Raw genomic sequence first — 230,686 nt, forward strand, 5'->3', positions numbered from 1 at the left:
TAGTTTTGTAAAATTCAAAGTAGGGAACAATGATAAAATTGATTGACTTCACATAAATTCACAAATATTATTAAAGTATACTCCCGCAGTCGGACACTATTCATATAAAAATATAGTACAATTAAATAAACACCACTTAAAATCAGGGTTTAAAATATAAGGAGTGCAATAGATGACGATATTTGATATGCCAAATTTTTTATGGATCTCAATTGTTGCGGTTATAGTCGTAACTGTGTTTTGTAATCTCGTATTACATAAATGGTTTGCTACAGCCGTTCTAACATTTATAGTGTTGGCAATAGCCGCGTTTTTAATTCCTAATTTCCAAGACATTACATATGAGCCATTACTAGGGTTTGCAGCGTTTATGGCTGTTCTAAGCTTAATTATCAGCTTTTTAGTATGGTATTCTACGAGAAATTGGAGACGTAAACGTCGAGAGAAAAAAGCCAAAAAAGAGATTCGAAAACGTGGAGGAATACCACAAGACGAAATCGAAAATTACAGAGAAAAAAGATAAATATTTATAAAAGGAATTGTAGCAATTTACGTTACAATTCCTTTTATTATTATCGTTAAATAGGTTAGTGGGGGTTATTTATAAGCTTTTTGTATTTGCTCTAACTGTTCAATAGTTAATCCAATACCACCTTCACCAAAAAACCAACTATTCGCTTCAAATACTGTAACATCATTATTTTTAATTGCTTTTGAATTTTTAATAACATCATTTTGTAATGCTTGAGGTATAGCTTTATCCTGTCTATTAGTTTTTTTAGTTCTATCAATAACAAATAATTTATCAGGATTAATTTCATTTAAGTATTCATTAGAAATAAGTATGCCACTTGAATTAGCTTTCATTTGTTTATCAGGGTGTTTAATACCTAAATCTTTATTTAAGAAACCTCCGAATCTCCCTGTAGAACCATATGTTTTTAAACCTTTATCATCAACATTTAAGAACAAGACTGATTCATCGTCAATTCGTTTTTTAGTTTCAGCAATTTCATCATCCAGTTGTGTAACTAATTTTTTTGCTTCTTTTCTCTTTTCAAAAATCTTACCAATATTTTCAGTGTTTTGCTTAATTGAATTTATGTAATCATCATTCTGGGGGCTTATAAAAATAATTTTAGCATTTGGAGCAGCTTTCTTCATTTCTTCCAAAGTTTTCGTATGTGCTTGTCTGAAAGACGCAAAAATAACGTCTGGTTTTGACTTTGCTAACTCATCATAATTAGGTTGACCTGGATTACCAATATTTTTATATTTTTCATTCTTAAATGTTTTTAGTCTATTTGGTAAAAATGAAGCTCCTTGTCCCTTAGCAATAGCAACTATACGATTTTCTAATTTTAATTGTTGCATTACATCTAAAGCTCCGTAATCCATAACTACAACTCGTTTAGGATTAACAGGAACCTCAATAGTCTCATGTTTCATTTCACCTCTATTATGGTCTTTATTCTTATCTTTGAACTCATAAGAAGTTTTGATTTTAACTGTTTGTTTCGATTCTTTATCACTTTGAGCATTATTACAAGCACCTAAAAATAAAATACATAAAGCTGTTATTATAAATAATGTGAATCTATTCATATGTAATTCCTCCTTTGATCTAGAAGTTAATTATATATTAAATGAAAATCATTATCAATTAGACTTTTAGTAATACTTAAGTATTGTATGATATTTTTAGCAACTTTAAATGTTCATTGATATTTTTCAAAATTGCAAACAACTACATCTATAAGAAACAAGTTAAACATTTAACTAATACTAGTAAAAAGCTAACTCTAAATCGGGTATATACAGATGGTTTTAACATATAAGTAATAATTAAGTCTTAGCATTTAACAAATAGACGTACTAGAACAAAATACTTAGCAGTAATCAAAGCACAAATAGATTTATATATGATGAAATAGGGTCATGAGTATAAGTTATATTGAAATACTAATAGCTTCCTATAATATATATTATGTAAACTAAAATGAATTTCAAATTTTTACTCATCTATATATAATCAATCTAGCATAAAGACCATTATTTTACATACGTATTAGATCAAACATATTTGCACACATATTCATTATATTAAAATATCGACTAGTTACATATGAACCTGAACATGTTATATATACTACAATTCATAACATACGTTTACTTATGATCATCGCGTTTTACAGATTTTCTGAAAAGATCTTATAGATAAACGAATTTATTACATTACAGCAACTGTTAAAATACTAAGTATAACACCAAATAACACATAGGCATTTATTAGCATTTAAACGGTTAATGATACACGGACATATAATTCGATGCTCAGAAATCCAAATCTCAGCGTCAATATCCATACAAATAATATAGAAATCAATCTTAAGCAAGCGCATTCATTGAGTTGCGCTACTCTTCCTAGATGAACTAGCAATCCCTATAATATGTTTTTGATTTTGCTATTACTTATGTAGGGTTACATAACATAATTATAGTCCACTTAAAAAATGGTGTTTTTTTCTCGTTTTTGGGTATATATTAGTTAGTAAAAAGTTTAGGAGTGACATTTATGCATCAATCTTCAACCATTAAATGGTCTAGTTTAATCATCGGCGTAAGTTTTCTTATTATAGGTGTATTTATCATAAGTTTTCCAGAAGAAAACTTATTTGCTATAACTTGGTTAATTGGTCTTTTATTTATAATTAATGGTTTTTTAGAAATATTTGTAAGACAAGTAATTAAAAGAACAGCAAATCAAAGTGCTACAATGCTTGTTATATTAGGTATTATTAATATAATCCTCGGTTTATTAATCTTGTTCAATGTAGTGACAAGTACGACATTTATTGTTTATTTGTTTGCAATTTGGTTTATTATTAATGCGTTTTTCAATATGTTTAATGTGACGCCTTTAGAAAAATCAAATAAGATTTTTCATATTATCTCAATTATTTTAAATATTTCAGCTATTTTATTCGGGATTATATTGTTATTTAATCCACTCATAGCTGCATTTATTATTGCTATATTTATTAGCGCTGTATTCTTTATTATAGGTGTCAGTTATATCATAGATGCATTAAATTAGTCTTTTTTATTTATTGAACTAACTTTTATATGGATCGAGAACACCTTTGTAACCAAAAACACCCTAAAATGTTAAGTTTTAGGGTGTTTTATGTATTTTTTATAATATAAAAACTTTTTTTACTATAAAATTATTTTTATTCTTAAATATTGAAATTGTTTTACCCTATGCTATACTAAAATATGTGGAGTGCAACTAGAACATAACTTTTCAGACTATTCCACACTTTAGTTCACTGTTATATTGGAATGCCATCCTAATATAACCAACTTCAGAACGAAAGAAAGCATACTGACCAGGGCTTAACATCATCAGTATGCTTTCTTTTTTTATTTTCTAACTTTTTTTCTTAAATTATTCAGTGTATTAAACAACCAGTATTTCGTTTTCTTGATTGGTTTGTAGAAGTCACCGATTAATTCTTCGATTTGTACATTAAAACCACGTTTAAAACGATAAACTCCGTAATCCTCACTATTTTCAGTGAAATCACCTGATAGTCCATAGAAATTATAACGTCCATATCCATGATCAAAACAATAATTTAACATGAACCAATGCATCATATAAGGCCCCATATATTGGTTATATTTCTCTGAAGAACCACCTGAGAAATAATTTACTTCATACGCATTTGCAAAGTATACACCTGCTGCTAGATTCAATATCGCCCCATCAGTTTGTCTTAATTCACTTGCATGTAGCAATTCTTTTTTATCATGCTCGATTTGTTTATCTAACTCAGCAATTTTTTTCAATTGTTTGTCCGATTTGTTTTCATTTTGCATCATTTGATCTCTACGCGCTTCTTTTTCATTAATACCCTCTTGCGTATTATTAATATATTCATCTAAATCAATATATGCCAATGGTACTAACGCTTTATCGCCATAATTATCAATGAAATTGTAGAAATATTCATCTGTCTTTGAAACAAAACCAGCACGTTCTTCCGTTTCACGATAAAGTTCTAAGAATATACCAAATTCTTCTCTTGGTAATAATCTAACTTTAACACCGTAATTAATCGCTTTATTTATGTTTCGTTTACGCTGACTATCAAACTGTTTTTTTAATGATGCTGGCGTTTCACCATCAAGTTTTAATACACCCATCCATCTCACTTGGCTTGATGTATCATATTCCGTTGTAAAACCATGATGCGTATAATTGTGTGACTTAAATAAATTTACTAATGCATCATTCTTATCTTGATTTGATAAAGGATTAATATCTTTATCGTAAATTTGATATATCCAATAAGGATCCATCTTTACATACAAACAATTATGTTGCTGTAAATACGTATCTAATTCACGTAAATAGAAATCTACTAAACCTAAATCATTGTAATCCATCACTGGTCCACGATTTGAATAATAAACATAGCTTCCCATTGTTGGGATTTTAGAGAAAAGACTAGCAGCAATAACTTGATTGTCGTCATCTTTTAAGCCTAATAAAACAACTTGAAATCCATCTTCTTCTCTTGTCGCAATATTTTCTTTCACTTGAAAGTAATGACTCTCTAGTGCTGGATTCTGTACAAAATTATCATATTCTTTGACAGTTAACTCTGTAAATTTCATTCTAGCTTAGTTCCCTTCTATTAAATGTTTATTTCTTTTTATCTTTAATTTTCTTTAATGTCGTATAAATTTTGTACATTGGTTTATTGATTGGTTTAATAAAATCACCAACATATTCCACTACATCCGCATTAAATCCTTTTTTAAATTTAACTACACCGGCATCTTCTGCATCCTCTGTAAAATGACCACTAATTCCATAAAAATTATATCTATCAATATTATGATCAATAGCATAGTTAATCATCTTCCATTGAATGGCATAACTACCCGCAAAATGTCTAAACTCATTTGACGTTCCACCAGCATAATACACTACTTCATAAGGATTAATGATGAAATATGCTGCTGAGATTGGTAGTTCATTACCATGCTTCTCTTGTAGAGTTTTAGCTTCATCAATTTTTTGTTGATTCGCTATAAGTTGTTTCTCTAGATTATCTTTTTTATTATATGCTTTTTTATTTTCAGGTCTTTTCTCGATATCTTTCACTGCTTTATTGATATCTTTGCTTAACACCTCACGTTCAGATTGCAATTCTTCAATATATTCATTGAAATCCATATAAGCTAGAGGTACTAATACACGATCTTTATAATACCTTAATCTATTATAGTAAAAGTCATCGTCTCTATCGTCAAAGTCTTTAGTTTCAGATGTATCTTCCATGAATGAACGGAAAATTGGCAACTCATCTTCCCCTAAGAACCTTACTTTCACGCCATTTTTTTGTACTTTTTTAGTATTTCGTTTACGTAAACTATCCATACCATTTAGTACATCTTTAGCAGTTTTGCCTACTAAATCCAGTACAGAGTGGAACCTAATTTGAATAATTGAATCGAAACCAGTTAAAAATCCTTGGTGTTTATATCCAAGCTGCTTCATTTTATCGAAAATCCAATCATGTCCTGCATTTTCCAATACCTCACCATCATGATTACGATATTGATATGCTAAATAAGGATCAACTCTTAAGTAAAGCGCATTATGTTTTTTCACATATTTAGATAGTTCATTGAAAAAGTAATGCACTAATTCTTTATTTTCAAAATCTATAACCGGACCTCTATTAGTGTAAAAATACTTAAAGAATTTCATTACTGGTACTGCAGTTAATAAACAAGCTGCAATGACTTCATTATCATTGTTTTTTATACCTACTAAATGTGTTTCAGTACTTTCTGCAATTTTTAATTCATAATTCCCTACCATTTGCGTGAAATGGCTATTTGGCATTTTATCTGAAAATGCACCAAACTCTTTTGCAGTTAAATTTGTAAATTTCATTTTTATATACTCCTAATTGTCTATAATTCTTTTTCGAGTTAAACTTCAATCTTAATTATTATACAATATTCATTCATAAAACAAAATCAATACCCTGTCCAAAACGCTTTATATTCATTATGTGTCTTACAATTATACCATTACTTCTATTCTAACAAAGTATTTATATTTAATCTTTCATCAGCATTATTTTAATTATTAAAAAGTGTTTTAATATACATTTATTTACTAAAAACATCTTAATGACAATAGGTTAGACAAACAATATTTTCACTTTATATTACATTATTAAAGCTATCAGCCTTGCGTATATGTGTTTAATTCGACTTTCTTCATCTACATTTAAATTTAAATATTAATATATATTAGTCTACTTCTTAACATATAATAAAAACTGGGAAACTTCATAAGTCTCCCAGTTTTTATTTAGCGCAAATAACTAATAAATTATCATTGTGTTTATTTTAATGCATCGCGTAATGCTTTACCGATAGCAACACTTGATTGTGGATTTTGTCCAGTTATAAATTGACTATCTGTTTCTATATGTTCGGTAAAGTTTTCTTTAGTTACGAACTTAGCACCTTGATTTTCTAATTCTGTTTGAGTTAAGAATGGCACTTTATTTTCTAAGCCCATTGCACGTTCTTCTTCATCTGTAAATGAAGTAAGTGTAACGCCATTAACTAAGAAATTACCTTGTTTATCTTTGGCGCCAACAAATGCACTTGGTCCGTGACATACAGATGAAATAATTTTATCTTCATCTTTAAAATCTGCTAATATCGATGATAATTGTTGATTGTGTGCATAATCAAATACTGTTCCGTGACCACCAGGTAGATACACAGCGTCATACTGAGCTACATCTACTTCTGCAATACTAGGTACATCTTTAATTTTTGCTACAAATTCTGCATATTTATCAAGTTCGTTATTTTGTGTTGAATTTGGATCTAAAGGAACTGCACCGCCTTCAATAGAAGTTATATCTACAGCAATGTCTGCTTCAGTTAATATATTATAAGGCTCGCTCGCCTCTTCTAACCATAATCCTGTTGGTGTTCCATCATCATATTGATTTCTACTTGTTAGTATGAATAAAACTTTTTTACTCATTTTATATCACCTCTTTATAAAATAAGGATTATCAATAATCCTCTGATAATCTGATACCCTTATTTTAACAAATTCATACATAAAATTATTGTGGAATTTTATTGATTAAGTGCATTTCTTATAGATTTCAAGTAATTCAACATATTTTTTTCGCTATCATTTTCAAATCGTTTAACAATTTCACTACCTATAACTACTCCATCTGATGCCTCAGTAATATCTTTAACATGTTCTGGTGTTCGTATACCAAAGCCAGCAACTACGGGAACTTCAGATTTATCTTTTATTTTTTTTATTCTATCTTTTAAATCTGGATGGAATTTACCATTTTCACCAGTTGTAGCGTTCATTGTTACAGTATATATAAAACCCTCTGCGTCTTTAGCGATTTGATCACTTCTAGATTCAGATGTTGTCATAGCGATTAATGAGATGATTTTTGTCTTTCTATGTGGATGACGTGCTTTAAATTGTTGCACTAATTCATGGGGTAAGTCAGGTATAATTAATCCATATACTCCGGCACGTTCGCATGCTTGTAAAAAGTCTTCTTCACCATAATAATTGATGATATTATAATACGTCATTAATACATAATCACTTTGGATTTCATCACGATGTTTTGTGAGTTGATCCAAAATGAATTGTATATTCACACCTTCTTGAATTGCTTTATTCCCGGCATCCATAATCACAGGACCATCAGCGACTGGATCTGAAAAAGGCACCCCCACCTCAATTATATCAGCACCTACATGACTTAATGTTTTCACATTTTCAATAAAATGCTTATTTCCCATTACATATGGTATAAATAGTTTATTCATGTGTGTCACCGTCCTGTTTCATATAATTTCTGATTGTTTCCATATCCTTATCACCACGACCTGACACTGTAACAACTAGGATTTCATCTGAGTTCATAGTCGGTGCCAATGTTTCTACATAACTTAACGCATGCGCGCTTTCAATAGCAGGGATAATGCCTTCAGCTTTAGTGAATCTAACAAGTGCATCCATAGCTTGTTTATCACTTGCGGTTGCATACTTCACTCTGCCGATATCATGATAATACGAATGTTCAGGACCAACGCCAGGATAATCTAATCCAGCTGAAATAGAGTGTGCTAATTCTATTTGACCATGCTCGTCTTGTATTAGGTACATTTTAGTACCGTGTAACACGCCTTCTTTACCTTTATTTATTGCTAACGCATGTTTGTCAGAATCAAAACCTTCACCAGCTGCTTCGACGCCATATAATTTTACATCATCTTCGACAAATGGGTAAAACGTTCCAATTGCATTTGATCCTCCACCCACGCAAGCTACAATGGCATCAGGTAAGCGACCTTCAATTTGTTGAACTTGAGATTTAATCTCAGTACCTATAATTTTTTGAAAGTCTCTTACAATAGTAGGAAACGGATCTGGACCTAACGCAGACCCTAATAAATAATGGGTATCTTCTACATGACTCACCCAATATTGTAGCGCCTTGTTCACTGCATCGGACAGCGTTCCTTGCCCTTCAGTTACTGGTTCTACTTTTGCGCCTAATAATTCCATTCGAAAAACATTTAGTGATTGTCTCTTAATATCTTCTTCACCCATAAATACAACAAGTTCCATATCAAACAACGCAGCTACTGTTGCGCTAGCCACGCCATGTTGACCTGCACCTGTTTCAGCAACCAGTTTGTTTTTGCCCATACGTTTAGCCAACAGTGCTTGTCCAAGCGCATTATTTATCTTGTGAGCGCCAGTATGGTTTAAGTCTTCACGTTTCAAATAGATTTTGGCGCCGCCTAATGATTCAGAGTACGACTTTGCATAAGTCAATGGTGTTTCACGGCCGACATAATCTTTTAAATAGCCATCGAGTTCTTCTTGGAATTTAGGATCTTCTTTTGCCTCTTGATATGCCTGTTTAAGTTCTTGTACTGCTGGCATTAAGGTTTCTGGTACATACTGCCCACCATAATTACCAAAGAAACCAAATTCATCTACTTCTGTTTGGATGTTTTTTACCATAATTAATTAGCTCCTTTTACAAGTTCTATTATTGATTGCATTTTACATTTATCTTTATCATTATTTGTTTCTATACCACTAGCAATATCATAACCACTATGTTGTAGTGATAATTTTTCTATCTTTTGAATATTTTCATAATTGATACCGCCTGCAATCAAATAATCAATATCATTAACAACTTTAAGTATTTCCCAATCATACACTTTACCTGTACCACCATAGTTTTGTGATGGTGTGTCTATAATAAATTGATCTACTACATGTTTATAATATTCAATTGCTGTCAGTAATGATTCACTATCTTTGGCTGGCAAGGCTTTAATAATCTTAATATCCTTACTTTTTTGTCTTATATATGAGATTGTGGATAATGGTTCCTCACCGTGTAATTGCATTGATGTGATCCCAGTTTCTTCTATTAAATTGTCTATCACATCATAATCAGGATTCACCAAGATAACTACCTTTTCCTTATCATCAGGGATAACATCTGTAAATTGCCTAATCGTTTGGATATCAACAAATCGCTTACTTTTGGGAAAATGGATAAACCCCATCGCATCGATGTCCAAATCTTTTGCTTTCTTCACATCTGATAGCTGACGAAAACCACAAAATTTCAACTTCATTTCTTCACCTTATCTAATTTTAAACCTGGTAAAAACTGGCTTAAATCATCACATTTCATTAACGATTCACCAATCAATAAACCATCTATACCAGAATCAACAACATTCGCTACATCTTGTTCATCACGAATGCCACTTTCCGAAATATAATAATAACCATCTTTTTTATTTTCTAAAATTTCATTAGTATGCAAGACGTCTGTAACAAATCTTTTTAGATCTCGGTTATTCACACCAATAATTTGTGGATTTAGCTGATAAGCACGTGATAACTCTTCTTTATCATGCACCTCAACAAGTACTTCTAAATTTAATGAAGTTGCATATTGATATAACTCTTTCAATTGCTGATCGGTTAAGACATTGACTATTAATAGAATAATTGAAGCGCCTGCTTTTTTAGCAACATCTATTTGTATTTTATCTACGACAAAGTCTTTGCATAATACTGGTAAGTCAGTTTGAGTAGTTAAGGATTGTAAACGTTCATAGCTCCCCCCAAAGTATTGCTCATCAGTTAATATTGAGACTGCATTAGAGCCGTGAGCTTCATAATCTTTAACTTGTTGCGCTAAATCTCTACCTGGCAATTCATTTAATGTTGGACTTTTAGATTTAATTTCTGCAATAACTGCTAATCGATCTGATTCATCTATTTGTGCCTTAAAAGTAGTTTTATGTGAAATATCTACATCATCAAGGGTTTTTAATTTTTCTTCATAATAGCCCTGTTCGAGCAAATCCTTTTTATATAATACTATTTCATCCAATATAGTCATACGTTTTGCCTCCCATTTTGTTATATTGCGCTAATGCTTCGCCTTCATCAATCAATTTCTGTGCTTTACTTACACCTTCTTGAATTGTACTCACTTGCTCTGACACATATAGTGCAATACCAGCATTCAATACAACGACATCTCTTTTAGCACTGCGATCTGTACCATTCAGAATGTTTTTAGTTATTTCCAAATTTTCAACTGGTGTACCACCGATTAATTCTTCATTTGGCGCATAATCTAGTCCAACATCGTTAGCATTTAAAGTGTAAGTTTTAACACTTTCATTTGCGTTCACTTCATATATAATATTGTCTCCAGACAAAGTTGCTTCATCCATACCATTAGCCCCATACACTACAATTGCTTTTTTTCGCCCTAAATCTGCTAACGTTTGAGCAATTTTATCTAGTTTTGAAGTTTCATAGACACCCATAACTTGATAATCCAATTTAAAAGGATTTATTATCGGGCCTGTTATATTAAAAATCGTTGGGTTACTCATATGTTTTCTTATAGGTTGTATTTGCTTCATAATTGGATACGTTTCTGTTGCACTTAAAAATGCTAACCCTGTATTGTCTAATTGGCTCGGTGTCTGTTCTACAGAAGTAGTTTGAATTTGCATAGCATTTAGTAAATCTGTACTTCCTGATGATGACGTAACACTCTTATTACCATGTTTAATAACTGGAACGTTGGCACTCGCGATTACAAAAGAGACAGTGGTTGAAATATTGAAACTATTAGATTTATCTCCACCGGTACCGCAAACACACATACTATTTGGATAGTAAGGCTGTTGATCATACATAGAATGTATCAAACTTTTAACAATGTATGTTAATTCTTCCTGTGTAATTTCTTTTTCGGAAAACGAAGTTAAGTATTCTATTTTCACTTCATCTTTTACATCTTCAGAAATAAGTAACTCGATAAACGCATTCATTTCTCTCTGATTTAATGGTTTATATTGATTGAGTAATGCTTGTAATTCCATGGTTTGCAACCTCCTCTACTATCTTTAAAAAGTTTTTAATAATTTGTTCCCCAAATTCAGTAGCAAATGATTCGGGATGATATTGAATGCCAAAGTGTAATAACTGCAAATGTTCGAATGATTGAATACAATCTTTCGTTGTCGCTGTAATTGATAAAGATTCAGGCATCGTTTGTGGATCGCTAATAAGTGAATGGTATCTCATTATTTCAGAATATTCTGGAATATCACTGTATAACTTTGTCTCTTTTATGATTTGCATTTGATCTTTTTTACCATGCATAATATGTTCACTTTGGATCACATCTCCTTGATGATAACAAGTTAATGCTTGTGCACCCAAGCAAACACCTAATATAGGTTTATTTTCATAGTGCTTAATAATATTTATTAGATTATCAGTATCTAATGGATGACCAGGACCTGGTGATATCACTATACCTTCAACATCTAAATTATATATATTTGGGTCATCTGGATACTTAATAATCACTTCTTTATGCTGTGCTATCATATTTACTAAATTATAAGTAAAAGAATCGTAGTTATCGACAATTAATATCATGGTGATACCTCCAATAAACTTTTGGCTTTCAGTTTCGTTTCTTCAAGCTCTTTTTCAGGTATAGAGTCAAATACTACACCGCAGCCTGCTTGAACATTCACATGTGTTTCATTAATCATCATCGTTCTTATTGCTAATGCAAAATCTAAATCATGATTACAATTAATATAACCAATACCACCACTATAAACACCACGTTTATGTGGTTGTGATTCGTAGATACGTTGAATCGCTCTCAGTTTTGGCGCACCTGAAACCGTTCCTGTGGGTAATAAACTCGCAATTACAGACATTGGAGAATAGTTACTTTTTAATTTACCGGTTACTTCACTTACGATATGCATTACATGTTCATAGCGTTCGATTGTCATTAGTTTTTGAATTTTTGATGTTCCAGTCTGACTCACTCTATGAATGTCATTGCGTCCTAAATCAACTAGCATACTATGTTCACTTAATTCTTTATCATCATTTTTCAACTGCGCTTCATTTATTTTATCCTCATCTTCGGTAGCACCTCTTTTAATTGTTCCAGCAATTGGATTAGTGATTACCGTTTCACCTTGTACCTTTACAAAACTCTCAGGTGAACTTCCAACAATAATAGGTTCATCCATATTCATATAGTACATATATGGACTTGGATTTTGCCGTTTTAGATTTTGATAAAGTTGGTATGACAATTGTTGTAGCTGTTGACCAAAAAAGTGTTCGTAGCTATAAATAATCGATGGTACAACTTGAAACATATCGCCTTGTTGAATAAGTGTTTTCATATGTTCAACTGTTTCAATAAATCGTGTTGGTGCCATATTGGATTTTATATCCTTCTCTGTTGAAATATGATCAATTTGTGTTGGATAAATTTTAATTTGTTGCAACTCTGCCACACGACGTTGCACACGTTCCTGTAATTGTGAGTCATTGTCATTAGAGAATAAGTTCGTCGCTATAACATATAAATGTTCTTTATAATGATCAAAAATATAAACATCCTCTACCATATGAAATTTCGTATCGTGTTGTGGATGATCTGCTAATTCGATTTTCTTTAATACCGGGAACTCATGTCTCACTAAATCAAAACTACATGATCCAACAAACCCTGATATAAATGGTAATTGAGCCAATATTTCGTCATCTATAGCTGTTTTGTATTGATCAATAAGTTCTTTCATCTTGTCATATGGTTGGTTACGTTCTATGTTAATTCCGTTCGGTGTTTCTACAGTCATTACGTCATTATCTAAAGTAATAGCTCCATACGTGTCGAAAATGACAATAGAATAACGCCCTTTCAATTGCGATTGATCCGAACTTTCTAAAATTATTTTATTATTTCTTAATCTTGCAAGAGCTTCTGGGCTAACTTCAGCTTTTAATTTTTGATATTGTACTTTCATATTACTTTCCTCCTTATAAAAAAGTCAGCATCCTTAAACAATGTTTAAGGACGCTGACGCGCGGTACCACCTAAAATTAGTAAATATCTAGTTTTCTAAAAACCATCTACTCTCTCTTTATTTTATTCATTTTTTATCCAACAAAACCCAATTTCAGTATATGTAGGTGTTAGTTCTCATCAACCACTAACTTTCTGCAAATACCTAATCATCACTTACTTCATTTTGCCTTCTAATTCAGTTCAATTTAAATATAAAAAAACACCACACTAACGCATACTGTAAGGACGCGTTACCGTGGTGCCACCTTAGTTAACAAATTCATTGTTCACTTTAATTGCTATTTAATTTTCATTTAAAAGCCCAATTCACAATATATGCAGTGCTAATTTCCATCAACCATTAGCTTTCTTATTGCTACATCACATATTTGCTACGTTATCTTTCAAATGGCAACTTTTGTTGCGATAAGTAATTAAGTAAAATCCTACTAGTATAAATCGACTTTGTCAACACTTAAATTTAATTTCATAAATTTAAATGTCGTTTTCAAAGATGTGTCAATTATTAAAAACCTTGTATTCACAACTTTTATCGTAATCTATCTTCGTTATTTTGATATTTTTCATAATTATCTTTCGGTGCTACTTTCTTGATAATATTCGCACCTATTGCAAATAAAAATAAGAATATAATTGGATGATATGGTATCTTATCATCTGCAAATGTTACATAAGCAGCATATAATAATACTAAAAGCCAAAATATAGTAAATAGTACCGCTCTCAAACTTAGTTTTTTCATAGTTTATAATCTCCCAAACAGCATTTTCATTCTTAGATCAAAATTTAATTATAATTTCGTTCTAACTACTTACTCTCTATTTTAAAGCTATCACAATAAGATGCAATAACTAAAGTGAAAACTGTGGTCATATACCGTGAAATATAATCTTAAAAGTAATGATTTCATTTCTGATTTCACTTATTTTTAACCTTTTCTTTGGCTTAAACAATAATTCGCATTATTCCTTCAGTGTATACTTAGATAAATTTCTTCATAGATACAATATGTAATGACTTCTTATTTGGCTTATCAATAGTATAATAATCAAATATAGAATAACCTATATCTTTATAAAGACAAACATTTCTTTTTATATTCATGCGAACTTTACATATAATTTCTGCTACACCTTCATTTTTTGCATATAGTTCTAATGACTTTAACAAATACTTACCTACACCTTTTCCTTGGTATAGAGGATTTACAGATAGACGATAAAAATTCATTTTATATTGTTCTATTTTAAATCTAACCATTGCCACTGGCTCATCTGACTCATATGCAATTAAAGCTTTTTCTCCTTCTTGCGATAACGCTTTAGCAATATTGCTCTCTGTTTCTTCTAAAGCGCTAGACGGCATTTTATCATTTTTGTATTCTGAAAATGCTTTAATCATCAACTTATGAATTATAGTTACATCAGAAATCGTTGCTTCTTTAAAGTACATATTTATTCATCCCCTTTTCGACTAGAAATCGTTATAAACAATTTGTTTCACATTATTAATAGCTGTTGAAAAGGCAGTGTCAAATACTCCAATCCAAAATACTACATTTTATTTACTATAATTAAACAACTATAACGCTTACAAGTTAAATAATTTGATGTATTTTATGATAGCTCCACTACAACACTTAATTTCATTAGACTATGAATTATACATATGCGAAAAATTGTATACTTTTTGTATAACTCCTTATATTATTCACAATATAAATAAATAATAAACTCTATAACAGTTAAATATTCAATCCTTTTTTAATAACCTCACTTTAGTAAAACAATATTGAACTAAATTCATCTATTCAATTCGTATTGGACAATCTGTTTTAAAATATTACTTTTCAAGCACAATAAACAAAATTAATTTATAAATTGCGCAATTTTTATATTAAATACTTATATTGTTTGCTAATATGAATACATACTATATTTCATTCTTACTGGGAAGTTGAATTTTATTTAATTCATTAGAATAAAAATATTATATGCATGTGTTGTTTATTTATTTCAAAATATAAAGGAGGTTCTTATAAAAGAAAAATTTCTATAAAGTAAATGTAATGATGATTAATCAGAAATTCTATAAGGCGAATTTTAGAAAGTATTGCTTACTATTATTAAAGGGAAATTAAAGCCTCAAATCGAAGTATTATGTTAATTTTTATATTGCTCAGGATATAAAATCATTTTCATTAAACGGGCTTATTATTATTTAAGGAGTTTAAAATAATGATATATACAGTTACAAGTATACTTCCTCCAGTACACGGAGGAAGAACAAAATCTTTATTGGGAAGAACAAAATTTTTAGATGAAGTATTAGGTATCCCTTCTACAATATTAACTACTAATTACAATCCTAATTATAATGATGTATATGAAACGTTTTTAAAAGAAGAGAAAGTCACTGAAAACATAAAATATGAAAATATATATGACTGGTTAGCAAATTATAAGTTACTAACATCACCTCGAAGCAAAATACTAAAGAAAATCAAATATATAGAAACACCAATTGAAATGAATGATTTGAAATATAAGTTTGGGAAAACTGATAATATTGTACGTTACTACGATAGTAACGATTCCTATGTTTTATATAGAAAATATTTTAAAGACAGTAAAATATTAGAGTTTGAAGACTTTATGTCTCCTATTAGTAAGAAGAGAATTCAGCGTTGGCAATATAATAATTATGGATTATTACATAGAAAAATTTACTACTCTCCTAATAGTTATAAAAAAATTGCCGAAGAATTTTTTGATGCAAATGAAATAATTTATTGTAAGAAATTCTTTGAAGATAATGATGCTAACAATGTAATTCAAATACAAACTTATACAGACAATCGACCACACAAAACATTTAAAACTGAAAAACAATTATTCCAACATTATTTTGATAACAAATTCAGTGAAAATGATACAGTGTTTTGTGATGCTAGATTACTTGATAAACCATTACTCAACAAAAAAATCAACACTAAGAATATACTTGTTTTCCACAGTAGTCACATGAATGCTGATAAGGTTGAACCATCCTATAAATTTGCACTAGAAAACTATCATAAAGTATCTAAATATTTACTTTTAACTAACAAACAAAAAAATGATATACAAAACGTTAGCAATATTAGCTCAGATAAAATTTCTGTAATACCCCACTTTATAAACTCTAATCCATATTCTAATAATGTAGTGAAAGAAGATAGGTTTGTGTTTATAGGAAGAATTGCTGAAGAGAAACAAATTGACCATATACTAAAAGCATATTCTAAGTTTTTAGAAAGTGGTTATAATACTTCATTGGATATTTATGGACGAGGCGAATTTAGTGAAGTTTCAGTAATTGAGAATTTGATATTCGATCTCGGCATCCAAAACAAGGTACATATTCATGGTTTTACAAATGATCCCTCATATGAATTTCAGAAATCTAAGGCTTCGCTTTTAACTAGCTCATTTGAAGGATTCGGCTTGTCTGTAATGGAAAGTATAAATGTCGGGTGCCCTGTGATTTCATACGATGTAAAGTACGGGCCGTCTGAAATAATTGATCACGGTAAAAATGGTTATCTTGTAGAAAAAAATAATATAGAACAATTAACTAAATATATGCTAGATATTATTGAAAAGCCGTTAAGCAATGTTAAAACAAAACCTGAATTAACATTTGATAGCGCTAAAAATAATTACAAACAATTGTTTAATTCAATAGGCTATAACTTATAATTTTATATTAAGCGTTTACTTATTATAGTGATCCTTAGAAAAAGTGTAAAATTAGATTAATAGAAGGTGAAAAATGAAAAAACTAATTATGATAAGTTTATTTAGCTGCTTTATGTTGATAGGATGTAAAAGTAATATATTGGAAAAAGACTATATAACTATTGCACACAGAGGAGCTAGTGGTTCTGCTCCAGAACACACTTATGCGGCCTATGACAAAGCAATTGAACAAAAAGCTGATTACTTAGAACTTGACCTACAAATGACTAAGGATAAAAAGCTAATAGCTATGCATGATAGTGATGTAAGTAGAACTACAAATGGTAAAGGTTTAGTAAAAAATAAGACAAGTTCTGATATATATAAATTAGACGCAGGTTCTTGGTTTGACAATATATATTCAAAAGAAAAAGTACCTGAACTATCTAATGTGCTAAAAAAATATTATAATAAAACTAATTTTTACATTGAAACTAAAACACCCGAAATGTACCCAGAAATGGATAAGAAGTTAGTAGAAGAATTAAATAAGAAAACATTATTAACACCTCATAATTTAAACAATTGAAAAGTAATCATTCAGTCTTTTTCTTTAAATAGTTTAACCAACATCCATAAATTAAATGAAAATATACCCTTAATCAAACTAGTATACGATAAAGATATAAACAAATTAAATAATAAAAAATTGAAAAAACTTTCTAAATTAGTTTATGGTATAGGCATCAATCATAAAATGGTAAATAAATCTTTAATAAAACGTGCTCATGACAATGGATTAAAAGTACATGTTTTTACTTTGAATAATAAAAAAGAAGTTAACGAAATGAGGAAGTTAGAAGTAGATGGAGGATTTACTAATAATTTATAAACTTTAAATCAAAACCACCCGTATAACGGGTGGTTTGTTTTGCTACTATAAGCCTTCGTTACTGACCATCTCTAATAATGACTCTGAAAAGTTCATCCATGCATAATACTTTCAGTATCCCTAAAATTGAATATATTATCTCTACATTTATAAAAGTATTTCTTTATGAATTTAAGTCTTATCCTTCTACCTTATCTGATTCTTTTTTCGTCTTTTTCTTGTTATCTTTTTGTGCGCTATCCCATTGACCAAGTAGAAATAATAGTCCTATAATGCCAAATATTATAGCTCCCCATATATTTAGCCCTAGCTTTTCTGATAAATATAAATAGATAAGAACGCTTACAAATATAACAGGTACAATTGCTCCCACTATTTTATTTCCTGTTCTAGATAAAAAATATTGAATTGCTAATAACACCGCATAAAATATGGCTGGTGATAGTATTGCTAAAATATTCAAGATAAATCAAGCTCCTTACTATTAAAAAAATCAAAAGTAAATTTTAATATAATCTTGGATAATAATTTACTAATAGGCTTCTATAAGTTTCGTAACAAGGCTTTTTATAACATCATTATTGGATAGGAGCTAAACAATATGCATGAAGCAGTGCTTGAGTTGCTCTTAAAGACTCTATGTGTGTACGCTCTAGCGCATGTGAAGATTCAATACCTGCACCAAACAAACCATGTCTGATATCAGCGCCTGCCTTTAGTGCTGCAGAGGCATCTGAACTATAATATGGATAAATATCTACTTTATAAGGGATGTTATTAAAGTGGCATAAATTAACTAATTGTTCACGTAACCCCTTATGATAAGGTCCTGATGCATCTTTCGCGCAAATTGATACTGTATATTCATCCGATGCTTGACCATCACCTAAAGCACCCATATCAAAAGCTATAAAATCAACAATTTTGGGTGAAATTGAAGCATTCGCCCCATAACCAATTTCTTCGTTGTTTGAAATATAGAATTGTGTAGTATGAGGTAATGTTAAGTTTTCGTTGTTCATTGTTTTTAAAAACTCTATAATCATTGCAACACTTGCCTTATCATCTAAATGACGGGATTTTATAAATCCTGATGGTGTGATTTGAGTTCTTGGATCAAAACTTATAAAGTCTCCTACATCTATACCTAGACTTTCAGTATCTTCTTTTGACAATACTTTTTCATCTAATCTGACTTCCATATGATCAATATTTCTTGATATATCGTCATTATTTCGATACACATGTACACTCGTCTCGTGTAAACAGATAGTTCCAGTATAAGTTTGTCCTGATGAAGTTTCTATTTCACAATATTCTCCTTCAATAGCGTTATAACTAAAGCCACCAATCAAGTCCAAGGCTAATCTTCCATCTTCTTTAATTTCTTTGACCATAGCACCAAGCGTATCAACATGTGCAGTGATACATTTTTGTGCTTCATCGTCCTCACCTTTCACAGTGATCAATAATGCCCCTTTGTTCGTCAGTGTTGTTGTATAACCTAAATGTTCAACTTCATCTTTAACGTAATTAATTGCCTTTTCTGCGTGTCCTGATGGGCTATTAATTTCTGTTAATTCTTGAATTGTGGTGAAAATTGATTCAGTCATGCAATCCCCTCCTAGTATATATAAGTCTATTTTAACTTTTATCCTAAAAAATTGGTATAATTGTACGAAATCCTTAACACTTATAACTGAAATAAACTTGCTTAATTCTTAACTAAATTTAGTATCCTTTACTGAAATCTACTTGATTAGATACTGATTCATTATTCTCTAACTTTTTCAATGTGTTACAAAAACATGATATGGCATCATCAATATCTGTTAACGCTGAAATATGGGGAGTAATCGTAACATCTTTCCTTTCCCATAACTCAGAGTCCTCTGTTAATGGTTCTGACTCAAAGACATCTAATACAACATGCCTTAACTTACCTTCATCTAAAGCATCTATTAAGTGGTCCGTATCAACTACTTTCCCTCTACCTACATTTATAAAATATACATTGTCTAAATAATCAAAGAGATGTTGATTTAATAGCTTTTCTGTATCTTGTGTTAATGGTAAGGTACTAATTATATAATTTGAGCTTTCAAGTATTATATCAGCATTTTCTATTTTACTTATTTGATTAAAATATGCTTTATCTTGACCACTATTTGAAATACCGTTTACAGTAGCACCAAATGCTGAGAATACTTCTGCAATCTTTTGGCCAATCTCACCTGTACCTAGTATTGTTATGATTTGATCTTTCAATGAACTTGGTGATTTAACAGACCAAACTTTAGCTTTTTGTTGTGCTTTGAATTGGGAGTGATATTGTAAATCAGATAATATATAACTCAAGCAATACTCGCTCATTTTTTCTCCGAAATCACTGATTGTTCTAGTTAACAGAGTATTATCCCACCCAGAAATGGCTAAATAATTATTCACTCCTGCATTAAAAGTGTGCACCCATTTGACTTTTGAAGGTTCAAAATTTTCATTAGGAGCAAATCCTACATATGTATCTGCCCAATTCATATCCTCTTGTGAAATAATATCGGCCGCTTTAAAACGCAAATTATAATTCTCTAACTGTTTTAAATATGGATAAAAATCAGATTCATGTTGACCTGCAATTAAAATGTTCTCTATTTTCAAATTCTACACTCCCCTTTTTTGAATATCGTTATAAATAGTCTTATTTTTTAAATAATTATCACTATACTTATCATATGTTAGATTGTTCATTGATTACTCTCCCTTACTTTAGCATAATTCTATTTGGTTTATGTTCTTATGTTTCACTGATTCATTTCTTACCTATTTGTTTTAGGTAATATTTCGTATTGTCAGCTCTAACAATTCATTCTCAATAAAATTATCACTACGATTTTAAAATTCTTAAAATATCATTAGTAGTTAAGCAAAAATTTCCTCACGTATTGCGTATTAGTAATACCTACTATACAATATTACTATTCTGAAAATTTTGATAGAGGTGATTCGCTTAATGAAACAGATACTTTTCGTTGGTCTAGGCCTTATCGGTGGCAGTCTAGCGAGTAATTTACGATACTATCATAATGATATAGAAATTACAGCATTTGATGCTGATACATCTCAATTAGATAAAGCTTTATCTATTGGTATCATTGATTTTCAATCGACAGACTATAAATCAAGCGTCGAAAATGCAGATATCATTGTATATGCAACACCCGTACAACAAACAATAAAATACTTACAAGAATTACCAAGCTATCAATTAAAGAAAAACGTTATTATTACAGATACTGGTAGTACAAAATCAACGATTCAACAGTATGAACAATTTCTTTTAAAATATGATATTCACCTTATCGGTGGCCATCCAATGGCTGGTAGTCACAAATCTGGTGTATTAAATGCTAAAAAACATTTGTTTGAAAATGCTTTTTATATACTCGTGCATAATGAACCAGCTAATGATCAAGCTTTTGAAGAAATCCAAGACCTATTAAAGACAACCGATGCTAAATTTATTTCAACAACTGCAGAAGAACATGATTTTGTTACTGGGATTGTCAGTCATGTCCCTCACATTATCGCTTCAAGTTTGGTCCATTTAAATGCCCAACATGTGGATGATTCTGCTTTAGTGAAAACATTGGCTGCTGGTGGTTTTAGAGATATCACTAGAATTGCAAGCAGTAACCCGGTTATGTGGCGTGATATTACAGTCGAGAATAAAGACACTATATTAAGTATCTTAAAAGAATGGAAAGATCAAATGGGAGAAGTTATATCGTTAATTGAGCGTAATAACGCCGAAGACCTTCATGCTTTCTTTAATGATGCTAAAACTTATCGTGATGAGCTTCCCCTTAAACAACAAGGAGCTCTTTCCGTGGAGTATGATCTATATGTTGATATTCCGGATAAACCAGGTATGATTAGCAAAGTGACAAACATTCTGAGTTTACATAATATTTCTATAAGCAACCTTAGAATTTTAGAGGTCCGTGAAGATATATACGGTGCATTACGCATTAGTTTTAAAAATCCTGAAGACCGTAAAGCTGGGGCTGAGGCCCTCAGTGATTTTGATACTTACATTGGTTAATATATGAAATTTTACAAGTGGGGCTACGAAATCAATTTTGGTAGCCCCATTAGTTTAATAGTTTAAGCAGTGGTTTTTAGGTATACTTGAGCTATTGCTCATGCGTAACTCCCACTATCTCAACTGAATTGAGAAGAAGTGAGACTTTACATTTTATGGCCTGCCATAAGACCAAGACGACCATGTTTTGTACCTGCATCTGTATAAGATACGGCTCTTGATACAATTCCTCGCCCAAATTTCCTATGTAAGGCGTCTATAGTTTTAGCTAGCTTTTCATTTCTTTTTCTTTCGTACTCATCAATAAATAAATTCAATTGTCTATCTTTCTCATCGATGAACTGAGTTAAAGAAATACTTACTGTACGAAATAATGCATAATGGTCACATAATTCATCTGCAAAACCTTCAACCACTTTGTACATATTATCTTCTAGATTTGTTGGATCTTCTAACGTATACTGTTTGCTTACACCACCTTCATCACTATAACCAAATGAAAAGTGAATCGTCTTAGCTAATTGATTTCTTCCTCTAACACGACTAGCAACATCCTCAATCAATTCACGCATAACTACTTTGGCTTCGCTGTAACGACAATCTCTCATGAGTATTTGACTTTTACAAATAGATGGATTTATCACTTTATATTTATCTCGCACTCTACTTTCATCAATTCCATTTGCATGTAAATGTAAATCGATACCAATGATGCCTAAGTCTCTTTTTAAATACGTATACGGGTAATGTGCTAAATCACCAACAGTAAAAATTCCTCTTTTATTCAATTTAGCTTCTGTTTTTCTGCTAATCCCCCAAAATTTACTCAATGGTTGAATTGGCCAAAGTTTTTTAGGTACGTCTTGATAACGCCATTCTGCAATTAAACTATCGTTATGTTTGGCTTCTATATCCATTGCAATTTTACTCAATAACATATTTGAGCCTATCCCTATTGAACAATTAATACCTGTTGCTTCTTTGATTTCAAGTTGTAATTTTTGGCAAAATGAATGAACCGTACTACTAAATCTATGATAACTATTCGTCACATCCATAAAGAATTCGTCTATACTGTATTGATGCAAGTCTTCTGGCGCAATATATTGCAATGCAATTTTTGATATTTCTATAGAAACTTCTAAATATTTTCTCATACTTGGATTAATAATATAAATATCATTTCTATGTGGTATTTCAAATAATCTAGATCCAGTTTTGATACCTAGTGCTTTTAGTGGTCCTGTGGCAGCTAATACTACTGAACCTTGTCTTTTAGTATCAGCAACCACTGCTAATTTTTCAGTCATAGGGTCTAACCCTTTTTGAATACAAGATACACTCGCAAAGAAACTCTTTTGATCTATACACAATACGTCTCTTTCTTCCACTAGATTATAATCATACATATCAAACAACCTCCCTAAAGTAACTCTATTATATACGAACATTTGTTCTAAATCAATACAAACAAGAACAAATGTTCTCATTTGATATTTTTATAATTTTTTGAATTTTCGTGATATAATATCTTTAAATTATTTTTAGGAGGAATTACATATGCCAATCATAAATGTGAAATTATTAGAAGGTCGTTCAGATGAACAACTTAAAAACTTAGTAAGTGAAGTAACAAATGCAGTTGAGAAAACAACTGGTGCTAATAAAGAAGCAATACAAGTAGTTATAGAAGAAATGAAGCCATCACATTATGGAGTTGGTGGAGTTAGAAAATCTGACCAGTAGTAATAATCATTCTATTACAGAATATGAACACATCTTGTCTAAAAGCAAGCATTTCACAGCAAAAAGAGTAGGACAGAAATCTAATTTATTTTAAAATATTTCACCGCCCTATCTCTAAGGATAAAGGATTGACCTGAGCTTTCGCTCATGCATAAGTCACCTAACTCTCAGGCGTCAATTTGGCGTAGAGATAAGGTGTATTATTTGTTAACCTTTTCCGTTTATATCATTGTGCCAGTCATCAGTGGTTGCGCCATGGCATAGTTTACTTACTAGCTAAGTAAACGCGATAGATAATTAATAACCAACACTATAAAAAATCCCCCTCACTATAATAGTAGCGAGGGGGATTGGTGTATTAATGCTAATCTTTTTCGTTAAATTTATTTTAACATCGTACTGCGTAAAAATACGAAAACTTCACCAGTTCTATACTTCTTGCTAAATATATTTACTCGAACAGACTAACTAACGAAATATGATAAAAATCAAGTGCTGTATTACTTCTTTGTCTCACACTTATATAGCAACAATACTATTCATCCAAGAATTTCTTAACTGCTTCTTTATTCTTCTCTTTATCAATTTCTAAAGCACTGCCGTCCGTTGGTGACTGAATGTCTTGATAAGTTCCCTTAATCGGTAATGTTATAGAATCTACATTCTTGTCACCACGAATACCAAAGTTTAATCCTGATTGCACCAATGCAGAATCCGGCATGTTGGTATTTAAGTAACCTCTTAAAATACCTGCAACTCTAGGTAACTTGAGGATTGAATCTACACTCACAAGCTCCTCTTTTAGAGATTGCATCACTTGTTGCTGTCTACGGACACGTCCAAAATCTCCTTCAGGATCATGTCTAAATCTCGCATAACCTAAGAGTTCTTTACCATTTAAACGATGATGACCTTTTTTCAACGATACGCCAATATTTTTTGACATGTCTTTTTCAACGTCGATTGGTACACCGTTCGGTTCCAGTTCATCTATCATTTTTTCAAAACCAGTAAAATCTAAAACAGCGTAGTATTCAGGATCAATACCTAAATTTTTCTTCAACGTTTGTCTCAATAATTCTGGTCCGCCGATAGAATATGCAGAGTTAATCTTATGTTGTCCACTTCCAGGAATGTCAGCATAGATATCACGCATGACAGATACCATCTTCATTTTTTTGTGAACATAATCGTATTGAGCAATCATAATAGAATCTGTTCTAGAAATACCACCGTCTTCGGCGTCTGCTCCTAATACCATTACCGTAATCTTACCGTCATTTTTAGCGGCACCATTAAATTTTTCTTGCTTTAATGTTTTACCGTGGTCTTTGGCATAATCAATACCGGAATTATAACCATGTACTGCATAACCTACGATAATTGCTAAAATCACAATAAAAATTAAAATGATTATTGGTAATTTCTTAATCCGCTTCTTCTTGACCCTACGCATAGGCGCTTTTTTGGTGCTGTTGCTTGTGTTTGTATTGCTTCTTTGTTTGTCTTCATTCATTAGTATCAACCTTATATCTTCAAAATTGCACTGCTATGTACTATAATTAACATATATTAAAGTTATATAAAAAGAGTATAAAAATCAAGTGATATCTTTATATATGGTACTAAGGTCTAATACGGAAAGGATGTTAAGCATGAATATTAACAAAGCATACTTCGCTGGAGGTTGCTTTTGGTGTATGGTTAAACCCTTTGATACATTTGAGGGCATAGAAAAAGTAACCTCTGGTTATATGGGAGGACATGTAGATAATCCTTCATATGAGCAAGTCAAAAGTGGTAATACCGGTCATTTGGAAACTGTCGAAATCGAATATGATGTCGCACTGTTTTCCTACAACAAATTATTAGAAATTTTCTTTTCTGTAATAGATCCTTCTGATGAAGGTGGGCAATTTCAAGATAGAGGTTCACAATACAAAACTGCTATCTTCTACACAAATGAAGATCAAAAAGAACTGGCAGAAATTTATATTGAGAAATTAAAGGATACTATGGATAAAGATAAAGCGATTGCGACACAAATTCTACCCGCTTCTACATTTTATGAAGCAGAAACTGAGCATCAAGATTTTTATAAAAAGAATCCTGAGCGTTATGCAAAAGAACAACAAGATCGTCAAAATTATGAAAAAGGTTTAGACATCTAATTTACATCAAATCACTTCGTACCAAAGCAATAAATGAGATAAAGCTATTTATATAACTATATTTCATATAAATAATCATCAATTATATAAATTTCAAAGCCGGAGTAGTATTTGCTACATCCGGCTTTTTTCTAGATCAATACCATTTAATTTTGTTTTTTCATTTCTAATGGAATTTTGTTTTTCTTGTCTACTTTCTTACCATCAAATAAATCCATTACTGTTTTAATACTTTCCTCTCCCATTAAATGAGGTTGTTGTGCTACAGTAGCATATAATTTATTGTTTTCTACGGATTTAATTGCATCCTCATTACCATCAAAGCCAATAACTTTGATATCCTTATTACCAACCGCTTCTACAGCACCTAATGCCATTTCATCATTTTGCGCAAAAATAGCTTTGATATCTGGATGTGCTTGTATAATATTTTGCGTCACATTCAATCCTTCTGTTCTATTGAACTTGGCACTTTGTTTCGATACCACATCTAGTGATTTATCTGCTACATTATGGAACCCTTTACCACGTTCTCTCGTTGCACTTGCACCAGGTATACCTTCTAATTCAGCAACTTTCGTATTTTTACCGAATTGCTCTACAATCAGTTGGCCACCCATTTCTCCACCTTTAACATTATCTGAAGCAATAAATGATGCAACTTCCCCTTTAGCAACTTCTCTATCTAAAGTAATTACTGGGATATTTTGATCATTCGCAATTTGTATACTACCTGAAATCGCATCTGAATCTGTTGGATTAACAATAAGGTAGTCTACATTTTGTTGAATTAAATCGTCTATGTCGTTTGATTGTTTTGCTGCATCATCTTGTGCATCGGCAAATTTTACTTTAACGCCTTGCTTTTTGGCTTCATCTTCAATACCATCTTTTATTTTTACGAAAAACGGATTATTTAACGTAGATATACTAACGCCAATGACAACTTCAGATTTTTTCTTGTTTAATTTATCCTTGTCATTCTTTTCTAATGGAGAATCTAGTGAACACCCTGCTAAAAGTATCAACATCGCAATAGCACTAATAAATAACTTTTTCATTAAATGACCTCCTCTATGATTTATTCTTTCTATCTATTAACACTGCAATAATAATTACTACACCTTTAACGACTTGTTGATAAAATGAAGATACACCCAATAGATTTAAACCATTGTTTAGCACGCCTATAATAAGCACCCCGATTAATGTACCGAGAATACGCCCTTTACCACCTGTAAGTGAAGTACCACCAAGTACTACAGCTGCAATAGCATCTAATTCATATGACATACCCGCTGTTGGCTGTGCAGAATTTAAACGAGATGTTAATATAGCTCCTGCCATCGCAGACATTAAGCCAGCTAAACTATATATCATAACCTTCAACTTATTGACTTTGATTCCTGAGATAAATGCCGCTTTTTCATTACCGCCCATGGCATAAGTCTGTCTACCAAACACCGTTTTATGTAAAATAATATATAAAATAATGAATGTGATAAACATCGTAACTGCTGGTACAGGTATACCTAAAAAGTAGCCGCGTCCAAATAATTGGAATGCATAACTACCATTTAAATTTGTAATTGGATTACCATCAGTGATAACAAGCGTGAGGCCCCTAAATACCGTCATAGTTGCTAAAGTTGCGATAAATGGTGCCATCTTACCTAAAGTAATTAAAAGTCCGTTAATCGCCCCTAAAATAGCACCAAAGATACAGCCAATTAACAACGCAACAATCGAATCAACACCTGATACCATTAATATCGCAATCATCGCACTAGATAACGCAAGTGTCGACCCAACTGATAGGTCTATCCCCCCTGTTAAAATGACGAATGTCATACCAAATGCTATTAAACCATTAATGGATACTTGTCTTAACAAATTAAACAAATTCGATGGCTCTAAAAAGGCACTGTTTAATGCACTTATGATAATGACTAATAATATTAATCCAATAAATGGTATGATTTTTTCTAAATATGAAAAAGATAACTTAGATTGATTCATTTATATTCCCTCCAGTAGCTAAAGTCATAATACGTTCTTCAGATAATGATTCCTTATCTAATATCCCAGCAATGTTACCTTCATGGACGACAGCCACATTGTCACTCATGCCAATAACCTCAGGTAACTCTGATGAAATCATAATAATAGACATCCCTCGTTCTGTAAGTTCATTCATTAATTGATATATTTCTCTTTTAGCACCTACATCAATGCCTCTAGTAGGTTCATCTAAAATCAATACGCGTGGTGCAGTAGCTATCCATTTCGCTAAAACTACTTTTTGTTGGTTCCCACCAGACAAATCTACGCACGCATCACCTTGTTTCCCTTTAATATTTAATCGCTTAATCATTTGCTGTGTATATTGCTCCATTGAACGTTGCGCCAAAAAGCCTGACTTTGAAAAACTTTTTAACGCAGGTAATGATATATTCTCTAAAATAGAATCTTGCAGAACTAATCCTTCTTCTTTTCTATTTTCAGTAATAAAAGCTAAACCATGTTTTATAGATTGGTTAGGGTTATTTATATCAATCTCTTTACCATTTAATTCTACTTGCATAGACCCTTTATCAAGACCAAACAACACACGCATAATCTCTGATCTACCTGCACCCATTAATCCACTAAAGCCTAAGATTTCTCCTTTATGCAACTCAAAGTGAACCGATTCTAGATTATGCTCATTCGAACTAAGCTCCTTTACAGATAGCACTAATTCATCTTGCTCATAATCCCTTTCAGGATATTGGTTATCTAAATCTCTACCTATCATCGCCTTGACGATTTGTGGATGTGTTGTAGATTCGGTAGCAGACGTCAAAATAGAACGACCATCTCTCATAACGGTGATACGATCAGAAATACTAAATATTTCTTCCATTCTATGTGAAATATAGACAAAAGATACGCCTTCACTTTTCAACTTTTTGATTTGTTCAAATAACACTTCTATTTCGTTATTTGTTAATGCGGCAGTCGGCTCATCCATTATAATAACTTTGGCCTCTTGCATAAGCGCTTTACTAATTTCTAACATTTGTTGCATACCAATAGATAAATCTCCCGCTAATTGATTTAAATCAATGGTTATATTCAATTTCTTAAATATCTTTTGTGCTTGTATTCTCATAGCTTTATTATCTACAATACCGAAAGATTTAGTTATTTCTTTTCCTAAAAACAAATTCTCTAATACTGTCAAATTAGGCCAAATATTCAATTCTTGTTGTATAAATGCGATGCCATGATTTTCAGCATCTTTAGTATTCTTAAAATGAATCGTTTGTCCATTTTCTACTACTGTGCCACCATCCGCTTCGTAGACACCTGTTAGAATTTTCATTAATGTACTTTTACCGGCACCATTTTCACCCATTAATGCATGCACTTCTGCATCAGCAATTTCAAAATCCACACCCAACAACACATCATTTTGTCCAAATGATTTATATATTTGATCCATATTAATCATTATTAATCACCCCTTTAAAATAGAACGCCACTCTTTAATATCACATTTGCAAAAGGTTTAGCTTCGCCTGTTCTGATAATAGCTTTTACTTTCCCACTATCTGCTTTTAACTGTTCATGAGCTACAGTACTAATATCAATGTTTTCTGATATCAATTGTATATAGAGTTCATCATTTTGCTTAATCATTTCATTAGCAATCGTCATTTGCTCAATTACCATATGATTTTTTATTAAGTGAAATACTTCTAAGAATGATGGTTTCCCAAATTCTAAAGCAAGATCTATTTTCTTAACTCCTTGTGGTACTGGCAAACCACAATCAGCAATAATAATTTGATCTGTATGACCTAAATCACTTAGCAATTTTGAAATTTCACTATTTAAAATACCTGTTTTATACATCAAACCACTCCTTCATTTATGTAACCCGTTACATATTGCGCATCAATGACGTGTACTCGATCGCTTTATTACGGATATTGCTACTTTTTCTAGCTCGACATAATCTTGATGATCATACAATTTAAGTAACTTTGACATTGCTAGTTCCCCTAAACGATAAGCCGACTGATCGATTGTACTAATTTGAGGAAATGTCATTGTTGAAAATGGTATATTATCATACCCTACAATTTGAACATCCTCTGGAATTTGCAAGTTATGTTGTTGTAGTATACCCATCACTTTAATTGCTAATAAATCATTACTGCAGATAATACTATCTATATTGCATGTCCTAATTAAATTAATAAATGAACCTTCATTGTTTAAATTCTGAGCTAAATATGTTTTGTAGCTAATACCATGTTCTTTAAAAATTGACACCACACCTTTAACGCGATGTTTAAAAGCATCAATAGTTAAATCTTCATGTACAACTAGACCGTAATTACAGCCGCCTTCCATAACTAGTTCTGCTTGACGTTGTCCACCTTCATAATGATCAGTTGAAACACCTGAATTTTCATTATTAGTACGATCGACAAATACAAAAGGCATATGAAGAGGTTCTAACATATTTTCAATTATATTTTCGTTAAGTGCAGTAGTAATCATACCTGCGCAATTATGAGATACAAATGTTGTTAAATAGGCCTTTACCTTTTCTTTATCATTATCACTGTTACCAATTAAAACTTGATACCCATGTTCAACAGCAACATCTTCTACTCCTCTAGCAATCAATGTAAAGAATGGATTACTTATGTCTGGTAGGAGCAATCCAATCATTTTTGATTTTCTTTTATATAACGTTCTTGCCGCTTCATTTGGTTGGTAATTCAGTTCTGCAATTGCACGATCAATTTGCGATCGCGTTTGTGCTTTAACATACCCAGTATTGTTAATCGCTCTAGAAACAGTTGCAACTGAGCAACCGGCTAATCGTGCTACATCTTTTATCGTTGTCAGTTAAGCCGCCTCCTTTAGTGTAACCGTTTTCATATTACCACAACTTTACCTTATTTAATAGAGTATTTATCTGCTAAGATTACATTTATAAGCACTGACTTAAGTATTAACTAAACTTTTTTATAATAAGCAACTAAATTATTAACCGATAAAATGTTCGTTCAACAAATTATCTTTTTCTTCAACTAATTTAACTTCATATATAGCTAAGTTCTTTTTACATAATGCTCTAATTAAGTCCGGTATAAATTGCGGATTTGCTTTAATTAATAATACTGTTACATTATCCACATCTACAAATGTGTAACTATAATATTTAGGTGAATATGGTTTAATTAGTTTTTCAACGGTTTTTATAACTATTTTACGTACTTTATACCAATCTAACGCTCCGATATTTATCATAAAAACTTTTTCTTCATCTGCATATTCTCTATAATCTATCAATTTTGTATACCTCGTATTATTATTTTTAAGTATTATAGATGATTGGCTAATAAAAAAACAATTGAAGTAAATTCACGTTTTATAAGTAACTAAGCATAGAATACAATTTTCAAATCCGTCACTTCAAAAAAGTAATAATACATATAAATGTTATTAAGAAAACACATGTATAATATGTTCATAATAAAGTGAATTAGATTTCAACACACCATTGAAAGCGTTTTCTAATGATGATATATTTATATTGTACCTTTTACAAAGGGGTAACGAGAAATTCAAATATAGTTAGAATCAAAATGATATTTAAAAGGGTAACAATTGTTAGTTTATTAAAGTAGTTAATAACTTCTCCAAAGATTAACTACACAAACCATTAAGCACTATTAAACTCCTTAAAAAGCACCCCACATGCAAATGACATGTGGGGTGCTTCATATTGTACTTTAATTATTTTTTCTAATGACGCGCATAACTTTTAACATGCTCACCCATAATGAGTGGCGTTTACGATAAACGAGAAATCTTGGCTCCCATTTCGGATTAAATTTCTCTTTATATCTTCTGAGACCTTGGAATCTATATAGACCGTTGAAATGTTCAAATACACGGCCAGCAATTCTTTCACCATAAAATGAATAAGGAATTTGTCCAACATTAGATAATGTCGCCATACCCATATTAAAATGTTCATAGTTATTGTCTTTTGACCAAAGTAGCATATTCAAATATAAACTATCCATTAATGGTAACTCAATGTCTTGTTTCCAACGTATTAAATCAACTGAAATCACGCCATTATAATAAGTTGGCATCAATGTGCAGAAAGCAATTACGGATTGTTCATTATCCTTTAACACGCCTATCGGAGCTTGTGATATATAATGTTCATCAAAACTACCAACAGAAAAATGCATTTCATTTTTATCAGCTAACCATTCATCACTTATGGCTTTTAAATCAGTAATCATTTGCTGTGAAAAAGGTGGCTCCAACACTTCAAACGAATAGCCCAAATCATCAAGTTTATTTAGCGTCGCTCGCAGCCCCCGCTTTTTCTTCCCTGACGTTGTAAATGACGTTAAATTTATAACAGCTTCCTCACCTAATTTAAAGAATTGATTACCAAAACTATGATAGAGTGACATATGTTTATCCGTTACTTGATAAAAAATAATATCATAACCTAAATATTCCGCTTCTTGATAAAATGCTTCTAATAAGCTGTAAAATGATTCTGAATTTCCAATTGGATCACCTAAAATAATATACGTATTATTATGATAGCGATACATTACAAAAGCATCTTTATTATCATTTATGAAAAACTTCTTATCTCCACTATACATTAAGTGACTTAAATAATTCCCATTATATTTATCAATAATCGATTCACAAGTTGCAATGTTATCTCTACTATTTGATGATCTATATCGATATTCAAACCACCATACGATAACACCGACTATAATTGCTACTAATAAAACAGTAATCCAGAAATAATATCTCAAAATAGAAGTTAGCATTTCAATATGATAAATTTCTAAAGAATAGAACGTACTCTTAATCACAAGATGATTAATATAGAGTATTATCGCACCTGTAATAACACTTAATAATAATTTAGAATATCTAAATGGTCGTTTGATAACCCGAGCTCTTCTATAAAATACGAGCAATAATATAAAAATTACAGTAAGCCAACTCAATAGTATGAATGATGCATACGTATACGCTGTTGCAATAAATATAAACAATACAGAAATAATTGAGAATAAAATCGCACGTTTAGACAATTTATATACACCAATGACATTTAATAATAATAGTAAACAAGCACAAGTATGAATTGAAACAATAATATAATAGATATAATGATTTGGATCATATAATCCATCATAAATAATTGTTAAATTATTCAAAAAGAATACTAAACTCGTAAACAGCAATAAGAGTGCAATAGCAAAAGACGGTATACGTGCAATTATGTCCTTTTGATATGAGCCTAATAAAGACGTCATATCCTTTACTGGCACTAATATACGTGAATCTTCCCAGTAACGTTTTGCAGTACTACGGAATTCAAATGTAGATAAAATCAGTGCAATAAGTACAGGGAATAAATAGTAAGCAAAACGATAAAGTGATAAACCTAACACGATTGCTTCCTCACTCACATTTAATGCCTTCAAACCTAACAGGACAACTAAATCAAATGTACCAAATCCACCAGGAATAAAACTGATCAAGCCTGACAACGCCGCTAGAATAAAAATCCCCATAAATGTAGCAAAAGGTATTTGAACGTCTACGATAGCCATTGACATGTATAATACTAATGCTGCAACAAACCATTCAACACCTGAAACAATAGTGCAATATACCCCAAGCAATCTATGTGTTTTTTGTACTGGCTTAATTATAGTAAATACAACAAATATCGGTAAAAACAATGCTACTACGTACATTAACCATTTAACCCATGGATACGGAGTAAAAATGTGTGAAATATCAAATACATGAAAAACTACTAAGATAGAAAGCAAACTCAAACCAGTTAACATTGAAATTAAAACAATGGAAATGGTATGAAACAGCGCTTTTTTATCATCAGTTGTATTTTTATAAAAAAGGAAACGCACACTGGCCCCTATAAATCCACCAAAGCCAACAACAGCATTCAGTGCATTGACAATATAACCAATTCTAATCGTTTTAGCTAAACCAATTTTTAGCTTTAATGTTTTAGCTAAAATCACATCATATATTGAAAGCACTATAATTGACGCGCCACCACTAAGGAACAGTGCAACAAGCCAAAATCTATTTATTTTACTAAATGATTTTATTGCGTCTTTAAGATTAATATGTGAGAGCTCTTTGTATAAAGTAATAGCAACAATTGTAAATAACGTTAATGCAAATGCAATTTTTAATATAGTAAATAATTTGCTTCTCAATTCTTTTGTCATCTTTTCACTTCACTTTTAATAATCTAATTGTTCCATAAAAATATAGCACAAGAATAATACATAATAAATAAAATTTTCAATCATAACTACTAACAAAATTGTTAGATGCATAATTTAATTTTAAGTGTCACGAGTTAAACACGCTTTAATGAGGTGACATTTATAACAATATAGCTATATAGTACATCACCTACACAGATGACGATAATTTAACTCAATATGTTAATAACACATCACTAAAACAATAAAGGACGAGACAAAAATCACATTTTAAAAAGTTGATTTCATCATCTCGCCCTCGATAGTTTTTTAACTATAATATATTATAAAACGCCTATAGCTTTCAGTATATAACCACATTATATCTATAGACACTTATCAATTTTGTGTGCTAGTCACACCACTTCAGTACGAACGCTGTTGATACAAACTCAAAATGAAAATGGCGTTTATTATCAAAGACATTGAAAAACTTATAGCAGTTTAACGAATGTCTTCATGTGTAGTAATTTCATAATCTCCAGCATCTTCACCATAATACTTATTATATCTACGTTTAAACATACTGTATAAATGTGAAACCAATACTTTTAATATCGCGTAAGCTGGTATACCTAAAATCACACCTACAACACCTAATAAGTTACCCGCACTTAATAAGATGAAAATAATTGTTAATGGGTGTATTTTAAGTGTTTTACCCATTACATTAGGTGAAATTAGATGACCTTCGATAAACTGAACAGCCGTCCAAACGACAATCAGTTTCAATAGCATAATTGGAGAAGTTATTAACGCAATAATAATTGCTGGTGATATCGCAATTGTAGGCCCTATGTATGGTACTACGCTTGTAACAGCAGCAATTGAAGCTAAAATCAAACTATAATCTAATCCGATAATGCTATAACCTATAAATAATAAAATACCAATACAGAATGAAACAATAATTTGACCTTGGATATAAGAACCAACTTGAACGCTCATTTTTTCTAATAAATCATGAAAATCTTTTCTGAATTTAGGTGGCATTAATTTTGTAGAAAATTCTTTAAAACGATGTCCATCTTTTAACATAAAGAATAATACAAATGGTGTCGTTGCAATTACCACACCAACGTTTACAATCGCCTCAGCAAAATTCTTAACCTTTGAGCCAAATCCGTTAAAGTAATCTGAAACCATAGATGGCAATTTGTTAGCCAAAGCATCCAATTGCTCTTGAATTTGACTATAGAAATTGGATATCAATGAATACTTAGTAACACTATCTATAAATTGATTAACCTTATCTACATATAACGGAAAATTATTACCAAAACTTCTGAATTGAGACCCTATTACAGGTATTAAAAGGTTAATAACAAGTGTTATGACACCTACAATTAATAGGAATAATATGATTACGCCCCATAATCTTGAAATATTATAACGTTCCATTAAATTGACTAATGGATTCAATAGATAATATAGAATCACTGAAACTATAATAGGTGCAGCGATAGTATTAAAAATAATAATAAACGGTTTGAAAATATAAGATACTTGATCAAATATAAATATAGCTATACCTACTAATATTAAAATTAACAAACCAAAAAGTAAGTCTTTGCCACCCGCAAACTTCATGAAGCGGGTTTCGGGAAAACTAAGTTTCAACTTATCTTTACCCTTCTTATTTTCTTGTCTTACGTTGTCTTCATTCGACATATAACTCACCATACCTTAAATTAATTCTAAAAATAGTAATTACTTGTTATGATTATAAAAAGAAGGTACAAAACTCTATTTTAAAAAACTTTAATAGTTTATTGTACTATGCTTAATAATAACACATCCTCTATATGACAATCATCTATTATACTAAATTATAATTGTCATCTCGCTTCTGCATAGATTATTCACTATTCAATTACAATTAAACACATTTTCCAAATATTTCTCAATTATATATAAATTAAAAGTAATATTAAACATAGAAAGGTATGTTGCTAATAATGAGCAAAATAAATAACAAAATATAAAAAATGAGAAGCCTTTATGGCCTCTCTTAGAAAATACTCTGTTTTTGTTTTTATGTCGTTACCTCATTACTAGTATCACTATTATCTTGAATATTAAGGCGTTTATTAACTTTCTTTTTTGGAATAGGTACAATATAATTACCAAATGGCAACTTACCAATTAAGTATACGATAAATACTGATAAAGCAACTGCTGCTATAAATACGCCCATAAATTTACTTTGAGCATCAATTTCTTCAACAAGTGGTAAACGCTTCACAAATTGGATTGCTACATAATGTACTAAATAGACACCCATAGAGTAATTTCCTATTAATGTTAGTGTACGCAAAACGATTTTATTTTTCTTTACATGTTCAAACATGTAGTTAAGAAATACAATGAAAAAAGGGATATAAATTATATTTGAGACATGGATTGAACTGTGTAAATTATCTAAATCAATACTGATTAATAAATCAATAAATAATATTGCTATAATAATAGAAAATAACGTCTTATATTTAAATATCAAAACTTTTATTTCATTGTAAAATTTTGCATAAACAATACCTAAAATAAAAAAGGATATCCAATTCATAATAAAGAGTTTATCATTTACAAACCGTTCTACTCCACCACCACCAAATGAAACAGGACCCAGCATTATCCAGACAATATTAGCTATGGTTGCAACTCCGAATAAAGTGAGAATCGGCCAACCTTTTTTAAATTTGTGTACGAATGGAAATAAAAAGTAAAATTGTATTACTGTTAATATGAAATATAGATGAAAATTTGCTTTGCCGAATATAAAATAATTTATTAGTTTACCATCATCTTCTAAGTTATGTAAAAAATAAGCCCTATATAATAAATAAAAAATTGTCCATATAATATAAGGAATTAAGATTTTGCTAAATCTTGATTTTATAAAATAATTCAAGCTAAAACCTCTATTAACCACAGAAATAGTTAATAAAAAAGCACTAATTACTGCAAAAACAGGTGTACCTAACCTTGCAATTTGATTTATATACCCCAATCCATCTGAAGTAAATGTACCTCCTGAAAGCGCGATACTATTAACTGTATGAATAGCAACTACAAGCATAGCAGCCACTGACCTAATTATAGGAATTTCATCATAGTACTTGATACAAAAACATCCCCTTTAAACAAAGCAACTTTAAAACTAATTCTATGTTTTTTAATTGGTACAGTAAAGTGAATTTGCAAACATAAATAAAAAAATAATACTTTCATTACACACAATTAAAGTTCTTAACTTTCACTTTATAATATGCAACTAATTACACATTTAATTTTATATAAACTTTCAATTTATCTTGAGTGTCAACAACCTACAATAAATATTTTTTACAAAAATTAAAAATACGACGCCACACAGAATTGTGACATCGTATTTATTATATATATACTAATTAACATCTTTATATAGGCTTATGCTTTAATCATGTTGTACAGACTAATTTTATTATCTTGTATTTATGGAATGTAAACTATCTAAAACCTTTAAGCATTAGGTGTATTCGTATGGTCGGCATCAACCATAAAGTGGTAGACATGCAAAGTTAAATAAATTACCTCTGCATCATATATTTTAATGCCCAATTCCTGTTGCAACATTTTCATTATTTTTAAAGCGATATTGAAACATAAAGGATACTGAGTTTTCAATAACTCTTCAAAAGCATTTGTTTTTTGCAAATTTTCCCCGGTTCTCAACCTTCTAATTAAAAATTGAATATGTCTAATAAAACGTTGATACTGGACTGTATCTTTTTCTATTTCACGTTTTAAGTCATGTTCTAAAATAAATATACTTTTATTGATTAAACGATTAGTCAATTCCATTTCACGTATAGATAAAGTTTCTGTATTCGAAGCTATGTGTAACGCTATAAAACCTATTTCTCCTTCTGGAAAATTCACATCTAATACATGGTTTAAGCGATCAATTACTTTCTCAGCGATGCCATATGCTTCTGTATATAATTGCTTTGTTTCTACAACAAAAGGATTATTTATTAATTGATTTTGTTTCAATCGGTTATATGCAAATATAATATGATCTGTTAAAGATATGACCAATTTTTGGTTATCAATCTTCATTACTGAATTCGTGATAATATTAACAGCTTCAATGACTGCTTGAATTAATGTATCATCAGCTTGTTCAACTAGGGATTTGTAATGGTCTTGTTGAGATTTTTGGTCTAATATATATATTTTCTCAACTGTTTGATTTTCTTGCAAAGTCATGCCACTTTTTTTATTAAAGCCAATGCCTTTAGCAATGAGCACATATTCTTCTTGTGCTTTTTTACAGATAATAACATTATTATTTAAAACCTTGGTTATAAGGTAATCACTCACATGAATCATCCTTCTTTTTCTGTCAATCAATATTATATAGTTAATTTTCAAAAATTGAAAGACATAAAAGAACCTTTCAAATTCTCACTAATAAGTGATCTATTTGAAAGGCTCTATGCATTAATACAAATAATTTTTAATTATTTTTTCATGCCCCAACTTTCAATACCAAATAAATTAATTTCTAATTCTTCTGGTCTGAAAATAGGTTTTTTACCGGCTCTACGTTGACGTTGATAGTCATTCATAACAGCAAACGCGATATTTGATAATCCAATGATCGCTACTAAGTTGACAATTGCCATTAATCCCATGAATAAATCGGCAGTACTCCAAACAACATCTGTTTTAGCAACTGCACCAATAAACACTAACACAACTACTAAACATCTAAATATAAATAAAATCGTTCTGTTTTTAGATAAAAATTCAATGTTAGATTGTCCATAATAATAATTACCTACAACTGAAGAGAATGCAAATAGCGTGATTGCAATTGTTAAAAAGATACCGCCTACACTGCCTAAATGTTCATTTAAAGCAGATTGTGTAACAGCAACACCTTGTGCAGCATTGTCACCAAATTCTAAACCTGTGTAAAGTAAAATCATGATTGCTGTAGATGTACATACAAGCATAGTATCAAAGAATACACCTAAAGATTGAATTAAACCTTGCTTAACTGGGTGTGGCGCAGCAGCTGTTGCTGCAGCATTAGGTGCTGAACCCATACCCGCTTCATTCGAGAACAAACCACGTTTAACACCTTGTAAAATCGTAGCACCAATTGCGCCACCTGTAGCTTGCTCAAAACCAAATGCACTTTTTATAATTGTAGAAATCATAGGAATGATTTGATCGAAATTTATGAATAAGATGATAACAACCATTAATATATATAATATTGCCATTACAGGCACAATTACTGATGACATCGTCGCAATACTACGTACACCACCAAAGATAATTATTGCTGTAAATACTGCCAATACAATACCTGTTATCGCAGGGCTAACATTATACTGAGTTTTCAATGATTCAGCGATTGTATTTGATTGAACCGTATTAAACACAAATGCAAATGTAATTGTTATTAATACTGCAAAAACAATACCTAGCCATTTTTGGTTTAAACCTCTCGTTATGTAATACGCTGGACCACCACGGAAGCCGCCTTCTTTATCAGGCACTTTGTAGACTTGTGCTAAAGTTGCTTCTATAAATGCACTTGCTGCCCCGATAAAAGCGATAACCCACATCCAAAATACAGCACCAGGACCACCGAGTACAATTGCAGTTGCAACACCAGCAATATTACCTGTCCCTACACGTGACGCTGCACTAATTGCAAACGCTTGGAATGGAGCGATACCTTTCTTACCATTATCTAATGTTTCAGGTTTTTCACCAATAGCACGAAACATTTCTGGAATCCATCTTAACTGAACGAATTTTGAGCCAATTGTAAAGAATATACCAGCTGTAATTAACAGTCCAATTAAATATTGTGACCAGATTAAATCATTCCCGACTTGAACAAATGTTTTGAACCAATCTGGAATTAAACTATCAAAATCTCTCAATTTAATCCCTCTCATCTTTATGTATATTTAATTTCAAAATTAGAGTAAGAGATTTATAGCTACACTCATGGTAATATGCCTTATATTATAACCATAAGTATAAGTATAAAGATTGTGTCTGCCGATAGCTAAACACATCTTTTTACTGCGCTATAAACCTCTTTTTTAATTATTTATTGCACCTAACTGGTATTTTATCACTATATAGTTGTATTTACTAACAATTTTTTATAAGATGTTTTATTTTACTTCTAAATCTTTTATTTCACCAAAATCACTAGTATCTACGATAAAGCTACCATTTGTATATTGTTCTGATAAGTGGATATCATTGATTAAGCCAGATTCTTGCTGTTTATCAGAGTAAATTGTATAAGTTGTTTGTTCTGGTGTAATGACAGCAGCGTCTACAATGCGGTGCGGTGTTTTCTTCAATTCTTTTAATAACGTAATACCACGTTGTGCACGTTTAGCCGTTTGTAATACTTTAAAGCTGATACGTTTTAATGATCCACGTTGTGTGGCCATTAATATTTTATCATTTGAAGTTACAACATCTGTTAATACCGCATAGTCTTCATCTTTTAAGTTGATTGATTTAACACCTGCCGCTCTCAAGCCAGTATCAGAAAGTTCATCACTATCATAAGTAAGGGACATCCCTTTGTTTGTAACCACAGTAATCAATTGTGCTTCTGATATTCGCATAACACTTATAATTTCATCATTGTCTTTCAATTTCATGGAGACAAGTGGTTTATTATATCGTGTTGTTTTAAACATAGATACATTACTCTTTTTGATCATACCATTACGTGTCGCTAAGATATAAAATGCTTCTGGATTAAAGTCATTTTCACAATAAGCGTTAATAACGTATTCGCCTTCATCAAGTGGCACAATTTGAGAGACATGCTGCCCTAAATCTTTCCATTTTATATCAGCTAATTTATGAACTGGTATAAATAGATAGCGACCTTTGTTGGTAAACACTAATGCTGTATCTAAAGTATTTACCTCTTGATATTTCATGATTGAATCTCCATCTTTGGTACCTACTTCATTTACACCACTTGCATTAAAACTACGTAATGAAGTTCGCTTAATATAACCATGTTTAGTAATACTCATAATCACAGTTTCACTAGGGACCATCACTTCTTTATCAATCTTAATCTCTGAAATTTCAGCCTCTATAGAGGATAGACGATTTTGTTTAAATCTATTACGAATCTCTGTTAACTCTTCTTTAATTACATTTAATAATTCATCGTGATTATCTAAAATATTTCTTAAGCGCCCAATTAACGCTTTTAATTCGTCATGTTCTTCTTGTAGCTGAACAATATCTGTATTAGTCAAACGATACAATTGTAACGTCACAATAGCTTCCGCTTGAGCTTCAGTAAAATCATATTCAGTTACCAAATTATCTTTAGCATCTTTTTTATTCTTTGAAGCTCTAATAAGTTTAATTACTTCGTCTAATATAGATAAGGCTTTCATTAAACCTTCAACGATGTGCATTCTACTTTCGGCATGATTTAGTTCATAACGTGTACGTTTCGTTACAACATCAATTTGATGATTTAAATAACTATCAATAAATTGGCGAATGCCCATTAATACTGGACGCCCTTCACTAATAGCAACCATGTTAAAGTTATAAGAAACTTGTAAATCTGTATTCTTATAAAGGAAATTAGCTACCGCTTCACTGTTGATATCTTTTTTCAATTCTATTGCAATACGTAAACCTGTACGGTCTGTTTCGTCTCTTACTTCGACGATACCATCAACCTTTTTATCAGCACGTAATTCATCCATTTTTTTAACCAATGCACTCTTATTAACTTCATAAGGTACTTCTGTAACAATTAGTTGTTTTCTACCATTTCTTAATTCTTCAACCTCAACTTTTGAACGAACTACGATTTTCCCCTTACCTGATTCGTAAGCTTTCTTAATACCATCCACACCTTGGATAATACCACCCGTTGGGAAATCAGGACCTTTGATATATTTCATCAATTGATTCACTGTTATATCCGGGTTGTCAATATACTTAAGAGTTGCTTGAATCACTTCACCTAAGTTATGTGGTGGAATATCTGTAGCGTAACCAGCAGAAATCCCTGTACTACCATTTACCAGTAAATTAGGGAATCTTGCAGGCAAGACCATCGGTTCCATTGTCGTATCATCATAGTTTGGCATAAATGGTACAGTTTCTTTGTTAATATCTCTTAAAAGTTCTTCTGAGAGACGGCTTAATTTCGCTTCAGTATAACGCATTGCAGCAGCGGGATCGTTATCGATACTACCGTTATTACCTTGCATTTCTATAAGTACATGGCGCAATTTCCAGCCTTGACTTAAACGTACCATCGCATCATATACAGACGTATCACCGTGCGGATGATACTGACCTATAACATCACCGACAGTTTTAGCACTTTTACGAAAGTTTTTGTCGTAAGTGTTACCGCTTGAATACATTGCATATAAAATACGTCTTTGAACAGGCTTGAGACCGTCACGAACGTCTGGCAATGCACGCTCTTGAATGATGTATTTACTATATCTACCAAAACGATCGCCAATAACATCTTCTAGCGATAAATCTTGAATTACTTCACTCAATTTCCTTCCTCCTCATTAGGCGCTTCCTGTTCCAATATTTGAATTTCATTATTATCTAAAATACTTTGTTGTTCTTGTAAACCAAACTCAACATGATTTTCAATCCATTCACGTCTTGGTGCAACTTTGTCACCCATTAGTGTTGTAACGCGTTTAGATGAACGCAACTCATCTTCAACTTGTACTCTGATTAAGGTTCTCGTCTCAGGGTTCATTGTCGTTTCCCACAATTGATCCGCATTCATTTCACCAAGACCTTTGTAACGTTGTAATGAGAAACCTTTCCCTATTTTTCGTTGTAATTTCTCTAATTCTTCATCTGTCCAAGCGTATTCTACTTTTTTAGATGCACCTTTTCCTTTTTCAAGTTTATAAAGTGGTGGTAATGCAATAAATACTCTACCCGCCTCAACTAATGGCTTCATATATTTAAAGAAGAATGTTAATAATAACACTTGAATATGCGCACCATCTGTATCGGCATCTGTCATTATAATGATTCTATTGTAGTTACTATCTTCAATTTTGAACTCATTTCCGACACCAGCGCCAATAGTATGAATAATTGTATTAATTTCTTCATTTTTAAAAATATCGTCAAGACGTGCTTTCTCAGTATTAATTACTTTACCTCTAAGCGGTAAAATCGCTTGGTATTTACGGTCCCTACCTAGCTTTGCAGAGCCGCCCGCTGAGTCACCTTCGACAAGGTATAATTCTTTTTTCTCAGTGTTTTTACTTTGTGCAGGTGTAAGTTTACCAGAGAGTAAAGTATCTTTACGTTTGTTTTTCTTACCTGAACGTGCATCTTCTCTCGCTTTACGCGCCGCTTCTCTAGCTTGTTGTGCCTTCAAAGCTTTTTTAACTAACGATTTAGATAGTTGCCCTTTTTCTTCTAAATAATATGGCAGTTTGTCGGCTACAACTGAATCTACTGCGCTTCTAGCTTCAGGTGTACCTAGCTTAGATTTAGTTTGTCCTTCAAATTGTAACAATTCTTCAGGAATTCGAATTGAAATAATAGCAGTTAAGCCTTCGCGTATATCATTACCATCTAAATTTTTATCTTTTTCTTTTAATTCATTAATGCGACGTGCATAATCATTAAACACACGAGTCATAGCTGTTTTAAACCCAACTTCATGTGTTCCACCGTCTTTTGTACGCACATTATTAACAAAACTTAATATGCCTTCTGAATATTGATCGTTATACTGGAACGCAACTTCCACTTCAATATTATTGGCTTCCCCAGAGAAATCTGCTACATCATGTAATACTTCTTTTCCTTCATTGACATAAGCAACGAATTCTTTAATGCCATCTTCATAATGGAAGACATCTTCACGCTCTTTGCCTGCTCTTAAGTCTTTCAGGGTGATTCTCAAGCGTTTAAGTAAAAATGCTGACTCTTGTAGTCTTTCACTTAAAACATCATAATTAAACGATGTAGATGCTTTGAATATTTCTGGATCTGGTTTAAATGTCACTTTAGTACCAGTCTTTTTAGTTTTGCCATGTTTTTTCAAACCAGTTGTTGGCTTTCCACCATCTGCAAAGCTTTGAGAATATATGTTACCATCTCTATAAATTTCAACTTCTAACCATTCGCTCAAAGCATTGACAACAGAAGCACCAACACCATGTAAGCCACCTGACGTTTTATAACCGCCTTGTCCGAATTTTCCACCTGCATGAAGTATCGTAAAAATGACTTGAACAGTAGGTTTTCCAGAAGTATGAATACCTGTAGGCATTCCGCGTCCATTATCTTCTATAGTAATGCTCTCATCTTTATTTATCGTAACAATGATTTCACTTCCGAAACCATTTAATACTTCATCGACGGAATTATCGACAACTTCATATACTAGATGATGTAAACCACGTTTATCGGTAGAACCAATATACATCCCAGGTCTTTTTCTAACGGCCTCTAATCCCTCAAGTACCTGAATGGAATCATCCGAATAATTATTTTTTTTATTCATTGCCAATCGTTTCGCCCTCCTACAAACGTACGTTCGTTTTTAAAACTATACATTAGTTATTCTTATATAAATCTTGATAAATTGCAAGTATCAAATCAATTTTCAGCAGATAAATACTTTTCATTCGAAATTTTTATTCGTATTATGATGCTCTTATGTGGTAAAATAATTTTAATGTCATTAAAGGATGTGGATTATATATGATGATTGTAATCATGTTAATACTAAGTTACCTCATTGGTGCTTTTCCAAGTGGCTATGTAATAGGTAAATTATTTTTCAAAAAAGATATTCGACAATTTGGTAGTGGCAATACTGGCGCAACAAATAGCTTTAGAGTACTAGGAAAACCCGCTGGATTTTTAGTTACTTTTCTAGATATATTTAAAGGTTTTATTGTGGTCTTTTTCCCACTATGGTTGCCTGTTCATGCGGAAGGCACAATAAGTACATTTTTCACAAATGGACTTATCGTAGGCGCTTTCGCGATTCTAGGTCATGTATATCCGGTTTATCTTGGTTTTAAAGGCGGCAAAGCCGTTGCTACAAGTGCTGGTGTCATACTAGGAGTTAATCCTGTCTTATTATTAATATTAGCAGTAATTTTCTTTGGAATATTATATTTAACAAAGTATGTATCACTCTCAAGTATCATTGCATCAATTTGTTGTGTTATCGGTGCATTATTAATTCGAGACTATATCCTCTTTGTTGTTAGTATTGGTGTAGGCGTTCTACTGATAGTCAGACACCGTACTAATATTGTAAGAATATTCAAAGGTGAAGAACCTAAAATAAAATGGATGTAACTATTACAAAAGTCACAGTATAAAAACGAATAAATTATGCAAACAAACGCTAAGCTGGGACATGAAGATGTTTCCAGCTTTTTAACATTGTATCTATTATACTACGTAAGTAACGTTTTATCATAGTATTTCTATAGTTCATATTTTTGTAAATCATTTGTCGAAATTAATCGAAAAATTATGTTATACTACTTTTAACATTACTCAAAGTGGGTATTGTATAAATTACTAATTTAAAAATTAGTAACCAACGTTCATAAGTGAAATCTTATGAATCGAAAGGAGACTTTTATTATGGAAATAGAACTTTCAGATAATGCTGTATCTTGGTTTAAGGAAGAACTAGATTTACCAGAAGATGACAAAGTCTTACAATTCTTTGTACGTTATGGCGGAGAATTCCAACTCAAACAAGGGTTTAGTCCTGCTTTCAGTGTAGACAAGAAAAATGACGTAGAAATTGGTTACGAAAACCATTACGATGGATTAGATGTCGTAATCGCTGAAAAAGATTTATGGTATTTTGAAGACCACAATTTATATATTGATGTTAGTAATAGTATTGATGAAATTTCGTATGCCACAAAATAAACTATAAATTATTCCAAGGTTTTTTAATTTCCTTGGCCTTCATTTTTGGAAATAAGCGTATGAAATCTTTATATATTTTAAATAAATCACAATAAATAGTAATAAAAAGTGTTCGGGTCTTCACCCGAACACTTTTTATTTAACTTAATACTAATTTTAATAGTGTTGAATAATACGTATGTCTTAGATATTTCAACGTGCTAGTTGCTATAACCAACACATCCCTTATATACCTTTAATCACTTCTAGATTTTCCCCTGCCTTATTTCTTTCAGCAACATCACTATATACAGCGTGCCATTCAGGAAAATATCTATCTAATCGAATTGGCTTGAAGTCTTCTTTTTTAATACAAGTCAATGTAGTTGATCCTGTCGTAGCTAATTCTCCAGCTTCATTGTATATTTCATAGCAATATATAGATCGTAATCTAGAATATTTTTCAACCCATGTTTTGATTTTTACGGTTTCTGGATAAAAAATAGATTTGATATATTTAATGTCCAAATCAACAACTGGAGAAATAACACCTGAATCCTCCATAGCTTTGTAACTAAAACCTAATTTAGAGATATAATCTGTACGCGCTACCTCAAACCAAGTAGGATAATTACCATGATAAATCACGCCCATTTGGTCAGTCTCTGAATACCGTGATTCAATTTGTGTCATACTGTAAATCATTATAAACGTCCTCTTTTCAATTGTTCATCTTATATCTTATTATTTACTATTAAATATTAACATAAAAAATTAACTATAGCATTCTACCAGTTCCTCGCTAAGTAGTACTCCAATTAAATAATCTTTAACTTCTTCTATATTGATTATACAAACATCATTTACAGATAATGATAGTTCAAAATACCGCTAAACCATACCATTTATTCTGATATATAAATTAAAGTATTTACGTCTTATATTCATACACCTTCAATAACAACTTTGAGGCTGAGACATATCTTTGTATGCCCCAGCCTCATTAAAATCTTTATTATTTAATTATTAGTACTTTGAACCGTAAAATTATTCAGCTAATTTATTTCTTAATACTAATTGAAGAATACCACCGTGACGGTAATAATCCATTTCAACATTAGAATCGAAACGAGCCATTGCTTCAAACTCTATTACGTCACCATTTTCTTTTTTAGCTTGTACTTTTACAAGATCATGCGGTTTTACATTTTCATCGATATCTACGGAAATAACTTCAGTACCATCGATGCCAAGGCTATCCGCGGATTCGCCTTCTTTGAATTGCAATGGTAATACACCCATCATTACTAAGTTTGAACGATGGATACGTTCATAACTTTGCGCGATAACTGTTTTAACACCTAATAAGTTTGTCCCTTTAGCTGCCCAGTCACGAGATGAACCCATACCGTAATCATTACCAGCTAAAACAACTAAACCTGTGCCGTCTTCTTTATATTTCATAGCAGCATCAAATATTGACATTTGTTCACCTGTTGGCCAGTAAGTTGTGAAACCACCTTCAGTTCCTGGCGCTAATTGGTTTTTAATACGGATATTCGCAAATGTACCACGTACCATTACTTCATGGTTACCACGACGTGAACCATATGAGTTAAATTGACGAATAGGAACACCATGTTCAAGTAAATATTTACCTGCAGGCGTATCTTTACCAATTGCACCCGCTGGAGAAATATGGTCAGTTGTTACTGAATCTCCAAATTTACCCATAACTCTTAAATCTTTTAATGAATCAATAGTTCCTGGTTCTTTAGAAAGACCTTGGAAGAATGAAGGATTTTGAATATAAGTTGATTCAGGATCAAAGTCATATAGTGGTTGATCCGTAACATCAATTTCATTCCACATTTCATTATTATTGTATACAGTTTCATATTCTTCTTTAAATAGTTTCGGAGTCACTACTGTATCAACAGTGTCTGAAACTTCTTTAATTGATGGCCAGATATCTTTTAAGTAAACATCTTCTCCATCTTTACCTTTACCAAGTGGTTCATTTTGTAAATCGATATCCACAGTTCCTGCTAATGCATATGCAACAACTAATTGTGGTGAAGCTAAGTAGTTGGCTTTAACTAATGGATGAATACGACCTTCAAAGTTACGGTTACCTGATAATACAGAAGTGACAAGTAAATCTTCGTCAGCAATTGCTTTTTCAATTTCTTCTAGTAATGGGCCAGAGTTTCCGATACAAGTTGTACAACCATAACCAACAAGATTAAAGCCTAAATCATCAAGGTATTCAGTCAAACCTGAATCTCTTAAATATCCAGTAACAACTTTAGAACCTGGCGCTAATGATGTTTTAACATATTCAGGAACTTTCAATCCTTTTTCTACTGCTTTCTTAGCAACTAGTCCTGCGCCTAACATAACATACGGGTTAGATGTATTTGTACATGACGTAATTGCTGCAATCGCTAAATCACCAGTTTTCATTGTAGTTGATGTACCGTCTTTAAATTCGATTGTTGCAGTTTTATCGAATTCACTTTCATCAAAACCATGACCTTGGTTACCTGCTGGTGCAGTAACTGATTTTTCAAATTCTTTCTTCATATCACTTAAGAAAATTAAATCTTGCGGACGTTTTGGTCCTGATAATGATGGTTCAACAGTAGATAAATCTAATTCAACTACATCAGTGTATTCTGGGTCTTCTTTTTCAACAGTGAAGAACATGCTGTTTTCTTCTAAATATTTTTTCACAAGATCGATTTGTTCATCATTACGACCTGTTAAACGCATGTATTTCAATGCTTCTTCGTCTACTGGGAAGAAACCACAAGTAGCACCATATTCTGGAGCCATGTTAGCAATTGTTGCACGATCTGCTAATGGTAAGTGTTGTACACCTGGACCAAAGAATTCTACAAATTTTCCAACTACACCTTTTTTACGTAATTCTTGTGTTACACGTAAGGCTAAGTCTGTTGCAGTCGCACCTTGAGGTAACGCATTAGATAGTTTAACCCCGATCACTTCAGGAATTGGGAAATATGATGGTTGACCAAGCATGCCAGCCTCGGCTTCAATACCACCTACGCCCCATCCTAATACACCAAGACCATTAATCATTGTTGTATGTGAGTCAGTACCTACTAATGTGTCAGGGAATGCTACTGTTTCTCCATCTACATCACGTGCATGTACAACATTAGCTAAATACTCTAAGTTAACTTGGTGAACAATACCAGTTGCTGGTGGTACAGCGCTGTAGTTGTTAAATGCTTTTGTAGCCCAATTTAAAAATTGATAACGTTCATAGTTTCTTTCAAATTCTAATTTCATATTGCGCTCTAACGCCTCTGGATTTGCATAGCTATCAACTTGAACTGAGTGGTCAATAACTAAATCTACAGGTACTTCAGGATTAATTTTATTTAAATCTCCGCCTACATCATTCATTGCTTTACGTAATGACGCCAAGTCAACCACTGCAGGTACACCTGTAAAGTCTTGTAAGATAACACGAGAAGGTTTAAATGGTACTTCACCTTCAGTGCCTTTAGTAAATTCTGATAACGCTTTAATATGTTCATCAGTAATTACAAAACCATCCTCTTGTCTTAGTACAGATTCTAGTAATACTCTAATTGAATATGGCAATTTCGAAACTTTCGTTAAGCCTTGTTCTTCTAAAGTGTTCAAATCATAAAAAGTATATGATTTGCCGTTTAACTCAAACGATTTTTTCGATTGCTGTTTAATATTAGAAGCCATATAAATCCCCCTTGAAATTTTTGTAATATATATGCCGTTATTTAAATTGTATAATTATATGTAACTTAAAACAACTAGCTAAAGCCAGAAACATCTATAATTTAGATTTGAATTTTCAATCAGTATATATAAGCAAAACTTATCTTGAGTCTAATGTGTAATAAGTTATTATTATCAATTGAGAATCATTATCATCCTATTGTCGCACAATCCTTTAACTTTAAATAAAAAAACTGGGCATCCTAATGGATACCCAGTAATAAATTATAAAGTATATTTATCAATCATTTTTTTCTGCATTTCTAAGTGGTTTACGTTGTTCAATAATATCGTCTTCATAATCTTCTTGTTGATGCTGTAAATAATCTTGTAATCTATGCTTATTAGGTGTCAATGTTAAACCTAAGAATTTACGTTCTTGGTTAGCATCTTTATAGAATGAAATCATCATCATGATTACTACAAATGAGAATGGCAAGCACTTATAATGGCGGCACTTTGAATTGCGTTCAGAGCCTCAGCGCCATTACCTCCACCTGCAAATAGTAATACAAATGCGATTAACGATTGCGCAACACCCCATGTCATTTTAACAACGTTTGATGGCTCTAACGAACCGTAAGTCGTTTGCATACCTAATACAAAGGTTGCGGAGTCAGCCGATGTAATAAAGAATGATGCAATTAATACCAAAGCAATGATAGATAATATCATACCCAATGGTATTTCATTAAACACTCCGAAAAGTTGTGTTTCAGCAGTCATATCGAATAATTCTGGATTTTTCTTACCAGTTTCAATACCTAATACACCAAATACACTAAACCAAACGAAACTTACAAGAGCTGGTACTAGCAATACGCCTCCTATAAATTCACGTATAGAACGTCCTTTTGATACACGTGCAATGAATATACCTACGAATGGGCTCCAACTTAACCACCAACCCCAATAGTAAAGTGTCCAACTAGACATCCATTCACGTTTTTGAGGATTTTGTGCTGCAGTGTCAAACGTATTCAATAAGAATGAGTTTAACAAACTACCTGCAGAGCTCGTCATCATATTTAAAATCAATACTGTAGGTCCAATAATAAGTACAGCAATCATTAAGACTGCACCTAAACTAATGTTTAAGTTACTTAAATATTGAATACCTTTACTTAATCCAGACCAAGCACTCATCATAAATAAAATTGTTACTACTACTATGATTATAGCTTGTACCCAAACGTTATTTGGTATACCGAATAAATAATTAAGCCCACCATTAATTTGTAAGGCACCCATACCTAGTGATACGGCGACACCTACTACTGTTGCAAATACAGCAAGTACATCAATGATTGTCCCAATTGGGCCTTCAACTTTGTTACCTAAGATAGGACGTAATGTTCTTGAAATAAGTCCTGGTTCGCCTTTTCTAAATTGAGCATATGCTAGTGCTAATGCAACAACACCATATATTGCCCACGCATGGAATCCCCAATGGAAGAATGTTGAACGTAATGCTTCTGTATATGCTGCTGTCGTTTTCGGTTCTGCATTTGGCGGAGCTGCAAAATCAGCCATTGGTTCTGCTGCACCGTAAAATACAAGTCCAATCCCCATACCAGCACTGAATAACATCGCAAACCATGAAATTGTATTAAATTCAGGTTTGTCATTTGGTTTACCTAATTTTAATTTCCCAATAGGACTAAAAATTAGAAATACACAGAAGAAAACTATAAACGTTGTAAGAATTAGGTAATACCATCCAAGTTTATCAGTAATCCATAGTTTAATCGTATTCGTAACATAATCAAATTGACCCGGCAATACTGCACCGATAATAACTACGATTGCTACGATGATAGCACTATAAATAAAAACTGGAGATATCTTCTTACCATTAGGCTGGTTACTAGAAGAATTCATAATTAATTACTCCCTTTCTTATCATATTAAATTTTCAAGCCAAATAGAACTTTCATTTTCCCAAAAGATTCTATTTATGTATTAACCACGTATTAGAATAACAAAACAATGCGGTAATATCAAATTTCGTTAAAAAAACTATTCTCTTACTTTTAAATATATTGTATAATAATCTTTAAATTTAATAAAAAGGGAGTTAATCATATGTTTCAAGAATTTAAAGAATTCGCATTAAAAGGCAATGTCCTTGACTTAGCAGTAGCTGTAGTTATGGGTGCAGCATTCAACAAAATTGTGACAGCTTTAGTTTCATTTATTATTATGCCATTAATCGGCTTAATATTCGGTACTGTTGATTTTGCTAAGAGCTGGTCATTCATGGGAATCAAATATGGTATGTTCGTTCAGTCAATCATAGACTTTATCATTATTGCATTTGCATTATTTATCTTTGTGAAAATAGCTAATACGCTAATGAAAAAAGAAGAAGAAGAGGAAATCGAAGAAAATACAGTTTTACTTACTGAAATACGTGATTTACTACGTGAAAAAAATTAATTTAAAACACGAAAAACGAGAGTCCTAGCAGAACGACAACTACTAGAACTCTTTTTATTTATTTCATTTCATTAAAATTCTTACACTTTTTATTTAAAGATATTTTGCCATATAATATTAAATTATTGTTTCTTAAAAGTTGTCGTACTTTGATATTGTTCCGAAGCTACTTCTAAAATAAGAGGAATTCTTTGTTTCAATTCACTTACATGTGAAATGATTCCCACCATTCTACCCGTTGATTTTAAACTTAATAGTGTATCCAAAGCTGTTTCTAAAGTTTCTTGATCTAATGTTCCAAACCCTTCATCGACAAACATAGAATCTAATGCAATGCCACCTGACTCTTGTTGAACTATTTCACTCAAACCTAAAGCTAAGGCTAACGAAGCTTGAAAAGTTTCCCCTCCAGATAATGAACTAATATGCCTAGATTGATTAGAATGTGCGTCAAATACATCAATCTCAAGCCCACTGTATCCAAGTGAAACTTGTGATCTTCGCGTCAACTGGTACCGTTGACCTGTCATTAAAGATAAACGTTGATTAGCTTGAGCTAAAATTCTTTCCAAATAATAAATTAACACATAATTTTCTAATGTTAATTTTTGTTCATTTTTCCCTGCTAAAATTTCTGCTAATTGAAAAACTTCTTGTTGTGTTTTTAATTCACTTTCTAATTTACTAATTATATCTCTAATTTCACTTATTTTTTTATTATTAAACGTAACTTTATACTCATGTTGACTCAATTCAGTAGAGATGACTTCATACGCTTGTTGCTGTTGTTCAAAAACTTCCATTAAATGTCGAGTATCTTCTAACTTTTTATCAGAAATCTCATCTTTTAATTGTGAGATTATTAATTCAAAAGATTGTCTTGATTTATTAAATTTAGTTATTTCATTTTCTAATGCTTCTTTTTCACTAACTTTAGAAACTGTATTATATACTTGTTCTAAATCTGCGAAACCAATACGCTGCATCTCATCTTCAATTTTCACACTTACATTTTTAATTTCTTGTTCAATTTCAGATAAATTATTATCTAAATGATTTTTATTATTTTGTTCTATAGCAAGTTCACTCTTATACTGCTGTATATTATTCTCTAATTCACGTAGGTTTTTTTCATATTTCTCAATTTCACTTTGATTATTTTCAAAAACTTCTATGAAAGCATTAACGTCAGTATAACCAGTAGTATTTTCAAAATCATTTATAGCAATTTCAAGTTCTTTTAAATTATGTTGCTTAGTTTTCTTATCTAATTCTAATTGATGATACTGGTGTTCATTTTGTTGTTGTAATTCCCTTAATTCAACAATCTCTTCATTTTCCTTTTCAATTGTATGTTTTTGTTCTGTTTTCTCCTTAACTTCCATCTCAAGTTCATGATAGTTTATCTTTTCTAGTTTATCTTCATCAAATTTTGCCAACTGTTCTTCAATATAATTCAGTTCACTTTCAACTTTAATGCTATCTCCAATTGCATCATTTTTCTTTTGTTCTAACTGAGAAAGACTCTGGTGTCGTGCAGTTATATCATCAAAATCAATATGTTGTACTATAGTATGGACTTGATTACCACAAATTGGGCAAGTGTCTCCAACATTTATTGCGGATTGCAAAGTACTAATCAAATCTTGCTTATTATTTAAATCTATACTTGTTTTATCTATTTTTTTATAAGCTTCGGTTAGCTGCTGAATCTCATCATTTAACTTTTCACTGTAATTTGCTTTTTGATGTTTTCTTTCTAGTAATTGAAGGTATTCTTTTTTATCAAGTTCATTTTGTTTTAGTACTGTAACTTCATTATTCAACTTATGAATTATTTCGTTTACTTGCTCTATTTTTTTGTAGTTCGGTACTCTACCATTGAGTTTGCCTTTAATTTCATCTAATTGCTGTATTTGTGTGTCTAACTTTATTTGAAGCGATGCAAAACCTTCTTTAAGTGATTGTTGCTCTTCATAAGCCGATTTGTACTTCTGAGATCTTTCGAAAAAAAGTTTTGTCTTTTCAATAAAGTTTTTACTATCTGTTATTTTACCTGACTCGTTTTTATGTACTTCTAACTGTTCAACTGCTTTTTTTATTTGAATTTCAAGTTCTGAAATAATTTCTATTTTCTTATTGATATCTTCTTTTATTTTTTGTTTCTTTGTATATAATTCGTCTTTAGATTCCAATAAATTAGCAATTGGCCTTACTTCGTTTATTGCATTCAAACGGTTTATTTTTTCATTTATTTCATTTTCACGAGTCAATAGTTGCTCATAATTTTGCTGGTTTTCTGCTAACTTGTTTAATGTTTCTTCTAATTTTTGATTGTTTTTCAAACAAACTTCAGCATCATTTAACTTTGCTTTATGTTCAACCTTTTGTTGTGTTAATTTATGCTGAATTTGTTCCGCTTTTTCACCAAATACATTCAATACTTTAAGCACTTGATTTGTTTGTCTTGGATTAATGGATTTATTCTCAATTAAAGTTTCATCATCGAATGTTTCTAAATCGAGCCAATTAGTTTCCAACAAATGATATTTTTGTTCTATTTGCTCTCTAACTTCTTTCACATCTTCAGATAAGTTTTTTTGTATTTCTTCAAAGCGCTGACTATTAAAAAGTGTTCTTAGTATTTCTTGTTTTTCAGAACTTTTTGATAATAAAAATCTTTTAAACTCACCTTGAGGTAAGATAAATAATTGCCTAAATTGCTCAGCGTTTACTCCTAATAATTCTTTAATAAATTGATTACCATTCGTTATTTTACTTTCTCTAAGCTCATACTCTTCAGTTTCCATTTGATACACAGCAAGTTGACCGAGTGTTTTATTCTTATTACCTTCTTTAACAAAAGCCCCTTGTCTTTTTATTTTGAAATATTGATTTCTTAATTTGAATTCAAATTCTACTACCATAGGTTTCTTACTTTCAGCAAAATGACTTCTTAAATCGCCTTCTTTTCTATCTTTTGTAGAGGCTTCTCCAAACAAAGCATAGACAATAGCGTCAAAAATCATCGTTTTTCCCGAACCAGTTTTACCACTAATTAAAAATAATTGGTTATTATCCACATAATTAAAATCAATTATTTCATTTAGAAAAGGACCAAAATTATTTAATTTAAGAGTTATTGGTCTCATTTATTTAGAACCTCCTTCTAACATTTCACGCATTACATTCTCAATTTTCTCTTTTTGGTGAGTTGTTAATTGTTCATCTGTCATGTTTTGATAAAAATTATCTATAATAGTCTCGTCATCAAGCTTTTGTATTTCAATATTTTCGTGATGTAACGATGTATTAAATTCAAAGGTTTGATTAGTTAGCGCTAGTGTATTTGGATAAATTCGCTTTAAATGCATCATTGGATCATTCACGTGTGACATATGTTTTAATTTAAAATGCATATAGTTTTCTTTATTTTTAACTTCTAAATTCTCTTGTATCGCATCTTCATAATCACCTTCTATCACTTCTAATTGTCTTAAAGGCTTCAAAGGTATAAATTTATCTTTTATATCATTTTTATTTATTACAATAGTTCTATAACCTTTAGGTTGACTCACTTCTGAAAATGAATATTGTAATATAGATCCACTATAATTTATAAAATTTGATGCGATACTAAATGGATGATGTAAATGACCTAATAATACTCTGTCGAATTGCTGAAACAACTTCTCTTCAACTGATTCTACTGTCCCAATAGTTAGTGGTCTCTCAGAATCCGAACGTATGGCACCTTGCACTGTTAAATGCCCAATGAACATATTTATTCTATGCTCATTAATCACTTCACTCATTTGATTCAATGCATGTGCAAGCGCCTGTTGGTGTGTTTCAATTTCTTCATCATCGAAATGGTATTGCATCTCATTAATCGTTGCAAATGGTAATGTATAAAAGTCTACATCACCTATTGAAATAGGATTTTGCATATCATTTAAACTCGTACGAATATACATATTTGATTTTTCAAACCACTTAGCGCCGTAATTCAATCTTTCTTTACTATCATGATTACCATTAATTAAAATTAATGGAATATTCATTTCAAGATTCAAGGTATCAATCGTCTGCTCTAACAATTTAATCGCATTTTTATTAGGGTAACTTGTGTCGTATAAATCTCCAGCAACAACGATTACATCAGGTCTTTCCTCACGCATCGCTTCAATAAATTGTTCCAATATGTATGATTGATCTTCTAACAACGACTTACCATTTAAAATTCTACCTAAATGCCAATCCGCCGTATGTACAATTTTCATTTCACCACTCCTTTTTAGAACGTTTGTTCGTCACCTTATTATATTATCATTTATTATACATCAAGCCTATTAAAAACGAAGTATTCGCGACAGCAATCTAATTTATTTAAAAGATTACGTCTCCCGCTATTTAGTAGACTAGAATTGATGTATCTAAAAATTTCACTTGAACCATTGCTCATTTAATGATTAAGGCTGAGACAATTAATTTGTCCCAGCCCCATTTATAACTTATTGAATTAAAGTTCTTTTCACTTTTTTATATTTGTATAACATCGCTAAACGCCAAGGTACAATCATGCAAAACGCAAGTAGGAAAAACATTCCTGCAATTTCGCCGGGATCTATCTGATTACTTATAAATATTTTAATTATTGTACGTACCAGAAGTAACGTTATAAGAATTATAGGAAAGGCTTTTGATCGTTTCATATAAATTTCACTACCTTGTTTTTCAAACCTAGATGTCCAAATTAAAATTGTAGAAAATAAAATACCTAGAATAATACATTCTACTATTTCAAAACCTGTCAACCTAAAATATGGAACGACGTACATTAATGCCCCCGTTGCCATAAAAAAAGGTGGTAATATGATTTTCTTTTCATTTACTGGAAAATGCTGTGCTTTCATTCGCACAATTATAACACCTATTCCCATTAGAAATGCAAATACAATGGAAAATATTAAATACAACATGCTTACACCTACTTTAAGTTTCTACAAGATGATATTCACTTTGGTTAGTATATCATTTAAATAAATAATAATCAGTATTTGTACGTTCATTTTTATTTACTATTAACCAATAGCACGTATATTATATCTTAGTATTTTTAAAATTACTAAGAAAATCATTACAGATTAATTGAATATCATAGAAAAGTCCAAATAAAAATACGATAAGATAAGCCTATTTAAAAGCTAACCTTATCGTACTTTTATTTAAAAAGCATGTGTCTGGTTACATGCCGATAATGCATCATTTAAAGTGTATCTAAGATAATTCATATCATGAATTTGCATCGCATTATGATATTTCTTAAATGCCTCATCGGTCGGAAAGTTAATATGCATATTTGCTAGTCGATCAAGTACTTCTTTGTCTTCCATGTCATAAGCATCCTTCACTTATCGATACCTCCCTTATATATACATTATAACAAACCACATTTTAGAATCAATTATTTTCTGAATATTTCAATAAATTAATACAGCTATAATCTTATATAAACTCAATAACAATACTTTTAATTGCAAAATCAATCTAAAATTTATGTATATAAGCTCACTCAATTTGAAAAAAACAATTTCCAAAAGACAAACACCATGTAAAGATCACTAAATTCTATCCATAAGCAACAATAAAGTTCCTCTGCACACAAAAACAAGGGCTGACAACTACTCAATATAAGTAGCTGTCAGCCCTTTATTTATGCGCTATTTCTTCTTCTTCATAGCGTCTTCTTGATTTTTATTCATCATCGTCATCATTTGATTAATTTTCTTTTGAGATGGTTTTTGACCCATTTGCATCATCATCATACGTAGCATTTCTTCATTAATTGGCGGGTTCTTTTTAAGATAATCCATCATATATTTTCTTGCAAGGAAAAATCCACCGACTAATCCTAGAATTAGTGCTAACACGATTAATAATATTGCTAACCAAGTTGCCATTGTTTCACCCACTTTCCTATCCTAATGAATTTTACTAAAATTAGTGCCCCTTTTCAAGAGCAACTCAATTAATATAGTGTTTCGACTTATGTATTATACCAATTAAAAAATAACTTTGTAAATATAAGTATATTTTTATTTCTAAAAATAAAAATTGGTATGAGAACCTAGGCTCTCATACCAACAAATTAAGCTTAGTTACATAAATTAAAATGTTTGAATTTGATTCAATACATTTTCTTTTGTAAAGCCATATTTTTCAACAACTAAGTCTCCAGGCGCACTAGCACCAAAACCGTCGATACCGATAACTTTACCTTCAGTACCTACATATTTATGCCAACCAAGTGGTGAAGCCATTTCAATTGCTACACGTTTAGTAATTGATGATGGCAATACTGATTCTTTATATTCAGCAGTTTGTTGATCGAACGCATTCCAGTTTGGCATAGAAACAACACGTACACCTTTACCTTGTGCTTCTAAGTCTTTAGCAGCTTCAAGTGCTAAGTTAACTTCTGAACCTGTAGCTAATAATAAGAATTCTGGTTCTTTATCTGATTCAAATACTACATAAGCACCTTTACGTACGCCTTCTTCTACAGTTTCTTTCGGTAAATCCATAGTAGTAAGATTTTGACGAGTTAAAACAAGTGAAGTTGGTGCATCTTCAGATTCTAATGCTACTTCCCAAGCTACACGTGTTTCGTTACCATCGGCTGGACGAATAACATTCATGTTTGGAATAGCACGTAAACCAGCTAATTGTTCAATTGGTTCATGTGTAGGACCATCTTCTCCAACTGCAATTGAATCATGTGTAAAAATAAACGTTGAGTTTAATCCCATGATTGATGACAGACGTAATGCTGGTTTTAGGTAGTCACTAAACACAAAGAAAGTTGCGCCATAAGGGTGTAAACCACCATGTGCAGCCATACCATTTACTGCAGCGCCCATTGCAAATTCACGAACACCAAACCAAATATTTTTACCTTCTGGTGTATCTTTATCAAAATCTGTCGCATCTTTGACATTTGATTTATTTGAACCAGCTAAGTCCGCTGAACCGCCAAAGAATGAAGGTACAGTTTTACTTAAAGTTTGAATTACTTCACCAGAGTCAGCACGTGAAGCACCGCTATGTCCAGCTTCAAAGTGTGGTAACTCATCTTTATAGTTTTCTGGTAATTTACCGCTGATAGCCAATTTAAATTCTTCAGCTAATTCAGGATATTTATTACTATACTCTTCAACAAGTTTATTCCATGCTTCTTCTTTTTCGTTAGCACGTTTCAACATACTTTGTTGGAAAATTTCATAAACTTCTTCTGGAACATTGAAACGTTTTTCAGGGTCTAAACCATAGTTTTCAAGTGTTAATTTTCTTTCATCCTCACCAAGTGGCGCACCGTGGACACCATGTGAAGCTTGTTTATTAGGAGCACCAAAACCAATAATCGTTTTAATTTCAATAATTGTTGGTACATCTTGAGATTTAGCTTCTTCAATCGCTTTATCGATTGCGTCTAAATCATTACCTTCTTCAACTAAAATGTGCTTCCAACCATAGGCTTCAAAACGACCTTTAACATCTTCAGAAAAGGCTTTATCTAAATCTCCATCTAATGAGATATCATTTGAATCATATAAAACAATCAATTTGTCTAATTGGTTATGTCCTGCTAATGAAGCTGCTTCGTGAGAAATACCTTCCATTAAGTCACCATCTGAAGCAAGTACATATGTGTAATGGTCAACAACTTTAGCATCTTCTTTATTAAATTTACCTGCTAAGTGTTTTTCAGCCATAGCCATACCAACAGACATAGCAAATCCTTGTCCAAGTGGACCAGTTGTAACTTCTACACCATCAGTGTGTCTAAACTCTGGATGTCCCGGTGTTTTAGAACCCCATTGTCTAAATTCTTTTAATTCTTCTAATTCTAAACTACCTGAAACATGTAATAGGCTATATAATAACGCAGAACCATGTCCAGCAGATAATACAAAACGATCTCTATCGAAGAAATCTTTTGATTGGGGATTAAAATTTAAGTGACGTGTCCATAATGTGTACGCCATAGGAGCCGCACCCATTGGTAATCCAGGGTGTCCTGAATTTGCTTGTTCAACTGCATCGATACTTAGCGCTCTAATCGTATCTACCGCTAATTGATCTTTTTCTTTATTCATCTAAATGACTTCCTTTCTTCTAGCAAGTTTCTATCTCATTATACCTTATTTGGTATCTATTTAACAAAAAAATGATTTAGTTTTTATCTTCTTTATTTTTAGAATCTAATATATTTTTCACTTTATCAGGTGTTACATCATTTCCTTCAGGATCTATGACTCTTGTATTTTCAATTTGTTGCTTAAATTTTTCTCTAAATGAATCTAAGTAAGCTTTTCTCAATTTAGATTGTTCTTTAGCTTCTTTTTCAGTCAAGCCTTTTTCTTTTTTCTTTTTTGCTAATTCATTTATGCGTTGTAAATCTACACCGTCTTTTTCAGCCATAATAAACCTCCGAAATTATTTATATAGAAAAATATAACAAAAAAGTGAACGAAACTAAATGGTTTCGCTCACAAAAAATACTATTATTAACAGTTCTATATAATAAAAAATTCATGCCACTATCAGTTATTAGTGAACAGCTGCCATCACTTGTTGTGAACTTTGTTCGCCTTGTATTTTAGTTTCGCTATTATCTTGTTCGCTAATTACTGATTCACTTGTTATTTGATGGTCAGTCATTTCGTACGTCTGTTCTGAATTAGCACTATTGTGTGCACTTAATATAAATAAGGCGCAAAGTATCATCGTCACTATTAATACTATAAAATAAGTCTTCATTTGCGATTTATAGTTCTTTATCATTCATAACCACTCCTAGAACGTTTGTTTGTATACAAACCTTATCAGAACATCTGTTCTATGTCAACGACCAAACGAACAAACGTTTGTAAAAACGTTATGAGCATGCTATAATTAAGCTAAATTAAATTAGGGAGTGCCTATTATGAGAGAGTTAACTAAACGACAAAATGAAATTTTTGAATATATCAAGCAAACCGTTCAATCCAAAGGATATCCACCGAGCGTTAGAGAAATTGGAGAAGCTGTCGGATTAGCATCTAGTTCTACAGTTCATGGCCACCTATCTAGATTAGAGGAAAAAGGTTACATTAGAAGGGACCCGACTAAGCCTCGTGCCATAGAGATTGTGTCAGAACAATTAGGTGAATCAGTTAATATGGAAGAAACAATACACGTTCCTGTTATAGGGAAAGTAACTGCGGGCGTACCTATTTCTGCAGTTGAAAATGTTGAAGAATACTTCCCATTACCGGAACATTTCACTTCAACCCATAATAGCGATATATTCATCTTAAATGTTGTTGGTGACAGTATGATTGAAGCCGGTATTCTGGATGGAGATAAAGTTATCGTAAGAAGCCAAACGATTGCAGAGAATGGCGATATTATCGTTGCAATGACAGAAGAGAATGAAGCGACTGTTAAGCGTTTCTATAAAGAAAAAAGTCGTTATCGCTTACAACCGGAAAATAGTGCAATGGCTCCGATTTACCTTGATAATGTAACCGTACTAGGAAAAGTCGTGGGATTATTTAGAGAAATGTAATTGATATTTCGACCAATGCTAACACTCTCAAAAAAAAAAGAGGATGCGCTCATCGCGCACCCTCTCTTTTTTTATCGTTTTTCTCTAAAACGTCTTTTACTTTTTCAAGTATATCTTCTGTTTTGTCTTTTTTGTTTGTTGTCATAACTTTTCATCCTCACATGATAACAGATACCCTTACACAACAAAACTTAAACATTAACCAGTATAATTTTCTGTCCAATAAGGCTGACGATCTTTATTAAAGTCAACACCTACACCAAGGGTGTTAAATTCTTCCTTAAGGATATTCTTTCTATGTCCTAATGAATTCATTAAGCCTTGATGAGCGTAAATACTACTTGTTTGACCATATGCTAAGTTTTCACCTGCTGCATTAAAATCATGTCCATCGGCTTCCATACGATCAAATGGAGTATCGCCTGATAAATTATTATGATCAAAATAATTATGTTCAGCCATATCTTCACTGTGTTTTCTAGCTGTATCAGAAATACTATTAGAATATTTAAGTGGCTCTAACTTATGCTGTACTCGTTCTGAATTAACTAAATCAAAGTTTTGTAATTCAAAGCTTTGAGCTAATCCCTCAGATGGTGCGCCATATTGTTGTTGTAATCGGTTTTCCATTTTTTCACTAACTTGTAAGATTGCTGTTAAGTTATTGCTCTCATGTTTATCATAAAAAGCTGTTGTATATATTTTGTCTTTATGAAAATTATCAAATTCATCATCTTGAACATCAAATTTCACATGTCCTTTTTGCTTGTCAGTAATAGGTTTACCTAAACGTTCTCTCACCTTCTCTTTAGGTGTGCCATATTTAATTTTTGATTTAGATGATATAACGTTTTGGTTACTATATAGCGCATTTACTTTATCATCTATATAACTAACCATTACAAACGCTCTATAATGATCCGAATAATACGTGTGCCAATTTGTACCATATTCATTTGATGTGACACGTTGCGGACTCCCTAGCTTTTCTTCTACAGCGCCTTTAGTCATATTCATTTGAATATTATTAACCGCAAATTCTTGTTTACTGGGTACTTTTAATGCATCTTCGTTAATTGACTTTGATGAAGTCCAATCAGCAACTTTGCTTTTCAATTGCTGTTGTACTGTATACATCGATTGTGTTTCTTTGATTGGTAAGACAAGAATAATTACTAAGAAAGTAAGTACATACAAGAATAATTTTCTAATTTTTTACACCTACTAATATATTAGTCTCTATCACCGTTGAAAATTGAATTTCTTACAATTACATAATCCACTTTTCTTAAAGAATTAAGGTCAGTACCACCTGCATATGAAATTGAACTTTGTAAGTCTTGTTGCATTTCAATCAATGTATTAGATAATGAACCTTTGTGCTCAACAAACATTTTCTTACCTTCTACATTTTTATGCTCACCTTTTTGGAATTCAGAGGCGCTACCGAAGTATTCTTTATATAATTTACCGTCTAATTCTACTGTTTCACCAGGAGATTCTTCATGTGCAGCAAATAATGACCCAATCATTACCATAGATGCACCAAAGCGTATAGATTTAGCAATATCACCGTGTGTTCTAATACCACCATCAGCAATAATTGGTTTTCTTGCCGCTTTACTACAGTTATTCAATGCTGATAGTTGCCAACCGCCTGTACCAAATCCTGTTTTAATCTTAGTAATACAAACTCTTCCAGGTCCAATACCCACTTTAGTAGCGTCTGCGCCAGCATTTTCTAATTCACGTACACCTTCGGGAGTACCGACATTACCCGCAATTAAAAATACTTCAGGAATGTGTTGTTTAATGTGTTTAATCATATTGATTACAGAATCTGAATGGCCATGAGCGATATCAATTGTAATATAATCCGGGATTGCTTTTTCAGTAGCTAATTGCTCTACAAAATCAAATTCGCTTTCTTTAACGCCTACAGAAATTGACGCAATTAACCCTTTTTCATGCATTTTCTTAGTAAATGGGATACGTGCCGCTTCATCAAATCTGTGCATTATATAGAAATAATCATTTTCAGCGAACCATTCAGCTAATTCTTCATTCATAACTGTTTGCATATTGGCTGGAACGACTGGTAATTTAAAATTTTTCGGTCCAAATTGAACAGTCGTATCACATTCAGAACGACTATTTACAATACATTTATTCGGTATAAGTTGGATATCTTCATAATCAAAAATTTTCATTGTTAATAAACCCCTAACATTTTTAATAAAACATTTACTTAATGGTAAGATTTTAATGATGTATTCAATAATTATATGGAGAATAATAGTTACATTTACTATAATTCCCGAACAATAACTTTTTATTTATCTTCACCAATAGATAATATACATTGTTTTAAACTAAATGTAAATGGACTTAGGTCGTAAATTACCAACTTGCTTTTTTAACACCTGGTATTTGCCCTTTATGTGCATGTTCACGTAATGCAATTCGTGACATCCCAAATTTGCGATACACACCTCTTGGTCTACCTGTAACTTTGCAACGACGTGTTAATCTAGTAGGTGATGAATCTCTCGGTAATTTTCTTAAAGCCTCATAATCACCTTTAGCTTTTAATTCTTTACGTAACTCATAATATGCTTCAACTAATTGTTCTCTTTTTTGTTCTTTAGCTATTTTTGATTTCTTTGCCATTGTTCTGCCTCTCCTTTTAAATCGTAATAGTTACGATTTAAATAATAACATACTCACTTCATTTTTCAACTTAAAAGTATTTGAAATTATTTTCTTTATATGCTAAAATTTTAAAACGTAATCATTACTGTTAAGAAAGAGGTGTTAATTTTGCGCGTAAATATTACATTAGCATGTACAGAATGTGGCGATCGTAACTATATTTCTACAAAAAACAAACGTAATAATCCTGAGAGAATCGAATTAAAAAAATTCTGTCCTAGATTAAACAAATATACGTTACATCGTGAAACAAAATAATTTCTCCGCTAAAATTATCTTTTTAAATACGACAATTTAAATGCAACGGTATGTTGTAATGATATTTAGCTTATAGCACTAGAGTTATCTTTATTAAATTTATAATGACTTGTGATTGCCAACTACATTTTTATCATTGTAGTTGGCATTTTTTTATTCATCTTAATCTCTAAATAACCACTCTAATTTATACGAAAAAGAGACCCATAAAGGGTCTCTTTTTACTTGTAAGAAAATACTACTAAACTATCACTATTTTCAAAAGGGTTGGAACACTTAATTTATAAAGCATTCATTCCCTCGCTGTTTTTTGACATTATTAATCTTTGATTTCTAAATCAACATCATTAATATCAACACCTAAAGCTCTCGCTACGCCTTTACCATATTCACTATCAGCTTTGTAACAGTGGCGAATGTGACGGTGTTGTACTTCTAATGTAGTACCTTGCATCTCATTAGCAGTATTTTCAAAAATGCGCTCTTGTTGTTCTTTAGATTGTAATCTAAATAAACGTCCTGGTTGTTCAAAGTAGTTGTCGTCATCTTGTCTGAAGTCATATTCATAAGCTTCGCCTTCAACTTTTAAGCCAGGCTTTTTGAATTCAGGTTGATCTTCAAATGAACCATCACTATTTGGATAATAATGCGTGCCGCCACCTTGATTATTATCCAAGATTCTCATTTGGCCATCTCTACTAAATGGGCAAATGTTTTCAACACCTACACCTTTTGGTTGATTTACTGGTATTTGCCAATGATTCACACCTAATCTATAACGTTGCGCATCTCCATATGAGAATAAGCGACCTTGCAACATTTTATCTGGTGAGAAATCTATGCCAGGCACAATATTTGTAGGTGCAAAAGCAGCTTGTTCCACATCTTGGAAATAGTTATCTGGGTTTCTGTTAAGTTCCCATTCCCCTACTTCTATTAATGGATAATCACCTTTGTACCAAACTTTTGTTAAATCAAACGGATTATCTTTATGGTTTCTTGCTTGTTCTTCCGTCATGACTTGGATGTACGTCTTCCATTTTGGATAATCTTTATTTTCAATTGCTTCAAATAAATCACGTTGTGACGATTCTCTATCATCAGCAATAATTTTCGCTGCTTCGTCAGGTTGAAGATTTTCAATACCTTGTTGTGTTCTATGATGGAATTTCACCCAAACACGTTCACCTTTGTCGTTATACATTGAGTAAGTATGAGAACCAAAACCATGCATATTTCTATAACCTTTTGGAATACCACGATCAGACATCAAGATTGTAACCTGATGTAAAGCTTCTGGTAGTGACGTCCAAAAATCCCAATTATTTTGCGCACTACGCATATTTGTTCTTGGATCACGTTTGACCGCGTGATTTAAACTCGCAAATAATTTAGGATCTCTAAAGAAGAATACAGGCGTGTTATTACCAACTAAATCCCAGTTCCCTTCATCTGTATAGAACTTTAATGCGAATCCACGAATATCACGCTCTGCATCTGCTGCACCACGTTCACCTGCTACTGTTGAAAAACGCGCAAACATTTCAGTCTGTTTACCAACTTCAGAGAAAATACTCGCTGAAGTATATTGCGTGATATCATTTGTAACTGTAAAAGTACCAAATGCTCCTGATCCTTTTGCATGCATACGTCGTTCCGGAATCACTTCTCTGTCAAAGTGAGCCATTTGTTCTAAAAAATACCAATCTTGCATTACTAGTGGGCCCCTTGGTCCTGCAGTCATACTATTTTCTCTATCAGAAACTGGTGCACCAAATAGGCTAGTTAATTTTTTATTGTTGCTCATCACATTTCCCCCTCATTCTCTACCTAAATAATAATTATTATTACCTAGTACTTATTTTAATGTAAAGTAGTTTTAAAAGCAACATATCCAACATTAATTAATTAGACTATTTTCGCAATATTTAAACATTTCTTGACTTTTAGCTGAGAAAAAGCATTGCTTGTGTCTATCAAAAGCATTAAAATGGAGTGTATATATTTTAATTAACTATTAGGAGACTTATTATGGCACAAAATAATATGAATCGTGGTTTAAATTCTCGACATATTTCAATGATAGCAATTGGCGGTGCCATTGGAACCGGACTTTTTGTTGCTACAGGTAATGTAATTTCTCAAGCTGGTCCTGGTGGTGCAATATTAGCTTATTTAATTATTGGGGTAATGTTGTATTTCTTAATGTCTTCCATTGGGGAACTAGCAACATTTTATCCTGTTTCAGGATCTTTCAGTTCTTATTCTACTCGATTTGTAGATAAGTCCTTAGGGTTTACGATGGGATGGCTCTATTGGGCAATATGGTTACTAGTTACTAGCGTGGATATCATTATTTCTGCAAGTGTACTTAATTATTGGGATACGTTTCAATTTTTCAGTCCAGTAACTTGGAGTATTATCTTTTTATGTTTACTTTTCTTATTAAATATATTTTCAGTTAAAGCATTTGGTGAAACTGAATTTTGGTTATCATTAATTAAAGTAATCACAATTATCATCTTTATCGCTGTCGGTGTTCTAACTATCGTTGGTATTTTAGGTGGTAAAACATATGGACTGTCAAATTATACTATGGGCGAAGCACCATTCGTTGGTGGTTTTTCAGGTTTCTTAGGCGTGTTACTCGTTGCAGGTTTCTCAGTTGGTGGTACAGAGGTAGTTGCAGTCACTGCGGGTGAATCATCTAATCCTGATCGTTCAATGCCAAAAGCGATAAAACAAGTGTTTTGGAGAATATTATTATTCTATGTATTATCTATTGCTGTTATATCTGCAATCATACCTTATACTGATCCTTTGTTACTAAACGAAAGCGAATCAGTATCTCAAAGTCCCTTTACAATTGTCTTTGACCGTGTAGGAATTGCTTTTGCAGCATCTGTAATTAATGCAGTTATCTTAACTTCGTTGTTATCAGCAGCTAACTCAGGTATTTATACCACTAGTAGAATGTTGTACTCAATGGCTGAAGACAAACAAGCACCTAGATTTTTAGCAAAATTAAATAAAACAACAAAATTACCTATAGTTGCTCTATTTACAACTTTCATTATTGTATTAGCAGTAATTATATTGGCTCAATTCAAATCTGATATTGTGTTTACATTACTCAATATCATCGGTTCTTTAGTTATTGTTATTTGGGCAGCTAGTATTCTAGCTCAAATCAGACTTCGCTTGGCAATTAAAAAGCAAAACAAAGACCCTAAAGATGTACTACCATATAAAGCACCATTTTATCCTTTAGGGCCGATTATTGTAATCATCGCTTTACTGTTCTTGTTTGGAGGAAATTCGTTCGGAGCAGTATTATCAGGAGATATTGGTGCATTATTTAGAAATATAACACCTATTGTCATTTTAGTTCTAATATACTTAGTACATAAATTTATTAGAAAAACTAAAATTGTAAAACTTGAAGAAATTGACTTAAAACGTCACGATTTAGACTAGTTATATTTCATAATTAAAGATGTATAAACACCCTTTAATATGGAGAGAACATTAACAACTGAAAATGATATCTCAAAGTTATGAAAAATGGGGATACGAAAGCAATTTCAAACATTGATTTCGTATCCCTTTTTTGTTATATAGTACTTTATTTAAATTACATAGATTTATCAATATAACACCCGAACAATTTTATTAACTCTTTCTAAATACATAAGCCTCAGTTATTTTCAGTTATATAGAAATATAGTATAATAATTAATAACAATGACGTAACTTAGAGGTGAAGAATATGATTGGGCAAACGAATTTATTTGACGATATTTTAGAAACTGAAGAACGCTTCGTTATAGTTGTGCAATCACTTGAAGATAAGCATCAGCGCTTAATCAAACGTACATTAAGAGAGTATAGTAGTTTAGACCATTCACAAATGGAAAGTCTTTTTGAACATTTGAAAGACTTATTTTTACAAGAAGACTTTGAGGAAAACCAATCTGCATTCGCAATAACTGTTTATACTAACTTAGACTATACGGCAGATCATGTATATGCACACGTCAAGCGACATCGTGGCAAAAACGAATGGACACATACTGCTAAGTAATCTATAGCATATATTGAATACTTAGTGTATTAGGCATCTAACTATTGCAATCTTTTATAAAGTGATAAACACATTGATTTAAACTTATCAAACAGGGACTGCCTCGCTAAAATCCTATATTTATTGAATTGATTTCAGTGATCATGTACAAACTATTTTTAGAATATTTACAAGCAACCATTATCAATAAAAAATAAAGCCCGAAACACATAATTAAGTGTGTCTCGGGCTTTATTTTTATTTTAATAAGTTTCTTAAAGCATGTGGAATACCATTATCACTGTTACTTAAAGTTACCTCATCAGCAACTTTTTTCACATCATCATTAGCATTTCCCATTGCTACAGCATGTCCAACAACCTTTAACATGGAGATATCATTGGCGCTGTCACCAAAAGCAATTACTTCTGATAGATTAACTTGCACTTTTTTACATAATTCAGTGACGGCATTTCCTTTGGATACACCATTAGCCATAAATTCTAAGAAATAAGGTTTACTTGTAGTAACATCAATTTCTTCATTAAAATGGCCGGCCAAATCTTTATTGAGACCTGTAATAGTTGGTACATAATCAACGCCCATCACTTTAGGTACATCTTCTTGAATGAAATCCTTCAAGTCATCTACACGCTTCATAGGAAGCCCAGTTAATTCAGACTCAATATTCATATATTCATGTTCACCTTCGTAAACAATAAACCCATCTTGATAAGTTAATACAAATAATCCATTTTTTCTACAATAATCGACTATAAAATCAAAATTTTCTTTAGAAACAGTACGGCTTACTTCCACCGTTTCCGTATTAACATTTACGGTTTTTCCACCATTATAGCTAATTACATAACTTTGAAATTTATCCAATTGTAAAGTTTTAGCAGTAGGTAACATACCTTCTGTAGGACGTCCTGATGCTAATACAACTTTGTATCCTTTATTTTGTATATCAATTAAATAACTTTCTGTTTCAGGACTCATTTGATTGTCATGGTTCATCAACGTGTCATCCATATCCATTACTATCATTTTATATTCACTCATGTTGCTTGTCTCCCTTCAACGTCTTCACTATATATTACAACAAATTATTGACGTTGGTACAACACTTTGAGTTCAACACCAGTCTCATTAATCGTCACCAACTCTGAACGACAATTTTCAAATGTTCTTTTCAACTCTCTAACTAATTCACCACTACGTTCAGGAGCTATCATAGTAAGTACAGTTGGACCTGCACCACTTATCACCGTAGCATATGCTAAATATTGTTTTGCTAGTCCTTTAATTGTCTGGAATTCAGGAATTAAATCTTGTCTATATGGTTCATGAAACCCATCTTGTTCCATCATTTTTCCAGCTAATACGTAATTATGTTGAATAAGTGCACTAATCATCGTATTACTAATCGCGCTATTTTGAACAGCTTTTTTATGTGAAAAGGTATCAGGTAAAGCATTTCTTGAATCAACCGTTCTTAATTCATAAGATGGCACTGTAATAATGATATCTAATTTAGGTGTATCAATATAAGAAACATCAGTTACCTTAGTTTCCGGATTATAATAACCTAACACTAATCCACCGTATATCGTCGGTGCGACATTATCAGGATGACCTTCAAATTCGGTAGCGAGTTGCAATAATTCATATTTTGATAACTCAATATCACCAAAATAATTTGCTATGTATAAGGCACCTACTAAAGCAGATGCCGAAGATCCTAATCCTCTAGCCAAAGGAATTTCACTTCTCATTTCAATTTCTAACGTAGGTAAAACCACATTATACTTGTGCGCAACCTTTTGTGCGATTTGGTAAATGTAATGACTATTATCTGTTGGTAAACCTTCCACATTAGGACCGATATGGTTAAACGACCAATGATCATCATTACTTATTTTCACATCTAAATATAAAAATTTATTTAATGCCATACCAATTGAATCAAATCCAACACCTAAATTTGCAGTAGATGCTGGTATTTTCAAATGTAACCTTTCGCTCATGCTAAATTGCCCCTTTGATATAATCTAAAATACTTTCTCTATCATTTGGCAATGGTTTAATTGGATTATCCAACAAGGAAATTGCAGTATCTGGATCTTTCAAACCATTACCAGTTAATACAGAAACCACTTTTTTACCTTGAGGTAATTTGCCTGCTCGATGTAACTTGATAAGTCCTGCAATTGAAGCATTACTAGCTGGCTCACTGAATACACCTTCGTTACGCGCCATCAATTGATATGCCTCTAAAATTTCTTCGTCAGTAACGCTATCTATTTGTCCATTAGATTCTTCAAGTGCAGCAGTTGCTTTATCCCAACTTGCAGGATTTCCAATTCTAATTGCTGTGGCAACCGTGTCTGGGTCTTTTACTACTTTATTTTGAACGATTGGCGAAGCACCTTCCGCTTGAAAACCAAACATTTGTGGTAATTGCGTATCATTTGCTTCATGGTAATCTTTGAAACCTTTCCAATATGCAGAAATGTTTCCAGCATTACCTACTGGTATTGATAAAATATCAGGTGCCACACCGTCTAATTGTTGGATGACCTCGAAAGCAGCTGTTTTTTGCCCTTCAATACGATAAGGGTTTACTGAATTTACTAGAGCAATTTCTCCATTTTTAGCAATTTCTTGAACAATTTCTAAAGCTTCGTCAAAATTACCTTCTATTGATACAATTTCTGCTCCGTACATCACAGCTTGTGACAATTTACCTAAAGCGATTTTACCTTCTGGAATAACTACAATAGCTTTTAATCCAGCACGTGCTGCATATGCAGCTGCCGAAGCTGAAGTATTTCCGGTAGAAGCACAAATTACAATTTTCTTGCCTTCTTCTTTCGCTTTAGCCATTGCCATAACCATACCTCTATCTTTAAATGAACCTGTCGGATTGGCACCTTCATATTTTACATGTAGTTCAATACCTAGCATTTTAGACATGTTTTCACAATAAATTAATGGTGTGTGGCCCTCATTTAATGATAATGATGGTGTTTTTTCAGTTACTGGTAAATAATTTTTAAATTCTTCTACTAAACCTTTCCAATTCTTCATATTAATTAAACCCCTTCTACTGGATAAATTTTCTTAACGATATAACCTGACTCTTTAATTGATGCTTCTGGATTTTCATCGATTCCGATTACTGCAACACCTACTGTATGAGCGTCACGTTCAGTTACTGCTAATGATTTGTGGAAAGGTAATACACCCTTAAGTAAGGTTTCAACTTTACTTATATCTTCACCGTCTGTTTGCACGACAACGTAGTAACTTTCTTTTTCCTTAATTGATACCGTATCTCCATCGTCCATAATCGCTTTCGTCTTTTCAGTTTTTAATTCAAAATGTGGCGGTAATGTGTGTAAATTCGTATCAAAATTTAATGTTACATTTAGCAAGTCACTTACAACTGCGCTTCCAGTAGCTAGACTACCAGCACCTTTCCCGTAAAACATTGTTTCACCCACTGCATCACCGATGACATAAATTGCATTAAACTCATCTTCAACAGCGGCTAATTGATGGGATTTGTTTATAAGTGTAGGTGAGACAGAAGCTTGTACTTGACCATGTTCATATGTCCCTTTACCAATTAACTTAATCTTATAACCAAGATCATCGGCAACTTTAATGTCTGAAGGCTCAACATCACTAATACCATGTCTTACCACATCGTCTAAATTAATCACTCTATTAAATGATAAGTAAGAAGTAATGACAACTTTTCTAGCAGCATCGATACCTTCAACATCATCAGTTGGATCCGCTTCTGCAAAGCCCAATCTTTTAGCTTCGTCTAATGCATCTTCGAATGACGTTTGCTCTTTTGTCATTTTACTTAGAATAAAATTAGATGTGCCATTTAAAATACCCATAAACTTACTAATGTTATTAGCATTTAATCCATTGTTAATTGCGTTTACAATTGGAATACCACCTGCGACACTAGCTTCATATTTCAATGCTACATCATTTTCTTGAGCTAAATCTTCTAATACATTTAGATGTACTGCTAATAAATCTTTATTTGCAGTCACAACATGTTTCTTCTGACTTAATGCGCGCTTCAACCAATCCACCGTTGGCTCAATACCACCCATAACTTCTACTATAATATCAATTGAATCATCGTTTAAAATTTCATCAATATCTTCAGTTAAATTATAATTCGACACATTGATTGGACGTTGTCTTGATTTATCTCGAACCAATATGTGTCGAATATTAATATTTTTATTCATTGTTTCTTGTATTTGTTCTCTATTTTCTTCAATAATTTTTACTACACCAGAACCTACAGTTCCTAAACCTAATAAGGCTACATTTAATTCCTTCATAATTTCATTCCTCCGATTGTTCTTCTAAAAAATACAGTTGTACAGTTGAAAAATACTTGAATATGGTATAGTATAAATTCATTCATTATTTTTGTAAAGGTGAAAATTTAGATTCTATATATATCCTATCACTCTCGTGATAAAAACTAAACAAAATTTTCTGATTTTTTAGAAAGGTTGTATGTCCCATGAAAGTTGCCAAGTTTGGAGGAAGTTCTGTATCTACTGCAGATCAAATCAAAAAAGTATTAAATATCGTTAATTCCGATGAGGACCGGAGAATCATCATCGTGTCCGCACCAGGTAAGCGACATAAAGAAGATGTTAAAACAACAGATTTACTTATTCGTCTGTATGAGAAAGTCATTGATGATTTAGATTATATTTCTAAAAAAGAAGAAATTATTCAGCGTTACGCTGATATCATTTATGAGTTAGATATGAGTGATAACCTATTAACTACTATTGATCAAACGTTAGAAAATTTTATTACTACATTAAAAGATAAACCTTCACGTTTATTAGATGCTTTACTTTCATGTGGTGAAAATTTTAATGCACAATTAATTGCAGAATATAATAATAGCCAGGGCATACCAACTCGTTATATATCTCCTGGCGAAGCGGGCATTCAAGTTACCGATTTGCCCCAAAATGCACAAATTTTAGATCAATCATATGAAGCACTATATAACTTAAGAACATATGACGAAAAATTAATCGTCCCTGGTTTCTTTGGTGTTTCAAGACAAAATTATATCGTAACATTTCCTCGTGGTGGGTCTGACATCACTGGTGCTATTGTTGCAAGAGGTGTCAGAGCAGACTTATACGAAAACTTTACTGATGTTTCAGGCATTTTTAGAGCAAATCCAACAATTGTTAAGAATCCTGAAGTCATAGATGAAATTACTTATAGAGAAATGAGGGAATTGTCTTATGCGGGCTTCGGCGTCTTTCATGATGAAGCTTTACAGCCCCTGCATAAAGATAGAATTCCTGTCGTTATAAAAAACACAAATCGACCAAATGATACTGGAACATTTATTCGTCATGATAGAGAAATTAATTCTAGTAATATCGTGAGTGGTATTAGTTGTGACAAAGGCTTTACTGTATTAAATATCAAAAAATATTTGATGAATAGACAAGTAGGATTCACACGTAAAATCTTAGGCGTGTTAGAAGATTATAATATTTCTTTCGACCACATGCCTTCAGGTATTGATAGCATCAGTATCATTATGCGTTCAAAAGAAATTCATAATAGAGAGGAACAAGTGCTTAATGACATTCGCGATAAATGTGACGTCGATGAGTTAAGCGTAGAACATGATTTAGCTATCCTAATGATTGTTGGCGAAGGTATGCACAGAATCGTTGGCACGGCTAACACCATTACACATGCCTTAGCAGAATCAAAAATAAATTTAAAAATGATGAACCAAGGTGCTTCTGAGATTTCAATTATGTTCGGTATTGATGTAGCAGATGCAGATAAAGCTGTGAAATCAACTTATGAATATTGTTACAACGGTAAATGCTTAAAAGTTTAGTATCACACATTATTTAACAATCAAAAAATCCTTCAAATTAATTTTTGTCCTCTTGTTAAGACTGACAATAATTTGAAGGATTTTATATTGCTTTTTTCTCTGAAATAAGCGCTTGGTTAATACGTTCATCTCCAACGACTAACCTCAATATTACGAATTGATAATAACTTAATGAATCTATTACATTTCTATAATTTGGTAGTTGATGATAGTCTATTGGATCTAATAATTCATACATCAACACGATTTCTGGTTTAATATAATCTACATCCCATTTGATAGAATGAAAATAAATATTTTTCTCTGGCAACCTTATGTTATGATTCCACCTAAACATCCATTCTTCATCTTTTACATCGTATACAATCACGGTCATAACCAATGTATCACCATCATATATATTAGCGTGAGTAATCTTTGAAAAATCTACTGTTGTATAATCAGAAGTGCTATGTGTAGTGTCGTGCAATAATGTTTGGTATTCATTCGGAATATATTTTAAAACTTCCCCCAAAAACTTTCTCTCAACACTAATATCAACTTTATTATCTAAATTAAATGCATCATGTAAAAACAATTGTTTTGCTATTTCACCATTATATTTAATTAAATTTGGTACATTAGTATTTAAAATTTCGACAATTCTCTTTATCGATTTATTTTTTTCATTTTCCAAATGTGCACCCCCTGACAAAAGTAAGCGTTTCCAATAATTAATATTATATAGTTTGTACTTAAATATTTCAATGTATTAAATACAAAATCGTGAAATAAAACACAAATTATTTTTAAAAACTACCTACCAAGGTGTAATCATGAGATGAATGATTATCTAAAAGATCTGGTCTGTTTAACAGAAAAATATCATTAGCATTGGTGTTAAGCATTTTTTGAATATCGGCAATAGCAGGTATTGTCTGGTATAAATCATTATCTTGTATATATGGTACAGTGATAAAGTAATATCGAATACGATATTTTGAAAATGTTTGCACTACATCTGAACCTACAATGATATGAAAAGCACTATCAACCACACCATTAGGTACAATAATATTAAAATTTGTATACCTAGATACGTATTTAATAATATCTGTAGAGTAACTAATCACAGATATTTTAATATCATAATTAGAAAGTTCGTCTAAAATTTTATATGCAAAAGGATGATTATCAAAAGCTATAATATCCTCATGTTTAATTGTTCGAGTAATGTGCTCGAGATATTCTTTTATCGTACTCAAATCACTTTTCACCATCTTCCTTATTTATATTACATATAATTTATTATAGCTATTAATCTAAGTAAGTTAAACCGTTATCTATTTAAAAAATACCACTTAAGTGCCCAAAAGATACGAAAGGAATTAATTTACAAATATAATTTATGTACAGGTTAGTTATAATATATTACCATGGATATGATCATATTAAGTTTAACGAATTGGTTAATAGCATTTGTACAAAATTAGATAAAAGCGTAAAATGAACTATGTTAAAAAATTTAATAAGATTAGGATGATATTCATGTTTTTACCACTTATATTACTAGTAATAATAGTATTACTTATTATTATAGTATTTATAGATCATCGTGTTATGCAAAATAAGCTTGAAACTGAAACTTATGCTAAGGATCAATTAGTAACTAAAATAAGTACAGTTACACGTGAAAATACAAATTTGAAAAATAAAATGTTAGACATAGATTCAAATAATGACACACATCACCATGGTCTCAGAAAAGCTAAACAAGATTTATCAGTCATTTTAAATGAACAAAAAGAACAAGGCGTAATAGCGTACTTCGACATTATTGCTACTGGTAATTTAGCTGTTAAGCATCCTCTATTTGAATACGCAAGAGCTTTTGACTATATTGTTTTTACCGAAAAAGGAATTTTTAATATTAATGTCAAAAATTGGAAGCAAAAAACTTTTTATCACTTCACGCCTGATTCAGCAGAGCAAACTGAAATTGATAATGAGAATTCAGTACATCAAATTGTTGGAAGATATATTGCCAATCAATTTCATGGCCAATACCAATCATCTCGTTCTACAACTTATACATTTATAGAACGTATTAAAAATAATTCTGTCATTTATGACTTTTACAATTATGACCCTTATGAACAAGCTTCTAAAAACACTCAAGCATTAGAAGCCAAAATTCAAGAGCGTTTAAATCAACAAATTCCAAATGTTGGTCTCGTTTACTTCACAGACGGTAGTGTGAATTTAATCGATGGTCCAACAGTTAGAAATAATTATGTGGAAACAGTTTCTTCAAAATCTTCTTTACAAGAAATTATAAAAGAAACATTAAATTCAAAAAATGATGTATTAACCAAAGAACAATATGATAAACTAATTGCACGGTTTAACTAATTAAAAAAACAGACCTTAAGTGATAGTTCTCCTAAGGTCTGTTTTCTTATATTTATATAGTTTTTTCAAAATAACCGTGATCTTTCAGAGTAAAGTTACCTCTTTTATCAATTAATTTATTTAACTTAATCAACACCATCACTGCTTAAGTTATATTTAATCTTCCCAGTGTAATATTTGGCAGTAATTTGTGCCTAATCCTGCAGGATGATTACTAGCCGAAGACTACAGCCAAAGGCAGTGTCCGCGGAAAGCGTGCAAAAAACTGCCAACAAAGTCAGAGACTTTGTCGACAGGCAGGTCTTTTTTATACTTTATCGTTCTACTAAATAATATAAAGGTATGTTAGCTACTTAGAACAAGTTTACTTGCTCCAAAGATTCACTTTATCATTTTTAGCTTGTGTTTCAGCTTGTTTAAATACTTCTCTATACTTTCCATTGGGAGAAAAATATTTTTCTCTAGCTAATCCTTTTTTTACCAATTCCTCATTGAACATCGTTTTATCATCGATCCATACATATGCTAATGTTCGTCCATAACGATCTTCTTTTTCTTTATCGTATTCTAAATATACATCTTTATTCGTTAAATGTTTTTTAGAATAATCCGACGCTTCTTTACCATAAGGTTGTACTGGCGTGTTAGGTTTAACAGTCTCTGGTGTATCCATACCAATTAACCTAACCTTCAATTGTTCATTGTCACTATTTTTAGCAACTAACGTATCTCCATCTACAACACGTTCAACATGAACCTTTTCCGAATTGTCAGGCCCAGAAGATGTATCACTATTACCATTTTCTTGAAATGGTCCCGTATGATTAATAAATTGAAATGCTAATACACCCAATACAATTACAATTGCGATCAAAGATGTCGTTTTCTTTTTTGATTTCACTGTTGCACCCACTTCTTTTTAATTGTCCAAATTATCATATAGAAAAAAGTGGCGTGCGTCAACATAACAAATATACTTTTTAAACAACGAAAATAATTATTGAGCTATTTAACACGCGATTATAATCTTTCCGTATAAAAACTACCCATCTTAAAATTTGCTTTCACACTGTAATTATTTGAAAATTGAAGTTCATTCAAATCTATTTGGTTTTATTTATCTATTTAAATAACTCATGCTATAATACTTAATGAATAGGAGTGAACGCGTTGAGTATATTTAAAGAAAACATGATAACAATTATCGCAGTTATTGTAGCTATCATTATTGGTATGGTATTGCAATATCAATTACAATTACCCCCAATGGTATCAGCAGTTGTAGCTATATTATTAGGCCTCTTAGTTGGCTTTATCGTATTTGTAATCCAAGCAATTGTCACTAAAAATAATAATAAATAAATTTAACTGTCGCATATTCAATGCGGCAGTTTTTTGTTGCTTTAACGTTAAATCAATTTATATCCAGCCATTTTAAAATTATGTAACAATAGTTTAGAATGCAATTTCTTCCACTGCTCTCATTTTATTATTTTTAATCTTTATCTGATCACAATTATCCCCAGATATTATAATCTAATATTCTTTCATATAAACTTGGGTAATAATATGAGTGTGTGTTGTCACAACTTCATAGTGACAAATGTCATAAATTAAGTTCACTACAACCTTGTTTACATAATAAATATATAGTAACTTAAAGATAGCTACTCTCATAATATGAATGAGAGTAGCTATCTTTTCTCTATGATTTAGTTGTCTATTAGATAAATTACCGTTCACTACAAATTTAGGAATTGTAAATAATTAGACTAATAATTATTTATGGCAAACTTTAATAAAATAAAAAGACTGAGACATTGTTGTCTCAGTCTATATATTAACGCTCTTTTATAAAAGTTAGAATCGCATGAAATTCTTGTTCATTCGCTGAAAAAGTTCGTTCTTCAATTTCTCGCACTGTAGAATTCAATAATTTATAACCAGCAACTTCATCATCTTGTAAATAAGCATTAATGCTTGATTCTAATTCCTTTAACGATGTTGCCTTTAATGTAGATAATTTAACTTCTTGCATATTGCCATCCCCTTTAGAATTTTAAATTTATATTGCTTATATCATACTATTTAGGCGAATGACATTCAAACAATAAAACATAAATGTACGCAATTCAATAAAATTATTCACCCTTAATACAACTCTATATTGACGCGACTTATAGCTTATTTTAAAATTAAAGTTCACTAAGTATGATTGAGGTGATTATTTTCTTTAAAACAAAAGAAGTGCGTGCGTTTATTATCTATTTTGCAGTATGTCTTACTTTATTTATATTATATTTAATACCATTTTCGCACGCAATATTTGGTTAATAGCTTATATGTAAAATAAAGCTATTTGATTGAAATAACACAGTAACTAAAACTGAGTTATTTCAATCTTTTTTGTTCTCCAACCCAATCAATCTCACTTTTCAAAAATACATTATTATTTAAACCTTTAGAAATTGTTATCCAAAGTTAATTCTTTTATTTATAAAATTATATCCCCTTTTGTCCGTAAAATAGTTTTTTATCACTGTTGATCTTTTATTACATCAGCTAACAGTGAATTTAAAGGCTTTCCTGTTTGCTTAAGTTCTTTCATTATATTTTCCTTATCGTTTTGACTTCGATTTTGGCTTAATTTATATGCAGCTTCTAATTTATCTACTTTTACTTTAAATCCAATTATTCCTTTTATTTGTTGTTTCGTTTTTTCTGATAAATTCTCCCACGTTGCACCATTTAAATGATTACTTTCATATCGGTTTAGTAACATACTTAATTCTTTTTTCAATTGTTCTTCATTTAATAATTGTCCTGTTCCATATGCATGAACACTTTGATAGTCCCACGTTGGAACATCTTCAGTTTCATACCAAGTTGAAGATATATAACCATGTGCCCCTGAAAAAATAATTAGTATTTTGTCATTTCCGTCTATTGTTTGCCATTGTTTATTAGCTTTTGCAAAATGACCTGATAAATATAAACTATCCTCCCTCTCTTTAATATTAAGTGGTAAATGTGATGCGGTAGGCGTTGATCCATGATTAGTTACAATAGTTGCAAAATTATTAGCTGTAATAAAATCTTTTATATTTTCATAATCTTTCATTTCATAATATTTAGGTATATACATATAAAAGCGCCCCCTAATAGATGTTTAATGTAAAAGAAATAACCTTTAATTTTATTCTATTATACATACTCACATTTATAAAATTACTTCTAAAAAATTATTTCCTTTATAATATTTAAAATAGAGTACTTTAGTTATACAAAAAATACACTCCCTAAATGTTTACACTTTAACATGACTAAAGTGGTTATATTTAGGGAGTGTATCAGATTAAAATGGCTTTTGATAATCAACTTTAGAACTAGGGAGTTCTATATATATTTTAGCATCGTTAAGTCAATTACATATATTAGGGAAAGCCCTAAATAAAAGTAACTTCTCAGTTGTATTTACTCGCTATAATTAAAAAAGCAAATCTCCATAAATGTCACACATTAATGGAGATTTGTTTTTTAATTAACACTTACATTAATTTCAATATCTATTGTTTCTTTTAAAGCTTTTGAATATGGACAATAATTATGTGCTTTTTCTACATATAATTCTGCCTCTTCTTGACTAAGATCTTTAACTGTTACATCTAATTCAGCAGCCAACTTAACGCCACCATCTGCTTTATCCGGTAATAAATAAGCTGTCGCACGCACTTCTGGTTCAATTGAGCCTTTACCATCGCTTTTTAAAATGTGCATAAGTGCATTGTTGAAACATGAGCTATAGCCAGCTGCAAATAATTGTTCTGGATTTGATTCAGTAACACCATTTCCTCCCATTTCTTTCGGGACAGCTAAATCTTGATAAAAAGTATTGTCTTCACTAAAAACTTTACCATCTCTACCACCATTGCTAATAACAGTAACCTCATATAATGGTTTTACCATTATAACCACTCCTTCTAATTGAATAAATTATGTTTATATTAATGAATTAATCGCAATTCGTTAATAATATAACATTAATTTCTAAAAACCTAAAATTAAATGCCTAATTAAATCATACCAAATCATATGAATTACAATTTTATAAACAGAACATACTTGAAGTGAATAGATTTTTAACAGCCTAGTAAAACTATAGTCATATAATATTATTTTCAATTAATTAGAAATTCATACATTTTCCTAATCATTCACAGAATACTATTTCACAAAATAACAACACGACATCATCCCATTATAAATACTCGAATTGCATATTTTTATATTATAGTTAAAAAGCTATACTTATAATAATAGCTCGAGAAATTGCTAATACTTAATACTTGTTATTTTACTAAAACAAAAACAATCTATAAAACAGCAAAAAAAACCACCTCTTATTTAGGTGGGTTTATGCATATTCGCATAGTTTTCAAATGAGAACGGTGACTAGAAGCTTACTCATATAAGGCGTACTGAGTAGCACTAAAATATATTGCACCATATATATATTTTTATAGGAATGATTGGATGTTTAAATTCAGACCACCAGTAATCGTATTTCTTTTCTACACTAACAAATTCCCCCCTAAATTTTGTAAATAGCCGAGAACTTGCATCAACTACCAAACCATCTATGCAAAGAGAGCATATTTAGCTCTCAAGCGACCTTTCAACTTCCATTTAGTTTGGGATGCAGTTGTTGGATTAGAAAATTAGTTAAGTCCAGTTATACAAGTCCAAAGAGATTATTAATTTAATGAATGGTTAGGCTTTCACTTAATCACTTGGCGTAATGATAAACTAAGCCAAATTAAAATAGAAATAGCGAATTTTTCTAATAAAGAAATATTTCAAAACTTTCTTCACCCATTCTGCACCCAAAACACTCAATAAAAATAAAAAATGGGTGCAAAAAAACAACCCGAAATCATCCTAATAGGATGACTCGAGTTGCTTATATACCTAGTGTTTAACCCCTTTGTTTAGCACCTAGTATTGTTTGATATATTGTTCTCTTTCCCATTCAGAAACTTGAGTTCTGTAGTAATCCCACTCAATTGATTTAGAATTAATGAATTGGTTATAAATATGATTACCAAGCGCTTCTTTGATTGGCTCATTATTCTTCATAGCTTTAATTGCTGTATATAAAGTTGAAGGTAAATCTTCAATACCAACTGCTTCACGTTCTTCACGGTTCATCTCATAAATGTTTTGGTTAACTGGTTCTGGTACTTCTAATTTATTTTTAATACCATCTAAACCAGCTTGTAAGATAGCTGCTAATGCTAAGTATGGATTTGCTGCTGGATCAACTGAACGCACTTCTACACGTGTTGATAATCCACGAGATGATGGTACACGGATTAATGGAGAACGGTTTTTACCACTCCATGCAATGTAACAAGGTGCTTCATAACCTGGAACTAAACGTTTATAAGAGTTTACTAATGGATTACATACACCTGTAAATCCACGTGCATTTTTCAAGATACCTGCAATAAAGTGGAACGCATCTTTAGTCATTTGCATATCGCCATCTGGATCAAAGAATGCATTTTCTTTGCCTTTGAACAATGACATGTTAAAGTGCATGCCGCTTCCGTTCACACCAAACAATGGTTTTGGCATAAATGTTGCATGCAGGTTATGTTGACGCGCAATTGTTTTTACAACAAGTTTAAATGTTTGGATATTATCACAAGCTGTAATTGCATCCGCATATTTAAAGTCAATTTCATGTTGTCCTGGTGCAACCTCATGGTGACTCGCTTCAATATCGAAGCCCATATCTTCTAATTCTAGTACGATGTCACGACGGCAATTTTCACCTAAATCTGTTGGAGCTAAATCGAAGTAACCACCATCATCATTTAGTTCTAATGTTGGTTCACCTTTTTCATCTAATTTGAATAAGAAGAATTCAGGTTCAGGTCCTAAGTTTAATTCTGAGAATCCTAACTCTTGCATCTCATTTAACACACGTTTTAAGTTGGCACGAGGATCACCTTCAAATGGTGTGCCATCTGTTTTATATACATCACAAATTAAACGAGCAACTTTACCTTGCCCAGCAGTCCATGGGAAAATAACCCATGTATCTAAATCTGGGTAAAGGTACATATCAGATTCTTCGATACGCACGAATCCTTCGATTGAAGAACCATCAAACATCATTTCATTATCTAAAACTTTTTCTAATTGACTAACTGGTACTTCAACGTTTTTAATAACTCCTAAAATATCAGTGAATTGTAACCTTAAATATCTCACATTTTCTTCCTTAGCAAACTTATGAATATCTTCTTTAGTAAATGAACGTTTTGGCATTGTAAATGTCCCCCATTATTTTATTTGATAAAGCGTGATAAATCTCCACGGTTTATCGGAATTGCTTCTCGCTGCGGTTTCTGAGTGGCTTCAACTATCATTTGTTTTCTTGTTTCTTGTTCATCATCAGTCAGGTGATCTTGATCATCTTTTATAATTTGTTTAATTCCTTTTATATTAAAGCCCTTTTCAATTAAGCTTTTAATTTCTAAAAGTCGCTCCAAATCATTTAATGAAAAAAGTCTTTTATTCCCTTCTGATCTATGTGGTTTAAGCAGTTCATGTGTTTCATAGTAACGAATTTGCCTTGCAGTCAATTCGCTTAATTTTGTTACAACACTCATAGGGAAAACCGGCATACTTCGTCTTAATGTATCATTTGACTTCAATCCGATCACCTCTATTTTTGAACTTATAATAAATTTAGCATAATAACTAAATTAATTCAAAGATATGTAAGGTTTCCTTACATCATATCTAATCCCTTGATACAACTAAGCTCAAGACACTTTCTACTCATTGGTCAAATAAGTTTTTTGAAAATTCCTTAAATTTATTTCAAAAAAACCATATATTTTCTTTATGATTCATAAAATTAGTAGTCAATTTCAATTCGTCATAAAATAAAATATATGGTAAATAGTTATTATTTATACAAGTTGTTGTGTTTTTAATTTTTGTGCTGCTCTAGTCACAGCTAATTTAACGTGTTCATATGTTAAACCACCTTGCACATACACTTCATATGGGGGTCTTATTGGTCCGTCTGCCGATAATTCTATTGAAGAACCTTGCACAAAAGTACCCGCTGCCATGATTACATCATCTTCATAACCAGGCATATAGGCCGGTTCTGGACTGAAATGAGCATTTATCGGCGAAGCCTGTTGGATACTTTGACAAAATAAAATCATTTGTTCTTTTGTTTCGAATGACACAGTTTGTATTAAATCTGTTCGAGCAACATCATAGCGTGGTGAGGTGCGCATATCCATTTTTTCTAATAATAAACTAGTAAACAATGCGCCTTTTAAACTTTGGCTAACTACATGTGGTGCAAGAAAAAAGCCTTGATACATTTCTTGAAGTGAATTTAACGAAGCACCCGCTTCTTTACCTATTCCTGGCGCAGTTAATCGATAACCACATCTTTCGACTAGCGCTTTTTCACCTGCAATATAACCACCAATTTTTGCTAAACCGCCACCTGGATTTTTAATCAATGATCCTGCAATTAAGTCTGCACCACATTCAATAGGTTCACGTTTCTCAACAAACTCACCATAGCAATTATCTACAAAAATGATTATATCAGGATATTGTGCCTTTATTTGTTGTATTGCCTGTTCGATTAAATCTAATCTAATTGAAGGGCGTTGATCGTAACCTTTCGATCTTTGGATAGCAATTACTTTTGTTTGTGGTTTAATTTGTTTAAACACGGCTTGAATGTCAATGTCGCCCTCTTTCAAATCGACTTTATCATAACTTACACCATGTTCTTTCAAACTTTCTATCCCATTACCGTTAATACCTATTACTTCTAACAAGGTATCATATGGGTTACCTGTAATATATAAAAGTTCATCTCCATATTTCAAAAGGCTCTGTAAAGCAATCGTAATCGCGTGTGTCCCAGAAATAATTTGAGGCCTTACAATAGCATCTTCTGCTTTAAAAGCGTGTGCATAAATCTCTTCAAGGTGATCTCGACCTAAGTCATCGTAACCATAGCCTGTAGTACCTTGTAAGTCGCTTTCTGTTGCTTTGACTGCATGAAAAGCATTTAAAACTTTTTCTTGATTCTCATAGGCAACCTCTTCAATATATTTAAAATAAGGTGCTAATGTTTCTTCAGTTTCTGCAATCAGTTGTTTCATCTCTTCCATTAATCATTACTTCCTTCTACTCTTTTTTATAGCCTTTCACTTCGTAAGTCGCGGTTATTTCATTAAAATTCAATTCAGATACTAATGTATTTTGCTTTAGAAAATATAAACGATTGGCATCTGAACTCGGTACATGCTCTTCGTAATAAGTTAATACTTTTTTCACTTCATTATATAAAAGTTCTTTAACCTTTTCTATATCTTCTTGTTCTCTGCTTGAAACAAAAACATGTGGTTTATTTGTAGCTGGCAATATCCCTTCATGTAAATCTTTTTTATTAAATATAATCGCTTGAGGGATTTGTCCCATTTCTAAATCACCAATAATTTGATTTACCGTATCATATTGCGCTCGATATTCCGGATGACTACTATCTACTACATGTAATAGTAAGTCTGCATTTTTAGCTTCTTCTAAAGTGGACTTAAATGCAGCAATGAGCGTTGTTGGTAATTTTTGTATAAAGCCAACCGTATCAGATATAACAAGATTAAATCCATCATTAATTTGAATTTGTCTCGTTTTAGGGTCAAGCGTTGCGAACAACAAATTCTTTTCATATGTTGTTTCTTTAGCTAATGCGTTAAACCACGATGATTTACCAGCATTTGTGTAGCCAACAAGCGCAACTTGAAACACATGATTTTGTTCACGTTTATTACGATATCGTTCACGATGCTCTACTACAGTTTCTAACTGATGCTTGATTTCATTCATTCTTGTTCTTATGTGTCTGCGGTCCATTTCAAGCTTAGTTTCACCAGGGCCTCTTGTACCAATTCCACCACCTAAACGTGATAAACTCCGACCGTGTCCTTGTAATCTTGGCATTAAGTAATCTAATTGAGCTAACTCTACTTGTAATTTACCTTCTTTACTACGTGCTCTTAAAGCAAATATTTCTAATATAAGCTGTGTTCTATCAATGATTTTAACATTTAAATTACCGTTAAGTGTCTTAGATTGCGCTGTTGTCAATTCATCGTTCGCCACGACAACATCAATATCATGAAATTCAACATATGCTTTTATCTCATCTAATTTACCTTTACCAACATAATATTTGTTATCAACGTTCATTCTATTTTGAGTAAATTGCTCTTGAACATCCAATTGACATGTTCTGGAAAGAGATGCCAACTCTTCCATCGTGGATTCGAAATTAAAATCATTGTCTGTTTGAGCATGTACTCCAATCAATATTGCTGTTTCTAATTTTTGTTCGGTTGTATGCGTTTGATATTGGGTCATAACATGCACCTCTTTTCCAAGTTTTCTTAGCTATTCTATCATAGTGTCAATATAAAGACTATAAACTCAAATTGTGTTAAATTAATAGTAAGAGGTGAATTAAGATGACTATATATGACATAGAAGTTCAACAACCAAATGGAGAAACATATCAATTAGACGCATATAAAGATAAAGTTATGCTGATTGTGAATACTGCTAGCGAATGCGGTTTCACACCTCAGTTTGAAGGTTTACAAGAATTGTATGAGAAATATAAAGATCAAGATTTCATTATTCTAGGTTTCCCATGCAACCAATTCGGTGGCCAAGAACCTGGTAACGGAGAAGAAGCAACACAAAACTGCAAAATTAATTACGGCGTTTCTTTTCCAATGCATGAAAAAATAAATGTTAAAGGGGAAAACCAACATCCACTTTTCAAATTTTTAACAGAAGCACAAAATGGGTTATTCAATGAAAAAATCAAATGGAATTTCACAAAATTCTTAGTTGATAAAAAAGGTAACGTTGTTCACCGCTTCTCTCCGCAGAAGAAACCAGGACAAATCGAATCTGAGATAGAATCTCTATTATAATTCGAAATGATTAATCTAGATTTAGTTATCACTACTTATGATAAAACACTAAAAATAGTGACTTAAATCCCATTTCTTATAACAAAGGACTAATTCATTTTAATATGGATTAGTCTTTTTTATATACAAACCTCATCGTTTAAAACATCTATACTCATCTAGAATATAATTTAAGCATATGATATGGCACTATTGATAAAATAAATTCAAACAAAATATTATTTTGATAAATATCACTAAAATAATTAGAGGGAGAGTTGTTCCACGAACTCAAAAATTTCAGGAAAATAAAGAAAACGCCGGTTTCTATTTTGTTGCAATAGAAACCGACGTTTATGCTTTAGACAGAGATGTTTACGCCCTGCCTCTACTACTTTATACATAAAGTATCATGTTAATTTTTAATAGCATTGTATTTATACTTCCTCATTAGTGTTTGAATCGTCAATCGTAAATGTACTAATCGCATGTTTGTAAATTAAATGCTGCTTACCTTGTGATAATAAGCATACTAAATACTTATCATAATCTTCGATAATACCTTTCATTTGAAAACCATTTACTAAAAACACAACTACCTTTGTCTGATCAGCCTTAAATTGCCCAAGGAATTTATCTTGGATGTTCTCTGATGTATTCATATTATGTTCTCCTTTTCTGTATTTGGACTGAAACCTCTTCTAACATCAATGATAGTGACATTTTCTCTCTATCTAACCACAACACGTCGAGCTTGTTTTTAAACCAAGTCATTTGTCGCTTAGCGTAATTTCTAGAATGTTGCTTTAATTTTTCGGTTGCTTCATCTAAACTTAATTCTTGTTTAATGACTGGTACGATTTCTTTGTATCCTATCGCTTGCATACTTTGACTAGTTTCGTATCCATTATCAACGAGTTGTTGCACTTCACTAAGTAATCCACGTTCCAACATTATATCTACACGTTTATTAATTCTTTGATATAATATGTCACGCGACATTTCTATCCCTAATAATAATGTATCATAATTTTCAGCGAATTGTTGTACTTTCTTGCGAGAACTTAAAAGTTTTTTTGTTTTTAAATAATATTGTATTGCTCTTCTAACTCTTTTTCGATTATTTGGGTGTATGTCTTGTGCAGACACCTCATCAAAAGACGCTAAGTATTGATGCAACGCCTCATTTGATAATTGATCAAGCTCAGATAACTTTGCTTCAATTTCTAAACTTTTTTGTTCAGAAATAGTTTCATCTTCAAAGTCATAATTATAGATAAGCGATTGAATATACAGCCCCGTACCGCCTGCAATTATAGGTACACGTCCTCTTGCTGTAATCTCTTTAATTAACCGTTGTGCTCTATTTTTAAATTCATATGCTGAAAAGTTTTCATCCGGTTCTAAAATATCAATCATATGATGAGGGATACCTGACATCTCGTCTTGCATAATTTTAGCAGTTCCAATATCCATTTGTTTATAAACTTGCATTGAATCACCACTAATAATTTCACCGTCCACTTTCTTCGCTAATTCAATGCTAAATTCTGTTTTCCCCACAGCTGTCGGCCCTACTAATACGATTAAAAATGGTTTGTCGCTTTGCACGTGTATCAACTCTCTTTTTCTATTTGTACTTTTTTAAAATTTGTTTTTCTATCCATTCATACATATGTTGCCATGTTTCAGTATAACCTTGCTCAAATAATACTTCATGTCTCTTGTTTTTATATAAGTGTACAGTAATGTGCTTAACACCTGCTTTTTTATATAAATTACCTAAATTTCTTATTCCTTTACCATATTCGCTTAATGGGTCATCCTTGCCAGATATTAATAAAATTGGAAGATTCGGATCAATTTTATTTAAATTTTTACCCTTGCTTGTAAGTAACATATGCTTAATTGTTTCGTAAATCAATTGGTTAGACACTAAGAAACCTGTATAAGGATCTCTGTTAAATTGTTCCACTTCTTCAGGATCACTAGATAACCAATCACTTGTCGTTAGTTGATTAACTATATTTTTATTAAAGGTTTTATACATAGTGCGGTTCAACCAATTTAAACGACGTTTTTTTCCTGTAATTAGTGTGATTAATTTCAATACTATTCTTAGCAATGAAGCTTTATACTTAGGGTATTGTGTAGTTCCTGATAGAATTACACCTTGTGCAGCATCTGGATATTTTTGAACAAAAATGCGTGCAACAATTGACCCCATAGAGTGTCCAATTACAATGTAAGGAATATTATAATAATGCGCACACATTGTTTGTGCTATTTCATATGTATCATCAGCTACTTGCGATATATTATCTATATGACCTCTTTCACTATCGTCAACCTCTTTACCATGTCCTCTGTGATTATGACGCAATACATCGTAACCTTGCTGATTTAACGATTCTACTAGATGATCGTATCTATCCATATGCTCAGCCATGCCATGAAGTAAATGTACGATACCAATCGTTTCATTTTTTGCCTTATCCAATCTAACTTCTAACATTGTCCCATCTGAAACTGTTATTTTAAATTCATTTTTACTCATGTATTTAGCCTCCCATACTATACGATTATCATTATCTATATTATACAATATACCTTCAAACTACCATGTTATCAAATACTACGCTATACGTTTAGTCATTAGCGAAAATAACTATTACACAAAAAACAGCTACCAACTCAATAGAGTCAGTAGCTGCTTTTATTTTAAACTTTACAATACAAAGTGCCAGATGATTATTCTTTTTCTGCTGGTTGTTGGTTCCCAGTTTGTGCTTCTTCAATTGCAATTTGTAATTCTTTTGTATAAGCTTCTTTTTGAATATTAGTGTAACCTAATAAGTCACCCATAACTTCAATAACTTGTTCTTTATAATTTAATACATCATCAATTTTGAAATAAAGTTTACCAGTACGACGGATAAAGAAATCTGTTGGACGGTACACCATTTCATTTTGTATTGAATAGATTAATTCCGTATAAATATCTAACGGCAATCCAGTATCTTGATGTTGAGCTGTTTGTGCTATTTTGAATAATTCTTCAGCATTAGAACCATATTTAGAAGCAAAGTGACGTGCTGTTGCTTCATCTATTTGATATGATTTTGCTTCTTTAACTTTTTGATCGATGAATTGGTCAAAGTTTTTACTACCACCAACATCTCCGCCAGAAATTGTTAAATGTTTTGTAGCACATTTAGCAAATTTCATGCCGTATTCTTCTTTCAAGCGTTTTGATAATAAGTCTACAATTTCTAAAGCCATGTGACGATAACCAGTTAATTTACCACCAGCAATTGTTAACAGACCAGATTTACCTTCCCAAACTTCATCTTTACGAGAAATTTCAGATGGGTCTTTACCTTCTTCTAAAATTAATGGTCTAATTCCAGCCCATGATGATTCAATGTCTTCATCTTTAACATCTACATCTGGGAACATGTAATTAATTGCATCAATTAAGTAATCTCTATCTTCTTGTGTAGCAAGTGGTGAAGCTTTGTCATTATTGTAGAATGTATCTGTTGTACCTACATATGCTTTACCTTCACGTGGTATAGCAAAAATCATACGACCATCTTTTTCAGTATCGAAATAAACAGCTTGACCTAATGGGAATTTAGATTGATCAATAACAATGTGAACACCTTTAGTTAAGCGTAATTGTTTATTATTTCTAGCATAGTCACCACTGCGTACTTCGTCTACCCATGGGCCACTTGCATTGATAACTTTTTTAGCTTTAACTGGATAAGTTTCATTGTTAATTTGATCTTCTACTTGGATACCATTAACTTGTTCATTAGAATCATATGTGAAATGAACAGATTTTGTATGGTTAATAATCGTTGCGCCTTTTTCTTCTGCACGTTTCATAACTTCTATTGTTAAACGCGCGTCATCAGTACGGTACTCAACATAAGAACCGCCACCTTTAAGACCAGCTTTTTTAACAAGTGGTTCTTTTTCTAATGTTTCTTTAGCATTTAGCATTGTTTTACGTTCTGCTTTTTTAACACCAGCTAATCTATCATACATTGTTAAACCTATAGCAGTAGTGAATTTACCCATTGAACCGCCTTTATGCATTGGTAAAAGCATACGTTCAGGTGTTGTTACGTGTGGACCATTTTCATATACAATTGCACGTTCACGACCAGTTTCTGCAACAACGCCAACTTGTAGTTGTTTTAAGTAACGCAAGCCACCATGTACTAATTTAGTAGAACGTGAACTTGTACCTTGTGCAAAGTCTTGCATTTCTACTAAAGCAACTTTCATACCTCTTTGACTAGCATCTAAAGCAATACCTGCTCCAGTAATACCGCCGCCAATAATGACAACGTCAAAATCTTTATTTTTCAAATCCTTCTTGATCTGTTCTCTTTTTAATGTTGATAAACTCATAAAAACTAGGCCTCCTAAAATAATAAAAAAAGAGAGACTCATCCCATACATATATAATTGTACGAACGAAATCTCTCATTTCTCATCTCTGTATTATTAACTTACCCATATTGTAGCATACATAACAACATTTAGTCTATTTTTTTATTCATCTTCTAATTTAAAAACTTGAGTTGCTTCTACAGCTTTCTTCCAGCCTTTATATAATTTTTCTCTTTCTTTATCTTCCATATTAGGCGTAAAGTCTTTTTCAAGTTTCCAACGATTAGCAATTTCATCTTTACTATCCCAGAATCCTACTGCAAGTCCCGCTAGGTATGCAGCACCTAAAGCTGTCGTTTCATTAATCTCTGGACGTTCTACACCAACATTTAACAAGTCAGCTTGAAATTGCATAATGAAATTATTTTTTACAGCGCCACCATCAACACGTAAATTATTCACTGTAATGTCAGAGTCTTTTTCCATAGCTTCTAATACATCACGTGTTTGATAACATAATGATTCTAATGTTGCGCGGATGAAATGTTCTTTTTCTGTACCACGTGTTAAGCCGAAGATTGCACCTCGTGCTTCTGCATCCCAATAAGGTGTGCCTAGCCCAACAAATGCTGGCACAACATATACACCTTCTGATGATTCAACACGCTCTGCGTAGTTCTCTGATTGTGGTGCAGAATTAATCATTCTTAGACCATCACGTAACCATTGGATTGCAGAACCAGATACAAAAATAGAACCTTCAAGTGCATAATTCACTTTACCATCTATCCCATATGCAATCGTTGTTAACAAACCACTCTTAGATGTAACAGCTTCTTCCCCTGTATTCATCAACATGAAACCACCAGTGCCGTAAGTATTTTTCACATCACCACGGTTAAAACAAGCTTGTCCAAATAAAGCGGCTTGTTGGTCACCAGCAATACCAGAAATTGGTACTTCTTTACCGAAGAAGTGATAATCAATAGTATTTGCATAGACCTCACTTGATGCTTTTACTTCAGGTAGCATAGAATTAGGAATTTCTAAAATATCAAGTAACTCTTGATCCCATTCTAAATCGTGAATGTTATAAATTAATGTACGACTTGCATTTGTATAATCTGTAATATGTGCTTTACCGCCAGATAATTTCCAAACTAACCACGAATCAATCGTTCCAAATAATAGTTCGTCATTGTCAGCTTTTTCTCTCGCGCCTTCAACATTATCTAAAATCCATTTTACTTTTGTACCTGCAAAGTAAGGATCTAATAGCAAACCAGTCTTCTCACGGAATTTATCTTCGAGACCTTGTTCTTTTAAATCTTGACAAATGCTTTGAGTTTGACGAGATTGCCATACAATTGCATGATAGATAGGACGTGACGTTTCCTTATCCCATACTACTGTTGTTTCACGTTGGTTAGTAATACCGATACTAGCGATTTGATCTGCACCGACATTTCCTTCATTTAAAACTTCGGCGATAACCGCTAAAACGGATGTCCAAATTTCATTCGCATCATGTTCTACCCAACCTGATTTAGGGAAGTATTGCTTAAATTCGCGTTGTGCTACACCTTTGATTTTACCGTCTTGGTCAAAAAGAATCGCTCTTGAACTTGTAGTTCCTTGGTCAATTGATAAGATATATTTTTCCATAATTATAATCTCCCTTTTATCATGTTCGATTTCTACATAGTATATGTAAAATTTGACATTTTACACGTCTAGTTTACACATTGCCAAATATCATTCTATACAAACATGCTTTTATTACTTATATTTATATATTATAAAGCCTGTTTATATTTTAACTTATAAACAGGACTGTTGAAACTTAATTAATAAACGGATTCGATACCTTTTGCACTTTTAGATTTATTTAACACAATACCAAGGGCAATTGTAACTATTAATAATACTATCGCTACAACTGACATCATATCAAATGCCCCTTTGTAAAATAATCTATAAATAACCGCACCAATCATACCACCTGTTATTGGACCTAAAACAGGTACAATTGCATAACCCCAATTCGAATTGCCTTTACCAGCAATTGGTAATATTGCATGTGCAATACGTGGGCCTAAGTCACGTGCTGGGTTAATCGCATAACCAGTTGGACCACCTAAACTTAAACCGATTGCAATAATCAAACTACCAACGATTAATGGATTTAAACCATCAGCGATTTTATTCATACCTATAAACATTAAACCTAATGTTAGAGCAGCAGTACCAATAATTTCACTTAAGAAGTTTGCAAAGTAGTTTTTAATTGCAGGCGCAGTTGAGAATACACCTAATTTTGCGCCTTGATCTTCCGTTTGTTTCCAGTGTGCTAAATACATTAACCAAACAACGATACCACCAGTGATACCACCTAGAATTTGGCAAATGATATATCCTGGTACCATCCCCCAACTTAAAGCACCGTCCATAGCAAACGCAATCGTTACCGCGGGATTAAGATGCGCACCTGAAATATTACCGACAGCATAAACTCCCATTGTAACCGCAAGTCCCCAACCTAATGCAATAACAATCCAATCCGCGCCGTTACCAGCACTTTTTTTCAAATTGACGTTGGCACAAACGCCTCCCCCAAATAATACTAATATTGCTGTTCCCAAGAATTCAGCAAAATATACACTCATAGAGACTCCTCCTAAAAATAGATAGAGAGACCCCTACAATTATAGCCAGTTTCGAACCACCGGTTTAATTACTGTAGAAATCTCCCATCTCTGTTCTAATTATTAACTTGAATTCATCTTACACTGATATTGTAAGCGTTGTCAAATACTTTGTTGAAAACTTGTCACAAATTAATCTTCAATAACACCATTTTCATTAATAAAGAATTGCTTAGTTTCGCAATTAATTTGTGCTTCAACGCCATAAGGCAATATATATGTTTAGGTTCGTTATGACCAAATGACAAATTATATAATATAGGTAAATGCTTGAGCCTCTCTACGTTGAAAAAGGTCAATATTTCATCTTTATATTGTTCATAATAAACATTGTTAAATGGTTTACCGAATATGATACCGTTAACTTTATGGAACACCCCTTTTTCAAATAATTGAAACAACATCTCTCTAAATTCATCAGGCTTGGGCATATCTTCCGAAGTTTCTAAAAATAAAATCGTCTGTTCAAAATCATTTAATTGCGGAAACAATTCAGAATCTTTAATATCTACGAGTGTTTCCAAATTCCCACCTATTAAGTGACCTGTGACATTCACTCGCCCTTGAAGCAATATATATCCTTGTTGTTGCACAATTGGTCTCGCGATTGCTTTATTTTCAATGTTCCAATTTAATCCATAGGGTCTGATGTATTTTGCAGGCCTCACTTCTCCTATTGACTCACTATTAAACCAATTCTTTTCTATATCTTTTATAGTATAAGAATCCATGTTAACATTCTCTGCAAAATCCGTTAACAACGCTGGACCATAAAAACTAGTGATACCCATTTTATAAAACATCATGTGTACTGTTGTTGAATCTGAATATCCTGAAAAATTTTTGGAAAGCTTTGAAGCGCTTCACAATCTACATAGGGCCATATCCTAATTGCATCATCTCCACCAATGCTACTGATAATAGCTTTAACCTCTCTATCTCTTATAGCTTCATTTAAGTCTGAGGCACGCAACTCTGGATGTTGTTGTGTAAAGGCACTCCCCTTCAGTGCATGTGGCATTATTTTTACTTTCAAACCGAAAATTTCTTGTAACCTTTGAATTCCTTGATAAGTGCGCCACACAATAGAATCATCACCTGCGATACCTGATGATAGAGACACAATAGCAACCGTATCTCCTCGGTTTAACTTTTGTGGTTTCAACATAATTTCTACCCCTTTTAATAATATTATAAAAAAAGCTAGCTCACTTAATGCAGTTTTGAGATTACCTTATGCTTAAATGGCTAACTTTTAAATTTAATTTATTATTTAAGAATTGATTTTTGTAAAATGCTTTGCTGTCCATTTCAATTTAATTAATTAAAACACTATCGCCTTACCATAAATGCCTGTCGCTTGTAGTAATATACTTTGCGCCATTTTCGACCGCGATTTCAACTTCATCTACTGTGTTAATAAGGCCTCCAGCTATTACAGAAGTATTTGTTTCTTCATTAATAATTTGAATTACTTTACTGGCAATTCCAGGTAAAACTTCAACATAATCAGGTTCTACACGCTTAATTAGTTCTATGCTTCGTGATAAAGCGTGACTATCTAATATAAACACTCGAAAAACAGTCGTTGTATTCAGTGATTTTGCCTTATTGATTACCTTTGTTTTAGTAGAAACTATGCCTTTAGGATGATAATTTTGTATGATATATTCGCATGCAAATTCATCGTGACTCATACCTTTAATCAAATCGATATGCATATACGTTTCAATTTTATTCTTCTTAAGTAATTCCATGATACTTTTTACATGTCCAATATGTGTATCTAGTAGCACACACTCTTTATAATCCGTTTGTATCATTTTCTCCAAGTCTTTCATTGATCGAATAGCTGGTAAAATATATGGCTTCATCCACTAACCTCCTAGATAATTCGTTTGAACAGTCGCTCTAATTCATAATTTGAAAAGTTTATAATAATCGGTCTGCCATGTGGACAAGTAAAAGGGTCCTCAGTTTCTCTCAGTTGATTAACTAAATCGGCCATTTCGTTATTTTTTAAATAGTGATTGGCTTTAATGGATTGCTTACAACTCATCATAATTGCAGCATCTTCACGTATTTTTTTAACATTAACTTTCTTATGCTCTAATACGTATTCAATCATATCTTTTATGATTTCTTCCGCTTCAGACGCTGGGAACCAAACCGGGTAACTATCTACTATATAATCATTTCCTCCGAATGGTTCTAAATGCACACCAACTTTGTCTAATTCTTCTTTATGTTGATTGATAATCATCAATTCGTCTGTAGAAAAGTGGAATGTTAAAGGAATCAATAAATTTTGACTTTCATTTGAAACTTCCCCGATTTTCTCTCTAAAATACTCATATTTAATCCGTTCTTGAGCTGCATGTTGATCAATCATATACATACCTTGTTCATTTTGAGCAATTATATAAGTACCATGTACTTGGCCGACTACTTCCATATAAGGCACACGTCTTGAGGCATCTTTACTAACACTACCTTTGATATCTTGATTTGCGATATCTTGCGCCTTGTCATCTTGATTAAAAGTTTCGTGTTGGTTGTTCTGGTGAAGTATTGATTCTTGTTCATGGTTCTCCATTTCATCTAATAACGCTCTTTGAGTTTGTGCGTAATCGTCATTTTTGACATTCGTTTCCCGTATAGTTGATTGAATATCATCATCTTGCATATTTTCAGTATTATATTGTAATTGAGCTTGCGATTTTGGTTCATGGCTTTCTCGATCTTCATGACTTTGTACCTCATCATGAAAAGATTGTTGTTGAAAGTCGTTTTGTTGTTGTTTACGTTTTTCAAAATCCATTTTTTGCTGTTCAAACTTATCTAGCACTTTATTTTTCTTAGTAATTTTATCCATATCATTTTGCGGAATCAAAATACGATCTTGAAATGCTTCACGTATTTTTTCAACTATTAATTCAAAGAGTTGGTCTTCTTTGGAAAGTCTTACTTCTAATTTAGTCGGATGCACATTGACATCTACAAGTATAGGATCCATTTCTATATTAATATAACAAATAGGGAATCGACCAATCATCAACAGCGTATGATAGCCTTCCTGAATTGCCTTATCTAGTAAAAAGTTTTTAATATATCTACCATTTATAAAAATAGAAATATAATGTTTATTACTTCTAGAGTGCTCTGGCTTTGCGACATAACCTTCTAAATGGTAATCACTCGTATCTCCAGTAATATGAACTAAATCTTTAGCCACTTTCATACCATATATTTCAGCCATAACTTCATTTGTACGTCCAGAGCCATTTGTTTTAATAATAGTTTTACCATCAGAAATTAGTGAAATACGTACATTCGGATGACTCATTGCCATACGATTCACAATATCTGTTATTTTACCTAATTCTGTATATAAACTTTTAATATACTTGAGGCGTGCAGGTGTATTGTAAAATAGTGATTCCACTAAAATATCAGTACCACGTTTGGCTTTTGCTGGTTTTTGATTAAGGATTTCACCATTTTCGACATAAATTTCTTGTCCCTCTTCACTATCTGTACAAGTCTTCAACGTCACTTTCGACACTGAAGATATACTTGCTAAAGCTTCTCCACGGAATCCTAAAGTACGTATATGGAACAAATCATCATCTTGATCTAGTTTACTCGTTGCATGACGATGAAATACGAGTCCTAAGTCATCTATGGCAATCCCTGTACCATTATCGACGACACGGATTGATTCAACACCAGACTGTGCTACTTCTATATTGATTTCGGTCGCTTGGGCATCAATGGCATTCTCCAATAATTCTTTAACTACTGATCCTGGACGTTCAACAACTTCTCCAGCAGCAATTTTATTTGCTAATGATGTCTGTAACTCTTTAATTTTACCCATTTGACTTCACCTCTATTTCAATTGTCTTTGTAATTCGCTTAGTTTCACAAGTGCTTCTATAGGCGTCATATTAGATAGGTTTAATGTTTTAATTTCATTTTCAATTTCACTTTGTTTTGCAGATGTATCAAATAAATCAAAGGCTGCCTGTTCAAATTGACTTTGTTCTTGGCTAGCAGATTGCTTAGCATCTGGTGTTTGATATTCGTAACTTACTGGCGAGTCATTTACTGAGTGATTATATGGATCGTTGCTACTATGCTCTAATTCTACCGTATTAACTGCAACTTTAGTTTCTTGTTTATTGTTTTGTTCAAAAGCATCTAATATTACTTGAGCTCTATCAATCACTTCGTCTGGTAAATTTGCTAATTTAGCTACTTGTATACCGTAACTATCATCAACTGCACCATCCTTCACCTTATGTAGGAATATCAATTCACCTTTATATTCATTTGCTGCAACGTGTACATTTTTTAAACAAGGCAGCGACTGATCTAGTGTAGTCAATTCATGGTAATGTGTTGAAAATAATGTCTTAGCATTTGAAGTGTGTGCAACATATTCAATCATCGCTTGAGCTAATGCCAAACCATCATATGTAGAGGTACCACGCCCTATCTCATCAAAAATGATTAGGCTATCTTCAGTAGCGTGAGCAAGCGCTTTTTGGGCTTCTAGCATTTCAACCATAAAGGTACTTTTACCTGAAACTAGATCATCTGCAGCACCAATTCTAGTGAAAATCTGATCAAACACAGGTAAAGTTGCCGATTCACATGGCACATAAGCACCCATCTGCGCCATAATACTAATAATGGCTACTTGTCTCATATAAGTCGATTTACCTGACATATTTGGACCAGTAATCAAATATATAAATGTATCTTGGTTCAGTGCACAATCGTTCGGTACGTAGTCATTATAATCCATCACACGCTCTACAACTGGATGTCTCGAATTGATAAGCTCTAACGTTTTATCTTCGCTAAAAGTAGGTCGTGCATAATTATATTTTTGGGCAATTTCTGCAAAACTCTGTAAACAATCAAGCTCAGATATAACTTTTGCTTGTTGTTGTAATCGTTCTGTGTATGATTTAATTTGTTCTCTAAGCTCTACAAACAATTGATATTCTAGCTCAATCGCTTTGTCTTCAGCTCCCAAGATAATATCCTCTTTTTCTTTCAACTCATCTGTTATAAAACGTTCGGCATTTGAAAGAGTTTGCTTTCTGTGATAACCATATGCTGTCGGGTCAAAACCTTGTAAGTTAGCTCTTGTAATTTCAATAAAGTAACCAAATACTTTATTAAAACTAATCTTCAGTGATTTAATACCAGTTCTTTCACGTTCTTTAGCCTGTAATTCTGCTAACCATGTTTTCCCATTTTTCGAAGCTTCTAAATAACTATCTAATTCAGTGTTAAAACCAGCTTTAAACAAGCCACCCTCTTTAACTGAAATAGGGGGTTCTTCTTTTAAACTTTCTTCTAATAAAACCAGTAAATCATCTAAAGGTTCTAATGCTTTAAACTGTGCAGTCATATGTTCATCGAAATCATCTAATAAGTGCTTAATATTTGGAATTTCTGAAATTGAGTGTTTCAGCTGAATCAAATCACGTGCATTGACATTACCATAGCTAACACGTCCCACTAATCTCTCAATATCATATACTTGATTTAAATGATTACGTAAAGTATCCCTTTCAATGAAGTGATTTATAAATTGACCAACTGTATCTAAACGAGACTCGATTTGTGATTTTTGGATAAGTGGACGATCTATCCATTGCTTTAAGCGTCTAGCTCCCATAGGCGTTTTAGTTTCATCCATCAACCATAGCAATGTACCTTTTTTAGTTTTCAAACGTATGCTTTCGGTTAATTCTAAATTACGTTTTGCATAGAAATCCATTTTCATAAAGTCAATAGCTTCGTACTTAATCACGGTTTCAATATGTGATAAATCTCTTTTTTGTGTATGGTGAATATAATCTAATAATAATTGAGTTGCATTAAACAATAGCGTTTCATTCATATTATTAACTTCATAATTCGCATTAGAAATATCTGATAACACAGTAATTGTCTCCGTCGTTAAACTAATTTGGCGTTTTAACATTTCGCCAATCTCTTCATTAACTACGATTTCATTAGGATTAATTGTTGTGATTTCATTAATTAATGTTGCTTCATCTTCAAAATGAGTAGCCTTTAATTCTCCTGTAGATACATCACAATAACTTAACGCATATGATGATGCGTCTTGGATAAAACTTAATATATAGTTATTTTGCTTTTCATCGACACCGCCTTGATCCATCACTGTGCCTGGTGTCACTATACGCACTACTTCTCGACGAACCATTCCTTTTGTCTGCCTTGGATCCTCCATTTGTTCACAAATAGCTACTTTATATCCATTACTAATTAAAGTTTCAATATAACCGTCCGCAGAATGATAAGGTACGCCGCACATTGGTATTGGATCTTCCTTTTTAGCGTCACGTTTTGTTAATGTTATTTCTAATACTCTAGATGCAACTTTAGCATCTTCGAAAAACATTTCATAAAAATCCCCTAATCTAAAAAATAAGAGACAATCTTGATATTGCGATTTGATTTTTAAATATTGTTGCATCATTGGCGTTTGATTTGTCATATTAGTACGTCACAGTCCTTTTTTAAATTCTTATGTATTTTTTCTTAAATTTTGTTAGCTTATAAATTAAAATAATGATTAATTTTCATCAAAAATTAGGCATATTTATCGCTTCATATACATGTGATACTATGCATTTTGGAATACTTTTCATTGATTTTTTTAATCATACCCGCTCATTTTCTTTAACTAATTTAGTTAATTTAACTCTTAAATTTTAACATATGTTTTCAATTTTCGCCCATTTATTAAATTAATATACAGACACCAACTGACTAACTAAATCTTTTCATGAGTTAAATATTGATATGAACAAAAAAATTAAGGCAACTTTGTATATGGTCGATTTAGTAGATCTACTTAAGTAGCAAATCTATCAAATCAGAATCATATTAGTAACAAAGTGCCTTAACTTGATTTATTAAGATTGATTATAAATATTTTTTTAATATGCCTTTTCTTTTCAATATCATTAAAATGATATAACTTATGATGGCACCGATGACACTCGATACAATAAAGGCTGTCATTAATGGTTTAACAGCAAAATTTGAAAAACCTAAAATCCATGCTAACGGTATACACATTATACTACCGATAATGCCCGTACCTATTACTTCACCCACTGCCGCCATAAAGATATGTTTACGATAAAAATAGAAAGCACTAGCTAGCAACACGCCTACCATACTCCCTGGGAAAGCAAAGAAACTTCCTGTACCAAAAATCATGCGTATGATAGATGAAATAAAAGCTTGAGCAAGCCCAAACCATGGTCCTACAAGTACAGCACATAACACATTAACTAAATGCTGAATTGGCGCTGCTTTCACTGGACCTAATGGAATTACAATAATACTACTTAACACAACGTTTATAGCAATAAAAATTGCAGTTAGCGTTAACTTTCTCGTCTTCATATGGCTCATTTCCTTTCCAACAAGTTCCACCACAATCTCTGTTAATCTTTATCTTCTTGTTGTTGATTTAAACGATCTGACATGGTACTAATCATCATTTGTAATAATTCGTTAGCTTCGGTCTGAGATTCTCTAAACTCTTCTACGATAGGCAAGATATTAATATCTTCTTCAATATGCTGGATTTTATCCTCAGAAGCTTTTAAAGCTTGTGTCTTACCGTAGTTTTGTAAGTTAACCGATTGCTTTTGATTTTTTTTTAATTCTTTCATGCGTTGTTCTATATTTTTGTTTTGATGTATTTGCGATTCGACATTATGATAATCTTTGACTGTATCTAAAGCTTTTATGCGTTCACTAATACGATCCGCTTCAGCTAAAATTTCTTCTTTTTCATACATTATGGTGTCACCACCGCTTGTTCAGTTACATTTAAAAATGTACCATTAAGAGAAAATTGTTTCGCTTCATCTACTTGTACATCTACAATTTTACCAATCATAGATTTAGGCGCTTTAAAGTTGACTAATTTGTTTTTTGAAGTATAACCTGCTAAGACTGTATCGTCTTTTTTACTTGATCCTTCACATAAAACTTGTACAACTTTTCCTTCATATTCTTGCATAGCACGCTCAGAATAGTATGCCACCTTTTTATTCAACTGTTGTAATCTATCTTTTTTCACATCTAAAGGAACGTTATCTTTCATTTTAGCTGCTGGCGTACCATCTCTTTGAGAATAAATATACGTATATGCATGTTCAAACTCAACTTCATCATAAAGCGTTAATGTTTCTTCAAATTGTTCGTCTGTCTCGTTTGGATAACCAACGATGATATCAGTAGTTAAAGCAACATTAGGAATTCTAGACTTAATGCGATTAACTAAGTCTAAGTAACTTTCACGTGTGTATTTACGTCCCATAATTTTAAGCACAGCATTATTACCCGATTGAACTGGAAGGTGAACGTGCGGAACTATATTTCCACCGTTAGCAATAACCTCAATCATTCTATCTGTAAAGTCCCAAGGATGACTCGTTGTAAACCTGACTCTTGGGATATCAATTCGAGAGATATCTTCTAACAAATCGCCTAAACCATATGCTAAACCATCTATGTCTTTGCCGTAAGCATTAACGTTTTGCCCTAACAATGTAATTTCTTGATACCCTTGACGCGCTAAATCTCTTACCTCTTCAATGATATCTTCTGGTCGTCTACTACGTTCCTTACCTCTTGTGAATGGAACGATACAGTATGTACAAAACTTATCACACCCATACATAATATTTACCCACGCTTTGATATTACCTTCTCTTACTTTTGGAAGGTTTTCAATGACGTCGCCTTCTTTTGACCAAACTTCAACTACCATTGCTTTTGATAGATAAGCTTCTTCAAGTATTTCTGGTAAACGATGAATATTATGCGTTCCAAAAATCATATCAACATTTTGGTATGACTTTAAGATTTTATTTACGACAGATTCTTCTTGGGACATACATCCACAGACACCAATTACTGTTTCTGGTTTCTCTTTTTTTAAATGTTTTAAGTTCCCGATTTCACTAAATACTTTATTCTCCGCATTTTCGCGAATTGCACATGTATTTATTAAAATTACGTCTGCTTGATTAATATCTTCCGTTGGTGTGTAACCTAATGCACCTAAAATACCAGCCATTACCTCTGTATCATGCGCATTCATTTGGCAACCATATGTTTTAATTAAAAATGTTTTTCCTTGTCCCATGTTTCTATATTTCTCATCTATTTGAAAATCACGGTTATAATTAATTTCTTCTTTTCCGCGTTTACGTGCTTCTTTTAAACTTGGCGGTTGATACACGTGTTCAAAATACTTGCTATAGTCTTTTTCCTTTTTATCTCGTTCCGCTAAAATATCTATAGAAGTACTTTTTCTTTGTTCTTCATTCACTCTACAAAACCCTTTCTATATCATAAAAACTAAGAACAAGTATTTTAAAATATCCCTCAAGATTCTGTTTTTCAACCTTGACGTTCAAAGTTCTATAAATTTATCCATAGTCATTATTACATTATATTAAATTTAACTTCAAAGTGCAAAAAGGCTAATAAATAATCAGTCTATTGCACAATATTCTCAATACTAAAATTATCAAAATCATATTTTAGTGTTATAAAATACAAATGAGGGAGCGGGAAAGAGCTTCTGACTGAAATCATATCTTTCTAAAATGATTATGTCTGAGCTCAACTTCCTGCTCCCTTAAATATAATGATATTCTAATTCACTTATTACATGTACTTTATCTAAAATTCAGACCATGCATGGTAATTCAACTAATTTATATCCATTAAACATAAATATAGATTATAGACAAATACCGTATATATAGTTAGTCTTTTAATGTAATTTTACGTATTAAATTTTAAACTTCATCGTATTTTCCAGTAAGTGTCTCAATAGTAATACCTTCTGGGACATGATAAAACTTAACTTGGCTTATTGTACTAGGTATCTCTAATTCAACCATACGCTCGTTTAATTTTTGAATTAAGATTAAGCACTCATTCATTTCGCCTTGAACTGTTGTTTCTAATGGCCCCACTCTGTAAGTTAATCCCGAATCATCAATGATTTTAATTGCTTCATCTACGTATGGAATAACATCTTCTCCGTTGGCGGTTTTAGGAATAATCTGAATACTCATCAAAGTATCATTCATGTTATTACAACCCCTTAACTATTTAACTTAATGTTATTTTATCAAATTATAAGTTAAAGGCATAGTTAAAAGTCAATGACAACTTAAAGCGTGTTAATGACTAGTAATCAAAAATCTTCTTCTATCTGTTTCATCATCATCATTTTTGCAATCATGCCACCATCAGCAGCTGAATCTAATAATTGACCCGCAAAATTATTTTTAGCTTCACCAGCTACATACAATCCTTCAACAGATGTTTCTCCGTATATATTCGTTTCGAATTTACCATCTTCGTCTCTCGTTATACTTAATTGATTTAAGAAATCAAATTGTGTATTCCATTGCATCTTTGCAAATGCACCTTCTACCGCAATAATTTGCTCATCGATTAACTCAATGCCGCTTATATATCCATTGTTGCCAATCAATTGTGCAATAGGTTCTGTATAAATATTAATACCTTTGTTGTTTAATATTGTTTTGTCTGCTTCAAGAATCTCCTTTTCTCCATTTGTAAACACGACTAAGTCTTGTGAAAAGTTACTTAACAGTTTGACCATATGAAGCAACGATTCACCTGAAAAAATAATCGCAAGTTTTTTATTACGCATTTCATAACCATCACACCAAGGGCAATAAAAGATAGATTGGCCATAAAAGTCATTAAAATTTGTAATATCCGGACGATACTCTCTTAATCCTGTAGCTATTAACACTTGTCTCGCATTAAATGTCTGCGCTTGTGTTCTGACTATAAATGTCTTATCTATTTTCTCTATTTGTTTTACATGCGCTTCTAAGTAAGTAACATCTTTATATTTAGCCACATCTGCTTTAGCTTTTCTTTTAAATACGGTTGGTTTAATACCATCTTGCGTTAAAAAACCATGGGACAGTTGAGTAACCCTATTACGTGGTTTATCCTCGTCGATGATAAGTGTTCGTTTCATACCTCTACCGAAATTTAATGCAGCATTTAATCCTGCCGGACCTCCACCAATAATAATTACATCATAATACATTTGACTCGCTCCTTTATACCTTTTAAAGACTTATAATATCTTTAATCAGTTTAAATTAGAAGGACTTAGCTATTAGCCAAGTCCTTTAATGTCTTACCTTCTAAATTAGTAATTAAACTATGTTCTGCTTCGTCCATTATTTGTTTAATTGGACATTCTTTAGCATGATTAAAACTATCTTCTAATAAGCTTTGCTTGCCATCAATGGTAGTAATCACTTCATATATCGAAACGTCTTCCCAACCAGTTTTTAATTGATAGCCACCTTTGGCACCACTACTAGCGGAGATAATACCTACCTTTACGAGGCGTGTCAATATTTTAGATAAATATGTCGTTGAGACTTTTAGTGCTGTTGCTAAATCTTGTACTGGAATCCTACTAGATTCACCATCGCTTTTAATCATATATAACAGTGCATGTAGTGCATAGTCTGTCGCTTTAGAACATTTCATATTTTATCAACTTCCTAATTATAGATATCGTTAGTCTACAATAACTTAGTTAGTGATGATTTGCAAGAACTGTTATTAAAACTCCTATATTGATTTAACTATTGCAGTGGTAAATTCATCCATAAATTGACTCCAATTATGCTTATCTTCACGACTTTTTTTGTTATATTTTTGGTTGTTAAAACACATTTTTCTTAAGTCAGGAGTTAATTCTAATTGTACACCTGCACCTGTTTTGCAACAATTAATGATATTATCATCATGAGCACCTGAAATATGTTCTGGTTCTTGTTCTACATTTATATTCAATTGCTCAAATTGTTTAGTCATTTCATGAATAAGTTTTTGGTCTTTCCCTCCGATATAAATGATATTCCCGTCACCGTCACAACCATGAATTGCTACTGCATTTGTTTTGTTCTTTATCATTTCTATCAATACAGATTGATCATAATTTCGAGAAGTTACATGTAAATCTTCATTTCCTTTTGATTTAGTACCTTTAAAAGAAAAATAATCATACTCACCTTTTTTCGCAGTTAAATCAGCGATTTCAGTTGTTCCAGGTTCGATACCTCCACCATGTATCGCAGCAATAATTACTTGACTACCTAAGTTGCGAGTTACAATTTCCCAGTCATTATTTTCAGTTGTCTTCGCTTCCAATTCTGACATTGAATTATACTTATCATTCATATAAAAACCCCCTCCAAAGTTTCTATATTTGTCTTTCCCTCACGCCCGTGCTACTAACTTAAGATTTTGTAAAGCTCAACTTAAGATTTGTAATTATCAAACACAATGAAATTATTTTTTATATCATTTGCTCTACATTGTTTATCGCTTTATTTATAGCTGTTGAAAATAAATACATTAACTGTGACCAATTCTGCCTATTTTCTCTATCATTTAAATTATACTTGTTATTATTAAAATATTGTTTTCTTAATGCCACGGTTAATTCTAGTTGAACTCCAGCATTTTTGGGGCCTGCGTTAACAAAATTATCCATATGCATACCGGCAATATGTGAAGGCGCAGGTTTAACAATGATATTTACTTTTTCTAGTTGTAATTTTATTTCAGATGCTAGTTCTAAGTCTCTACCACCAATATAAACTTCAGGTGCATCCCCCATACATCCATGTATAGATACAATATTATGATGATTAGATACCATTTGCATAAGTTTTGGTTCATCAAAATGTCTTGATGTAACATGTAATTCATTATTTTTATTATTCCTTATACCTTTAAAGGTATAAAAGCTATGGTTACCTTGCTCACTAATTAACTGTGCTATTTCTGTCGTTCCTCGTTCAATCGCCCCACCATGTATTGCAGTTATAAGTGTTGCTGATTTCTTACTTAATGTTAATATTTCCCATTCTTTATGTTCTGCAGTCTCTGCAATCAATTCAGTCATCGACTTAAATTTATCAACCATAAATATTGCCTCCGTCATTTAATAGCCTTATAAAATTTCATAGTAAATTCATGTTTAAATCAAAACATAAAAAACTGTTACACTATCGCTAATTGTATTTTGGCATATTTGCCTAATCTAATTGGTCAATAATGTAACAGTTATATTACTTAACGATGTTAAGTTTTAATTTATATATTTATACGAATTGTTTTGTTAGGGCTTCAAATTGAGCTTCATCAATATGAAGATCTTGTTTAGCAAGTGGCGTGCCATTCATTTCTTCAATTTGTGATTCATAAGATGGCGTTTCTGCATCTTGGTAAACAATACCTTTAAGCAGTGAATTATATTCTAAAACTTTTTGAGTCGCTTTTTGTTTGTCAGTTGTGTCAAAGTCTTCAATTTCTTCAATACTTGTTAAATTTTCTTTAAACCAATCATAAGTGTTTACTTTATTGTATGTCACACAAGGTGAAAATACATTTACAAATGAAAATCCATCATGATTAATGGCATCCTCAATCATTTTCGTAAGCCCTTTGATGTCACTTGAAAATCCTTGTGCTACAAATGTTGCTCCTGATGAAAGTGCAAGTTCTAGTGGTGCAACATTTTGTTCGATATTCCCTTTTGGTGTGGATTTAGTTACAAAACCTTGTGCGGAAGATGGTGATGTCTGTCCTTTAGTTAAGCCATAAATCTGATTATCCATTACAATGTAGGTCATATTCATGTTTCTACGTAAAGCATGGATTGTATGTCCCATACCTATCGCGTAACCATCACCGTCACCACCTGAAGCAATTACCGTTAAATCTTTATTAGCCATTTTCACGCCTTGTGCAAGTGGCAATGAACGTCCATGTATACCATGAACACCATAAGAATTTACATATCCTGACAAACGTCCTGAACAACCAATCCCAGTAATAATAGCTACTTCTTCAGGTTCTAATCCTACATTTGCCGCCGCTTTTTGAATCGCTGCTTGCACTGAAAAATCTCCACAACCAGGGCACCAATTAGGTTTGACGTTATTTCTAAAGTCTTTAAATGTTGCCATTTATACCAACTCCTTTATTTCTTTAGCAATTTCTAGGCCTTTAGACTCAATTTCTCTTGGTAAAAATGGTGTGCCATCATATTTTGTCTGATTAATTAATTTATCACCTAAATTTACATTCATTTTTAAAATGCTAGCAAGTTGTCCTTGATAATTATGTTCCACGACAACAACTTTAGAAGCTTTATCTACTTCTTTTTGTATCGATTCACTAGGAAAAGGATGTAATTGTCTAATTTGAAGATGGTTTACTTTTAGTCCTTCCTCTTCTAATCTGACTTTCCCTTCTTGAATCGCGCCTTTTGTTGAAATAAAACCTAAATATAAAATATCTGCAACTTCATTTTCTGCATCTAGCTCAACAGGATCTTGGATAAGTAAGTGCTCTGTTTTACGCATACGTTTATCCATTTGCTGTTGCCTATTGTCTGCAGCTTCGCTTGTTTTACCTTCTTCATTATGTTCAACGCCGGTTACATGATGTATACCACCTTTAACACCCGGGATAGGTCTTGGTGATACGCCACTCTCTGTAAGTGCGTAACGTCTAAAGTATGATTTATCATCTTCTTCACGTTCTATATCTGATTGGATGATTTCACCACGATTGATTTCAATTTTACTATAATCTAATTTTTCAACTGTTTGTTTACCTAATGATAATTGTAAGTCACTTAATATAATTACAGGACATTGGTACATTTCTGCTAAATTAAATGCTTCCATAGTTAAATAAAAGGCATCTTCGGCATCAGTCGGTGCTACTACAATTTTAGGAATATCACCGTGTGTACCATAAATCATTTGCATCAAATCAGATTGTTCCTGTTTTGTAGGTAAACCTGTAGATGGTCCACCACGTTGCGTATTAATAACTACAAATGGTGTTTCCGTCATGCCTGATAGGCCAATTGCTTCCATCATTAATGAAAGACCAGGCCCTGCACTCGCTGTGAATGAACGAACACCTGCATAATTTGAACCAATAGCCATGTTTGCCGCTGCAATTTCATCTTCAGTTTGAACAACCGTGCCGCCAACTTTTGGTAAGTTTTCAATCATATATTCCATAATTTCAGAAGCAGGAGTGATTGGATAAGCTGCCATAAATCTAGAGCCAGCTGATAAAGCACCTAGTCCAATTGCATCATTTCCAATCATATATAAGTGGGGGTCACCCTTTGTTTCCTCTAAAACAAAATCCCCATCAACAGTAGTTAATTGTTCTTGCATTAAGCGATAACCTTCATTCAATGCTTCTATGTTCATTTCGACAACTTTGTCACCTTTTTTAGTAAACATATTCGTAATTAGCGCCTCAAAATCTGAAATATCAAAATCCATGATTGCACAAGTCGCACCTACTGCAACCATATTTTTCATTAAAGCAGTACCTAATTCCTTCGCAGTCGCAGTAAAAGGTAAATCTATTAATTGTGCACGACAATCTTCTGGTTTTTCAGGTTTTGCTTTACTATCAGCGATAATCACACTATCTTCACGCATTTCTTGATGGTTTAGCTCTATTGTTTCTTGATCAAATGCAATTAATATATCTAAGTCATCGCTAATTGCATGTACCGGCGTAGTAGAAACTCTTATTTTATTATTTGTGTGGCCGCCTTTAATTCTACTTGAAAAATGACGATATCCATATAAGTAGTATCCCTTACGATTCATAGCAGTCGCGAAGATTTCTCCAGTGGATTCAATACCTTCGCCTTGTTGTCCGCCCACTTTCCATGATACTTGTGATTTCATATCATCTTGCCTCCTAGTGGTTATAATAATTCATTATTAATCATATCAAAAAACACCACTCTATTACTATGTTAAGAGTGGTATTTTTAAAATTCATACTAATGGACGATACTTTTTAAAAAGGATGGTCATCATTAATTAGCACGCGTTCAATGTGTGTTGTTTTTCCTCCTTTATTGATATCGATAATAACGCCTGATAGTACACTTCTTCCCTCATCTGGTACTACGTGTCTTTGAGGTAAACTTGTGATAAATCGAGTAATTACTTCATCTCTATTAATCCCAAGTATACCATCATAAAAGCCTGTCATACCTACATCTGTGATATAGCCTGTACCACCAGGTAAAATACGTTCATCTGAGGTTTGGATATGCGTATGAGTACCTACAACCGCACTTACTTTACCATCTAAAAACCAGCCCATTGCATTTTTTTCTGAAGTAGTCTCCGCATGAAAATCTACAAAAATGTAATCAGTTTCTTTTTGAGCTTCTTTAATAAGCGCATCAGCTTTTTTAAAAGGATCGTCAATATCTTGCATAAATGCACGGCCTTGTAAATTGATAATCGCTAATTTGATTTCATTGATTTGAATAAATCTCATACCTACTCCTGGTGCTTCTTCTGGAAAGTTCGCTGGTCTTACCATACGATTTGCCGATTCAATGAAATCATAAATTTGACGTTGACCAAAAGTATGATTGCCCATCGTCATAAAATCTACGCCTTCTCGCAATAAATCTTTGTATATCTTTTCAGTTAATCCTTTACCATGTGCAGCATTTTCAGCATTTACAATGGTAACTGTAGGACGATACGTCTGTTTCAATTTAGGTAAATACGTTGTAATAGCCTCACGACCCACTTTACCTACTATATCTCCGATAAATAATAATCTCATTTACATGTTCATCCTCTCTCTTAATGTTAGTTTAATGCAATTTATTTACGATGAAAAGTATCATTATATAAATTTCATTAAATTAACTAAGTTTTAATCATAAAAATGGTGGTATAAATTATAATAGGAATTAAATAATTCAAAAAATAGGAGTTGGAAGTAATACATGGCAATTAATATTGACCCTCAACATTTTGCTGACTTAGTTGTTACAGCAAATCCATCCAAAAGTGAAGATCCGGAGGATATAGCAAAAGAAAGTTTAGAACTCTATATCCATGCTTATCGTTTAGCCGAAAGATACGCTAATATTTCAACAAATTGTTATGATACAGCTGAAATTATTCAAGAAGTTAAAAATGCTGATTTAGAATTAACTTAGTTTAGTAGGTTAGTCATTCAGCACAAAACATTTAAAGTTAATTTAAAAAATGAATATAAAAGAATTTAAACACCTTATTCGTGCTATTAGCGTTTGAGGTGTTTTTATTTGTTAATAATAATTTAAACATTAAAAAAACAAACTAAACGATGATTCGCTTAGTTTGTTTAATAATTCATTATTTATTAATAATTTTAAATCTTATTTTGCATATTCAATTGCTCTAGTCTCACGAACAACTGTCACTTTTATATGGCCAGGATATTGAAGTTCATCTTCAATTTGGCTCTTAATATCTCTTGCTAAGCGATGTGATTTTAAGTCGTCGATAGTATCTGGTGATACGATAACTCGAATTTCTCTACCCGCTTGGATTGCAAATGCTTTCTCAACACCATCATAGCTTTCTGAAAGTGTTTCTAGTCTTTCCAATCTTCTAATATAGTTTTCTAAAGTCTCTTTACGAGCTCCTGGTCTTGCTGCTGATAATGCGTCGGCAGCTGCCACTAATATAGAAATAATAGAAGTCGGTTCGACATCACCATGATGAGAATGAATCGCATTGATAACTGTTTCATTCTCACCATATTTTTTAGCTAATTCAACACCAATTTCAACATGGCTTCCCTCAACCTCGTGATCAATTGCTTTACCAACGTCATGAAGTAGTCCAGCACGTTTAGCCAATGTAATGTCTTCTCCTAATTCCGCTGCCAACATACCACTTAGGTGTGCAACTTCAATAGAATGTTTCAATACATTTTGTCCATAACTAGTACGATACTGTAAACGACCTAAGATTTTCACTAAATCTGGATGCATGTTATGCACATTTATTTCAAACGTAGCTTGTTCCCCAGCATCTCTAATAATATCGTCTACTTCTTTTCGAGCTTTATCTACCATATCTTCTATACGTCCAGGATGGATACGACCATCTGAAACAAGATTAACTAATGCAGTTCTTGCAATTTCACGTCTAATTGGGTCAAAACCAGAGAGAATAACCGCTTCTGGTGTATCATCTATAATTAAATCAATACCAGTTAACGTTTCTAAAGTTCTAATATTTCTACCTTCTCTACCAATGATTCGACCTTTCATTTCGTCATTTGGTAAATTAACAACTGATACTGTTGATTCAGATGTATGTTCTGCAGCTAATCTTTGAACAGTAGTTGCTAATAACTCTTTTGCATTTTTATCGACTGCTTCTTTTGCTTCTTTCTCTTTTTCCTTAACAAGTATAGCAATATCTTGTGACAATTCCTCTTCAACTCTTTGAAGTTGCTCTTGTGCAGCTTCCTCTTGAGAGAGACCAGAGATGCGTTCTAATTCTTGTTCATGCTTATTTATTAATGTTTGAACACTACTCTCTTTTGCATCTACTTGTTGTTGTCGTTCTTCAAGTTTAGACTCTTTTTGCTCTAAAATCTCATCCTTCTTATCTAACAGGTCAGATTTTCGCTCTAAGTTTTCTTCTTTTTGTAGAAGTCTTGCTTCTTGCTTTTGAAGATCTGCACGTCTTTCGCGAAGCTCATTTTCAGCTTTTTCTCTTATGACTTGGTTTTCTTCTTTAGCTTCTAGAAGCTTTTCCTTCTTAATATTCTCTGCTTCTTTATTACCTTGTTCGATAATATCATCGGCAGTCTGTCTTGCTTGTAATTGCTTTTGATGCAATATATTTCGGGCAACGACGTACCCTACAACAACTCCGAGAATAATACCTAGCAAAATGAGTAGGAGGCTTAACAAATTCACACAAACACCCCCTTTTATCTAGGATTTTGCTCTGTATATCAAAATTCAATATGATTATATGAAGTTATATAAGAATCATACAATGTAATTGTACGGTTTTAAACTAAGAAGTGTCAAGGTTTGACTACACAATAATTCAATATTTGGGGAATCATTTTTACACTAAATTTACTTTTATGTGTGCTAAACCTTAATTCATCTTGTTTTTGAAACAAAATAATTTAACATAATATTTTTATATTCTAATATGAACATCATACATAAGCAGAAATATAATATATTTTCTCTTTGATTAAGTTATATTAGAGCTTTATCCTCATAAATTTCTATAAAAGTTACAACCAACGAATAATAAAATTTGGAGTTTTTATTTATATTGAATAAAAAAACAAACTAAACACCTGTTGAGGGTTTAGTTTGTTTTGCTACTATATAAATACAATAACTTAATGCTTCACGCTATATTATTGTAACTATTTAACCTATTCTTCTTCATCCAAAAGTGACGCTGTATTGTTAGCTTCTGGCTCTTCAACATCTCCATCAAATATTCCTAATTTTTCTCTTAGTTTTCTATCTATTTCTGCTTTGACAGCAGGGTTTTCTTTAAGGTAAGATTTTACGTTTTCTTTACCTTGTCCCATTCTGTCGCCATTATAAGAATACCAAGCACCTGACTTATCAACGATTTCATTTTCAACACCTAAATCGATCAATTCTCCCTCTTTAGAGATACCTTTACCATACATAATATCGACTTCAGCAACTCTAAATGGTGGTGCCACTTTATTCTTAACAACTTTAATTTTAGTTCTATTACCGACAATATCTTGTCCTTGTTTTAATTGTTCTGCACGGCGTACTTCTAAACGAACAGAACTGTAGAATTTCAGTGCACGGCCACCTGGTGTAACTTCAGGATTACCGAACATAACACCGACTTTCTCACGAATTTGGTTAATAAATACGGCTGTCGTATTTGATTTAGATATCGCTCCTGAAAGTTTTCTTAGGGCTTGTGACATCAAACGCGCTTGTAAACCAACGTGTGTATCTCCCATTTCACCTTCAATTTCTGCTTTAGGTGTTAATGCTGCAACGGAATCAACAACAACTATGTCTACAGCTCCACTTCTAACAAAAGCTTCTGCAATCTCTAAACCTTGTTCCCCATGGTCAGGTTGAGATAGGTATAAATTTTGAATATCAACACCCAATGCTTCTGCGTAAACTGGGTCTAATGCGTGTTCAGCGTCAATAAAAGCTGCCACGCCTCCATTTCTTTGAACTTCCGCAATGGCATGAAGAGCCACAGTCGTTTTACCAGAACTTTCTGGACCATAAATTTCTATGATTCTACCCTTAGGGTAACCACCTACTCCTAAAGCATTATCTAATGTTACAGAACCACTTGAAACACTTGAAACTTTGCGTGCCTCGTTATCACCCAATTTCATTACCGCGCCTTTACCAAATGATTTCTCCATATTTTTAATTACTGTATCTAAAGCCTTTTGACGATCGTTATCCAATGTTGGACCTCCTAAATGAGAATTCTCTCTGAAAAATATCTTAACCATACTATACCCTTATTTAGATTATTCCGCAAGTATTTTGCGAATATTTGTTCGCTAAAGGAAAGCGTTATTCGCTCAGAATAAGAACACACGTGCTATATTTTTATGTTTTAGCATGGCGTTACTATCTATTTAAATAAATTTAGTAACCTAATTAATACATAATTTTGTGTTCTACTTTTCATTAGATTTCTTCTGCGCGTCATTTTAAATGATTGTATCGTTAAGTTTTCACCTTTTAAAACACCTAAATATACAATATCATCTTGACTCAATATCGAAATACCAACTTTTGCATTATAAAAATCTCTTATAATTTGTGCCGTTATGGAAAGTTGAGATTCAATTGTATCATGTTCATTTATAAATTGTGAGTGATGAGGTAACATACCTCTCAAGATTTGATTATCATCAAAATTTTTCAATCTAGAGTATAATTCACCATCAGTCACACCATCATATATAGCAAATGCTTCATTAACTAATGACATAACAGCTTGTTCTAAAAGTATGTCATCAGAACCATAATAATATTCACCTATGCGATTTATTATTGAGTTTTTCACAGGTGCGATTAAATCCTTACATGCTTGCTGGGATGCACCATTGGCAGTTAATCTTATATTTACTTCATGTGTTCCAGCAAGAGGAGCAATAGTTGGATTTGTCTGTTCGTCTATCAAATCCATTAATTCAGTTTCTACTTTTGACTCACCAATGCCAGCAAAACGTAGTAACTCTGAAAATATTGTTTGCTCCCCATTAAGTAAGTAAGGTAATAACTCATGTTTCGCCATTGGTTGCATTTCTTTGGGTGGTCCTGGTAGCAATACAATTTTTTTATCTCCATGATTAACAAGCATACCTGGTGCCATGCCAACTTTATTTTCTAAAATGTGTGCACCTTCAATCACAAGTGCTTGCTGTCTATTATTTGGTGTCATATCGATGCCCTGTTCTCTAAAATATGATTCAATATAATTTAGTGCATGTTCATCAATTACTAATTCACGCCCTAATATTTTAGCTACAGTATGTTTAGTTAGATCATCTTTTGTTGGACCTAATCCCCCCGTTAAAATAACGGTATCATACTGAGTAAGGGCCTGGTTCACCACCCTTTCTAAACGTTGTGGATTATCCCCAATTACAGAATGCTCTACAACACTATGACCGACGCCATTTAGTAGCTTTGATAAATATTGGCCATTGGTATTAACAATTTGTCCTAGTAGTAATTCCGAACCTACTGCGATAATTGATATATTCACAAATACTCCTCCTCCAAAAACAAAGTTCCCATAATTATACATATAATTTTAATGACCTCTGTTTATACAATACATTTTCACTTCCCTTAATTATAAAATGAAAACCACTAAAAAACGAAAAATCTGATTTCATATTATTAAGACAACAAAAAACTGGAAGATGTCAAAACGATAAGCACATCTTCCAGTTTATTAATAATTTTTATTTTACTTTAAAAACATCTTTACCTTTATAAAAATATTCTATACCAGATAAAATTGTAAAGAACACACCAATGTACAGCAACACTTGTCCTATTGGAAAACCAACCCATGTAGCCAATGGATCACCAAATAGTATCCAGATAATTGCTACCATTGTTACTGCAGTTTTAATCTTACCTAATTGACCAGCAGCGCTTACAAAACCTTGTTCAATTTGTAATAAACGTAAACCGGTAACTGCAAATTCACGTGCTATAATAATAATTGCAACTACTGAATTTGTTAGGCCTAATTGAACTAATGCAATTAACGCACTGGAAACTAATAATTTGTCTGCAAGTGGGTCTAAAAATTTTCCCATATTAGTAACAAGTTCCCATTTTCTTGCTAAATAACCATCTAAGAAATCACTTAGAGATGCAACAATAAAGATTATACCACTTATTAATAATTCAATTTTTATTTCATATCCACCGATAAATGAGACGTTACCAAATCCAAAATCTGCTAATGCAAAAACAAGAAATATTGGAATTAGTATAACTCTAAACACAGTTATCCAATTCGGTATATTCATACAAAGTCCTCTTTTCTATTTGTAACTTATAGCTTACGTTTGTTTATCACTTTAAAATACCAATACTGAAAATACCCACAATAATGCTGTGACAATAATCACTAGACTAATCACAACACCAACTTGTAAAGGTTCTTTATTCTTGCTACGATATGTTGGTTTATTGTCTTTCCCGAAGGCTGCAATTGTTTGATGTATCGCTTCATCATTATTAGGAATTTCTTCTCTATGTGCATTTATTAACTGCACTGAATCAATATTTACTGCTTTAGCATATTTTCTAATAAAACCTTCCGCATATTCAGCTTTTTTTAATGATTCGAAATCGTTATTTTCAATCATCACTAACGTTTGTCGTTTAATTTGTGTACGCGATTCTAATTCATTTAATGTCATACCTAAACGCTCTCGTCGTCCTTTTAATGTCTGACCAACTAAGCTCACGATATCAGCCCTCCTCAATCAACAATTTTATTATTCAAAGAAACCAAAGCCGCCACCAAATGGGTCATTACCAAAATCCAAATTGTTTTTACTCTTAACTGTTTGTTTTTTCATTTCTTCATAATGGATTTCTTGATTTTTATTTTCTCTTAACTCAATAATATAATCAAAATCGCTCATCGTATAGTCACTGGCTTCAACAAATAAGTCAGGGTGTTCAACTACTTTAATAGCAGGAAGACTCATAACTTCTTTCACTAATTCCTGGTGTTTCTGATTAGATTCTCTTGCTGTCACAGCACCATCAATGATATAAACGTGATCCGAATCATATTCACCTTTTATTAATGAACTACGCACAGTTTGTTTAATAAGTGTAGAGCTAATAAACAACCAGCGTTTATGTGCACAGACACTACCTGCTACAATCGATTCTGTTTTGCCAACTCTAGGCATTCCACGAATACCAATCAATTTGTGACCTTTTTCTTTAAATAATTCCGCCATAAAATCAACTAGTAAACCTAAATCTTCTCTTTCAAAACGAAATGTCTTTTTATCATCAGCATCCTGCTCTATGTATCTTCCATGTCTAACTGCCAACCGATCTCTTAACTCTGGCTTTCTTAGCTTAGTAATAGAAATATCATCTATTTCAGTTACAATATTTTCGAAACGACTTACTTTTTCTAGACTATCAGATTTAATCAATAGACCTCTACGACCTTCATCAATACCATTGATTGTTACTATACTAATCCCCATCATGCCTAACAAACTTGATATATCACCTAAAAGTCCTGCTCGGTTCATTGTTATCTCATACTCTAAATACCATTCTTTTTTAGTAGCAACTGTCATGAAATAAGCACCCCTTTATTTTGAAACCACATATAAATAATTTATACATGAATCTAAAACTTATTTGAAACAACTTAATCTTGGCATATTTTTAGCTTAAATATGCATATAACCATTTTATTGTAATGATATTATATCATTGAATGTTTCATAGTTGGTTTATTTTCTGTATATTGTTCAAAAATCTATACGTACCAACCACCATTAACTTTCTGAATTGTTCCAGTGATGCTTCTTGCCATTGAATGACACAAATAACTGCAAGTGTGTGCAATCTCAATAGGGTCAATCAGCCTTTGCTGTGGCAATTCTTCAGTAATTGCCTGTAATTCCTCTGCAGACCATACACGAGTCATATTTCCGCTAACAAATCCAGGAGCAATCGCATTTACTGTCACTGATGTCATAGCTAACTCTTGGCTCAAAGCTTTCACAAAAGCAATTTGAGCACCTTTCATTGCAGAGTAAACAGTCTCCATACTTGCTCCAGTTTCTCCCCAAATAGATGATATAACAACAATACGACCATGACTACTTTGTCGCAATTGATCTGTAAAAAATCTACAAATCCTAATTAGCTGGCGAACATGGATTTGATAACAATCGTCTATCTCTTTATCAGATACATCTTGTAATTGACCATATAAAGCTGTCCCACTAGCATATACCAAACAGTCCAAATTAGAAATACAAGCAAAATATGCTTCTAAATCTATGTCTTGATTTAAATCACATCGTAAAAACTCAACTGGTTTTCCAATATAATCATTCTGTAGTGTTTCAATATTCGTATTATTATAATGTACAATTACTTCAAAACCATCCGATAATAATCTGTTAACAATCGCTTTTCCTATCGTTCCAGAACCGCCCATAACTAATGCCTTCACTATTTTTTCATCTCCAAGCGACTATCTACTACGTGTGTTAAATTTAAGCATTTTTGTGCTGTTTCATTCACACTTTCTAAAGAGATATTTTCAACAATTTCTAATAAATCGAACAAACTTACGCCTTCAAAATATAATTTTGTATATTGGTTCGCAATGTATTCGGGTGAGTTCAAACCTGAAATAAATTCTCCGATAAACTGTTTCTTCAACAGGCTGAAGGCTTCTAAATCATCAAGTTTTCCTAAATTATTTCTAATTTCATCTAATAATAGCGTTTTTAATTTATCAGGATATTGCGTTGCACTTGTTATAACTGAAAAACTGTATGTAGGTTCTAATAAAAATTGATATCCAAAAGTTTCATCTATTAATTCATCATTAAGAAGTGACTGATAAAAATCTGTTTCTTCACCAAATATCAATTCATAAAATAAAGTCATTTCTAAATCACGTTTAACAAAAGCTTCATTAGGTTCGTTTGATAATGGTTCATTTTTAAAACCTAACATTAATCTTGGCGATTGTAATTTCATCGTTTCCGAAATATTTGGTTCTCTCACTGAAGTTTGTTCAATCAGCGGGTCCCTTACAATTTGTGGTTGTGCTTCTTTATCACGTTGATTCTCATGATCTTCAATAACTTTATAAATATGATTTACGTCTACATCTCCAACGACGAACAACACCATATTCGAAGGATGATAAAAGGTTTCATAACATAAATATAAATCGTCTTTAGTTATTTCATAAATACTTTCAACACTACCGGCAATATCAACACGTATTGGGTGTGTATCATACATAGCTCTTAGAGTATTAAACATTAATTTATAGGCTGGCTGTTCTTGGTACATCTTGATTTCTTCGGCTATTATACCTTTTTCTTTATCTACTGTTTCTTTAGTAAAATAAGGTGTTTCTACCATAGTTAATAACCGTTTGATGTTGCGTTCTATATTACTCGTTGCACTAAATAAATAGCTTGTTCTATCAAAACTCGTAAAAGCATTGACCTGTGCATTGTCTTCAGCAAATGCTGTAAACAAATCTTCTTCATCGTCATCATTTTCAAACAACTTATGTTCTAAAAAGTGAGCCACTCCATCAGGGACTGTAACAAACTCATCACTACCATGTGGTTTGAATTTATTATCTAAAGACCCAAATTTCGTAGTATAAGTCACAAAGGTTTTCTGAAATCCTTTTTTAGGAATTATGAATAATTTCAGACCATTTTTTAATTCAGCTTCAAATACTCGCTCGTCAATTTGATCATAGTAGGTTTCATTCATTAGTCATCATCCCCTTTTGTCAAAATATAAATTGTATCTAATGTGGTTTCCTGTGCTAATTGTTGAATATCTGATTTATTAACGTTTTGAATGCCCGAAATATAATTTTCTTCCGACATAGGTTCGTCTAATAATATGTTGTTATTCATGATTTCTATAATACTTTTAGCTCTGTCGTAAGATTCTTGTCTTTGAGATAAAATCACTTTTTTTGCGAGTGCTAATTTTTCTTCTTCAAAATCCCCTTGTTGGAATTTCTCAAATTCAGACACAATCGTCTCTTTAGCAATTTCATACTTATCAGTTGAAACACCACTTAATACAAATAGAAAACCATTTTTTGCGTCTATTTGAGAATGGATGGAATATGCTAAACTTTGCTTTTCTCGAACTTCATTAAATAATACAGATGATGGATCGCCGCCAAACATAACATTAAACACAATCATTGCAAAATACTCTGGATCTCCGTATTTTCTGGTAATGTGAAGCCCATATTTAATTTAGCTTGATCGACATCGTCTGTTTCTATAATAACTTGAGGTGTATTATGATCTTGTCCTATTGGATTAGGTTGTGACAATTCAAAAGAGAACGGATTAATATTAAAATATGTTTGAATTTGGGATTTCACCTGTTGTTCATCTACATTGCCTACCACATATACTGCACAATAGTCATTTTGCAACATAGATTGATATGTATGATATAGATTTTCTGGTGTTATGTCAGCTATGTATTCAACTTGCCCAGTTGCTAAATGTCGATATGGTTGTTCTCCTAACATATATTTCAATAAGTTCAAAAATGAAATTTGAGATTTGTTGTCGATCATAGCGTTTAATTTTTTTGATAATAATGATTTTTCTTGAGCAACAAATGTTTCATCAAATTGATTGTCTGAAATTAATGGATTGTATATCATTTCTCTAAGCAATTCTAGGCCTTTTTCGAAAAGTGGCGTTTGATCTTTTAAATAACGCTCATTAACTAATTCTAAAGATATGGTAATAACATGTTTATCTTTAAACTTTGAAACAAAACTATTGACATACGCACCATACAAATGTGATAAATGTCGATTAAAATCTTTATCTGACGGCCATTGTTTTGTAGCACGTACTAAAACCTTACTTAAAATAGATCGCGCAGTCATTGTGTCACTGTCTAAGGGTGCCATAAATTTAAGCGTAATTGTTGTGGTTTTAAATTTTGTTGTCGGTAATACTTTTACATGTAAATCTTTCTGTGGGTTTTCTATTTTCAAATTGTCATACCTCACTTTCATAAATTTATTATTATAATCTGTTTTTAACCGTTTTAAATGTAACTAAACTACTTTTAAAATAATTAAATGAATATAGCATTGGTTGATCGTCGGTATCGTAATGAACTAATTTTAACAACATGAGTCCTTCATGTGGTGAAGCACCTAAAATATCTGAGATATGTGGCTCATAACTAATTGCTTCCATTTCAGTGTCTGCGTAAGCCACTTCCTTATTAGTATATGCTTCAATTGCACCTAAAAGTGACTCATCACTACTTTGATATTGTGCACAAGTTAAATAATTTGCTGGCACTTTATCTAAACAATAAACGACTGGCTTTCTATCTGCAGTTCTTAATCGTTCTATAATTGTTACAGGCGCCTTGTCTGTAATATTTAATCTTTTAGAATCTAAAGAGGTCGCCGGTTTTTCATCGAAACTAATATATTCCGTCCCCGGAGTGTAACCTTGATCTTTAATCATTCTACTTATGCTTACAACTTCTCCCAATGGATAATAGAATGGGTGCAGTGATTTAACACGTGCACCTTCTTCTAAATTATTGGATAATACTTGTTCAGTAATTAGTTCGTCTACTGCGTCATAAACATCATCTGTTTTTACGTTTAAGGTTCTTGCTATGGCTAAATTACTCGGAAGTGGTTCCCCATGCTGTAATTTGCCTTCCTTAATTTGTTGAATCATCCATTCTTTTACTTTATAAACTGAAGTTAGTTCCATATTTACACCTCATCACTATCAATATCCACTAAAATTTGTCTAGGTTTACTACCTTTTTGCGGTCCAATAACTTGATTACGTTCTAAATCGTCCATTAATCTTGAAGCCCGGTTATAACCAATTCTGAATTGTCTTTGTAATAAAGAAGTACTCGCTTTTTGTTGTTCTAAAACAAACAAATATGCTTCATCATAAAGTGCATCTTCACTTTTCATTTCTGATTTATCAACTGGCGCATCTGGTTCCATTTCTTTTACATAATTGGCTTTTTGCTGTTCTACAACGTAATTAACAACATCTTGTACTTCTTGGTCGCTTAGAAATGCCCCTTGTACACGTGTCCTAGTAGAGCCACCATTAGCTACATAAAGCATGTCACCTTTACCTAATAATTTATCAGCACCAGAGCTATCAATAATCGTACGAGAGTCGATTTGCGAACTTACTGCAAAAGCTATTCTAGATGGTATATTATTCTTAATCAAACCAGTAATTACATCTACAGAAGGTCTTTGCGTTGCAATTATTAAATGAATACCTGCTGCACGTGCCATTTGCGTAATACGTTGAATAGCATTTTCTACCTCTTTACCAGCAACCATCATTAAATCTGCCAATTCATCGACAATAACAACAATATATGGTAATTCTGATTGCTTTTCTTCTAGTTCAGCATTTTGACGTCTAATTGCTTCATTATATCCTTCTATATTTCTAGTCGAAGAGTGTTGAAATAGATCATAACGACGTTCCATTTCAGCAACTACTTTCTCTAGTGCCTGCGATGCTTTGTGAGGATTAGTCACAACTGGTATCAGTAAATGAGGAATCCCATTATATATGTTCAATTCTACCATTTTTGGGTCAATTAACATAAGCTTAACTTCATGTGGTTTAGCATTAAGTAAAATACTGGTAATTATTCCGTTTATACAAACAGACTTACCACTACCTGTTGAACCAGCAACAAGCATGTGTGGCATTTTATTTAATTCAACCGTAATAGGTTCGCCCGATATATCTCTGCCTAAGCCAACTTCTAATTTATTTTTAGCAGGGAACTTTTCATCTAAAACTTCTTTTAGTGAAACAAGAGAAATCTTATCATTAGGAACCTCAATACCCACAGCAGAGCGACCAGGGATTGGCGCTTCTATACGAATATCTTTAGCAGCAAGTGCGAGTGCAATATCATTATGCAAGTTAACAATTTTACTAACTTTAACCCCTTGTGCTGGTTGAATTTCGTATTGTGTTACTGCTGGACCTATTTTTATCTGTGTAACTCTCGCATCGACACCAAAGTTCTTAAGCGTCGTTTCTAATAATTGTCCTTTTTTCTGAACTTCTGCTTTAGACGTAGCTTTTTGTTTTGCTGGTTGTTTTAGTAAAGTGAGTGGAGGTAGAGAATATGCCTCATTTTCCACTTCGCCTGCTTCAGAAATTGAATTAATTGCTTCGCTTTGTTCTGAATTTATATCATCTAGTTGTTGATCGAGTGATGCTTGCTTTAAATTAGAATTTTGTTGTGATGCTTTTTGATCTAGTTGCCCTTCTTGATCAAACATGCGTTTAGTTCTTTTACCTATAGGTTTTTCTGAGGTTTGCTTGTGATTATCTTCGCTTTCACTATGGCCATATATAGGGATAGATAATTGCTCTTCAGATGTTGAATTTGTAATTTCTTTTAAATCACTAACATCTGTAACATTGTTATCTGATTGTTGCGCTGCAGAACTTGCTTGTTGTTCTGCTTGTTGTTCTGCTTTTTTCTCAGCTTTAACACGCGCTTTAGCTTCTTTTTTCACTTTATTCTGCTTACGACGTTCTCGATAGTTTTCCGAAGCATCCTTGCCTTTAACTTTCAGCTTTTCAAATAACACCTTAGATACGTCACGATGTTTTTTCTTAAGTAATAAAATAATACTTGAAGCGATTAGCAATATCGTTACTATAATAATACCCACAATAGAAATAAGTGGGATAAACAGTGCTAACAGGTAATGACCTATTAAGCCACCCCCAAATACAGGAAAATTAGAATGCTCATAAGATTTATATACAAAAGATAAAACTGGTTCACGTTGAGCTTGAGCTTTATGTGAAAAGTAAAAAACAATATGAGTAACTAATAGTAAGGCTAATTGTAATATAAATGCGCCAACAGTACGTCTCGTTTTAGGTAGCGCTTTATAATATGTAATAAAAACTGTACCTATCAAAATAAGAATGTAAGTTAAGAATCTACTTGTACCAAATAAATAATTAAAGAAACTATCTATCATTGTTCCAACAATGCCAAGTTGAAAGGCACCCAACGTCACTATTACAAATATAGCGATTGCCACAATATACCTTAATGGACTATCTCCTTGCTTTTTCTTATTATTAGTAGTTTTCTTTCTTGTATTTGTAGGTTTTCTTTTTGATGTTTGTCTCTTTTTTGTTTGTGCCAAATTTACCACCTTCTTCTTCGCCTGTGCTCAAAATTAGTTTATATATATTCACACAATACTGTATAAAACAGATTATTTCATATTGGCATTAATAATATATTTGTCAGTTAAATATATATAAATTTATGTATGATTAATGTTTAATCCTTCTATCTATAATAACATAAAAGAGGTAAGACATTTAACGCTTGTAATCATTTCAAAGGGCACGTGAATGTCATTTCACTTCAAAACATTCAACCGCAATTCACCTTTCAAAATATTTACCTGAGCGCTTGTCTTAACCTCTTTGTTTAGTACAGAAATTATTAAATTTCAGAAATTACTGGAATAATCATTGGACGACGTTTTGTATTTTCAAATAAAAGCTTACTAATTTGATCACGCATGTTTTGCTTAATTTCAGACCATTCGATACGTTTCTCTTGTAAACCTAGTTCAACGATTTCACGGACTTTTTCTTCAGCTTCATTTAATAAAGCTTCGCTTTCTCTTACATATACGAAACCTCTAGATTGAATTTCTGGGCCGGCAGCAATTCGTCTATTTTTAGGATCAAGTGTTACAACTGCGATAAAGATACCATCTTCCGCTAACAAATGACGATCTCTTAGTACGATATTGCCGACATCACCGACTCCTATACCATCAATTAATACATTACCAGAGTGAACTTTTTCATTTAAAATCATTTCTTCTCCATCGTAATTAACTACGTCGCCTTTTTCGACAAGAAAGATTTTTTCAGGCTGCACGCCTGCTTCATTTGCTAATTTAGCGTGTGCAATCTGCATTTTAAATTCACCGTTAACTGGAATAAAGTACTGAGGTTTCATAATATTAATCATCATCTTCAATTCTTCCATACAACCATGGCTTGAAGTGTGAATCTTTTTACTATTTGGAATGATTTCTGCACCAGCACGTACTAATTCATTAAGTGTATTTCCGACAATTACTTCCATATTAGCAGAAGCAGTGATAGCTAAAAATACAGAATCTCCTGGTTCAATATTCATTATTTTGTGTTTTTTCTTAGCCATTTGGCTTAAAGCTTCTACAGGCTCACCTTGCATACCAGTAGCAATAATAATGACTTCATTTTTAGGATAATTCTCAACTTCATTAATTGGAATTAATAAGTCTTTTGATATATCGAAGTAACCCATTTTTCTAGCAGTATTGAAAGAGCTCTCTAATGAACGACCTAAGAATGACACTTTTCTATTTAATCTTTGTGCAAGATTTAAAACTTGTTGAATACGAATGAAGTTAGATGCGTAGCAAGACACAATTAGTCGGCCTTTAACTTTTGTAAACGCATCATACATATGTGATTCAATTACATTTTCAGGTGTATTGTATCCAGGTTTCTCTGCTTCAGTAGAATCACTGATTAACGCAAACACTCCCGCTTCACCAATTTCAGTCATTTTCTTTAAGTCTGGTGCATAATGCCCTTGTAAACTTTGGTCAAATTTAAATTCACCTGTATATACAATTGCACCATATGAAGTATGAATGCATACACCTAAACTATCTGGAATACTGTGTGTTGTATTAAAGAATGTTACATTAACACCTTTGAAGCGCATGATAGATTCGTTATTAACCGTATAATATCTTACTTTTTTATTAATATTGCGTGCTTTCATATTCTCTTTAATTAAAGCTATTGTAAGTTTCGATCCATAAACTGGTGCATCAACTTGTTCTAATACATACGTAACAGCACCAATTGCATGTTCGTGACCATGCGTTAAAAAGATTCCTTTTAATTTATCTTTGTTCTCAATAACGTATTGAATATCTGGTATAACAATATCTACACCTAACATCTCATCTTCTGGGAACATTAAGCCAGCGTCAAGCATGAACATTTCGTCATCTACTTCGACGACATACATATTTTTCGCTATCTCTCCAACTCCTCCGAGTGGAATGATGCGAATATTTTTATTATTTTTCTTTATTAAACTCAAAATGTTACCTCCTATTTAAATTCCCGTCCATATATAAACTCATAATTTATTATAAGTTAAAATAGGCTTTATGTACACTATTAAAGTAATAACCGATATAGCTTAAAAACTTATAAATGTAATCACAATTTCATTAAGTTAAATTGCTTAAGTCGAAATTAAGTGAAAATTTCATAATAACTTAAAATATTTATAACAAATCATATATTGTATGGCAATAATTTAATAATACTGAAATTTTATGTATAACTTTATTTTAAAGATGTAATCATTGATTTTTATATAATAAAAAAGAAACTAGTTCATACTGATTTAAGCATGCTTCTACAATAGAATTAACGGCATTCTACTATAAAAGCACAAATCAATAACTAGCCTCTAATTAAAAGAATTCAATGTAATTTGATTTTACAACAAGACTTTGTGAGATGCATTAACTCGTCCTTGTTTATCAATTTCAGTTACTTTTATTTTAAATGTGTCTCCAACTTTCAACACATCTTCTACTTTTTCAATGCGTTCATTAGCAATTTGTGAAATGTGAACAAGCGCATCTTTACCTGGGAACAATTCAACGAAAGCGCCGTATTTCTCAATACGTTTTACTTTTCCTTCGTATACTTGGCCAACCTCTGCTTCACGCGTGATATCTTCTATAATTTTACGCGCTTGATCTATTGCATTCTTATCAACGGCACCAATAAATATTGTACCATCTTGCTCAATGTCTAATTTAACGCCAGTTTCATCAATAATTTCATTGATTTTCTTACCACCTGGTCCAATTACATCTCTAATTTTTTCTGGTTTAATTGTCATAGTTACCACTTTTGGCGCAAATGCGCTTAATTCGTTACGCGGTGTATCAATTGTTTGTAACATATGATCTAGAATTGCAAGACGACCTACGCGTGCTTGCTCTAAAGCTTCTTTAATAATTTCTTTTGTTAAACCATCAATTTTGATATCCATTTGAATAGCAGTAATACCTTCAGATGTTCCGGCAACTTTAAAGTCCATATCACCTAATGCATCTTCCATACCTTGAATATCAGTTAAGATTGTATAACTATCATCGCGTGTTACTAAGCCCATTGCAATACCTGCTACTGGTGCTTTAATTGGTACACCGGCATCCATTAATGCTAACGTAGAGCCACAAATTGATGCTTGTGATGAGGAACCATTTGATTCTAAGACTTCACTGACAATTCTCACAGTGTAAGGGAAATCTTTTACATCAGGAATAATATGGCTTAGTGCACGTTCACCTAAAGCACCATGGCCGATTTCACGACGTCCTGGAGAACGTACAGGTCCTGTTTCACCTACTGAATAGTTAGGGAAATTATAATGATGCATAAAGCGTTTTTGTTCTTCTTCGCCTAAACCGTCAAGAATTTGATATTCGCTCATAGAGCCCAACGTTAATACTGAAAGTGCTTGTGTTTGTCCGCGTGTAAATAATCCCGAACCATGTGCTCTCGGTAATACACCAACCTCAGATTCAAGTGGACGAATTTCATCCGTTTTACGGCCATCTGGTCTGATTTTTTCTTCTGCTATTAATCTTCTTACTTCTTCTTTGACTAAATCATTTAAAATGCTATTAACTTCTTTAATTAACGCTTCATTGTCAGCATCAGTTTCATCGATAAATTCAGCTGCAACTTTTTCTTTTAAATTATCTAAGTTAATATCACGTTGTTGTTTATCAAATGTTAAAACAGCATCTTTCAAACCGTTCGCTTCAGTCAATTGAGTAACTTTTTCTACAAGTGTTTCATCTTTTTCAACAGGAACAAATGCTTTCTTCTCTGGTTGAATATGATCAACAATTTCTTGTTGGAAATTAACTAAACGTTGAATTTCAGTATGTCCAAAGAAAATACCCTCTAACATTTCACTTTCAGTTATCTCACTAGCTCCGGCTTCAACCATGTTTACAGCATCTTTATGACCAGCAACTTCTAAATCTAAACGTGACACTTCTTTTTGTGCAACTGTTGGATTGATAATGTACTCTCCATCAATATAACCAACATTCACACCAGCAATTGGCCCTTGGAACGGAATGTCAGAAACACTTAATGCCATTGATGAACCTATCATTGCTGCCATTTCAGGAGAACAATCAGGGTCTGCACTTAATACCGTATTCATGATTTGAACGTCATATTTATAACCTTTAGGGAATAATGGACGAATTGGTCTATCGATTAAACGCGCAGTTAACGTCGCTTCATCACTTGGGCGACCTTCACGTTTTTTGAATCCGCCTGGGATTTTACCAGCAGCATACATTTTTTCTTCATAGTTAACCATTAATGGGAAGAAGTCACCATCACGCGGTTCTTTTGAAGCAACCGCAGTTGATAAGACAACTGTATCACCATAACGAACGAGTACAGCACCATTGGCTTGTTTAGCAAGTTGACCAGTTTCAATCGTCAATGATCTGTTTGCCCATTCAGTTTTAAAAACTTTTTTCTCTTGAGACATTACAAATCTCCTCTCATATATCTAATAGTACTATCATATCATTTCTTAGAAAATTTTTATATTAGTATATTATTTTTTAAAAATGCTCATTTCAAATTATAAAAAAGGAGCAGGATAGAAATCTAATAATTCAAATAAGATTTCATTATCCCACCCCAAGCAAAGATGAGTGGAAAAAGCATTTAATTTCTTGTATAAACACTACTCGCATTATAAATCAAGTCACTTATATTAGCAGTAGTATGTTTTACAAATACTTTTCCAAATCTGCCAGTGCCTATATCAAAGTTGAGGCTGAGACATTTAATTATGCCCCAGCCTCTATCAATATACGCCTTAAAAATTAACGACGGATACCTAATGATTTAATTAATTCACGGTAACGTTGAACATCTTTACCACGTAAATAGTTAAGTAAGTGTCTACGACGACCTACCATTTTTAATAATCCACGACGTGAATGGTGATCTTTTTTGTGCTCACGTAAGTGTTCATTTAATGCAGTGATTTCTGCAGTTAACACAGCGATTTGAACTTCTGGAGAACCAGTGTCCGCTTCGTGTGTACGGTATTCTTTAATTAATTCATTTTTACGCTCTTGTGAAATTGCCATTGTCAATTTCCTCCTTTAATTTTTATTCGCCTCTATCCGAGCAAATCGTCGGAGTTTCGATGTGCCAAGGTAAAGGTGCTAAAATGTGTTATAACACATTCGACTTAAATATTATATGACACTTCATCGCCAAAATCAACCGATAACAAGTATTTCGCTTTTTCTTTATCTTTATTCATTTGTTCCACTAACGGATCAATACCATCAAATTTAATTTCAGGTCTCAAATAATGATGCCAAAAAACTGTAACGCGTTCACCATAAATATTATCTCCAAAACCAAATAAATTTACTTCGATTACAACTTGAGCTTTAGAAGGATCATGAAATGTTGGTTTTACACCAACATTAGCAACTCCTCTATAAATTTGTTTATCAGCACCTATTTCCATGCTAACTGCATAAACACCATTCTTAGGTAATACATAATCACCACTTGGTTGTACGTTTGCAGTAGGAAAGCCAATTGTTCTACCTCGTTTCTCCCCTTGCACAACCGTACCTTTAATACGATAGCGATAGCCTAATTCATCATTAGCTTTTTGTAACTCTCCAGTTTTCAATGATTTTCTAATATCTGTAGTAGAAATTTTTTCCGAATTAATTTCTTGTTTACTTACTACAGTCGAATTAAATTCAGTCATTTCATCTAAAATCATCATATTGCCTTTGCCATATTTTCCGAAAGTAAAGTCAAAACCAGCAATGACTTCTTTAACATGATTCTTGATGATATAGTCTTGTATAAAATCCTCTGCACTTACTTCTGCAAACTTAGATGAAAAATTAATGACAATACAATAATCAATATCATAAGATTCTAGGATTTCTATTTTATCTTGAATCGGCGTTAAATAATCAGTTCGCTTTAGTTTAGGATTTAATACAACAGAAGGATGTGGATCAAATGTCATTACTGCCTTTTTTAGATTCGCAGCTTCTGCTTTTTGATTTAAAATATTAAATACTTTTGCATGGCCTTTATGCATCCCATCAAAAAATCCAAAAGCCATAGCAACATCTTCTGTTATATATTGTTCTTCCTGAATTGGATGAGTTACTTCTATCACTTTCATGCGTATTTCTCCTTTAGTTAAACACCTTTTTAGGTTTAATTTCATCTTTTTTCTCTGGATGAGGTTCATAAATTGCTAACACTTTTTGTGTTTTCTCATCTACCATTGTAACCATATCGTCTATATTTTGCTTGAACATTGCTTTTTCAAATTTTTGACCGTTCAAAATTTTAGACTTAATATTTTCTTCTGAAATTATAATTTGTGGTAAACCTTTCAAACCATATTCTATAGGAAATAGTTTGTCTTGTAATGATTCATGCTCATGTAATGCTGCTACATCATTTAAAGTTAAACTGTCATCAATGTCAAATCCACCACTCTGTGTACGTGTTAACTTCGACATATGCGCAGGTAATTGTAACGCTCTGCCTATATCTGTTGCAAGTGTGCGAATATATGTACCTTTCCCACATTCTACAATTATATCAAATTGGCAGTTTTTGTCGTCAAAACGTAGTTCAGATGTACGTTTGATTCTATATACATTCACCTGACGTTTAGGTCGTTCAACTTCCTCGTTATTTCTAGCATATTCGTATAATTTTTTGCCATTAACTTTTACTGATGAATACATTGGTGGTATTTGTGTAATAACACCTTCAAATTGTTTAAGTATTGTATCAACATGTCCTGTAGTAATTTCACCACTTAATATGTCTTTCTCTTCTATCACATCGCCAGTTTGGTCTTCAGTAGTGGTTGCGCTGCCTATGCAAACTGTCGCTTCATAAGTTTTACCCATTTCCATTATGTAATCACTAACTTTTGTAGCAGCTCCTATACATATTGGTAACACACCCGAAACTTCAGGATCTAATGTCCCAGTGTGTCCTACTTTTTTAGTTTTTAATATTTTTCTTAACTTAAAGACCACATCATGACTTGTCAATCCACGGTCTTTAAACACAGGTAATATACCATTATACATTCTTATTTCACCTTCAAAGTTTGATTTTATAAATCTTTAATTTCATATTAACATGAAATTATTATTAAAAAGTTATGTAAAAAGAGCGGGACAGAAACCAAAACTAACTTTGGTTTCGTACTCCCGCCCCACAATATTATCAAAATATCTAGTTAAGTAATCTCATTACAACTTAGAATTAATTCGACAATTGCGCAAGTTCTAATTAACAGCATGAACATCATATGCAATATGGATGTGCTAGCTATTAAGAAAGATTAATCTTTCTTATGCAAATCTTGAATCATTTGTTCTATCTTATTACCATAGTCGATTGATTCATCATATTCAAAGTTTAACTCAGGAATAATTCTAAGTCTCATTCTTGAACCAAGCTCAGATTTTATAAAACCTTTGGCCTTTTCTAAACCTTTAAATGTGTCTGCTTTTTGTTTTTCATTTCCTAAAACAGTTAGATAAACCGTCGCAATGGATAAGTCATTAGTTAATTGAACTTCTGTAATTGTTAAGAATCCAATTCTTGGATCTTTAACTTTATTATTAGCGATATCCATGATTTCTTGTTTCATTTGTTCGCCTACGCGTTCTGCTCTCATATTCATTATATTTCACCTCTCATTGTTTATAAGTCCGTTAATCTTTCCCTTACTTACAGATTATATGACAGTTTATTTCATAACGTCAAACAAATTTCACTTATACAAACCCCAAAATAAAATATTGCAAATAGATAGCACTGTTAAAAAGGTAAATTGTATAGTATCAATAAAATTTAAACATCTTATGACAGTTGGGCATAATTTTATTCCCTAACTGTTAAATTTTGTAATAATTTTTCATAGAAACGCTATAAATTTCATTTTAAATTGCCTAACTGTTATGTTTTTGTGCCTTAGCGTTAAATTCAATTCACAAAACTTTGTAATAAAACATTCCTTTAATATTCATGTGATTAAAAATAAAATATTACACATTTTATAATTTATAATGGTATACTTCTAGGGAGCGAGATAGTATCTATATATTTTTTAAAATATATTATCGCCTTCCCTCATATGCATGACTTAAATTAACAAACGCACACATAAATATATAAGCACCTCTAGCTTTAATTAGCAGATTACATGCATTATTGCTTATGCTTAAGTGCCACTTTTAACGGTCAGGTCATTTTAATAACCTGGCTTATTTTCAAAATAATAGGAGCGTATATTATTGGAGAAACCAGAACGCCTTTTGTATATTTATACACGATTTTTGAACGGAAAAGCATTGAATAAAGAAGAACTCGCACAGCGACTCAACGTAAATGTAAGATCTATCCAACGAGATATAAGTGACATAAATAATTTTTTATATGAAGATCAAGAATGGCATGGTCTAGAAGGTCAAATTGTATATGACAAGACCATAGAAAAACATCGTTTGAAAATTGACAGGTATAAATTTAAGAACAATAGGTTACTTAATTTGATTTTTCGTATGAAAAACTTTACACCCATAATTCATGAAGATACATACAACCTTATAAGAGGGTTAAATGCCAATTCAAACTTAGCAGAAAAACTATTGTCTAATAAAATGTTAAGTCAATTCAATATACATCGCGAATTTAGTGAATCAACTTTAATCTTTAGAATACAATTAGCGATTGAAAACAATCATAAAATTTCTATTCAACTACAAGAAACCCATGTTACAGACATCATCCCTATTTATACACGTTATTTTGCCGATAAATATTGGTTCACTTATTTAACCAACGGAGAAGTGCACACTCTCGATTTGTCTGTTGTAAAAGAAGTAGAACAACTTAACGATGTTTATGACCAATCTGTATTTGAAGGTATTAACAGTGTGACTATGCTTATTCAAGATCATATATGGCCAAAAATTGAACGCCAGTTTATCATAGTAAACACTAAACTTGTAGATAATGGGCGAATTGTAGATATCATTATTTCAAAAGAAGAAAGCATGCACATTGCTTATGAACATCCAAATCAAATCACATTACTAAAGCCTCAACATTATGTCGATGATTTCAAAGTAATTATAAAATCATTGTTCAACTCTTACAATATTTAAATTAATTAACAAAAAATCATTTGTTAAATAACCAACGTTTGTAATTTCTCTCGACAACAAAGTTTCCATAGCTCAGTGAACTACAAAACATCATAAAAATAAGAAAACGTCAATTTCTATAATCCCAATAGAAATTGACGTTTGTACTTTATACGTGATGGTATTTAAATTCTACTCTTTCATATATGTTTATTATGCTTACTAGATAACTAGTCACAACACATGTATTCAGGTAATAGCATTTTCTACTCATACATAGATTAATTGATTAATATTACTACTTTTTTAGACACTTTATCAATTTACTAAATTTGTCTTTCCAAAGTATGTTGTAATTTTTTAATTTTTTCATGAAAATCAGAGTCCCCATTTTCACGTGCCACTTTTTGTTCTTGATTCCATCTATAATATTCAATTTTACTAAGTTCTTGCTTTTTCTTGATACGAAGACGGTGTTCTCTATAACTCAGCACATTACATACTGTAAGATGACGGTTTTGTTTCGATGATAATACGAATAAATGATCAATTAAATACTGACATAATTCACTATCTGCAAAGTTCTTAAATATAGAAATATATAGTTCCTCTTCACTTACGATATAAATACGTGGCTTGTCATCTTTGAGCATTTTTATTAATAACTCATAATTTTTTATTTGTGATGGAAGTTTATGATTAAATGTTAAAAAATCTTTAGGTATACCTGCAGAATGTCCAGTCTGATATGGAAAGAAATTGAGAACCATAACCCTGTTAGGATCGATATTAAATTGCTTTAATGTCGACGCATTACTATATAAATATTTCACAAACCATCTATGTCTATCTATATAAGGTAAAAATAATTTTTGTCCATTAAACAATAATTTACCTTGAATGTCTAATAAAATTCTTTTTCTATATTCAATTGCTTCATCATTAGCTAGATTTAATTGGTATGTTTGAAAATCATTTTCTGGTTGTTTTTTTAATATTACTATATCTGCAATTTCTGGATTACCAAAATAAGGCCTTGCAATAGCTGGATTTAAATCTGCATTTTCAAATGTGACTCTTTGTCTATCTTTATTTAAAGTAACTTTTCCATTCGCAAAGTCTATCATTTTTTTGAACCTTGGAATTTCAGTAAAATTATCTCCGAAATGTTTTTGAAAATAAGCATAATCCATAGGATGTAAAAACGCTGTTGTATCATTATTTTTAATAATTGCCTTTAAAGTTGATTCGTCATAAATAGAGTTATACTGACTAAAATATTGTTCCCAAAATTCATTTATATCTTTTAAATATTCACTCATCATTTATAACCTCCCATTTAACTTGATTATAATTAAAAGGATAGACAACTATTGTCAGTCTGCCTCAATAAGTGTACATTTATAATATTTTTTAAATCTAATTTACAACTATAAAAAGGTATATAATTTATATAAATTAATATGTCAACGTTTGCAAGATTCAATTTTTATAATTTATTATTCTTAAATAAAGAAAAATATACATTAGTGTATTGTGCGTAATCTAACGTTATTGACTTGTTAAATTACGCACGTTTTCATTAATTGTTAACAAACTACTATAAAGAAATAATTAATGAAAATGAGACAAAAAAACAAAGCAAACAACATAATATAAGTTTGCTTTGTTTCTAATATATAAGTTTATTTCTAAAATAGAAATATAATTAAAGGTTAAAAGTTATCTTTTAATTTCAACCATTTCGAACGCTTCAATAATGTCGCCTTCTTTTAGGTCATTGAATTTTTCAACTGTTATACCACATTCATAGCCTTGAGCTACTTCTTTAACATCATCTTTGAAACGTTTTAATGTGTCTAATTCACCTTCGAATTGTACTACACCGTCTCTGATTACACGAACACCCGCATTACGTGTGATTTTACCATCTATCACATAACTACCAGCAATCGTACCTACTTTAGAAACTTTGAAAGTCTGACGAACTTCTGCTTGACCAATAACTTGTTCTTCAAATTCTGGATCTAGCATACCTTTCATTGCAGATTCAATTTCTTCGATAACGTTATAGATAACACGGTGTAAACGCATATCTACGCCTTCATTATCTGCAGCTCGTTTCGCACCAGTATCAGGACGCACATTAAAGCCGATAATGATACCATTTGAAGCGTTAGCAAGTGTAACATCTGATTCATTAATTGCACCTACTGCAGTATGAATAATTCTTACATTAACGCCTTCGACATCTATTTTCATTAATGATGCTGCAAGTGCTTCTACTGAACCTTGTACATCACCTTTAATAATGACGTTAAGATCTTTCATTTCACCTTGTTTCATTTGTTCGAACAGGTTATCTAATGAAACGCTCTTACTTTCTTGACGTTGTTGCATCACATTAGCTTCATGACGTGCTTCACCGATACGTCTTGCTTGTTTTTCATCTTTGAAGACAACAAATCTATCACCAGCTTGTGGTACATCGTTAATACCAGTAATTTCTACAGGTGTAGAAGGACCAGCTGACTTAATACGTTGACCTAAATCATTTACCATAGCACGGATTCTACCATAAGTATTTCCTACTACTAGTGAATCTCCAACATTAAGCGTTCCGTTTTGAACTAATAATGACGCGGATGGTCCACGTGATTTATCCAATTCAGCTTCAATCACAGTACCCACAGCATGCTTGCTTGGATTTGCTTTTAATTCTTGAACTTCAGAAGTTAGGACAATCATCTCTAGTAAGTCTTCAATACCATCTCCACTTAAAGCTGAAAGTGGTACGAAAATTGTATCGCCACCCCAAGCTTCAGGAATTAAACCATATTCTGTTAATTCTTGCATTACACGGTCAGGATTAGCTGTTGGTTTGTCAACTTTGTTTACAGCAACAATTGTAGGCACCTCTGCTTCTTTAGCATGGTTAATCGCTTCAATTGTTTGTGGCATTACACCATCATCTGCTGCTACTACTAAAATTGTAATATCTGTAACTTGGGCACCACGAGCACGCATTGTTGTAAATGCAGCGTGACCTGGTGTATCAAGGAATGTGATTTTTTTGCCATCATTTTCAATTTGATATGCACCGATATGCTGCGTAATACCACCTGCTTCACCAGCAGTTACTTTAGTATGACGAATTGAGTCTAATAATGTTGTTTTACCATGGTCAACATGTCCCATGATTGTAACAACGGCTGGACGCTCAATGCCATTTTCTTCGTCAGCTTCATCTTCAAAATAAATTGATAAATCTTCTTCATCAATAATAACTTCTTTTTCAATTTCTACGCCATAATCATCTACGATTAATTCTAATGTTTCATCATCTAAAGATTGATTAATGTTTGCCATTATGCCTAGTAAGAATAATTTTTTAATAATACCTGATGAATCTATATTTAATTTCTCAGCAAGTTCACCTACAGTTATACCATCGTGATACGTAATTTTAGAAGGTATTTCCTTTGGCTCTTCTTGTTTAGGTTGTTTAGGTTGTTTAGGTTGTTTAGGTTGTTTATTGTTTTTATTAGTATTCTTATTATTTTTGTTATTTTTCTTGTTGTTTGGTTTATTATTTTGATTACCTTTGTTACCTTGATTATTTTTATTGTTTGTCGTTGATTGTTTATTTTGAGCACTTTTCTGCTCTGATTTAGCAGCTTGCTGTGCTTGTTCTGGTTTATAGATTTTATCTAAAGCCTTAATTTGATCGTCTTCTAACGTTTGCATGTGGCTAGTTACCTCAACGTTCATTTTAGCTAACTCATCTATAATATCTTTACTTTTTAATTTTAAATCTTTTGCGTATTCGTAAATTCTTTTTTTACTCATATAGTCACTCCTTACGATATTCATCAATCATTGACAATAACTTTTTAGCAAAGCCTTGATCAGTGATTCCAATGTTTACACGTTCTGCTTTCCCTAAAGCTTGTCCTAATTCAGCTCTCGTTCCAAATATGCGTAATGATATATGGTAACTTTCACATTTGTTCTGTATCACTTTAGTTGTGTTATCAGAAGCATCAGTTGCAATGATTACGAGCTTTAACTTGTTCTTTTTTAAATCATTTAAAATGACAGATTCACCTGTTTTAACTTTTCCAGCACGCATTGCCAAACCTAAAAAATTTACGATGTTCTCTTTGGTCATTTAGGAATCTCTTCACGATAAATAAGACGTATAATTTCTTTATAAACAGGTTCTAGTGTCTCAGCATCAGCTTTATAGTATTTTTCTAATACACCTTTTTGCTGTGCCTCTTCTACTAATTTAACATCTTTTGATACATATGCACCACGACCTTGTTGTTTTCCAGTTGCATCAGCAAAAATTTCGCCTTCTTTGTTTATCACAACTCTTATCATATCGTTTTTCGGATGCATTTCATTTGATAGTATACATTTACGCATTGGAATTTTTTTCTTTTTCATAAAGTTTCACTCCAATTTATTTTTCAGTATCTACATCTTCTTCAATGACTTCACTTGTAACATCTTCAGAATGTAATACTTCTGTGTCAACTGTTTCTGAAGGCGCGTCATCTTCTTCAATGATACCTTCATCAGTTGGATAAACGCCTGCTTCTCTTGCATCAGTTTCAGATTTAATATCAATCTTCCAACCTGTTAATTTTGCAGCTAAACGCGCATTTTGGCCACGTTTACCAATTGCTAAGGATAATTGATAATCTGGTACGACAACAATTGTAGATTGGTTTGCTTCATCAACAATAACTTGTAAAACTTGTGATGGACTCAAAGCATTTTTCACAAATATCTTTGGATCTTCGTTCCATTGAACGATATCAATTTTTTCTCCACCAAGTTCTTCTACTACAGCTTCTACACGAGCACCTTTAGCACCTACACATGCACCAACTGCATCAATATCAGGATTATCAGAGTGTACACTAATCTTAGAACGGTCTCCAGCTTCACGTGCTACAGATTTAACAATTACTGTACCATCAAATATTTCAGGTACTTCTTGTTCAAATAAACGTTTTAGTAAACCTGGGTGACTTCTTGATACATAAATTTGTGGGCCTTTTGTAGTTTGTTCAACCTTGTTTACGTATACTCTAATTCTTTCATTTGGAATATAACTTTCATTTGGACTTCTTTCCGCTTCAGATAACACAGCTTCAGTACGTCCTAAATTCACATAAACATAGCGATGATCTACTCTATCAATTAAACCTGTTACGATGTCATCTTCTTTATCGATAAATTCATCATACAAGATTTCGCGCTCTGCATCACGTAAGCGTTGCATCACTGCTTGTTTAGCCGCTTGAGCACCTACACGTCCAAAGTCATTTGGTGTGACATCTTCTTCATAAATATCACCAATTTCATATGCAGGGTTTTTAACAAGTGCAGTACTCAAATCAATTTCTTCTCGATCATCCATTGATTCTTCTACAACTTCTTTACGTGCGATAACATGAAATGTACCTTTATCCATATTTAATTCAACACGCACACTTCTTGCGCTATCATAATTCTTCTTATAAGCAGTGATTAAAGCTGCTTCTATAGCATCAACTAACACTTCTCTAGGAATCTTTTTTTCTTTTTCTAAGTACTCAGTTGCTAATAATAATTCATTACTTGACACGACTTATCATCCTCCTTATCACGTTATATCATTACAGCGTGACGTGCTTTAGCGATCTTACTTCTTAATATTTCAACTTGTTTAGTTTTTGACTTATCCTTAACTTCCATAGTTATCATATCTTCATCAACAGATTTCAAAATACCTAACCATTCTTTAGAACCTTCAATTGGTGCATATAAAGATACAAAAATAGGTTTTGATACAGCATTATGGAAATCTTTTTCTTTTTTAATAGGTCTTTCTGCGCCAGGTGACGCAACATCTAAGTAATACATTTCTTGAATAGGATCTTCTGCATCCATAACTTCGCTGATTTTTTCAGAAGCTAACGCACAATCATTTAAGTCTACGCCGCCTTCTTTATCAATAGATACTCTTAAAAAATGGTCTTTTCCTTCTTTTGTAAACTCAACTTCTACTAATTCAAAATTTAAGTCATTAAGGACAGGTTGAATAATTGCTTCAACTTGTTCAGTTATTTTACTCATGCTGACCTCCTTTTTTGGCAAATAGAAAAGAGCGGGTATTATGCCCACTCTTCCTGCCTGAGTCTAATTTTTTAAGCACTGTTATTATATCATATGTTTATTTTCTATACAAATAACTATATTTTAAAAATCCCATAATGACAAGCTAGTCACTTTATTGTGCTATATTTCAAACATTTACAATATTTATTTCATTCAAGTATTGTTTCAAACAAATCATGATTAAGCTCAATCACTTTATCATTTTAGAGCACTAATTCCATAAATTTTTATTGAAAAAACGTAACCATTCAGTCTGTTCAAACTTATTTTAACTAGTAATATTACTAACTTTTTGCATTAATGATATAACACATCACATGTCAAAAATAGAAAGTTGAGCTTTATCTGGTAAGTTAGGTAACGAACCTAATTCATCTAAATACTCGATTACTTTTTGTGATAAACCAGCTTTCTTATTCAAATCTTCTTTAGACAAGAATGGTCCTTCTTCACGTGCTTCAACTATTCTTTGTGCAACATTTTCTCCGAGACCTGGAACTGATATAAATGGTGGGATTAAAGTATCACCTTCAATAATAAATTCAAAAGCTTTACTCTTTTCTAAACTAATCGGTTGCATACGGTAACCTCGTTGAGCCATTTCATTCATAATTTCCAGCACAGTTAATGTATCTTTTTCCTTTTTAGCCAAATCCATATATCTTGAATACATGTCCTTTACTGTATTACGAATACTTTCTTTGTCTTTAATCATTGATATTAAGTCAAAATCAGAGGCACGTACTGTGAAGTAACTTGCATAATAATACAATGGATAATGAACTTTGAAATAAGCAATACGTACCGCCATCAATACATAAGCGGCAGCATGCGCTTTAGGGAACATGTATTTAATTTTTCTACATGAATCTAAATACCAATCTGGCACTTCATTATCGACCATTGCTTCAACCATATCGTCTGTTAACCCTTTACCTTTACGCACAAATTCCATAGTTTTGAAGGCAAGTGATGGTTCTAAACCGTTATACATTAAGTAAACCATAATGTCATCACGACAACAAATTACGCTAGCTAAATCACATTTTCCAGAACGAATTAAATCTTGAGCGTTACCTAACCACACATCCGTACCATGTGAAAGACCAGAAATTCTAACAAGCTCTGAGAATGTGGTAGGCTTGGTATCTTCTAGCATTTGTCTAACAAATCCAGTACCAAATTCAGGTACACCAAATGTGCCAGTTTTACATAGAATTTCTTCTGAAGTTACACCCAATGGTTCTGGTGAACTAAATATACCCATTGTATCTTTATCATCAACTGGAATTGTTTTCGGATCAATACCAGATAAATCTTGTAACATACGTATCATAGTAGGGTCATCGTGTCCCAGAATATCTAATTTCAACACATTATCATGAATTGAGTGGAAATCAAAATGCGTCGTCATCCAAGATGAAGCTTGATCATCTGCAGGGAATTGAACTGGTGTAAAATCATATATATCCATATAATCAGGTACAACTATGATACCACCTGGATGTTGTCCTGTTGTACGTTTTACTCCTGTACAACCTTTTACTAGTCTATCAATCTCAGCACCTCTTTTATGGATACCTTGATCATTTAAGTAACCTTTAACAAAACCAAATGCAGTTTTTTCGGCAACTGTACCGATCGTTCCGGCACGAAACACTTTATCTTCTCCGAAGAGTTCTTTTGTATAATTATGTGCTTCTGGCTGATATTCCCCACTAAAGTTCAAATCAATATCTGGTACTTTATCCCCTTTAAATCCTAAGAATGTTTCAAAGGGAATGTCTTGTCCTTCTTTAATTAAGTCACAGCCACAAGATTCACACTTTTTATCGGGTAAGTCGAAACCAGAACCAACTGAACCATCATTAAAGAATTCACTATTTTTACATTCAGGGCAAATATAATGCGGTGGCAATGGATTTACTTCTGTGATTTCTGTCATTGTTGCTACAAAGCTAGACCCTACCGAACCACGTGAACCTACTAAATAGCCATCATTCAATGATTTTTTTACAAGTCTCTGTGAAATTAAATAAATAACAGAGAATCCGTTTCCGATAATACTTTCTAATTCTTTCTCTAAACGATCAATAACAATTTGCGGCAAGTCTTCCCCATATAATGCTTTGGCATTATTATAACTCATTTCACGAATTTCATCGTTTGCGCCTTCCATTCTTGGCGTATACAAATCATCTTTAATTGGTACTACACGTTCAATTGAATCTGCTAATTCATTTGTATTTTTAATAACAAGTTCATATGCTTTTTCTTCGCCTAGAAAATGTAATTCATCTAACATTTCATCAGTTGTTCTAAAATGTGCTTCTGGTAAAGTGGAACGATTTAATGGATTACCTGGTTGTGAAGCAATTAAAATTTTACGTGCAATTGCGTCGTGTTCATTTAAATAGTGCGCGTTGCCTGTTGCAATTACAGGAATATTATTAACATCACCCGCTCTTATTAAACGATTATATATTTCATGTAATGTTTCATTATCTCTCACAAGTTCTCTATCGATTAAATCTTGATAGAGCGCTGGTGGTTGAACTTCAATAAAATCGTAATATTTAGCGATTCGTTCCACTTGGGATTGATCTTTTTGCATTACTGCTGTAAATACTTCACCTTCATCACAAGCTGAGCCTACTAATATCCCTTCACGATATTCATCTAATAGTGAACGTGGAATTCTCGGTGTACGATAGTAGTATTGAACTAACGAAGCACTTACAATTTTAAAGAGATTCTTCAATCCTTCTTGGTTTTGGACAATGAGTGTAACATGGTTAGGTCTCGCACGTTTATATGCATCCTCATTTGTTAAAGAAGTATTGATATCTTGATGATTATGAACACCAAGCTCTTCTAATTGTTTCAACATTTTTATAAACATATACGCTGTTGCTTCAGTATCATAAATCGCTCTATGGTGTTGAGTCAATTCAACACCGTATTTTTTAGCTAAGAAATTCAAACCATGCTTACCATATTCAGTATTAATTGTTCTGGATAATTCTAATGTATCAATCACACCGTTTGTAGAAGCACCTATCCCTACATGTTCATAACCGGTGTCGATGAAGCCCATATCAAATGAAGCGTTATGAGCAACAAAGATTGCATCTCCGACCCATGATTTAAATTCTGTTAACACTTCTTCAATTTCTGGTGCATCTACTAACATATCATCAGAAATATGAGTTAAATTTTTAATCGTTTCTGATAAACGTTCATGCGGGTTACTAAAGCGTTCAAATTTATCTATGATTTCGCCATCTTTAACTTTGACAGCGGCAAGCTCAATAATCTTGTCGTATTGGTTAGATAATCCTGTCGTCTCCACGTCAAACACAACATAAGTTGCTGTTTTTAAATTGCAATCCTTAGGTTTATACGCTATTGGCACTCCGTCATCTACTAGCATACCTTCCATACCATAAATCATTTTAATGCCGTTTTTTTCTGCCGCAGCGTGTGCATCTGGAAATGCTTGGACAACGTTATGGTCCGTAACAGCAATAGCTTTATGTCCCCACTTAGCAGCTTGGTCTACATATGTAGAAATATTTGGGATACCATCCATTTGGCTCATCGAAGTGTGCAAATGGAATTCGACTCTTTTTTCTTCAGATTTATCTTGTTTTGTTGCTTTTTTAATTTCTTCTATGTCTGACATCATCATAACTAAATCTCGTACGAAAGTATCTTCTTCTATTCTACCTTGTGCACGCACCCATTTCCCTACGCTTAAAGCTTTAAAATGAGCTAAGTCATCTTTATTTTTACGCGTGAACATTTTTAATACGAGTGAATCAGTATAGTCTGTCACCTTGATTTCTACAATATGTCGGCCACTTTTCAACTCTTTTAGATTAATATCAAAAATAACACCTTCAACAGCTGCTTTAAACTCTTCTTCAACAATAGAATCAATTGTACGTACGTTCTCAATTTGAATTGGTTTACCAATTTGACATTTTGAAACAGCACTTTCGTTATTATCTTGTTGTTTCGCTTTTTCAGCTTTCATTTTTTCTAATTTTTCTGTTGCTTCACGTGCACTCTTTTCATCTTCTTCTTGTATGTGTGCCTCTAATGATGCTAAATCACCATCGTTTACCGCACTATCAGTTTCAAAAACAACTTTACTTATACTAAATCCACACTGTTGATATGCTGCAATTAAACTACCGTTACAAGCTTTATCAAAATGATCGCGTTCAACATCGTTTTGGCACATCACTTTTAAAATATCTCCAGACATAATCAAACGCTTCTGCTTTAATTGGCCTTTAACTTTCGGTGATAACTTTGTTTGATCGATACAATAGCTAAAGTATTTAATCGCATATTCATCTTGATTAGCTTTATCTTTTATTGTAATATTGCACTTTACCTCGGCGATTGTTTTGAATTCTTCAGTAATTGCACTTGTGAAAAGTAAGTAATCTTCTATTGTTAAAAAATATGGGAACGTGATTTGAAATACCCATGAACGATCCACTGCTTTAACATCTACGCGTGTTAATTCACTTTTTGTTAATATTTCAGAATCCAAATGCTCTGCGATTTTAATTTGGTCAGCTAGGATTTTAAACTTTTCCTCGTTTGTCATTGACATGACGATAACCACCTTACTATTAATTACACTGTTTTACTTGTATATTATTAATTACATTTTATGACGGTGTATGTATTATTTTTCATTCTCTCTATTATAACTAAATATATTCGAAATTCTAATAGTTCAACTTATTTGATACAATGCATATTTTTACAAACAAATAAATAGGAGCGGGACAGAAATCAAAATTTTAAATTTGATTTCATATGCCCGCCCCCACAAGACTGAATAAATATTTAAAAATATCGAAACTACTATTTTTAAATATTAAACAGCTACTGTGTATGCTCAAACTTATACACATCAGCATTTAATGCTTTATTTTATTTCAGCCTCATGATTTTTTATAGGCATTTTCACCTATTTACATTAGCCATTATAACAAATTGTTATCAACTCTGCTTTCAAATTATATATTTGAATATAAGTCATTTACATAATTTGTTAAGTTATCAATGTGAACATCTTCACTGTCACCAGTATCACGACGCTTAACCTCAACGATACCTTCGGCAGCATTTTTACCAACAACGACACGTATTGGTAAACCAATTAAATCGGCATCATTAAATTTCACACCCGCACGTTCTTTACGGTCATCATATAATACATCAAATTGCTCTTTTAATTGTGTGTAAAGTTGATCCGCTAACTCACGTTGATCATCTTTTTTAGGATTAATTGTTATTAAATGTAAATCAAATGGTGTGATTGACTTCGGCCAAATAATACCATTTTCATCATTATTTTGTTCAACAATCGCACTTAATGTTCTAGAAACACCAATACCATAACAACCCATTAATAGTGGTTTAGCTTTGCCTTGGTTATCTAGGAATGTAGCATTCATACTTTCTGAATATTTTGTTCCTAGCTTAAATACTTGTCCTACTTCAATACCTTCGGCGAATTGAGCTAAACCTGAACCATCTACTAATGGCTCTCCTTCTAATATAAATCTGAAATCACCATATTCTGTAACTTCAAAATCACGGCCTACATTTGCATTCAATAAATGATAGCCATCTTCATTTGCGCCCACAACGATATTATTTAAATCTTGAATGTAATTATCGGCGTAAATCTTAATATCTTTATCGAAAATTGGACCTAAAGAACCTGGTTTTGCACCAAGTAGATTAACAATCTCATCTTCTGTTGCTAATTCAATGTTATCTGTGGCAAAGTATGCTTTTAATTTAATATCATTAATTTCATGATGACCACGCACTAAGACCATAATGAATTCTCCGTCTACTTTAAATATCATAGATTTCGTAATTTCATCTAATGGCTTTTCAAGGAATGACGCTAACTCTTGTGCAGTATGGACGTTAGGTGTTTCTATTTTAGTTAATGGTTTAACCTCATCGTGCTTTTCATTTGGTTGATAAACAACTTCTGCCTTTTCAATATTTGCAGCATAATCACTTTGGTCGCTAAATACAATCGTATCTTCGCCAATTTCACTTAATGCCATAAATTCATGCGTATGACTTCCACCAATTGCACCAGAATCAGCAACAACAGGTCTCGCATTAATACCCACTCGTTTAAAGATGCGACCATATGCATTGTACATATCTTGATATGAGGCATCTAAAGATTCCTCATCAGCATGGAAAGAATAAGCATCTTTCATAATAAATTCTCTGCCACGTAACAAACCAAAACGTGGGCGTTTTTCATCTCTGTATTTAGATTGAATTTGGAATAAAGTCATAGGTAATTGTTTATAAGATTTTAATTCATCTCTTACTAAAGAAGTAACTACTTCTTCGTGAGTTGGCCCAAGGGCAAATTCACGACCATTACGATCTTGTAAACGCATGAGTTCCGGTCCGTATGCGCTCCAACGGCCAGATTCTTTCCATAATTCTGCTTGTTGCAATGCTGGCATTAAGATTTCCACTGCATCAATTCGTTCCATTTCTTCACGAACAACAGCCTCTATATTATTTAATACTCTAGCTGCGAGCGGCAAATAACTATATATGCCACTTGTACTTTGTTTGATCAAACCTGCTTTCAATAATAAACGATGACTTAATGCTTCAGCACCGGCTGGCACTTCTTTCATAGTAGGTATAAATACTTTAGACTGTTTCATTTATATACTTCTCTCCCTCTTTATAAAAAATAACGTTGGATATCGTTCCAAGTCACTAAGACCATAACGATTAATACAAATACTGCACCTATTGCAATAATAGTTGTTTCTGCTTTTTTATTTACAGGCTTTCTGAATATCGCTTCGTAAATGACAAATAGTATGCGACCACCGTCTAAAGCAGGTACAGGTAATAAATTCATTAATCCTAAGTTGACACTTAATAATGCCGTCCAAGAAATTAAGTTTATTATACCAGTTTTAACTACAGAATCGACTGAATGATAGATGCCAACAGGTCCATTCAACATATCAAAGGAGAAATTCCCTGTGAAAATACTAGCAATCATCCCTACAATTGCAGTGAAGATGATTTTTCCAGCTTCTAGTGTGCGGTCAAATCCTGAAACGATTGGTTTAAATAAAGTATGCTCTGTACTAGCTGTATAGCCAAATAAATATCTTGTTTGACTCTTATTTTTAGTAACTTTTTGCTCTACTTTTTTAGGTTTTATATCCATCGTATGGGTTTTACCATCACGTTCTACTGTGACTTTTGTTTTTTTGTCTTTATTCTGTTCAGTAATTTTATCGATATCACTTTTGCCTTCTATTTTTTTACCATCTAATTTCACAATTGTGTCACCAGATTTAAGTCCTGCTTGAGCCGCCGGAGAACCTTTCATTACTTCATCAACTGAATTCGTCGGTGTACCTTGATAATAAGCTAAACCGATAAATAAGACTAATGTAAGTAAGAAATTAAACAATGGTCCAGCAAATAACGTTAAGAATTTTTGATAAGGCTTTTTATATGTGAATTGTCTGTCTCTTGGTGCTATTTGAATTAAACTACCATTTTCTACAAAATATGATTTTTCTGCAATAGGGAAACGATGACGTTCATCATCATAGGCCGTCACACCTTCTACAAACAAGCCGTCTTTGAAATCACATTGTTTCACTTCCATAGCTTCAATTTGTTGGAATTTGTGTTGGTCATCTAAAATGATATGTGTAATTTCTTCTTTATCATTTAATTTAATTTTTACGTGCATTCCTGGTTGAACCGGTGGCTCTTCTAGGCCATCCCCTGCCATACGAACATAACCACCTACAGGTAATAGTCGTATTGTATATAATGTTTCATTTTTTCTAAAACTAAAAATTTTCGGTCCCATACCGATTGCGAATTCTGGACACATAATCCCTGCTCTTTTAGCAAAAAACATATGACCATATTCATGCACGGTTACGAGGACACCAAAGACGATTATAAAAGAAATGATTGTTACTAGAAAACTCAATTTGATACACCTCATATATTCTTAATAAATTAACTACGTTTAACTTTAAAAACTAACGATTTCAAGTTTACTGTTCGCACTACAGATTACAAAATTATAACACAATAATGCTAACTGACACACGTAACTATTATATAACATTGTAGTCGTTTTTTACGTAAAAACATATCAGCTTATAATTTAGCTTTATTTAATTCCTCAGAGCTATGATTATGGATTAATATTCAACTAATTTAACTTAATACTATATTTCACGATAGCAAAATATAGTATTAAGTTAAATTCTTTAGATTTATTAAAGGAGTTAAGAATCATATTAACTGTATGCTTTGCGCAGTTACTCCAATTCATTAACTCCTTGTATATGATTTATAAAATTTTAAAAAGCAAATATGTTTAGCTTTGAATTAATAATATGTTCAATAAAGGCAATACAAACATAAAACTATCAAATCTATCTAAAATACCACCATGTCCCGGGAGGATTCTACCTGAATCTTTAACACCAAAATGACGTTTAAAACCAGATTCAACAAGATCTCCCAATTGTCCGAACATACTTAAAATGATTGTAACTATAATTAATAACCAAATAGCTATATTAAAATCAACAAATTGCAGCATTACAAGCGGTACAATAATACTACAAATTAATCCGCCAATAAAACCTTCTATCGTTTTATTAGGACTGATAACTGGCCATAACTTATGTTTGCCCATCAATCTACCAAAAATATAAGCCCCTGTATCAGTTAGCCACACAACTAAAAATGCAAATAATATAAAATGTAAGCCTTCTGAGCGAGTTTCATATAAATACATAAACCCAATACCAACGTATGCAATTGACATAAGGCAGAAAGCTGCATCCATAAAGCTAAATCTATTTTTAGATAGTACAGTATAGCTTAATAATATAAAACTCATAGCTATTAAAGATTTCAATTGGAAATTATTAACCCAGTCACCCGCCTCTTGAGGCAACATAATAATTAAAATACCTAATGCACTTATAATACCTGGTATCGATAAGAACTTAATCATATTCATATTAAGCAATTCTTTTAGAGCTATAAAAGCTAATAAATATGAAAATAGCATTAGAATAAAGCCGCCCTTTAGTAATACAGGGAGAAAAATGATAAGTGCTATGATTGCTGTTAAAGTTCTAACTTTCATACTAATCTCCTAACTATTTATAACCCACCAAAGCGACGTTGGCGTGATTGATAAATTTTAATACAATTTATTAATTCTTCCTTATTAAAGTCTGGCCATAATTTTTCGTTAAAAATAAATTCACTATACGATACTTGCCAGATAAGGAAATTACTAATTCTTTGTTCTCCTGAAGTTCTTATCAAAAGATCTGGGTCAGGATATGCATGAGTCATCAAATGCTCATCAATCATTTGTTCAGTGATTTCATCACTTGATAAACCTTTAGCAGTTAATTGGTCATAGATTTTTTTCACACTGTTTACAATTTCGGCACGTCCACCATAGTTCATAGCAAAGATTAATTTTAAGCCTGTATTATGTTTAGTATCTTCTTTCGCTTTAGCTATTGCTTTAAGTGTAGAATTTGGCAAATGTTCCAAAAAGCCAATTGTCTCTACTTTAACATTATTTTCTATCAATTCCGGTAGAAAAGTTTTTAAAAATGTACCTGGTAAGCTCATAATATAGTTAACTTCATTTTCCGGTCTTGACCAATTTTCTGTAGAGAATGCATATAATGTTAAGTATTTAATTCCTAGATCACTGGCTACTTTAGTGATGTTTTTAACGGTTTGTGTACCTTGGTAATGACCTTTAATTCTAGGCAATTTCCTTTGCTTCGCCCAACGACCATTACCATCCATTATGATTGCAACATGTTCAGGTATATTATGTAAATCCAATTCAAAATCGGATTGGTTAGGCTGATTTTTCTTCTTATTTAACTTTTTAAACATGGTATTTCCTCCGAGCGTGATCATCTATGTTTATTATAATAGGTTCTAAATGCAATTATCTACCATTTTATCATAATAGATAGGTGCATTGAATAAACAAATAAAAAAACTGTACCAAAGTCTGATTTGATACAGTTCAGATAAAATATGATAAACCTCTGATTCTTGAATTCCGCTGATTAAATCTAACAACAGAAGTGAAGCGAAGTCTTACCATTCATTACCATGTTTATACTGACATAATATCTTGTTCTTTTTCTTCTAACAATTTATCGATTTCTTTAATTGAATCGTCAGTGAGCTTTTGTACATCTGCTGTTTGTGATTTTAAATCATCTTCAGTGATGTCAGCATTTTTTTGTTGTTTTTTAAGTTCGTCATTAGCATCACGACGTACATTTCTAACAGCTACTTTAGCATCTTCGCCAATTTTCTTAACATCTTTCACTAAGTCTTTACGACGTTCCTCTGTTAAAGCAGGAATACTTATACGAATAACTTCGCCATCACTCGAAGGATTGACACCTAAGTTTGCAGCATTGATTGCTTTTTCAATGTTGCCTACAGATGATTTGTCATATGGCGCAATTACTAATAAACGTGCTTCTGGCACACTGATGCTTGCAAGTTGTTGTACAGGCGTAGGCGCACCATAATAGTCAACAGTTACACCGTTTAATAAATTTGAGTTAGCTCTACCTGCACTGATATTAGCTAATTCTCTAGAAAGATTATCTACAGATTTTTGCATTTTTGATTTCGTGTCATTTATAATGTCACTCATAGTCATACACCTCTAAATTATTTTGTAATTAACGTTCCTATTTTTTCACCCATAACAGCACGTTTAATATTGCCTTCTTCTGTTATCGAGAATACATTCAATGGAATATTATTATCCATACAGAATGATGAAGCCGTTGAATCCATGACTTGTAAACCTTCTTGTAACATTTGAATATGTGTTAAATGTTCATACTTAATTGCATTTTGATCTACTTTTGGATCGGCAGAGTATACACCGTCAACGTTATTTTTACCCATTAAGATAACATCAGCTTCAACTTCAGCTGCACGTAATGCTGCTGTAGTATCAGTAGAGAAGTAAGGGTTCCCTATACCAGCCGCAAAAATTACAACACGTTTCTTTTCTAAATGTCTAATTGCACGGCGACGAATATATGGTTCCGCAACTTGTTTCATCTCAATTGATGTTAAGACGCGTGTATCGCACTCTAATTGTTCAAGGCTATCTTGTAATGCTAATGCATTCATAACCGTAGCTAACATACCCATGTAGTCAGCAGTACCACGATCCATGCCTAAGTCACTACCAGTTTTACCTCTCCAAATATTGCCTCCACCAACGATAACAGCAATTTCACAATCCATTTTTGCTACTTCAGCTACTTGTTTTGCAACACTTTTAATTATAATTGGGTTGATTCCAAACCCATCGTCACCTGCTAGTGCTTCGCCACTTAATTTTAATACAACACGTTCGTATTTAGAAGTTTGAGCCATTGTCTTATCCTCTCTATTGTAAAATATGTAATTATACAAGTAAAGAAGACACAATAGGTCTTCCAATACAAAAGTGAATCTTTCATACGGAGCACAAAAGGTGTCTTCTTTCTTGTTTTAACTATGAAAAATTATTTCATTTGTCCTTTAACTTCGTCAGCAAAGTTTTCTTCACGTTTTTCCATACCTTCGCCTACTTCATAACGTACGAAGTCAACAAGTTTACCACCTTTAGATTTTAAGAAAGCTTCAACTGTTTGATCAGGATCTTTTACAAAGTTTTGGTCAACCGCACAAATTTCTTGTAAATATTTACGTAAACGACCTTCTACCATTTTTTCAACAATTTTTTCTGGTTTACCTTCATTTAAAGCTTGTTGTTTTAATACTTCTCTTTCGTGATTAATTTCATCTTCACTTACTTGTTCAGATGAAACATATTTAGGGTTGATTGCAGCAATGTGCATAGCTACATCTTTAGCAGCTTCTTCTTCAGTTGAACCTTCAACTACAGTTAACACACCAATGCGTCCGCCCATGTGTAAGTATGCACCAAATGAATCGTTATCAGTTTTAGTTCTGATAGCAAAACGACGGATACTTAATTTTTCACCGATTGTAGAGATAGCTTCTTTAACACGTTGGTCAACTGATTTACCATCTGTTAATTCAGTTTCTAATAAAGCTTCTACAGATTCAGCTTTTGTATCCAATACTTGGATAGCAATTTCTTTCACTAATTGTTGGAATCCTTCGTTACGAGCTACGAAGTCAGTTTCTGAATTAATTTCTACAATTGCTGCTTCGTTCCCTCTTGCTTCAACGTGTACTAAACCTTCTGCCGCAATACGGTCAGATTTTTTAGCAGCTTTAGCAATACCTTTTTCACGTAGGAAGTCTACTGCTTTATCGATGTCACCATCAGTTTCTGTTAACGCTTTTTTACAATCCATCATGCCAGCGCCAGTTTTTTCACGTAATTCTTTTACAAGTTTAGCTGAAATTGCCATTTCATATTCCTCCATTATTTAATGAATTTTATTATATTTATTTTAAAAAAAGGTGATAAGCTTATATATCTTATCACCCATTTTACATTATTCTTAGTTTGATTCAACAGAAGTGTTTTCTTCAGTTGTTTCTGCTTCAGTAGCTTCAGTTGATTCGTTTAAATCAATGTTTTGTTCAGCTGCTACTTCTTCATTTGATACACCTTGTTGACCTTCTAAGATTGCATCTGCCATTTTACCAGTTAATAATTTAACTGCACGAATAGCATCATCGTTTGCAGGGATAACGTAATCAATTTCATCTGGATCACAGTTAGTGTCTACAATACCAACGATTGGGATGTGTAATTTACGTGCTTCAGCAATTGCGTTGCGCTCTTTACGAGGATCAACTACAAATAATGCTTGAGGCATAGATTTCATATCACGAATTCCGCCTAAGAATTTAATTAAACGGTCATATTCTTTTTTAAGTTCTACAACTTCTTTTTTAGGTAATACTTCGAATAAGCCATCTTCTTCCATTTTTTCAATTTCAGAGATACGTTTGATACGTTTAGAAATTGTTTTATAGTTAGTTAAGATTCCGCCTAACCATCTTTGGTTTACGTAAAATTGACCAGCACGTTCTGCTTCAGATTTAACTGAATCTTGTGCTTGTTTCTTAGTACCAACGAATAAAACTTTTCCGCCATCTTCTGATACTTGTTTAATGAAGTTATAAGCTTCTTCTACTTTTTTCACTGTTTTTTGTAAATCGATAATGTAAATACCGTTTCTTTCAGTGAAGATATATCTTTTCATTTTTGGGTTCCAACGGCGTGTTTGGTGACCGAAGTGAACACCTGCTTCTAGCAATTGTTTCATTGAAATTACTGCCATAATAAAATTCCTCCTATTGGTTTTTTACCTCCACAAAAAGCTCATATAAACACGACACAAAATATGTCGCACCCTTTATACTTTCACTTTTTATGTGTGTATTGGCTTCATAGCCGTCAATAAATATAACATATACATTATTATAAATCAATACTTTCAAACTACTATTTTAAACAATAAGAGGCTCAAACGTCGTAATCCGTTTCAGCCTCTAAGTTAGTATTGTAGGTGATTTATTGAATCTAAATCCTGTAATAAAAATTTGATTTAGATTTGTATGATTAATAATCAAACAAATTATTTAATACGGTCTAATTCGTCCAAGAATTTTTCTTTTTTAACTTTGATGAAAGTACCTTTCATTCCAAGTGAACGTGATTCGATTACACCAGCACTTTCAAGTTTACGCAATGCATTAACAATTACTGAACGTGTGATACCAACTCGATCTGCTACTTTAGAAGCAATTAAAAGGCCTTCTTTACCGCCTAATTCTTCAAAAATGTGTTCAATCGCTTCACTTTCTGAATATGATAAGGAATTAATTGCCATACTAATCGCTGCTTTATCTCTAGCTTCTTTTTCTACTTCATTATGTTTCTCACGTAAAATTTCCATGCCAATTACTGTAGCTGCATATTCGCCTAACACTAAGTCATTTTCCGAGAAATCGTCAGTTACACGACCAAGTACTAATGTACCTAATCTTTCACCACCGCCTAAAATCGGGAAAATCGTTGTCTTGCTTTCACCAAATAAATCTTTATTTTCTGGTGGGAACACAGTTAACACATTGTCAATGTTGATATTAGATTCAGTTTCTTTAACATCCATCAACTTATCGGTATATTCAACAGGTATATGTCTGTTTTCTAACATTTGGATAATACGTTCGTTTTTTAATAGTTCATTTAAACTTGATCCTAAAATTTTACCTTTTCTTGAAACTATAAATACATTAGTAACCGTTACACTACTGATCGTTTGTGCTACATCTTTAAAATCTACAGCAATACCTTTATGTTTTTGTAAAAGCGTATTTAATTCTCTAGTTTTCGATAATAAGCTCATATTCCTTCTCCTTTTTCATTTATATTATAAAATAAATGCACTTAAATCTTTATTTGTTGAAATTGTTTTCAACTTATCGTCTACATATTGTGGTGTGATATCTACAACCGCATTCGGCATACTTGGTGCTTCAAAGGATAAATCTTCCAGCATTTTTTCAAGTATAGTATGCAATCGACGCGCGCCGATGTTATCAGTATCTTGATTCACCTGGAATGCTATCTCTGCCAATCGTTTGATTGCATCGTCGGTAAAATTGACTGTTACTTTCTCCGTATCAAGTAATGCTTCATATTGTTTAATAAGTGATAGTTTAGGTTCAGTCAAGATTCTAACGAAATCTCCTACCGATAGACTTTCTAATTCAACACGAATTGGAAAACGACCTTGTAACTCTGGAATTAAATCACTTGGTTTAGACACGTGGAATGCTCCTGCACCAATAAATAGCATATGTTCAGTATTAACAGTACCATATTTCGTTTGAACCATGCTACCTTCAAGAATTGGTAAAATATCTCTTTGAACACCCTGGCGCGATACATCTTGACCTGAGCTTTGACTATTTGTCGCTACTTTATCTATTTCATCGATAAAAATAATTCCCATTTGTTCCGCTAATTCAATCGCTTCTTGATTTGCAGTCTCTTGATCGATTAACTCGTCAGCAAATTCATCCGTCAATATCTTGCGAGCTGTTTTAACAGGTACTTCTCGTTCAACTTTTTTCTTCGGCATTAATTGGTTCATCATATCCTGCATCTGTTGATTTTGATTCGTACCTAACATTCCCATCGCAGCAGGATCTTGCTCAACCTTTAACCTTACTTTTTCTTCTTCTAACTTACCATCTAATAGTTGCTGTTTGATTTCTGAACGTTTTGTTTTCACTTCTTCAGTAGGTGCTTCTTCCTCTTCGTCATTATTTTGACCGAAATTAGGCATTGAACCTCCGAAAAGTGATTCTAATGGATTAGCGTTATTGTTTGTTGCTGCCTTTTTCTTCATGCTCGGCACTAATAATTTAACTAACTTTTCATTAGCTTTATTTTGTGCCTCATCATGTACTAATGTTTTTTTCTGTTCTTTTACTAATCTTACCGCCATATCAACGAGATCACGTACCATACTTTCTACGTCTCGACCTACATAACCAACTTCTGTAAACTTCGTAGCTTCTACCTTGATAAATGGTGCGCCCACTACTTTCGCCATGCGTCTAGCGATTTCTGTTTTCCCTACACCAGTTGGTCCAATCATCAATATGTTCTTTGGGGCAACCTCTTGCTTTTCTTCTTCAGTCAAAAGGCTTCTTCTATATCGATTTCTTAAAGCAATCGCAACTTTTCGTTTTGCATCATCTTGTCCGACTATATATTCATTAAGTTTTGTAACAATATCTTTAGGTGTTAATTTGATACCATTCGTCTCCATTAGACAAGTTACCTCCGTTATAATCATTTTTTATCTCTGTAACATATTAATAGCAATTTATGGGAAATTCTACTATTTAAACTATATCCTAATGATAAACATTTATACATTGCAATCATATTTTTATTATTTACAATTCTTCCACGATGATTTGATCATTTGTAAATACACAGATATCTGAAGCAACTTTTAAACTTTCATATGCCATTTCACTCGCTGTTAAATGTGTTGCGTTACTCTTTAGTGCTCTACCTGCACTTAATGCATAGTTGCCGCCAGAGCCTATAGCGATCAAATTATCATCTGGAGCTATAACTTCACCAGTACCACTAACTACAAGTATTGAAGTTTCATCCATAACTATGAGCATAGCTTCTAATTGTCTAAGTTGTTTATCGCCACGCCATTCTTGCGCCAATTCAACCGCAGCTCTTTCTAGATTACCGCTAAATTGTTGTAATTTAGTTTCAAACTTTTCAAATAAGGTGAATGCATCAGCCACACTTCCAGCAAAACCTGCCAAAACTTTATCATTATATAAGCGTCTTACTTTTCTAGCTGTTTGTTTCATAATGACTTGCTCTCCAAGAGTAACTTGACCATCGCCAGCCATTGCTGAGTGACCATTATGTTGTACTGCAAATATAGTTGTTGCATGGATAGATGTACTCATAAACTAATTCTCCTTTTTTGCACGTGGGTGTGCATTTAAATAAACTTTTCTTAACTGCTCATTTGTCACATGTGTATATTGCCCTGTTGTAGACAAATTGACATGCCCCAACAACGATTGTACTGTACGCAAATCAGCGCCTTGATTTAACATATGTGTTGCAAACGTGTGCCTCAATTTGTGAGGATGAATTTCTGTCACGCCTGCAGTACGTTTTACTACATCATTTAATACATAACGTATACCACGTTCTGTAATTGGTTCTCCATTCATGTTGACTAATAAGTATACATGGCCGCTATTTGCTTTGGGTTTAAATTGTGTTAAGTACCGTTCAATACTTTGCTTACAAAATTCGCCAAAAGGTATAAACCGTTCTTTGCCACCCTTCCCCAAAACTTTAACTCCTGGTGAATACATATCTACATCTTGTTCTTTTATATTAATCAATTCAGAAACCCTAATTCCAGTTGCGTAAAGTAATTCTAAGATCACTCTATCTCTCAACCCTTTTTTAGCATCACCTTCAACAGTATCAAATAAGGCTTCCATTTCTTCTTCATAAAAAAAGTGAGGCAAATATTGTTCTTTCTTAGGATGTACTAATTGTATAAATGGATTAACTACTTGTTCATCTTGTGTCATCCAGTATTCGTAAAAACTTCTCAGCGTAGAAATTTTACGAGAAACAGATGTTCTTTTCAAGTTTTTTGAATATAAGTAACTTAAATAATTCCTAGCATCTTTGTATTCGAATGTTGCTAATTTAAGATGTTCCTGTAATAAGAAATCATTAAACTGCTCTAAATCATCGTGATATGATTTCAATGTATGCTCTGAAAAATGTTTCTCCACTTTCAACATATATAAATATGCTTGCTGGATTTTTTCCATTAAAAACCCCTCCATCAATATGAATTGTAGCATATTGAAAGAGGAGTCTGCGAAAAAAAAGTATTAAATTGAGTAAAACTTTCAAAATTTTCGAATTTGTTTGTTAAATACGATATTTTATAGTGTTTTTTTATAGTTATCTAAATAATCTAATGCGCGATTTGCTAACGTTTCATAACGTAACTTTTTGTCTTTAATTCTATTTTCCAAAGTAGGTAAAAGCCCAAAGTTAGCATTCATAGGCTGGAAGTTCTTTTCATTTTTAGCATGTGAAATATAATATGCCATACTTCCGATCATTGTTTCTCTAGGGAAAACGACCTCACCTTTGTTTTGAATTTTATGTGCAACATTTATACCAGCAACAAGCCCACTCGCTGCACTTTCTACATAGCCTTCAACACCTGTCATTTGACCTGCAAAATATAGTTCTTCTCTACCTTTTAGTTCATACGTTTCTGTTAAAACATCAGGAGAATTAATGAAGGTATTACGATGCATCACGCCATATCTTACAATTTCAACATTCTCTAAGCCTGGTATAAGGCGAATGACGTCTTTTTGTGCACCCCATTTTAAATGTGTTTGGAATCCAACAATATTATATAACGTACCTGCTGCATCATCTTGACGCAATTGAACAACAGCATATGGTCTTTTCCCAGTTTTAGGATCTTCAAGTCCTACTGGCTTCATAGGACCAAATAGTAAAGTCTTTCTACCGCGTTCAGCCATAACTTCAAACGGCATACAACCTTCAAAGTATTTTTCTTTTTCAAATTCATTGACTGGAGCAACTTCTGCTTCCATTAAAGCGTCATAAAATGTATTAAACTCTTCTTCAGTCATAGGACAATTTAAATAGGCAGCTTCACCTTTATCATAACGTGATTTTAGATATGCTTTTTCTAAATCTATACTATCTTTTTCAACTATTGGAGCTGCCGCATCATAGAAATATAATTGATCCTTACCAGTGGCTTCAACAATTTCATTTGCCAATTTATCTGTTGTTAAAGGTCCAGTAGCAATAATAGTATAACCTTCTGGTATGCTATTAATTTCTTCATTTAATACAGTTATATTTGGATGTTCTTTTAATGTTTCTGTGACATAACCTGCAAAATCATGGCGATCAACCGCTAAAGCACCTCCAGCTGGTACCCTTGCTTTATCTGCAGCACTGATAATTAATGAATCCAAACGTCTCATTTCTTCTTTAAGTACACCTACTGCATTTGTTAACGCATTTCCTCTTAACGAGTTAGAACATACTAATTCAGCAAACTTATCCGTGTGATGCGCAGGCGTTTGCTTAACCGGCCTCATTTCAATAAGATTGACTTTTACACCTCGTTGCGCTAATTGATATGCAGCTTCTGATCCAGCAAGCCCAGCACCTACAACGTTTACTACTTGGGTCATTTATTTACCTCCTACTTATAAAATAGCAACTTAGACATTCTAACATATTTATAAATATATCATTCAAATTATAAATATTTGTCGTAAGCTGCTACTATCATTCATATATAATTATTTAAAACAATAATCGATATTTCATTATTTATTTCTGCTCTTCTTCTTTGTAATCACAGTTAGAACATACAACTTGGCTCTTACGTCCTTGTTTTTTCTCAACAAGATATTGTTCACATTTCGGACAGTCTCGACCTATTGGTTTATCCCATGTAACGAAATCACATTCTGGATATTTTGAACAACCATAGAACACACGATTTTTCTTCGACTTACGTTCTACTACGTCGCCCTCTTTACATTTTGGACAAGTTACGCCGATTGTTTTAACAATGGCTTTTGTATTGCGGCAATCGGGGAAATTTGAGCACGCCATAAATTTACCATAACGTCCCATTTTAATGACCATTGGCGAACCACATACTTCACAGTCTTCACCAGCTGGTTCATCTTTGATTTCAATTTTTTCCATTTCCTCTTCAGCACGCTCAACATCTTGACTGAAACTACTGTAAAAGTCTCTTATTACCTTTTTCCATGGAATTTCACCATCAGCCACTTTATCAAGTAACGTTTCCATATTTACAGTAAAATCAACATCTATGATTTCTGGGAAGTAATCTTTTACTTGTTCGTGTACAATTTCGCCTAACTCTGTTGGTACAAAACGTTTACTTTCATTTTTTACATAATTTCTTTTTTGTATTGTATCAATAGTTGGTGCATACGTAGAAGGTCTCCCAATCTTTAACTCTTCCATCGTTTTAACTAGACGAGCTTCAGTATAACGTGGTGGTGGCTGAGTGAAATGTTGTGATGGTTCAATATTTGTAGCTGTAACCATTTCACCTTCTTCAATATTAGGTAATTTATTATCTTTACCCTCATCGCTATCATCTTTAGCTTCAACATATAATGTCATAAAACCTTTGAATTTGATCGTTTGGCCATTTGCACGGAATTTTATATCATTTTGCGTTATATCCATGGCAACCGTATCTAATATTGCCGGTGCCATTTGACTAGCTACAAAACGCTCCCAAATTAGTTTATATAATCTATGTTGATCTCTAGTTAAAAATGCTTTCATTTCATTTGGCGTACGTAAAGTACTTGAAGGTCTGACTGCTTCGTGAGCATCTTGAGCTCCTTGACCTTTTGCTTTGCGACCTGATGTATAATTTTGACCATACGTCTCTTCAATATAGTTTTTAGCTTCTGCCTTAGCTTGATCAGATATTCTCGTTGAATCAGTACGCATATAGGTAATTAAACCAACAGTGCCTTGTTTTTTCAAGTCAATACCTTCATATAATTGTTGTGCTAACATCATTGTTTTACGCGCTTTAAAGTTTAACTTACGCGCAGCTTCTTGTTGTAGCGTTGAAGTTGTAAAAGGATTTGCAGGGTAACGTGTTTTTTCTTTCTTCGTTACTTTCGTTACTTCAAATTGATCTCCGTCCAACTGTGTCGTTACTTTTTCAACATCATCTTTGTTTGTTAACTTATATGGTTTGTTTTTTAAATGTAAAAATTTAGCTGTAAATTTAGACTTTTTATATCTAAATTCGCCCTCAATTTTCCAATATTCTTCTGGTTTGAAGTTTCTTATTTCATTTTCTCGATCAATGACAAGTCTCAGTGCCACTGATTGTACACGACCGGCCGATAACCCTTTTTTTACTTTTTTCCAAAGTACTGGTGAAATATTATAACCTACTAAACGATCTAATATACGACGTGCTTGTTGTGCATCAACAAGTTCCATCTCTATACCTCTTGGATGTTTGAAGCTATCTTTCACAGCATCTTTTGTTATTTCATTAAATACTACTCTATTTTCTTTTGAATCTTCTAAATTTAATATATTTGCTAAATGCCAAGCAATAGCTTCACCTTCACGGTCCGGGTCACTCGCTAGGAAAACTTTTTTGGCTTTCTTAGCATGTTTCTTTAATTCTTTAACTACTGGCCCCTTGCCGCGTATTGTAATATATTTGGGTTCATAATCATTTTCTGCATCTACGCCCATTTGACTACGAGGCAAATCTCGAACATGGCCCATCGATGCGATAACTTTGTATTTTTTCCCTAAATATTTTTCAATAGTTTTAGCTTTTGCAGGCGATTCAACTATGACTAAATTTTCTGCCAAAGTAGTTACCCCCTTGCATTTTCTAATTACAAAGATAAATGATAAACGGTGTATTTTGTTTTTGTCAATCTTTTTAATTCTTAATGTGTATTAAATCAACGTATAATTGTGGTTAAAATTCATCATTGTCATTGTTTTTACATATATTTTCTACAAAACTATATTTCTAGCTATTTAACGTGTCATATACCATTGTTTTATAATGACTGACTGTAATCTTCTAAAATATCGTACGCCTTCAACACAATCTTTGCGCCTTCTTGTGCGCTAACTAAATTTCCTTGGGTCATAGGATTATAAATAGATCCAGGTAATACATATACTTCCCTATTTTGATCCAACGCGCAATCTTTCGTTATATTTGTCCCACTTCTCACAGTGGATTCTGTGATAAAAACTCCCCTAGAAAGTCCACTAATAAGTCTATTTCGTTCGGGGAAATGATATTTTCGAGGCCTTTCTGTTGGTACATACTCACTAATCACTATACCTTTAGACTCAATTTGTGTTCGAATAGCATAAGTTTCTTTAGGGTAGTGATGTTTATGGCCAAATCCCAATACAGCAATCGCTCCCATATTATGTTTAAGCGTTTGTGCGTGAGCTATTCTATCAGCACCTTTAGCCAAACCAGACACGATAATTAAATTCTCATTTTTAAAATTAGGGAAAAAAGTTTCTAATGTTCTTCGAGTATAATTAGTAGCTTGTCTCGAACCAATAATAGCAAGTGTTCGCGTAGATTGCATTAAAGAAAGGTCACCTTTATAGAAAAGGATAAATGGCGGATCATGTATTTCACGTAATAATTTAGGATAAGCATCGGATTCAATAGCCACATAACTAATATGCCATTGTTTTAGCAGTTTGAAAATATAGTCACACTCTAAATTTAAAAAATTGTCATAAATGATGCTTTTTCTATTTATTGCTGACTTTGATAAAAAAGCTTTAAGGGTATGTTTTTGCTCTAATTCATGATCATATGCAAATGATGGTGAAAATTCAAATAGTTGGTGCAAATGACGTGTAGTTAAACCTGCAAATCTCAGTTTCAAATACAGCTGTTCTTTCATGTATCGCTCTCCTTTATATGTACATTATAAAGGAATTTCTATTGAACTTATTTTACATTATGAAATCATTTTTTTATGAAATTTAATATAACTTTAAAGAGTAATTTCTGCTATTAAAACGTGTTAGCCTTAATGAATCGAAAGACATTATTGTTCTTAGTAATATGACGTATGCAAAAAATGTTAGATCTCTAACAATAAAATTGAACATAACTTCTAATGATAGAAAATCCCACTATTAATATGGTAGGAACTCAACCTAAAAAAGCACAAACTCCGACATATTATCGGAATTTGTGCGTGTTATAAGACAAACAATTACTTAACAGTTAATAATTGTTCGTATATGCCTGCTTCTTTTGCTGCATCAATCAATGTAGTACCAATTTCAGAAGGTGTATCTGCAGTTTTCACACCACAACTATTAAGTGTTTTAATTTTTTCTGCTGCAGTACCTTTACCACCTGAAATGATAGCGCCAGCATGACCCATACGCTTACCTGGAGGCGCTGTTTGTCCTCCAACGAAACCTACGACAGGTTTAGTCATATTAGCTTTAATCCACTCTGCAGCTTCTTCTTCTGCAGTACCACCGATTTCACCAATCATAACAACTGCTTTAGTTTCTTCATCTTCATTAAATGCTTTTAATACATCAATAAAGTTTGTACCGTTAACTGGGTCTCCGCCAATTCCTACGGCAGTAGTTTGACCAATACCCTCTTCAGTTAATTGATGAACTGCTTCATAAGTTAATGTACCTGAACGTGAAACTACGCCTACATGACCTTTTTTATGGATATAACCTGGCATAATTCCGATTTTACATTCATCAGCAGTGATTACACCTGGACAGTTCGGACCAACAACACGTGTTTTCTTACCTTCTGAGTAACGTTTAACTTTAACCATATCAACTACTGGAATGTGTTCTGTAATACAGATTGCTAAATCTAACTCAGCCTCAATACATTCTAGAATTGCATCTGCAGCGAATGGCGCAGGTACGTAGATTACTGAAACTGTAGCACCTGTTTCTTCTTGTGCTTCTTCAACTGTATTGAATACTGGAACGCCTTCAACAACTTGTCCGCCTTTACCTGGAGTGACCCCAGCAACAATTTGTGTACCATATTCAAGCATTTGTTTTGTATGGAAAAGGGCAGTTGACCCTGTGATACCTTGTACAATTACTTTTGTATTCTTATCAATAAATACGCTCATCTTCGTGCTCCCATCCTTTCCTTATGCTTCTTTAACAAGTTTTACGATTTTTTGTGCGCCTTCAGCCATTGTAGCTGCTGGTTCAATTGCTAATCCAGATTCTTTAAGGATTTCCTTACCTTTTTCAACGTTTGTACCTTCTAAACGTACAACAAGTGGTAGTGTAAGTTCTACTTCTTTAACCGCGGCAACTATACCTTCTGCAATGATGTCACATTTCATAATGCCACCAAAGATATTTACAAAGATACCTTTAACTTGCTCGTCACCTAAAATAATTTTAAATGCTTCAGTAACTTTTTCTTTAGTTGCGCCGCCCCCTACGTCAAGGAAGTTAGCCGGATTTCCGCCGAAGTGATTAATTGTATCCATAGTAGCCATCGCTAAACCAGCACCATTTACCATACAACCGATATCTCCATCTAATGCAATATATGATAAATCATATTTAGATGCTTCGATTTCTTTTGGATCTTCTTCTTCTAAGTCACGTAATTCTTGAATATCTTTATGTTTAAACAATGCATTATCATCAAAGTTAACTTTTGCATCTAAAGCTAATACTTCACCTTCACCTGTAGTTACAAGTGGGTTGATTTCAACGATAGAACAATCTTTTTCGATGAACACATTATATAATGATACTAAAAATTTAGCCGCTTTATTAATCGATTCTTTTGGAATATTAATGTTGAATGCGATTCTTCTAGCTTGATATGGTGCTAACCCAACAACAGGATCAATTGTTTCTTTGAATATTTTTTCAGGTGTTTCAGCAGCTACTTCTTCAATTTCAGTACCGCCTTCCTCTGAAGCCATTAAAGTAACTCTGTCTGTTGCACGATCAATTACAAAACCAACATAATATTCTTTTTGAATATCGCAGCCTTCTTCTATGTAAAGGCGTTTAACTTCCTTACCTTCAGGCCCAGTTTGATGTGTAACAAGCGTCTTACCTAATAATTCATTTGCATAGGTTTCTACTTCGGATAGTGATTTTGCAATTTTCACACCGCCAGCTTTACCTCTACCCCCTGCATGAATCTGTGCTTTTACCACATAAACTTTTGAATCTAGTTCTTTTGCCTTTTCAACTGCTTCCTCAGCAGTATATGCTACGCGTCCTTCTGGGACAGCAACGCCCATAGAACGAAATATTGCTTTACCTTGATACTCGTGGATATTCATTCTCCATCCTCCTGTTTCTTAGGTTAAGTTCATATTCAATTATAAGAAATGAAAGCGCTATTGTAAACTCATTTATTCTAGTTATTTCAATTATTTCATTTTAACTATTAATTTGTGAGCGATTTAATTGGCTCAAACGTTTTCCTGTGTTCAGGTAGAATACCAAACTGTTTAATGCCGTCTAAGTGTTGTTGGGTACCATAACCAGCATTTTTTTCAAAACCGTACCCAGGATATTTCTCAGCTAATTCACGCATATATTTATCTCTATGCTCTTTAGCTAACACGCTTGCAGCCGCAATAGATACACTCCTAGCGTCACCTTTAATTAATGATGTTTGCGGGATATCTATATCTAACGTCATCGCATCGACAAGTAAGTGTGTGGGACGAACTGGTAATGCTGCAATCGCTCTTAACATTGCTACTTTTGTAGCCTCATAAATATTTAATCGATCTATCTCTTCCACTGATGCATACCCGTAAGCATACGCAAAAACATCATTTAGTAAATGTTTTTCTATACTTTGCCTTTGCTTTGCAGATAATTTTTTCGAGTCATTTAATCCCGCAAAATGATGATTCTCATTTAAAATGACTGCACATGTTACAACCGGCCCTGCTAACGGACCACGCCCAACTTCATCGATGCCGCAAATAATCGCATCGCTATCTTGCGCTAACAAAGCGGCTTCAAACTCTGACATTTCTTCATATTTTTTTAACAATAATGCTTCTTTTTCTAATTGTTTACGTCTTTGTGCAATAGCATTTTGCACACCTTTACGTTCATCTTCAACAAATATGTGCGCATTAAGATCTTCTATAGATTGTATTGTTTGTAATATTGTTTTCACTTCTTGAATCGTTTGTTTCATATTAGGCTACACGTCCATTTCATTGATGATATCAAACGTGTACGTGCCAACCTTGGCATTCCTAACTTCGTGAATAATCAAATCAATTACCGCTTCATAATCTATTTCGTTACCTCGACGCAACAACCCACGTCTACGTCCGATTGCATCAAACCACTCGATATTCTCAGCATCTACTGCAACATCAATTTTATAGTGTTGTTTTAAACCTTCGTAGTCATGTACTTTCATGAAATCCAAAGCATAAATAGCTACTTCATCTAAATGGACAATACTATCTTTAATTGCCCCAGTAACACTTAGTTTCTTCCCAACGAGTTGATCTTCGAATTTCGGCCATAAAATCCCAGGCGTATCTAGCAATTGTAGTGAATTCCCTACTTTTATCCACTGTTGCTGTTTGGTTACACCTGGCGTATTGCCTGTTTTAGCTATAGATTTATTAGCTAATTTATTGATTAATGTTGATTTCCCTACATTAGGTATACCGACAATCATCGCTCTAATCGCTCTAGGCTTTAGGCCCTTTTGCTTCTCTCTTTCGAATTTTTCTTTGGTAGCTTTAATGGCCATCTGTTCTACTTGCTTCAGTCCTTTGCCATGTTTTGCGTCAATTGACACAGGGTAATAACCTTTATCTCTAAAAAATGATTCCCACTTTTCTAATTCTTTTAAATTTGCCATATCTTTCTTATTTAAAATGACTACGCGTGGTTTTTGTTGTATCACTTCATCAATCATAGGATTTCTAGAACTGTACGGAATTCTAGCATCAACTAATTCAAATACGACATCTACTTTTTTTAATTGTTCTGATACTTCTCTTTTTGCTTTAGCCATGTGGCCTGGATACCATTGTATTACCATATCTATATCACCTTTCTATTTTTGCGATTTTCAGATTTTTTATTAAATTAAATATATAATTATAGTTGCACGTTGCTTTGACTTTAAAATCATAACACGCTACATAGTGCTTGATAAACAAAATAACGTCATAGCTTATTTACCATCTTCAATTTTACACTATTCTTTAATATATAAATATAGATGATTTAAAGTTGCGCTTTAGATATCTGTATATAGGTTAATGTTTTATTTATATCTTGTTTTTTGAGAAAATTAAGATATATATATTAAAAAGATTAATTTCACATAAAATATATAGTCTTTTTAAACTAAATTCGCAAAAACTCGTTACAATAGAATTATATTTAATACATATATAGGAGATTACCTATGAAACCTAAATTATTGTACGTCTGTTTGTTTATTATATTAGCAATTATTGGACATAGTTATGTTATTTATAGATACGTTTATGATGGTGTATTGTTTACTGGTCCTAATGATGGGATAGAACAGATGGTGCCAATTCAAATGTACTTATTTGATAATTGGAGTAAGGGGAATTGGTTTTACGCCTCTGACTTCGGTTTAGGGGGAGATTTTTTCACTGATTTAAGCTACTATTTCTCCACCAACATTATTTTTATATTAAATGTAGCGGTCATTGTACTACTTAAAATTTTCATTCCTTTAAACACTTCAGATGTTTTATTTTGGACAACAAATGCCCTGATTGTGTCAATCGTTAAATCTGCTATTGCTATGCTAGGAACCTTTATATTTGTGCGTAAAATTTCATTTAATCGCAATATCGCTATACTTGCTGCGTTTATTTTTGTTATATCACCGCTTTACTTTAGGTTCACTGTATACTGGCCATTTTTTAGCGATATATTTATATGGCTTCCACTATTGTTATGGTCCATAGAACGTTTCCTCAAAAACGGGAAAATAGGTTGGTTTATATTAATTGTTACTATTTCACTAATTAATAATTTTTATTTTGCATATTATCAGTTATTAACTGGTGTTTTATACTTATCAATTCGACTCTTATTCAGACATAAAAATGATTTAGTCCCTAAATTCAAAGCATTTTTGTCGTTGACTTTAGCATCTTTCGTTGCCTTAGGCTGTAGTTTGTTTATTTTTTTCCACGCCGTCCAAGGTTTCTTTAACAATAGACGTATACCTTTTGATAGCAAAGTTGATTTGTTTGAACCTTTTAATCAGAATACAAATGTTTTTTACGATAACTATTTAATTGTTTTATCTTTTATTGTTTTACAAGCGTTATTATCGTTTAAATTATATAAGCATTATTATTTTAAATTATTTGCATTATTTACCATTGTATCTATTGGCGCAAGTTTCATTCCATTTATCGACCAAGTATTTAATGGATTTTCTGCGCCCCAAAAGAGATGGCATTTTCTTATTGCATTAAATGCTGCAGTTTTAGTTAGTCTCTACATCAAATATTTTCGAACACTATCACTAAAAAATTATATCTTGTCATCTATAGTTGCATTAAGTTATCTATTTATCAGTGCTTGGTACTATAATGACTTTGTTTCGTGGTTGTGGTTTACACCTATCGTAAGCGTAATTGGCTTTCTGATCCTTTTAGTCAATGATGCAAAATCACGTGTTAAATTAACATATTTATTTATTATTTCTATTATGATTCTAAATTCATTAATTTCATTTGTCTTCATCCGTAATCAAATTTACTTTGAAGACCATGTTGAACGAGCTAATAAAAATTATATTAATGCCAGTCTTTTTAATACTCCTCTTCAACGACAATTAGTATCACAAATGACCCATCATAAATCTGAGGATGAACGTATTGATTGGCGTGTTAATGAACAAGATAATACACCTATGTATCAACATTTCAAAGGCGTGAGTATTTATTCAAGTATTTTTAACCATAACATTTTAGATTACTACTATGATGAGTTGAAGATTAATATGCAAGAGGAATCAGTCAGTAGGTATCAATCTACCAATGCACGTCAGAATATTAACAGCTTATTTTCAATCAAATATTTAATGCTTAAAGATTATCAAAATAACGTGCCAACATTTTTCAAGAAAGTAAAAACCGAAGGACAGTATCAAATTTATGAAAATACATTGAACCTTCCGTCCGTTCGTGTAACTAATCAAGTTTATGATTCAAACTCTATTAATACAGCTATCGATAGAGAACATGCCATGATTGATGGCGTTGTAGTTAATGGTGAAGGAAAAGAATATACGGACACTTCAAAAAATTTATTAAACCAGACTCAAATATCTTATAACAATATAAATAAGATGAATGGGCATCGTATACATCTTAATAACGATGATAGTCAAATTCAGTTGCACATCCCAGATCACCTGAGACAACGTTTTAATGATTTTTATTTAACTTTAAAAGTCAAACGCGGTTACCCAGATAGTAATTTCACTGTAAATATAAATGACTATGCAAATCATCGATTATTTAATAATTCTACGTATCGAACAGGCGTAGATACTCAACTTTATAAAACACAACCAGATGAACAGGGCAACATAAATATTAATCTCAGTCCATCTGGAAATTATCAACTAGATATCAAAAGTTTACATGGGGAAAATTACCATAAATTACAATCTGCCCATGGCTCAAAAACCAATATAGGTAACTATCAAGATATTAAAAACGGTGTCAAAGTTGACTTAGCTTCACATCAAAAAGGAATTACTTCTATTAACATTCCATATCGTGACGGTATGACAGCTTATATTGATGGTAAAAAAACAGCGCCATTTAAAGTAAACTATATGATGACAGGCGTTTCTGTAAATAAAGATACGAAGCAAATAATTATCAAATATCGCCCTAAATATTGGTATACCATGATAATTATTTCCGCTATATTTGTATTAACTACAATTACCTGGTTAATTCGTAAAAAATTAAAAAACAAATAAATTACTATATAAAAGGAGTTTGTCAGAGATGAGGTATGACCATGTTTCGTAAGCTTTGGTCCAATAAAACAACAAGATTACTATGTATTATTTCGATGGGTGTTTTCGTTGCACTTCTTACATTCACACCTTATATTTATCGTTACCTAACCCAAGGCGTTGTTTTTAGTGGTTCTGGTGACGGTTATAGACAAATGATGCCTTTTCAAATGTACTTATATGAACATTTTAGCCAGTTCAAAAGCGCATACGATCATTCATTTGGACTTGGGGGCGATTTTGTACAAGATTTATCTTATTACTATTCAACCTCCCCCTTTACATATATTAATTTTATATTTGTATGGTTGTCGGAAGTAATATTTAATAGTAACCCAAGTCAAATTACTTTTTGGGCCAGTAATCAGTTAATCGTTGCCTTTATTAAAGGCGTAGCAACTTTTGTTATAACTTTTTATTACTTTAAATATTTAAAGTTTAAAAGTTATTCAATATTTTTAGCTGCATTGCTCTACGGAGCTTCTACAACAGTTATATACTTTAATTTTACGTGGTCTTACTACGGCGATTTGCTAATTTTTCTGCCATTATCATTATTAGGCATTGAACGTTTTTATAAAGAAAAAAAATTTGGTCTTTTTATTTTCGCAATAGCTTTAACACTTTTTTCAAATTTTTATTTTAGTTATTATGAAGCGATTGTGATATTAGCTTATGTAATTTATCGTTTTATATTCCCACATCCAACAGATATAGTTTCTCGCAAGCAGCAATTGTGGATGATTCCTATTGCAGTTATATTGAGCACATTAATTGGTATTTGGGGATTCTATACTGGAGTATCTTCATTTCTTAATAACGACAGAGTAAGTAATCCACATTTTAGTATAGAAATATTTACAGACTTTGCACGTCAGAAAAACTTTTTTAGCAATGGATTTTACATTACAGTATCGATGATCACTATCATTGCTTTATTTTCTTTCAAACTTTACAAACACTATTACTTTAGATTTTTTGCAATTGCAACATGGGTTATGTTAATTGGTTCATTAACACCTTATTTCGATAGTATGTTTAATGGTTTTTCAACTCCTGAACGGAGATGGATTTATATTTTCGCATTAACAACATCAGGATTGATTGCTTTATTTATTCAACATCTTTCTGAGTTAAATCTAAAATCTTATATCGTCTCCTGTTTACCAGTTTTTATAATTATGGGCACTATGTCATTTGTTGTGACTGATCAAAAAATTTCATGGATGGGCATATGTTTAATACTAATACTTTTCATAGCAGTTACATTGCTTAAAAAAGATCTATTGCAACAACGATGGGTTATATTTACCATCTTATGCTTGTTTATTGTGCAGCAAGCATTTATATTATCTAACAATCATTTTAATAACGTTAAAAACTACGAATCAACAATTTCAGCTATGCACGATGCTAAATATAAAAGTCCTGCGTTAACTAAAAAAATAAATATGATTAATCGGCAACATAATGACGATCCATTAAATCGAATTGATTATATGTCGCAATACGGTTTGAATTCGCCGATGCTATATCATTTTAATGGCACAGCGTTATATTCAAGTATATTCGATGGTGATATCTTAAAATATTACGATAAAACTTTACAAATCAACATGCACACTGATAAAAATAGTACGTATCGTTTATTATCTAATCGCGCTAATCTAATGGCTTTATGGAATGTACAAGATCGTATACGCCGTCCAAATGATTTAAATATCCCTTACGGTTTTAAACACGAAAGCACTGTTGAACATTCTAAAGAAGAATCATTTTTACATTCTACAAATCAAGTAGCATACCCGAGCGCACACATCACGGATAAAGTTTTCGATTCCAAAGACCTTAAATCACCATTAGACAGAGAGCAAGCCATGTTACAAGGCGTTGTATTAAATGATAGTAGCGTTTCATCCAATCAAACATTCACAGCCAATAAAAATTTATTAGCAGATGCGACATCAACATTTAGCAGCGCTCATAGAGATAAAGATAATCATTTAATCGTTTCTAAAGACAATGGAGGCATAAGTTATCATTTACCTAAATCTATTACCGACAAATACGAAGATATGTATGTCGAAATGGATGTAGAGTTGCTCTCACCTAACAAAGCACATGATGTTAGCGTTAACGAATATAGCCAACAACGCAATGAATTAAGCTACAAATATAGACGCTTTGTTACACCAGTAACCATGCGTGTTAAAGCAAATAAAGATTTAAATATTCAACTATCTAAAGGTGAGTATCGATTTAATATCAAAGGAATTTATGGTGAAGATTATCAAACGTTACGTAACGCTACAAAATCTTTAAATCCAGTCAAAGTTTCTCAACAACGTACTGGCTATACAGTAACTAAGCACAAAGAAGATGAAGGATACATTGTACTTCCTATGGCTTATCGTAATGGTATGAAAGCTTTTTCGGGCAAACAAGAATTGCCTGTCAAACAAGGTAACGGTATTATGACGGTGATTCTTACTGAGAAAGGTCAAGAAACAATCACCTTAAAATATACACCACCGCACACCATACTATTAATCACGCTGTCTCTTTTTGGCGTAATTTCCAGCATTGTCTTCTTATGGTGGTTAAGAAATAAATCTAAAAATAATATACGCGGTAGAAAATATCATTAAAAGTGCCAATACAAAATAAATTTCTTTATTTTGTATTGGCACATCGATATTAAAACATTACTCATTTAGCTAGTATACAAAACGCTACTTTTTAGTAACTATAAGAATATTTACTATCTATATACAGCTTGTGTAGGTCCAAATGGATATTTAGAGATCGTAGTCTCTATTTAAGCTCTATTAATCTCAGTAAAAGTTTCAAGATTTTTATATGTTATACATTGAAATAACTAACCATAATTAAAAATATATTCTGTTTATACTTACATCTTATCCCACAAATGTTAACTAGTACTCTTTGAATAACGAATTACATCTTGTATATTTATGTTCTTCTTTCTCATTGTCAGTAAACAAAAAAAGCGATCCTCATAAAGAGGACCGCTTTTTTTATGCTTATTATGCTGATTAACGAATTTCTTTAATTCTAGCAGCTTTACCACGTAATTCACGTAGGTAGTATAATTTAGCACGACGAACTTTACCACGACGTGGAACTTCAATTTTTTCGATTTTTGGTGTGTGTAATGGGAATGTACGTTCCACACCTACACCTGAAGAAATCTTACGTACAGTGAAAGTTTCTGAAATACCTCCACCACGGCGTTTGATTACTACACCTTCGAATACTTGGATACGTTCACGTGTACCTTCAACAATACGTACGTGCACTCTTAAAGTGTCACCTGGACGGAATGAAGGTAAGTCTGTGCGTAATTGCGATTGAGTTACTGCTTCGATTAATTTGTGATTGCTCATTATTTTTCTCTCCTTCAACCTATGTTCTTGCCTTGACAAAATATAGCAGCGGATCATAGTGATTTTTCGTGTGTCGCACACTTAAAATATGTTAGCACATAGTCAGTCTTTTTTCAAATGCTTTTTATATCTTTCTATAATCTCTTTGTCTGCTTGTGACATTGTATCGTAATTCAAAAGATCTGGTCTCTTCGTCCAAGTTCTGATAATTTTCTGCTCATGACGCCACTTTTCAATATTTGCATGATTACCTGACAACAATACATCTGGAACACCCATCCCTTTATATTCACGCGGTCTTGTATATTGAGGGAATTCTAGCAAACCATCTTGAAACGAATCATCTTCGTGTGATTGTTGATTACCTAATACACCAGGAATTAGTCTAACAATTGCATCAGTCATTACCATTGCTGGCAGTTCTCCACCAGTTAATACATAATCCCCCATAGAAATCTCATCCGTTACTAAATGTTCACGAATTCTCTCATCATAACCTTCATAATGACCACAAATAAAAACGATATGCTCTGCTTGACTAAGTTCGTTAGCAATAGCTTGAGTAAATGGACGTCCTTGAGGACACATTAGTATAACTCTTGTATCAGCTGTCTTGTCGATACTATCCATCGCATTAAAAATGGGTTCAGGCTTTAATACCATCCCTTGTCCACCACCAAATGGGTAATCATCTACTTGGTTATGTTTATTTTCTGCAAAATGTCTAAAATCTACAGTATTGACTTGTAACACATCTTTTTCTTGAGCACGCTTCAGTATAGAATGATTTAACACGCCATTAAACATGTCTGGAAATAGAGTTAAATAATCAATCTTCATTAATCTAACAATCCTTCCATTGGGGAGATTTGAATACGTCTACCTTCGACATCAATTTCTTTAACTACGTCTGCAATATAAGGTATTAAATATTCTTTATCTCCTTTAACAACCCAAACATCATTGGCTCCTGTTTCAAAAATTTCTATAACACGACCAATTGGACTATCTTCTTCATCAAAGACCGTACAACCAATAATATCTGAATAATAATATTCATGTTCTCCTAATTCAATTTCCTCATGGTCACGTTCTTGAACTAACGTTTCTCCTTTTAGATGCTCAATATCGTTAATATTATTAATTCCTTCAAATGTTAACATATGCAGTCCTTTATGCATTCTGTACGAGGCAATCGTAAATGTTAATGATTCTTTGTCTTTACGCTCTATCTCAACGGTTTCCCCTGGCTGAAAACGTATATCAGTAAAATCCGAATTAGATTTCACCTTAATTTCTCCTTTAATCCCATGTGTATTTACAATCTTCCCTACTTCAACTTTCATATATGTTCCTCCATAATAATTTGGCTATTTCATTCATATTTGTTTATGTATATTCGCTATTTTATTAGCCTATTATAACACGTAAGTTCAATCACTGTGTCTCATTACATATAAAAAATAAAGCTTCTATAATATGACTTCATTTTTTATTTTTGTTCAACTATATTTGATATTTTTCAATAAAAAAAGAGCACCTCTGGAGGTACTCTTAGAAATATACACAATGTATATTAGGTTAAAAATTATTTTTGGTCATCAAATTTTTTCAAGATACCTTCTCTTGATAAAATGTTATGAACTGTATCAGTTGGTTTCGCACCATCTTTTAACCATTTAAGTGCTAATTCTTCGTCGATTTTAACTTCAGGTGCATTTACATTGTTAGGGTTGTAAGTACCGATTTGTTCGATATTACGACCGTCACGTGGTGCACGAGCATCAGCTGCTACGATACGATAGAATGGATTTCTTTTTGAACCTAAACGTGTTAAACGTAATTTAACTGCCATTTATATTCGCTCCTTTAATTTTCATAGTTTTTATTTTCTACAAGAAATAATAATAACAGTAATCCCCAACTTTGTAAAGAGTTTCTTCTTTACCAATTTCAATATTCTACAAATTTCTTTTCTCCAACTCAAAATGATATCGTATAAAATTTTAAATTATCCTAAACTTGACATTATTCACTAAAAAATATACATTGAAATTAAATTAAATAACGAATGCACTAGGGGTGTTTCTAACTGAGATGAGTCTGACTCAAACCCTTTGAACCTGATCTAGTTTGAACTAGCGGAGGAAAGTGTGAAGTCTAGCATATTTCAAAAACTTTTTGAATCACTACATATATGTTGATATTTCTAATACACAACTTTCTTTCTGAAGGGTTGTGTATTTTTTTTATGGAAAATTAAGGAGTGTATATAATGAACAAAAACGTAATAGTAACTGGCAGTAGTCGTGGATTAGGTGCAACCATAGTAAAAACACTAGCTCAGCATGGCCATAACGTTGTTATAAACTATCATAAAAGTGAAGCCGCTGCACAAAAACTTGTTGATGAAATAGGAACTCGACAAGCAATTGCTTTACAAGCAGATGTGACACAACGAAATGAAATTGACAGGTTAGTTGATGAAGCTACACAATATTTTGGCCAGATAGATGTTGTAATTAATAATGCACTAGTTGGATTTAAATTTGATCCTGTTCAACAAAAAGCATTTGCCGATTTGTCATGGGAAGATTATCAGCAACAAATTGATGGTACATTAAAATCAGCTTTCAATATATGTCAAAGCGTTATACCTCAATTCATCCAAAGACAAAAAGGTAACATCATCTCAATTGGTACTAATCTATTTCAAAATCCTGTCGTCCCTTATCATGAATATACAACAGCTAAAGCTGGATTGATCGGATTTTCACGTAATTTAGCTGCAGAATTAGGACAATATGGTATCACATCAAACATAGTATCTGGTGGTTTGTTAAAAACAACGGATGCAAGTGCAACTACAACAACTGAGGTCTTTGATTTAATTGCTCAAACAACACCACTCAAAAAAGTTATCGTACCACAAGATGTAGCTAATATGGTTGCATATCTCGTATCGGATCAATCTGATGGCATCACAGGGCAGAATTTTACAGTCGACGGCGGCTTAACAATGAATTAATAAGGAGGACTGAGTTATTTATGACACAAACAAAACATCTAAACATCGGTGTACTCATCTATGGATGTGGTCATCATCAAGCTGCATGGCGCATGCCTAATTCAAGCGTTGAACGTATTGGTGATATTACATATTATCAATCGTTAGCAATAATTGCAGAACAAGGGTTATTTGATGCTGTATTTTTCGCTGACAATCAATCGTTTCCTGCCACATCTAAAAGTGATATGCCAGCATTTTGGTTCGATCCTTTAGTTAATTTAACAGCATTATCGCAATTTACTCAACACGTTGGACTAGTTGCTACAATATCTAGTACATTTTCTAACCCTTTTACAGCCGCTAGACAACTACTGAGCATCGATCACATTAGTCAAGGTCGCGCTGGTTGGAATTTGGTAACTTCGATGACAGATTTAGAAGCTGCAAACCATGGTATGGATCATTTACCTGAACATGAAGAACGCTACAAAAAAGCAGATGAATTCGCTCAAGTGATGAATCAATTACTTGAATCTTGGAGTGTTGATGACTTTTTACATAATAAAGAAGAAAATAGTTTAATTAATAATTCTGCAATCGCCCCTATCAATCACCAAGGTGCACATTTCAATGTTCAAGGACCACTAACAACACCAAGTAGCCCTCAAGGAAAACCAATTGCAATGCAAGCCGGTGCATCGGATCCTGGTATCGAATTGGCAACTAAATACGCAGACGCAGTCTATGCTGTCGCTTGGAATTTTGATCAAGCAAACAATTTTAAAAAGAAATTAAATCAAAAATTAAAACAACAGGGAAAGCCAGAAAATACTTTGAAAGTATTCCCTGGTTTAGTAACATATGTTGGACGATCATATGAAGAAGCATATGCAAAAAAACAACAACTTGATGAATCTTTAGAAGTTGATACAGCTTTAAATCAACTAGAGTTTTTTATTCGCCAAGATTGTCATAATTGGGATTTAGATGAACTTGTTCCATCATTACCACCCGCAGAATCTTTTAATGGTCCTAAAGGACGCTATCAAACTGTGTTAGAAATTATCAAAGATAAAAATCCAACATTACGAGAATTACTAGGCTATTTAAGCGCAGGTGGTGGACATTTAACACTTATCGGTACACCAGAGGACATCGTGGATGAAATGGAACGCTGGTTCGATGAGGGGGTTGCAGATGGTTTTAACTTAATGCCTCCAGTGTTCCCAAATAGTTTACAAGATTTCGTCGATGATATCGTACCTGAATTACAAAAGCGTGGTTTATACCGAACTGAATACGAAGGCAAAACATTTAGGGAAAACATAGGTATTCATTAATAATTTATTTTTATTGGAGTATTCTTTTCAAAACGTTTGTTATAAGCAAAATCGCCGAAATATAAGTGGTTTCATATCATCGACAAATCCTTCAACTTTGTAAGCAGCTTTTTGTGCACGCTTACCACAGACACTGCCTTAGCCTGTATTCTCCCCTTAAGAGTCATGCCAAATCACTACTAAAATAATAGTATAAAGATGATAGTACATATAAATTAAACAGTGGTTATGTGAGATTGTTTTGAATAAATCAATTGATAATAGAACCAACTTTAATCTGAAAGACCGTTCCTATTATGAAAAAATAGCTATAAGAATATAAACAAACTTTAGTTGATAGTTCTGCTAAAGTTTGTCTACGCTCTAAAACCAATACAAAAAAAGTAGTAATCCACGCTTTCGATGTGGATTACTACTTTTTGAATTATTGTTAGATTAAACTTTTTAAGAAACATACTTTAAAATGGTAAATTCATACCATTCATCATATTTTCCATTTGCTTACGCTTACCTTTTTTGCCTTTTCCGCCACCAGAAAATTGTTTCATCATTTTCTTCATGTCGTTAAATTGTTTCATTAGTCTATTTATTTCTTGAACTGAACGGCCAGAACCTTTAGCGATACGTTTTTTACGAGATACATTTAACTTCTCTGGTTCATTACGTTCGCTTGGTGTCATAGACTGAATAATCGCCTTAATATGATCGATTTGTTTTTCGTTCATATTCAATTTATCCATGCCTTTCATCTTGTTCATACCTGGTATCATTTTCATAATATCATCAAGCGGTCCTAGATTTTTAACTTGGTCTAATTGTTCTAAGAAATCTTCTAATGTAAACGATGAAGTACGCATTTTTTTCTCTAAATCTTTCGCTTTATCTTCATCAACATCTTGTTGCGCTTTTTCAATTAAACTTAATACATCTCCCATACCAAGGATACGTGATGCCATACGTTCAGGATGGAATGGTTCTAGACCATCGAGTTTTTCACTCATACCTACAAATTTAATTGGTTTTTGAGTTACGGATCTAATGGATAATGCAGCACCACCACGGGTATCTCCATCTAGTTTCGTCAGTGTTACGCCTGAAACGTCAAGCTGTTCATCGAATGATTGTGCTACATTAACAGCGTCTTGACCTGTCATCGCATCAACAACAAGCATGATCTCATCTGGTTTTGTAATTTCTTTAACGTCTGTCAATTCTTCCATTAAGGCCTCATCGACATGTAAGCGGCCTGCTGTATCAATAATTACAAAATCTAAATGTTCATCTTTAGCATGATTAATAGCATTTTCAACTATTTGTTGTGGCTTTACTTGATCACCTTCACTGTATACTGGTATATCAATTTGTTTACCTACAGTTTGTAATTGATCAATTGCGGCTGGACGGTATATATCTGCTGCAACAAGCAGCGGTTTTTTATTATACTTTTTACGCATTAGCAACGCTAATTTACCTGCAGTTGTTGTTTTACCTGCACCTTGTAAACCAACCATCATTACTACTGTTGGTGGTTTATTAGCCATTGTAATGGTTGAATTTTCCCCACCCATTAATTGAGTCAGTTCTTCTTGCACTATTTTAATTACTTGTTGTCCAGGTGTTAATGATTTCATTACATCTGAACCTAGTGCTCTATCTGATACAGTTTTGATAAAATCTTTAACGACTTTAAAGTTAACGTCTGCTTCTAATAATGCTAATCTAACTTCGCGCATCATTAATTTAATATCAGCTTCTGTGACTTTACCTTTACCACGGATTTTTTGCATCGTTCCTTGCAAACGATCGGACAATCCTTCAAATGCCATATCAAATACCTCCTTTGTGTTCTCTAGTCTAAATCTTCTAGTGCTTGAATGTATTGCTTTATTTTTTCTGGTTCATTAACATGCTGCTTAATTTGTTCATATAATTTTTGTCTTTGTTCAAAATTACGGTATAAACCTAATTTCGTTTCATAATCTTCAACTAAATCGCCAGTTCTTCTTATGTTATCATACACTGCTTGTCGACTCACATCAAATGTATCAGCTATCTCGCTTAAAGAATAGTCCTGTAAATAGAATAACTCTAAATAGTTTCTTTGCTTTTGAGTGAGTAACGCTTGATAAAAGTCAAACAAGTAGTTCATACGAATCGTTTTAATTAAATCATTTTGACTCATCTGAGTGACCATCAATTTCTTCCGCGTTTTTATTTGGCGCTTCATTTTCATCTACATTTTGTTCAATCATATCAGCAAATAGTCCATAAACATAACTTTCTGGATTGAATGGTTGTAAATCATCTAATTTTTCACCTAAACCTACATATTTTACTGGTATGTGTAGTTCATTACGTATTGCTAACACGATACCACCTTTGGCAGTACCATCTAATTTCGTAAGTACAATACCCGTCACGTTAGTAACTTCTTTAAATGATTTCGCTTGTGACAATGCGTTTTGACCTGTAGTTGCATCTAAGCATAGTAATACTTCATGAGGTGCTTCTGGGACAGCACGTCCTATGACACGCTTCACTTTTTCTAATTCATTCATTAAATTAGATTTGTTTTGTAAACGCCCTGCTGTATCACAAATAAGAATATCTACATCCTTACTTTTCGCAGCATTTATTGCATCATACATTACTGCAGCTGGGTCTGAACCTTCGCTCTGACTCATTACTTCAACTCCAACACGTTCTCCCCAAACTTTAAGTTGTTGAATCGCACCCGCTCTGAATGTATCTCCTGCAGCTAACATTACTTTCTTACCTTCTGCTTGATAACGGTGGGCTAATTTACCGATTGTTGTTGTTTTACCAACACCATTGACACCTACCATTAAAATGACATTAAGTCCTTCATTTTCTATATTCATTACTTCTGAATTATCATCATCTTGATGATAAATTTCCACTATTTTTTCTACAATAACTTCTCGTAAATCTTCTGTTTCTGAAATATTACGACGTTGTGCTTCTTCACGCAATTCTTCAACTAATTGCATTACCGTGTTAAATCCAACGTCAGCCGTAATAAGCATTTCTTCTAAAGCTTCGAAGAATTCTTCATCAACTTTACGATAACGTGCAATTAAATTGTTAAGTTGAGCTTGGAAGTTTTCACGAGATTTCTCTAATCCTGCTCTAAATTTCGCACCTAATTGCTGTGCTTCAATTTCTTCAAAGTCTTCTATAGATATTAGGCCATCATCATCAAAATCTGCTTCTTTTAATTTTTTTGGCTTTTTGACTGGTTGTTCATCTTGGGACTCATCTATCTCTTTTTGAGAGTCCTCAGATAATTGTTCTAGATCTTCTTGTTGCTTTGGTTCTTCTGAGTTACTAGAAAATTTATCCTTTAATCGTTTGAAAAAGCTCATGCTTGTTCCTCCTTAATAACTTCATCAATTGTATTTAAATTCACACTCACTAATTTGGATACACCAGATTCTTGCATCGTTACACCATATAATCGGTCTGAAAATTCCATCGTGCCCTTGCGGTGAGTAATCACAATAAATTGTGTTTGGTCTGATAAAGCTTTAAGATATTGTGCATATCTAATAACATTTGCTTCGTCCAATGCAGCTTCTACTTCGTCTAATATAACAAATGGTGCTGACCTTACTTTTAATATTGCAAATAATAGAGCAATAGCACTGAGTGCACGTTCTCCACCACTTAATAAAGATAAGTGTTGTAGTTTTTTGCCTGGAGGTTGAACAATAATATCTACGCCTGCTGATAAGTAATCGTCATCCGTTAAACGTAATTCTGCTTGTCCGCCACCAAATAGTGATTTAAACACTTCAGCAAAATGGCCTTGTACAGCATGGAAAGTCTCTTTAAAACGGTCTTTCACTTCTTGATCCATTTCTTCTATAAGCTGTTCCAATGTTGCTTTAGCTGCCCTTAAATCAGCACGTTGTTCATCTAAAAATGTATAACGTGCGTTAACTTCCTCAAATTGTTCAATCGCATTTAGATTAACATGTCCTAATTCTTCAATAGACATTTTTGTTAACTTGACTTTTTTACGCAACACTTCAATATCCTCATCTAATTCATATAACTCACTCGCACGTTCATACGTCATATGATAAGTATCATTCAAGTGGTTGATTGCATAATTAATTAGCACATCTAAACGTGATTGCTCAGATTTAATATCTTGGTAGCGATTTTCAATAGATAAAATATCTTGATTCGCTTCTTGTAACATTTGATCTGTTTCTTCAATTTTATCATTTAATTCTAGTCTACGCGATTTCACTTCTTCGATGTCTTGTGCTAATTGAGCTTTAGCATTTTTACTTTGCTCAATATTACTTTGAATTGTCTCAAAGGCTTTTTCACCGGTCATTTCATCAGAATTAAATAACTTTATTTGGTCATCTAATTTTTCTTGTTGACTAGCAACCGTTGAGAGTTGTTTAGTAATTCTTGTGTGTGTTTGTTTTTGTGCACTCAATCTTTCTTTTACTACTGCTAAATCCGACTGCTTTTGGTGTAACTGTTGTTGGATTTGTGTTGTACTCTCTTTGCCTTCTTTAGATAATTTTGTATAAAGGTCAATATCTTCCTCTAACTTTTGTAATTGGGTTTTAATTTCAACCAATTTTTGTTTTTTATCATTTAAGGTTTGCTTGCTCGTTGCACTTTGATATCCGTCATTTTTTTCAAATTCAAATTCTTCATGTTCATCTTTTAAATGTGCTTCATTTTTTCGTAATCTATCTAACTCTAACTCATAATCATGAACTTTTTGTTTTGCTGAATTATAAATTTGACTTGTGGCGAAATAGTTTTCGCTAGTACTATCTGCATTTTCTTTGATTTCTTGGAATTGTTTCTCAAATTGAACAGTTTGCTTTTGATAATCTGCTAATTGTGCACGCATTTTAGCAAGTTCATCTTTTTGTGCTAAAATACTTTTCGATTTTCGATCGCCGCCTCCGGTCATAGATCCACCAGGATTAACTATATCTCCATCTAATGTAACAATACGTGTACGGTATCTTATTTTTCGAGCTAGTTCATTAGCATTTTTTAATTCATCAACGACAATTGTATTACCTAATAAATTTTGTACGACGTTTTGATAATCCGCTTCAACTTGAATCGCTTGAGATGCGATGTTAATAAAACCTTCTGCCTCTTGAGCTGTCGTCAATATATCACTAGCAATTTGACGTGGTTGAATAACATTTAATGGTAAAAATGTTGCTCTTCCTAAACCGTGTTGTTTAAGATATTGAATCGCTTGACGTCCTTCTTTTTCAGAATCAACAATAACGTGTTGTAAAGATGCGCCTAAAGCCGTTTCAATAGCTTTAGTTAAATCTGAAGGTACTTGGATAACTTCTGCTACCGCACCTCGAATTCCTGTTAACTGATTATTTTTTGCTTTTAATATATGTTTAACTCCATTAAAGAAATAACTATATTCTTCTTGTTGTGTCGCAGCACTATCTATACGAGACTTAAGCTTTTCATTGAACCTATATGCCTGATGTAATTTTTCTTCATATTCACTACGTTGTTGTTTGAGTTCTGTTAATTTGTGTTCATACTCATTAAGTTGCTGCTCTGCTTTTTTTAATTCTTTCTGTGCCATTGTGCTGTTTTTTTCAGCTTCGTTAATGTCGTGTTGAATTTGTTTCAATTGTTCAAATGCTTCAAGTAGTCTTGAATCTAAGCGTGATTGTTTAGATTCATTTTCTTGTATCGTATGCTCTAAAAAGCGTATATCATTATTCACATCTGACTGTTCCGACATCAACTGATAATATTTGTTTTTAATTTCTTCTAACTTTTCATCATGTTGATCATCCGTCACATAAAGTTGAGATTCAAAATATTGTATTTTTTCATTTAATTCTTTTTGTTGTGATTTAAGTCGATCTATCTCTGTTTGTGCTTCCGCTTTCTCTTGCTTTAATGTAGCAGTTTGATTCAGAAGGCTTTCTTGCTCTTCTTCAAATCTTGCGTTTGTTTTAGATTGATTCTTTTTACGTTCTTCTAACACATTTAATTGACCCGTATATTTTTCAACTTCTTCTGTAGCTTTTACGAGTTGATAATTTAAAGATTCGATGCGTTCATCTAATTGCTGTCTTTCAGCTTTAAACTTATTTAGTGATTGTGTGTGTTGAACTTTTTCACCATCTTTTGTTGATTGCTGGCTTTTTAAATAATTTAACTTTTCGTCTAGTTCGTGGATATTATTGTTATATTGTTCAATATCATAGACCGTTACTAGTACATCACTCTTTTCCATTTCTTTTGAAAGATGCTTATATTCTTTGGCAATTGCTGCCTCTTCTCGTAACGGTTCAACCCGACCTTCTAAGTCGTATAAAATATCTTCTACTCGTGAAAGGTTATCTTCAGTTTGAGCTAATTTTTGTACTGAAGTTGCCTTTCTTTTTTTATATTTCAACACACCTGCAGACTCTTCTAAAATTTGTCTTCTATCGATAGGCTTGGCATTTAATATTTCATCTACTCGACCTTGTGAAATAATACTAAACGCTTCTTTTCCTAAACCTGAATCTAAGAATAAATCTAGAATATCTTTTAACCTTGCTCTATCATTGTTCAGGTAATATTCACTTTCGCCACTTCTATACAAACGACGCGTCACTGTTAATTCATCAGCTTCTACCTGCAACTTGCCTGCACTATTATCTAACTTTAATTTTACTTCTGCATAATTCTGAGCTTTACGATGTTCTGCGCCGGAAAAAATAATATCTTCCATTTTAGCACCACGTAAAGATTTAGCTGACTGCTCACCTAACACCCATTTTATTGCATCAGTGATATTACTTTTCCCACTACCGTTTGGTCCAACTATTGCTGTTACGCCTTCATCAAACTGAACGTTTGTATGCTCAGCAAAAGATTTAAAACCAAAGGCATCTATAGATTTTAAATAAACCATGCTATTCTCCTTCAAGGTGTTCCTTATCTTGTATCAATTTAGAAACACTTTTACATTAACCTTTAAGTTAATACATTTCTTAATAAACAACATTTTAGAATTAATCCTATCAATGTATTACTTATTATAAAAATGCATTTGCTATATTTACTTATTTTTTAATTTTTTATATGCTTGTTCAGCAGCTTTTTGTTCTGATTCTTTTTTAGTCTTTCCTTTTCCTTCTGCTACGGCTTTATCTTCTAAAATAACTTCAGAAGTAAACAGTCTATGATGTGCTGGTCCTTCTTCATTGATGAGTCGATAAGTCACATCGCCTTGGTTTTGTCTGTGCACAAACTCTTGAAATTGTGTTTTAAAATCTACCACACCATCTAATTCATCATCTTCTACGTAAGGGAATATAATCTTCTCGGAGAATTTCCATACTGCTTCTAAACCTTGATCTAAATACAGTGCACCTACAAATGCTTCAAAAGCATCAGAAACTAGTGAAGGACGACTTCTGCCCCCTGTTTTTTCTTCGCCTTTTCCTAATAAAATTAATTCATTCAATTGAATTTTTTTCGCAAATATTACAAGTGATGGCTCACATACAATTGTTGCACGCATTTTTGTTAAATTACCTTCAGGCAATTCTGGATATTTATCAAATAAATAGCGTGAAACCGTCAATTCTAATACCGCATCTCCTAAAAATTCTAATCTTTCATTGTGATCTAAGCGATCCATATTAAAATCATTTATGAAACTAGAATGCGAAAATGCCTGTTGATATAAATCGACTTGATTAAAATTCAAATCTAATTCTTGCATTTTTTGGGCAAACTTTTTTTGGAATGCTTGAACCATTTCTTTCTTTTTATGATTGGTCAATCTCTTTCCTCCTCAGATAAAAACAACTATATGCTAAAATTACTGTATACGCTTTTATTCTACGTGAAAGTTCAATAAAACTAAAGAAAAAACTGTTTGTCATATATAAGATTGTTACGCTCTACAACTAGTGTGTAATACATTTATATTAACGTTCAATTAATCTACAGTTTGATTATAGATGTTTCTCAAATAAAAAAATCTGAGCCGTTTTTACTACGACTCAGATATTTGCTTATTATTTTTCAATACTATTGATAAAGTTAACCGCATCACCAACTGTGTTGATTTTTTCAGCTTCTTCATCTGGAATTTCAGTACCAAATTCGTCTTCTAATTCCATTACTAATTCAGCGATATCTAGTGAGTCAGCGCCTAAATCATCTTTAAAAGATGCATCTTTAGTAACTTTTTCAGCGTCAACACCTAAACGGTCAACTATAATATCTTTTACTTTGTCGAAGTTTTCCACGTCGATTCACCTCCTTTTAAAAAAGTCTAATTATAGACTTTTATATTTTCCCATTTTATCAATTGAAATACAAGTAGTAATTCACAGTATTACACTAGAAAAACTTATATCATGTTCAAACGAACAACGACTTGTGAACAATTGAATAGCTCATAGGTTACATATACATGCCACCATTGACATGAATTGTTTGACCTGTAATGTATTTAGCTTTTTCAGAAGCTAAAAATGCTACAGTATGAGCAATATCGGAATCTTCACCAAATTCAGCTAATGGGATTTGTTCTAACATTTGTGCTTTAAGTTCATCACTTAATGCATCTGTCATATCTGAAACAATAAATCCTGGCGCAACAGCATTAACAGTAATGTGTCTAGATGCTAATTCTTTTGCAGCTGACTTGGTTAATCCGATAACACCTGCTTTAGTGGCAACATAGTTAGCTTGTCCTGGATTTCCAACCGCGCCAACAACGCTTGATAAATTGATGATAGAACCGCCTTTTTGTCTTAACATTTGTGGTGTGACTTTTTGAATACAATTAAAGACACCTTTTAAGTTTGTATCAATGACATCATCCCACTCTTGCTCTTTCATTCTCATCAATAAATTATCACGTGTAATACCGGCATTGTTTACAAGTACATCTACTGAGCCAAATTGACTAACTACTTCTTTAATCATCGCTTTGACTTCATCACCGTTTGCTACATTCGCTTGAATCGCAAAGCTTTCTACGCCTTTAGCTTTGATTTCTTCTACGACAGCATCAGCTTTCTCTTTATTACCGGCATAATTTACTACAACATTATAACCTTCTTCTGCTAATTGGATAGCAATACTGCGTCCGATACCTCTTGACGCTCCTGTTACTAATGCACTTTTAGTCATTTTCATTCCAACCTTTCACGTCTTCTAGTGTTTGAATTGAAGTTACTTTTACATCTCTGTTAATTTTTTTAATTAAACCTGATAATACTTTGCCAGGGCCAATTTCAATAAATTGATCCACACCTTGATCAATTAACCACTGCGTTGAATTTATGAATTGAACAGGTGAATATAATTGTTCTATCATATTTGCTTTAATGACGTTTGCATCAGTTTCACCTTTGGCATGTACATTTTGTACCACGGGATATTGAGCATCTCGCCACTCGAACTGATCAATAAATGATGCAAAATCATCTTTGATTACTTGCATCATAGATGAATGGAATGGACCCGATACGGCTAATGGTAAAACACGCTTAGCGCCTAATGATTTACCTTCAGCTACTAACTGATCAATTAATGTTTTATGACCTGAAACAACGATTTGTCCAGGAGAATTAATATTTGCTGGTTCAATAATTTCCTCTTCAGTTGATAATTGCTTACATATAGCATCAACTTCCTCGTAGTTCAAACCTAATACAGCCGCCATGCTTCCCACACCATTCGGGAAAGCTTCAGCCATAAGTTGACCACGCTTTCTTACAATCTTTACTGCGTCTTCGAATTTCAACACATTGCTTGCGACTAAACTCGCATACTCGCCTAAGCTATGCCCCATTGTGTAATCTGCATTCAACTCATTTAACGCATTGAATAATGCAATGCTATGGGTTAATAAAGCGGGTTGTGTATTTTCAGTTTGACCAAGTTTTTCTTCGCTATCTGTGAACATTGTTTCTAAGATATCGAAGTCTAAAGCTTGTTGTGCTTGATTTAAAATTGAAGTTGCTACTTCGTCTTGTTCATATAAATCGTTCGCCATACCAACTTTTTGTGAACCTTGGCCTGGAAATATTATCGCTGTTTTACTCATCTTGTGTACCCACCGTTTCTTTCATAGTTTCAACAATTTTTTGTTCACCGGCAATTTTTGCCTGACGAATCGCTGAATAAAATGCTTTAGCACTAGAACTACCATGCGCTTTCACTACCGTGCCATTCAGTCCTAATAATACAGATCCACCATACTCAGCATAATCCATTTTCGCCATTAATCCTTTTAGGTCTTTTTTCAAAATTAGTGCTGCAACTTTATTTTTTAAGCTGCTTAAAAGTGTTGACTTAAACATTTTACCCATCGCTTTAGCTACACCTTCTAAATTTTTCAAAATCATATTACCGGTATAACCATCAGTCACTACAACATCAGCAGCATCATTCATCAATTCTTTAGCTTCTACGTTACCTGTAAAATGAAAGTCAGTTTGTGTTTCCATTAAATGATAAGCCTTTTTGGTCAATGTATTACCTTTGGCTGCTTCAGTACCAATATTCAATAAACTTACTGAAGGTTGTGAAATACCTCTAATCTTTTGTGCATAAATATTACCAAGTTGAGCATATTGCAATAAATGTTCTGCCTTTGCTTCAGCATTTGCGCCAACATCCATAAACACAAAACCTTTGCCCGAAACTGTTGGCAACGTCACAACTAATGCTGGACGCTCTACACCCTTGATACGGCCGACTATAAATAACCCTGCTGACATTAGAGCACCTGTGTTTCCAGCTGAAACACACCCATCTGCTTCTCCAGATTTCACTGCTTCTGCCATTCGAACCATTGAGCTATCTTTTTTACGCTTAATCGCTCTAACAGGTTCATCGTGCATAGTTATAGACTCTGTACAATGACGTACTTCTACACGGTCATGCTTTAGGGTACATTTTGACTCATCACCAAATAAAATGATTTCTAAATCTTCAAATTTGTTAACCGCCATTTCAACAGCTTCCAAAACGATTTCAGGTGCGTCATCTCCACCCATCATATCAATCGCTAATTTAACCATTTTGTTCATCCTCACTTGTATAATACATTTTAAATGTTCCTTTAAAAACAATCGTATCTTTAACATACGATTCGACTTTTATAATATAATATTTATTTGTTATTTCACTGGTTTGCGCATTAGCGCGTACCGTTTCGTTTAATTTCACTGGTTTTGTAAACACAACATTACTTTCACTTGTTAATACGACTGATTTATGTATAAGTGCTACACATAAAGAGTTTGCTTGTGCAAATAGAACGTGCCCTCTCGCGATTTTATTTTTGGTGAAGACAGATTCTTCATCAATATTAATAATTGAAGTGGCATATTTGTCAGGTTCTACATTAATCACATCACCTATGATTTCATTTCCTTCAATAGAACGGATACTTTCATAGTTTTTCCTAGCTACAGATTTAATTCGTGTTCTTAACTCAGGAATATTTAAGTGTGTACGATCCAACCTTATTGTTTGGATGCTTACTGAAAATAAAGTACTTAAATCTAAATCTGTAATAAACGGATTTTTAGCTATCTCTTTTTTTATTGCGTCACGCCGCTCTTGTTTTTTTAATTTCATCGCATTCAAACTCCCATGTTTTTAGTACCAAGTCTTAAACACTCCTAACATATCATAACACTTTCCTTTTCAATTGCTCAACAAAAAACATACGTAAGTTCGAATTTAATAACTTTTAAGTACATATTTTTAATAATATCTAAACCAGTATACTTTTTCATCTAGTAAACAATGATAATCATCATTCATTAAATCCTCCAAATTCATTTAAAAATAAGTTTACGAAAATTTCTTCGAATTGGACAATAACACAATACTTAATAGCATTATTTAAATGTTTATGCATAATAAATTTCAACATTTGTTATACATATTATTTATTCATTTTAAATAAATAAATATTTTCGCTTTTTCCTGTTGAATTAATTATAAACTATACGTATAATTTTAAATAATTTGAAATTTCAAATATATTTAAAATAATCAGAAAATTATTTTTTATACCATTCATTTCTAGGAGGATATTATGAAGAAAATTTTTTCTACCACGCTACTAGCTAGTTCTATTTTAGCTATTACATCAGGTAACGTTCACGCTGAGGAAAGTAATAGTATACAACCTGAGAGTTTTAAAAAGGCTGATAATTCAACTATTCAAAATGAGACAGACGTAAAACAATATCTAAATCAGCATGCACAAGATTTGGTCAAAGACTCAAGCAAAACTAAAACTGAAACTTTTAATAAAAATGCCTTTAAACAATATGAAGTAGCAAATAAAAATACAGACAAAACTGGTGTGACACACTATACTCTAAAGGCTAAAATTAATGACATCACTTCTAGTGATAGTACACTTAAGGTACATGTAAACAAAAAAGGCGACGTAAAATTAATCAATGGTAGTATTGACAAACCATACATAAATGTTAAAAATTCAAACGAGATAACTTCTGCTCAAGCCGAAAAAAACGCTTTTAAAGCCATCGGTAAATCAAAATCAAAAGTTAAAAATATCAAAGGTTATGACATCGTTAGTAAAAACAATTTGGATATAAATAGTGATAAACAAAAACTCGTTTATAATATTGAATTGAACTATGTTTCACCTAAGGTAGCACATTGGAAGATTCAAGTTGATGCAGCAACAGGTAAAATCATAAAAAAACAAAACACACTTCAAAAAGCAACAACTGAAGGAAAAGGTACTGGCGTTAACGGAGATGTAAAATCACCACTTAACTTAACTCAATCACAAAATCAATATACGCTACATGATACATCTAGTAATGCAACAATTGATACACAAACTGCTAATAATACGACAAATACTATGGCGCCAATTACTAATGATAGTACAAACTTCAATAAAAAATCTCAACGAGCTGGTGTTGATGCACATTATTATGCAAAAGAAGTTTATGACTATTATTTAGATACATTTGATAGAGACAGCTATGATGATAATGGTGGCTCAATTAATTCTATTGTCAATTATGATAAGAATTTCAACAATGCTGCGTGGACTGGACAATACATGATATACGGTGATGGCGACGGCCAAACCTTTAAAGAACTATCAGGTGCTAGTGATGTCGTGGCCCACGAACTAACACATGCAGTAACAGAGCGTACTGCTGGCTTAGAATATAGCTATCAACCAGGAGCATTAAATGAATCATTTTCTGATGTATTTGGGTATTTTGTCGATCCAGATAATTGGTTAATGGGTGAAGATATTTACACGCCTGACCAAGATGGCGATGCTTTAAGAAGTCTGAAGAACCCTGAAGATTACAACCAACCAGCTCACATGGATCAATACCAAAAAGGCAGCGAAGATAACGGCGGTGTTCATACCAATAGCGGTATACCAAATAAGGCTGCATATTTAACCATCACAGATATTGGAAAAGACAAAGCAGAACAAATTTATTATCTTGCCCTCACAGAATACTTAACACCAAATGCTCAATTTACAGATGCTAAAACAGCACTCACTGTTGCGGCAGATAAACTATATGGCGATAATAGCGAAGAAGGTAAAGCAATTGAAAAAGCATGGGATGATGTTGGTGTGAAATAATTTAAAAGTGTTTATCATTGTTAACATCAGAAAACACACGATGAGTCATTTAAAAAAAACAAACTTAAAACTAGCATATTAATATCACATTATGTTGACCTAAAAACCAAGGCACTTTCCAGTAAAACAATGACAAAGTCATTTTATTTTACTGGAAAGTGCCTTAATTTTACTTATGATTAATCGAAGCTCATATATAGTAAATTCTTCTCAATAAATGATCTTAAAGTTTGGTATTGTGGCTCAAAAAATATTCCTGTTTGAATTAATTCTGCCGCTTCATCTCTAGCAACTTCTAACATTTTATAGTCTTCGACCACGTTTGCGACTAAGAAATCTGGCAAACCACTTTGTTTTACGCCGAAGAAATCTCCGGGACCTCTCATTTCAAGATCTCGTTCACTGAGTTCGAAACCATCTGTTGTTTGCGTCATGATATTCATACGTTCTATACCTGTTTCGGTTTTTGGTGAAGCAATCAATACGCAATAACTTTGATGTTCACTTCTACCTACACGACCTCTCAACTGATGTAATGTAGATAATCCAAAACGATCGGCATCGTATATCATCATAAATGTAGCGTTTGGCACATTTACCCCTACCTCGACAACGGTTGTTGATACTAAAATATCTATTTCATGATTACTGAATTTTTGCATAACCTCATCTTTTTCATTGGAATGCATTTTACCATGTAATAACCCCACTTTGTCAGTACCATAATAAGCTTGTAATGATTCATATAATTCAACCACATTTTGAACATCTTCTAGGTGTTCAGAGCTTTCAATCAATGGACATATGACGTAAGCTTGACGACCTTTCTTCAATTCAGAAGTCATTTGGTTCAAAACACTTTCGTACGCTTCATGTTTTGACCATGAAGTAATAATTGGTTTTCTACCTTTTGGTAACTGCTTAATTGATGAAACATCCATTTCACCAAATACTGAAATAGCTAAGGTTCTAGGGATAGGCGTTGCTGTCATGAATAGTACATTCGTCATAGCACCTTTTTCTCTAAGTAGTTGTCGTTGATTCACACCAAAACGATGTTGCTCATCAGTAATAACAAGTCCAACATTATTAAATTTCACGTCATCCTGAATCAATGCATGTGTTCCAATTAAACAATCAATTTCATTATTATTTAATTGATCTAATAATAATCGTCGCTTTTTACCTTTTACTGAACCCGTTAATAACGCGACATTCATCCTATCACCAAATATATCTACTAAACTTTCAGCATGCTGTTCTGCTAAAATTTCAGTCGGAACCATTAATGCCGATTGAAAACCAGCAGTTTTCAACGCATACATGCAGATAGCTGCAACAACAGTTTTCCCAGAGCCCACATCACCTTGGAGTAAACGATGCATACGTATTGGAGCCTTCAAATCACGAAAGATTTCATTAACGCTATGTTTTTGGGCATCAGTGAGTTCAAAAGGCAAACTATCAATAAAATGTTTAACTAAATTGATATCATAATCAACCTCAATAGCTTCATCCGAAGTTTTCTCAAGCCTATTCAACCATTGCATTCTTAGTTCGAACATAAACAACTCTGTAAATGCATATGTTCTACGCGCCTTTAGTAATGAAGCTTTATCAGTTGCAAAATGAAGTGCTTTAATTGTATTTTCTAATGATTCTAACTTATATTTTTTTCTTAACTCTGGTGATAACCATTCATGTATAGATACTTGATCTAATACTTGACGTATCATATCTCTTAATGGTTTTTGCTTAATACCCTCTTTTATACGATACACAGGTTCGAATTGGGCAGACTCTGTAACCTGTTGATTGAAAAACATTCTATTTCCATTAATTTCTTGCTTTCTTCTATCCCATTTACCTTTTACCGTAACCGTGCCATGTAGTTCAATTTTCTTTTTTAAATAAGGCTGATTGAAAAAAGTACACTTTACTGCAATGTTATTGACCATGATATGTACTGTTAACTTAGATTTATTACGACCAAAAAAAGCGACAGTCGGTGTTGAATATACTTCACCTACCACTGTCACTGTCGCTTGGTCTTCTGCTTCATTTAAGTCAATTACAGTATTATCTTCGTAACGTGTCGGTAGATATAAGATTAAATCTTCAACGGTATAAATATTTAATTCATTTAACACCGCTAAACGTTTAGGTCCTAGACCTTTAATTTGAGATAACGGAAATGGACTTTCTATTAAATTGACTTTTGACATTATTAATCACCAAATATTTCTTGTTTTAGACGCTGACCTGTCGGTGTGCCAGCTATACCTCCACGACCAGTTTCACGTAAAGCAGATGGCATCGTTTGGCCAATCTTATACATTGCTTCTATCACTTCATCTGTCGGTATTCTAGATGTTACACCTGCTAATGCCATGTCTGCAGATACGATTGCATTAGAAGCACCGGCAGCATTTCTTTTCACGCAAGGAACCTCTACTAAACCAGCAACTGGATCACATACTAAACCTAGCATATTTTTCAAACAAATTGCAAAGGCTTCAGCTGATTGCTGTGGTGTACCTCCAGCAAGTTCAACTGTTGCACCTGCCGCCATAGCCGCTGCCGAGCCTACCTCAGCTTGACAACCACCAGCCGCACCTGAAATTGATGCATTGTTTGCTACAACGAAACCAAACGCACCTGAGGTTAATAAAAAGTTAAGCATATCTTTACGTGTGGGCTCAAGACGAGGTTTTAAGCCAAATAATACACCTGGCACTACACCAGCTGAACCTGCAGTAGGCGTTGCACAAATTTTTCCCATCGCTGCGTTGACTTCGTTTGTTGCAACTGCTTTACTAACTGCATCTAATAACGTTGCACCTGATAATGATTTCCCTGTTTTTAAATATTCTTTAATTAATACAGCATCTCCACCAGTTAGTCCCGTCGTTGATGTTACTCCCGCTAGTCCTTCATCCAATGCATTTTCCATTGTTTGTAAATTTTTATCCATATGTGCATAGACATCAGCTTCAGATAAACCTGTCACTTCCATCTCTTGTTCTAACATAATTTCATGAATTTTCTTATCTTGTGCCTCACACATCTCTATTAATTCTTTCACGCTTTTAAACATGCAATACCTCCGTTAGGCGTCTCCCATGAGTGAAACCGTCACTACACCATCGACGTTTTTAATTTTCTCTATAATATCTTTGTTTACAGCATCGTCTAACTCGCAAGTCATTAACGCTTGATCGCCTTTTTCTTTTCTCGATACTTGCATACTTCCCACATTAATACTTGAATCTCCTAAAATATTAGCTACTTTACCGATTGTGCCGAATGTATCCTTGTGAAATACAAACAATGCTGGGTAATTCCCACTAATTGCAATATTAAAGCCGTTAATTGCTACAACTTCAATTTTACCACCGCCGATAGACACACCTTCCACCGAAATCTCCTTTTCAGCATTACGCATATTTATAATAGCTGTATTAGGATGTGATCTCTCTTCAGCCATTTCTATAAAATTAACTTTCATTCCTGCAGTTTCTGCTGCTTCTAAACTCTTTTGTATTCTATCGTCATCCGTATCATAGCCTAATAAGCCACCTACAAGTGCAACATCTGTGCCATGACCTTTATAAGTTTCCATAAATGAGCCATACAAATAGATATCAACTTGATTCGGTAATTGATTAAATAAATCTCTTGCTACCAATCCAATTCTTACCGCCCCTGCTGTATGAGATGACGACGGACCTATCATTGTTGGACCAATTATATCGAAAACTGTTTTATATTTCATAATTATACCCCACTCTTGTTTTTAATGTTTCTAAAGTGTTGCGCTTACATTCTTAAACATCTAGTTTATTATAACAAGTTCATTAGACATTATAAACCAAAACTGGTTGCATTGTTCTTTTTAAGTTTAAAATATAATTGACTGCAATTCATATAAACTTGCATAATTAAATTAAATCACTACATAAAAACGAGAGCGAAATAGAAATCAAAACTAAATTTGATTTCGTACTCTCGCTCTCAAAACATCAGAATGTTTAGTATTAAACCTACAATAAAACAATATTCAAACCATTGTTTGACTACATAGCCTATTTACAATGATGCTTAATTTTTAGTCACATCTAAATATCATTGCGTTTAAATCAATAACTATTTCGGCAATCATTCTACTGAAAATAAATATTGGTATACAGGTTGCTGGCCATCATGTTGATCTAGCTCGATATCTGGATAAGTTTCCTCAACCCATGTTTCTATCTCGGCAGTAACAGTTTCATTCGCATCTTCCCCAACAATCATAGTTATGATTTCACTATCTTCTTCAATCATTTGTGAAAGCAAGCCTTTAACTGTATCAAACTCATTATCTTGACTTGTAACAATTTTATCTTCTACTAAGCCCATAAATGCGCCTTTTTTAATCTCAACGCCATCTATTTTAGTATCTCTAACTGCATAAGTAACTGAACCAGAATTAACCGCTTCTAATGATTCCACCATACGAGATTTATTATCATCAAGTGAATCAGACGCATCATAGTTAAATAATGCAGCAATGCCTTGAGGAATAGATTTTGTTGGAATAACAATCGCTTCTGCTTCAACAATATCAGCTGCTTGTTCACTAGCCATAAGGATATTTTTATTGTTTGGTAAAATGATCGCGCGTTTACATTGTGATTGTTCAATCATTTTCACTATGTCTTCCGTCGATGGGTTCATAGTTTGGCCACCACTAATCATATGTGTTGCGCCCATTGATTTAAACAACTCAGAAACGCCATCACCCATTGATATAGCAATTACAGCAGTTTCAACAGTTTCGTTTTCATCACTTTGAGGTACAGATTGATTATTTTGCTCTTTTTTCACAACTTCTCTGTGTTGTTCACGCATATTTTCTACTTTTAATTTAATTAATTCACCATATTGTTGACCATAATTAAATACATCACCTGGTTTTTCAGTATGTACGTGTACTTTAACTATTTCTTCATCGTTAATCACTAATAAAGAATCACCAAATGCACTCATATCTTCTCTGAATTCTTGTTCATCGAAAGTTTTTTTATTTTTACCAAAACGAACCATCATTTCAGTACAATAACCAAATTCAATGTCTTCAGTATTAATCACACCATGAAAATCATGCGCTTCATTTACCAATGAATCTTTGTCTAATTTTGGTGATTGTGCGGATACTTTTTCTCCTTTTAATGCTTTTAGGAAACCTTCATAAACCACTACCAAACCTTTACCACCACTATCAACAACTCCTACTTCTTTTAAAACTGGTAATAAGTTCGGTGTGTTTTCAAGTGAAATTTCTGCTTGTTCTAAAATATAAGTCATCAACTCAATACAATCTTCAGTTTCTTCAGCTTTACGCATTGCAGCATCTCCTGCATCTCTAGCTACTGTTAAGATTGTACCTTCTACTGGTTTCATAATTGCTTTATACGCTGTATCTACACCAGCTTTAAAGCTTTCGGCAAATTGTTGTGCATTGATTTCGTCATAATCTTCTAAATTTTTACTAAAGCCTCTAAATAATTGGGATAATATTACACCAGAGTTACCTCTAGCACCCATTAATAAACCTTTAGAATATGTCTTTCCTAGTTCACCTATATGTTGTGACAAATTCTCTTCTACTGCTTCTCTACCAGATGTCATAGTCAAATTCATATTAGTTCCTGTGTCTCCATCAGGTACTGGATATACATTTAATGAATCGACTAAATCTGCATGATTTGATAAATTTTGTGCCCCTTGTATAATCATTTCGGCAAATAATTTACCATTTATTTTGCTAACCATTGCGTAATGTCCTCCTAGTTCTTCGTGCCATTATTGACGCGCACACCTTGTACAAATATATTTATTGAGTTTACTTTTACTTTTAATGTTTGTTCTAATGTATATTTCACAGTTGATTGTACATTGCTTGCTACTTCAGATATTTTTGTCCCGAAGCTGACAATTGTATACATATCAACATCAATCACTCCATTGTTTTCTCTTACAACAATGCCTTTAGAATAATTTTCATGCCCTAATATTTCGGCAATACCGTCTCTTACTTGTTGTCTAGAAGCCATGCCTACAATTCCATAACATTCTACTGCTTTACTGCCCACCACTGATGCTATTACTTCGTTTGAAATATCTATGCTACCATAATCATTTGTGATTTCTAACGTCATAAAATTGCCTCCTAAAGTTAATGGTTCTGAAACTAACTGTAAATAAACAATTATTTAAGATGAGTTTAATAATAAAATACTATATTTATCCACAGTTTACAATTATACCATAATTTATTTCTAACAAAAGTAGAAGTCATGTAAATCAGAAAAATTTCTCATAACATTGCTATATTTTTCTATTTATGGTACATTATTCAGGTATGTAGTAGATACGTGTATTTATATTTATTAAAGGAGGTACTTTCATGGGCAAACAATGTTTCGTAACAGGTCGTAAAGCTTCAACTGGAAACAATCGTTCACACGCTTTAAATTCTTCTAAAAGAAGATGGAATGCTAACCTTCAAAAAGTTAGAATTCTTGTAGACGGAAAACCTAAAAAAGTTTGGGTTTCTGCACGTGCTTTAAAATCTGGTAAAGTAACTAGAGTTTAATAAATATAATGCACGAAAAAACCAATCCTTATGTGGAGGATTGGTTTTTTTTATTTTCAAGTTATTTTCTCAACGTAGGATGACTGATATTAATCTCTACTACGAATCATTAATACATTCCCTTCAATTACCTCTACTTCTCCATGCGAAGATGTAATCTCATTAGAAATAGTTAATGTAGACCCCTGTTCAAGCGTTTCTTTATAAAGATTATATTTAAAATACTTTAATGTGATGACTGTTGGATACGAAGCGGGGATAAAAGAAATATATGGATACAAGTCATTCGCTTCAATATCATATAGTCCTCGTTTTAAAAATTGAATTTCATTCGACTGATCAATTAATTTTATAACTATATTTTCTTCTACATATTCAGGTTTCTCCAGGATTTGTAAAGCGCCCAAAAAATGATCTAATCTACCACCTGTAGCACCAAACACATGTATCTCTTTATATCCACTTTGTATCGCTTGAGCTATCCCTAATGCTAAATCTGTATCATCTTTTTCTGAATTATAGGGATTTATTTCAATTTGTCGCTCTATAAATGATTTCTCTTCTTGTGTAATTGAATCAAAATCACCAACTGCAAATTGCGGTGTGATACCAGCTTCTAACAAAATTAATGTACCTCTATCTATGCCAATCCAATCGGCATCAGCGCTATTAACCAGTATATCTTTAGGTAAATTTCGATTACCACATAATAAATTGGCTTTCATTAACGTCAACCTTTCAGTGTTTTAGTAACTGACTTATAATCATTTTGTTTGAAGAAGTATGATCCTGCAACTAACATATTAGCGCCATGATCAATCACGGTTTGGACTGTCTTATCATTAATACCACCATCAACTTCGATATCAAAATCTAAATTCAATCTTTGTTTAATTTCAGATAGTTGATCTAGTTTCTCAACCATATTAGCAATAAATGATTGTCCCCCAAAACCAGGATTCACGGTCATTACTAATACATAATCCACCATTTTTATAATAGGTAGAATTGCATCTACTGGTGTCCCTGGATTTATCACCACGCCAGCCTTTACATCTGCGTTCTTAATTTGTTCTATCAAACGATGAATATGCGGCGTAGCCTCTACATGAACCGAAATCATATCTGCACCATGTGCTGCAAATAGTTCTACATACTTTTCTGGTTCCTCAATCATTAAGTGTACATCAATAGGTAAATCCGTTCCCGTTCTAACAGCATCTAAAATTGGAATACCAATTGAAATATTGGGTACAAATTGACCATCCATAACATCAAAATGTACACCATCTACGCCAGCTTCTTCTAACTCCTTTAATTCCTGTTGTAAATTTAAAAAATCTGCTGATAATAAAGATGGATAAAGTTTTGCCAATTAATATCTTTCCTTTCTATTTGCAATCTCATTAAATAGTTGAACATAATGATCATATCTAAACTGAGTAATATTCCCTTGTTCCACTTTAATTTTGACATTGCACTTAGGTTCATTAATATGATTACAATCTCTGAATTTACATGACTCTCCATACTCATGAATTTCCATAAAATAATTTTTCAGTTCATCTTTTTGAATATGGTCAAAATCTAATGCGCTAAACCCTGGCGTATCTGCAATATATCCATGTGTTCTTTCAAAAAGTTCTACATGTCTAGTAGTATGACGACCGCGATTAAGGGCTTTTGAAATATGTTGTGTTTCAATATCTAAATCTGGAAAATATTTATTTAGCAATGTAGATTTTCCAACACCGGATTGACCACTTAATACGGCTAATCCATCACCCCATTGCGCAAAAACATTTTCGATGTCATCATTAATACTAATGAATTGAGTCTTATAACCCATGTCTTCATAAACGTTTAATAACTGTGACACCTTTTGTTGCATTTCAATTGAAGTTAAATCTTTTTTAGTTATAAGTATGCGTGGACGCATGTGATATGAGTGTGCGATAACTAAAAAACGATCTAGTAATTGTGTAGAAAAATCAGGCTCTACTGCACTCATTACTAAAATAAGATGATCAACATTACTTACAGGCGGTCTTTTGATTTCGTTTTTTCTTTCATGCACATGTTGAATATAACCCTCTGTTACATTTTCAACTTCAAAATCTACTACATCACCGACGATGGGAGAAAATTTATTTTTTCTAAATAGTCCTCGCGGCTTGGTGTCATACATTTCGCCATCTACATCTACACGATATACGCCACTAATTGATTTTATGATGCGTCCTGTTTTCACTTAGGCACCTCTCTTATAATTACTTTTACTCTTTACATTATAGCAAAGCCTTTTTAAATTAAATATGATTTGAGTTTATTTTGAATAAAAAATTAGTGATTAGTATGGAAATTTACTATAAAGACTTATACCATTTTTATAATTCACTTTAATTGATATACAAAACACCAATGTAGTCAATTAAATGATTACATTGGCGTTAAATTTGTTAGCGACACTAAACTCGTTCTCTCGCTCGGTTCGCAAGATCTTTCCTCTTGCATAAGCGACACTAAACTCGTTCTCTCGTTCGGTTCGCAAGATCTTTGCTCTTGCATAAGCGACACTAAACTCGTTCTCTCGCTCGGTTCGCAAGATCTTTCCTCTTGCATAAGCGACACTAAACTCGTTCTCTCGCTCGGTTCGCAAGATCTTTCCTCTTGCATAAGCGACACTAAACTCGTTCTCTCGTTAAGTGTCGCTAAAAATCATAAGGAATATCTTTATCAGCAACAACCTTATCATCAACACGAACAGTAAAACCAGCCGTCTTACCTTTTTCAATTGTCATCGGTATCTTGATAGTCTTGTTTTCTTTAATCTTATAAGTCTGTGCTGCTGATGACCCTTGGTCATCTTTATCTCTAATATATACTTTCACTTCTTGACTTTTATCATCATCACCAGTATATTGCACTTGGTATGTTTCAGTATATTCTTTCGTTGCAGTTTCTTCATCTTTAGAATCGTCTTTCTCTTTGTCTTTAGCGTCATCCTTAGGTTCTTCTTTAGTCTCTTCTTTACCTTTAGATACGACAAAGGATATCGTAGAACCTTCATCTACTTCCTCACCTTTTGGTGACTGGCTAATAACGTCATCTTTTTTGACTTTATCATCATTTCTTTCTTCTGAAACTTCTACTTTAAAACCTTTAGATTCTAGGTCTTCTTTAGCAGCTTTAAAGGATTTATTTTCATAATCATCAACATAAACTTGTTTGGTTCCTAGTGACTCAATTAATTCAATATTACTGTCATTAACTTTCACTTTATCACCAGGTGAAATGTTTTGTGATTCAATTAAACCTTTAGCTACATTTTGTTTGGTATAAGATTGTTTAACTTTAGTATCTTTTATACCTAAATCTTCCAGCTTACTGATTGCATCAGATTTTGACATACCATATAAACTTGGCATTTCAGCTAATTGTGGTCCTTTAGACATCACAATATCAACTTTACTATTTTGCTCTAGTCGCTCGCCTTTTTCGGGCTTCGTTTTTATTATTTTATTTTCAGGGTATTTATCACTATACTCACGAGTAGTTTTACCCATTTGTAATTTATGTTCTTTTAAAATATGTTCGGCTTCTTTTTCAGTTTTCCCAGTTATATCTGGCGTTTCTAAATATTTGTTACCAAACATACCCATAGCCATAAAGCTAAACAGACCAAATAACAACAAAACAATAATTAAAGTATATAAAAATTTCTTTTTCTTAGAACGTTTTTTTCTAGGAACTGCATAGATATGTTCTTCACTGGATTGAAATTGTTGTTGATTGACAATAGGTATTTGCATTGTCTCACTAATGCTCTTCCCTTTGTCTTCTTCGCGTGTTTGATTAGCAATTTCTGATTTATTTATCGGTACTGTCTTAGTACTCGTGATAGAAGATTGATATCTGTCTTCTGATGCACGTTCATCTGACATAACAGTTTCTAAATCATTTTGCATTTCTCTTACTGATTGGTAACGCTCCATCTTGTCTTTTTCAGTTGCTTTTAGTACAACATTGCTTAAAGCTTGACGAATATCTGAACGTTCATCAGTTACATTAGGCATAGGATCTTGAATATGCTTTATAGCAATACTGACAGCTGTTTCTCCAGAAAATGGCGGTTTACCAATAAGCATTTCATATAATACAACACCCATTGAATAGATATCTGTGCCATTATCTGTAATATCTCCACGTGCTTGTTCTGGAGATAGATATTGGACAGTACCTAACACATGATTTGTTTCTGTCATTGTTGTTTCACTTAATGCTTTAGCTATACCAAAATCCAATATTTTTAATGTTTCATCTTTATCCACTAAAATATTTTGCGGTTTAATATCTCTGTGCACAATTTTTGTATCATGAGCGTGTTTAATACCATTGATAATTTGATTTATAAAATTTAATATTGTGTCTATATCTAATGGATGATTCTTTTGAATGTATTCCGATAATGTTAAACCTTCAATATATTCCATAACTAAATAGAAGTTTTCATCATCTTCTGTAACATCAAAGACATTAACAATATTACTATGGGATAATTGCGTTAAATTATGTACTTCTCGCTCAAATCTTTTAATTGCTTCTTCTTTTTCACCTGGTGGAATTCTTATAGCTTTAATTGCAACACTTCGTTTGAGGATCGAGTCTTCAGCAAGATAGACTCTGCTCATTCCACCGCCACCAAGTTTTTTAGTTACTTTGTAACGTTCATTAATTATTTTGCCTATCATACTTTATCACCTTCGACCTCAGCCAAAACTAAACTCACATTATCATTCGTACCTTCTGTTAATGCAAGTTCAATTAAATATTGACCTTGTGTTTCTAATTCGTTGTCTTGGAGCAATGCTTCTTGAATTTTATGATTACGTACAAAATCAGTTAAACCATCTGAATTCAACATGAGATAGTCATAAAACTTTGTCTTTTTCACAAAAATATCTGGTGTCACCAATCTATCTGTGCCCATTACTTTTGTAATGATATTACGTTGTGGATGCGTATATGCTTCTTCAGCACTGATTTGTCCAATCATAACAAGGTGATTCACGAAAGAATGATCATTTGTAATTTGCTCAATCTCTCTACTATTGACTAAATAGGCACGTGAATCTCCAATATTTGCAACGACCACATAATTATCAAATACTAAAGCACAAACACAAGTTGTACCCATACCTTGGTATTCTGGGTTTTCTACTGATTTGTCATAGAGTTCACGGTTAATAGCTTTTAAAGTTGTTTTTAACCAAGTTTCAGCTTGATCTGCCTCGATTAAATTTTCTTCTTCAAATCTTTGCTGTAACTCTCTTGTTACGAACTGGCTAGCTACTTCACCTGCTAAATGACCTCCCATGCCATCACAAAGCACTAATAATTGTTGTTCTGTACGATTGTAAAAAACGCCACCAGCATCTTCGTTTTTATCACGATATTGTCCTGTGTCAGTAAAAAATTGTGCATTTAGCATGTCTCTACCTCGTTTCTACTTTTCGTTCCTTAGCTCTTAGTTGTCCACATGCAGCATCGATATCTGCACCTTGTTCACGTCTAATTGTTGCATTGATACCTAATCGTTTTAACTCTTTTTCGAACTTAAAGATATCCTCTTTCGGAGTTTTAACGTAATTTCTTTCCGGTACGTGATTTACTGGAATTAAGTTAACATGACAATTTAATTTTTGTATTAAATGCGCAAGTTCCCTAGCGTGTTCTACTTGGTCATTTACACCGCCAAATAAACCATACTCAAATGTAATACGTCTGTTTGTTTTTTCTTGATAATAATTAATTGCTTCCATTAATTTTTCAACATTATAAGCTCTATTAATTGGCATCAATCGTGAACGAACTTCATCGTTTGCACCGTGCAAGCTAACTGCAAAGTTAATTTGAATATCTTCATCAGCAAAATCATAAATACGTGGAATAATACCTGAAGTAGAAACTGTAATATGACGCGCACCGATATTTAAACCGTTATCGTCATTAACAATCTTCAAGAAATCCATCATTTCATCATAATTTTCAAATGGTTCGCCGATACCCATAATTACAATTTGAGATACACGTTCCTCTGTTTCGTCTAATGCCTTTTGTACTGTTAATACTTGTGAAACGATTTCGCCCGCTTCTAAGTTACGTTTTAAACCACCTAATGTAGAGGCACAGAACGTACAGCCAATACGACAGCCAACTTGTGTAGTTACACATACTGAATTTCCATATTCATGTCTCATCAATACTGTTTCAATCGTGTAACCATCTTGTAGTTCGAAAAGGAACTTAATTGTACCATCTTTACTTTCTTGTTTAACCACTGTAGTCATTGTAGTCATAGTAAAACTGGCTTTTAAAACTTCACGTAATTCTTTTGATAGGTTTGACATCTCATCAATACTATCAACGCGTTTTTCATATAACCATTCAAAAATTTGTTTTGCTCTGAATTTTTGTTGACCATTACTAACTAACCATTCTTGCATCTCATCGTATCTTAGTGAATAAATTGATTGCTTTTCAAAATCGGGAAGAAATTTATTCTTTTTTTTCTTTTCTGTAGTTATCATTTATTACGTTTCCTTTCTTTTTATCCTAGTAATGAAAAAGCCATCAGAGTTAAAATCTTGAGGTAGAACTTGCATTGTCTTCACTTTTTCTCCAGTTATTGGGTGTTCAAAAGCATCGAATTCAAAATCGTTATTCGCTTTTAAGAACGTATATATTACGTTTTCATTTTCCATTTGTTCAATCGTACAAGTTGAATAAATAATTGTGCCACCTGGTTTCACGCTATCTTTTACATTATTCAAAATTTCTAATTGAATTTCAACTAATGACTGAATTGAATGTTGTGATTGCTCGTATTTAATTTCAGGCTTGTGTCTTAACACACCTAACCCGCTACATGGTGCATCAACTAAAATCTTATCATACACTTTATCATATTTTTCAGTTGCATCGTGTTCAAAAGCAGAAATGTTAGATAAACGTAATTTTTTAATATTGAAATCAATTAAATCAATTTTGTGTTCATGAATATCAGTCGCATCAACATGACCTGTACCGTTTAATATTTCAGCTATATGACAAGCTTTGCCACCTGGTGCACTACATGCATCAAGTACTTTATCGCCTTCTGTTAATGACATAATTTCACCGACGAACATCGAACTTTTATCCTGAATTGACACGAGTCCATCTTTAAATAGTCTTGATTCAATAATTGGCTTACCACTAATATGCAGACATGTATCAATTTCTTTATCTAGTTCTACAATATAATCATCATCTGTTAATCTTCTTATTGCTTCATCAACAGTAATTCTCGTTAGATTTACTCGCACAGTAGTTGATACTTTATCTAAGAAAGATTGCGCAATCTCTTCTGTCTTTTCTAAGCCAAGATGTGTAACCCAGTGATCGACTAACCATTTAGGCAAGCTGTATTTAATAGCAATTCTCTTCTTGTCATCTGTAATTTCCGTAAAGTCTGGCAATTCACTACGCATCATGTTTCTTAAAATACCATTAACTACGTTTCCATTATGTGGTCCACCTTTATATTTAGCGATTTCTACCGCTTCATGGATGATAGCATGTTCAGGAATTTTATCTAAATAAGCATATTGGTAAATACTCATCCAAAGTAGTTGTCTAACCCAACCTTTAAGTTTTGTCTGTACAAATGGTTTTAATAAATAATCTAATGTATATTTTCTTTTCAATGTGCCATATACAAGTTCTGTAAACAAACTTTTGTCTGCTCTGTTTAATTCATTATTTGATAATACTTCGTTAATAATAATATTACTGTAAGCTTTATCATTTATAATATCTTGGATTGTTTCAAATGCTAATAATCTTACATTTGTATCGATTGTCATGATAGTACCTTCCCAACAAGCGCAGTTTGTACTCCGCTTAAATAGTTTGCAGCTAACATACGTTTTTTACCTGCAACTTGTATATCTGTTAATGCGATAGCATCGTTAGAACCTGTAGCAACAATAATTGCTTTTTTCGTTGTTTCTATAATTGTTCCGGGTTCACCTGTCTTACCCTGTTCAATACGACTAGCATATATTTTTAAGTTACCATCGTCCATTTCTGTATATGCGACTGGCCAAGGCGAAAGACCTCTTATATGATTGTATATTGATTCGGCTGACTGAGACCAATCTATTTTTTCTTGATCACGGCTAATGTTTGATGCAAATGTTGCTTCGTCTTCATTTTGTTCTATGCGTTGATTTGTTCCATTTATAATTGAAGGCAATGTCTCTTTTAATAAATCTGCACCCAAGAAACTTAATTTATCATGCATTGAGCCAACATCATCTTGCTCTGTTATTGCAATTGCACGTTGAGAGATGATATCTCCTGCATCTAATTTTTTAACCATATACATGATAGAAATACCTGTTTCTTTTTGACCATCTATAATTGCTTGATGTATTGGTGCTCCACCTCTGTATTTTGGTAATAATGACGCATGTACATTGATTGCTCCTAACTTAGGAGCATTTAATAATGATTCCGGTAAAATTTGACCGAAAGCTGCTGTGACAATTAAATCTGCATCTAAAGCAATAAGTTTTTCTAAATCTTCTGATTGAGCTAATTTTTCTGGTTGATACACCGGTAATCCATGTTTTGTCGCCACTTCTTTAACAGGCGGTGGTGTTAATGTTCTCTTTCTACCTACTGGTCTATCTGGTTGTGTTACAACAGCAATCACATTATGTTCAGCAATTAACATTTCTAATACTTTTGTTGAAAAATCAGGTGTTCCCATAAAGATAATTTTACTCATTGTCAAAATACGCCTCCATCTCAGCTTCGTCTAAAATACGCTCTGCACGTTCTGTAAATAATATGCCATCAAAATGATCAATCATATGTAAAATCATTCTAGCAATATCATCGTATGCTGTCATTTCTACTTCATTACCCTGCTTATCATTGCTTTTAACCACAATCATTTTACTTCTAGTTACTTCAGCGAATACATCGGGCATACTAATAGAACCTTCTAAATCTGTCACTTCTTCTTCAGATTCACTTACTAATTGAGGATTAATCAGTTGTAACAAACCATCTATCTCCATATCTATAATAGCTACTTTTTGTTCAATACCTATTTGGGGTGCACAAATTGCAGATGCTTCAACATCATACATCGTATCTTCTAAATCTAACAACAGTTGTTCTAATCGTTTATCAAATTGAGTTACGCTTGGTATTGTCTTTTTAAGTATTGGGTGTTTGCTTGTTACAAGCTGCTTAATTGTCATAGTTATATCTCCTCATAAAAATTCATCATATCATTATAACTTATTTTAATGGAAATTGCATCATACATTCAAATTTATGATTTTAATATATCGCGTAAATTTGTATTGTTGTATCCCTTTTCAACGCGAGCGTTAAGTTATTTGTCCTTATTATTTTTTTATAAAAAAGGAATGATTTTATCACAATTCGATAAATTCATTCCATAAAAATTGACTGCTTTTCATATTTTATATTAAAGATTAATATTAGATAGATAAGCGATGAATTTGATTACCTAATTCATCGAAATTCTTCTCATCTAACCACTTTTCATATTGTTGCTTATATTTAGGCCATTCGCTATCAATGATAGATAACCAACAGGTGTCTCGATTACGTGCTTTATAAACTTTATGATTTCGAAAGACACCTTCGTATTTAAAGCCTAAACGTTTTGCAGCTTTAATAGAAGGTTTATTAAGTGCATCGCATTTCCATTCATATCTTCTATAGCCTAGCGTTTCGAAAACATACCTAGCTAGTAAAAATTGAACCTCAGTTGCAATACGTGTTCGTTTTAAAATATTAGCATAATGAATATGACCAACTTCGATGGAGCCATTTGACTGATCTATTCTAAGCAAAGCAATGATACCCACTGCTTGTTCTGTTTGTTTATCGATAATAGCAAAAAAATACGGATCTTTAGTTTCAAATTTTTTATTTAGGTACACTTGAAATGCTTCTAAATCTTTAGGTTGCTCATCTGGCAAATAAGTCCAATTAGGTAAATCCTCAACCGTACCAAAATGAGCATATAAGCCTTCACCATGTTTTGGTTTCAACTTTTCTAAACGACAATATCGCCCTTCTATAGATAACGCATTCGGCAAAATAGGTACTTGAAAACCAACTACTTTCTTACCAATAGGTTGATTGAATTCGTTATACTCCATATGTATTTGCCCCCTCGATTCTCAGTATCCTTAAATAGTTATGTGACTGTATCCTATTTATAACTATATAATTTTGTTTATCTAATATACATCCTCTGAAGTTGTATTAAAAAATTCTGCTAATATTTGCGCATCTTGATGATTTAATTTCGTTTTTTTCTCCTCTATCAATTCAATCATTTCAGGACTAAGTGACGTATTATATAATGATGTAATACGATTTGATAATTCCACTACGCTTAAGCCAACCGCTTCTCTATTGCTAAGCAAACTCATAAGCACAACTCCTTTAACATCAATTTTAAAAACCAACTTCAACATTAGAAAATATACTTTACTTCTTTTTTACTACAAGCTTATATCAACTTGCCTACAATTTAAGTAGTACTCCTTACTCTTTAATATAACTTCATTTATCATTAAATGCAAAGTTAAAATTGATTATTTTTTGTAAATATTATTAAATTATATATTTCTTATGTTTTTTATAAATATTTTAATGTTTTAGACCGAATTATACAAAAAAACAAGTAGCATGTGGATATTTTATCCAAACTAGCTACTTGTCTAATTGATTATCTACTTTAAGCATTACATTATTTTTCAGGTTTAAATAAAATCACATCATCATTTGTGGATTTATGTCTATCTTTAAAGATAGTTTTTCTTTTAAGTATTGATCATGATAATAATCATCTAAGTATTTTAGTGCCTCATGTAATGCAGGTTCACTTTTATATTTCACTAAAATTTGAAAACGGTATTCATTGTTGATACGAGATAATGCTGCTGGCGATGGGCCAAGTACTAATGCTTTATCCGTTAAATGTTGTAACAAAATTTTATGAATATGTTTCGATGCTTCCATAACTTTTTTCATCTCTTTATGAGCAATCGTGAAGTTGATTAAAAAGAAATAGGGAGGATATTTACCCATTTTACGATAATTCATTTCCTTATTAAAAAAAGCTGTATAATCGTTAGCTTGAACATCTTTAATAGCATAGTGTTCTGGATTATATGTCTGAATGATAACTTCCCCTTCTTTTTCATGTCTACCAGCTCGACCAGAAACTTGAGTTAATAACTGATACGTTCTTTCACTAGCTCTAAAATCCGGAAGATTTAACATGGTATCAGCATTTAAAACGCCTACTAGTGTAATATTAGGGAAATCTAAGCCTTTTGCAATCATTTGTGTGCCTAGTAAAATATCTCCTTTACCTGCTCCAAAATCATCTAAAAGTTTTTCATGTGCGCCTTTTCTTGAAGTTGTATCCACATCCATACGTATAATACGTGCCTCTTGGAACGCCTCTTGTAATAATTCTTCTACTCGTTGTGTTCCTGTACCTACTTGTCGAATATGCTCACTTTCACAGTTCGGACATTTATTGGGGGGCACTTCTTGATGTCCACAGTAATGACATTTGAGTTGATCTGTTGATTTATGATAAGTAAGAGAGATATCACAGTTTGGACATTGAGGTACATGACCACAATCCCTACATAACATAAACGAAGCATATCCCCGTCGATTTAGAAACAATACGATTTGTTCTTTTTTATCTAATCTTTGTTGTATAGCTTTACGTAATTGTTCTGAAAACATTGACCGATTACCTGAACTAAGTTCAGTTCTCATATCGACAATTTCAATTTCTGGCAATGCTTGTTGATTGACTCTATTGGGTAGTGACAACAATTCATAGACGCCTTTTTCTGCTCTCGCGTATGTTTCAAGACTTGGTGTCGCACTCCCTAAAATTAATGGACATTGATGATATTGACTTCGCCATTGAGCTATATCTCTAGCCTGATACCTAGGGTAATCTTCTTGTTTATATGAAGACTCATGTTCTTCATCAATTATAATCATCCCTAAGTTTTTAAATGGCGCGAAAACACTTGACCTTGCACCTACACTTACACTCGCTTTACCATCTCTTATTTTCTGCCATTCATCATAGCGCTCACCTTTGGACAAACCGGAATGTAACACCGCTACTTCGTCACCGAATCTCCTTTTAAACCTTAAAACCATTTGAGGTGTCAAAGCAATTTCTGGCACTAACATCATCGCTTGTCTTCCTGATTTCAAAACTTCTTCAATCGTTTGTAGATAAACTTCTGTCTTTCCTGATCCAGTGACACCATGAAGTAAATAAGTACGTTGTCGATGCGCTTGAATACTTTCAAGTATAGATTTATAAGCCTCTTGTTGGTCATAAGTAAGTTGTTGTTTTTGATCTTGTTCAAAAACGCGTGTTTCAAATGGATCACGTTCAACAATGGCATCATACTTTTCTACAAAACCTTTACGCATTAAAGTATCAATACTTGATTTAGAAAAACCCATCTCTTCTAAATCTTTTAATAGTACCGTATGATGACGCTCATCTAACAAATAGGCATAGAGCTCGTACTGTTTTTTAGATTTTTCCAATGAATTTAAGATGCTATCATAGTCGAAGCCTTCAATTATACTTACGGCACGTTGTTTCTTTTTACTAACATTTTGAGATAAAAGTGTCATTTCCGATACTATACCTTGCTTGAGTAATGGTACGATTTGGCCTAAGTCATCATTATATTGAGCTTCTTTATAAGGATACTGGCCATCCTTATCAAACTTAACTTTAAGTTCTTCTGGAACTGCGTCAACATCTACAATTGAAAATACTTTTGTGTATTTTGCCTTTATAGCACTTGGCAACATTACCTCTAACATTGAAATCCGTTTAGTTACGAAGTAATTATTATACCATTCAGTTAATTGGATGAGTTCTTCTGTTAATTCTGGTTTGATATCTTGTATTTCTTTAATTTCTTTTAATTTTGCGATATCTATATTGTCATCAGGTTTATCCGTGACTTGCATAACATAACCTTGAATGGTTCTTGGACCAAATGGAACAATAACTCGCATACCTACCTGAACCATTGACTGTAATTTCGAAGGAATTATATAGTCAAATGTGAAATCAACGCTCTTGGAAGGTATATCAACAATTACCTTAGCTATCATATTATTGCCACCTTGTTTCTAAACTATTCAGTATGTGCTCCGCTAATTCGACTTTTTTATGTTTCCCTAACGCTGCCGTGTCGCCTGTTTTATAGTACATTGTGTAGTCATTATCATCTGAACTAAAACCAATGGTTCTATCCCCTACATTATTTGCAATGACTACATCCGCATTTTTATTTTTTAGTTTCTTTTGAGCATATTCAGCTATATTTTGAGTTTCTGCTGCAAATCCCACTAAAAATTGATGTGTTTTATGCTCACCTAAATATTTTAAGATATCAGGGGTACGTTTAAATGAAACTGACAGGGTGCCTTCTTGTTTTTTCAATTTATGTTCAAGTGTATTGACTGGTGCGTAGTCTGATACTGCTGCTGCTTTAAACACAATGTCTTGATTCTCGAAACGTTTTTTTACTGCATGAAACATGTCTTCCGCACTTTGAACTTGGACTACTTCTACATTTGCTGGTGGTGTTAAATGAGTTGGTCCCGTAACGAGTGTAACTATAGCGCCGCGTTTTGTAAGTGATTCTGCTAAAGCATATCCAATTTTACCTGAAGCACGGTTAGATAAATAACGCACAGGATCGAGTTCTTCGACTGTAGGACCAGCAGTAACTAATGCGTGTTTTCCTTCAAAGCGGCTGTTTTTATAAATCGGATTTTGAGTCCCTTCATTAAAATATTGATTCAATCGTTCTACAATTTGTAATGGTTCTTCCATTCTTCCTTTTGCAACATAACCACATGCCAAAAAGCCTTCACCTGGTTCAAGGAAGTAATAACCATCTGAACTCAAAGTAGCTAAATTTTGTTGTGTTCTGCGATTTTCATACATATTGACATTCATAGCAGGTGCAATGAATTTTGGTGTCTCAGTAGCTAACAATGTAGAGGTTACCATGTCATCAGCAATACCATTAGCTAATTTGGCGATTGTATTTGCAGTAGCAGGAGCAACAACAATAGCATCCGCCCAATCTCCTAGCGCAACGTGTTGTATTTCCTCAGGGTTTTGTTCTTTAAAAGTACTTGTATACACTGGATTTCTACCAATTGCTTGAAATGCTAATGGTGTAACAAACTCCTGCGCATGATCAGTAAGCATTACTCTTACATCATAATTTGCTTGTGTTAATTTACTAGTTAAATCGATAGCTTTATATGCCGCAATACCACCAGTAACAGCGAGTAATATTCGTTTCATATTATTGTCATTCTCCTTCAAATGAATTAAATATGACTTTTTAAGTCAACATTTTTGTGTAAGCCTAAATTAAGTTTAATGATTTAAGCTTTTAAGAATACTTTGATTACTCATCATTATACACAAATTAATAACTAAATTAAAAAGAGTAAGACGGAAATCTTATTTTTCTAAAATGATTTCTTGGTCTCACCCTAAAAAGTATGATTCATTGTTAAAAATCTTTAAGTGAAAATATCATTTTAAATCTTTACTCATGTATAAGAATACGCGCAATACTTTATTTAAAGCGTGGTCTTTATAATTAAAAAGCCTGAGACATTTGTTGATGTCTCAGGCTCACTTTAAAATTCCACTTTCAAAAACGCATATGTTCTATACTATATCTCAAGTTTGTTATTTTTAGAAAGATTTTAGGAATAGTTCGTCAGGAAAAACTTCACCGTCAGCAATTTCTTCTAAGGCTTTACCTACAGGTTTTTTTGAAATATATTTATTTAATAATGCAGTTTCAGGTTTTTCATCCAATTCACGTGCACGTTTTGCAGCAGTAGTTGCTACTAAGTATTTTGAGTTTATTTTATCTGTTAATTGGTTTAATGGTGGTTGTAACATTATTTTTTTGCCTCCAGTATCATTTTTCTGTATTTTGCTTCAATACGTTCCCTCTTCAAGTGCTCAGCTTCTACTATCGATTGAATGCGTTGTTTTGCTAAGTCTACTTCATCATTCACAACAACATAATCATACAAGTTCATCATTTCAACTTCTCGACGCGCTTCATGCACTCGGCTTTGAATCTTCTCACTGGATTCTGTTCCACGACCCACGAGTCGTTCACGTAAATGATCTAAACTTGGTGGCGCAAGAAAAATAAATAGTGCATCCGGGAATTTTTTGCGCACTTGTTTAGCACCCTCTACTTCAATTTCTAAAAACACATCATGACCTTGATCCATTGTGTCTTTAACGTATTGCACGGGTGTCCCATAATAATTTCCTACAAACTCAGCATATTCTATAAATTGATCTTGCTTAATCAATTCTTCAAATTCTGATTTAGCTTTGAAGAAATAATCAACACCATCGACTTCACCTTCACGCTTGTCACGTGTTGTCATCGAAATAGAATACTTATAAGATGTGGACGGATCATCAAATATTTTTTTTCTAACTGTACCTTTTCCAACGCCAGAAGGTCCAGATAGTACAATCAACAAACCTTTCTCATTTTCCATGACTTACTACCTCTCTAAACTGTTCTACTATTATTAGACAATGATACCACAATCTCTAATTAGTTGTATAGCATAGGAAAGGACAAACTTTGACCATGAAGATTTCTTATTGCCATGTTACAATATGATGAATGACTAAAAATAAGGTGGCTGATAGTAATGGCATATGATGGTTTATTCACTAAAAAAATAGTGGAATCTCTTCAATTTCTTGTAGATGGAAGAATTCATAAAATAAATCAACCCGAAAACGATACGATGTTAATCGTTATTCGACAAAATCGTAAAAATCATCAGCTTCTACTTTCTATCCATCCTAGTTTTACTAGAATGCATTTAACGAATAAAAAATATGATAATCCATTTGATCCACCAATGTTTGCTCGTGTTTTTCGTAAACACATCGAAGGTGGTATTGTTAAAGCAGTAAGACAAATTGGTAATGATAGACGTGTAGAGATAGATGTTCAAAGTAAAGATGAAATCGGTGATACAATTTACCGTACAATTATTTTAGAAATTATGGGCAAACACAGTAATTTAATATTAGTAGATGATAATCGTAAAATTATTGAAGGATTTAAGCATTTAACACCAAATACTAATCAATATCGTACAGTTATGCCTGGCTTTAAATATGAAGCGCCCCCAACTCAAAATAAAATTAATCCTTTTGAAATTTCTGGAGTTGAAGTGTTAAAATATATCGATTTTAATAGTGGAAAAATAGCGAGACAATTGCTTAATCATTTCGAAGGTTTTAGCCCGCTCATAACTAATGAGATTGCAAATCGTAGACAATTTATGACGACGCAAACTTTACCGGAAGCTTTTGATGAAGTACTCGAGGAAATCCAAGGCGAGCCAACGCCTGTTTTCCATAAAAATCACGAATCTGGAAAAGAAGATTTCTATTTCATGAAATTAGACCAGTTCTATGATGACATAGTACTTTACGACTCACTTCATGATTTATTAGATCGCTATTATGATGCGCGTGGAGAAAGAGAACGTGTTAAACAACGTGCCAACGACTTAGTAAAATTTGTTCAACAACAACTTCACAAGTCTCAAAACAAATTAAGTAAGTTAATAGATGAACGTGAAGGTACCAAAGAAAAAGAGCAGCAACAATTATTTGGTGAACTTATAACTGCTAATATCTATCGTATTGAACAGGGTGATGAATCACTTACTGCGCTTAATTATTATAATGGCGAGGAAGTGACAATACCACTTAATCCTACAAAATCACCTGCTATTAACGCACAAAATTATTATAAAAAGTATAATAAATTAAAAACGCGTGAACACGAGTTACAACATCAAATCCAATTAACTAAAGAAAATATTGACTACTTTGAAAGTATCGAGCAACAACTTGCCCATATTTCTGTCGATGAAATTGATGATATTCGCGACGAGTTAGCCGATCAAGGATTTATGAAGCAACGTAAACAAAGTAAGAAGAAAAAGAAACAGACGATGCAAATCCAAGCATACACATCAACAGATGGCGATACAATCTTGGTTGGTAAAAATAATAAGCAAAACGATTATTTAACTAATAAACAAGCTAAAAAACATCATCTTTGGTTCCATACTAAAGATATCCCTGGTTCACACGTTGTCATTCTGAGCGATGAGCCAAGTGAAGAGACAATTAAAGAGGCTGCAATGTTGTCAGCGTACTTTTCAAAAGCTGGTAGTTCTGCACAAGTACCAGTTGATTACACTGAAATCAAACATGTACACAAACCTTCAGGAGCTAAGCCTGGTTTTGTAACATATGACAATCAAAAAACACTTTATGCTACCCCAGATTATGATCACATTCAACAATTAAAAGTTAAATAGCATAATGGGGATGGGATATAAATTCCCATTCTCAAAAAGGACTAATCCGTATTTTAATGGATTAGTCCTTTTTTATATAAAACTCTCACGATTTTGATTGTGCGTGCTTGCCTGGGGGTATGTTTCGTGCCTATAGTCTCTCATTCATACTATTCCCTCAGGCGTCAGCACGTTACAAAATATTATAGATGATAAGACTATTTTTATAAAATAATTTATTCACTTATATTTATAATTAATTACTTTCTGGGAGTGCCAATTGGAAATTCACACCAAATTTGTCTTGTATCCATGCAAATTCTCTAAATGGTGGCATTGCTGTTTTAGGCATTAATATTGCACCACCACTTTTCAATTTATTAAATAATCTTTCCATTTCAATTGGACTATCAACTGTAACATATAGTGACATAGCTGGATTCATTTCAATATCTACGCCATTCATGTTGTCAATTGCCATGAATACTTGATCTTTCAACCTAAAAATTGCATGTTGCACGGCCCCAGTGGGTTCATTATCACTTTCACTATAACGGACCAATGCTAATATTTCAGCATCTTCAAAAGTATTTACATATAAATTTATTGCTTCTTCTGCGTTGCCGTTAAACATTAAAAATGTCGTAATTTTCGGTATTGCCATTATTTTACCCCCTAAATACTTCTTATCATTAGCATAAAGGATATTTCATAAAAAATCGACAAAGCAGAACAAAAATCAAAGAGTTACACGTTTTTTATAGTGATATCAACGAAACAATTTAATAACGTTTTACAAAGAATATCATCATTTAAGATAAGTTAATGAAACCATTGCCAAGTACATCTCGTACATCATGAATGACTAAAAAGGCGTTTTCATCTTCTTCATTCACCAATTTTTTCACTCTTGTTACTTGTGATTGAGGAACAACAACGTATAACATACTCGTTTCATGCTTACCGTAACCACCTTTACCATTTAATAAAGTAGAGCCTCTCCCCGTAAAACTATTAATTCTGTCACTAATAACTTCATTTTTACTAGAAATAACTGTAACTGCTTTTTTAGGATTAAATCCTTCAATTATAAATGAAGTTGCTCTTTCTGTAACAAATAGCATTATTATAGTAAATAACACATTGATAAGAGGTAACACAAAAAGAAAAGATAGTACGACTAAACCATCTAATAGGAAAATAGCTTGGGCTGTTTTTATATCTAAATATTTATTTAACATCTTTGCAATTACAGATGTTCCACCAATAACGCCACCTGCAGCAATAACTAAACCAATACCTACACCAACTAAAACACCGCCAAAGGTTGCATTTATAACAAAGTTATCTATTCCTGTATTAAAATTTTTAGTTAAATCTAAAAAAATAGAGATGGCTGTATTCGCTATAAATGTATAAACTGCAGTACGTGTACTCAAAAATTTCCAACCAACGATGATAACGATTGTGTTAATAATCAATGATGTTAGTGCAGGTGACCATCCAAACGCATATTTTAATGCTAGTGATATACCAACTGTTCCACCATCACCTAAATTAGATCCTAATATAAAACAATTAACCGCTAGCGCACTTACAAATGCTCCTAATATACAAATAATGATATTTTTTGTGTGATCTTTAAACAACTGTTTCAACATTTTCATATAAGTCCCCCTTTTTTTAAAATTTTTCATAAATAAAAGCGTTTTATAAATTAATTTAAAATTATTGTGCATCAATCTTCAAAAATTTTCATTTATATTGTAACGCCCAATGTACCACAACCGATAAAGCCATACTACCTTTAATCGCACACAACGTTTATAATATAATTTAAAGCATTACATCTTAATGTCTATTATTGTTATACTTTATTTATGACCATAACACTTTTACTTTTTACGTTTCACAGTTAAAATATAAATAAAATTGCTGGAGGTATTTCATGTCTTATTATATTATTCCATTACTTATAGCTGCCTTAGTAATATTGGTGTGCTATATTATTATTAAAATAATGATACGCTAGTTTTAAATTTAAAATATACGTTTTAAATTGTACATCTATTTTAACAACATAAATAAGCGCCTCCGTTTAAACTGACGGAGGCGTTTTTTTCTATACAATACCGAGTAATAGTATTATCGTATAGCATTACTTTAAGTTGTCGTGTATAAATGAGAACGAGAGATAAAGTTATCTCTCGTTCTCTTCATTCTAAATTATGATGTTAAACAACAATAAAACTATATAGAAGTCACATTGAGTTCGTTATTAAATGTGTCCTTTTTGTTTAATAGTTGATTTGGATTTTTTATAAATATTTTCTTCAGCTGCATGCATTGAATCCATTTTGTCATATACTACATTATCTTGATTTCTATAATCTTGTTCTTTTTTTAAAAATTTGTTTAAGTGTGCGAAATGATTATAAGCTTCTTTCGGGTCATTTGCCATAACATCCCCTCCACTTAGTATCTTATGATAAGTTGTCTCTCCAATCAACTAATCTACTAATATCATTATCAGAAATTTCTCCATTTTCTTTTGCGACTTCTATAAGCTCATTATAATCGCTTAAAGTGTAAAATGGTACTCCGACGTTTTGAAATTCTTCATCAGCTTTTTTCAAGCCATAAGTAAATATAGCAACCACACCGACAACCTCTGCACCTGCTTCTCTAAGCGCATTAACTGCTGTAATTGATGAACCACCAGTAGAAATTAAATCTTCTATAACTACAACTTTTTTACCGTTACTTGATGCACCTTCAATTTGATTTTGCTTACCGTGGCTTTTACTTTTTGAACGTACGTAATTCATCGGCAAATTAAGTACTTCAGATACATAGGCTGCATGAGGAATACCTGCAGTTGCAGTACCAGAAAGTATTTCAACATCTTCAAAGTTTGCTTTAATCAATTCGCTTAAACCATCTCTAATATCGCGTCGTACATTTGGATAACCAAGTGTTACGCGATTATCACAATAAATTGGAGATTTAATTCCTGAACTCCACGTAAACGGATCATTTGGAGATAATGAAACTGCTTTAATATCTAATAATGATTTTGCAATTGCTTTTACCATTTTACCTCAACCAACTTTCTTTAATTTTATGGTAACTTTCGACTGGATTATTACTTTTAGTAATAGGACGACCGATAACGATATGTGTCGCTCCCATTTCTTTAGCATCTTCAGGAGTTGTTACTCTTTGTTGATCATCTTTCGTTGAATCTAATGGTCTAATACCTGGCGTTACTTTTAAAAACGCTTCTCCTAGTTCACTTTTCAACAATTCAGCTTCGAGTGGTGAACATACTACACCATCCAATCCAGATGATTGAGCCAACTGAGCATAATTAAGTACAGCATCTTCAATGGAACTTTGAATATTTTGTTCATCTCTCAACATTGTTTCTGTTGTAGATGTCAGCTGCGTTACTGCTATGAGTTTGATGTTAGGGTTATGCTTTTTAATTCCTGCTAAAGCACTTTTCATCATTTCAGTTCCACCGGCAGCATGCACATTTACTAAATCGACGTTCAATTTACTTAATCCTTCCATCGCTTTTCCAACAGTATTTGGAATATCATGCAATTTTAAGTCTAGAAAAATATCATGACCGCGATCTTTAATCGATGATATCAAGTGTGGACCAGTTTGATAAAAAATCTCCATTCCAACTTTTACAAATAATGGTTCTTCAAATCGATCTAAGAATGCATCTACCGCTTCCACAGAATCAAAGTCTAATGCAATAATAGGTAAGTTTTTCATTTTAATTACACCCCAACACTTTTAATTTCTTTATTCACTTAATTAAAAGGTAAAATAGTAATTTATTAAAACACTATTTTACCTTAAATTATTTTGATGTCTATTACATGTTTTTCATTGTAAAAGTCATACTTTCAAGGACACTTGTTAATGCGTCTACTGTATCTAATGATGTAAGACAAGGTACACCATTTTCTACTGATGCACGTCTGATTTGGAAGCCATCACGTTCAACTTCTTTTCCTTTTGTCATTGTATTGACGACAATTTGTACTTCACCATTTTGAATACGATTTAATAGATTGTCTTCGCCACCAATTTTGCCAACGATTTCTGAAGGAATTTGATTTTCAGTTAATTTCTGGGCAGTACCTTCTGTCGCTAAAATTTTATAACCGACTTCATTTAAGCGATGTGCGATAGATACAATTTCATCTTTATCTTTATCACTTACCGTCATCAAGACTGTACCATGGTCACTGACTTCCATACCACTTGCAGTTAATCCTTTGTAAAGCGCCTTTTCCATTGTAGAATCTTTACCCATTACTTCACCTGTTGATTTCATTTCAGGTCCAAGCGTGATATCTACGTTTTTCAATTTATTAAAACTGAAGACCGGTGCTTTGACAAACACGCCATCTGCGTATGGTTGAATTCCAGCTTCATAACCTAAATTGACAAGTTTTTCTCCCATTATGGAACGCATTGCCAATTGTGCCATTTGAATGTCAGTAATCTTACTTAGGAATGGTACCGTACGACTGGCACGCGGATTTACTTCTAAGACATATACACCATCGTGTGCGATAACAAATTGAATATTAATAAGACCAATTATATTTAAACCTTTTGCCAATTTAATAGTGAAATTTTCTAGCGTATCCATTTCCTCTTGAGTTAATGTTTGTGGTGGATATACTGCAATAGAGTCACCGGAGTGAACACCCGCTCTTTCTATGTGTTCCATGATACCCGGAATGATTACAGTCTCTCCATCACATATAGCATCAACTTCAATTTCTTTACCTGTTAAGTATCTGTCTACTAGTACAGGATGATCAGGGCTAGCTTTAACAGCTTGATTCATGTAGTCTTCTAATTCTGCATCACTATTAACAATCTCCATCGCACGTCCACCTAATACGTATGATGGTCTTACAACGACTGGATAACCGATGTTTCTAGCATTTTCTAGTGCTTCTTGAGGTGATGTAGCCGTCTTACCATTTGGTTGTGGCACACCAATTTTATTCAATAACGCTTCGAACTCTTTACGGTCTTCTGCTCTATTTAAATCTTCTAATGATGTTCCTAGAATTTGAACGTCATGTTTTGCTAATTTATCAGCTAAGTTAATCGCTGTTTGGCCACCAAATTGAACGACTACCCCTTTTGGTTGTTCTAAATCTATGATATTCATGACATCTTCTTCAGTCAGTGGTTCAAAGTATAATTTATCTGATATTGAAAAGTCAGTTGATACAGTTTCTGGATTATTATTTACAATAATTGCTTCGTAACCAGCTTGTTGAATCGCCCACACAGCGTGCACCGTTGCATAATCAAATTCAACACCTTGACCAATACGTATTGGACCTGATCCTAGTACTAGAATTTTCTCTTTCTCCGTAACGGTAGATTCATTTTCGTATTCATATGTTCCATAATAATAAGGTGTTGCTGACTCAAATTCTGCAGCACATGTATCTACCATTTTATACACTGGCGTAATACCATTTGCTACTCTTAAATCGTGAACTTCAGTTTCTGTCATATCGAAACGATGCGCAATGACACGGTCACTAAAGCCATAATTTTTAGCAAATTTCAGGTAATTAATATCACCTTTATTAGCCTTTAAATCATGTTCTATATTAATAATATGTTGGAATTTATTTAAGAAGAAATAATCTATTTTTGTCATTTCATGAATTTCTTCTAATGTCGTACCTCTGCGGATCGCTTCTCCTATAAAGAATAAACGTTCATCATCTTGGTCTTTGATACGCGATTTAATATAATCTAAATCGAACGTTTCACCATTCGGTAAACCTAAGTGATGTACACCGTATTCTAAAGAACGAATCGCTTTAAGTAAGGACTCTTCATATGTTCTACCGATTGCCATTACTTCGCCTGTTGCTTTCATTTGTGTACCTAGAACACGTTCACCTTTTTCAAATTTATCAAATGGAAAACGTGGAATCTTAGAAATCACATAATCTAATGTAGGCTCAAAGGCAGCGTATGATGTTTCAGTAATCGGATTCAACATTTCATCCAACGTCAATCCTACTGCAATTTTGGCAGCTAATTTGGCAATTGGATAGCCCGTTGCTTTTGACGCCAACGCAGATGAACGAGATACACGAGGATTCACCTCGATGATATAGTAATCCATAGAATGTGGATCTAGCGCAAGTTGTACATTACAACCACCTTCAATGCCTAATGCGCGTATCACTTTTAATGATACGTCACGTAACATTTGATATTCCACATCTGACAACGTTTGACTAGGTGCTACTACGATTGAGTCACCTGTATGTATCCCCACAGGGTCAATATTTTCCATATTACAGACAACGATAGCATTGTCATTTTTATCACGCATAACTTCATATTCAATTTCTTTAAAGCCAGCGATTGATTTTTCAATTAAACACTGTGTGGCCGGACTATAATGTAAACCATTACCTACGATTTCTTTAAATTCTTCATCGTTATAACAAATGCCGCCGCCAGTACCGCCCATTGTAAATGCCGGTCTTACAATTAACGGGTAACCAACTTCTTCTTTAAATGCAAATGCTTGCTCAATTGTATTAACGATATCACTTTCAGGAACCGGTACATTTAGTTCATTCATCAATGTTCTAAATAATTCTCTATCTTCGGCTTGTTGAATCGACTCCAATTCTGTACCTAATAGCTGTACATTATTAGCTTCTAATTCTCCACTATCATGTAATTGAATTGCCATATTCAACCCTGTTTGGCCACCTAATGTAGGTAGGAGTGCATCAGGTTGTTCTTTACGGATAATACGTGCAATGAAATCATGCGTTAGTGGCTCAATATAAACTTTATCAGCAATTTCAGTATCTGTCATGATTGTGGCTGGGTTTGAGTTAACTAATATTACGCGGTAGCCTTCTTCTTTTAATGCTAAACATGCTTGAGTACCTGCATAATCAAACTCTGCAGCTTGACCGATAATAATTGGTCCTGATCCTATAACTAAAATCGTTTCTATATCTTGACGTTTAGGCATTGATTGTATGCTCCTTTGTTTTATATTCTTTCATCATATCGATAAATTCATCAAATAAATAATTTGAGTCTGATGGCCCTGGACATGCTTCGGGATGATATTGTACCGAAAAAGCTGGTAATGTTTTATGTCTTAAGCCTTCAACTGTACCATCATTAATAGCAATATGTGTAACTTCTAAATCTGTATTTGTTAAAGAATCTTTATCAATTGCATAACCGTGATTTTGACTCGTTAATGCAATTTTTCCAGTTTTCAAATCTTTGACTGGATGATTAGCACCTCTGTGACCAAATTTCATTTTGAAAGAAGTCGCTCCTTGAGCTAGTGCAAATAATTGGTGACCTAGACAAATACCGAAGAATGGTACCTGTCCTAAGATACCTTTAATCATTTCCACTGCTGTTTCAACCGCTTCAGGATCGCCAGGTCCATTAGATAACATCACACCATCAGGTGACATTCTTATAATTTCTTCTGCAGTAGTGTCATATGGTACTACCGTTACATTACAACCACGGGCATTAAGTTCTCTTACAATATTTTGTTTTTTACCAAAATCAACTAAGACAACACTTAAGCCATAACCGGTAGATACATAAGGAGATTTTGTAGATACAGTTGTCACTTCATTACGCGGTAATTCTTTTGTTTTTAGTTGTGTAACTATTTCCTCAATCTCAGCTTTATTATCTGTAAACGCAGCTTTTAGCACACCATATTTTCTAATTTTGCGTGTAATACTTCGTGTATCTACACCTGAAATACCTGGTATATCATACTCTACAAGTACTTCTTCAAATGTTTTTTGTTTTCTAAAATTACTTGGTTGGCTGCTGCTTTCTTTTACAACAACACCATTTAAAGTAGGCACAAGTGATTCAAAATCATCTCTATTTATACCGTAATTCCCTATTAAAGGGTAAGTAAATGTAATAATTTGACCGGTATATGAAGGATCTGAAATCGTTTCTTGATAACCCGTCATTGCCGTATTAAAGACAATTTCACCTAGTGTTAAATTATCGGAGCCTATTTGGTACCCTTCATAGTATGAACCATCTTCTAAAACAAGATAACGTTGCTTTAACATTATTTTTCCTCCTTAAATTTAACTTCACCTTCAACCATTGTTAATACTGGTGTTCCATAAACGTTATACCCTATAAACGGTGTGTTACGACCTTTAGACGCAAAGTCATCTGCGTTTATTTCAGTTTCCTTATCTAAATTAATAACTGTTAAATCAGCTAATCCACCTTCTTCTAATTTTCCATATGGTAAATCAAATGTCTGAGCTGGTTTAATTGTTAAATAATCGACTAACTGTTGTAATGTCCACTCACCATTTTTAACAAAGTGTGTATAAAGTAATGGGAATGCTGTTTCACTACCTACGATACCAAATGGTGCTTTAGTCATTGGTTGAGCTTTTTCTTCAGCTGCATGTGGTGCATGGTCTGTCGCAATACAATCAATAGTGCCATCTAATAATCCTTCAAGCAATGCATCTCTATCCTCTTTACTTCTTAAAGGCGGATTCATTTTATAAATCGCATCATCTCCAGGAACATCGTCTTCAGTCAATAGTAAGTGATGTGGGGTAACTTCAGCTGTTACATGTATGCCTGCTTTTTTAGCATCTCGGATAGCTCTAACACTTTCTTTAGTAGATACATGGCAAACATGGTAATGAGCGCCTGCTGCTTCCGCTAATAACACATCTCTAGCAATTTGTACTGCTTCACAAATATTTGGAATACCTGGTATATCTAATGCTTTACTACGTTCCCCTTCGTGCATGGCACCGCCATAAATCAAGCTATTATCTTCACAATGCGCTACGACAGCTTTATTAACTTTTGCAGCTTCTTGCATAGCTTCGTACATCATATTTGCTTGTTGTACACCTACACCATCGTCGGTAAAAGCAAATGCACCATTTTGTGCAAGCGTAGAGAAATCAACATGTTCCTTACCTGCTTGTCTCACTGTTATAGCAGCATATGGTAATACTCTAACCTGCGCATTTTCTACTATTAATTGATTTAAGCGATTAAGATTTTCTTCAGAATCTGGTACTGGACGTGTATTTGGCATGGGACAAACTGTAGTGAAACCACCTCGAGCTGCTGCTTTAGTCCCTGTTTCAATCGTTTCTTTATGTTCTCCACCTGGCTCACGTAAATGAACATGAACATCGACTAATCCTGGTGAAACAAATTGTCCTTTGACGTCTATTTCTTCTGTGTCTGCATCAACCTCTATTTGAGGTGCAATTTTCTTAATATGTTTCCCATCTATTAAAATTGATACCTTTATTAGTTCACCGTCTTGTAATATTTGCGCATTTGTTAATAATTTCATTTTGCTGTTGCCCCTTCCATTTGTAAGATATAGTCAATAATTGCCATGCGGATATACATACCATTTTCCATTTGTTTAAATATACGAGACTTTGGTGCTTCTACAAGTGCATCTTCTATTTCTACGCCTCGATTCACTGGAGCTGGATGCATAATAATCGCTCGATCATTAAGCTTGTTATATCGTTGTTGCGTAAGTCCAAACTGTTCATGATATTGCGTAGTTTCAAAACTAGCTATTTCACTATCACCATGTCTCTCGTGTTGTACCCTAAGTAGCATCACGATGTCTATTGAATCAATTACCTCATCTATTTCTACATAAGGTGCTTCTAATGTTTCATCTTTCCATGACTCTGGACTTGAAAACATCACATTTGCACCTAAAGCACTTAAACTTTGAAAGTTACTTTTGGCAACGCGTGAATTTTTAATATCGCCACAAATCAAAATATTTAAGTTTTCAAATGTTTTATATTCTTCGTATATTGTCATAATATCCAATAAACTTTGAGTGGGATGTTGTCCACTTCCGTCACCAGCGTTGATAATCGGGATGTTCAACTTTTCTAATTCATCATAATAATTTGTTTGAGGATGTCGAATTACTAACACATCTGCACCTACTTGTTCTAATGTCTTACAAGTATCATATAGTGATTCACCTTTTTGAACAGAAGATGTATCTGTTTCAAAATCAATTAATTTTAATCCTAATTTTTGTTCGGCTACTAAAAAACTACTTTTCGTGCGTGTGGAATTTTCAAAGAATAAATTTGCTACGAATTTATCATCAAAACAATATGGTTTCGTGTCACCATTTTTCAAAGCGCTCGCGCGTTGGATCAATTCATAAATTTCAGTCGTATTTAAATGTTCCATTGTTAGTAAATTATCCATATTTTTCAGCTCCTTATTATGACAATTTTTTATTAATCTGCTAGTGTTTCTTTGGGTAAAATTAAATTCAGTGTTATACCTGCTAAAGCAGCTAGTGCCATGCCTTCAATTTCTAAATTAATACCTAGTCCGTTTAAATTAAATACAAGGTTACCTATTCCTATGACTAAAATGACAGAAGCAATAACTAAATTTCTGTTACTTGCGAAATCCACTTCACTTTCGACTAGCATCCTCAAACCACTTGCGGCGATAATACCGAAAAGTAAAATGGAAACCCCACCCATTACTGGTGTTGGTATGGATGAAACCAATGCTGTGAATTTCCCTACAAATCCTAAAATAATTGCAATTGTTGCAGCACCGCCAATAACATAAACGCTATATATTTTTGTTATTGCCAGCACACCAATATTTTCTCCATAAGTTGTACTTGGAGGGCCACCAATGATGCTCGCAAACATCGTTGATACGCCATCACCGATGATGGACTTATCTAAACCTGGATCTTTAAAAAAGTTGCGTCCTACAATTTTGTTAATTACCATTTGATGACCAATATGTTCACTAACAGTCACAAACACAATAGGTATTAGAACTAATACTAACCCCAAATGAAACGAAGGTGTGTAATCTTTAAATGGTATGTATACTTCTGGAAATTGTAACCATTTGGCCTCAGCGATGGGCGCAAAGTTTACTAATCCCATAGCAATTGAAACAATATAGCCAGTTACTATGCCGATGAGTACCGGAATTAAAGATAAGAAACCTTTAAAATAACCTTGCGCTATAATCGTTACCAGCAATGTAATCATTGCTACTGCTAAATAACTTAAGTTATAACCTTTCATATCTCCCGAGTTCTCAAACATTGCCATATTGACAGCGGTTGGCGCTAAACTCAAGCCGATAACCATAATAACTGGACCAACAACTACTGGTGGTAGTAAGTTCATTAACCAATTTGTTCCACTAATTTTAATTGCTATACCTATCAGAACATACATGACGCCGCTCATAAAAAGTGCCACAAGCATGTCGCCTAAGCCATGTGAATTTAACCCTGTAATGATTGGTGTTATAAAGGCAAAGCTTGATCCGAGATAAGCAGGTATTTTTGCTTTAGTAATTAAGATATATAACAATGTCCCGATCCCTGATGCTAAAAGTGCCGATGATATTGGTAATCCAGTTAAAAATGGTACTAGTACAGTTGAACCAAACATTGCAAATAAATGTTGCGTGCTCAAGAAAGCCCATTGTCCAATTTTAGGTCTATCACCCACATCTAATACTGGTTTGACTGTCCGTTCAAACATTGTTTCATTTTCCATGTTTATGCTTCCTCTCATAAAAAAATCTCTTTACATTGAATTCATGTAAAGAGACTAAAAAGTATATATTATCTGTTTAGATTATAGAAAACCAAGCTTTATTCGTAAGTTAAAACGATAGCTCGATATAATTAATCAAGATAATATGAAGAGGTGTTTGTATTAAGCCGGTAGCTTATCTTTCTAAAAGCCTATATGAATCCCTCTCAAATAGTGATTATCATATTAGCTTTTACCTCTTCCCTTTTCCAGTCTCTCGTACTGAATTAAAAGGTGCTATTTAATTACAACTGCATTTCTATCATCTATTTCTTGAAGAAATACTGATACATCTTCTTCTTTTGCAGTAGGAATATTTTTTCCTACGAAGTCTGCGCGAATTGGCAATTCTCTATGACCTCTGTCTACTAAAGTAGCTAAGCCAATTTTTTTGGGCCTCGCATACTGTAGAACAGCGTCTAATGAAGCTCGCACTGTACGCCCTGTGTATAAAACATCGTCAATAATAATGACGACTTGATTTGTAATATTAACGTCTATTTCATACGCCTTTTCATCAACTTGATTTATTGTTTGTTCTAAATCATCTCTAAATTGTGTAATATCTATTGTTCCAGTTGGTACGGCTATCTCTTCTATTTGTTCGATCTTTTGTTGTATACGTCTCGCTAAAAATGCACCACGTGTTTTAATTCCTAACAAGATTAAATTATCAGTACCTTTGTTATATTCTAAAATTTCATGTGCGATACGTGTAACTGTTCTTTGTATTGCTGCTTCATCCATAATAACGCGTTCTGACATTTTTAAACACCTGCCTTTAATTAAGTGATGATATAAAGAAAACCCCATGTCTTTATTAGACATGAGGTTTAGTTAAAAAAGTCTACAAACTTCAAGAGACATCACTCATTAACATGAGATGCTTTCTCTTCCATAGTTTAAAAATTATACTATGGCTCCTATTGCGTTAAGATACTATAACTACAACAGTGTTTCTTCATTCGTATGAATAAACAGTAAGTTTATAACCTTTTTTATTAAATACATGTCTTCGGAGCCTCTCTGGACTCTCAATTAAAGACGTTCGCTCTTTATTAAACTGACATAATGATACCATGAATCATATTACCTTGCAAGTCGGTAAACACGAAATAACAAGTATACTATAGTAATAGTTAATTTAATGCATCAAAAAAATCTGAGACATTTATCAATGTCTCAGATTTTAGTTATTTTTCACTTCTACGTAATTCAGTTAATAATTGTTCAAAATCATCAGGTAATGCGGCTGATTTTTCAATATTTTCATGCGTAATTGGATGTTCAAACCCTATTACACCAGCATGTAGCGCTTGGCCACCTATATCCATCGTTTTTTTCGGTCCATATTTTGGATCACCGACTAATGGGAAACCGATATATTTCATATGCACACGAATTTGGTGTGTACGACCAGTTTCTAAAATACACTCGATTAATGTATACTTATCAAAATGCTCTAATACATTAAAATGCGTAATTGCATCTTTACCATCATCTACAACATCCATCGATTGACGGTCATTTTTGTTTCTACCAATTGGCGCATCAATTGTGCCGTAATCATGAGGAATATTACCATGTACCAATGCAACATATTTACGAGTAACTGTCTTTTTAACTAATTGGTCTACTAAACTACGATGTGCTATATCATTTTTAGCAACCATTAATAATCCAGATGTATCTTTATCAATACGGTGTACAATACCTGGACGAATTTCACCATTAATTCCTGATAAATTCTTCATTTGATACATAAGGCCGTTAACTAATGTGCCTGTGTAATGACCCGCTGATGGGTGAACTACCATTCCTTTAGGTTTATATACTATAGCCACATCATCATCTTCATAAAAAATATCTAAATTTAAATTTTCTGGTTGAATATCTGCTTCTACTATTTCTTTTTCAGTTACAACTATATGGTCATTCATCTTAGTCTTGTAGTTAGATTTAATGACTTTATCATTAACTTTTACAAGATCCTCTTTAATCCAATCTTGGATTTGAGTACGTGACCAATCTGAATTATATTCAGGTAATAACTTATCAATACGTTGACCTGTATCGTTCTGGTCTTCTATCTTAAACTCATGTATATCCATACGATATCTCTCCTATTCTTCTTTCTTCATATCTGTTAACAAAGCGATTACTATTAACAACACGCCTATGGTCAAACTAGAATCCGCTACATTAAAAATCGGGAAATTATAACCAAAAATATTTGTGTCAACAAAATCTACAACTTCACCATGTAACACACGATCAATAAAATTACCTAATGCTCCTGCAAATAACAAACTGATAGCTACTTGCATTAATAAATGCTGTTTCGCTTCTTTAATGTAAAATACAATTAATACAACAAGTATTATAATTGTAATAATATAGAAAAAACTCATCTTCCCACTCAATATACCCCAAGCTGCACCGTTATTACGATGAGAAGTTATATTTAAAAAATGAGGAATTACGTTAAAAGAATCTCCAACTCTCATAGAACTGGCAACAATAAACTTTGTGATTTGATCTAATAATAATATAACGATTGTTATGAATAAAGAAATACTAATATAGTACTGACGTTTCATGCCTGTACCTCCTATTCTGCGTTCAGTCGCTTTTACAACATCTTTCATTATATCCTAATAAAACTTATAAAAAAAGTTACAGTTTGATTATATATATAAAAGTTAGTAATTCATAATCAACCATTGATATAATGCTATATTTTTAGATGAAATTCATTTAGTGAATTTTCCTAGTATCATAACAAAAATAATTTGTCTTCTTTTCACATTAATTACATAACTTTATAAAAATTAAAACGAAACAGTATACCATCTGGGCCTGTAATATTCTTGTGAGTCGTCTCAGGATAGTGATAATCTACACATGCCAATCCGTATGTTTTATGGTTTTCAATACGCTTAATTCGAGAAAACCAATTATTGACTACAATATGTTGGTGATAACCATTAGAAGATAAATACAATGCTGTGTTTGTTTCTAAGGATGAGGCTTCTAAACCAAAGAAATTTTTATAATATGAAATTACGCGCTTTAACTCAATCGTTTTAAGATTAACATATCCTATTATAGTTTCATCAGGTATGCCTTGCCATTTCTCATTCGAAACATAGGTTAATAAATTAGGTACATTGATTGGTTGTGTTTCTAAAACAACTTTGTCATCTTCAAACACCCAATCTTCAATAGGATGATCCACATA

General features: G+C 32.7%; 193 protein-coding genes, 7 pseudogenes and 1 riboswitch (1 of these 201 only partly in view). Of the genes and pseudogenes, 27 read left to right on the plus strand and 173 right to left on the minus strand.

Annotated elements, in window-relative coordinates; all coding sequences use genetic code 11:
* Positions 1 to 172: 172 nt before the first annotated feature.
* Positions 173 to 523, plus strand: a complete 351-nt coding sequence (locus BTM19_RS02315) for a hypothetical protein (protein ID WP_029377343.1) — start codon at positions 173 to 175, stop codon at positions 521 to 523.
* A gap of 74 nt (positions 524 to 597) precedes the next feature.
* Here BTM19_RS02315 and BTM19_RS02320 read toward each other — a convergent pair whose 3' ends face one another.
* Positions 598 to 1,605 (minus strand): siderophore ABC transporter substrate-binding protein, encoded by a 1,008-nt coding sequence (locus tag BTM19_RS02320; RefSeq protein ID WP_029377344.1) that lies wholly within the window; start codon positions 1,603 to 1,605, stop codon positions 598 to 600.
* A 970-nt stretch (positions 1,606 to 2,575) separates the two neighbouring features.
* Between BTM19_RS02320 and BTM19_RS02325 the strand changes: the two genes are divergently transcribed.
* Positions 2,576 to 3,097 carry a DUF308 domain-containing protein gene (locus tag BTM19_RS02325; RefSeq protein WP_038678462.1) on the plus strand — a complete coding sequence of 174 codons (522 nt, stop codon included), beginning with the start codon at positions 2,576 to 2,578 and terminating at the stop codon, positions 3,095 to 3,097.
* A 329-nt stretch (positions 3,098 to 3,426) separates the two neighbouring features.
* Here BTM19_RS02325 and BTM19_RS02330 read toward each other — a convergent pair whose 3' ends face one another.
* The 12 genes from BTM19_RS02330 to BTM19_RS02385 all read right to left on the minus strand — a co-directional run bounded on the left by BTM19_RS02330 (position 3,427) and on the right by BTM19_RS02385 (position 15,023).
* Entirely contained in the window at positions 3,427 to 4,686 is a 1,260-nt protein-coding gene (locus BTM19_RS02330; protein ID WP_029377346.1) for an aminoacyltransferase, read from the minus strand.
* A gap of 28 nt (positions 4,687 to 4,714) precedes the next feature.
* Entirely contained in the window at positions 4,715 to 5,977 is a 1,263-nt protein-coding gene (locus tag BTM19_RS02335; RefSeq protein ID WP_029377347.1) for an aminoacyltransferase, read from the minus strand.
* Positions 5,978 to 6,436: 459 nt separating this feature from the next.
* Positions 6,437 to 7,096, minus strand: a complete 660-nt coding sequence (locus tag BTM19_RS02340; RefSeq protein WP_029377348.1) for a type 1 glutamine amidotransferase domain-containing protein — start codon at positions 7,094 to 7,096, stop codon at positions 6,437 to 6,439.
* Between the two features lie 98 nt (positions 7,097 to 7,194).
* A complete protein-coding gene (gene trpA / locus BTM19_RS02345) occupies positions 7,195 to 7,923 on the minus strand; it encodes a tryptophan synthase subunit alpha (RefSeq protein WP_029377349.1) in 729 nt (242 codons plus the stop codon).
* Positions 7,916 to 9,130, minus strand: coding sequence for a tryptophan synthase subunit beta (gene trpB / locus BTM19_RS02350; protein WP_029377350.1), 1,215 nt, complete (start codon positions 9,128 to 9,130; stop codon positions 7,916 to 7,918). Before trpB ends, trpA begins: the two co-directional genes overlap by 8 nt.
* A 2-nt stretch (positions 9,131 to 9,132) precedes the next feature.
* Positions 9,133 to 9,762 carry a phosphoribosylanthranilate isomerase gene (locus BTM19_RS02355; RefSeq protein WP_029377351.1) on the minus strand — a complete coding sequence of 210 codons (630 nt, stop codon included), beginning with the start codon at positions 9,760 to 9,762 and terminating at the stop codon, positions 9,133 to 9,135.
* Positions 9,759 to 10,541, minus strand: coding sequence for an indole-3-glycerol phosphate synthase TrpC (gene trpC, locus BTM19_RS02360; protein ID WP_038678460.1), 783 nt, complete (start codon positions 10,539 to 10,541; stop codon positions 9,759 to 9,761). Before trpC ends, BTM19_RS02355 begins: the two co-directional genes overlap by 4 nt.
* Positions 10,525 to 11,541: an anthranilate phosphoribosyltransferase gene (trpD, locus tag BTM19_RS02365; RefSeq protein ID WP_029377353.1), complete on the minus strand. Its 1,017-nt coding sequence runs from the start codon at positions 11,539 to 11,541 to the stop codon at positions 10,525 to 10,527. The genes trpC and trpD overlap by 17 nt, the downstream gene beginning before the upstream one ends.
* Entirely contained in the window at positions 11,510 to 12,106 is a 597-nt protein-coding gene (locus tag BTM19_RS02370; protein WP_029377354.1) for an anthranilate synthase component II, read from the minus strand. The genes trpD and BTM19_RS02370 overlap by 32 nt, the downstream gene beginning before the upstream one ends.
* Positions 12,103 to 13,509 carry an anthranilate synthase component I gene (locus BTM19_RS02375; protein WP_099265716.1) on the minus strand — a complete coding sequence of 469 codons (1,407 nt, stop codon included), beginning with the start codon at positions 13,507 to 13,509 and terminating at the stop codon, positions 12,103 to 12,105. The genes BTM19_RS02370 and BTM19_RS02375 overlap by 4 nt, the downstream gene beginning before the upstream one ends.
* A 591-nt stretch (positions 13,510 to 14,100) precedes the next feature.
* The gene (locus BTM19_RS02380) at positions 14,101 to 14,313 is read right to left on the minus strand and encodes a hypothetical protein (RefSeq protein ID WP_029377356.1); all 213 of its coding nucleotides are present in this window, start codon (positions 14,311 to 14,313) and stop codon (positions 14,101 to 14,103) included.
* Positions 14,314 to 14,552: 239 nt separating this feature from the next.
* On the minus strand, positions 14,553 to 15,023 hold the full coding sequence (locus BTM19_RS02385; RefSeq protein ID WP_051664333.1) for a GNAT family N-acetyltransferase: 471 nt from the start codon (positions 15,021 to 15,023) through the stop codon (positions 14,553 to 14,555).
* Between the two features lie 785 nt (positions 15,024 to 15,808).
* Between BTM19_RS02385 and BTM19_RS02390 the strand changes: the two genes are divergently transcribed.
* Together BTM19_RS02390 and BTM19_RS02395 are read left to right on the plus strand one after the other, a co-directional pair.
* A complete protein-coding gene (locus BTM19_RS02390; protein ID WP_069796576.1) occupies positions 15,809 to 17,311 on the plus strand; it encodes a glycosyltransferase in 1,503 nt (500 codons plus the stop codon).
* A gap of 139 nt (positions 17,312 to 17,450) precedes the next feature.
* Positions 17,451 to 18,182, plus strand: a pseudogene (locus BTM19_RS02395) (glycerophosphodiester phosphodiesterase family protein).
* Positions 18,183 to 18,360: 178 nt separating this feature from the next.
* Here BTM19_RS02395 and BTM19_RS02400 read toward each other — a convergent pair.
* The 3 genes from BTM19_RS02400 to BTM19_RS02410 form a co-directional block, all read right to left on the minus strand.
* Positions 18,361 to 18,645 (minus strand): hypothetical protein, encoded by a 285-nt coding sequence (locus BTM19_RS02400; RefSeq protein WP_038678454.1) that lies wholly within the window; start codon positions 18,643 to 18,645, stop codon positions 18,361 to 18,363.
* A gap of 115 nt (positions 18,646 to 18,760) precedes the next feature.
* The gene (locus BTM19_RS02405; protein ID WP_029377364.1) at positions 18,761 to 19,795 is read right to left on the minus strand and encodes a M42 family metallopeptidase; all 1,035 of its coding nucleotides are present in this window, start codon (positions 19,793 to 19,795) and stop codon (positions 18,761 to 18,763) included.
* Positions 19,796 to 19,913: 118 nt separating this feature from the next.
* Complete coding sequence (locus BTM19_RS02410) at positions 19,914 to 20,840, minus strand: D-2-hydroxyacid dehydrogenase (protein ID WP_038678452.1); 927 nt, start codon at positions 20,838 to 20,840, stop codon at positions 19,914 to 19,916.
* 352 nt (positions 20,841 to 21,192) lie between these two features.
* On the opposite strand from BTM19_RS02410, the gene BTM19_RS02415 reads away from it, so the two are divergent.
* Positions 21,193 to 22,284 carry a prephenate dehydrogenase gene (locus BTM19_RS02415; protein WP_029377366.1) on the plus strand — a complete coding sequence of 364 codons (1,092 nt, stop codon included), beginning with the start codon at positions 21,193 to 21,195 and terminating at the stop codon, positions 22,282 to 22,284.
* A gap of 146 nt (positions 22,285 to 22,430) precedes the next feature.
* On the opposite strand, the gene BTM19_RS02420 is transcribed toward BTM19_RS02415, so the two are convergent.
* The gene (locus BTM19_RS02420) at positions 22,431 to 23,693 is read right to left on the minus strand and encodes a Y-family DNA polymerase (protein ID WP_029377367.1); all 1,263 of its coding nucleotides are present in this window, start codon (positions 23,691 to 23,693) and stop codon (positions 22,431 to 22,433) included.
* Between the two features lie 151 nt (positions 23,694 to 23,844).
* Here BTM19_RS02420 and BTM19_RS02425 point away from each other — a divergent pair, with 151 nt between their 5' ends.
* A complete protein-coding gene (locus BTM19_RS02425; protein WP_029377368.1) occupies positions 23,845 to 24,030 on the plus strand; it encodes a 2-hydroxymuconate tautomerase in 186 nt (61 codons plus the stop codon).
* A gap of 535 nt (positions 24,031 to 24,565) precedes the next feature.
* Here BTM19_RS02425 and BTM19_RS02430 read toward each other — a convergent pair.
* Positions 24,566 to 25,546 (minus strand): LCP family protein, encoded by a 981-nt coding sequence (locus BTM19_RS02430; RefSeq protein ID WP_029377369.1) that lies wholly within the window; start codon positions 25,544 to 25,546, stop codon positions 24,566 to 24,568.
* A 139-nt stretch (positions 25,547 to 25,685) separates the two neighbouring features.
* On the opposite strand from BTM19_RS02430, the gene msrA reads away from it, so the two are divergent.
* The gene (gene msrA, locus BTM19_RS02435; protein WP_029377370.1) at positions 25,686 to 26,201 is read left to right on the plus strand and encodes a peptide-methionine (S)-S-oxide reductase MsrA; all 516 of its coding nucleotides are present in this window, start codon (positions 25,686 to 25,688) and stop codon (positions 26,199 to 26,201) included.
* A 146-nt stretch (positions 26,202 to 26,347) separates the two neighbouring features.
* Here the strand turns inward: msrA and BTM19_RS02440 are convergent, their stop codons facing one another.
* The 13 genes from BTM19_RS02440 to parE all read right to left on the minus strand — a co-directional run bounded on the left by BTM19_RS02440 (position 26,348) and on the right by parE (position 45,146).
* Positions 26,348 to 27,262, minus strand: coding sequence for a D-ribose ABC transporter substrate-binding protein (locus tag BTM19_RS02440; protein ID WP_029377371.1), 915 nt, complete (start codon positions 27,260 to 27,262; stop codon positions 26,348 to 26,350).
* 13 nt (positions 27,263 to 27,275) lie between these two features.
* Positions 27,276 to 28,220 (minus strand): ABC transporter permease, encoded by a 945-nt coding sequence (locus BTM19_RS02445; protein ID WP_029377372.1) that lies wholly within the window; start codon positions 28,218 to 28,220, stop codon positions 27,276 to 27,278.
* A complete protein-coding gene (locus tag BTM19_RS02450; protein ID WP_029377373.1) occupies positions 28,207 to 29,697 on the minus strand; it encodes a sugar ABC transporter ATP-binding protein in 1,491 nt (496 codons plus the stop codon). The genes BTM19_RS02445 and BTM19_RS02450 overlap by 14 nt, the downstream gene beginning before the upstream one ends.
* 14 nt (positions 29,698 to 29,711) lie before the next feature.
* Complete coding sequence (gene rbsD, locus BTM19_RS02455) at positions 29,712 to 30,101, minus strand: D-ribose pyranase (RefSeq protein ID WP_029377374.1); 390 nt, start codon at positions 30,099 to 30,101, stop codon at positions 29,712 to 29,714.
* A 42-nt stretch (positions 30,102 to 30,143) separates the two neighbouring features.
* Positions 30,144 to 31,109, minus strand: a complete 966-nt coding sequence (locus BTM19_RS02460; protein ID WP_029377375.1) for a LacI family DNA-binding transcriptional regulator — start codon at positions 31,107 to 31,109, stop codon at positions 30,144 to 30,146.
* Between the two features lie 141 nt (positions 31,110 to 31,250).
* Positions 31,251 to 31,556, minus strand: coding sequence for a hypothetical protein (locus BTM19_RS02465; RefSeq protein WP_029377376.1), 306 nt, complete (start codon positions 31,554 to 31,556; stop codon positions 31,251 to 31,253).
* 443 nt (positions 31,557 to 31,999) lie between these two features.
* Positions 32,000 to 34,525 carry a bifunctional lysylphosphatidylglycerol flippase/synthetase MprF gene (gene mprF / locus BTM19_RS02470; protein WP_029377377.1) on the minus strand — a complete coding sequence of 842 codons (2,526 nt, stop codon included), beginning with the start codon at positions 34,523 to 34,525 and terminating at the stop codon, positions 32,000 to 32,002.
* Between the two features lie 483 nt (positions 34,526 to 35,008).
* Positions 35,009 to 36,235 carry an AI-2E family transporter gene (locus BTM19_RS02475; protein ID WP_029377378.1) on the minus strand — a complete coding sequence of 409 codons (1,227 nt, stop codon included), beginning with the start codon at positions 36,233 to 36,235 and terminating at the stop codon, positions 35,009 to 35,011.
* A 364-nt stretch (positions 36,236 to 36,599) separates the two neighbouring features.
* Positions 36,600 to 37,688, minus strand: coding sequence for an acyltransferase (locus BTM19_RS02480; RefSeq protein WP_029377379.1), 1,089 nt, complete (start codon positions 37,686 to 37,688; stop codon positions 36,600 to 36,602).
* Between the two features lie 377 nt (positions 37,689 to 38,065).
* On the minus strand, positions 38,066 to 38,929 hold the full coding sequence (gene glcT, locus BTM19_RS02485; RefSeq protein ID WP_029377380.1) for a glucose PTS transporter transcription antiterminator GlcT: 864 nt from the start codon (positions 38,927 to 38,929) through the stop codon (positions 38,066 to 38,068).
* Positions 38,930 to 39,069: 140 nt separating this feature from the next.
* Entirely contained in the window at positions 39,070 to 40,512 is a 1,443-nt protein-coding gene (gene alsT, locus BTM19_RS02490) for a glutamine transporter AlsT (RefSeq protein ID WP_029377381.1), read from the minus strand.
* A gap of 240 nt (positions 40,513 to 40,752) precedes the next feature.
* A complete protein-coding gene (gene parC, locus BTM19_RS02495) occupies positions 40,753 to 43,155 on the minus strand; it encodes a DNA topoisomerase IV subunit A (RefSeq protein ID WP_029377382.1) in 2,403 nt (800 codons plus the stop codon).
* The gene (gene parE, locus BTM19_RS02500) at positions 43,152 to 45,146 is read right to left on the minus strand and encodes a DNA topoisomerase IV subunit B (RefSeq protein ID WP_162496100.1); all 1,995 of its coding nucleotides are present in this window, start codon (positions 45,144 to 45,146) and stop codon (positions 43,152 to 43,154) included. The genes parC and parE overlap by 4 nt, the downstream gene beginning before the upstream one ends.
* Positions 45,147 to 45,346: 200 nt before the next feature.
* Between parE and plsY the strand changes: the two genes are divergently transcribed.
* Together plsY and BTM19_RS02510 are read left to right on the plus strand one after the other, a co-directional pair.
* A complete protein-coding gene (gene plsY / locus BTM19_RS02505; RefSeq protein ID WP_029377384.1) occupies positions 45,347 to 45,955 on the plus strand; it encodes a glycerol-3-phosphate 1-O-acyltransferase PlsY in 609 nt (202 codons plus the stop codon).
* Between the two features lie 294 nt (positions 45,956 to 46,249).
* Positions 46,250 to 46,546 carry a HesB/YadR/YfhF family protein gene (locus tag BTM19_RS02510; RefSeq protein WP_017724387.1) on the plus strand — a complete coding sequence of 99 codons (297 nt, stop codon included), beginning with the start codon at positions 46,250 to 46,252 and terminating at the stop codon, positions 46,544 to 46,546.
* Positions 46,547 to 46,771: 225 nt separating this feature from the next.
* On the opposite strand, the gene menI is transcribed toward BTM19_RS02510, so the two are convergent.
* The 3 genes and pseudogenes from menI to BTM19_RS02525 form a co-directional block, all read right to left on the minus strand.
* On the minus strand, positions 46,772 to 47,230 hold the full coding sequence (menI, locus tag BTM19_RS02515) for a 1,4-dihydroxy-2-naphthoyl-CoA hydrolase MenI (RefSeq protein ID WP_029377385.1): 459 nt from the start codon (positions 47,228 to 47,230) through the stop codon (positions 46,772 to 46,774).
* Between the two features lie 342 nt (positions 47,231 to 47,572).
* The gene (gene acnA, locus BTM19_RS02520; RefSeq protein WP_029377386.1) at positions 47,573 to 50,275 is read right to left on the minus strand and encodes an aconitate hydratase AcnA; all 2,703 of its coding nucleotides are present in this window, start codon (positions 50,273 to 50,275) and stop codon (positions 47,573 to 47,575) included.
* Positions 50,276 to 50,555: 280 nt separating this feature from the next.
* Positions 50,556 to 52,195, minus strand: a pseudogene (locus BTM19_RS02525) (BCCT family transporter).
* A 204-nt stretch (positions 52,196 to 52,399) separates the two neighbouring features.
* Here BTM19_RS02525 and mscL point away from each other — a divergent pair.
* The gene (mscL, locus tag BTM19_RS02530) at positions 52,400 to 52,753 is read left to right on the plus strand and encodes a large conductance mechanosensitive channel protein MscL (protein WP_029377388.1); all 354 of its coding nucleotides are present in this window, start codon (positions 52,400 to 52,402) and stop codon (positions 52,751 to 52,753) included.
* Positions 52,754 to 52,875: 122 nt separating this feature from the next.
* Here the strand turns inward: mscL and sbcC are convergent, their stop codons facing one another.
* From sbcC to sosA, 8 genes are all read right to left on the minus strand, one after another.
* Positions 52,876 to 55,905: an exonuclease subunit SbcC gene (sbcC, locus tag BTM19_RS02535; protein WP_029377389.1), complete on the minus strand. Its 3,030-nt coding sequence runs from the start codon at positions 55,903 to 55,905 to the stop codon at positions 52,876 to 52,878.
* Positions 55,906 to 57,036 (minus strand): exonuclease subunit SbcD, encoded by a 1,131-nt coding sequence (sbcD, locus tag BTM19_RS02540; RefSeq protein ID WP_029377390.1) that lies wholly within the window; start codon positions 57,034 to 57,036, stop codon positions 55,906 to 55,908. It lies immediately after the preceding gene.
* A 231-nt stretch (positions 57,037 to 57,267) separates the two neighbouring features.
* Complete coding sequence (locus tag BTM19_RS02545; RefSeq protein ID WP_029377391.1) at positions 57,268 to 57,735, minus strand: CcdC family protein; 468 nt, start codon at positions 57,733 to 57,735, stop codon at positions 57,268 to 57,270.
* Positions 57,736 to 57,981: 246 nt separating this feature from the next.
* Positions 57,982 to 58,167 (minus strand): hypothetical protein, encoded by a 186-nt coding sequence (locus tag BTM19_RS02550; RefSeq protein WP_029377392.1) that lies wholly within the window; start codon positions 58,165 to 58,167, stop codon positions 57,982 to 57,984.
* Positions 58,168 to 58,476: 309 nt separating this feature from the next.
* Positions 58,477 to 58,716, minus strand: coding sequence for a YneF family protein (locus BTM19_RS02555; protein WP_017724378.1), 240 nt, complete (start codon positions 58,714 to 58,716; stop codon positions 58,477 to 58,479).
* Between the two features lie 207 nt (positions 58,717 to 58,923).
* Complete coding sequence (gene tkt / locus BTM19_RS02560) at positions 58,924 to 60,912, minus strand: transketolase (RefSeq protein WP_029377393.1); 1,989 nt, start codon at positions 60,910 to 60,912, stop codon at positions 58,924 to 58,926.
* Positions 60,913 to 60,988: 76 nt separating this feature from the next.
* Entirely contained in the window at positions 60,989 to 61,237 is a 249-nt protein-coding gene (locus BTM19_RS02565; RefSeq protein WP_029377395.1) for a DUF896 domain-containing protein, read from the minus strand.
* Positions 61,238 to 61,366: 129 nt separating this feature from the next.
* A complete protein-coding gene (gene sosA / locus BTM19_RS02570; RefSeq protein ID WP_029377396.1) occupies positions 61,367 to 61,600 on the minus strand; it encodes a DNA damage-induced cell division inhibitor SosA in 234 nt (77 codons plus the stop codon).
* 142 nt (positions 61,601 to 61,742) lie between these two features.
* Here sosA and lexA point away from each other — a divergent pair, with 142 nt between their 5' ends.
* Positions 61,743 to 62,366, plus strand: coding sequence for a transcriptional repressor LexA (gene lexA, locus BTM19_RS02575; RefSeq protein WP_029377397.1), 624 nt, complete (start codon positions 61,743 to 61,745; stop codon positions 62,364 to 62,366).
* A gap of 198 nt (positions 62,367 to 62,564) precedes the next feature.
* Here lexA and BTM19_RS02580 read toward each other — a convergent pair whose 3' ends face one another.
* The 3 genes from BTM19_RS02580 to rpsN form a co-directional block, all read right to left on the minus strand.
* Positions 62,565 to 63,563: a CAP domain-containing protein gene (locus tag BTM19_RS02580; RefSeq protein ID WP_069796579.1), complete on the minus strand. Its 999-nt coding sequence runs from the start codon at positions 63,561 to 63,563 to the stop codon at positions 62,565 to 62,567.
* A gap of 35 nt (positions 63,564 to 63,598) precedes the next feature.
* Positions 63,599 to 64,576 (minus strand): GMP reductase, encoded by a 978-nt coding sequence (gene guaC / locus BTM19_RS02585; protein WP_029377398.1) that lies wholly within the window; start codon positions 64,574 to 64,576, stop codon positions 63,599 to 63,601.
* Positions 64,577 to 64,766: 190 nt separating this feature from the next.
* Complete coding sequence (gene rpsN, locus BTM19_RS02590; protein ID WP_017724370.1) at positions 64,767 to 65,036, minus strand: 30S ribosomal protein S14; 270 nt, start codon at positions 65,034 to 65,036, stop codon at positions 64,767 to 64,769.
* Between the two features lie 150 nt (positions 65,037 to 65,186).
* Between rpsN and rpmG the strand changes: the two genes are divergently transcribed.
* Positions 65,187 to 65,336 (plus strand): 50S ribosomal protein L33, encoded by a 150-nt coding sequence (gene rpmG / locus BTM19_RS02595; RefSeq protein WP_017724369.1) that lies wholly within the window; start codon positions 65,187 to 65,189, stop codon positions 65,334 to 65,336.
* Positions 65,337 to 65,655: 319 nt separating this feature from the next.
* On the opposite strand, the gene BTM19_RS02600 is transcribed toward rpmG, so the two are convergent.
* Positions 65,656 to 67,143, minus strand: coding sequence for a catalase (locus tag BTM19_RS02600; RefSeq protein ID WP_029377399.1), 1,488 nt, complete (start codon positions 67,141 to 67,143; stop codon positions 65,656 to 65,658).
* Between the two features lie 224 nt (positions 67,144 to 67,367).
* Here BTM19_RS02600 and BTM19_RS02605 point away from each other — a divergent pair, with 224 nt between their 5' ends.
* The gene (locus BTM19_RS02605) at positions 67,368 to 68,813 is read left to right on the plus strand and encodes an amino acid permease (RefSeq protein WP_029377400.1); all 1,446 of its coding nucleotides are present in this window, start codon (positions 67,368 to 67,370) and stop codon (positions 68,811 to 68,813) included.
* Between the two features lie 292 nt (positions 68,814 to 69,105).
* Complete coding sequence (locus BTM19_RS02610) at positions 69,106 to 69,420, plus strand: hypothetical protein (RefSeq protein WP_029377401.1); 315 nt, start codon at positions 69,106 to 69,108, stop codon at positions 69,418 to 69,420.
* Positions 69,421 to 69,657: 237 nt separating this feature from the next.
* Here the strand turns inward: BTM19_RS02610 and BTM19_RS02615 are convergent, their stop codons facing one another.
* From BTM19_RS02615 to BTM19_RS02630, 4 genes are read right to left on the minus strand one after another with little or no spacing between them, the layout of a single operon-like run.
* Positions 69,658 to 70,464 carry a Cof-type HAD-IIB family hydrolase gene (locus BTM19_RS02615; RefSeq protein ID WP_029377402.1) on the minus strand — a complete coding sequence of 269 codons (807 nt, stop codon included), beginning with the start codon at positions 70,462 to 70,464 and terminating at the stop codon, positions 69,658 to 69,660.
* A 44-nt stretch (positions 70,465 to 70,508) separates the two neighbouring features.
* Positions 70,509 to 71,429 (minus strand): homoserine kinase, encoded by a 921-nt coding sequence (gene thrB, locus BTM19_RS02620; protein WP_029377403.1) that lies wholly within the window; start codon positions 71,427 to 71,429, stop codon positions 70,509 to 70,511.
* Between the two features lies 1 nt (position 71,430).
* Positions 71,431 to 72,492: a threonine synthase gene (gene thrC / locus BTM19_RS02625; protein WP_029377404.1), complete on the minus strand. Its 1,062-nt coding sequence runs from the start codon at positions 72,490 to 72,492 to the stop codon at positions 71,431 to 71,433.
* 5 nt (positions 72,493 to 72,497) lie between these two features.
* Positions 72,498 to 73,778, minus strand: coding sequence for a homoserine dehydrogenase (locus tag BTM19_RS02630; protein WP_029377405.1), 1,281 nt, complete (start codon positions 73,776 to 73,778; stop codon positions 72,498 to 72,500).
* A 188-nt stretch (positions 73,779 to 73,966) separates the two neighbouring features.
* On the opposite strand from BTM19_RS02630, the gene BTM19_RS02635 reads away from it, so the two are divergent.
* Positions 73,967 to 75,334 carry an aspartate kinase gene (locus tag BTM19_RS02635; RefSeq protein ID WP_038678422.1) on the plus strand — a complete coding sequence of 456 codons (1,368 nt, stop codon included), beginning with the start codon at positions 73,967 to 73,969 and terminating at the stop codon, positions 75,332 to 75,334.
* Positions 75,335 to 75,416: 82 nt separating this feature from the next.
* Here the strand turns inward: BTM19_RS02635 and BTM19_RS02640 are convergent, their stop codons facing one another.
* A complete protein-coding gene (locus BTM19_RS02640) occupies positions 75,417 to 76,010 on the minus strand; it encodes a hypothetical protein (protein WP_029377407.1) in 594 nt (197 codons plus the stop codon).
* A gap of 112 nt (positions 76,011 to 76,122) precedes the next feature.
* Positions 76,123 to 76,593 (minus strand): sugar phosphate isomerase family, encoded by a 471-nt coding sequence (locus BTM19_RS02645; protein WP_172606471.1) that lies wholly within the window; start codon positions 76,591 to 76,593, stop codon positions 76,123 to 76,125.
* 268 nt (positions 76,594 to 76,861) lie between these two features.
* Here BTM19_RS02645 and BTM19_RS02650 point away from each other — a divergent pair, with 268 nt between their 5' ends.
* On the plus strand, positions 76,862 to 77,725 hold the full coding sequence (locus tag BTM19_RS02650; protein WP_029377409.1) for a hypothetical protein: 864 nt from the start codon (positions 76,862 to 76,864) through the stop codon (positions 77,723 to 77,725).
* 364 nt (positions 77,726 to 78,089) lie between these two features.
* On the opposite strand, the gene nucI is transcribed toward BTM19_RS02650, so the two are convergent.
* Positions 78,090 to 78,626 carry a thermonuclease NucI gene (nucI, locus tag BTM19_RS02655; protein WP_029377410.1) on the minus strand — a complete coding sequence of 179 codons (537 nt, stop codon included), beginning with the start codon at positions 78,624 to 78,626 and terminating at the stop codon, positions 78,090 to 78,092.
* Between the two features lie 269 nt (positions 78,627 to 78,895).
* Here nucI and BTM19_RS02660 point away from each other — a divergent pair, with 269 nt between their 5' ends.
* Complete coding sequence (locus tag BTM19_RS02660; protein ID WP_029377411.1) at positions 78,896 to 79,087, plus strand: hypothetical protein; 192 nt, start codon at positions 78,896 to 78,898, stop codon at positions 79,085 to 79,087.
* Between the two features lie 478 nt (positions 79,088 to 79,565).
* Here the strand turns inward: BTM19_RS02660 and BTM19_RS02665 are convergent, their stop codons facing one another.
* From BTM19_RS02665 to hflX, 7 genes are all read right to left on the minus strand, one after another.
* Positions 79,566 to 79,763, minus strand: coding sequence for a hypothetical protein (locus BTM19_RS02665; protein WP_029377412.1), 198 nt, complete (start codon positions 79,761 to 79,763; stop codon positions 79,566 to 79,568).
* Positions 79,764 to 80,261: 498 nt separating this feature from the next.
* On the minus strand, positions 80,262 to 80,870 hold the full coding sequence (locus tag BTM19_RS02670; protein WP_029377413.1) for an FMN-binding negative transcriptional regulator: 609 nt from the start codon (positions 80,868 to 80,870) through the stop codon (positions 80,262 to 80,264).
* A 392-nt stretch (positions 80,871 to 81,262) separates the two neighbouring features.
* The gene (locus tag BTM19_RS02675; protein ID WP_029377414.1) at positions 81,263 to 81,691 is read right to left on the minus strand and encodes an Ohr family peroxiredoxin; all 429 of its coding nucleotides are present in this window, start codon (positions 81,689 to 81,691) and stop codon (positions 81,263 to 81,265) included.
* Between the two features lie 1,029 nt (positions 81,692 to 82,720).
* Positions 82,721 to 84,061 (minus strand): type I glutamate--ammonia ligase, encoded by a 1,341-nt coding sequence (gene glnA, locus BTM19_RS02680; protein WP_029377415.1) that lies wholly within the window; start codon positions 84,059 to 84,061, stop codon positions 82,721 to 82,723.
* A 20-nt stretch (positions 84,062 to 84,081) separates the two neighbouring features.
* Complete coding sequence (locus BTM19_RS02685) at positions 84,082 to 84,450, minus strand: MerR family transcriptional regulator (protein ID WP_029377416.1); 369 nt, start codon at positions 84,448 to 84,450, stop codon at positions 84,082 to 84,084.
* A 261-nt stretch (positions 84,451 to 84,711) separates the two neighbouring features.
* The gene (locus BTM19_RS02690; protein ID WP_058625730.1) at positions 84,712 to 85,950 is read right to left on the minus strand and encodes a methionine gamma-lyase family protein; all 1,239 of its coding nucleotides are present in this window, start codon (positions 85,948 to 85,950) and stop codon (positions 84,712 to 84,714) included.
* 16 nt (positions 85,951 to 85,966) lie between these two features.
* Complete coding sequence (gene hflX / locus BTM19_RS02695; RefSeq protein ID WP_058625731.1) at positions 85,967 to 87,202, minus strand: GTPase HflX; 1,236 nt, start codon at positions 87,200 to 87,202, stop codon at positions 85,967 to 85,969.
* Positions 87,203 to 87,306: 104 nt separating this feature from the next.
* On the opposite strand from hflX, the gene BTM19_RS02700 reads away from it, so the two are divergent.
* Complete coding sequence (locus tag BTM19_RS02700) at positions 87,307 to 87,780, plus strand: glutathione peroxidase (protein ID WP_029377419.1); 474 nt, start codon at positions 87,307 to 87,309, stop codon at positions 87,778 to 87,780.
* Between the two features lie 416 nt (positions 87,781 to 88,196).
* Here the strand turns inward: BTM19_RS02700 and hfq are convergent, their stop codons facing one another.
* From hfq to BTM19_RS02805, 21 genes and pseudogenes are all read right to left on the minus strand, one after another.
* Positions 88,197 to 88,421, minus strand: a complete 225-nt coding sequence (gene hfq / locus BTM19_RS02705; protein WP_029377420.1) for an RNA chaperone Hfq — start codon at positions 88,419 to 88,421, stop codon at positions 88,197 to 88,199.
* 1 nt (position 88,422) lies between these two features.
* Entirely contained in the window at positions 88,423 to 89,370 is a 948-nt protein-coding gene (miaA, locus tag BTM19_RS02710; protein WP_058625732.1) for a tRNA (adenosine(37)-N6)-dimethylallyltransferase MiaA, read from the minus strand.
* A gap of 19 nt (positions 89,371 to 89,389) precedes the next feature.
* Complete coding sequence (locus BTM19_RS02715; RefSeq protein ID WP_058625733.1) at positions 89,390 to 90,316, minus strand: alpha/beta hydrolase; 927 nt, start codon at positions 90,314 to 90,316, stop codon at positions 89,390 to 89,392.
* Positions 90,317 to 90,510: 194 nt separating this feature from the next.
* Positions 90,511 to 92,184 (minus strand): glycerol-3-phosphate dehydrogenase/oxidase, encoded by a 1,674-nt coding sequence (locus BTM19_RS02720; protein WP_029377423.1) that lies wholly within the window; start codon positions 92,182 to 92,184, stop codon positions 90,511 to 90,513.
* Positions 92,185 to 92,328: 144 nt separating this feature from the next.
* Entirely contained in the window at positions 92,329 to 93,831 is a 1,503-nt protein-coding gene (gene glpK, locus BTM19_RS02725; RefSeq protein ID WP_029377425.1) for a glycerol kinase GlpK, read from the minus strand.
* A gap of 182 nt (positions 93,832 to 94,013) precedes the next feature.
* Positions 94,014 to 94,832, minus strand: coding sequence for an MIP/aquaporin family protein (locus BTM19_RS02730; RefSeq protein WP_029377426.1), 819 nt, complete (start codon positions 94,830 to 94,832; stop codon positions 94,014 to 94,016).
* A 171-nt stretch (positions 94,833 to 95,003) separates the two neighbouring features.
* Positions 95,004 to 96,039: pseudogene (locus tag BTM19_RS02735) on the minus strand (S66 family peptidase).
* A gap of 172 nt (positions 96,040 to 96,211) precedes the next feature.
* On the minus strand, positions 96,212 to 96,745 hold the full coding sequence (locus tag BTM19_RS02740; protein WP_029377428.1) for a glycerol-3-phosphate responsive antiterminator: 534 nt from the start codon (positions 96,743 to 96,745) through the stop codon (positions 96,212 to 96,214).
* Between the two features lie 11 nt (positions 96,746 to 96,756).
* A complete protein-coding gene (mutL, locus tag BTM19_RS02745) occupies positions 96,757 to 98,751 on the minus strand; it encodes a DNA mismatch repair endonuclease MutL (RefSeq protein WP_058625736.1) in 1,995 nt (664 codons plus the stop codon).
* Between the two features lie 309 nt (positions 98,752 to 99,060).
* Positions 99,061 to 101,418, minus strand: a pseudogene (gene mutS / locus BTM19_RS02750) (DNA mismatch repair protein MutS); the annotation flags it as partial.
* A gap of 431 nt (positions 101,419 to 101,849) precedes the next feature.
* Positions 101,850 to 102,338, minus strand: coding sequence for an energy coupling factor transporter S component ThiW (thiW, locus tag BTM19_RS02755; RefSeq protein WP_029377431.1), 489 nt, complete (start codon positions 102,336 to 102,338; stop codon positions 101,850 to 101,852).
* A 41-nt stretch (positions 102,339 to 102,379) separates the two neighbouring features.
* Positions 102,380 to 102,739: a YlbF family regulator gene (locus tag BTM19_RS02760; protein ID WP_029377433.1), complete on the minus strand. Its 360-nt coding sequence runs from the start codon at positions 102,737 to 102,739 to the stop codon at positions 102,380 to 102,382.
* Positions 102,739 to 104,280, minus strand: a complete 1,542-nt coding sequence (gene miaB, locus BTM19_RS02765) for a tRNA (N6-isopentenyl adenosine(37)-C2)-methylthiotransferase MiaB (RefSeq protein ID WP_029377434.1) — start codon at positions 104,278 to 104,280, stop codon at positions 102,739 to 102,741. The genes BTM19_RS02760 and miaB overlap by 1 nt, the downstream gene beginning before the upstream one ends.
* Before the next feature lie 475 nt (positions 104,281 to 104,755).
* Complete coding sequence (locus tag BTM19_RS02770) at positions 104,756 to 105,052, minus strand: thiamine-binding protein (RefSeq protein ID WP_029377435.1); 297 nt, start codon at positions 105,050 to 105,052, stop codon at positions 104,756 to 104,758.
* A gap of 107 nt (positions 105,053 to 105,159) precedes the next feature.
* On the minus strand, positions 105,160 to 106,056 hold the full coding sequence (locus BTM19_RS02775) for an NAD(P)/FAD-dependent oxidoreductase (RefSeq protein WP_058625738.1): 897 nt from the start codon (positions 106,054 to 106,056) through the stop codon (positions 105,160 to 105,162).
* A gap of 65 nt (positions 106,057 to 106,121) precedes the next feature.
* Complete coding sequence (locus BTM19_RS02780) at positions 106,122 to 106,511, minus strand: RrF2 family transcriptional regulator (RefSeq protein ID WP_029377437.1); 390 nt, start codon at positions 106,509 to 106,511, stop codon at positions 106,122 to 106,124.
* An 84-nt stretch (positions 106,512 to 106,595) separates the two neighbouring features.
* On the minus strand, positions 106,596 to 107,207 hold the full coding sequence (locus BTM19_RS02785; RefSeq protein ID WP_058625739.1) for a poly-gamma-glutamate hydrolase family protein: 612 nt from the start codon (positions 107,205 to 107,207) through the stop codon (positions 106,596 to 106,598).
* Between the two features lie 118 nt (positions 107,208 to 107,325).
* Positions 107,326 to 107,958, minus strand: coding sequence for a poly-gamma-glutamate hydrolase family protein (locus BTM19_RS02790; RefSeq protein ID WP_029377439.1), 633 nt, complete (start codon positions 107,956 to 107,958; stop codon positions 107,326 to 107,328).
* 178 nt (positions 107,959 to 108,136) lie between these two features.
* On the minus strand, positions 108,137 to 109,003 hold the full coding sequence (locus BTM19_RS02795; protein WP_029377440.1) for a 2-oxoacid:ferredoxin oxidoreductase subunit beta: 867 nt from the start codon (positions 109,001 to 109,003) through the stop codon (positions 108,137 to 108,139).
* Positions 109,004 to 110,764, minus strand: a complete 1,761-nt coding sequence (locus tag BTM19_RS02800; protein WP_038678391.1) for a 2-oxoacid:acceptor oxidoreductase subunit alpha — start codon at positions 110,762 to 110,764, stop codon at positions 109,004 to 109,006.
* 115 nt (positions 110,765 to 110,879) lie between these two features.
* Positions 110,880 to 111,668: a TIGR00282 family metallophosphoesterase gene (locus tag BTM19_RS02805; RefSeq protein WP_058625740.1), complete on the minus strand. Its 789-nt coding sequence runs from the start codon at positions 111,666 to 111,668 to the stop codon at positions 110,880 to 110,882.
* A 166-nt stretch (positions 111,669 to 111,834) separates the two neighbouring features.
* Here BTM19_RS02805 and BTM19_RS02810 point away from each other — a divergent pair, with 166 nt between their 5' ends.
* Complete coding sequence (locus tag BTM19_RS02810; protein ID WP_029377442.1) at positions 111,835 to 112,050, plus strand: hypothetical protein; 216 nt, start codon at positions 111,835 to 111,837, stop codon at positions 112,048 to 112,050.
* 201 nt (positions 112,051 to 112,251) lie between these two features.
* Here BTM19_RS02810 and rny read toward each other — a convergent pair whose 3' ends face one another.
* From rny to rbfA, 18 genes and pseudogenes are all read right to left on the minus strand, one after another.
* Complete coding sequence (rny, locus tag BTM19_RS02815; protein WP_029377443.1) at positions 112,252 to 113,811, minus strand: ribonuclease Y; 1,560 nt, start codon at positions 113,809 to 113,811, stop codon at positions 112,252 to 112,254.
* A 482-nt stretch (positions 113,812 to 114,293) separates the two neighbouring features.
* On the minus strand, positions 114,294 to 115,343 hold the full coding sequence (gene recA / locus BTM19_RS02820; protein ID WP_029377444.1) for a recombinase RecA: 1,050 nt from the start codon (positions 115,341 to 115,343) through the stop codon (positions 114,294 to 114,296).
* A gap of 173 nt (positions 115,344 to 115,516) precedes the next feature.
* Positions 115,517 to 116,659 carry a CinA family nicotinamide mononucleotide deamidase-related protein gene (locus BTM19_RS02825; protein WP_029377445.1) on the minus strand — a complete coding sequence of 381 codons (1,143 nt, stop codon included), beginning with the start codon at positions 116,657 to 116,659 and terminating at the stop codon, positions 115,517 to 115,519.
* A 202-nt stretch (positions 116,660 to 116,861) separates the two neighbouring features.
* A complete protein-coding gene (gene pgsA / locus BTM19_RS02830) occupies positions 116,862 to 117,440 on the minus strand; it encodes a CDP-diacylglycerol--glycerol-3-phosphate 3-phosphatidyltransferase (protein WP_029377446.1) in 579 nt (192 codons plus the stop codon).
* A gap of 51 nt (positions 117,441 to 117,491) precedes the next feature.
* Positions 117,492 to 117,884, minus strand: coding sequence for a helix-turn-helix domain-containing protein (locus BTM19_RS02835; RefSeq protein WP_029377447.1), 393 nt, complete (start codon positions 117,882 to 117,884; stop codon positions 117,492 to 117,494).
* A 30-nt stretch (positions 117,885 to 117,914) separates the two neighbouring features.
* Entirely contained in the window at positions 117,915 to 118,745 is an 831-nt protein-coding gene (locus BTM19_RS02840; protein WP_058625741.1) for a DUF3388 domain-containing protein, read from the minus strand.
* Between the two features lie 185 nt (positions 118,746 to 118,930).
* Positions 118,931 to 119,635: an elongation factor P 5-aminopentanone reductase gene (gene ymfI / locus BTM19_RS02845; RefSeq protein ID WP_029377449.1), complete on the minus strand. Its 705-nt coding sequence runs from the start codon at positions 119,633 to 119,635 to the stop codon at positions 118,931 to 118,933.
* Positions 119,635 to 120,930 carry an EF-P 5-aminopentanol modification-associated protein YfmH gene (gene yfmH / locus BTM19_RS02850; RefSeq protein WP_029377450.1) on the minus strand — a complete coding sequence of 432 codons (1,296 nt, stop codon included), beginning with the start codon at positions 120,928 to 120,930 and terminating at the stop codon, positions 119,635 to 119,637. The genes ymfI and yfmH overlap by 1 nt, the downstream gene beginning before the upstream one ends.
* A pseudogene (gene yfmF, locus BTM19_RS02855) lies at positions 120,930 to 122,218 on the minus strand (EF-P 5-aminopentanol modification-associated protein YfmF). Before yfmF ends, yfmH begins: the two are co-directional and overlap by 1 nt.
* Before the next feature lie 10 nt (positions 122,219 to 122,228).
* Entirely contained in the window at positions 122,229 to 122,942 is a 714-nt protein-coding gene (locus BTM19_RS02860) for a GntR family transcriptional regulator (RefSeq protein WP_029377452.1), read from the minus strand.
* Positions 122,943 to 122,944: 2 nt separating this feature from the next.
* Positions 122,945 to 124,417: pseudogene (locus BTM19_RS13200) on the minus strand (DNA translocase FtsK); the annotation flags it as partial.
* 303 nt (positions 124,418 to 124,720) lie between these two features.
* Positions 124,721 to 125,398, minus strand: a pseudogene (locus BTM19_RS13205) (DNA translocase FtsK 4TM domain-containing protein); the annotation flags it as partial.
* Between the two features lie 308 nt (positions 125,399 to 125,706).
* Positions 125,707 to 127,380 carry a ribonuclease J2 gene (rnjB, locus tag BTM19_RS02870; protein WP_029377454.1) on the minus strand — a complete coding sequence of 558 codons (1,674 nt, stop codon included), beginning with the start codon at positions 127,378 to 127,380 and terminating at the stop codon, positions 125,707 to 125,709.
* 408 nt (positions 127,381 to 127,788) lie between these two features.
* Positions 127,789 to 129,882 (minus strand): polyribonucleotide nucleotidyltransferase, encoded by a 2,094-nt coding sequence (gene pnp / locus BTM19_RS02875; RefSeq protein ID WP_029377455.1) that lies wholly within the window; start codon positions 129,880 to 129,882, stop codon positions 127,789 to 127,791.
* A 343-nt stretch (positions 129,883 to 130,225) separates the two neighbouring features.
* Positions 130,226 to 130,495: a 30S ribosomal protein S15 gene (gene rpsO / locus BTM19_RS02880; RefSeq protein WP_029377456.1), complete on the minus strand. Its 270-nt coding sequence runs from the start codon at positions 130,493 to 130,495 to the stop codon at positions 130,226 to 130,228.
* Between the two features lie 104 nt (positions 130,496 to 130,599).
* Positions 130,600 to 131,571 (minus strand): riboflavin biosynthesis protein RibF, encoded by a 972-nt coding sequence (ribF, locus tag BTM19_RS02885; RefSeq protein WP_029377457.1) that lies wholly within the window; start codon positions 131,569 to 131,571, stop codon positions 130,600 to 130,602.
* Between the two features lie 13 nt (positions 131,572 to 131,584).
* Positions 131,585 to 132,502 carry a tRNA pseudouridine(55) synthase TruB gene (truB, locus tag BTM19_RS02890; RefSeq protein ID WP_058625742.1) on the minus strand — a complete coding sequence of 306 codons (918 nt, stop codon included), beginning with the start codon at positions 132,500 to 132,502 and terminating at the stop codon, positions 131,585 to 131,587.
* A 257-nt stretch (positions 132,503 to 132,759) separates the two neighbouring features.
* Entirely contained in the window at positions 132,760 to 133,107 is a 348-nt protein-coding gene (rbfA, locus tag BTM19_RS02895; protein ID WP_029377459.1) for a 30S ribosome-binding factor RbfA, read from the minus strand.
* Positions 133,108 to 133,717: 610 nt separating this feature from the next.
* On the opposite strand from rbfA, the gene BTM19_RS02900 reads away from it, so the two are divergent.
* The gene (locus tag BTM19_RS02900; RefSeq protein WP_029377460.1) at positions 133,718 to 134,590 is read left to right on the plus strand and encodes an HTH domain-containing protein; all 873 of its coding nucleotides are present in this window, start codon (positions 133,718 to 133,720) and stop codon (positions 134,588 to 134,590) included.
* A gap of 305 nt (positions 134,591 to 134,895) precedes the next feature.
* Here BTM19_RS02900 and BTM19_RS02905 read toward each other — a convergent pair whose 3' ends face one another.
* From BTM19_RS02905 to ylqF, 26 genes are all read right to left on the minus strand, one after another.
* Positions 134,896 to 135,894 carry a hypothetical protein gene (locus BTM19_RS02905; RefSeq protein WP_038678385.1) on the minus strand — a complete coding sequence of 333 codons (999 nt, stop codon included), beginning with the start codon at positions 135,892 to 135,894 and terminating at the stop codon, positions 134,896 to 134,898.
* Positions 135,895 to 136,291: 397 nt separating this feature from the next.
* On the minus strand, positions 136,292 to 138,418 hold the full coding sequence (infB, locus tag BTM19_RS02910) for a translation initiation factor IF-2 (protein ID WP_099265717.1): 2,127 nt from the start codon (positions 138,416 to 138,418) through the stop codon (positions 136,292 to 136,294).
* A 4-nt stretch (positions 138,419 to 138,422) separates the two neighbouring features.
* Positions 138,423 to 138,740, minus strand: a complete 318-nt coding sequence (locus tag BTM19_RS02915) for a L7Ae/L30e/S12e/Gadd45 family ribosomal protein (protein ID WP_017724303.1) — start codon at positions 138,738 to 138,740, stop codon at positions 138,423 to 138,425.
* Entirely contained in the window at positions 138,737 to 139,021 is a 285-nt protein-coding gene (gene rnpM, locus BTM19_RS02920; protein ID WP_029377463.1) for an RNase P modulator RnpM, read from the minus strand. The genes BTM19_RS02915 and rnpM overlap by 4 nt, the downstream gene beginning before the upstream one ends.
* Positions 139,022 to 139,037: 16 nt before the next feature.
* Positions 139,038 to 140,210 carry a transcription termination factor NusA gene (gene nusA, locus BTM19_RS02925; RefSeq protein ID WP_029377464.1) on the minus strand — a complete coding sequence of 391 codons (1,173 nt, stop codon included), beginning with the start codon at positions 140,208 to 140,210 and terminating at the stop codon, positions 139,038 to 139,040.
* A gap of 23 nt (positions 140,211 to 140,233) precedes the next feature.
* Entirely contained in the window at positions 140,234 to 140,701 is a 468-nt protein-coding gene (gene rimP, locus BTM19_RS02930; RefSeq protein WP_029377465.1) for a ribosome maturation factor RimP, read from the minus strand.
* 355 nt (positions 140,702 to 141,056) lie between these two features.
* Complete coding sequence (locus BTM19_RS02935) at positions 141,057 to 145,373, minus strand: PolC-type DNA polymerase III (protein ID WP_029377466.1); 4,317 nt, start codon at positions 145,371 to 145,373, stop codon at positions 141,057 to 141,059.
* Between the two features lie 412 nt (positions 145,374 to 145,785).
* A complete protein-coding gene (locus tag BTM19_RS02940) occupies positions 145,786 to 147,486 on the minus strand; it encodes a proline--tRNA ligase (protein WP_029377467.1) in 1,701 nt (566 codons plus the stop codon).
* A gap of 20 nt (positions 147,487 to 147,506) precedes the next feature.
* Positions 147,507 to 148,793, minus strand: a complete 1,287-nt coding sequence (gene rseP, locus BTM19_RS02945; RefSeq protein ID WP_029377468.1) for an RIP metalloprotease RseP — start codon at positions 148,791 to 148,793, stop codon at positions 147,507 to 147,509.
* A gap of 396 nt (positions 148,794 to 149,189) precedes the next feature.
* Positions 149,190 to 149,972, minus strand: coding sequence for a phosphatidate cytidylyltransferase (locus BTM19_RS02950; protein ID WP_029377469.1), 783 nt, complete (start codon positions 149,970 to 149,972; stop codon positions 149,190 to 149,192).
* A 17-nt stretch (positions 149,973 to 149,989) separates the two neighbouring features.
* Positions 149,990 to 150,751: an isoprenyl transferase gene (locus tag BTM19_RS02955; RefSeq protein ID WP_029377470.1), complete on the minus strand. Its 762-nt coding sequence runs from the start codon at positions 150,749 to 150,751 to the stop codon at positions 149,990 to 149,992.
* Between the two features lie 229 nt (positions 150,752 to 150,980).
* Positions 150,981 to 151,535, minus strand: a complete 555-nt coding sequence (gene frr, locus BTM19_RS02960) for a ribosome recycling factor (RefSeq protein ID WP_029377471.1) — start codon at positions 151,533 to 151,535, stop codon at positions 150,981 to 150,983.
* A gap of 17 nt (positions 151,536 to 151,552) precedes the next feature.
* The gene (gene pyrH / locus BTM19_RS02965) at positions 151,553 to 152,275 is read right to left on the minus strand and encodes a UMP kinase (RefSeq protein WP_017724293.1); all 723 of its coding nucleotides are present in this window, start codon (positions 152,273 to 152,275) and stop codon (positions 151,553 to 151,555) included.
* 131 nt (positions 152,276 to 152,406) lie between these two features.
* Positions 152,407 to 153,285: a translation elongation factor Ts gene (gene tsf / locus BTM19_RS02970; RefSeq protein ID WP_029377472.1), complete on the minus strand. Its 879-nt coding sequence runs from the start codon at positions 153,283 to 153,285 to the stop codon at positions 152,407 to 152,409.
* A gap of 93 nt (positions 153,286 to 153,378) precedes the next feature.
* Positions 153,379 to 154,167, minus strand: coding sequence for a 30S ribosomal protein S2 (gene rpsB, locus BTM19_RS02975; RefSeq protein WP_017724291.1), 789 nt, complete (start codon positions 154,165 to 154,167; stop codon positions 153,379 to 153,381).
* Positions 154,168 to 154,464: 297 nt separating this feature from the next.
* Positions 154,465 to 155,238, minus strand: a complete 774-nt coding sequence (codY, locus tag BTM19_RS02980) for a GTP-sensing pleiotropic transcriptional regulator CodY (RefSeq protein WP_029377473.1) — start codon at positions 155,236 to 155,238, stop codon at positions 154,465 to 154,467.
* A gap of 24 nt (positions 155,239 to 155,262) precedes the next feature.
* Positions 155,263 to 156,672: an ATP-dependent protease ATPase subunit HslU gene (hslU, locus tag BTM19_RS02985; RefSeq protein WP_099265718.1), complete on the minus strand. Its 1,410-nt coding sequence runs from the start codon at positions 156,670 to 156,672 to the stop codon at positions 155,263 to 155,265.
* A gap of 130 nt (positions 156,673 to 156,802) precedes the next feature.
* Positions 156,803 to 157,345, minus strand: a complete 543-nt coding sequence (gene hslV, locus BTM19_RS02990; protein WP_017724288.1) for an ATP-dependent protease subunit HslV — start codon at positions 157,343 to 157,345, stop codon at positions 156,803 to 156,805.
* A gap of 3 nt (positions 157,346 to 157,348) precedes the next feature.
* Positions 157,349 to 158,239 carry a tyrosine recombinase XerC gene (gene xerC / locus BTM19_RS02995; RefSeq protein ID WP_099265719.1) on the minus strand — a complete coding sequence of 297 codons (891 nt, stop codon included), beginning with the start codon at positions 158,237 to 158,239 and terminating at the stop codon, positions 157,349 to 157,351.
* A 117-nt stretch (positions 158,240 to 158,356) separates the two neighbouring features.
* The gene (trmFO, locus tag BTM19_RS03000; protein ID WP_029377476.1) at positions 158,357 to 159,664 is read right to left on the minus strand and encodes an FADH(2)-oxidizing methylenetetrahydrofolate--tRNA-(uracil(54)-C(5))-methyltransferase TrmFO; all 1,308 of its coding nucleotides are present in this window, start codon (positions 159,662 to 159,664) and stop codon (positions 158,357 to 158,359) included.
* Between the two features lie 142 nt (positions 159,665 to 159,806).
* The gene (gene topA / locus BTM19_RS03005; protein ID WP_029377477.1) at positions 159,807 to 161,873 is read right to left on the minus strand and encodes a type I DNA topoisomerase; all 2,067 of its coding nucleotides are present in this window, start codon (positions 161,871 to 161,873) and stop codon (positions 159,807 to 159,809) included.
* A gap of 197 nt (positions 161,874 to 162,070) precedes the next feature.
* Positions 162,071 to 162,949, minus strand: coding sequence for a DNA-processing protein DprA (dprA, locus tag BTM19_RS03010; protein ID WP_029377478.1), 879 nt, complete (start codon positions 162,947 to 162,949; stop codon positions 162,071 to 162,073).
* A 318-nt stretch (positions 162,950 to 163,267) separates the two neighbouring features.
* Positions 163,268 to 164,173: a succinate--CoA ligase subunit alpha gene (sucD, locus tag BTM19_RS03015; protein WP_029377479.1), complete on the minus strand. Its 906-nt coding sequence runs from the start codon at positions 164,171 to 164,173 to the stop codon at positions 163,268 to 163,270.
* A 21-nt stretch (positions 164,174 to 164,194) separates the two neighbouring features.
* Positions 164,195 to 165,361 (minus strand): ADP-forming succinate--CoA ligase subunit beta, encoded by a 1,167-nt coding sequence (gene sucC, locus BTM19_RS03020; protein ID WP_017724282.1) that lies wholly within the window; start codon positions 165,359 to 165,361, stop codon positions 164,195 to 164,197.
* Positions 165,362 to 165,468: 107 nt separating this feature from the next.
* The gene (locus BTM19_RS03025) at positions 165,469 to 166,239 is read right to left on the minus strand and encodes a ribonuclease HII (RefSeq protein WP_029377480.1); all 771 of its coding nucleotides are present in this window, start codon (positions 166,237 to 166,239) and stop codon (positions 165,469 to 165,471) included.
* Between the two features lie 6 nt (positions 166,240 to 166,245).
* Positions 166,246 to 167,106, minus strand: a complete 861-nt coding sequence (ylqF, locus tag BTM19_RS03030; protein ID WP_058625820.1) for a ribosome biogenesis GTPase YlqF — start codon at positions 167,104 to 167,106, stop codon at positions 166,246 to 166,248.
* Positions 167,107 to 167,478: 372 nt separating this feature from the next.
* Between ylqF and BTM19_RS03035 the strand changes: the two genes are divergently transcribed.
* Both BTM19_RS03035 and BTM19_RS03040 read left to right on the plus strand, forming a co-directional pair.
* On the plus strand, positions 167,479 to 170,058 hold the full coding sequence (locus BTM19_RS03035) for a YfhO family protein (RefSeq protein WP_058625819.1): 2,580 nt from the start codon (positions 167,479 to 167,481) through the stop codon (positions 170,056 to 170,058).
* A gap of 41 nt (positions 170,059 to 170,099) precedes the next feature.
* Positions 170,100 to 172,745 carry a YfhO family protein gene (locus BTM19_RS03040; protein WP_029377483.1) on the plus strand — a complete coding sequence of 882 codons (2,646 nt, stop codon included), beginning with the start codon at positions 170,100 to 170,102 and terminating at the stop codon, positions 172,743 to 172,745.
* Between the two features lie 408 nt (positions 172,746 to 173,153).
* Here the strand turns inward: BTM19_RS03040 and rplS are convergent, their stop codons facing one another.
* The 4 genes from rplS to rpsP all read right to left on the minus strand — a co-directional run bounded on the left by rplS (position 173,154) and on the right by rpsP (position 175,359).
* Positions 173,154 to 173,504, minus strand: a complete 351-nt coding sequence (rplS, locus tag BTM19_RS03045; protein ID WP_029377484.1) for a 50S ribosomal protein L19 — start codon at positions 173,502 to 173,504, stop codon at positions 173,154 to 173,156.
* 102 nt (positions 173,505 to 173,606) lie between these two features.
* Positions 173,607 to 174,344 (minus strand): tRNA (guanosine(37)-N1)-methyltransferase TrmD, encoded by a 738-nt coding sequence (trmD, locus tag BTM19_RS03050; RefSeq protein ID WP_038678365.1) that lies wholly within the window; start codon positions 174,342 to 174,344, stop codon positions 173,607 to 173,609.
* The gene (gene rimM, locus BTM19_RS03055) at positions 174,344 to 174,850 is read right to left on the minus strand and encodes a ribosome maturation factor RimM (RefSeq protein ID WP_029377487.1); all 507 of its coding nucleotides are present in this window, start codon (positions 174,848 to 174,850) and stop codon (positions 174,344 to 174,346) included. The genes trmD and rimM overlap by 1 nt, the downstream gene beginning before the upstream one ends.
* Before the next feature lie 242 nt (positions 174,851 to 175,092).
* Positions 175,093 to 175,359 (minus strand): 30S ribosomal protein S16, encoded by a 267-nt coding sequence (gene rpsP / locus BTM19_RS03060; RefSeq protein WP_029377488.1) that lies wholly within the window; start codon positions 175,357 to 175,359, stop codon positions 175,093 to 175,095.
* Between the two features lie 213 nt (positions 175,360 to 175,572).
* Positions 175,573 to 175,671: riboswitch (TPP riboswitch) on the plus strand.
* 108 nt (positions 175,672 to 175,779) lie between these two features.
* Between rpsP and BTM19_RS03065 the strand changes: the two genes are divergently transcribed.
* Both BTM19_RS03065 and BTM19_RS03070 read left to right on the plus strand, forming a co-directional pair.
* The gene (locus BTM19_RS03065; protein ID WP_099265720.1) at positions 175,780 to 176,532 is read left to right on the plus strand and encodes a 3-oxoacyl-ACP reductase; all 753 of its coding nucleotides are present in this window, start codon (positions 175,780 to 175,782) and stop codon (positions 176,530 to 176,532) included.
* 20 nt (positions 176,533 to 176,552) lie between these two features.
* The gene (locus tag BTM19_RS03070) at positions 176,553 to 177,854 is read left to right on the plus strand and encodes an LLM class flavin-dependent oxidoreductase (RefSeq protein WP_058625816.1); all 1,302 of its coding nucleotides are present in this window, start codon (positions 176,553 to 176,555) and stop codon (positions 177,852 to 177,854) included.
* Positions 177,855 to 178,312: 458 nt separating this feature from the next.
* On the opposite strand, the gene ffh is transcribed toward BTM19_RS03070, so the two are convergent.
* The 10 genes from ffh to fapR form a co-directional block, all read right to left on the minus strand.
* Positions 178,313 to 179,680, minus strand: a complete 1,368-nt coding sequence (gene ffh, locus BTM19_RS03075) for a signal recognition particle protein (protein ID WP_029377491.1) — start codon at positions 179,678 to 179,680, stop codon at positions 178,313 to 178,315.
* 23 nt (positions 179,681 to 179,703) lie between these two features.
* Positions 179,704 to 180,036 carry a putative DNA-binding protein gene (locus BTM19_RS03080; protein WP_029377492.1) on the minus strand — a complete coding sequence of 111 codons (333 nt, stop codon included), beginning with the start codon at positions 180,034 to 180,036 and terminating at the stop codon, positions 179,704 to 179,706.
* The gene (gene ftsY, locus BTM19_RS03085; RefSeq protein ID WP_038678362.1) at positions 180,023 to 181,240 is read right to left on the minus strand and encodes a signal recognition particle-docking protein FtsY; all 1,218 of its coding nucleotides are present in this window, start codon (positions 181,238 to 181,240) and stop codon (positions 180,023 to 180,025) included. The genes BTM19_RS03080 and ftsY overlap by 14 nt, the downstream gene beginning before the upstream one ends.
* A complete protein-coding gene (smc, locus tag BTM19_RS03090; protein ID WP_038678360.1) occupies positions 181,237 to 184,806 on the minus strand; it encodes a chromosome segregation protein SMC in 3,570 nt (1,189 codons plus the stop codon). Before smc ends, ftsY begins: the two co-directional genes overlap by 4 nt.
* 147 nt (positions 184,807 to 184,953) lie before the next feature.
* Positions 184,954 to 185,658 carry a ribonuclease III gene (gene rnc / locus BTM19_RS03095; protein ID WP_369965323.1) on the minus strand — a complete coding sequence of 235 codons (705 nt, stop codon included), beginning with the start codon at positions 185,656 to 185,658 and terminating at the stop codon, positions 184,954 to 184,956.
* A 262-nt stretch (positions 185,659 to 185,920) separates the two neighbouring features.
* Complete coding sequence (locus BTM19_RS03100; protein ID WP_029377497.1) at positions 185,921 to 186,154, minus strand: acyl carrier protein; 234 nt, start codon at positions 186,152 to 186,154, stop codon at positions 185,921 to 185,923.
* 157 nt (positions 186,155 to 186,311) lie between these two features.
* Entirely contained in the window at positions 186,312 to 187,046 is a 735-nt protein-coding gene (fabG, locus tag BTM19_RS03105) for a 3-oxoacyl-[acyl-carrier-protein] reductase (RefSeq protein ID WP_029377498.1), read from the minus strand.
* Positions 187,039 to 187,965, minus strand: coding sequence for an ACP S-malonyltransferase (gene fabD, locus BTM19_RS03110; RefSeq protein WP_099265721.1), 927 nt, complete (start codon positions 187,963 to 187,965; stop codon positions 187,039 to 187,041). The genes fabG and fabD overlap by 8 nt, the downstream gene beginning before the upstream one ends.
* Entirely contained in the window at positions 187,958 to 188,944 is a 987-nt protein-coding gene (gene plsX / locus BTM19_RS03115; RefSeq protein ID WP_029377500.1) for a phosphate acyltransferase PlsX, read from the minus strand. Before plsX ends, fabD begins: the two co-directional genes overlap by 8 nt.
* Positions 188,937 to 189,506, minus strand: a complete 570-nt coding sequence (gene fapR, locus BTM19_RS03120; protein WP_029377501.1) for a transcription factor FapR — start codon at positions 189,504 to 189,506, stop codon at positions 188,937 to 188,939. The genes plsX and fapR overlap by 8 nt, the downstream gene beginning before the upstream one ends.
* A gap of 466 nt (positions 189,507 to 189,972) precedes the next feature.
* On the opposite strand from fapR, the gene BTM19_RS03125 reads away from it, so the two are divergent.
* Positions 189,973 to 191,532 (plus strand): M4 family metallopeptidase, encoded by a 1,560-nt coding sequence (locus BTM19_RS03125; RefSeq protein WP_029377502.1) that lies wholly within the window; start codon positions 189,973 to 189,975, stop codon positions 191,530 to 191,532.
* A 179-nt stretch (positions 191,533 to 191,711) separates the two neighbouring features.
* On the opposite strand, the gene recG is transcribed toward BTM19_RS03125, so the two are convergent.
* The 5 genes from recG to BTM19_RS03150 form a co-directional block, all read right to left on the minus strand.
* A complete protein-coding gene (recG, locus tag BTM19_RS03130; protein ID WP_029377503.1) occupies positions 191,712 to 193,757 on the minus strand; it encodes an ATP-dependent DNA helicase RecG in 2,046 nt (681 codons plus the stop codon).
* Between the two features lie 2 nt (positions 193,758 to 193,759).
* Positions 193,760 to 194,629, minus strand: coding sequence for an L-serine ammonia-lyase, iron-sulfur-dependent, subunit alpha (sdaAA, locus tag BTM19_RS03135; RefSeq protein ID WP_099265722.1), 870 nt, complete (start codon positions 194,627 to 194,629; stop codon positions 193,760 to 193,762).
* 12 nt (positions 194,630 to 194,641) lie between these two features.
* Entirely contained in the window at positions 194,642 to 195,307 is a 666-nt protein-coding gene (gene sdaAB, locus BTM19_RS03140) for an L-serine ammonia-lyase, iron-sulfur-dependent subunit beta (protein WP_038678357.1), read from the minus strand.
* A gap of 383 nt (positions 195,308 to 195,690) precedes the next feature.
* The gene (gene fakA, locus BTM19_RS03145) at positions 195,691 to 197,349 is read right to left on the minus strand and encodes a fatty acid kinase catalytic subunit FakA (protein ID WP_029377506.1); all 1,659 of its coding nucleotides are present in this window, start codon (positions 197,347 to 197,349) and stop codon (positions 195,691 to 195,693) included.
* A gap of 14 nt (positions 197,350 to 197,363) precedes the next feature.
* Positions 197,364 to 197,735, minus strand: coding sequence for an Asp23/Gls24 family envelope stress response protein (locus BTM19_RS03150; protein WP_029377507.1), 372 nt, complete (start codon positions 197,733 to 197,735; stop codon positions 197,364 to 197,366).
* A 248-nt stretch (positions 197,736 to 197,983) separates the two neighbouring features.
* On the opposite strand from BTM19_RS03150, the gene rpmB reads away from it, so the two are divergent.
* The gene (rpmB, locus tag BTM19_RS03155; protein ID WP_002483503.1) at positions 197,984 to 198,172 is read left to right on the plus strand and encodes a 50S ribosomal protein L28; all 189 of its coding nucleotides are present in this window, start codon (positions 197,984 to 197,986) and stop codon (positions 198,170 to 198,172) included.
* An 89-nt stretch (positions 198,173 to 198,261) separates the two neighbouring features.
* Here rpmB and BTM19_RS03160 read toward each other — a convergent pair whose 3' ends face one another.
* The 15 genes from BTM19_RS03160 to gmk all read right to left on the minus strand — a co-directional run bounded on the left by BTM19_RS03160 (position 198,262) and on the right by gmk (position 213,901).
* Positions 198,262 to 198,897, minus strand: a complete 636-nt coding sequence (locus tag BTM19_RS03160) for a thiamine diphosphokinase (RefSeq protein ID WP_038678354.1) — start codon at positions 198,895 to 198,897, stop codon at positions 198,262 to 198,264.
* A gap of 5 nt (positions 198,898 to 198,902) precedes the next feature.
* On the minus strand, positions 198,903 to 199,547 hold the full coding sequence (gene rpe, locus BTM19_RS03165) for a ribulose-phosphate 3-epimerase (RefSeq protein ID WP_038678353.1): 645 nt from the start codon (positions 199,545 to 199,547) through the stop codon (positions 198,903 to 198,905).
* Positions 199,548 to 200,423, minus strand: coding sequence for a ribosome small subunit-dependent GTPase A (gene rsgA / locus BTM19_RS03170; RefSeq protein ID WP_029377510.1), 876 nt, complete (start codon positions 200,421 to 200,423; stop codon positions 199,548 to 199,550). It lies immediately after the preceding gene.
* 460 nt (positions 200,424 to 200,883) lie between these two features.
* Complete coding sequence (gene pknB / locus BTM19_RS03180; protein WP_058625814.1) at positions 200,884 to 202,923, minus strand: Stk1 family PASTA domain-containing Ser/Thr kinase; 2,040 nt, start codon at positions 202,921 to 202,923, stop codon at positions 200,884 to 200,886.
* Positions 202,920 to 203,663, minus strand: coding sequence for a Stp1/IreP family PP2C-type Ser/Thr phosphatase (locus BTM19_RS03185; RefSeq protein ID WP_038678348.1), 744 nt, complete (start codon positions 203,661 to 203,663; stop codon positions 202,920 to 202,922). Before BTM19_RS03185 ends, pknB begins: the two co-directional genes overlap by 4 nt.
* A gap of 4 nt (positions 203,664 to 203,667) precedes the next feature.
* On the minus strand, positions 203,668 to 204,762 hold the full coding sequence (rlmN, locus tag BTM19_RS03190) for a dual-specificity RNA methyltransferase RlmN (protein WP_029377513.1): 1,095 nt from the start codon (positions 204,760 to 204,762) through the stop codon (positions 203,668 to 203,670).
* Positions 204,763 to 204,765: 3 nt separating this feature from the next.
* Entirely contained in the window at positions 204,766 to 206,073 is a 1,308-nt protein-coding gene (gene rsmB / locus BTM19_RS03195; protein ID WP_029377514.1) for a 16S rRNA (cytosine(967)-C(5))-methyltransferase RsmB, read from the minus strand.
* Between the two features lie 2 nt (positions 206,074 to 206,075).
* A complete protein-coding gene (fmt, locus tag BTM19_RS03200; RefSeq protein ID WP_029377515.1) occupies positions 206,076 to 207,008 on the minus strand; it encodes a methionyl-tRNA formyltransferase in 933 nt (310 codons plus the stop codon).
* On the minus strand, positions 207,001 to 207,489 hold the full coding sequence (locus BTM19_RS03205) for a peptide deformylase (RefSeq protein ID WP_038678341.1): 489 nt from the start codon (positions 207,487 to 207,489) through the stop codon (positions 207,001 to 207,003). The genes fmt and BTM19_RS03205 overlap by 8 nt, the downstream gene beginning before the upstream one ends.
* A 246-nt stretch (positions 207,490 to 207,735) precedes the next feature.
* The gene (locus BTM19_RS03210) at positions 207,736 to 208,425 is read right to left on the minus strand and encodes a GNAT family N-acetyltransferase (protein ID WP_029377517.1); all 690 of its coding nucleotides are present in this window, start codon (positions 208,423 to 208,425) and stop codon (positions 207,736 to 207,738) included.
* A gap of 81 nt (positions 208,426 to 208,506) precedes the next feature.
* The gene (locus BTM19_RS03215; RefSeq protein WP_029377518.1) at positions 208,507 to 208,701 is read right to left on the minus strand and encodes a hypothetical protein; all 195 of its coding nucleotides are present in this window, start codon (positions 208,699 to 208,701) and stop codon (positions 208,507 to 208,509) included.
* A 343-nt stretch (positions 208,702 to 209,044) separates the two neighbouring features.
* Complete coding sequence (gene priA / locus BTM19_RS03220; RefSeq protein WP_038678335.1) at positions 209,045 to 211,453, minus strand: primosomal protein N'; 2,409 nt, start codon at positions 211,451 to 211,453, stop codon at positions 209,045 to 209,047.
* 1 nt (position 211,454) lies between these two features.
* Positions 211,455 to 212,663, minus strand: coding sequence for a bifunctional phosphopantothenoylcysteine decarboxylase/phosphopantothenate--cysteine ligase CoaBC (gene coaBC / locus BTM19_RS03225; protein ID WP_029377520.1), 1,209 nt, complete (start codon positions 212,661 to 212,663; stop codon positions 211,455 to 211,457).
* Positions 212,664 to 213,065: 402 nt separating this feature from the next.
* A complete protein-coding gene (gene rpoZ / locus BTM19_RS03230; RefSeq protein WP_029377521.1) occupies positions 213,066 to 213,278 on the minus strand; it encodes a DNA-directed RNA polymerase subunit omega in 213 nt (70 codons plus the stop codon).
* Positions 213,278 to 213,901, minus strand: a complete 624-nt coding sequence (gene gmk / locus BTM19_RS03235) for a guanylate kinase (protein ID WP_029377522.1) — start codon at positions 213,899 to 213,901, stop codon at positions 213,278 to 213,280. The genes rpoZ and gmk overlap by 1 nt, the downstream gene beginning before the upstream one ends.
* Positions 213,902 to 214,060: 159 nt before the next feature.
* On the opposite strand from gmk, the gene BTM19_RS03240 reads away from it, so the two are divergent.
* On the plus strand, positions 214,061 to 215,758 hold the full coding sequence (locus BTM19_RS03240; protein ID WP_099265724.1) for an Rqc2 family fibronectin-binding protein: 1,698 nt from the start codon (positions 214,061 to 214,063) through the stop codon (positions 215,756 to 215,758).
* A 235-nt stretch (positions 215,759 to 215,993) separates the two neighbouring features.
* Here BTM19_RS03240 and BTM19_RS03245 read toward each other — a convergent pair whose 3' ends face one another.
* The 14 genes from BTM19_RS03245 to BTM19_RS03310 all read right to left on the minus strand — a co-directional run.
* Positions 215,994 to 216,401, minus strand: coding sequence for a VOC family protein (locus BTM19_RS03245; protein WP_029377524.1), 408 nt, complete (start codon positions 216,399 to 216,401; stop codon positions 215,994 to 215,996).
* 148 nt (positions 216,402 to 216,549) lie between these two features.
* Positions 216,550 to 217,404: a YitT family protein gene (locus BTM19_RS03250; protein ID WP_029377525.1), complete on the minus strand. Its 855-nt coding sequence runs from the start codon at positions 217,402 to 217,404 to the stop codon at positions 216,550 to 216,552.
* 611 nt (positions 217,405 to 218,015) lie between these two features.
* Complete coding sequence (locus BTM19_RS03255; RefSeq protein WP_029377526.1) at positions 218,016 to 218,198, minus strand: hypothetical protein; 183 nt, start codon at positions 218,196 to 218,198, stop codon at positions 218,016 to 218,018.
* A 22-nt stretch (positions 218,199 to 218,220) separates the two neighbouring features.
* A complete protein-coding gene (gene pyrE, locus BTM19_RS03260; protein WP_029377527.1) occupies positions 218,221 to 218,832 on the minus strand; it encodes an orotate phosphoribosyltransferase in 612 nt (203 codons plus the stop codon).
* A gap of 1 nt (position 218,833) precedes the next feature.
* Complete coding sequence (gene pyrF / locus BTM19_RS03265) at positions 218,834 to 219,526, minus strand: orotidine-5'-phosphate decarboxylase (protein WP_058625812.1); 693 nt, start codon at positions 219,524 to 219,526, stop codon at positions 218,834 to 218,836.
* 103 nt (positions 219,527 to 219,629) lie between these two features.
* Entirely contained in the window at positions 219,630 to 222,803 is a 3,174-nt protein-coding gene (gene carB, locus BTM19_RS03270; protein ID WP_038678330.1) for a carbamoyl-phosphate synthase large subunit, read from the minus strand.
* On the minus strand, positions 222,796 to 223,896 hold the full coding sequence (locus tag BTM19_RS03275) for a carbamoyl phosphate synthase small subunit (RefSeq protein ID WP_058625810.1): 1,101 nt from the start codon (positions 223,894 to 223,896) through the stop codon (positions 222,796 to 222,798). Before BTM19_RS03275 ends, carB begins: the two co-directional genes overlap by 8 nt.
* The gene (locus BTM19_RS03280) at positions 223,896 to 225,170 is read right to left on the minus strand and encodes a dihydroorotase (RefSeq protein WP_029377531.1); all 1,275 of its coding nucleotides are present in this window, start codon (positions 225,168 to 225,170) and stop codon (positions 223,896 to 223,898) included. The genes BTM19_RS03275 and BTM19_RS03280 overlap by 1 nt, the downstream gene beginning before the upstream one ends.
* Entirely contained in the window at positions 225,167 to 226,069 is a 903-nt protein-coding gene (locus tag BTM19_RS03285; protein ID WP_029377532.1) for an aspartate carbamoyltransferase catalytic subunit, read from the minus strand. Before BTM19_RS03285 ends, BTM19_RS03280 begins: the two co-directional genes overlap by 4 nt.
* A 32-nt stretch (positions 226,070 to 226,101) precedes the next feature.
* Complete coding sequence (locus BTM19_RS03290; protein ID WP_029377533.1) at positions 226,102 to 227,406, minus strand: uracil-xanthine permease family protein; 1,305 nt, start codon at positions 227,404 to 227,406, stop codon at positions 226,102 to 226,104.
* Between the two features lie 276 nt (positions 227,407 to 227,682).
* Positions 227,683 to 228,210: a bifunctional pyr operon transcriptional regulator/uracil phosphoribosyltransferase PyrR gene (gene pyrR / locus BTM19_RS03295; protein ID WP_029377534.1), complete on the minus strand. Its 528-nt coding sequence runs from the start codon at positions 228,208 to 228,210 to the stop codon at positions 227,683 to 227,685.
* Between the two features lie 428 nt (positions 228,211 to 228,638).
* Entirely contained in the window at positions 228,639 to 229,556 is a 918-nt protein-coding gene (locus BTM19_RS03300) for an RluA family pseudouridine synthase (protein WP_029377535.1), read from the minus strand.
* A gap of 12 nt (positions 229,557 to 229,568) precedes the next feature.
* Positions 229,569 to 230,045 (minus strand): signal peptidase II, encoded by a 477-nt coding sequence (gene lspA / locus BTM19_RS03305; protein WP_029377536.1) that lies wholly within the window; start codon positions 230,043 to 230,045, stop codon positions 229,569 to 229,571.
* A gap of 212 nt (positions 230,046 to 230,257) precedes the next feature.
* Positions 230,258 to 230,686 carry the 3' portion of a VOC family protein gene (locus BTM19_RS03310; RefSeq protein ID WP_029377537.1) on the minus strand. Its footprint extends 366 nt past the window's final position, so 429 of the gene's 795 nt are visible here — the last part of the coding sequence; the start codon falls outside the window, past its right edge; its stop codon occupies positions 230,258 to 230,260.

The sequence above is a fragment of the Staphylococcus xylosus genome, from assembly GCF_002732165.1.
GTDB lineage: Bacteria > Bacillota > Bacilli > Staphylococcales > Staphylococcaceae > Staphylococcus > Staphylococcus xylosus.

Bases quoted from the DNA above. Each gene is read 5' to 3' on its own strand.
- BTM19_RS02315 (WP_029377343.1), top strand. From the start codon at position 173: ATGACGATATTTGATATGCCAAATTTTTTATGGATCTCAATTGTTGCG.
- BTM19_RS02320 (WP_029377344.1), bottom strand. From the start codon at position 1,605: ATGAATAGATTCACATTATTTATAATAACAGCTTTATGTATTTTATTT.
- BTM19_RS02325 (WP_038678462.1), top strand. From the start codon at position 2,576: ATGCATCAATCTTCAACCATTAAATGGTCTAGTTTAATCATCGGCGTA.
- BTM19_RS02330 (WP_029377346.1), bottom strand. From the start codon at position 4,686: ATGAAATTTACAGAGTTAACTGTCAAAGAATATGATAATTTTGTACAG.
- BTM19_RS02335 (WP_029377347.1), bottom strand. From the start codon at position 5,977: ATGAAATTTACAAATTTAACTGCAAAAGAGTTTGGTGCATTTTCAGAT.
- BTM19_RS02340 (WP_029377348.1), bottom strand. From the start codon at position 7,096: ATGAGTAAAAAAGTTTTATTCATACTAACAAGTAGAAATCAATATGAT.
- trpA (WP_029377349.1), bottom strand. From the start codon at position 7,923: ATGAATAAACTATTTATACCATATGTAATGGGAAATAAGCATTTTATT.
- trpB (WP_029377350.1), bottom strand. From the start codon at position 9,130: ATGGTAAAAAACATCCAAACAGAAGTAGATGAATTTGGTTTCTTTGGT.
- BTM19_RS02355 (WP_029377351.1), bottom strand. From the start codon at position 9,762: ATGAAGTTGAAATTTTGTGGTTTTCGTCAGCTATCAGATGTGAAGAAA.
- trpC (WP_038678460.1), bottom strand. From the start codon at position 10,541: ATGACTATATTGGATGAAATAGTATTATATAAAAAGGATTTGCTCGAA.
- trpD (WP_029377353.1), bottom strand. From the start codon at position 11,541: ATGGAATTACAAGCATTACTCAATCAATATAAACCATTAAATCAGAGA.
- BTM19_RS02370 (WP_029377354.1), bottom strand. From the start codon at position 12,106: ATGATATTAATTGTCGATAACTACGATTCTTTTACTTATAATTTAGTA.
- BTM19_RS02375 (WP_099265716.1), bottom strand. From the start codon at position 13,509: ATGAAAGTACAATATCAAAAATTAAAAGCTGAAGTTAGCCCAGAAGCT.
- BTM19_RS02380 (WP_029377356.1), bottom strand. From the start codon at position 14,313: ATGAAAAAACTAAGTTTGAGAGCGGTACTATTTACTATATTTTGGCTT.
- BTM19_RS02385 (WP_051664333.1), bottom strand. From the start codon at position 15,023: ATGTACTTTAAAGAAGCAACGATTTCTGATGTAACTATAATTCATAAG.
- BTM19_RS02390 (WP_069796576.1), top strand. From the start codon at position 15,809: ATGATATATACAGTTACAAGTATACTTCCTCCAGTACACGGAGGAAGA.
- BTM19_RS02405 (WP_029377364.1), bottom strand. From the start codon at position 19,795: ATGACTGAATCAATTTTCACCACAATTCAAGAATTAACAGAAATTAAT.
- BTM19_RS02415 (WP_029377366.1), top strand. From the start codon at position 21,193: ATGAAACAGATACTTTTCGTTGGTCTAGGCCTTATCGGTGGCAGTCTA.
- BTM19_RS02420 (WP_029377367.1), bottom strand. From the start codon at position 23,693: ATGTATGATTATAATCTAGTGGAAGAAAGAGACGTATTGTGTATAGAT.
- BTM19_RS02425 (WP_029377368.1), top strand. From the start codon at position 23,845: ATGCCAATCATAAATGTGAAATTATTAGAAGGTCGTTCAGATGAACAA.
- BTM19_RS02430 (WP_029377369.1), bottom strand. From the start codon at position 25,546: ATGAATGAAGACAAACAAAGAAGCAATACAAACACAAGCAACAGCACC.
- msrA (WP_029377370.1), top strand. From the start codon at position 25,686: ATGAATATTAACAAAGCATACTTCGCTGGAGGTTGCTTTTGGTGTATG.
- BTM19_RS02440 (WP_029377371.1), bottom strand. From the start codon at position 27,262: ATGAAAAAGTTATTTATTAGTGCTATTGCGATGTTGATACTTTTAGCA.
- BTM19_RS02445 (WP_029377372.1), bottom strand. From the start codon at position 28,220: ATGAATCAATCTAAGTTATCTTTTTCATATTTAGAAAAAATCATACCA.
- BTM19_RS02450 (WP_029377373.1), bottom strand. From the start codon at position 29,697: ATGATTAATATGGATCAAATATATAAATCATTTGGACAAAATGATGTG.
- rbsD (WP_029377374.1), bottom strand. From the start codon at position 30,101: ATGTATAAAACAGGTATTTTAAATAGTGAAATTTCAAAATTGCTAAGT.
- mprF (WP_029377377.1), bottom strand. From the start codon at position 34,525: ATGACAAAAGAATTGAGAAGCAAATTATTTACTATATTAAAAATTGCA.
- BTM19_RS02475 (WP_029377378.1), bottom strand. From the start codon at position 36,235: ATGTCGAATGAAGACAACGTAAGACAAGAAAATAAGAAGGGTAAAGAT.
- parE (WP_162496100.1), bottom strand. From the start codon at position 45,146: ATGAATAAAAAAAATAATTATTCGGATGATTCCATTCAGGTACTTGAG.
- plsY (WP_029377384.1), top strand. From the start codon at position 45,347: ATGATGATTGTAATCATGTTAATACTAAGTTACCTCATTGGTGCTTTT.
- BTM19_RS02510 (WP_017724387.1), top strand. From the start codon at position 46,250: ATGGAAATAGAACTTTCAGATAATGCTGTATCTTGGTTTAAGGAAGAA.
- menI (WP_029377385.1), bottom strand. From the start codon at position 47,230: ATGATTTACAGTATGACACAAATTGAATCACGGTATTCAGAGACTGAC.
- acnA (WP_029377386.1), bottom strand. From the start codon at position 50,275: ATGGCTTCTAATATTAAACAGCAATCGAAAAAATCGTTTGAGTTAAAC.
- mscL (WP_029377388.1), top strand. From the start codon at position 52,400: ATGTTTCAAGAATTTAAAGAATTCGCATTAAAAGGCAATGTCCTTGAC.
- sbcC (WP_029377389.1), bottom strand. From the start codon at position 55,905: ATGAGACCAATAACTCTTAAATTAAATAATTTTGGTCCTTTTCTAAAT.
- sbcD (WP_029377390.1), bottom strand. From the start codon at position 57,036: ATGAAAATTGTACATACGGCGGATTGGCATTTAGGTAGAATTTTAAAT.
- BTM19_RS02545 (WP_029377391.1), bottom strand. From the start codon at position 57,735: ATGTTGTATTTAATATTTTCCATTGTATTTGCATTTCTAATGGGAATA.
- BTM19_RS02555 (WP_017724378.1), bottom strand. From the start codon at position 58,716: ATGGCAACTTGGTTAGCAATATTATTAATCGTGTTAGCACTAATTCTA.
- tkt (WP_029377393.1), bottom strand. From the start codon at position 60,912: ATGAATAAAGAAAAAGATCAATTAGCGGTAGATACGATTAGAGCGCTA.
- BTM19_RS02565 (WP_029377395.1), bottom strand. From the start codon at position 61,237: ATGGCTGAAAAAGACGGTGTAGATTTACAACGCATAAATGAATTAGCA.
- sosA (WP_029377396.1), bottom strand. From the start codon at position 61,600: ATGATAAAGAACTATAAATCGCAAATGAAGACTTATTTTATAGTATTA.
- lexA (WP_029377397.1), top strand. From the start codon at position 61,743: ATGAGAGAGTTAACTAAACGACAAAATGAAATTTTTGAATATATCAAG.
- guaC (WP_029377398.1), bottom strand. From the start codon at position 64,576: ATGAAAATTTTTGATTATGAAGATATCCAACTTATACCGAATAAATGT.
- rpsN (WP_017724370.1), bottom strand. From the start codon at position 65,036: ATGGCAAAGAAATCAAAAATAGCTAAAGAACAAAAAAGAGAACAATTA.
- BTM19_RS02600 (WP_029377399.1), bottom strand. From the start codon at position 67,143: ATGAGCAACAATAAAAAATTAACTAGCCTATTTGGTGCACCAGTTTCT.
- BTM19_RS02605 (WP_029377400.1), top strand. From the start codon at position 67,368: ATGGCACAAAATAATATGAATCGTGGTTTAAATTCTCGACATATTTCA.
- BTM19_RS02610 (WP_029377401.1), top strand. From the start codon at position 69,106: ATGATTGGGCAAACGAATTTATTTGACGATATTTTAGAAACTGAAGAA.
- BTM19_RS02615 (WP_029377402.1), bottom strand. From the start codon at position 70,464: ATGAGTGAATATAAAATGATAGTAATGGATATGGATGACACGTTGATG.
- thrB (WP_029377403.1), bottom strand. From the start codon at position 71,429: ATGAGCGAAAGGTTACATTTGAAAATACCAGCATCTACTGCAAATTTA.
- thrC (WP_029377404.1), bottom strand. From the start codon at position 72,492: ATGAAGAATTGGAAAGGTTTAGTAGAAGAATTTAAAAATTATTTACCA.
- BTM19_RS02630 (WP_029377405.1), bottom strand. From the start codon at position 73,778: ATGAAGGAATTAAATGTAGCCTTATTAGGTTTAGGAACTGTAGGTTCT.
- BTM19_RS02635 (WP_038678422.1), top strand. From the start codon at position 73,967: ATGAAAGTTGCCAAGTTTGGAGGAAGTTCTGTATCTACTGCAGATCAA.
- BTM19_RS02645 (WP_172606471.1), bottom strand. From the start codon at position 76,593: ATGGTGAAAAGTGATTTGAGTACGATAAAAGAATATCTCGAGCACATT.
- BTM19_RS02650 (WP_029377409.1), top strand. From the start codon at position 76,862: ATGTTTTTACCACTTATATTACTAGTAATAATAGTATTACTTATTATT.
- BTM19_RS02665 (WP_029377412.1), bottom strand. From the start codon at position 79,763: ATGCAAGAAGTTAAATTATCTACATTAAAGGCAACATCGTTAAAGGAA.
- BTM19_RS02670 (WP_029377413.1), bottom strand. From the start codon at position 80,870: ATGTATATACCTAAATATTATGAAATGAAAGATTATGAAAATATAAAA.
- BTM19_RS02675 (WP_029377414.1), bottom strand. From the start codon at position 81,691: ATGGTAAAACCATTATATGAGGTTACTGTTATTAGCAATGGTGGTAGA.
- glnA (WP_029377415.1), bottom strand. From the start codon at position 84,061: ATGCCAAAACGTTCATTTACTAAAGAAGATATTCATAAGTTTGCTAAG.
- BTM19_RS02690 (WP_058625730.1), bottom strand. From the start codon at position 85,950: ATGGAAGAGATGAAACAACTGATTGCAGAAACTGAAGAAACATTAGCA.
- hflX (WP_058625731.1), bottom strand. From the start codon at position 87,202: ATGACCCAATATCAAACGCATACAACCGAACAAAAATTAGAAACAGCA.
- BTM19_RS02700 (WP_029377419.1), top strand. From the start codon at position 87,307: ATGACTATATATGACATAGAAGTTCAACAACCAAATGGAGAAACATAT.
- hfq (WP_029377420.1), bottom strand. From the start codon at position 88,421: ATGAATACATCAGAGAACATCCAAGATAAATTCCTTGGGCAATTTAAG.
- BTM19_RS02715 (WP_058625733.1), bottom strand. From the start codon at position 90,316: ATGAGTAAAAATGAATTTAAAATAACAGTTTCAGATGGGACAATGTTA.
- BTM19_RS02720 (WP_029377423.1), bottom strand. From the start codon at position 92,184: ATGAGTTTATCAACATTAAAAAGAGAACAGATCAAGAAGGATTTGAAA.
- glpK (WP_029377425.1), bottom strand. From the start codon at position 93,831: ATGGAAAAATATATCTTATCAATTGACCAAGGAACTACAAGTTCAAGA.
- BTM19_RS02730 (WP_029377426.1), bottom strand. From the start codon at position 94,832: ATGAGTGTATATTTTGCTGAATTCTTGGGAACAGCAATATTAGTATTA.
- BTM19_RS02740 (WP_029377428.1), bottom strand. From the start codon at position 96,745: ATGAAGCCATATATTTTACCAGCTATTCGATCAATGAAAGACTTGGAG.
- mutL (WP_058625736.1), bottom strand. From the start codon at position 98,751: ATGGGTAAAATTAAAGAGTTACAGACATCATTAGCAAATAAAATTGCT.
- thiW (WP_029377431.1), bottom strand. From the start codon at position 102,338: ATGAAGACGAGAAAGTTAACGCTAACTGCAATTTTTATTGCTATAAAC.
- BTM19_RS02760 (WP_029377433.1), bottom strand. From the start codon at position 102,739: ATGTATGAAAAAGAAGAAATTTTAGCTGAAGCGGATCGTATTAGTGAA.
- BTM19_RS02770 (WP_029377435.1), bottom strand. From the start codon at position 105,052: ATGAATGATACTTTGATGAGTATTCAGATTATTCCTAAAACCGCCAAC.
- BTM19_RS02775 (WP_058625738.1), bottom strand. From the start codon at position 106,056: ATGTATTATGATGTAATTATTATTGGTGGAGGTCCGGCAGGATTAAAT.
- BTM19_RS02780 (WP_029377437.1), bottom strand. From the start codon at position 106,511: ATGAAATGTTCTAAAGCGACAGACTATGCACTACATGCACTGTTATAT.
- BTM19_RS02785 (WP_058625739.1), bottom strand. From the start codon at position 107,207: ATGAATGATAAGTATAATTCAATGTCAGAATTGGAAGCGAAGACAACT.
- BTM19_RS02790 (WP_029377439.1), bottom strand. From the start codon at position 107,958: ATGGTTGATAAATTTAAGTCGATGACTGAATTGATTGCAGAGACTGCA.
- BTM19_RS02795 (WP_029377440.1), bottom strand. From the start codon at position 109,003: ATGGCAACATTTAAAGACTTTAGAAATAACGTCAAACCTAATTGGTGC.
- BTM19_RS02800 (WP_038678391.1), bottom strand. From the start codon at position 110,764: ATGAAATCACAAGTATCATGGAAAGTGGGCGGACAACAAGGCGAAGGT.
- BTM19_RS02805 (WP_058625740.1), bottom strand. From the start codon at position 111,668: ATGAGATTATTATTTATCGGAGATATAGTAGGTAAAGTGGGTCGTGAG.
- BTM19_RS02810 (WP_029377442.1), top strand. From the start codon at position 111,835: ATGGCAATTAATATTGACCCTCAACATTTTGCTGACTTAGTTGTTACA.
- pgsA (WP_029377446.1), bottom strand. From the start codon at position 117,440: ATGAATATACCGAATTGGATAACTGTGTTTAGAGTTATACTAATTCCA.
- BTM19_RS02840 (WP_058625741.1), bottom strand. From the start codon at position 118,745: ATGACAGTTGCTACTAAAAAAGAATGGTATTTAGAGTATGAGATAACA.
- yfmH (WP_029377450.1), bottom strand. From the start codon at position 120,930: ATGAATGAAACCTACTATGATCAAATTGACGAGCGAGTATTTGAAGCT.
- BTM19_RS02860 (WP_029377452.1), bottom strand. From the start codon at position 122,942: ATGGAACTAACTTCAGTTTATAAAGTAAAAGAATGGATGATTCAACAA.
- pnp (WP_029377455.1), bottom strand. From the start codon at position 129,882: ATGTCTCAAGAGAAAAAAGTTTTTAAAACTGAATGGGCAAACAGATCA.
- rpsO (WP_029377456.1), bottom strand. From the start codon at position 130,495: ATGGCAATTTCACAAGAGCGTAAAAATGAATTAATTAAAGAATACCGT.
- ribF (WP_029377457.1), bottom strand. From the start codon at position 131,571: ATGAAAGTGATAGAAGTAACTCATCCAATTCAGGAAGAACAATATATA.
- truB (WP_058625742.1), bottom strand. From the start codon at position 132,502: ATGTATAATGGTATATTACCTGTGTTTAAAGACCGTGGATTGACAAGT.
- BTM19_RS02905 (WP_038678385.1), bottom strand. From the start codon at position 135,894: ATGATGAGTGAATATTTAAAAGATATAAATGAATTTTGGGAACAATAT.
- infB (WP_099265717.1), bottom strand. From the start codon at position 138,418: ATGAGTAAAAAAAGAATTTACGAATACGCAAAAGATTTAAAATTAAAA.
- BTM19_RS02915 (WP_017724303.1), bottom strand. From the start codon at position 138,740: ATGACCAAAGAGAACATCGTAAATTTTTTAGGTTTGGCAATGCGTGCT.
- rnpM (WP_029377463.1), bottom strand. From the start codon at position 139,021: ATGAAAAAGAAAAAAATTCCAATGCGTAAATGTATACTATCAAATGAA.
- rimP (WP_029377465.1), bottom strand. From the start codon at position 140,701: ATGAGTAAAATAACTGAACAAGTTGAAGCAATTATTCAACCTGTCCTT.
- BTM19_RS02935 (WP_029377466.1), bottom strand. From the start codon at position 145,373: ATGTCAATGACAAACGAGGAAAAGTTTAAAATCCTAGCTGACCAAATT.
- BTM19_RS02940 (WP_029377467.1), bottom strand. From the start codon at position 147,486: ATGAAACAGTCTAAAGTATTTATACCTACTATGAAAGAAGTGCCAGCC.
- BTM19_RS02950 (WP_029377469.1), bottom strand. From the start codon at position 149,972: ATGAAAGTTAGAACTTTAACAGCAATCATAGCACTTATCATTTTTCTC.
- BTM19_RS02955 (WP_029377470.1), bottom strand. From the start codon at position 150,751: ATGTTTAAAAAGTTAAATAAGAAGAAAAATCAGCCTAACCAATCCGAT.
- frr (WP_029377471.1), bottom strand. From the start codon at position 151,535: ATGAGTGACATTATAAATGACACGAAATCAAAAATGCAAAAATCTGTA.
- pyrH (WP_017724293.1), bottom strand. From the start codon at position 152,275: ATGGCTCAAACTTCTAAATACGAACGTGTTGTATTAAAATTAAGTGGC.
- tsf (WP_029377472.1), bottom strand. From the start codon at position 153,285: ATGGCAATTTCAGCTAAACTTGTAAAAGAATTACGTGAAAAAACTGGC.
- rpsB (WP_017724291.1), bottom strand. From the start codon at position 154,167: ATGGCAGTAATTTCAATGAAACAATTGCTAGAAGCAGGTGTTCACTTC.
- codY (WP_029377473.1), bottom strand. From the start codon at position 155,238: ATGAGCTTATTATCGAAAACTAGAGAATTAAATACGCTTTTACAAAAA.
- hslU (WP_099265718.1), bottom strand. From the start codon at position 156,672: ATGGAGACGAATGGTATCAAATTAACACCTAAAGATATTGTTACAAAA.
- hslV (WP_017724288.1), bottom strand. From the start codon at position 157,345: ATGAGTACATCTATCCATGCAACAACTATATTTGCAGTACAACATAAT.
- xerC (WP_099265719.1), bottom strand. From the start codon at position 158,239: ATGGAAAAAATCCAGCAAGCATATTTATATATGTTGAAAGTGGAGAAA.
- trmFO (WP_029377476.1), bottom strand. From the start codon at position 159,664: ATGACCCAAGTAGTAAACGTTGTAGGTGCTGGGCTTGCTGGATCAGAA.
- dprA (WP_029377478.1), bottom strand. From the start codon at position 162,949: ATGAAAGAACAGCTGTATTTGAAACTGAGATTTGCAGGTTTAACTACA.
- sucD (WP_029377479.1), bottom strand. From the start codon at position 164,173: ATGAGCGTATTTATTGATAAGAATACAAAAGTAATTGTACAAGGTATC.
- sucC (WP_017724282.1), bottom strand. From the start codon at position 165,361: ATGAATATCCACGAGTATCAAGGTAAAGCAATATTTCGTTCTATGGGC.
- BTM19_RS03025 (WP_029377480.1), bottom strand. From the start codon at position 166,239: ATGAAACAAACGATTCAAGAAGTGAAAACAATATTACAAACAATACAA.
- ylqF (WP_058625820.1), bottom strand. From the start codon at position 167,106: ATGGTAATACAATGGTATCCAGGCCACATGGCTAAAGCAAAAAGAGAA.
- BTM19_RS03035 (WP_058625819.1), top strand. From the start codon at position 167,479: ATGAAACCTAAATTATTGTACGTCTGTTTGTTTATTATATTAGCAATT.
- BTM19_RS03040 (WP_029377483.1), top strand. From the start codon at position 170,100: ATGTTTCGTAAGCTTTGGTCCAATAAAACAACAAGATTACTATGTATT.
- rplS (WP_029377484.1), bottom strand. From the start codon at position 173,504: ATGAGCAATCACAAATTAATCGAAGCAGTAACTCAATCGCAATTACGC.
- trmD (WP_038678365.1), bottom strand. From the start codon at position 174,344: ATGAAGATTGATTATTTAACTCTATTTCCAGACATGTTTAATGGCGTG.
- rimM (WP_029377487.1), bottom strand. From the start codon at position 174,850: ATGAAAGTTGAAGTAGGGAAGATTGTAAATACACATGGGATTAAAGGA.
- rpsP (WP_029377488.1), bottom strand. From the start codon at position 175,359: ATGGCAGTTAAATTACGTTTAACACGTTTAGGTTCAAAAAGAAATCCA.
- BTM19_RS03065 (WP_099265720.1), top strand. From the start codon at position 175,780: ATGAACAAAAACGTAATAGTAACTGGCAGTAGTCGTGGATTAGGTGCA.
- BTM19_RS03070 (WP_058625816.1), top strand. From the start codon at position 176,553: ATGACACAAACAAAACATCTAAACATCGGTGTACTCATCTATGGATGT.
- ffh (WP_029377491.1), bottom strand. From the start codon at position 179,680: ATGGCATTTGAAGGATTGTCCGATCGTTTGCAAGGAACGATGCAAAAA.
- BTM19_RS03080 (WP_029377492.1), bottom strand. From the start codon at position 180,036: ATGAGTCAAAATGATTTAATTAAAACGATTCGTATGAACTACTTGTTT.
- ftsY (WP_038678362.1), bottom strand. From the start codon at position 181,240: ATGAGCTTTTTCAAACGATTAAAGGATAAATTTTCTAGTAACTCAGAA.
- smc (WP_038678360.1), bottom strand. From the start codon at position 184,806: ATGGTTTATTTAAAATCTATAGATGCCTTTGGTTTTAAATCTTTTGCT.
- rnc (WP_369965323.1), bottom strand. From the start codon at position 185,658: ATGGTTCAAGCATTCCAAAAAAAGTTTGCCCAAAAAATGCAAGAATTA.
- fabG (WP_029377498.1), bottom strand. From the start codon at position 187,046: ATGACTAAAAGTGCATTAGTAACAGGAGCGTCAAGAGGTATCGGACGC.
- fabD (WP_099265721.1), bottom strand. From the start codon at position 187,965: ATGAGTAAAACAGCGATAATATTTCCAGGCCAAGGTTCACAAAAAGTT.
- plsX (WP_029377500.1), bottom strand. From the start codon at position 188,944: ATGGTTAAATTAGCGATTGATATGATGGGTGGAGATGACGCACCTGAA.
- fapR (WP_029377501.1), bottom strand. From the start codon at position 189,506: ATGAAATTAAAAAAACAAGAGCGGCGTGACGCAATAAAAAAAGAGATA.
- BTM19_RS03125 (WP_029377502.1), top strand. From the start codon at position 189,973: ATGAAGAAAATTTTTTCTACCACGCTACTAGCTAGTTCTATTTTAGCT.
- recG (WP_029377503.1), bottom strand. From the start codon at position 193,757: ATGTCAAAAGTCAATTTAATAGAAAGTCCATTTCCGTTATCTCAAATT.
- sdaAA (WP_099265722.1), bottom strand. From the start codon at position 194,629: ATGTTTAAAAGCGTGAAAGAATTAATAGAGATGTGTGAGGCACAAGAT.
- sdaAB (WP_038678357.1), bottom strand. From the start codon at position 195,307: ATGAAATATAAAACAGTTTTCGATATAATTGGTCCAACAATGATAGGT.
- fakA (WP_029377506.1), bottom strand. From the start codon at position 197,349: ATGGTTAGCAAAATAAATGGTAAATTATTTGCCGAAATGATTATACAA.
- BTM19_RS03150 (WP_029377507.1), bottom strand. From the start codon at position 197,735: ATGACGTTAGAAATCACAAATGATTATGGTAGCATAGATATTTCAAAC.
- rpmB (WP_002483503.1), top strand. From the start codon at position 197,984: ATGGGCAAACAATGTTTCGTAACAGGTCGTAAAGCTTCAACTGGAAAC.
- BTM19_RS03160 (WP_038678354.1), bottom strand. From the start codon at position 198,897: ATGAAAGCCAATTTATTATGTGGTAATCGAAATTTACCTAAAGATATA.
- pknB (WP_058625814.1), bottom strand. From the start codon at position 202,923: ATGATAGGCAAAATAATTAATGAACGTTACAAAGTAACTAAAAAACTT.
- BTM19_RS03185 (WP_038678348.1), bottom strand. From the start codon at position 203,663: ATGCTAAATGCACAATTTTTTACTGACACAGGACAATATCGTGATAAA.
- rlmN (WP_029377513.1), bottom strand. From the start codon at position 204,762: ATGATAACTACAGAAAAGAAAAAAAAGAATAAATTTCTTCCCGATTTT.
- fmt (WP_029377515.1), bottom strand. From the start codon at position 207,008: ATGAGTAAAATTATCTTTATGGGAACACCTGATTTTTCAACAAAAGTA.
- BTM19_RS03205 (WP_038678341.1), bottom strand. From the start codon at position 207,489: ATGACAATTAAGCAGCTTGTAACAAGCAAACACCCAATACTTAAAAAG.
- BTM19_RS03210 (WP_029377517.1), bottom strand. From the start codon at position 208,425: ATGGAGTATAACGAATTCAATCAACCTATTGGTAAGAAAGTAGTTGGT.
- BTM19_RS03215 (WP_029377518.1), bottom strand. From the start codon at position 208,701: ATGAGTTTGCTTAGCAATAGAGAAGCGGTTGGCTTAAGCGTAGTGGAA.
- priA (WP_038678335.1), bottom strand. From the start codon at position 211,453: ATGATAGCTAAGGTAATTGTTGATATACCTTCCAAGAGCGTTGATTTC.
- coaBC (WP_029377520.1), bottom strand. From the start codon at position 212,663: ATGAAACGAATATTACTCGCTGTTACTGGTGGTATTGCGGCATATAAA.
- rpoZ (WP_029377521.1), bottom strand. From the start codon at position 213,278: ATGTTACAACCACCATTAAACCAATTAACAGATAAAATAAACTCAAAA.
- gmk (WP_029377522.1), bottom strand. From the start codon at position 213,901: ATGGAAAATGAGAAAGGTTTGTTGATTGTACTATCTGGACCTTCTGGC.
- BTM19_RS03240 (WP_099265724.1), top strand. From the start codon at position 214,061: ATGGCATATGATGGTTTATTCACTAAAAAAATAGTGGAATCTCTTCAA.
- BTM19_RS03245 (WP_029377524.1), bottom strand. From the start codon at position 216,401: ATGGCAATACCGAAAATTACGACATTTTTAATGTTTAACGGCAACGCA.
- BTM19_RS03250 (WP_029377525.1), bottom strand. From the start codon at position 217,404: ATGAAAATGTTGAAACAGTTGTTTAAAGATCACACAAAAAATATCATT.
- BTM19_RS03255 (WP_029377526.1), bottom strand. From the start codon at position 218,198: ATGGCAAATGACCCGAAAGAAGCTTATAATCATTTCGCACACTTAAAC.
- pyrE (WP_029377527.1), bottom strand. From the start codon at position 218,832: ATGGTAAAAGCAATTGCAAAATCATTATTAGATATTAAAGCAGTTTCA.
- pyrF (WP_058625812.1), bottom strand. From the start codon at position 219,526: ATGAAAAACTTACCTATTATTGCATTAGACTTTGATTCTGTGGAAGCG.
- carB (WP_038678330.1), bottom strand. From the start codon at position 222,803: ATGCCTAAACGTCAAGATATAGAAACGATTTTAGTTATAGGATCAGGA.
- BTM19_RS03275 (WP_058625810.1), bottom strand. From the start codon at position 223,896: ATGTTAAAGCAACGTTATCTTGTTTTAGAAGATGGTTCATACTATGAA.
- BTM19_RS03280 (WP_029377531.1), bottom strand. From the start codon at position 225,170: ATGAAATTATTAACAAATGCGCAAATATTACAAGACGGTGAACTAATA.
- BTM19_RS03285 (WP_029377532.1), bottom strand. From the start codon at position 226,069: ATGGATAATTTACTAACAATGGAACATTTAAATACGACTGAAATTTAT.
- BTM19_RS03290 (WP_029377533.1), bottom strand. From the start codon at position 227,406: ATGGAAAATGAAACAATGTTTGAACGGACAGTCAAACCAGTATTAGAT.
- pyrR (WP_029377534.1), bottom strand. From the start codon at position 228,210: ATGTCAGAACGCGTTATTATGGATGAAGCAGCAATACAAAGAACAGTT.
- BTM19_RS03300 (WP_029377535.1), bottom strand. From the start codon at position 229,556: ATGGATATACATGAGTTTAAGATAGAAGACCAGAACGATACAGGTCAA.
- lspA (WP_029377536.1), bottom strand. From the start codon at position 230,045: ATGAAACGTCAGTACTATATTAGTATTTCTTTATTCATAACAATCGTT.